The following is a 222,807-nucleotide window of genomic DNA, read 5'->3' as shown; positions in this document are numbered from 1 at the left end:
CCGAGAACCGGCCGAGGCGGTGGAGGAGTTCAGCCATCAGAAGGCCTTTCGCAGGGTCGAGACGAGGTGGTCGAGCAGGCGGTCCCATTCCGCCCGGGCGGCGGCGTCGTCGGTGGCGCCGGTGCGCTCCCACCAGTGCCCGTGCAGGACGAGCACCCCGGAGAGCAGGGCTCCGACGGCGAGCTCGACGTCGAGCCGGTCGACGGTGGGGTAGCGCTCGGTCGCGGCGGCGCTCAGGTGCCGGGTGCAGCGGCCGAAGGCGGTCTCGACGAAACCGCGGACGCGGGGGTCGTCGTGGTGGCCGCCGAGCGCGCGGGTGAGGTAGGCCATCGGGCCGACGAGGTCGGTGACCCGCATGGCGCCGACGACGTCGTCGACCACGGCCTTGATCGTCGGCGCGCCCGGGGGAGCGGCGGCGGCCGCGGCGAGGAAGCCGTCGACCAGCACGTCGAGCACCTCGGTGCAGGCGGCGAGCAGGATCTCGTCGAGCGTGGCGAAGTGGTTGAACACCGTCCGCCGGGAGACACCGGCCCGTTCGGCCACGGTGTCGACCGTCAGCCCTTCGGGGCCGTGCCTGCTCGTGAGGGCCAATGCGGCGTCGATCAGGGCACGGTGCGTGCGCGCCTTCTGCGCATCACGCGCCACGGAGGTCACCCGATCGAGCGTAGAAGCCTCGTTGCACTGAGTGCAACGAGACGCGCGACACCCCGCGGAAGGCTTTGAAGCGCTTTAGAGTTGCACTGGTCGTCTCCGTTCCCGGATCAGTGAGGACAGTGCCGTGCGGCTCCCGCTGCTCGTGCTGGCCCTGGGCGCCTTCGCGCTCGGGACCGGCGAGTTCACCGTGATGGGGCTGCTGCCGCAGGTCGCCTCCGACCTGGCGATCAGCATCCCCCAGGCGGGCAACCTCGTGTCCGCGTACGCGATCGGCGTCGTCGTGGGCGCCCCGCTGCTGATCGCCGCGGCCACCCGGCTGCCGCGCCGACAGGCGCTGATCCTCACGATCGGGCTCTACGGCGTGGCCCACCTGCTGTCGGCGGTGGCGCCGAACTACCCGCTGCTACTCGTCGCCCGGTTCCTCTCCGGCCTTCCCCACGGCGCGTACTTCGGGATCGCGGCGATCGTGGCCGGGATGCTGGCCCGCCCGGAGCGACGGGCGCGCGCCATGGCGCAGGTGTTCATGGGGCTGACGGTCGCCAACATCGTCGGGGTGCCGCTGTCCACGCTGCTCGGGCAGCTCGTCGGCTGGCGCTGGACCTTCGCCCTGGTGGGGGTGATCGCGCTGGCCACCGCGGTCGCCGTCCGGTTCGTGGTGCCGGACGTCCGGCCCGACGGCGAGCCCGCTCGGCTCGCCGACGAGCTCCGCGCGCTGACCCGGCGCCCGGTCTGGATGAGCCTGGCCGTCGCGGTCGTCGGCGGCGCGGCGCTGTTCACCAGCTACAGCTACATCGCGCCGATGCTCACCGAGGTGGCCGGCTACCCCGAGGCGGCGATCACGCTGGTCCTGGCGATGTTCGGCGTCGGGATGACCGTCGGGAACGTCATCGGCGCGCGGCTCGCCGACTGGGACCCCCTGCGGGCGATCCTCCTCGTGCTGCCGACGATCGCGGTGGTCGCGCTGGCCCTCGTGCCCGCCATGCACCACCCGGTCAGCGCGGCGATCGTCTTGTTCCTGTTCGCCATCGCCACCTTCGCGGTGCTGCCGAGCGTCCAGCTGCGCATCATCGACGGCGCCGCGGGCGCCCCGCACATGGCGGCGGGCTCGATGCACGCCGCGTTCAACCTGGCCAACGCCGCCGGGGCGTGGCTGGGCGGGGCGGCGATCGCGGCCGGCTTCGGCCTGACCTCGCCGAACGTCGTCGCCGCGGCCCTGGCGCTGCTCGGCCTGGGCATCGCGCTGATCACGGCGCGGGTGGAGCGCCGGGTGCCCGCAACGTCAGCAGCGTGATCTCCGGCGGAGACCCGACGCGCACCGGCGGGCCCCAGAACCCCAGGCCGCGGGTCACGTAGAGCCACGTCGGGCCGACCCTCGTCAGGCCGGCGAGCACCGGCTGGTCGACCAACGCGACGTGGGTCAGCGGGGTGAGCTGCCCGCCGTGCGTGTGCCCGGAGATCTGCAGGTCGACGCCCGCCCGCGCGGCCTGGTCGACCATCACCGGTTGGTGCGCGAGCAGCACCACCGGCTCGGCCGGGTCCCGTCCGGCCAGCGCCTCGTCGAGGTCGAAGCCGTGCCCGGGCACCCCGGAGGCCGCCGCGACACGGTCGTCGCACCCCGCCAGGTGCAGCACCGCGTCCCCGCGCCGCAGGGTCACCCGCTCGTTGCGCAGCACCCGGACGCCGAGGGTGGGCAGCAGGTCCACCCAGCCCGTCACCCCGGAGTAGTACTCGTGGTTGCCGGTGACGAAGTAGGTGTCCGCGACGAGGTCGCGCAGCGGTTCGGCGTAGCCGCCGATCTCGGAGGCCTGCCCGTCGACGAGGTCGCCGACCACCGCCACGACGTCCGGGCCCGCGGCGTTGAGGGTGGCGACGAACCCGCGCAGGTCCTCGGCGTCGACCAACGGCCCGAGGTGGATGTCGGAGACGGCGGCGACGGTGAAGCCGTCGAACGCGGGGTCGAGACGGTCGAGCAGCACGTCGCGGCGCTCGACCCGCGGCCGCCTCGCCTCGATCGCCCCGTACGTCACCGTGCCCACCGCCGCGACACCGGCGACGGCGGCGATCGAGCCGGAGAGGAAGCGCCTGCGCTCGGGGCTGACCCGGACGGCGGGTCGGACCAGCTCACCCACCAGCAGCGCCAGGCCGAGGTAGAGCAGCACCGCGAACCACAGGTACGCCGTGTAGTTCAGCGCGGTCGCGTACTCGATCGGCAGGACCCGGCGGGTCAGGAAGACCGCGGCGACCAGCGCGAACAACGCGCCCAGCAGGACGCCGCCCACGATCCGGGCCCGGCGGGAGCCGACGACGTCGTGCACCACCCGCTTGTAGAGGTAGAGGTGGACCAGCAGCAGGAGCGCGAGGATGCCGAGCGAGAAGCCCACCGCCGAACCCTCTCAGACGGATCTCAGACCGGCGTACCAGACTGGGCCCATGCGAATCCTCGTCGTGGACGACGACCGCTCGGTGCGCGAGTCGCTGCGTCGGTCGCTCGCCTTCAACGGCTACCAGGTCGACCTGGCGAGCGACGGCTACGGCGCCCTCGAGGCCGTCGACGCCCAGCGGCCGGACGCGATGGTCCTCGACGTGATGATGCCCCGGCTCGACGGGCTGGAGGTCTGCCGCCGGATGCGCGCGGCGGGTGACGAGCTGCCGATCCTCGTGCTCACCGCGCGGGACGCGGTGAGCGACCGGGTCGCGGGCCTCGACGCGGGCGCGGACGACTACCTGCCGAAACCCTTCGCCCTCGAGGAGCTGCTGGCCCGCCTGCGGGCGCTGCTGCGGCGCCGCTCGCTCGACGACATCGCCGCCGCGGCCCACACGCCCGCGCTGGAGTTCTCGGACCTCTCGCTGGACCCGGACACCCGCGACGTGCGGCGGGGCGAGCGGGCGATCAGCCTGACCCGCACCGAGTTCTCGCTGCTGGAGCTGCTGCTGCAGAACCCGCGCCGGGTGCTGACCAGGGCGAGCATCCTCGAGCAGGTCTGGGGCTACGACTTCCCGACGACCGGGAACGCCCTCGAGGTCTACATCGGCTACCTGCGGCGCAAGACCGAGGCGGAGGGCGAGCCGCGGCTGATCCACACCGTTCGCGGCGTCGGGTACGTGCTGCGCGAGACGCCCCCGTGACGACGGTCTCCCTGGAGCGGTTCAGCCTCCGGGCCCGGATCGGGGTCCTGGCGGCGGCGGTGGCGGCGGCCGCGGTGGTGCTGGTGTCCGCGGCGGCCTTCTTCATCGTGCGCAGCAGCATCCTCGCCACGCTCGACGACAACCTCCTCGACCGCGCGACGTCCGCGGCGCAGAGCTCCCTGGCCCGCCCCGAGCTGCTCGCGACCGTGCCGTCGGAGATCCTCGGCGCCGGGGACATCAAGGTGGCGCTGCTCTACTCCTCGGGCCTGGCCCAGTCCGCCGAGGGGCAGGCGTCCGCGCCGCCGCTGTCCGACGCGGAGCTCCAGGTCGCCCGCGGCGCGGAGACCCAGTCCGTGCGGTCGGCGGCGGGCTACCGGGTCGTCGCCGTGCAGGCGGGCGAGGGCCGCGCGCTGGTCATCGCGCAGAAGGAGGAGGCCACCCGGGCCGTGCTGGCCGAGCTGGGCACCGCGCTGCCGGTCATCGGCGGGATCGGCGTGGTGCTGGCGGGACTCGCGGGCGCCGCGGTGGCGCGGGCGGGCCTGCGGCCGGTGCAACGGCTGACCGAGGCCACCGAGCGGGTCACGGCGACCGGGCAGCTCACCCCGATCACGGTCAGCGGCTCCGACGAGCTGGCCCGGCTGAGCCAGAGCTTCAACGAGATGCTCGGCGCCCTCGCCGCCTCCCAGGAGCAGCAGCGGCGCCTCGTCGCGGACGCGGGACACGAGCTGCGCACCCCGCTGACCTCGCTGCGGACCAACCTGGAGCTGTTGTCGGCGGCCGAGCAGCCGGGGGCCCCCGCGCTGCCGCGCGAGGACCGCGAGGAGATGCTGACCGACGTCCGGGCGCAGGTCGAGGAGCTGACCCAGCTGATCGGCGACCTCACCGAGCTGGCCCGAGACGACGCACCGCAGGCGGCCCGGGAGCCGGTCGAGCTGGTCGACGTCGTCGAGCGCGCCCTGGAGCGGGTCCGCCGCCGAGCGGGCCCCGACACGGGGTTCGACGTGACGCTCGTGCCCTGGACCCTGGTCGGCGAGGCCGCGGCCCTGGAACGCGCGGTGCTGAACCTGCTGGACAACGCGGTGAAGTGGAGTCCGCCGGGTGGGCACGTGCGGCTGCGGATGGTGGCGTTGGACGACTGGACGGTCGTGATCGAGGTCGCCGACTCCGGGCCCGGCATCGCCGAGGCGGACCGGCCGCACGTCTTCGAGCGGTTCTACCGCGCCGACACCTCCCGCACGATGCCCGGTTCCGGGCTGGGGCTGGCGATCGTGCGGCAGGTCGCGGTGCGGCACGGGGGAGCGGTGTGGGCGGACAAGGCCCCCGAGGGTGGCGCGCTGCTCTGCCTGCGCCTGCCCGGCCGCCGCGCCGACCTACCAGCCCTCGGGTAGCCCGGCGCTGAGCTGCCAGGACACCCCGTACCGGTCGGTGACGAAGGCGAAGGGACCGAAGCCGTAGTCGCCGAGTGGCATCAGGGCCGCCCCGCCCTCCAGCAGGGCGCCGGTGAGCTTCTCCAGCTCCTCCGGGCCGTCACACGTCACGAACAGCGAGACGCCCGGCGTGAAGTCCCAGGCGTGCCGCACGGGCGAGTCGAACGCGCGGACCCGCTGCCCGGCGACCCGGAAGACGGCCTGCTGGACCGCGCCCTCCGGGGTGTGCAGGAGCGTGAGGACCTCGCCGTCGGCGAAGAGCCCGGTGTAGAACCGCAGGGCCTCCTCGGCCTCGCCGTTCTGGAACATGAGGAACGGTTCCAGGGTGGTCATGCCATGGCCTCCAGCCAGGTGGTCCACGTGTCCTTGATGCCCGTGGCGTCGCCCGTCTCGTGGTGACCGACCGCCAGGCACATGCCGAGCAGCGAGCGCTCGTGGAAGCGGACCAGCGCCGTGTCGGTGCGGATCCCGAGGTAGCCCTCGACGCGTCGGTCGACGACGCCGGGACCGACCGGAGTCTCGACCCGGTCGCCCTCCTGCGGGTCGTCCAGCGCGGCGAGCACGTTCCGCCAGACCTGGGAGGTCGGCGGGTGCGCGGCCACGTCCGGGCTCGGTGGCGCTTCGGCCTCGACGTAGACGGCGGGGCGGCCGGGGAAGTGCCGCAGGTACTCGGCGAGGGTGAAGAGGTAGAGATCCCACCCGAAGGCGGTCATGGTGTCCCACTCGTCCCCCCAGTCCGCCTCGCGGATGCCGCTGTGGACGAACCGCAGCACGGACGTACCGCCGCTCGCCGCCTCGACGACGTACTCGATGGCCTGGGTGCCGAACCGCTGCTCGAGCCGGTGGGGCGGGTCCTCGGTGACGCCGCCGGCGGCATCGTCCGGAGCCTCGTCGAAGGTCATGAACCACCCGGCCTGGCCCTCACGGGTCGCGATCGCCCGCCACACCTCCTCCGGCGGGGCGGGCAGGGCGATCTCGCGGCGGATCTCGAAGTTCACGACGTCTCCACGCTGGGGTGTGGGGCAGTGGGGTGTGCGGCGGTGGGGTGTGGAGCGCTGGGGTGGAGGGCCACGACGAGCCGGTGGGCCCGGCCCCCGGCCCCGGGGGCCGCCTGGTGCTTGGCGACGAGACCCCGCACGGCCACGCCCAGCTCCTCGGCGAACGCCGCCCGGTCCGCCGCCGTGGCGAAGGTGATCTCCCCGTCGATCGCGAAGGTCGCGATCCGCCGCCCTCGGGCGCCGGTGATCAGCGCACCGACCTCCCGGACCAGCCGCGCGGCCAGCGCCAGCAGCCACTGGGCGGAGAGCTTGTCCGGTTCGCGATCGGGGTCCGGGGCGACGAGCGCCCAGGCCTGCGGCGAGATGACCACGGCGGCCGCGGTGGCCTGCATGACGCGCTCGGTCATGTTGCCCTTGCGCCGCTCCTCGACCAGTTCGACGAGCCCGTGCGCCTCCAGCGCGTGCAGGTGGTAGTTGACCTTCTGCCGGGTCATGGACAGGTCCATGGCCAGGCTGGTGGCCGAGCCGGGTTCGCGCAGCGCCCCCAACAGACGGGCGCGGACGGGGTCGAGCGCCACCGCCGCGGCGGCGGGGTCCTCGATCACCGTGGTGCTCTGCATGACGACGACCGTCCCACCGACAATTAGTTCTGTCAAGGAGGGAAGTATTGTCGGTGCGTCCCGTGCGCGGATCGTCGGTGGGCGCGGCTAGGGTGCGCCGCACAGGCGGACGGACCGGGGGCACGCACGCGGATGACCGAGGGACACAGGAGGCCCGAGCAGGGCCGACATGCCGGAGAGCCCGAGGATCCGCAGGTCGGGGCGTCGTACGAGGGCGAGCCCGACGCGTCCGCCGAGCCCCCGCCCGTCGCGGCGGCCGAGGTGAGGACGCCGCCGACGGGAGTCCCGCAGCCGGACCCGCTGACCGACACCGGTCGGCACGCGCTGATCGAACCGGAGACGGGGCCACAGGCCGTCGTCGCCCCGGGTTCCGGGGGCGCCTCCGACGTGCGTCCGCCTGCCGCCCCCACCGCACCCGCCGCGCGCGGCCGTTCCCGCCTGCTCGTGCTCGCTGCAGGCGCGGTCGTGCTCGCCCTGCTGGCCGGGGCGGCGGGCGGGTGGATCGGGTGGTCGCTCGCCGACCGCCGGACCGCCGAGCTGGGTGTCCTCGCGCCGGGCCTGCCGCAGGCGGATCCGGCGTCCGCGCAGCTCACCCCCGTCGAGGCCGTCGCGGAGAAGGTGCTGCCCAGCGTCGTGCTGCTCCGCGTCGAGGGCGGCGGGCCCGGTGGGGACGAGGGCTCCGGCATCGTGCTCAGCCCGGAGGGGCTGGTGCTCACTAACGACCACGTCGTCGCCCCGGCCGCGGACGGCGGCGCGATCACCGCGGTGCTGAGCGACGGCCGGTCCTTCCCGGGGCGGATCGCGGGCCGCGACATCGGCTCCGACCTCGCGCTCGTCCGGCTCGACGGGGCGGCCGGGCTCGCCCCCGCCGAGCTGGGGAACTCGGACTCGCTGCGCGTAGGGCAGCAGGTGGTGGCGTTCGGGGCCCCGCTCGGGCTGGACGGGACGGTCACGACCGGGATCGTGAGTGCGCTCGACCGTGCGGTGAGCGTCGGCGGCGAGCGTGGGGGCGGCCAGGCCACCGTGCTCAACGCCGTGCAGCACGACGCGCCGATCAACCCCGGCAACTCCGGCGGCCCGCTGGTGGACCTGCAGGGGCGCGTCGTCGGCGTGAACTCCGCGATCGCCAGCACCGGGGGACAGCAGGGCGGGTCGATCGGCGTCGGGTTCTCCATCCCGGTCAACCAGGCCGCGCGGGTGGCCGACGAGCTCGCCCGCACCGGCACCGCGACCCGGGCCGTCCTCGGCGTGAGCGTGACGCAGGCGGGGACGCCCGCGTCGGGAGGCGCCGTGGTCGGGCAGCTCACCCCCGGTGGTCCGGCCGAACAGGCGGGGCTGCGCCCGGGAGACGTCGTGCTGCGACTCGACGACCGGCCGATCGCGGACGGGGACGAGCTGGTGGCCGCCGTCCGCGACCATCGGCCCGGTGACCAGGTGCGACTCGTCCTCAGCAACCGTGAGGTCGTGGTCACCCTCGCGGGTGAGCCCAGCTGAGCTTTCGGCCGAACGGCCACCGGCATCCGGCGCAGATAGTCGCGAGGCTGGGCACAAACCGTTCGATCACGTCATGATGGGCGGCGCGTCGCGGTGCCCCGCGGCGTCGCCAGGGCCCGCGTCGGTGCAGGAACCCCCTCCCCGCACCGGCGCGGTCCCGCCGACGTCCGCCGGTCGCGGCCCCACTACGGTGAGCACATGGAGATGGCGACCCCGCAGATCGGTCGTGCCCTCGTGGTGATCGTGGACGACCGGGTGAACCACGGAGAGGCCCGCGACCGCACCGGGCCCCTGGTGGCGGAGCTGCTCGAGGAGGCCGGGTTCGTCGTCGACGGCGCCGTCTCCGTGCCCGGCGAGGCCGTGGCGATCCGCAACGCGCTGAACACGGCGGTGATCGGCGGTGTCGACCTCGTGATCACCGTCGGCGGCACCGGGGTCTCGCCCCGGGACGTCACGTCAGACGCCACGGCGGGTGTGCTCGACCGCCCCATCCCCGGGATCGCCGAGGCCATCCGCGCCTCCGGTCTCGCGGCGGGCGCGGTGGACGCGGGCCTCTCGCGGGGGCTGGTGGGGGTCTCGGGAAGCACCCTGGTGGTCAACCTGGCGTCCTCGCGCGCCGCGGTGCGAGACGGCATGGCGACCCTGTCCCCGCTGGTCGCGCACGTGATCGGCGAGCTCTCCGGCCTCGACGCCGGCTGACCCGCCCGCGGGGCGCTGCGCCACCCCGCGGGCGAGCGGCGGGGATCAGCTCGCCGGAGTGGTCCCGCCCTCGGGCGTCGGGCCCGGGGTGGGCGTGGTGGCACCCGTGCCGGGCTTCGGCTCGGTCTCGGTGCTCGACTCCGGGGCCGCGGTCGGCGTGGGCGACGGCGGCGCGGGCGTGGTGGGCTGCGCCGTCGCGGTCGGCGAGGCGGGCGACTCGTCCTTCTTGAGCGCGTCCCCGACCTTCTCCTTCACCGACCCGATCTGCTCGCTGTACTTGCCCTTGGTGGCCTCGTCGACCTTCGCCGCGGCCTTCTCGACCAGCGGGCCCGCCTTCTCGCGCGCCTGCTCGACGTAGGGCGCGGCCTTCTCGCTCGCCTGCTCCAGGTACGGCTTGGCCTTCTGCTGAGCCTGGTCGACGTAGGGCTTCGCCTTGTCGACGAGCTCCTTGAGCGTGTCCTGCCAGCCCATCGTTCCTCCACCACCTGTTCGCGACCCGGTCATCCGGCGTCTGTCCATGGTGGCACCGAAACGGCGTTCGCGTCGGCCGGCACCATGGAGTCATGTCAGAACTGCCGGATCGGGTGCGCCGCAGGCTCGCGGAGGTCTTCGGCGAGACCCTGCCCGAGATCACCCGGGACGAGCAGGAGGACGAGGTGCGCCCGGCGGACCGGGAGCGCGACGAGGCCTGGTACCGGGAGAACCGCCCGCCCCACCACGGGGGCTGACGGCTTCCCGGGCGGCATCAGGCCTGGTGCTTCCCCTCGCCCTCCGTGCCCGACTGGGCCTTGAGCAGGTCGCGGATCTCGGCGAGCAGCTCGACGTCCGTCGGCTCCGCCGGGCCCGGCTCCTCGCCGCGCTTGCGCCGGTTCTTGATCGTGGTGATCGGCAGCACGAAGACGAAGTAGACGATGGCCGCGACGATCACGAAGTTGATCGCGGCGGCGATCACGGCCGAGAAGTCGATGAAGGTGTTCGGCTTGTCGGCCTGCAGCAGGATGCCCAGCCCGGGAACCGTGGGTGGGGTGATGGCGTTGAGCAGCGGCTCGATGATGCTCGAGGTGAACGCCGTGACGATCGCGGTGAACGCGGCGCCGATGACGACCGCGACCGCGAGGTCGACGACGTTGCCCCGCAGGATGAAGTCTTTGAAGCCCTTGAGCACCGGAATAATCCCCCTCCGACGGACTGCCCGCGGCCCACACGCCCGCCGCGCTTGATCAGCTGTGCGAGCGGAGCGTAACGGCGACCTCCTCGGAGAGCGAGGCGGCGGCGACCCGCGTGGCGCGTTCGCGCGGCAGCGCGACCAGCGCGGATCGCCCGCGGGCCGCGGACCCGGGTGGTCCCGTCGCCGGGTCCAGCACGGTCAGCACCACGGCGGACTCGGCGAGGACGGTGCCGCCGCCGGTGATCACGTCCACGCGCGTTCCCGGGGTGAGGAGGGCCGCGACGTCCGGATCCGCCAGCCGCACCGGGACGGCGGCGGCGTCCGCGATCCCGGTGGCGGCAGCGGCGAGGGCGGGACCCGCGAGCCGCAGGTCGGTGACCGGTTCGCCGCTGCGCAGCGCCCCCGCGGCGACACGGCCCGCCGCCGCGTCGACGGCGCCGACCGCGCCCGACGGCACGATCTCCGACGGCCAGCCGCGCACGGCGAGGTCCGCGACGGTGAGCACGGATCCGGGGGCGACGTCCCGCGCGACCACGACGACGTCCGTGGTGCCCGTGCCCACGGGGCGCACGGCCAGGACCACGGCGAGAACGGCCAACGCGGCCGCGATCGCCCGGCGCAGCAGCACCGCGCGCCGCCAGGCGGCCTGCGCGCGGAACCACCCGACCAGGTCACGGCTGCGTCGTTCGCTCATGCTCGCGACGGTAGGGCCGCACCCGGGCCTCAGCGCCGCGGATCGTCGGCCTGTGGATGGAGCGGGCCGGGTGTGGACAACTCGGCCCGTCGAGGGGTCAGGAGGCGGCTGCGGCCGGGGTGCTCGACGACGATGAGCCGGAGTCGGTCTTGCTGCCCGAGGAGCTCGACTCGGTCTTGCTCGACGAGGACGAGGACGAGGACTCGGAGGAGCTCTCGGACTTGCTCGAGGAGTCCGACCCGCTGCTCACGCTCGAGGAGCCGGAGCGGCTGTCGGTCCGGTAGAAGCCACTGCCCTTGAACACGATCCCCACGGAGGAGAACACCTTGCGCAGCTTGCCCCCGCACACCGGGCACACGGTCAGTGCGTCGTCGGAGAAGGACTGCACGGCCTCGAACCGATGGTCGCAGTCGGTACAGGCGTACTGGTAGGTCGGCACGTGATCCTCCGAGAACTGGCACTCTTCACAAGCGAGTGCCAGCATAACCCGTCAGGCCCGACCGATGTTCCCCGTCACAACGATTCCGGCAGTCGGCATGGCCACACCCGTGACCGGGTGGTCGTGCGCGTCGGCCGGCACCGCGTCGAGCAGCTCTCCGTCGTAGAGCAGGGCCAGCAGCGCGGTCCCGGGTGCACTCCCGCCCAGCGTGCGGTCGTAGTAGCCGCCGCCGCGGCCCAGTCGGTGGCCCGCGCGGTCGGCCGCCAGCGCGGGGACCAGCACGGCCACGGCGGTGCGCAGCGCTGCCGGGCCGAGCCGGGGTGTCGTGGGCTCACGCAGCCCGAGCGGACCGGGCCCGAGCGAGTCCGCGCCCCGGTAGGGGGCCCAGTCGAGGGCGCCCGGCCGGGGCGGCACCACGGGCAGCAGCACCGACCGCCCGGTGGCGCGCAGCCCGTCCAACAGGTCGAGCGAACCCGGCTCCGCACCCACCGGCAGATAGGCGCAGACCGGGCCGTCCGGTCGGTCCTGCGCCCACTCCAGGACATGGCTGCGCAGGTCCTCGGCCGCCTGGGCGCGTTGGGGCGCGGTCAGGGCGCGGCGTGCGGCCAGCAGCCGGGTGCGCAGGGTCTGCTTGTCGGGGACCGCGATGGCCGGTCGCGGAACCGGGGGGTTCCGCGGGTCGCCCGTGCCGCCGTTCGCCCCGTTCGAGCTGCTCCGAGCGCCCGATCCGTGCTCCGCCACCCGGTCACGCTAACCGCCGGCCTAGGCTCGCGGAATGAGCCAGCCCTCCGCCCTGCGCTCGGCCGTCGTCCCCGCCGCCGGTCTGGGCACTCGTTTCCTGCCGACCACCAAGGCCGTGCCGAAGGAGCTGCTGCCGGTCGTCGACACCCCGGGTGTCGAGCTGATCGCCGCCGAGGCCGCCGAGGCGGGTGCCCAGCAGCTGCTGATCGTCACGTCGCCGGGCAAGGAGTCGGTCGCCGGCTACTTCGAGCCGTCGCCGGACCTCGAGAAGACCCTCGAGTCCCGGGGCAAGGAGGCGCTGCTCAGCAAGGTTCGGCGTGGACCCGGCCTGATCGACGTCAAGACCGTCTACCAGTACGAACCGAAGGGTCTCGGACACGCGGTGGCGCAGGCCGAGCAGGCCCTGGAGGCGGACGAGCAGGCGATCGCCGTCCTGCTGCCGGACGACATCGTGCTCCCCACGGGCGTGCTCAAGACCATGATCGCGGTGCGGGAGGCGAAGGGCGGCAGCGTGCTCTGCGCCTTCGACATCCCCAAGGCCGAGATCTCGCCCTACGGCGTGTTCGACGTGAGCGACACCGAGGACCCGGACGTCAAGCAGGTCCACGGCATGGTCGAGAAGCCCTCCCCGGAGGAGGCCCCGTCGACCTTCGCCGCCGCGGGTCGGTACGTGCTGGACCGGGCGATCTTCGACGCGCTCCGCCGGATCACCCCCGGCGCGGGCGGCGAGCTGCAGCTGACGGACGCGGTGCAGCTGCTGATCGACGAGGGCCACCCGGTGCACATCGTCGTCCACCGCGGCGGGCGCCACGACCTCGGGAACCCGGGCGGCTACGTCCGCGCCTTCGTGGACTTCGCGCTCGATCACCCCGATTACGGCGCGTCCCTGCGCACCTGGCTGGCCGAGCGCCTGGAAAACTGACGCGCGTGCGGAGCGTCGACGAGCAGCTCAAGAGGGTCCTGGAGATCGCGGCCCGGCCGGCCCCGGTCCGGGTGGCGCTCGCCGACGCCCAAGGGCTGCGCAGCGCCGAGGAGGTCGTCGCCGCGCGGGCGCTGCCCGGGTTCGACCAGGCGGCGATCGACGGCTACGCGGTGCGCAGCGTGGACGTGGTGGGCGGTTCCGCCGCCGGGCCCGTCGAGCTGCCCGTGGTGGGGGAGATCCCGGCGGGATCGCGGCAGCCGCTGCGGCTGCAGCCCGGCCAGGCTGTGCAGGTGGCGGCGGGCGCACCGCTCCCGACGCTGGCCGACGCGGTGCTGCCGCGCGACCACACGGACGGTGGGTCGGCGCGGATCAAGGTCACCCGCGGGGTGCCGTCGGCGGCGTTCGTGCGGCGCCTGGGCGAGGACATGCAGCCCGGGGACGTCGCGGTGCGCCGGGACGCGGTGATCGGCGCCGCGCAGGTCGCACTGCTGGCCGCCGCGGGTCGGGACAAGGTCCTCGTGCACCCGCGGCCGCGGGTCTCGGTGGTCGCCATGGGAGACGAGCTGGTCGACGTCGCGCGTCCGGCCGCGGCCGGACACGTGCCGGACGTGGCCTCGTTCGCCCTCGCCGCGGCGGCGCGGGAGGCGGGTGCGGAGATGGCGCGGCCCCCGCGGCTGGTGCGGTGCGACGCGCGGGAGCTGCGCTCGGCCGTCGAGGACGCCTTGCCGTTCTCCGAGATCGTCGTGATCTGCGGGGCGGCCGGGGGCAACGCGGGCGCCGAGGCGAAGGCCGCGTTCGCGGGGCTGGGCGAGATCGACACCACTCGGGTCGCGATGGCCCCCGGGTCGTCGCAGGCCTTCGGCAGGCTCGGCAAGGACCACGTGCCGACCTTCCTGTTCCCGGCGAGCCCCGCCACCGCCCTGGTGCTGTTCGAGGTCCTGGTGCGGCCCCTGATCCGGCTCGGGCTGGGGATCACCGACCCGCACCGGCGCGTCGTCTCGGCCCGGCTGACCTCGCCGCTCACCTCACCGGAGGGGCGGCGCTCGTACCTGCGCGGGCGGTTGCTGCGCGAGGTCGCGACGAACGAGTACGTGGTGCAGCCCCTGGCGACGGGCGGGGTGCACCTGCTCTCCACCCTCGCCGAGGCGAACGCGCTGATCACGGTCCCGGAGGACGCGACGGACGTCGGGTTGGACGACCGGGTCGAGGTCGCGCTGCTGTCCTCGCGCCGGTAGCGGCGGCAGCGAATGGCCCACGCGCAGTCCGAGTACGTCGGGCGCCATCCCGGCTGGCCCGCTCGGCTCGGTCCCCTGGACGTCCGGGCCGGTCGGGTCGAGCTGCGTCCGGTGAAGCTGTTCGACGGTGCGACCTGGTCGGAGATCCGAATCCGGGACGAGCAGCACCTGGTGCGTTGGGAGCCGTCGACGCCGGGCGGCTGGGCCCGGCGCAACGCCCCGGCCGAGTGGCCCGGCCGCTGGTGGCTGCTGCGCGGGGCCGCCCGGCGCGGGGCGGCGCTGCCCTTCGCGATCGTGCTGGACGGCACCCTGGTCGGCCAGGTCATGATCGGCAACGTGGTGCGGGAGCCGCTGCTGTCCGCCTACGTCGGCTACTGGTGCGATGCGCGCGTGAACGGCAAGGGCGTGACCACGGCCGCGGTGGCGCTCGCCGTGGACCACTGCTTCGGCGCCGTCGGGCTGCACCGGCTGGAGGCGACCGTCCGGCCGGAGAACGGGCCGAGCCTGCGCGTGCTGGCCAAGCTCGGCTTCCGGGAGGAGGGCCTGTTCCAGCGCTATCTGGACGTGGACGGTGCCTGGCGTGACCATCTCTGCTTCGCCCTCACCGCGGAGGAGATGCCGCTGGGTGGTCTCGCCGCACGGCTGGTCGCCGAAGGGCGTGCCGGCCGGCCGTAGCCGGAGGTGTCGCCACTCCACCATCAGGGTGCCCTGTCCGGGCGGCGATATCGCACAGAGTGGTCACGTCAGTACCAGTTGTCACACCCGTCCCGGCAGAACCGTGGATCCGGTGGAGGACCACGGCGCGTCGCAACCCGGATCCCGGCCGCGCGCTCACTACCGTGGGACGTCCGGGCGTGATCTTGGCTCCGGCCCGGAGCGGATCACGTGCCGTCTGCGCCGTTCGGGGAGGGAGGCAGCTGGTGCCCAGCTCGTTGATCTTCGCGGGTCTCGTGGTGCTGTGGCTGCTGATCCTCGTCCCCGCGGTCGCGCGGCGCCGGCAGGAGGTCGAGCGGCCGAGCATGGCGGCTCTCTCCGGTCGGGTGTTGGAGCGGCCGGTGCGGCACTGGAGCCTGGAGGTGGATCCGATGGACACGGACGACGAGCGGAGCGGTGCCCTCACGACGCAGGGTGGCGCCACGGTGCCCGCCGCACGCCGCGGCGACGAGTCGGACACGTCGTCCGACCCCGCCGCGGACGCGTACGAGGACATCGACGAGCAGGACGAGCACGGCGAGCAGGACGAGCGCGCCGCCGCGGACCCGGACGAGGGCTACGCGGCGTCGGGCTACTACGCCTACGACTCCGACGACACCACCGCGATGCCGCGCCACGAGCCGCGCGCGCGGGGCGAGGCCTGGGAGCGTCCGCCCGCCGCGTTCCGCAGGGGGCGCGGCGGGTTCGACGCGGAGGCCGCGGCCCTGGCGGCCGGCGCGCGCTACGCCTTCCGCCAGCGCGTGGTCATCGGGCTGTTGGTGCTGGCCGTCGGCACGGCGATCGTCGCGGCCCTGGCCCTGCCCGCGCTCTGGTGGGTGCACGGGCTGGTCGACCTGGCGCTCGTCGGGTACCTCGTCTACCTGCGCCGACAGGTGCGGATGGAGGAGGCGATCCGGGCCCGCCGGGCCGCGCGCATGGCGGGCACCCGGCGTCCGTCCGCGGCGGACGACCCGGAGCTCGACGGGTGGGCGCGGCGTGGTCGGGAGGCCGGCGAGACGGACCACGGGAGCCTCGACGACGTCGACGACCTCGACGATGTCGACGCCTCCGCCGGCGAGTCCGACGGCTCCGAGGATGCGGAGGACGACTGGGCGGCCGACGACGACGGCGACCCCCGCCGGGTGCGCGGGACCGGCGAGCCCGTCGGGGTCCTGCCCGCCCACCGCCGCAGCGTCGACGGGGCCGCCGCCCCGGCGCACGTCGAGTCGGCCCTGCCCCGGCTGCAGCCCGCCCCGCCGCCGCCGCTGCCTGCGGGAACGCAGCTCGTCGACGTCGACGACGAGGACGACGAGCTCCCGATCGAGGGTGGGGCCTACCCTCGTGCAGCGGGCGAATAGCGGCTGATAAGGTTTCTCCTGCACGGCCGGAAGGCCTGCAGGCCTGGGGCTGTAGCGCAGTTGGTAGCGCGTCTCGTTCGCATCGAGAAGGTCAGGGGTTCGATTCCCCTCAGCTCCACTCCCGATCATCACGGCCCGGTCTCCGCGTGGAGCCCGGGCCGTCGTCGTCTGATCCGCGGGGGCCCACGGCGTGATAGGCATGCGGGCGTGAAGGCGCTCGGGATCCTCGTCCTCCTCACGGCCGGGGTGGCGGCGCTCGCGGTGTGGGATCCGTTCCACCTGCTCGTGGCGCCCTGGTTCGCCGGGATCGCGGTGGGGGTGGCCGCGGTGTTCCTGACGTGGTGGCTGACCCGGGTCGTCCGCGGGAAGCTCCTGCGGGGGCTGATCACCACGTTCGCCGGGCTGGCGCTGCTGGTCTGGGGGGCGTTGGTGTGGGCGACGATCACCATCTCGCCGGGCCTGGCGGTGCTGGAGGAGGTGCCGGGTCCGCCGGACTCCCGGCTGCGGCTCGCGATCGTCGAGGTGCAGACGTGGGCGGTGGACGGGCCCACCTACTCGGTCCGGCTGCGTGCGGGCGAGGGTCTGCTGACCCAGGACTCGCCGGTCTGGGTCGGGTTGGGCGAGGGCGCCCGGCCCGCGGAGGTCCGGTTCGCCGACGGGGGCACGGTCGAGGTGGTGAGCAGCGGGGGCTGCGGCTACCGCTCGACGGTGAACGCGGTGACGCTGGCCGTCGACCCGGTCCATCGGCCCCTGCGCCTCGACGGCTGCTGACCCTGTCCGTGGACGCGGTGGACGGGCGTGCGGCCCGCACTCGGGGACACCCGGGGGAATCGCGTCCGACCTGGCGCTATCGCGTCCATGGACACCCGCCGTTGGGCCGAACGGTGCTTTTCGCCTCGGGGACGAGTTCTCGATACTGCTCCTCGTGCCGGAGACACCGATCCATCAGGGCCGCGACAGCCCGCAGCGGTTCTGCGCGGACTTCGCCCGCGAGCTGAGCACCCGCGGCACCTCGGTGCGGGAGGCCGCGGAGAAGTCCGGGTGGAGCAAGAGCGCCATCGGCAACGCGCGCACCGGCCCCCGGTTGCCGCGCCGCGAGCTCGTGGTCGACGTGCTCTCCGCCATCGGGTTGTCGGAGGCCGAGGTGGGGGACTGGACGCTGCGGCACGCCGCGCTCACCCTGGGCGCCACCGATCCCGCCCCGCCGCAGCCGCAGGCACCGCCCGCGTCGCGGCGGCCGCTCGTGCTGGTCGCGATCGGGGCCGCCCTGGTCGGCGCGGTGCTGGCCGCGCTCGTCACCGCACTGGTGCTGCGCCCCGCCCCGGCGCCGGCGCCGGTGCCGCCCGCGGTCGCCGCCGTCGTCACGATCCAGAACAAGGTCGCCCTCGGCGCCACGGACCTGGTGGAGGACAGTGGGCCCGCCTACCTGTCGTCCCGACCCGAGCCCTTCTGCGGGCGCAACGGCTGCAAGCTCGACGGTACGGACGTGACCAGCGGGATCCTGCTGCCCGCGGTGTGCACGGTCACCGGCGCCGAGATGTGGAACTACAACCTCGACTCGCCGGCCGCGGACAACCCGAACCGGGCGCGCTCGGCCCTCTGGTACCGGCTGACCTGGCCGGACGGGCGCGCGGGCTACCTGTCCGAGGTCTACCTGGACCCCGCCTCGCGCGGCGGGCTCGGCCTGCCCGCCTGCGCGGCACCCTGACGGCGCCGTCCGTGCCGGTTCGCTGCGCAGGAGGGGGTCGCAGCGCCCGACGCGGGCGGCGTCAGTCCCCCTCGGCCGCGGGGGCGATCGCCGAGGGCGGGACCAGGCCCGAGTCGCCGGGCTGCAGCACGACCATCGTGAACCGCACCGGATCGGGGCCCACGCCGGAGTAGCGGTGCGGGGCGTGGGCCTCGAACAGCAGCGTGTCGCCCTCGCCGAGCTCGTGCTCGGCCTGTCCGACCCGCAGCCCGAGGCGGCCGCTGAGCACGGACAGCACCTCGCTGGTGCCGACCGCGTGCGCCTCGCCCTCGAACGCGTCGCCGGGCTGCAGGGTCCAGTCCCACAGCTCGACGATGTCCGGCGGGTCCGTGCCGATCCGGAACACCGCCGTGCTGCCCGTCGCGTTGCTCCACAGCGGGACCGCCTGCTCCGCGCGCCGCACGACCACGCGCGGCGCGACGTCGCCGTCGACGAGGGAGGCCACCCCCACGCGCAGCGCCTCGGCGAGGTGCACGAGCGTGCTGATCGACGGGTTGCCGCGGGCGGTCTCGATCTGGATCACGGTGCCGCGGCTGACGCCCGACGCCGCGGCCAGGGCGTCGATCGTCATCCGGCGCTGCCGGCGCAGGGCGCGGACGTTGCGGCCGATGGAAGCGGCGACGTCGTCGGGAGACTGCACGCGGTCCATTCTGTCGTATCTCGCTGGACAGTCTGATGAACCCGACCTACAGTCCAGCATCGTGTTCTGGTTCGTCCACTCTGTTGTACTGTCATGATCCCCCTCGCACTGGGCTCGGCGGTCTCCTACGGGATCGCGGACTTCGCGGGCGGTCTCGCCGCCCGCCGCGCCTCGGTCCTGCGCGTGACGGCGGTCGCGCAGGCCGCAGGCCTGGTGACGTTGCTCCCCGGACTCTGGCTGCTCGGTGGGGCCTTCAGCGGCTCGGCCGTGGGTCTCGGCGCGGTCGCCGGACTCTGCGGGGTGTCGGGGCTGCTGCTCTACTTCCGCGGGCTCGCGGTCGGCCCGATGGGGACCGTCGCGCCGCTGTCCGCGGTGGTGGCGGCGGGCCTGCCCCTGGTCGTCGGGCTCGTGCGGGGCGAACGACCCGGGCTCGTCACGCTCGGCGGGATGGGGCTCGCGCTCGTCGCGATCGTGCTGTCCACCATGGGGTCGCGGCGCGAGGCCGCCGCGCTGCGCGGCGTGCTGCTCGGCCTGGCGTCGGGCGCGGGGTTCGGGCTGTTCTTCGTCGTGCTCGACGCGACCCCGCCGGACTCCGGGCTCTGGCCGCTGGTGGCGGGCCGCACGACCACGGTGGCGCTGCTGCTGGTCGCCCTGGTCGTGGTGCGTCCCGGCGGGCGGGGGAACCCGGGGCTGATGGTCCTCAGCGGCGTCCTCGACTCGGCGGCGAACGTGCTCTTCCTGCTCGCGACCCGGCTCGGCGACCTGGGGCTGACCAGCGTGATCGTGGCGCTCTACCCGGTCGTCGTGGTGCTGCTGGCCCGGGTGGTCCTGCGCGAACGCCTCACGCCCGCGCAGCTCACGGGCGTCGTGCTGGCGATCGGGGCGAGCGTCGCGATGAGCGCCTGACGGCGCTCGTGCGTGGTAAGTGGTGCTCTGGCACCAGTTACCACGCACGGGCAGCGAAGCTGCGTCACCTCCAGCTCGGGAGCCAGAGCTCGGCCTGCCAGTGGGCCGGGGTGATCGGGAGCCCGACGAGGATGGGCCACAGCCAGGCGAAGTTGGCGACGACCGCCCCCACCCAGAGCCCGACGACGAGCAGGCCGGTCTGGCGTCGTTCGGGGCCCGCGCGCCGGGCCCGGCCGAGGACGTCCCCCATCGCGAGCATCGTGGCGAGCACGAGGAACGGCGCCACCGGCGTCATGTAGAAGAAGTACATCTGCCGGTCGATGTTCACGAACCACGGCAGGAACCCGGCGCCGTAGCCGACGAGGACCGCGACGAACCGCCAGTCCAGCCGCGTGATCACCCGCCAGATCGCCCAGAGCAGCACCGGGATCGCGGGCCACCAGAGCGCCGGCGTGCCGACGAGCATGACCGCGCTGGTGCAGGTGCCCGCCGCGTCCCCGGTGCAGGGGACGTCCGACTCGAAGAAGTACAGCATCGGCCGCAGGCCCATCGGCCACGTCCACGGCTTGGACTCCCACGGGTGCGGATGCCCGACGGGGGTGTCGAGGCCCTCGTGGAAGGCCAGGACGTGACCGGAGTAGTACCACAGCGACCGCAGCGCGTCCGGCACGAACGACCAGGGCCCGCCGGTGCCGACCTCCCGCCCGACGACGTGCCGGTCGATCCCGGTCTCGCTGCCGAACCACGCCCACCAACAGGACAGGTAGGTGACGATCGGCAGCAGCGCGAGCGCCCCGAGCGCGGGGACGAGGTCGCGGCGGACCGTGCCCGCCCACGGCCGCGGGACCCCCGCGGCCCGGCGCGCCGCGACGTCCCACAGCACGCTCAGCACCCCGAAGAAGACGATCCAGTAGGAGCCGGACCACTTCACCCCGCAGGCCAGCCCGAGCAGCACGCCCGTCGCGATCCGCCACCAGCGCACGCCCAGGTGCGGGCCGAAGGGCGAGTCCCCGACCCGGTCCACGAGGCGGCCGAGCCGGTCGCGGACGTCGTCCCGGTCGCGGACCAGGGTGCAGAAGGCGGCGAGGACGAAGAAGGCCTGGAAGATGTCCAGCATCCCGACGCGGGCCTGCACGTGGGACACGCCGTCGCAGATCAGGAGCACGCCCGCGATCCCGCCGAGCAGCGTGGAGCGGGTCAGCCGCCGCCCGACCCGGACGATCATGAGGATCATCAGCGTGCCGCAGAGGGCCGCGGCGGCCCGCCAGCCCACCGGGTCGTAGCCGAAGACCCACTCGCCGATCGCGATCAGCTGCTTGCCCAGCGGGGGGTGTGCGACGAGCTCGTACCCCGGGTTGTCCTCGACGCCGCCGTTGCGCAGCATCTGCCAGGCCTGCGGCACGTAGTGCTTCTCGTCGAAGACCGGGGTGCCGCCGTCCGTCGGGTAGCCCAGCCCCGCGAACCGCAGCACGCCGCCCAGCAGGGTCAACGCCACCGCGACGATCCAGCCGCGGGCCCGGTCGGTGGGCATCGGGGGGCCGAGGCGGACGGTCGGGTCCGGTTCCGGGGCCCGCAGCGGCGGGGGCGTGCCGACGACGGTGGCGCCGACGACCGCGCGTTCGTCCGGCTCCACGACCCGATCCCGGCGCGACTCCATCGGGAACCATCGTAGGGTCGCAGCCATGCTCGTTCTCGCCGCCACCCCGCTCGGGGACCCCCGGGACGCGTCGGTCCGGCTGCGGGAGGCGATCGAGACCGCGGACGTCATCGCCGCCGAGGACACCCGCCGGTTCCGGCACCTCGCCGCGGCGCTCGGGGTCGCACCCGCGGGGCGGGTGATCAGCCACTACGACGACAACGAGGCGGCCAGGCTGCCCCGCCTGCTCGACGACGTCCGGGAGGGGCGGACGGTGCTCGTCCTGTCCGACGCCGGGATGCCCGCCGTGTCGGACCCCGGCTACCGCCTGGTCGCGGCGGCCGCGGCCGAGGACCTGCCGATCACCTGCCTGCCCGGCCCGTCCGCCGTGACCACCGCCCTGGTGCTGTCCGGGCTGCCCAGCGACCGCTTCACCTTCGACGGCTTCGCCCCGCGCAAGGACGGCGACCGCAGGCGCTGGCTCGCCGAGCTGGCCCGGGAGCGGCGCACGACGGTGTTCTTCGAGTCCCCGCGCCGCCTCGGCGAGACCCTGGCGCTCGCCGCCGAGGTGCTGGGCGGCGAGCGTCGCGCCGCGGTGTGCCGCGAGCTGACCAAGACCTACGAGGAGATCCGCCGGGGGTCGTTGGCCGAGCTCGCGGACTGGGCGGCTGCGGAGGTCCGCGGCGAGATCACCGTCGTGCTGGCCGGGGCGAGCGCCGCGACCCCGACGATCGGGTCGCTGCTGCCCGCCGTGCAGGAGCGGGTGGCGGACGGCGAGCGTCTCAAGGACGCGGTCGCGGACGTGGCCGCCGCCGCGGGGGTGTCGAAGCGGGACCTCTACAACGCCGCGGTGGAGAGCGCCTGACCGGGCCGGTCAGGGCCGCGGGATGGACCGCAGGTTGGCGCGGGCGAGCTCGAGCATCCGGCCCACGCCGCCGTCGAGGACGGTCTTCGTGGCGGCCAGGGCGAACCCGCGGACCTGCGCGGCCGTGATGTGCGGCGGGATCGACAGGGCGCTGGGATCGGTGCGGACGTCGACCAGTGCGGGGCCCGGGTGGTCCAACGCCTGCCGCAGGGCCGCGCGCAGCGCGCTCGGGTCCTCCACCACCACCGACTCGATGCCGCAGGCCCGCGCGATCCCGGCGAGGTCCGCCACCCCGTGGTCGGTCTGGAAGGACGGGTAGCCCGCGACCATCATCTCGAGCCGGATCATCCCGAGGCTGCCGTTGTTGAACGCGACCACGGTCAGCGGCAGGTCGTGCTCGTGGGCGGTCAGCAGCTCGCCGAGCAGCATCGTCAGCCCGCCGTCTCCCGACATCGACACGACCTGGCGCCCGGGCGCGGCGTAGGACGCCCCGATGGCGTGCGGCAGCGCGTTGGCCATGGTCCCGTGCCGGAACGAGCCCAGGATGCGGCGGCCGCCGGTGGGGGTGAGGTAGCGGGCCGCCCAGACGTTGCACATGCCGGTGTCGACCGTGACGATCGCGTCCTCGGCGAGCTCCTCGTCCAGCACCGACGCCACGTACTCGGGATGGATCGGCCGGTGGTGCTCGACCCGGGAGGTGTAGGCCTCGACCACCTTCTCCAGCTTCCCGGCGTGCGCGCGCAGCATCCGGTCGAGGAAGGACCGGTCGGTCTTCTCGGCGATGAGTGGGAGCACCGCGCGCAGCGTCGCTCCGACGTCGCCGTGGATCCCGAGGTCCAGCGCCGTGCGCCTGCCCAGCCGCCGCGGGTCGCGATCCACCTGCACGGTGTTGCGGCCGGGCAGGAACGCGTCGTAGGGGAAGTCCGTGCCCAGCAGGATCAGCAGTTCGGCCTCGTGCGTGGCCTCGTAGCAGGCGCCGTAGCCCAGCAGCCCGCTCATCCCGACGTCGAACGGGTTGTCGTACTGGATCCACTCCTTGCCCGCCAGCGAGTGCCCGATCGGCGAGTGGATCTTCGCGGCGAGCTCGAGCACCTCGGCCCGGGCGTGCCGCACCCCGGCGCCGACGAAGAGGGTGACGCTGCGCGCCGCGTCGATCGCCGCCGCCAGCGCGGCGACCCGGTCCGGGGCGGGCGTCACGACGCCGTCCGGTTCGATGATCGCCCCGTGTCCGGTCGGGTTCGCCGCGGGCAGCGCCGTGACGTCCCCGGGCAGGACGAGCACCGACACCCCCTGCTCGGCGACGGCGGTCTGCATCGCGATGCGCTGCAGGCGCGGCAGCTGCTCGGGCCGCGACACCAGCTCGCACCAGGCCGAGCACTCCACGAAGAGCCGCTCGGGGTGCGTCTCCTGGAAGTAGCCGGTCCCGATCTGGGTCGACGGGATGTGCGAGGCGAGGGCGAGGACGGGCGCGCCGCTGCGGTGGGCGTCGTAGAGGCCCTGGATCAGGTGGGTGTTGCCGGGTCCGCAGGAGCCGGCGCAGACGGCGAGTCGGCCGGTCACCTGGGCCTCGGCGGCGGCGGCCAACGCGGCGGCCTCCTCGTTGTGGACGTGCACCCACTCGATGCGCCCCGAGCGGCGCAACGCGTCGACGAGGGGGTTCAGGCTGTCGCCCACGAGGCCGTAGATCCGCTCGACACCGGCCTGCTCGAGGACTTCGACGATCTGCTCCGCGATGGTCACGGGATCATCCTGGCCGAGTCGCTACTGGTGTGCAGGCGTCCGCTGCAGGGCCCGCGCCACCGGCTCCACGAACTTCGCCGCGATGGGCCCGAGCACGGCCATGATCAGCACGTACGCGGTGGCGAGGGCGGCCAGCTCGTTCGGGACGGCGGCGTAGGACACGGCCAGGCCCGCGATCACGATCGAGAACTCGCCCCGGGCGATCAGTGCCGCGCCCGCCCGGGCCCGGCCGAGTTTCCCGATGCCCGCCCGGCGCGCCGCCCACCAGCCCGTCGCGATCTTGGTCAGCGACGTGCTCACCGCCAGCACGATCGCCCAGCCCAGCACCGGCGGGATGGCCCGGGGATCGGTGTTCAGCCCGAACACCACGAAGAACACCGCCGCGAAGAGGTCCCGCAGCGGTTCCAGCAGGCGGGTGGCGTTGTGCGCGGTGGAGCCCGAGATCGCGATGCCGAGCAGGAACGCGCCGACCGCGGCGGACACCTGCAGCGCCGACGCCAGGCCCGCGACCAGCAGCGCCGCGCCCAGGACCTTGAGCAGGAAGACCTCGCGGTCCGGGCTGTCGACGACCATCGACACGTACCGACCCCACCGCAGCGCCACCACGAGCACGACGGCGATCACGGCGACCGAGATCGCCACGGCCTCCAGGCCGCCGAGCAGTGTCACACCGACGAGAAGGGCCGTGAGGATCGGCAGGTACACGGCCATGACCAGGTCCTCGAACACGAGGATGGACAGGATCGTCGGCGTCTCGCGGTTGCCGAGCCTGCCCAGGTCCGACAGCACCTTCGCGACGATCCCGGACGAGCTGATGTAGGTGACGCCGCCCATCACCATCGCCCCGACCGGGCCCCAGCCGAGGATGAGCGCGACCGCGATCCCGGGCGCGGCGTTCAGCACGATGTCCAGCACGCCGCCCATCCACGAGCGGCGCAGCCCGGTCATCAGCTCGGTCGCCGAGTACTCCAGACCCAGCAGCAACAGCAGCAGGACGACGCCGACCTCGCTGGCCAGCGACGTGAACTCGCCGATGTCGCCGAGCGGGATCAGCCCGCCGGTGCCGAAGCAGAGCCCGCCGATCAGGTAGAGCGGGATGGGCGAGAGGCCGATCCGCCCCGCGAGCCGCCCGAGCAGCCCGAGACCGAAGAACACGGCGCCGAGCTCGATCAGCTCGAGCGCGGTGTGGTCCACGGCTACCCGTTCGCGAGGATCTTGACGGCGTTGTCGAGCCCCTCGGACGTGCCGACGGTGACCAGCAGGTCCCCGGCGGTCAGGGTGAAGTCCGGCGTGGGAGAGGGGTGCGCCTGGCCCGCCCGCATCACCGCGACGACCGACACCCCCGTCCGGGTGCGCAGGGCCGTGTCGCCGAGCGTCCGACCGTCGAACGGGCTGTTCTCCCGCACCGGGATCTGCTTGGTGTGGATGCCCGGCAGGTCCTTGTGCTCCTCGTTGAGCTGCGCGACCAGCTGCGGCGCGCCGAGCAGGTTGGCCAGCGCGGCGGCCTCGTCCGCGGTCAGCGGCAGCTCGGCCAGGCAGGCGTCCGGGTCGTCGGACTTGGACAGGATGAGCTCGATCTGCCCGTCCCGGTGCGTCACGACACCGATCCGGCGACCGTTGCGCAGGGCGAAGTCCTTCCGGACCCCGATCCCCGGTAGCGGGGTGACCTCCACGTTCACGCCTCCCACAGTACGGGTACGTGGGCGGTATGACCGACCTCCCGCCCCAGGTGCTCGTGCTCTTCGGGGCCACCGGTGATCTCGCGAAGCGGAAGCTGTTCCCCGGCCTGTTCCGGCTGTGGCGCCACGACCTGCTGCCCGAGGTGCGGATCATCGGGTCCGGTCGGCACGAGCCCGAGCAGGAGCTGAGCGACCTGGTGCGGCAGGACGCGGAGGGTTGGGACGAGTTCGCGGAGCGGATCTCCTTCGTCGCGTCGAGCGCGGACGACGGGGCGGACCTGGCGCGGGCGGTCTCGGCGGCGGAGCGGGAGCTCGGCGAGGACGCACGACGGCTGATGTATCTGTCCGTGCCCCCGTCCGCCGCGATCGGGATGGTCCGGATGCTGGAGCGGGAGGGCCTGAACGAGCGGGCCCACCTGGTCCTGGAGAAGCCGTTCGGGACCGACCTGGCCTCGGCGAAGGAGCTCGACGAGGCGCTGCTGGACGTGTTCGCACCCGACCAGCTCTTCCGCATCGACCACTTCCTCGGCAAGGAGGCGGTGCAGAACATCCTGGTGCTGCGCTTCGCGAACGGGCTGTTCGAGCCGGTCTGGAACGCCGCGCACATCGCCTCCGTGCAGATCGACGTCCCGGAGGAGATCGGGATCGAGGGCCGGGCCGCCTTCATGGAGTCCACCGGGACCTTCCGCGACATGATCTCCACCCACCTGTTCCAGCTGCTCGGGTTCGTGGCGCTCGAACCGCCCACGGTCATCGACGAGCGCGGACTGCACGAGGAGAAGGCCAAGGTGTTCCGGGCGCTGCGCCCCCTGGACCCCGAGCGCGTGGTGTTCGGCCAGTACGAGGGCTACCGGGACGAGGAGGGGGTCGCGGACGACTCGGACGTCGAGACCTTCGTGGCTCTGGAGGCGCAGATCGACAACTGGCGCTGGCAGGGGGTGCCCTTCTTCCTGCGCACGGGCAAGGCGCTGGCCCAGACCCGGCGGACGATCACGATCGGTTTCCGGGAGCCGCCGCTCGGGGTGTTCGGGAGGACCGCCGACGGCGAGCCCAACGAGCTGGTCCTCGAGCTCACCGACGACGCCGAGATCTACGTCGACCTGCGCGCCAAGCGCCCCGGCCCCGAGCTGGAGATCGCGCACGCGCGCCTGACCCTCGACTTCGACCAGGCCTTCCCGGACGCCGAGCCCGTCGAGGCCTACGAGCGCCTGCTGCTGGACGCGATCAGGGGCGACCACACGCTGTTCACCTCCACCGAGGAGGTGGAGCGGCTCTGGGAGGTGTGCGAGCCGGTCCTGGCGTCGCCACCGCCCGTCCGGCCCTATCCGCAGGGCTCGTGGGGCCCCGCCGAGGACCTCCCCGGTCCGCGCGGCTGGCGGCTGGGATGACCCGACCGCCCCTGCGCATCGCCGAACACGGGATCATCGGCGACCTGCGCACGGCGGCCCTCGTGGGCACCGACGGCACCATCGACTGGTTCTGCGCGCCCCGCTTCGACTCGCCGTCGGTGTTCGGGTCGCTGCTCGGCGCGGACGCGGGCCACTGGACGCTGGCCCCCACCTGCGAGGTCGCCTCCCGCCAGCAGTTCTACTTCCCCGACTCCAACGTCCTGATCACCCGGTTCCTCACCGAGCACGGGATCGTCGAGGTCCAGGACCTGATGCCCGTGCTGCGCCCGCACGATCCCGACCATCGCCAGCGGATCGTGCGGCGGGTGCTGAACGTGCGCGGCAGCGTCGGGATGCGGGTGGAGGTGGCGCCGCGCCCCGACTACGGACGCACCGTGCCCGAGGCGTGCGCGGCCGACGGCGGTGTCCGGTTCGACGGGGTGGGTGCGCTCGGCTCCACCGTCGGGCTGACCTGCGGGGACGGCGTCGCCGCGGCGGACTTCACGGTGTCCGACGGCGAGTCGGTGGTCTTCGTGCTCGAACCGGGCGCGGACGCGCCGAGCGAAGACGATGGGCAGGAGCTCGTCGACGGCACCGTCGCGTTCTGGCGGGACTGGCTCGCCCACTCCACCTACACCGGGCGGTGGCGCGAGATGGTGCACCGCTCCGCGCTCACCCTGAAGCTGCTCACCCACGAACCGACGGGGGCGGTCGTGGCCGCCCCGACCACGTCGTTGCCCGAGCAGCTGGGCGGGGAACGCAACTGGGACTACCGCCACGTCTGGCTCCGGGACGCCGCCTTCTCGCTCTACGCCCTGCTGCGCCTGGGCTTCATGGACGAGGCGGGTGCGTTCATCCGCTGGCTGACCGACCGCTTCGAGGACCCGAAGGACGGCACCCGCGGCCCGCTGCGCGTCCTCTACTCGATCGACGGCGACTCCGACCTGGACGAGACCGAGCTCGACCACCTCGACGGCTACGGCGGCTCGCGCCCGGTGCGTGCGGGCAACGGCGCGGCCGACCAGCTGCAGCTCGACGTCTACGGCGAGATCATCGACTCGATCTACCTCTACGACAAGTACGGCAGCGGGATCTCCCACGAGGACTGGGCGAACCTGTGCGTGGTCGTCGACTGGCTCTCCGAGCACTGGGACCAGCCCGACGAGGGCGTCTGGGAGACCCGCGCCGGGCGCGCCGACCACGTCTACTCGCGGCTCATGTGCTGGGTCGCGATCGAACGCATGATCCGGATGGCGCGTCGCCGCGGGCTGCCCGGCGACATCGGGGCCTGGACGGCGACCCGGGACGCGATCTACCGGCAGATCATGGACCGCGGCTGGAACGGGAAGACCTTCGTGCAGCGGTACGGGGCCGCCACCCTCGACGCGTCCGTCCTGCTCATGCCCATGGTCAAGTTCACGGCGCCCACCGAGCCCCGGTTCCTCGCCACGCTCGCCGCGGTGGAGGAGAAGCTGGTGGTGGACACCCTGGTCTTCCGCTACGACGTCGAGGAGTCCCCCGACGGGCTCGACGGCTCCGAGGGCACCTTCTCCATCTGTTCGTTCTGGTATGTCGAGGCGCTGACCAGGGCCGGTCGTCTCGAGGACGCCCGGATCGCCCTGCAGAAGATGTTCACCTACGGCAACCATCTCGGGCTCTACGCCGAACAGATCGCCCTGACCGGCGACCACCGCGGCAACTTCCCGCAGGCCTTCACCCACCTGGCCCTGATCAGCAGCGCGATCAACCTGGACCGCGCGCTCGGCTGACTACGGCATCGTGGCTCCACAATGCACGGGTCAGGGCGTGCGGAGGCCGTCGACGATGATCGTGACGAGGGTGTGGGCGCGCGGCTCCCACTCCGCGTCGGGGAGGCGGGAGAGTGCCCCCAGCAGCAGGATGACGTCGGTGGCGTCGACCCCTGCACGCACCTCGCCCGCGGCCCGTCCCCGGTCGAGCAGCAGGTCGAGCGCCTCGTCCAGCCGGTGGTGCTGCTCCGAGTAGAGGTCCCGCCAGGCCGCGGCCTCGATCGCCGCCATCACGCCGCGTTTGACGCGGGCGTAGTCGATCAGGTGCTCGAGCCACCGGGTCAGCGCTTCGAGCGGGGAGTGCTCGGCGAGCAGGGGGGCGACGGCGTCGACGAGCCTGCTCATCTCCTGCTCGTACACCTCGGCCACGAGGTGTTCGCGGGTGGGGAAGTGCCGGTAGAGGGTGCCCTGTCCCACGCCCGCCGCCTTCGCCACCCGGTGCAGGCGCAACTCGGCCGCGCCGTCGTCGGTCCTGCTCAGCTCCTCGCGGGCGGCCTCGACGATCCGGCGTCGGTTCGCGACGGCGTCCGACCGACGCTCACGGCCTGTCATGGCGATCGCCTTCCGTCGCAGATAAGTGGACAACCGTCCGGTACTGTCGAGCTATCCGGACAGTTGTCAGCTTAGGTGGGGGAGGCCGGGATGAGTGGAGTCGACGGCAAGGTCGTCGTGATCACCGGGGCGAGCAGTGGGATCGGGGCGGCGACGGCGGCGGAGCTGGCGCGCCGCGGTGCCGCCGTGGTGCTGGGCGCCCGGCGGGTGGATCGGCTCGCGGCGACGGTGGCGCGGATCCGGGAGGCGGGCGGCCGCGCGGAGCTGCACGCGGTGGACGTCACCGCACGGGGGGACCTCGAGGCGCTGGTCGCGCTCGCCGTCGAGCGGTTCGGGCGGCTCGACGTCCTGGTGGGCAACGCCGGAGTGGCCAGGATCGCGCCGGTGGCGGACCTCGACGTCGCGGACTGGGACGCCATGATCGACGTCAACCTGCGCGGGGTCCTGCACGGCATCGCCGCCGCGCTGCCGGTGTTCCGCAGGCAGGGGTTCGGGCACCTGGTGACCGTGGTGTCGACGTCCGGGTTGAAGATCGTGCCGACCCAGGCCGTCTACGCGGGGACCAAGAACGCGGTGCGCACGGTGATGGAGGCGCTGCGCCAGGAGTCGACCGACGGCGTGCTGCGGACGACCTCGGTGTCCCCGGGGTACGTCCGCACCGAGCTCCTCGACCACATCGACGACCCCGCGCAGAGCTCGCAGGCCCAGGAGGCCATGGCGGCGCTCGGGATCGAACCCGAGGCCGTCGCCCGGGCGATCGCGTTCGCGATCGAGCAGCCCGAGGACGTCGAGATCGGGGACATCACCCTGCGGCCGACCCGGCAGGGCTGAGCGCGCCCGACCCCCGCATTGTGGCTCCACAATGCATGAATCACAGCGTCATAGAAGGCAGTGTGGTTCCACAATGCCGGGGGGTCAGCGGGCGGTGAGGCAGGCCTCGAACAGCAGCGTGCCGTGCCGCACCAGGGCCTCGCGGTCCACGTCGGTGCCCTCGTCCTGCCAGGCCAGGACCAGCTCGGCGAGCCCGCCCAGGCAGAAGTGGGCGGCGACGCGCAGCTCGTGCGGCTCGACCGGTACGCCCGCCCGGCTCAGCTCGCCCGCGATCAGGGTGGCGAAGCCGCGGTTCGCGGTGCGGCGCCGGGCCCGCAGCGTCGGGTGCCCGACGGCCTCGACCAGGACCACGCCCTGCCGCGGGTCCTCGGCGAGGCAGCCGGCCACGGCCTCGAGGCAGGCGCGGATCCGGGCGTGCAGCCGGGGGCCCGCGGCCTCCATCGCGGCCAGTACCACGGCGGCGCGCTCCTCGGTCCCCTCGTCGAAGATCTCGGCGAGCAGGTCGTCGGCCGTCGGGTACTCGGCCACGACGTCGTCGGGGCTCAGACCCGCGGCCGCACCGACCGCGGCCGGGGTCACGGCGGCCCAGCCCGCGTCCGCCCAGAGGGCCAGGCCCGCCTCCCGCAGGGCGGCCCGCCGGTGCTCGGACCCGTCCGACCCGGCCGTCCGCAGCTCAGCGGCGTCCATCGGCCCACCGTAGCGCCCGGCACACGGGCCGAGGGCCGAGATCCGCCCGGACGGGTCACGGGCATAACCTGGGCGGCATGAGTTCACCCGTGCTGACCGCCGTGGCGTGGCCGTACGCCAACGGTCCGCGGCACATCGGCCACGTCTCCGGCTTCGGTGTGCCCTCCGACGTCTTCTCGCGCTTCCGCCGGATGTCGGGCGACCGGGTCCTCATGGTCAGCGGCACGGACGAGCACGGCACCCCGATCCAGGTCCAGGCGGACGCCGAGGGGCTGACCCCGCGCCAGCTCGCGGACAAGTACAACGGCGTGATCACCCGCGATCTGCAGGGCCTCGGGCTGAGCTACGACCTGTTCACCCGGACCACGACGTCCAACCACTACGACGTCACGCAGCAGATGTTCCTGTCGCTGTACAAGAACGGCTACATCGTCCCGAAGACCCAGATGGGCGCGATCAGCCCGTCCACGGGGCGCACGCTGCCGGACCGCTACGTCGAGGGCACCTGCCCGATCTGCGGGTACGACGGCGCGCGCGGCGACCAGTGCGACAACTGCGGCAACCAGCTCGACCCCGCCGACCTGATCAACCCGCGTTCGCGGATCAACGGGGAGACCCCGAAGTTCGTCGAGACCGAGCACTTCTTCCTCGACCTCCCCGCGTTCTCGGAGTCGCTCGGCCGCTGGCTGTCCACGCGCACGGACTGGCGGCCCAACGTGCTCAAGTTCAGCGCCAACCTCATCGAGAACCTCAAGCCGCGGGCCATCACCCGGGACCTGGACTGGGGCGTCCCCGTCCCGCTCGACGGCTGGTCGGACAATCCGCTCAAGAAGATCTACGTCTGGTTCGACGCCGTCATCGGCTACCTGAGCGCCTCCATCGAGTGGGCGCGGCGCGGGCCGGACCCGGACGCCTGGCAGCAGTGGTGGACCGATCCCGCCGCCGAGGCCTTCTACTTCATGGGCAAGGACAACATCACGTTCCACTCGGTGATGTGGCCCGCGATCCTGCTGGGGCACAACGGCGCGGGCGACCACGGCGGCGAGCCCGGCGCCTACGGGACGCTGAACCTGCCCAGCGAGATCGTGTCGTCGGAGTACCTCACGATGAGCGGGTCGAAGTTCTCGACCTCGCGTGGCACGGTGATCTACGTCGGGGACTTCCTGCGCGAGTTCGGGCCGGACGCGCTGCGGTACTTCATCGCCGTCGCCGGGCCGGAGAACCAGGACACGGACTTCACCTGGGAGGAGTTCGTCCGCAGGCAGAACTTCGAGCTGGCGAACGAGTGGGGCAACCTCGTCAACCGATCGGTCTCCCTGGCGCACAAGAACGTCGGTGCCGTCCCGAAGCCGGTCGCCCCGCACGCGGACGACGCCACGCTGCTGGCCACGTCGAAGGCGGGTTTCGACGTCGTCGGGGACCTGCTGCGGCGCAACCGGTTCAAGCAGGCGATCGGCGAGGCCATGCGCGTGGTGAGCGCGGCCAACAAGTACCTGTCGGACCAGGAGCCGTGGAAGCGCAAGGACGACCCGGACCGCCGGGACACGATCCTGCACACCGCGCTGCAGGTGGTCTCGGACGCCAACACCCTGCTCACCCCCTTCCTCCCGCACGCCGCGCAGAAGGTGCACGAGGCGCTGGGCGGCGAGGGCGTGTGGGCGGCGCAGCCGGCGATCGAGGCGGTCGACGACCTGGGCGACGGCCCCGGCTACAACGTCCTGACCGGGGACTACGAGACCCAGCAGGCCGTCTGGGAGTCGCGGCCGATCGAGGTCGGCAAGCCCCTGCAGAAGCCGACCCCCCTGTTCCCCAAGCTCGACCCCGGCCTGGGCGAGGACGGTCCCTCCTGGGCCCCCATCCAGAAGTGACCCGCGCTACCGCGCCCGTGCGCGGTAAGTGGTGCTCTGGCACCACTTACCACTCACGAGCGCCGGAGGTGCGGGGCGGATGAGTCGACGGGAGACACCGGAGGCGCCCGAGCCGCTCGGGGCGCCCACCGTGGACGCGCACACCCATCTGGAGTCCTGCGGGGCCGACACCCCGGAGACCGTGGCCGCGGCGATGGACCGGGCCGAGGCCGTCGGCGTGATCGGGGCCGTCACCGTGGCCGACGACCTGCCCGCGGCACGCGCCGCCGTGGCGGCCGCCCACTGGGACCCGCGGGTGACGGCGGCCGTCGCGCTGCACCCGACCCGCACCGCCGCCGTCTCCGCGGACGAGTTCGCCGAGATCGAGCGGCTGGCCGCGGACCCGCGCGTGGTCGCTGTGGGCGAGACCGGGCTCGACTACTACTGGGACTACTCGCCGCCCGAGGCGCAGCAGGCCGCGTTCCGGTGGCACATCGACCTCGCGAAGCGGCTCGGCAAGCCGCTGATGATCCACGACCGGGACGCCCACGCGGACGTCCTGCGGATCCTGCGCGAGGAGGGGGCACCGGAGACGGTGATCTTCCACTGCTTCTCCGGGGACGCCGCGATGGCGCGCGAGTGCGCGGACGCAGGCTACGTCCTGTCGTTCGCCGGTACGGTCACGTTCCGTAACGCGAAGGACCTCCGCGAGGCCGCCGTCGTCCCGCCGGAGGACCTCCTCCTGGTCGAGACCGACGCCCCGTTCCTCACCCCGCATCCCCACCGCGGCAAGGGGAACGAGCCCTTCTGCCTGCCCTGGACGGTCCGCGGTCTCGCCGCGCTCCGCGACACCGACCCCGACACCCTGGCGGCGGTCACCCTGCGTAATGCTCGACGGGTGTACGGGGACCTGGTCCCCGGTGTGACGTCGCCGGACGGCACGGGATCGCGTTCGGCGTAGGAAGGGCACCGTTCGGCGCCGGCCGCCGTGTCGAGGTCGAAGAGGACGACGACACCCCGTTACGGTTCCGTGATCGCCCAGCCGGGATGGGTCGCTCCCCAAGCACCGGCGCGTCCGACCTCTGTCCAGGGCCGGCACGCGTCACCCCTGCCCGGTCCGACGAGCGTCTGGAAACCAGTGGTCGACGTCTCCGCTCGCGCGCACCGGCGCGCGGTCCGGGTCCGCCTGGGACTCGAGCAGCCCCCGTCGGGTCCTGCCGTGCCCGAGAGCGGGCCCTGGCTGGAGCGCGAGGACGAGGTGGAGGTCGCCGGCCCCGCTCCCGCGGGCTACGTGCCCGGCTCCTGGGCGGACGACCTGCCGTCGGACCCGTTCCCCCGGGTGGACGACCCGTTCACCGCGCCGGTCCCCGTCGTGCGGGACTGGTTCGTCGAGGACGCGCAGACGGGCGCGCTGCCGCTCGTCGAGCCCGGCACCGGCACGTGGGCCGCCCTCCCCGCGCCGCCCGAGCCACCGCCCGCCCGGCGGTTCGGCGCCTGGCCGGGTTCGGCGGAGGCGCCCCCCGCGGCGGTGCGCGAGACCGAACCCGAGACGGGTGCGTTCCCCGCGGTCGACGACGAGCCCGCCACCGGTGCGTTCCCCGCCGTCTCCGACGTCGTGACCGTGGACGAGCCGGCGACCGAGGAGTTCACCGCCGTCGCGCCGGAGGCGGCCGCAGCGCCCGTGGAGGACGACCGGGTCGAGGAGCCGGAGTCGGGCGCGGTCCGGACGCTCGACCGCCCCGCCCGTCCGAAGCCCGCGGCCGCGCCGCGCCCGTCCCGCGCCACCACGCGTACCGCCACCCGCCGCGCCACCGGCCGCACGGGCGCGAAGATCGCCGCGGTGGCGGCGCTGCTGATGCTCACCGTCGGCAGCGGCACCGCGCTGGCGATGGACAAGACGATCACCGTGACCGTCGACGGGCGGGACCGCACGGTCCACACGTTCGCCGGGGACGTCCAGGGCGTGCTCGCCGCCGCGGGCGTGGAGAGCGGCCCGCAGGACCGGGTGGAACCCGCGCTCACCACGGATCTCGAGAGTGGTGACCAGGTCATCGTCAACCGCGCCCGGATGCTCACCCTCACCGAGGGCGGCCAGACCCGCAGCGTCTGGACCACGGCGGCGTCGATCGACGAGGCGCTGAAGGGGCTGGGCGTGGACGTCAAGCCCATCCAGATGTCGCTCGCCCCGGACACGGCCATCCCGGTGGCCGGGCTGAACGTCCAGATCGAGGTGACCCGCTCCGTCACGCTGGTCGACGGGACCGGCGCCCCGCAGGAGATCTCGACGAACGCCGGGACCGTCGGCGGCCTGCTGGCGGAGAAGGGGATCACCCTCGGCCCGGACGACGTCGCCGTCCCCTCCGACGACACCGCGCTCACCGACGGCCTCCAGATCCACCTGGTGCGCAACGGCGAGGGTGAGGTCGTCGAGGTCCGCCGGATCGACCCGCCCGTCCAGGAGATCGAGGACCCCGACCTGCCGCGCGGCCAGAAGCAGGTCGTGGACCCCGGCAAGCCGGGCGAGCAGACGGCCGTGATGCGGGTCTACGTGCAGAACGGGCAGGAGGTGCGGCGCGAGCAGATCCGCGGCGGCGCCAGCACCCCGCCCGAGCCCCGCGTGGTCAAGGTCGGCACCAACGACGAGCAGCCGCCCGCCCCGGACATCGGCGACACCACGGTCTGGGACCGGCTCGCCAAGTGCGAGGCGGGCGGGAACTGGGCGATCAACAGCGGCAACGGCTACTACGGCGGCGTCCAGTTCGACGCCTCGACCTGGCGCGCCTACGGCGGCACCCAGTACGCCCCGCTGCCGCACCAGGCGACCCGGGAGCAGCAGATCGCCACCGCCGAGAAGGTGCGAGACGACCGCGGCGGCTACGGCGCCTGGCCTGCCTGCGCCCGCAAGCTCGGCCTGCCCCGCTAGCAACCCCGCAGTTCAGGGGAAGGTGAGGCCCAGTGCCGCGCCGAGGTCGCGCAGGGCCTGGTCCTCGCCCGTCACCTTGATCGCCCGCATGCCCAGCGCGGCCGCGGGCTTGCAGTTGATGCCCAGGTCGTCGAGGTAGACGCAGTCCTCGGGGCGCACCCCGAGCGTCGCGCAGGCCAGCTCGTAGATCGCCGGGTCCGGCTTGCGCAGCCCGACCTTGCTGCTCTCGATCACGCAGGCGAACCGGGCCATGATCGCGGCGATCTCGGCGGCGTGCTCGGCCGAGCGGGACATCTGCGCGCCGTGGCCCGCCGGGACGTTGTTGGTGATGCAGCCCAGCCGGTACCCGCGCTCCGCGAGCAGGTCCAGCGCCGCGACCATCCGCGGCCGGACGGCCCCCGAGAGCACCGCCAGCACCACGCTGCCCGGCAGGTCGTGGCCGAGCGCGCGGGCCTCGGCGGCGAACTCGACGTCGAACTCCTCCGCGGTGATCTCGGCGCGCTCGAACCGCGCCCAGGCGTTCGTGTCCGGGTCGGTGGAGTTGATGCGCCGCACCAGGTCCTTCGGCAGGCCGCGCTCGGCCTCGATCCGCGCGAAGGCCTCGAAGGGGGACGCGGTGATCACACCGCCGAAGTCGAACACCACGGCCGGGAGGTCGGTCATGATGCGACTGTATTAAGCCTGCGCCGGGAACTCCACCCCGCCGCGGCCGCCCCGCGGGGCGATCCCGGAGAATGACCGGCGTGACCGACCCCGCCACCTCCCGGCTGCTGGGCCCGGCCGAGGTGCGCGCGCTCGCCGAGCGGTTCGGGATCCGCCCGACCAAACGGCTGGGCCAGAACTTCGTCCACGACCCGAACACGGTGCGGCGCATCGTGAAGGCCGCGACCCTCACCCCGGAGGACGTGGTGGTGGAGGTCGGTCCCGGGCTCGGCTCGCTGACCCTGGCGCTGCTCCCCGCCGCGCGCCACGTGCACGCGGTAGAGATCGACCCGGCGCTGGCCGCCGCCCTGCCGGGCACGGTGGCCGAGTTCGCCGCGCCGCTGGCCGACCGGCTGACCGTGACCAACCTCGACGCCATGAAGGTCGAGCGCCTGGACCCCGCACCCACGGCCGTCGTCGCGAACCTGCCCTACAACGTCGGCGTCCCCGTCCTGCTCCACCTGCTCACGGCCCTGCCGAGCCTGGAGAAGGGCCTGGTCATGGTGCAGCAGGAGGTCGTCGACCGGCTGGCCGCCGGGCCGGGATCGAAGATCTACGGCGTCCCGAGCGTGAAGCTGGCCTGGTTCGCGGCGGCGCGCAAGGCCGGTCCGGTGCCGCGCGCGGTGTTCTGGCCGGTGCCGAACGTCGACTCCGGGCTGCTCGCCTTCACCCGTCGCGAGCCCCCGCCCGGGGACCGCGCGGCGGTGTTCGCGCTGGTCGACGCCGCGTTCGCGCAGCGCCGCAAGGCCCTGCGCCCGGCGCTGGCCGGCTGGGCGGGCAGTGCCGCCGCGGCCGAGCAGCGCCTGCGGGCGGCGGGCGTCGACCCCATGGCCCGGGCCGAGACCCTCGACGTCGAGGCGTTCGCGAGGATCGCCGCCCAGCCGTAGCCGTGTCCATCGGCGCGCGACTGTCGGGGGTGGCGCCTACGCTTGCGCCGCACCACGAACGCAGGGGGAGCCATGGCCGTCACCGAGAGCAGTCCGCAGGTCGCGGAGGAGCGCAGCCCGTGGCCCGCGCTGTGGGCGCTGGTGGTGGGCTTCTTCATGATCCTCGTGGACTCCACGATCGTCACGGTGGCCACGCCCGCGATCCAGGCCGAGCTCGGCGCGAGCGTCGACGGCGTGGTCTGGGTGACCAGCTCCTTCCTGCTGGCCTACGCCGTGCCGCTGCTCATCACCGGGCGGCTGGGGGACCGGTTCGGGCCCCGGCGCGTCTACCTGGTGGGCCTGGTCCTGTTCACCCTGGCCTCGCTGTGGTGCGGGCTCACCGGTTCGATCGCGTGGCTCGTCGTCGCGCGGGTGTTCCAGGGGCTCGGCGCCTCGATGATGACCCCGCAGACCATGGCGGTGATCACCCGCACCTTCCCGCCGGACCAGCGCGGCCGGGCGATGAGCCTCTGGGGCGCGGTGGCGGGCGTCGCCACGCTGGTCGGCCCGATCCTCGGCGGCGTCCTGGTCGACGGGCTCGGTTGGGAGTGGATCTTCTTCATCAACGTGCCGGTGGGTGCGGTCGCGGTCGTCCTCGCGCTGCGGCTGGTCCCGGAGCTGCCCACCAGCGTGCACCGCTTCGACCTGCTCGGCGTGGCACTGAGTGCGCTCGGGATGTTCCTGCTGGTGTTCGGGATCCAGGAGGGCCAGAGCAACGACTGGGCGCCCGGGATCTGGGGCATGATCCTGTCCGGGCTCGCCGTGCTGGCGGTGTTCGTGTGGTGGCAGTCCCGGAACCGGGGCGAGCCGCTGATGTCGTTGTCGCTGTTCCGGGACCGGAACTTCACGTTGGCCAACATCGCCATCACCACGGTCGGCTTCGCGGTGATCGCGATGACCTTCCCGCTCTTCTTCTACGCCCAGGGCGTGCTGGGGCTCTCGCCGACGCGCTCGGCCCTGCTGCTGATCCCCATGGCCGTGCTGTCCGGGGCGCTCGCGCCGTTCGTCGGGCGGCTCACCGACCGCGCGCACCCGCGCTGGATCGCCGGGTTCGGGATGCTCGCCTGGGCCGCGTCGCTGGGGTGGTTGGCGCTGGTCATGGAGCCGGGTGTCGCGATCTGGCACCTGCTGCTGCCGATCGGGCTGCTCGGCGTGGGCAACGCGTTCGTCTGGGGGCCGGTGGCCACCACGGCCAACCGCAACCTGCCGCTGCGGCAGGCGGGCGCGGGGGCCGGGGTGTACAACACCACCCGGCAGGTCGGCGCGGTGCTGGGCAGCGCGGGGATCGCGGTGTTCATGGAGTCCCGGATCGCGGCCCACCTCGGCGTCGGTGGCGCACCGCGGGGCGAGAGCGTCGCCGCGCTCCCGCCTGCCCTGCACGGCCCGTTCACCACGGCGATGGCGGAGGCGCTGCTGCTGCCCGCGGGGGTCCTGCTCGTCGGGCTCGTCGCTGTGCTCTCGTTCACCGTGAGCCTGCGCCCCGATCGCGGTCAGTAGGGTTGGGTGGTGTTCTCCGCCGTCCGCTCGCCGGTCACCGTCCGGGTGCCCGCGAAGGTCAACCTGCATCTCGCGGTCGGCGGCGTGCGCGCGGACGGCTTCCACGACCTGGTCACCGTGTTCCACGCGGTGAGCCTGTTCGACGAGGTGGCGGTCGCGCACAGCGACGAACCCGGCCTCGAGGTCCACGGCGAGGGCGTGTCCGAGGTCCCGGTGGACGACACCAACCTGGCCTGGCGCGCCGTCGACCTGCTCGCCAAGCACTCCGGCCGGGACCCCGCGGTGCGGGTGGTGCTGCGCAAGGGCATCCCGGTCGCGGGCGGCATGGCGGGCGGCAGCGCGGACGCGGCGGGCACCCTCGTCGCGCTGTCCGCGCTGTGGCGGCTCGACCTCTCCCGGGACGAGCTCAGCGAGATGGCCGCCCAGCTGGGCAGTGACGTCACGTTCGCGCTGCACGGCGGCACCGCGCTCGGCACCGGCCGGGGCGAGCGGATCGTCCCGGTGCTGTCCCGGCACCCGCTGCACTGGGTGATCGCGCTGGCCCGCCGCGGGCTCTCCACCCCGACCGTGTTCGGCGAGCTGGACCGGCTGCGCGGCGCGGCCGAACCGCCGGACCGCCCCGTCGAGCCGGTGCTGACCGCGCTCGCCCAGGGCGACCCGCGCGCCCTGGCGCTGTCGCTGGGCAACGACCTGCAGGCCGCCGCGGTGAGCCTGGCCCCGGACCTGCGCCGCACCCTGCGCGCCGGGGTGAACGCGGGCGCGCTGGCCGGGATCGTCTCCGGCAGCGGCCCCACCTGCGCCTTCCTGTGCCCGGACGCGGAGTCCGCCGTCGAGGTGGCCGCCGAGCTGGCGGGCGTCGGCGTGTGCCGCACCGTCCGCGTCGCCCACGGACCCGTCCCGGGGGCGCGGGTCGTGGACGACTCCCCCCAACAATGGCCCCCGGCGAGAGCGTGAGATGGCAGGACAGAACCTCGTCAACCTGGAGAACGTCACCGCCCACGTCCCGGGGGACGCCTCCCGCGTCCTGCTGGACGCGGTGTCCCTCGGCGTGGAGCGCGGCGAGCGCGTCGGTGTCGTCGGCCTCAACGGCGGCGGCAAGACCACCCTGCTGGAGGTGCTCTCCGGGCGCCGCGCGCCGGACGCGGGCCGGGTCTCCCGGCTCGGCGGCCTGAAGCTGGCCTACCTCACGCAGGGGGACGACTTCGCGCCCGGCTCCACGGTGCGGGACATCGTGCTCGCCCACTACGGGGCCGACCACGAGTGGGCCTCGGACGCGAAGGCGCGGGACGTGCTCGGCGGGCTCGGCATCCGCGACCTGGAACGGCCGACGGACGGGCTGTCCGGTGGCGAGAAGCGCCGGGTCGCGCTGGCCAGGGCCCTGCTCGGCGAGCCGGACCTCGTGGTGCTCGACGAGCCGACCAACCACCTCGACATCGAGGGCGTCACCTGGCTGGCCGAGCACCTGCTCTCCCGGCGCTGCGGGGTCGTGGTCGTGACGCACGACCGCTGGTTCCTCGACGCCGTCTGCACCCGGACCTGGGAGGTCGCGAACGGGCGGGTGGAGAGCTACCTCGGCGGCTACCAGGACTGGGTCTACGCCCGGGCCGAGCGCACCAAGCAGGCGGACGCGGCGGAGGCCCGCAGGCGCAACCTCGCCCGCAAGGAGCTGGCGTGGCTGCGGCGCGGCCCGCCCGCCCGGACGTCGAAGCCCCGGTACCGGATCGAGGCCGCCGAGGCGCTGATCGCGGACGTGCCGCCGCCGCGGAACACCGTCGAGCTGCTGGGCTTCGCCACGAACCGGCTGGGTCGCACCGTGCTGGAGCTCGAGGACGCGACCGTCCGGATCGCCGACCGCACGCTGCTGGACCACCAGACCTGGCGGCTCGGGCCGGGGGACCGGATCGGCATCGTCGGGGTGAACGGCTCCGGCAAGACCACCCTGCTCAAGGCCCTGACCGGCGAGCGCCCGCTCGACGGGGGGAAGCGCATCCAGGGCAGCACGGTGCAGCTCGCCCAGCTGACCCAGGACCTGGTCGACCTGCCCAAGGACATGCGGGTGCTGGAGGCGGTCGAGGCCGTCGCCAAGTACGTGCGCTTCGGCAAGGAGGAGATGACCGCGTCCCAGGTCGCCGAGCGGTTGGGCTTCCCGCCCGCCCGGCAGTGGACGCCGGTGGGGCGGCTCTCCGGCGGCGAGCGGCGGCGGCTGCAGCTGACCCGGCTGCTCATGGCCGAGCCGAACGTCCTGCTGCTCGACGAGCCGACCAACGACCTCGACGTCGACACCCTGACCAACCTCGAGGACCTGCTCGACGGCTGGCCGGGCACGCTGGTCGTGGTCAGCCACGACCGGTACCTGACCGAGCGGGTGTGCGACACGGTCGTCGCGCTGTTCGGCGACGGGCGGATCACGCACCTGCCGGGCGGGATCGAGGAGTACCTGCGCCGCCGGGCCGCGCAGGGCACCGACACCAGCGCCCCGCAGGTCGGGGCCGCCCCCAAGGCGCCCACCAGCGCCGCGGACCAGCGCGCCGCCCGCAAGGAGGCCCAGCGCCTCGAACGCCGGATGACGCAGCTCAGCAAGCGCCAGGAGCAGCTGCACGCGCTGCTCGCCGCGGCGGCGACGGACCCGCAGCAGCTGGTGGAGCTGTCCACCGAGCTCAAGCAGGTCGACGCCGAGGTCGAACAGGTCGAGCAGGACTGGCTGGACGCGGCGGAGCGCGCCGAGGCCTGACGCATTCTGGAGCCACCACTGTCGCGTCGGGCGCTCCCTCTGACAGTTGTGGCTCCACACTGCGGGCGCGTGTCAGGGCGCCGGCAGGGGCGTGTCAGCGGTGGCGCGCAGAGTGGCCGCCATGAACGACTCCGTCATTAGCGTGGAAGGGCTGCGCAAGTCCTTCGGCGCCACCACCGCGCTGGCGGGCATCGACCTGGCCGTCCGGCCCGGGTCGGTGCTCGGCCTGCTGGGCCCCAACGGGTCCGGCAAGACCACCACCGTCCGCATCCTGTCCACCCTGCTCCGGCCCGACGGCGGCCGGGCGACCGTCCTCGGGCACGACGTCGTCGCCGAGGCCGCCGCGGTCCGCCCGCTCGTCGGGCTGACCGGCCAGTACGCCGCGGTCGACGACTCCCTCACCGGGCTCGAGAACCTCACGATGATCGCCCGCCTGCTCGACTTCTCCCGCCGGGACGCCCGCGCGCGCTCCGCCGAGCTGGTGGAGCGCTTCGGCCTGGCCGACGCCGCGAAGCGCCGGGTCAAGACCTACTCCGGAGGCATGCGTCGCCGCCTCGACCTGGCCGCGAGCCTCGTCGGCCGCCCCGCCGTGCTGTTCCTCGACGAGCCCACGACCGGGCTGGACCCCCGCCACCGCAACGAGGTGTGGGACCAGGTCCGCGCGCTGGCCGCCGAGGGCACCACCGTGCTGCTCACCACCCAGTACCTGGAGGAGGCCGACCAGCTGGCCGAGGACCTCGTGGTGCTCGACCGGGGCCGGGTCATCGCGACCGGCACGCCCGCGTCCCTGAAGGCCGAGGTCGGCGGACAGCTGCTGCACGTGCGGCCACTGCACCGCACGGACCTCCCCGCCGTCGCGACGGTGCTCGCCGAGCTGACGAGCGAGGCCCCGGCGATCGACCCGACCGGCGAGGTGACCGTCGCCGGTTCCCCGGAGCTGCTGCGTGCCGTGGGCGACCGGCTGGACGTGCCGATCGCCGAGCTGGGGCTGCGCCTGCCCAGCCTCGACGACGTGTTCCTCACCCTCACCGGCCACGGCGCCGACGACACCGAAGAAGAGGAGGCCGCGGCATGACCGCCACCGCGATCGCCCCCACCCCCGTCCGAGAACCCGCACCACGCACCGGAGCCCGGCACGGGCCGCTGCGCCACGCCATGACCCTGGCCTGGCGGGGGATCGTCAAGACGATCCACTCGCCGGAGGCCCTGCTGGACGTCACCCTCCAGCCGGTCATCTTCCTGCTGCTGTTCGTCTACGTCTTCGGCGGCGCGATCGCCGGCGACACCAGCACCTACCTGCAGTTCGCGCTGCCCGGCGTGCTCGTCCAGACGGTGATCTTCGCGTCCGCGGGCACCGGCACCGCGCTCGCCGACGACCTGAAGACCGGCATCTTCGACCGCTTCCGCAGCCTGCCGATCCCGCGCTCCGCCCCGCTGCTGGGGGCGATCACCGCGGACATCACCCGCTACGCCACCTCCGGCGTGATCATGCTGGTCTTCGGTGCGATCCTCGGCTTCCGCACCGAGGCCGGGCCGCTGGCGATCGTGGCCGCGCTGGCGCTGGTCATGGCCTTCGCGTTCGCGCTCTGCTGGGTGTTCACCGCGCTGGCCATGGTGGTGAAGGAGCCGCGCTCGGTGCAGGGCATCGGCGCGATGATCTCGCTGCCGCTGACCTTCGGCTCCAACGTCTTCGTGCCCGCCTCGACCATGCCCGGCTGGCTGCAGGCGTGGGTGGAGGTCAACCCGGTGTCCAAGACCGCCGACGCCGCCCGCGGGCTGCTGCTCGGCGGCCCGGTCGCCGGACCGGCCGGGACGGCCCTGATCTGGGCCGCCGCGATCACGCTGGTGTTCGCCCCGCTCGCGGTGTTCCTGTACCGCAGGCGGACCTGAGCAGCGCGATCCCGTCCTGCGCCGGGAGGCAAGCGGCCTCTCGGCGCAGGGTCGCGTCCAACCCCGGCAGCAACGCGACGACCGCCGGGTCGCCGAGGTCCACCGCCCCGCGTCGGGCCTCGGCGACGCCCAGGGCCCGGGCCGCACCCTCGACGTCCCCGCGGGCCGCCGCGAGCTGGGCCACCGCCTCGGCGACCGCGCCGACCACGGGCCCGTCCCGGCTCTCGTCCGCGGCGTCGACCGCGGCGCGCAGCAGCTCCGCGGCCCGGTCCGGGTCGCCCGCCGCGAGCTCGACGAGCCCGCGCTGCAGGAACAGGTGCGCGGTGCGTTGGGCGATGGCGAGCCCACCGGGCACGAGGTCGATGTCGGCCAGCCGGGCCCGCGCCGAGACCAGGTCGCCCTCGAAGCGGTCCAGCTCGGCGAGCGCCACCTGCAACAACTCGGGCGCTCCGAACTCCGAGACCTCGATCCGCTCCACCGCCTCGGTGTAGAGCTTGCGGGCCAGTGCGTGGTCCCCGGAGCGGGCCGCGAGGCCGCCGCGGCGGACGAGGAACTGGGGCAGGTCGTCGTCGTTCGCCAGCTCGGTGGCGAGTGCGATGGCCTCCTCGAAGGCGCTCGCGGCGGCCGCGGCGTTCCCCGCGAGGGCCTCCAGCTCGCCCAGCGTGGTCAGCGTCATGCCGAGCCCGAACCGGTCGCCGACCTGGGTGAACAGGGCGTGTGCCGCGCGCACCAGCTCGCGTTCGAGCTCGATGAGGCCCTCGTTCTCGGCGAGCGTCGCCCGGATCTGCAGGCAGAAGGCGCGCAGCCACGGATCGGGGTGCGTGGTGCTGATCTCGCGCAGCAGACCCTCCTCGTGGGCCTCGAAGGCGGCGGTGACGGGCCCGGTCAGGTCGAGGACGGGGTGTCGCGGCGGCGAGACGTCCGCCGCGAGGGTGGTCGCCCGCTCGGCGAGCGCGAACGCGTCGGCCATCCGGCCGCGGCCCAGTGCCTGGACCCCGCGGAACGCGATGACCCGGGCCAGGACGTCCGGCGGCACGTCGGCGTCGGGCAGTTCCCCCACGGCCTGCACCCAGGCCATCGACTCCTCGGTCGCGCCGCGCACCAGCCACGCCCAGTACATGCCCGCCACCAGCCGGTACGCGGTCGGGGCGTCCCCGGTGTCCACGGCGCGGCGCAGCGCGGCGGTGATGTCGCCCGCCTCCGCGCGCAGCACGCCGAGCCAGCGCAGCTGGTCGCGGCCGCGCAGCTCGGGTTCGGCCCGCTCCACCAGCGCGACGGCCCAGGCCGCGTGCCGCGCCCGGGTCGCCGCCTCCTCCCCGGACGCCCGGAGCCGCTCCCGCGCGTACTCGCGGATCGTCTCCAACATCCGGTAGCGGGTCGGCTCGCCCGGCACGGCCACGACCAGCGACTTGTCGACGAGGGCCGCCAACGTGTCGAACACGTCGGGACTCGGACCCGTCGCCTCGCACACCTGGTCGATCGCCTCCGCGGTCGCGCCGCCCGCGAAGACCGCGAGCCTGCGGGCGAGGGTGCGTTCGGGCTCCTCCAGCAGGTCCCAGCTCCAGTCGACGACCGCCCGCAGGGTCTGGTGGCGGGGCAGGACCGTGCGGGCACCCGAGGTGAGCAGGCGGAACCGGTCGTCGAGCCGGGCGAGGATCTCGCTCGGGGTGAGCATCCGCAGGCGGGCCGCGGCCAGCTCGATGGGCAGCGGCTGGCCGTCGAGCCTGCGGCAGATCTCCGGGATGGCCGGGTCGTCGGCCGCCGGCGCCCGGCCGACCGCGGCGCCGCGGTCCAGGAACAGCTGCGCGGCGGCGGCGGGGTTCAGCGCCCCGACGGCGTGCAGCCGCTCGCCCGGGACCCCGAGCGGTTCGCGGCTCGTCGCCAGGATGCACACGGCCGGGCAGCGCTGCAGGAGCGTGCTCGCGAGCCGGGCCGCCGCCTCGACGAGGTGCTCGCAGTTGTCCAGGACCAGGGTGAGCGCGCGCCTGCCGATCGCGGCGACCAGCCGCTCGACGGCGTCCTCCTGCTTCGGCTCCTGCTGCAGCACGAGCTCCGGGCTGCCGACGGCCGCGAGCACGGTCGGCGCGATCTGCTCCCCGCCGCCGAGCGGGGCCAGCTCCGCGAAGGCCGCCCCGGGTGCCCCCTCGCGGGCGAGCCGGGTCTTGCCCGCCCCGCCGGGCCCGACGAGGGTGACCAGCCGGGCCGTCGTCAACAGCTCACGGACCCGGGCCACGTCCGCCGCACGCCCGACGAAGCTGGTCAGCGGGGCGGGCGCGGCGGCGCGGACCGTGCTCGGCGGCCGCGGCGCGGGGCGGGACCCGCCCCTGAGCACGTCCATCCGGGCGGCACCGAGCTCGGGGCCGGGGTCCACGCCGAGCTCGTCCGCGAGCAGCGACCGGGTGCGGTCCAGCACGGCGAGCGCGTCCGCCTGGCGCCCGGTGGCGTGCAACGCCCTGGCGAGCGCGGCGGCCGCGCTCTCCCGCAGCGGGTGCTCCTCGAGCAGGGCGCTGAGCGGGTCGATGCCGGCGGCGGGGGCGCCGAGGCGCAGGTCCAACCCGGCCGCGCGTTCGACGGCGGCGGCCCGCTTCTCGTCCAGCCGGTCGGCGGCGGCCTGCGCGAACGGCAGCCTGCGCACGTCCGCGAGCGCGGGCCCCCGCCACAACGCCAGGGCCTGCCCCACCAGCTCGCGGGCGGTCTCCGCGTCGGGTTCGGCCTCGGCCTCGGCCAGCCGCCGGTCGGCGCGGACGGCGTCGATCTCGGCGGCGGGCAGCTCCAGGCGGTAGCCGCCGGGGACGGTCGCGACGAGCTCGGGTCCGAGTGCGCGGCGCAGCCGGGAGACCAGGGCCTGCAGGGCGTTCGCGCTCGCAGGCTCGTCACCCCAGAGGTCGTCGACCAGGGTCTGCGCGGTCACCGTGCGGCCGGGGGCGAGCGCGAGCCGGGCCAGCAGCCCGCGCAGGCGCAGCCCCGCGGGCGCGACGTCCGCCCCCGACGGATCCCACGCCGCGACCGGGCCCAGCACGCCGATCCGCACCGCCCCAGTCTGCCCGGTCCCGGCGCCGATCGCGAACGATATATCGCCAGACGGTCGTCAGCGGGTGAGCTCGTCGAGGAGGAAGGCCTCCGCGCGCACGCCCTTGCCGAACATCGCCAGCGACAGCGACTCGTCGATCCCGTGCCAGCGGCTCGCCGGGTCGCCGACGCCGGTGACCAGCACCGCGGCCCCCGGGAAGGTGCGGGCGAACTCCGCGATGAACGGGATCGACCCGCCGATCCCCATCTCGACCGTCGCGGTGTCGTAGGCCGCGGAGAAGGCGCGCTTGGCCGCGTCGTAGGACCCGCCGTTCGCGTCGAGCGCGAAGGGTTCGGCGACGCCGGAGCCGGGGGTGACCGTCACCTGCGCGCCCCACGGCGTGTGCGCCTTCAGGTGCGCGGCCAGCTTCTCCCGGGCCGCGAGGGTGTCCTCGCCCGGCGCCAGCCGCATGCTGACCATGGCGCGGGCCCGGGGCAGGAGCACGTTCGCGGACTGGGCGACGCTGGGCGCGTCGATCCCCAGGACGGCGATCGCGGGCTTGTGCCAGGTCCGCTCGGCGAGCGTGCCGGTGCCGAGGAACTCCGCGCCCTCGACGAGCCCGGCCTCCCGGCGGAACTCCTCCTCCGGCACCGAGATCGCCGCGGCGTCCGTCCCGGAGTTGGCGTGCAGGCCCTCGACGGCGACCTCGCCCTTCTCGTCGTGCAGGCTGGCCAGGGTGTGGGTCAGGGCGGTGAGCGCGTCCCCGACCGGGCCGCCGAACACCCCGGAGTGCAGCGGCCGCTCCAACAGGCTCACCTCGACGACGACGTCCACCAGGCCGCGCAGGCTGGTGGTCAGGGCCGGGGTGTCCACGGAGGGGTTGGCGGCGTCCGCGATCACGATGACGTCCGCGGCGAGGAGCTCGTGGTGCTCGCGGAGCAGGGCGGGCAGGGTCGGCGAACCGGACTCCTCCTCGCCCTCGATGAACAGCGTGACGCCGATCGGGGGCCTGCCCTCGAAGGCGCGCAGCACGGCGAGGTGGGTCATCACGCCCGCCTTGTCGTCTGCCGCGCCGCGGCCGTAGAGCCGACCCTCCCGCTCGGTGGGCTCGAAGGGCGCGCTGGTCCACAGCTCGTCCCCGCCCGTGGGCTGCACGTCGTGGTGGGCGTAGAGCAGGATCGTCGGCTGCCCCTCGGGCGCGGGCCACTGCGCGACGACGGCGGGCGCCCCGCCCTCGGCGCGCAGGATCTGCACCGACGCCGGGTTCAGCCTGCCCGCCAGCTCGGCGACCGCGGCGGCACTGGCCTCGGTGTCCGCGGCGTGCGCGGGATCGGCCCAGATGCTCGGGATCCGGACGAGACGCTCGAGGTCGGCGCGCGCGGCGGGCAGGACGGCCTCGACGGCCGCGGCGATCTGGTCACGGGTGGCAGCCACGGCGCCGACCGTACTCCCGCGGTGCGCCCGTCCGGAGGCCCGGCGCACGTAGGGTGAGGCTTATGTCCCGGTTCCTCGCAACGTTGCTGGACTCCGCCACCGTCACGACCCGGGGGATGACGACCGGTGAGCCCGCCGCGCCGCGCCGTCGGACCTGGGCCGAGGTGCACGTCGAGGCCCGGAACCGGGCCGCGGCGCTGCGGGCCGCCGGGCTCGGGCGCGGGCAGGCGGTCGGGGTGCTCGCCGGGGAGCCCGCCGCGATCGCGCCGCTCGCCCAGGCCGTCTGGCTCGTCGGCGGCAGCGTCACGATGCTGCACCAGCCGACCGCGCGCACCGACCTGGCGCACTGGGCCGAGGACACCGTCACGGTGCTCCGCATGATCGACGCGACGACGGTGCTGCTCGGCGCCCCGTTCGACGCCCTCGCCCCCGTCCTCGACGAGCGCGGCATCCCCTACCTGCTCATCGACTCCCTCGACGGGGGCGACCCGTTCGTCCCGGACGCCGACGTCGCGGACGAGGACGACACCGCCCTGCTGCAGCTCACGAGCGGGTCCACGGCCGAACCGAAGGCCGTGCGGATCACCCACCGCAACCTGCACGCGAACATCACGGCCATGCGCGAGGCCGCCCGGCTGGACGTCGAGCGGGACGTGATGATCTCGTGGCTGCCGCTGTTCCACGACATGGGCATGGTCGGGTTCCTGACGGTCCCGATGGTGACCGGGCTCGAGTGCGTGATCGTCACGCCGGTGGACTTCCTGACCCGCCCGCTGCTCTGGGCCGAGCTGATCTCGCGCCACGGCGGCACGGTCACCGCGGCGCCGAACTTCGCCTACGCCGTGCTCGGCAGGCAGCTCGCCCGGGCCGCCGACCTGGACCTGTCGACGCTGCGGATCGCGCTCAACGGCGCGGAGCCGGTGGACCCGGTGGCGGTGCGCGCCTTCGTCGAGAACGGTGCGCGGTTCGGGCTGCGGCCCGAGTCGGTGCTCTGCGCCTACGGCATGGCCGAGACGGCGCTGGGGGTGGCGTTCGCGCCGGTCGAGACGGGGCTGGCGGTGGACGAGATCGACGCCGACGCCCTCGAGTCGCGGCGCCGCGCCGAACCGGGCACCGGTCGGGCGTTCCCGCTGCTCGGGCCGCCCCTGCCGGGCATCGAGGCGCGCGTCGTCGCGGACGGGCGGACCGTGGGGGTCCGCGAGGTCGGCTCGATCCAGCTGCGCGGCGAGTCGGTGACGCCGGGGTACCTGACCGTCGACGGGCCGCTCGCCACCCGGGACCCCGACGGCTGGTTCGACACCGGTGACGAGGGCTACCTGGTCGAGGACGGGCAGGTGGTGGTCTGCGGGCGCACCAAGGACGTGATCATCATGGGTGGTCGCAACATCTACCCGACCGACATCGAGCGGGCCGCCGCGGAGGCGGACGGGGTGCGGGCCGGGAACGCCGTGGCCGTCCGGCTGCCCGCGGGGGACCGGCGGGAGTCCTTCGCCGTCGTCGTCGAGTCGCGGCGGGCGGGGGATGCGGACGAGTCCGCCGTGATCCGCAAGGACGTGATCTCGCGGGTGGTGAGCGCGGTGGGTGCCCGGCCCGCCCGCGTGGAGGTCCTCCCGCCCGGCAGCCTGCCCAAGACGCCGAGCGGCAAGCTCCGCCGCGCCGCGACCGCCGACCTGCTGTGAGTGGCGATGGTCGCCAGGGCGACCATCGCCACTCACGAGCTCATGACAGGGCGTGGAAGCGGTTCTGGGTGGGTTCGAGGCCGTCGGCCAGGAGCGCCTCGACGGCGTCCGCGGCGAGGTCGACCGCGAGGTCGAGCTCCTTCTGCTCGGTCCCGGAGAACTTCTTGAGCACGAAGTCCGCCGGGTCCTGCCTGCCGGGCGGGCGGCCGATGCCGAAGCGCAGCCGCAGGTAGTCCTTGGTGCCGAGCGAGCGGCTGATCGAGCGGAGCCCGTTGTGCCCGCCCTCGCCGCCGCCCCGCTTCACCCGGACCACGCCGAAGCCGAGGTCCAGGTCGTCGTGGGCGACGACGAGGTCCTCGGCGCCGACCGAGAAGTACCGGGCGAGCCCGGCGACCGGGCCGCCGGACTCGTTCATGTACGTGCGCGGCTTGGCCAGCACGACCTTCCCGCCCGCGAGCCGACCCTCGGCGATCTCCGAGTTCGACCGCTTGTGCAGGGTGAACCGCGCCCCGATCCGCGCGGCCAGCAGGTCGACGACGGCGAACCCCACGTTGTGTCGGGTGTCCGCGTAGCGGGGCCCGGGGTTGCCGAGCCCCACCACCAGCGCCGTGCCTGCGGCCATCAGCTCTCGGAGGCGGAGCCCTCGGCCGAGGTCTCGGCCTCGTCCGTGGCGCTCTCCGGGGCGTCCTCGACCACGCCGGCACCCTCGGTGTCGATCTCGGCCTCGAGGTCCGCGGCGGTCGGGGCGGCGACGACGTTCACCACGAGGTACTCGGGGTCGGTCCGCAGCTCGGTGCCCTCGGGCAGCGGCAGCTGGCCCGCGAGGAACTGGGTGCCGACCTCGGCGCCCTCGACGGAGACGACGACGTTCTCGGGGATGTTGAGCGCGTCCGCCTCGACCTCGACCGTGTTGAGCTCCTGGGTGACCAGGGTGCCCGGCGCGGCCTCGCCCTCGACGATGACCGTGATCTCGACGACGACCTTCTCGCCCTTCTTGATCACGAGGAGGTCGACGTGCTCGATGTACGGGCGGATCGGGTGGAACACGACCGTCTTGGTCAGCGCCAGCGACTGGGTGCCCGCGATGTCCAGCTCGAGGATCGCGTTGCGGCCCTGCTCACGGACGACGGCGGCGAACTCCAGCGACGGCAGCGACAGGTGCTGCGGGTCGGTCCCGTGCCCGTAGAGGACGGCGGGGATCTTGCCCGCGTTGCGGGTGCGGCGCGCGGCGCCCTTGCCGAACTCGGTCCGGGTCTCGGCGGCGATCTTGGACTGGGCCACGGTGGATCTCTCTCCTCGTACTGCGGATGTCAGCGCGCGACGAGGGGCGGCCCCGAAGGGGTCGACCACGTCGATGACGGCGGGCTCGACGAACAACCCGCCCTCGCCGCGGAATGCCGACAACGGTACGCCGGCCCGTCGCGGCCCTCGGAACGGGGTGCTCTCCTCAGATTCGATGAAACGGGCGTGTCGTGGCTAAGACGTCCGGCACTCGACGCGATGAGCCGGATGTCAGCACACAGTCGAGGCATTCGGGGGAAGGCCATGACCACCCAGCACTACCGCTCCGCAGACGTCGACCCGGCGACCGAGGCGATCCCGGTGGTCCCGGCGCAGCGCTCGCCCCGGGGCCGCACCACGACCGTGGGCGAGGCGGCGGGGATGACGACGTGGCAGCGGGCGGGCACGTCCCGCACCGAGTCGGCGCCCCTGTTCACCGCGGGCCCCGCGCCGGCGTCGTTCGCGGAGTCCGCCGCCCAGGCCGAGCCGTGGGCGTCCACGCTGTCCCGCCGCGAGGAGAAGCAGGCCCGCAGGCAGAAGCAGGTCCGCAAGGGGGAGCAGGGGCGTCGTCGCTGGCCGTGGCTGACGGCGGGCCTCGCCGTCGGGCTCCTGTTCGGCGTGATGATCGGCCAGGGCATGGGCGGCACCCCCGCGCCCGCCGCCGCGCCCGCCGCCGCGCCCGCCGCCGCGCCCGCCGCCGCCGCGCCCGCCGCCGCCGCACCCGCCCCGCAGACCGAGACGGTCGCCGCCCAGCCCGCGGGCCCCGCGACGACCGTGTCCGACGGCACCTACGAGGTGGGCGTCGACATGGCCGCGGGCCGCTACAAGACCGAAGGTCCGTCCGCCTCGAACGCGCTGGACATGTGCTACTGGGAGCGGGCCTCCACCGACTCCGGCGAGCTCGGGTCGATCATCGCCAACGAGATCGTCCAGGGGCCCGGCTCGGTGACCGTCCAGAACGGCGAGTTCGCGACGCTGCGCGGCGGCTGCACCTGGACCCGGGTCTGAGCACGATCCACCGAACGGGAGCGGGGCGGTCGGAACCCGACCGCCCCGCTCCCGACGTGTGGATCAGGCGTTGCCGTCGAACAGGCTGGTCACCGAGCCGTCGTCGAAGACCTGGTGGATGGCCTCGGCGAGCAGCGGGGCGATCGAGAGCACGGTCATGCCGGGGAAGCGCTTGTCCTCCGGGATCGGCAGGGTGTCCATGAAGATCACCTCACGGGCGCCGCAGTTCGCCAGGCGGTCGACGGCGGGGCCCGAGAGCACGCCGTGGGTGGCCGCGATGATCACGTCCTTGGCGCCCTCCTTCAGCAGCACCTCGACGGTCTTCGCCACCGTGCCACCGGTGTCGATCATGTCGTCGATGACCACGCAGGTGCGGCCCTCGATCTCACCGACCACCCGGTTCGCCACGGCCTCGTTCGGCTTGAGCGGGTCCCGGGTCTTGTGGATGAAGGCCAGCGGGGTGCCGCCGAGGGTCTCCGCCCAGCGCTCGGCCAGCCGCACGCGCCCCGAGTCCGGCGAGACGACGGCCAGGTCGTCCTCCGCGTAGCGCTCCTTGATGTGCTGCGCGAGCACCGGCAGGGCGAACAGGTGGTCCACCGGGCCGTCGAAGAAGCCCTGGATCTGCGAGGTGTGCAGGTCCACCGTCATGATCCGGTCCGCGCCCGCGGTCTTGAACAGGTCCGCGACGAGGCGGGCGGTGATGGGCTCGCGGCCGCGGTGCTTCTTGTCCTGGCGGGCGTAGCCCCAGAACGGCATGACCACGGTGATCCGCTTGGCCGAGGCGCGCTTGAGCGCGTCGACCATGATCAGCTGCTCCATGATCGCGTCGTTGATCGGCGCCGAGTGGGCCTGCAGCACGAACGCGTCGCACCCCCGGACCGACTCCTCGAACCGGACGAAGATCTCGCCGTTCGCGAAGGAGTAGGCCGACTGCGGGGTGACCGTGACGTCGAGGTGCTTGGCGACCTGCTCGGCCAGCTCGGGGTGTGTCCTCCCGGCGAAGAACATCAGGTTCTTCTTCGGCTGACCCGACATGGCACTCACTGCGCTTGGCCTCCTTGGCCGCTGGCTGCGTTGGTGGCCCGTTCGGCGGCGGCGGCCGCCGGCGTGCCGGGTCGCTTCCGTACGACCCACCCCTCGATGGTGCGCTGTGGCCCGGACGACACCGCCAGCGCCCCCGGCGGAACGTCGTCCCGGACCACCGTCCCCGCCCCCGTGTACGCGCCGTCGCCGACGGCCACGGGGGCGATGAACATGGTGTCGGATCCGGTGCGGACGTGGGAACCGATCGTCGTGCGGTGTTTGGCGACGCCGTCGTAGTTGACGAACACCGACGACGCCCCGATGTTGCTCTGCTCGCCGATCGTGGCGTCCCCCACGTACGTGAGGTGCGGCACCTTGGAGCCCGCGCCGATCTCGGCGTTCTTCGTCTCCACGAAGGTGCCGATCTTGCCGCTCGCGCCGAGCCGGGTCCCCGGCCGCAGGTAGGCGAACGGGCCCACGGTCGCTCCCGCGCCGATGACCGCCGCCGACCCGTGCGTCCGGACGACCGAGGCGCCCTCGCCGATCTCGCTGTCGGCGAGGGTGGTGTCCGGGCCGACCACGGCGCCGTCGGCGACGGTGGTGCGGCCGCGCAGCTGCGTCCCCGGCTCGACGACGACGTCTCGGCCCAGCGTGACCTGCACGTCCACCCAGGTGCTGGCCGGGTCGACGATCGTCGCGCCGCCGAGCATGTGGCCGCGCAGGACCCGCCGGTTGAGCTCGGCGCGGACCTCGGCGAGCTGGACCCGGTCGTTGACCCCGGCGACCAGCCAGGGGTCCTCGGTCCGCACGGCCTCGACGCGGCGCCCGTCCGCGACGGCGAGCGCGACGAGATCGGTCAGGTACAGCTCGCCCTGGGCGTTGTCGGTGCCGATGCGGGTGAGCCCGTCGGCGAGGAAGGCGGCGTCGAAGGCGTAGACACCGGAGTTGACCTCGGTGATCGCCCGCTGCGCGGCGGAGGCGTCCTTCTGCTCGACGATCGCCGTCACCGCCCCGTCCGTGCGCACGATCCGCCCGTACCCGGTCGGGTCGGCCAGGTCGGTCGTGAGCAGGGTCACGGCGGCCTCGGTCGAGAGGACCTCGCGCAGGGTGGCGGCGTCGAGGAGCGGGACGTCCCCGTAGGTCACCAGCACGGTGCCGGTCAGGTCCGCGGGCAGCGCGGCGAGGCCGCACCGCACGGCGTCCCCGGTGCCGTTCTGCTTTTCCTGGACGGCCGTGTGGATGTCGCGGGCCACCTCGTCCGCGATCCGCAGCAGTGCGGCGGTGACCTCGTCGCGGCCGTGCCCGACGACCACCGCGAGGTGCTCGGGCTCCAGCTCGGCGACGGCGTGGACGGCGTGCCCGAGCAGGCTCCGACCGCCGATCTCGTGCAGCACCTTCGGCGTGGCCGAGCGCATGCGGGTGCCCTCGCCCGCGGCCAGGACCACCGATGCGGCGGGTCGGGGGGAGTCGGGCATGGGCACTCCTTCGCCTCGCGGCCGTGCTTCCGGGCCCGACGAATCCTACGCGGGCGCGCCGTGACCGCGGGGGGCTGCGCTCGTTGGCCCACTCGAACCGGACGAAAGGTGCACATGCGCACGGTGTGGGGTCTCGTCGCAGCCGCGGTCGTGCTGGTCGTGGTGTTCTCCGGGACGGCGCTCGCGGGCCCCGCCGCACCCGTGCCGGGCACGCCGTGCACCACGGTGGCGCGGGCCTGTGTGGACGTGGCGGCCAAGCAGGCCTGGCTGCTGCGCGACGGCGCGGTGGTGTTCGGGCCGGTCGCCGTCAGTCCCGGCGGGCAGGGGCACGAGACCCCGCGGGGCGACTTCGTCGTCGAGTGGAAGAACGTCAACCACCGCAGCGCGGAGTTCGACGACGCTCCGATGCCGTTCGCGGTGTTCTTCGCCCAGGGCGGGATCGGCTTCCACCAGGGCACCCTGGAGACGCCGTCGGCGGGCTGCGTGCGCCTGACCCGCCCGGACGCCATCGAGTTCTACGACCACCTCCAGGTCGGGGACGCCGTCCAGGTCCGCTGAGCAACCGTTCACCGACAGGGGTGGGCCGGTCGCCGTCGGGTGGCTCCGATCGGGTGTGTCGGCCAGGCTGGGCGGGTTCTTCACGTATAGCCGACGGATCGGAGTCCCGATGCCCACTCGCACCGCACGGACGGCCTGGAACGGTTCCCTCGAGGAGGGGTCCGGGCAGGTCGAGCTGACCAGCAGCAAGGTCGGCACGTACGACGTCAGCTTCCCCAAGCGCGCCGCCGAGGACGCGGGCGGCACCACCAGCCCGGAGGAGCTGATCGCGGCGGCGCACTCCTCCTGCTACGCCATGCAGCTCTCGGCGCTGCTCGGCCAGGCGGGCGGGACCGTCGAGTCCCTCGACGTGACCGCGGACGTGTCGCTCGGGCCGGACCCGGCGGGCGGGTTCCGCATCACCGGCATCGCGCTGAAGGTCCGGGGCGAGGTCCCCGGGCTCGACGCCGCGGAGTTCGAGAAGGCCGCGCAGGCCGCCAAGGAGGGCTGCCCGGTCAGCAAGGCGCTCACCGGAACCACCATCACGCTGGACGCCGCGCTGGAGTGATCCCGCGCGGGAGAGGAGACGACATGCGATCCATGAACGTCCTCGGGTGCACGGGCAACGGCGCACCGCCGCCCCCGCCACCCCGACCCGGTCGCTGAACCGGGTCGCTGCACCGCGAAGGCCGCCCCGCACCGGGGCGGCCTTCGGTCATGTCAGGGGCGGTGCGTCGGGGGAGCGGGGGCCGAGCACGGGCTGTACGCCGCCCGCCGCCGGGTCCCACGGCCAGCGGCCCGCCTCGTCCGCCCAGACGACCTGGACCGCGCGCCTGCCCTCGCCGTAGAGCGCGACGGCGTGCACCAGGTGCGCGTCCGGCTCCGCGACCGCGACGTACTCGAGGGCGGCGGCCGCCCGCTCGCCGGGGCGCGGCGCGACGCCCGCATCGAGCACGTGCTCGGCGACGTCGTTCAGCAGGTCGACGGCCCGCTCCGCGGGCAGCCCCGTCACGACCAGCTCGGGCAGCCCGGAGGACCCGAGCCCGACCGTGTAGGCCCACGGCGGCCGCCTGCCGGTCCCGTAGACCACCCGCACCGCCCAGCCGTGCTCGCGCACGGTCTCGGCCAGGTCTGCCACGACCTGCTCGTAGCTCTCACTCGCACACATGGCGCACATGCGTCCTCCCCTCGTGTCGCGCTCCGACCGGACGCCACCCGAGGTCGACTCGCTCCGCCGCCAGGATTCGAACCTGGACCATCGGAACCAAAATCCGAGGTGCTGCCGTTACACCACGGCGGATTGTCCGTCCATCCTGTCACGCGGGAGGTGATCTCCTCAGCCAGGATGACGATGAGCCTTTCGCTCGCAGGCGTGGGGCGGGATGCTGAGGCGTGCTCAGCCTGCTGCCGGAACGCCTGGACCGGATGGTGCTGATCGGCGCGCACAGCGCGGACATCGCCGTCGGGGCCGGCGGCGCGCTCCTGGAGCTGTGTCGCGCGCACCCCGGTGTCGCGGTGACCGCGCTGGTGTTGACCGGCGGCGGGTCGTTGCGCGAGGAGGAGGAGCGGGCGGCGCTCGCGGCCTTCTGTCCGGGCGCGAAGCTCGAGGTCGTGGTGCACGACCTGCCCGACGGGCGGCTCCCGGTCCGCGCGGAGCGGGTGGGCCAGGCGATCGAGGAGGTCCGCGGGCGCGGCGAACCCGATCTGGTGCTGGGCCCGCCCCGCCACGACGGCAGGCCCGATCACGGCGTCGTCGCCCAGTGGGTGCCCACGGCCTTCCCCGACCATCTCGTGCTGGGCTACGAGCTGCTCGAGGGCGAGGGAGACCTGGCGCAGCCCGCCGCGTTCCTGCCGCTCGCGGAGCCGGTGTTGACCGAGAAGATCGCCAAGCTGCACGAGCACTACGGCAGCCAGACCGACCGACCGTGGTTCGACGCCGAGTCCTTCGCCGGGCTCGCCCGGGTGCGTGGGGTGCAGTGTCGGGCCCGCTACGCCGAGGGCTTCCACCCCGGCCGGATGCTGCTCGGCGTCGCGCCGCTGACCGGCCTCGATCCCGTATGAGGAGGAGTCATGTGCCGCAACATCCGGACCCTGCACAACTTCGATCCGCCCGCCACGAACGACGAGGTGCACGCGGCGGCGCTGCAGTTCGTCCGCAAGGTCAGCGGGTCGGCCAAGCCCTCGCAGGTGAACCAGGAGGCGTTCGACCGGGCGGTCGCGGAGATCGCGCACGTGACCCGACACCTGCTCGAGGACCTGGTCACCACCGCGCCGCCCAAGGACCGCGAGGTGGAGGCGGCCAAGGCCCGGGCGCGCGCCCAGGAGCGCTACTCCCGGCAGTAGCGTTGCGGGGTGCCACGTAGCTATCTGCGGTTCCCCCACCTGCACGGCGACAGCCTGGTGTTCGTGGCCGAGGACGACGTCTGGACCGCCCCGCTCGCGGGCGGGCGCGCGACCCGGCTCACGGCGGACGACGTCCCGGCCCGGTCCCCGCGGTTCTCCCCCGACGGCACCCTGGTCGCCTGGAGCAGCACGAAGGACGGCGCCCCGGAGATCCGGGTGGCCGAGGCGGACGGCGGCGCCGCCCGCCGCGTGACGTTCTGGGGCGACCTGCGCACCCGGTCGGCGGGCTGGACGCCCGACGGCCGCGTGGTCGCGACCAGCGCGACCGGCCAGCACACCTTCGCGAACACCTGGGCCTACGCCGTCCCCGCGCTCGGCGGCCGCCCGCACCGGCTGGACTACGGCCCCGTCTCCGCCGTGGCCTACGGCGCCGGGGGCGTCCTGATCGGACGCACCATGGCACGCGACATGGCCTGGTGGAAGCGCTACCGGGGCGGCACCGCCGGGAAGATCTGGTGGGACCCCACGGGCACCGGGGAGTTCACCCGCCTACTCCCCGAGCTCGACGGGCAGCTCGACGCCCCCATGGTCGTGGCGGGCCGGATCGCCTTCCTCTCCGACCACGAGGACCACGGCAACCTCTACAGCGTCGACCTGCAGGGCGGTGACCTGCGCCGACACACCGACCACGGGGTGGACGGGGCCGAGTTCTACGCCCGCCACGCGAGCACGGACGGGGAACGGGTCGTCTACGAGTCCGCGGGCGAGCTCTACCTGCTCGAGTCCCTCGACGCGCCGCCGCGGCGCCTGGACGTGCGGCTCGGCGGGCCGCGCACCCGCCGGGAGCCGCACCGGGTCCGCGCCGCGCACTGGGTCTCCGGGGCCCGCCCCGACCACACCGGACGGTCGAGTGTGGTCTCGGTGCGCGGCACCGTGCACCGGCTGACCCACCGGGACGGCCCGGCCCGCACCCTGCTCGCGGAGCAGGGCGTGCGGGCGCGGCTGGCCCGCCCGCTGGGGGAGGACCGCGCGATCTGGATCGACGACGCGAGCGGGGAGGACGCCGTCGTCGTCGCGCCGCTGGACCCCCACGCCGAGGGGGCCCCCGACCCGGTCCGGTACGCCGACGGACAGCTCGGGCGGGTGCTGGAGCTGGAGGCCGCGCCGGACGGGAAGCTCGCCGCGCTGACCACGCACGACGGCCGTCTGGTCCTGCTCGACACGGCCACCGGGCACGTCCGCACCCCGGCCCGCGGCGCCGCCGGGGAGATCGCCGGACCGAGCTTCTCCCCGGACTCCCGCTGGCTCGCCTACGAGGACCCGATCGAGCCCGGCCTGTCCCGGATCATGCTGGTGGACCTGGCCGGTCCCGACGGGAGCGACGCGCTGGTCGCCGTGACCGAGCCGCGGTTCGTCGACACCGACCCGGTGTTCACCACGGACGGGCGCTACCTCGCGTTCCTCTCCCGGCGCAGCTTCGACCCGATCTACGACGAGCACTCCTTCGACCTGACGTTCCCGGCGTCCTGGCGGCCGTTCCTGGTGCCGCTGGCGGCGCGCACGCCGTCGCCGTTCGGGGCGGGGCCGGACGGTCGGCCCACCACCGGGGCCGACGAGGAGCCCGAGGACCCGCCCGCCGTGTCGGAGGACGAGCCCGAGAAGAAGGAGTCGGAGAAGGAGAAGGAGAAGGACACCCCGCCGGAGACGGTCCTGGACGTCGAGGGGCTGGCGGACCGGGTCATCCCGATCCCGGTCCCGGAGGGCCGCTACCGGGGGCTGGGCGCGGCGAAGGACTGCCTGCTCTGGCTGTCGGTACCGGTCACCGGCGAGCTGGGCGACGGGCGGGCCGAGGGCGACGACCCCAAGCCCGTCCTGGAGCGGTTCGACCTGAAGAAGCGCAAGGTCGACACCATCGCCGACCCCGCGACCGGCTACGCGGTCAGCGGCGACGGCACCCGCCTGGTCGTCCGCGAGTCCCGCACGCTGCGGGTGCTGCGCAGCGACCGCTCCGGGTCGGGCGCGCCGTCCGAGGGGGACGCGGACGAGTTCGAGATCGACACCTCCCGCGTCGCGGTGACCGTCGACCCGGCCGCCGAGTGGCGCCAGATGTTCGACGAGGCGGGCCGCCTCATGCGGGACCACTACTGGGTCGAGGACATGGCGGGCGTCGACTGGGCCGCCGAGCTGGAGCGGTACCGGCCGCTGGTCGACGCCGTCGGCAGCACCGACGACCTCGTCGACCTGATGTACGAGACGGCGGGCGAGCTGGGCTCCTCGCACGCCTACGTGGTGGGCCGCGGCTCCGGCGGCGACTTCGGCGGGCGCCCCGGGTTCCTCGGCGCCGACCTGGAGGCGACCGACCAGGGCTGGCGGATCGCGCGCGTCCTGCCGCCGGAGACCTCCGCGCCGGACGCCCGCAGCCCGCTGTCCGAGCCGGGCGTCGACGTCCGGGCGGGGGACGTGCTGGTGGAGGTCGGGGGGCGCCCGGTCGACCACGAGCTGGGCCCGAACCCGCTGCTGCTGGGCCGCGCGGACACCCTCACCGAGCTGACCGTCCGGACGGCCGCGGGCGTGCTGCGGCGGGTCGTCGTCCGGCCGCTGGGCGGCGAGCAGAACCTGCGCTACCACGACTGGGTCGCGGGGCGGCGGGCCTTCGTCGCCGACCGCTCCGAGGGGCGGCTGGGGTACCTGCACGTGCCGGACATGGTCGCCTCGGGGTGGGCGCAGCTGCACCGGGACTTCGCCCGCGAGGCGCGGCGCGAGGGCCTGGTGCTCGACGTCCGGGACAACTCCGGCGGGCACACCTCCCAGCTGGTGATCGAGAAGCTGGCGCGCAAGGTGATCGGCTGGGACGTGGTGCGCCACGCCGCGCCCGCCACCTACCCGGAGGGCGCGCCGCGCGGCCCGATCGTGCTGGTCGTCGACGAGCACGCGGGCTCCGACGGCGACATCGTGACCGCCGCGTTCACGCGGATGGGGCTCGGCCCCGTCGTCGGGACGCGGACGTGGGGCGGGGTGATCGGCATCGACAGCCGGTACGCCCTGGTCGACGGCACCCGCGTGACCCAGCCGCGCTACTCCTTCTGGTTCGACGACCTGCACTGGTCCGTCGAGAACCACGGCGTGGACCCGGACGTCGAGGTGGTGACCACCCCGCAGGACTGGGTGGCGGGCCGCGACCCGCAGCTGGAGACCGCGGTCCGCCTCACCCTGGAGGCGCTGGAGCGCAGCCCCGCGGTCACCCCTCCGGATCCCGCGACCCGCCCCAGCCGAGCCAAGCGCCCCCTGCCCCCACGCTGACCGTGAGTGGCGATAGTCGCTATGGCGACTATCGCCACTCACGGGGTCAGCCGGGTTCCGCGGCCACCGTGCGGGGCGACGGGTCGGGCGTCGGCGGGGTGGTGCGGGGCCGGACCAGCGCCACCGCCACGAACGTCAGCAGGGACAGCGCCGGGGCGATGAAGGTGGGCCAGCCGTCGAAACCCGGGCCGAACACGGAGTTCGGGATGTACAGCAGGGTGTTGTCGACGCCGTAGATCGTGGGCGTCACGACGAAGAAGCCCAGCCGCACCACCAGCCCGACCGTGATCGCCGCCGCCGCGGCGGCCGTGGTGATCCGGGCGGGCCACCAGTGCGCCAGCACGAACGGCACGACGAGCGCGGCGAGCATCAGGTCGAACGCCAGGGTGAGCAGGATGCCGGTCTGCGGCACCCGCAGCGCGAACAGGATCGCGACGCCCACCACGAACGGCATCGTGAAGCGCACCTGGCGCAGCAGTGGGTCCTTGCCGGTCTCCGCGTCGTGCTGCTGGTCGCGCCCGGCGATGTTCCGGACGGCGACGGCGGCGGTGCCGAGGATGACCCCGTTCGCCGTGGAGCACGAGGCCGCGACGATCGCGGACAGCACCATGATCGTGAGCCCGGCGGGTGCGTACTGCTCCAGCAGCACGAACAGCACCGGCCCGTCGACCGGCGCGTCGCCGAAGATCGCCCCGGAGGACAGCGCGACGAGCGCGTACGGGATCCCGACGAGCGCGGTGCCCGCCGCGCCCACGAAGCACGCCCGCCGCGCGATCTCCGGACTCTTCGCCGAGAAGATCCGCTGCATGAAGTCGATCGCCACGATGTCGCCGACGCCGAGCGCGATGAGCGTCGCCCAGTTCACGACGGCGCCCTGCGCGGGGTCGCCGAGCTGGCCGAGGTCGAAGGGCCCCATGCCCTCCGGCACGGTGATCCCGTAGGTGAGGGCGACCCAGATGAGCAGGGCCGCCGACCCGATCACGGTGATGATGACCTGGATGAACGCGGTGTAGGCGTCGGAGAACATCCCGCCGGTGATCGTGTACGCGAGCACCACGCCGACGATGATCAGCACGCCCGCGGTGTAGCTGGTGCCGAGGAACCGCTCGAACAGGAAGCCGCCCGCCACGAGGTTGCCCGCGAGCAGGATGCAGAAGCTGAAGATCATCAGGACCGAGGACGCCAGCTCGACGCCCCGGCCGTACTTGATCCGGTAGAAGTCCGGCAGGCTGAGCAGCCCCATCGCGTTCATGCGCTTGGCGAAGAAGACGCCGGTCAGCAGCAGACACAGGCCCAGCCCGAGCGGCAGTGAGGCGCCCGCCCAGAAGCCGAAGCCCGCGGACAGGTCGGTGTTGCCGAGCGTGGCGTTCGAGTCGACCGCCTGGCCCATCAGCCCCGCCGCGACGAGCGGCAGGCCCAGCGCGCGGCCCGCGACGAGGAAGTTGGTCGAGTCGCCGTCGACCTTGCGGGCGACGGCGAGCCCCACGGCGAGGACGAGGACGACGCCGATCGCGACCCCGAGAATGATCATGACTGTCTCCGTTCCGGGTGAAGGAAGACGTGCTCAGGAGTGCTCAGGAGTTCTTCGGCAGGTGGCCGGACCGCACGAGGCAGCCGAGGGTGTCGCAGACGACGCGGGTGGCGATCAGCGCGGTGATCTCCGCGTTGTCGTAGGGCGGGGCGCACTCGACGACCTCGATCCCGGCGAGCGGGCGGGCGTCGGCGATGATCTGGATGAACTTCAGGACCTCGCGCGGGAGGAACCCGCCGGGCTCCGGCCAGCCGGTCCCGGGGACGAAGGCGGCGTCGAGGCAGTCCACGTCGAAGGAGAGCCAGACGGCGTCGGCGCCGTCCCAGGCGACGTCGAGCGCCCGCTGGGCCGCCTCCTCGATGCCCATCTCCACGCAGTCGGTGACGGTCATGATCGTGGTGCCGCGCTCGCGTCCGACCTTGACGCCCGGACGCGGTGCCTGCCACCCGCCGATCCCGATCTGGACCAGGTTCTTCGCCGGGACGTTCGGGATGTCGGTGGCGTGGAACCACGGGGTGGTGTGCATCCGCTCGTCGAGGTCGGTCTCCTGGGTGTCGACGTGCCGGTCGAAGTGGATGATCCCCAGGTTTCCGCCTTTCAGGTGGGGTGCGACGCCCCGCACGGTCGGGTAGCCGATCGAGTGGTCACCGCCGAGGACGACGGGGAACGCGCCGGACTCGTACACGTGGCTGACCGCTTTGCTGATCTGGTCGAAGCACTTCTCGATGTTGCCGGGGATGGTGAAGACGTCCCCGAGATCGGCGATCGTGATGGACTCGCGCAGGTCCACGCCGAGCTCGAACGAGTACGGGCCGTAGAGCGCGGAGATCTTCCGGATGCCCTGCGGGCCGAACCGGGTGCCCGAGCGGTAGGTGGTGCCGCCGTCGAACGGCACACCGAGCACGGCGACGTCGTACTCCCCGCACCGCCGGACGTCCTCGACGTAGGGGGCCTTGAGGAAGGTGTTGATGCCCGCGAAGTGCGGCAGCTCGCCCCGGGAGAACGTGGGGATCGTGCGGTCCACGATGGAGTCCGCGCCCGGCAGGCCCAGCTCCAGGCCGCGGGCGATCTCCGCCTCGTACTTGGTGGTGGGCAGCCGCGCCTCCGCGGCCACGGCGTAGGCGGCCTCGGGGCCGTAGTGCGCGTGGAGCGTGCGGGCCTGCTGCTCGGCCTCGACGGGGTCGATCGGCGTGCCGTCCGGCGTGTGGTCCGGGCGGTTCGGGTTGTAGTGCATGGCGTCCTCACGGTCGGGCGCCGGCGCAGGAGCAGCCGGCACACCAGCTGTCTCCCGGGCTTTTGTCCCGCCGTGGGGCGGCTCGCCGTGCCTGCCGCCTGCATCTCTCGGACCAGACCTCGCGAGCGAGCGGAACCCTAGACGCGCCTCACCGTCGGATGAGTCGCGCACCAGTGAAGGGGCCCGATGTTGCGACGGCGTCACCCTCACGTGAATCCCGCCGAGCGGAGCCGTCAGCTCGGGAGGGCGCGGCGACGGTCGAACAGCTCCTCCGCCGCGCTCTGGCCGCGCCGCCGCACCTCCTCGGTGTCGACGGACAGGACCCGGCCGCCGTCGACCAGGAGCCGCCCGTCCACCCAGACGTGGCGCACGTCCGCCCCGCCCGCGGAGAACACCAGGTGGGCGGGCACGTTCAGGTCGGGACCGTGCAGCACCGGGGTGGTGTGCAGGCCGCGCAGGTCGACGGTGATGACGTCCGCCTTCTTGCCGGGCTCCAGGGACCCGGTCTCGGCGTCGAGGCCGAGTGCCCGCGCGCCGTCGAGGGTGGCCATGGCCAGCATGTCCCACGGGTCGCCCGTGGTCGGGTCCAGCGTGGTGACCTTCTGCAGCAGGCTCGCGAACTTCATCTCCTCGAGCAGGTCGAGGGTGTTGTTCTCCTTCTCGCCGTCGCTGCCCAGCCCGACGGCGATGCCGTGCTCCCGCATCCGGATCACCGGGGCGGGCCCCGAGGACAGCTTCATGTTGGAGCAGGGGCAGTGCACGACCGACGTCCCGGTCTCGGCCAGCACGGCGATCTCCCGGTCGTCGAGCCACACGCAGTGCGCGACGACGGCCTGCGGGCCGAGGATCCCCCGTGCGAGGAACTCCTCGATGGGGCGGCGGCCGAACCGGGTCAGGGACTCCTGGACCTCCCAGATCGTCTCCGACGAGTGCGTGTGCAGCCCCGTGTCGAACTCGTCGGCGAGCTGCGCGGCGCCCCGGAAGGCCTCCGGCGAGCAGTAGAAGAGATGCTCGAGGCCGACCCAGGAGCGGCCGCGGCCCTCGGCGAAGGTGCGGTGGGTCTCCAGCAGCCTGCGGTTGGTCTCCAGCGTCTCGAAGTAGTCGTACTCGTCGGCGACGTAGGGGACGAGCGTCGCGCGGATCCCGACCTGCTCGGCCGCGCGCGCCGAGCCCTCCATGAACCGCCACATGTCCATCACCGACGTCGTGCCCGCCCGTAGCGACTCGGTATAGCAGAGCAGCGACGCGGCCTCGGCGATCTCCGGGGTGAGCGCGCGGTGGGCGGGGTCGATGTCCTCGCGCAGCCAGTCCCACAGCGACTTCGACTCGGCGGTGCCCCGCAGCAGGCCGGAGTGCAGGTGGCCGTTGTGCAGGCCGGGGAGCACGGCGTGCCCGGTGGCGTCGACGACCTGCGCGTCCACCCCGTCGAGCTCCTCGACGGTGCCGACGGCGACGATCCGGTCGTTCTCGACCAGCACCGAGCCGGGGTCGTGCACGGTCTTGCGGCCCTCGCAGGGGAGCACGATGCCGCCGCGGATCAGGGTGCGCGTCATGGGGAGCGATCCTGGCGTGCCCGGCCCGCGGCGGGGATGAGCGGATCGTCACAGCCGGGCTGCGGGGAAGGTTTCGGGCGCGCGTATCGTCTGATGTCAGTGGCCCCTGCGGGCGTACTGAGCCTCGGCAGGGGTGTGTCCGCATGCCCGTCGCAAGGAGTTCCGTGCCCCCCGCACTGTCCGGTCTGTTGACCGCCGCCCTGTCCGACGCCGGGTTGCGGGCCGTGGTCGAGGCCTCGGCGGGCGTCGACACCCGCACCGCCGACACCCCTGCCGTCCAGGCCGAGGGCCCGGCCGCGCTGCGCCCGTTCCTGGCCGCCGCACTCGCCGAGGCGGGCACCGTGCTCGCCGTGACCGCGACCGACCGCGAGGCCGAGGAGCTGGCCGTCGCGGCGCGCGAGCTGGTCGAGGGCCCGGTGGAGGTGCTCCCCAGCTGGGAGACGCTGCCGCACGAGCGGCTCTCGCCGCGCCCGGACACCGTCGGCCGCAGGCTCACCCTGTTCCGCTCGCTGAGCGGCGAGAACCCGCCGCGGATCGTCGCGGCCGCGGCCCGCTCGCTGATCCAGCCGATCGCGCCGGGCCTGGGCACGCTGGACCCGATCGTGCTCCGCGAGGGCACCGAGTACCCGTTCGAGGCACTGCTGGAACGGCTCGTGGAGCTGGCCTACACCCGCGTCGAGATGGTGACCGCCCGCGGCGAGTTCGCGGTGCGCGGCGGCATCCTCGACCTCTTCGTCCCCACGGCCGACCATCCCGTCCGCATCGAGTTCTGGGGCGACGAGGTCTCCGAGCTGCGCGCCTTCTCCGTGGCCGACCAGCGGTCGATGGACGACCCGGTGGTCACCGAGGTCATCGCACCCGCGTGCCGGGAGCTGCTGTTGACCGGCGCCGTGCGCGAGCGGGCCGCGCTGCTGGCGAAGGAGCACGAGAACAACCCGCAGCTGCGTGAGCTGCTCGAACACCTGGCGAACGGCATCCCCACCGAGGGGATGGAGTCGCTGATCCCCGCCCTGGTGGGGGGCGAGCTGCAGCTGCTGACCGACCTGCTCCCCGCGCGCGCCCGGATCCTCCTCGCCGACCCGGAGCGCATCCGCACCCGCAGCCACGACCTCGTCCGGACGGGGCAGGAGTTCCTGGAGGCCTCCTGGCTGGCGGCGGGCACCGGGGGACAGGCCCCGATCGACGTCGGCGCCTCGGCGTACCGGGACCTCGGCGGCGTGCTGGAGCACGCCACCACCACCGGCCGCCCGGTGATCACGCTGTCCCCCCTGCTCTCCGGTGCGGACGACGTGATCGTCCCGGACGTGCACGAGATCGAGTCCTACCGCGGCGACACCGAGCGCGCGTTCGTCGACCTGCGCGCCCACACCGCCGCCGGCGGCGCGGCGGTGCTCGTGGTCGCCGGGCAGGGCACCGCGGACCGCAGCATCGAGCAGCTCGGCGAGGCCGAGGTGCCCGCCACCCTGGTCGAGGAGCTCACCGAGGTCCCGGAGAAGGGCCTGGTCACGGTCACGTGCGGGCGGATCGCGGACGGCTTCGCGGCCCCGGGTGTCGGCCTGGTGCTGCTCGCCGAGTCCGACCTGACCGGCACCCGCGCGGGGCTGGACACCACCACCCGGAAGCTGCCCGCCCGGCGTCGCAACGCGGTCGACCTGGCCGCCCTGCAGCCCGGGGACTTCGTGGTGCACGCCCAGCACGGCATCGGGAAGTTCGTGGAGATGAAGGAGCGCACCGTCCAGGGCGCGACCCGCGAGTACCTGGTCCTGGAGTACGCGTCGAGCAAGCGGGGGCAGCCCGCGGACCGGCTCTTCGTGCCGACCGACGCCCTCGACGAGATCTCCCGCTACGTCGGCGGCGAGCAGCCGACACTGAACAAGCTGGGCGGATCGGACTGGGCGAAGACCAAGGGCCGCGCACGCAAGGCGGTCCGGGACATCGCCGCCGGTCTGGTGCAGCTCTACGCCGCCCGGCAGTCGTCGCCCGGGCACGCCTTCGCCCCGGACACCCCGTGGCAGCGCGAGCTCGAGGACGCCTTCCCCTACACCGAGACCCCGGACCAGCTCTCCGCCATCGACGAGGTGAAGCGGGACATGGAGCGTCCGGTGCCGATGGACCGAGTGATCACCGGGGACGTCGGGTTCGGCAAGACCGAGATCGCCGTGCGGGCCGCGTTCAAGGCGGTGCAGGACGGCAAGCAGGTCGCGGTCCTCGTCCCGACCACGCTGCTCGCGACCCAGCACCTGTCGACCTTCGCCGACCGGATGCGCGCCTTCCCGGTCACGGTGAAGGGGCTGTCGCGGTTCACCGACGCCGCCGAGGCGAAGACGACGATCGAGGGGCTGGCGGACGGGACCGTCGACGTCGTCGTCGGGACGCACCGGCTGCTGCAGACCGGGGTCCGGTGGAAGGACCTCGGGCTGGTCATCGTCGACGAGGAGCAGCGCTTCGGCGTGGAGCACAAGGAGCACATCACGGCGCTGCGCGCGCACGTCGACGTGCTCACGCTGTCCGCCACGCCGATCCCGCGGACGCTCGAGATGAGCCTCGCGGGCATCCGCGAGATGTCCACGATCACCACCCCGCCCGAGGACCGGCACCCGACCCTGACCTACGTCGGCGCCTACGACGACAAGCAGGTCGCCGCCGCCATCCGCCGCGAGCTGCTGCGGGACGGCCAGGTCTTCTACGTGCACAACCGGGTCACCTCGATCGACCGGGCGGCCAAGAAGATCCAGGAGCTGGTGCCGGAGGCGCGCATCGGCGTCGCGCACGGGCAGATGCACGAGGACCTGCTCGAGCAGACCGTGAACGCGTTCTGGCACAAGGAGTACGACGTCCTCGTCTGCACGACGATCGTCGAGAACGGCCTGGACATCTCCAACGCCAACACCCTGATCGTCGAGCGGTCGGACACCCTGGGCCTCTCCCAGCTGCACCAGCTGCGCGGCCGGGTCGGGCGTGGCCGCGAGCGCGGCTACGCGTACTTCCTGTTCCCGCCGGAGCACCCGCTCACCGAGACCGCGCACGACCGGCTCGCCACGATCGCGCAGCACTCGGAGCTGGGCTCGGGTGCCGCGGTGGCGATGAAGGACCTGGAGATCCGCGGCGCGGGCAACATCCTGGGCGCGGAGCAGAGCGGGCACATCGCGGGCGTCGGGTTCGACCTGTACATCCGGCTGGTCGGCGAGGCCGTGGCGGCGTTCCGGTCCGCCGGGGGCGCCCCGGGCGGCGAGGAGCCGGAGCCCCTCGCGGAGGTGCGCGTCGACCTGCCGATCGATGCCCACGTGCCCCACGACTACGTCGACGGCGAGCGGCTGCGCCTGGAGGCCTACCGCAAGATCGCGGAGGCGGGGGACGACGCGGCGCTCGAGGCCGTCGTCGAGGAACTGAAGGACCGCTACGGCGAGCCGCCGCAGCCGGTGCGCAACCTGCTCGCGGTGGCGCGGTTCCGGCAGCTCTGCCGGTCGCTCGGGCTGGCCGAGGTGGCCGTGGCGGGCACGATGATCCGCATCGGCCCGGTGGACCTGCCGGACTCCAAGCAGCTGCGGTTCAAGCGGATGCACCCCAAGGGCCAGTACAAGCCCGCCGCCCGGCTCGTCGCCGTCCCGAAGCCCAGCCAGGGCAACCGCATCGGCGGCGCCCCGCTGCGCGACCTGGAGCTCCTGGACTGGCTCACCGCCCTGGTCAAGGACCTGGCGACTCCGGTGGCGGTCTGACCAGCGCACTATGGAGCCATAACGGCCGTTGTCGGCCCCGACAGGCACGTTGTGGCTCCATAATGCGATAACGGGGGTGTCGCTCTCCGCGAACCCTCCCCTGAGATGTCGACAGGGGCTTTCCTGGACCGGTTCGGTCTGCGGTTCGCGGCGGGTGCGCGGGCGACCGTCGGCGTGCTCATGGCCGTCGCGGCGCCGTTCGCCGCCCCGCCCGCGGGTGCGCCGGTGTGCGTGCCGGTCGCCGTCGCGCTGGCGGCGTGGAGCCTCGCCTACCTCCGGCTGATGCGGACCCGCCCCGCCGCGTGGGTCTGGGTCGTCGACGTCGCGGTCATGTGCGGGCTGTGTCTGGCCCAGCCCCTGCTCGTGGACCCGACCCTGCTGCTGCGCTCGCTGGGGTGGGTGTCGCCGGTGGCGTCCCTCGCGGTCGTGGCGTTGCAGTGGCACGTGCGGCCGTGGCCCGCGGCGCTCGCCACCGTCGCGGTGTGCGCGGCGTTCACGGCGGGTGCGGCGCTCTCGCCCGAGATCTCGGTGGTGCAGGCGCTGGCCGTGGGCGGGGTGTGGACCGGGGTCGAGGCCGCGTTGTCCCGGATGCTCTGGCTGCTGGTGCGCCGCGGCGGCGCGGCCGCCGACGAGCGGATGGCCCGCCGGTTCGCCGCCGAGCGCACGGCCCTGCTCGCCCGCGCGCGGCGCCGCGAGCAGCGGGCGCACTGGGCGACCGTGCACGACACCGCCGCGAGCACGCTGCTGATGGTCGGGCTCGGGTCCGTCCGCGGCGACGAGTCCTGGCTGGAGGGGCAGCTCCAGCGGGACGTCGCCGCCCTGCACGGCGTCCCCGCGCCCGACGCCGGGGTGGCCGCCACCGTCCGCCGCGCCGTCGCGCACGCCCGGATCCCGGTGGACCTGCGGGCGGACGGTGACCTGGACCTGCCCGGGCCCGCCGCCGCGGCGTTCGGGGGCGCGCTCACCGAGACCCTGGAGAACGTGGCCCGGCACGCGGGGACCGATCGCGCCGAGGTGCGCGTCGAGGTGGGGGAGGCGGCGGTGCGGGTGACCGTCCGGGACGACGGGAGCGGCTTCGACCCGGCCGCGGTGCCCACCGGCCGGCTCGGCCTGGTGCGCTCGGTCCGCGAGCGGATGGACCTCGTCGACGGTCGCGCGGAGATCCGGTCCGCGCCGGGGCACGGCACCGTCGTGCGGTTGGAGTGGCCGCGCACCGAGAGCAGCACCGAGAGCAGCCCCGAGAGCGGCCCCGAGAGCCGCACCGAGTCCGAGGCCGAGGCCGGGACCGGAGACGGGTCCGCCGCCGACCCCGCCGTCCGGTCGGAGCGGGCACGGTGACCGGCGGGGCGGGCGCGACGTCCGTGGAGCTGACCGTGCGGTTGCAGCGCGGTCTCCGGGTGGCGTGCAGCGTGATCGTGCTGGCGATCCTGTTCGGCCTGAACCTGCCGAACCTGGTGGCGGGCCGGGCCGCGTACGAGCCCGAATGGGTCGGGTTCGCGGGCTGGGGCGTGCTCGTCGTCGTCGCCGCGGCCGACGCGGTGCTGGTGGCCCGCCACCGGTCCTGGGAGTGGATCCGCCTGCCGGTGGCGGCCGGGGTGCTCGCGGTCGCGGTCGAGATGTCCGTGGCGCTCGCACCGGGCGCACTGGGCGGCCCGCCGCACGTCACGCTCGGGTCGATCGGCTGGTTCGGGGTGCTGTTGCTGCCCCGCGGCCGCGAGCTCGTCGCGTTCCTCCTGCTGCACCTGCTGTTGATGCTGGGGCTGCTGGTCGCGGCGGGCCGGACCGACCAGCTCACGCTCGTGGCGTTCGGCATCAGCGCCGTGGGAGTGACGTCCTTCCAGCTCGCCTTCGCGATCGCCGGGGCCGCGCTGCGCACCGTCGCCCGGCAGGCCGGGCAGGCCGCCGAGGAGGAGGCCGCCGCACGGACCGCGGAGGACCTCGCCGCCGTCGTCCACGCCGACCGGGAGGCCCGCTACGCCGAGCTCCGGGCCGTCGCGCTGCCGCTGCTGGAGGGCATGGCGGCGGGTACGGCGCCCCCGGCCGACCCGGCGGTGCAGCGGGCGGCGGCGAGCGCGGCGGCCCGCCTGCGGCGGATCTTCGCCGAGGAGCGGGACGGCCGGGACCCGCTCGCCGCCGAGCTGGCGGAGCTGATCGACATCGCCGAGCGGCGCGGCGTCGGCGTGCAGTACTCGGAGCGGGGGGAGCGTGCCGTGCCGCCGCGCGCGGCGATGCGGGACCTGCTGGGGGCGGCGGGGGACGCGCTGCACGCGGCCCGGGGCTCGGCGCGCGTCACGCTCGCCGGGGTGCCCGGCGCCGTGGTGCTGGGCGTGGTGACCGACGGCGTCCCGGCGGGGTTCGCGGCGTCGGCACCGGACGTGGGGGTGTCCGCCGTCGAGGCGGGCGGAACGACATGGGTGGAGGCGAGATGGGCACCTCGATCGTGATCGTCGACGATCATCCGGCGATCGTCGACGGCGTCGGGGCGTGGTGCGCCCGGGCGGGCATCACCGTCGTGGCGGCGGGCGCGGACCCGGCGCCCGCGTTCGACGTCCCGGCGGACGCGGTGGTGTTCGACCTGCAGCTCGGGCCGGGGGCGCCCGCGTTCGACGTGCTGGAGGAGCTGGTCGACGCAGGCCGTCGGGTCGTCGTCTACTCCCAGCACGCCGACAGCGAGACGGCCCTGCGCTGCCTGGAACTCGGTGCCGCGACCTACCTGACGAAGGCCGAGGGCCACGAGCACCTGATCCCCGCGATCCGGGCCTGCGTCGAGGACCGGCCCTACACGCCTCCGGTGCTGGGCGGGGCGATGGCCGCCGATCCGCGCCCGGACCGCCCCGCCCTGTCCGAGCGGGAGCGCGAGGTCCTGCTCGCCTGGTTCTCCAGCGACTCCAAGCAGCTCGTGGCGCAGCGCTTCCACCTGTCGGTGAAGACCGTGGACACCTACATCGCCCGCGTCCGCATCAAGTACGCCGACGCGGGCCGCCCGGCGACCACGAAGGCGGCCCTGGTCGCCCGCGCCCTGCAGGACGGCCTCGTCGACCTCGCGCGGCTCTAGCCACCCGCTGGGCGCCCGGCACCTGCGGGGCGGTGGTCCGCAGGCACCGGGCACCGTCGACGGTAGGACAGCGACGGCCGTCCCGGGGGTCCGGCGATCGCCCGACACGGGTTAACGCGGCGGGTCCGTGGCACGTGTGTCGGTCGACCGCTGCCGGGCGTCCCCGGCGACCCGGACCGCCTGGAGGCCGCCGTGACCACCCCGCCGCCCCACCCGTACCCCTCGTACCCGGAGCCCTTCCCGGCCTACCCGCAGGGCGGGCCGCCCCTGCACCCGTACGGCGGGCCCTACGGCCACCTGCCGCCGGTCCCGCCGCCGCCCGTCGCCACCTGGGGGACGCGGGTGGCGTCCGCGCTGGTCGACGGCCTGGTCCCGCTCGTGATCGTGGGTGTCGGGCTGCTCGGCTTCGCCCTGTTCGACGACCTCGGCCTGATCTTCACCGTCGCGTTCGTCTGCTACCTCGCGGCGTTCGCGTTCGCGCTGTGGAACCAGTGCTGGCGGCAGGGCCGCACCGGGCAGAGCCTGGGCAAGAGCCTCGTGGGCACCCGGCTCGTCCGGGCGCGCGACGGCGCGCCGGTCGGCTTCGGCACGGCGCTGGGCCGCCAGTTCGCCCACGTGCTCGACGGCATCCTCTGCATCGGCTACCTCCGCCCGCTGTGGGACGAGCGGCGCCAGACCTTCGCGGACTCGATGTGCGACACGCTCGTGGTGCGGGTCGAGTGATCCGGCCCACGGCCGCGTGAGAGGCTGTCGTCGTGGGAAAGCTGACCAGGGTCGGTCTCGGTACGGCGGTCGTCGCGCTGGTGCTCGCCGGCTGCGGCGGCCCGGGCCAGGTGGGCTCGGCGCTGATCGTCGGGGACCAGCGGGTGGAGGTCGGCGCCGTCCAGAGCACGATCGACTCCGCGCTGGCGCACAAGGCGGACCTGGCCGCCCAGTCCTCGCAGCAGATCGCGGACGCGGACATCGCCCGCTACGTCGTCGGCGGCGAGGTGACCCACGCGCTGCTCGCGCAGGCCGCGGCGCGGACCGGGGTCACGGCCTCGGCGGACGCGATCGACGCCACCCTCGCGAACACCGACGACCAGAGCCTGCTGCTCGACCGCACGCTGTTCGACGGTGAGGAGCTGCGGTCCCGCGCCGCCGACCACGCCACGGCCGTCGCGTTGGCCGAGCGGTACGTCGACGGGCTGTCGGTGACCGTCGACGTGGCCGCGGCGACCACCGCCGACGAGGCGGCCGACAAGGCGCGGGCCCTCGCCGAGGGCGGGGCCGCGGCGGACGCGGTGCTGGCCGATCCCCGTACCGCCCAGAAGGGCCAGGTCTACCGCGCGGCCGCCGACCCGGACACCGCGACGACCGTGGTGTTCGGCGTGCCCGAGGGCACCGTCGTGCGCTTCCAGCCGTCGCCGGGCCAGGGGATCTGGCTGGTCGTGAAGGTCACCGACCGGCAGACGGACGCCCCGTCCGGGGTCCCGCCCGCGGCGGGCACGATCGACCGCGGCACGCTGGCCTCGATCGGGGAGCGGATCGCCCAGGCGGACGGCGGGCCGGTGCAGCTCAATCCCCGCTTCGGCGCCTGGGACCCCACCCGGCTGACCGTCGTCCCGCCCGGTCGCGAGGCGGGCTCCGTGCTCGCCCCCGGCGCCTGACTGGGAGACTGGCCGCCGTGGCCCCCACGGTGATCACCTTGTCCCGCAGGCTCGGCGCGCTGCCCGCCGCGGCGCTGCCCACGCTGCGGGCGGCGTCGGCGGTGTACGCGGACCCCTCGGTCCCGGCCGAGCTCGCGGCGCAGGCGGGCGCGACGCCGGTGCCCGCCTCCCCGGTGCCCGGCGCCGTGGTCCTGAGCTGCTCCGACGACGCGGATCCCCCCGGCGCCGCCCTGCTCGACGCGGTGGCCGTGATGGACCGCCTCCGCGCGCCCGGCGGGTGCCCGTGGGACGCCGAGCAGACCCACGAGTCGCTGCTGAAGTACCTGGTCGAGGAGTGCTACGAGCTCTACCAGGCGATCGAGGACGGCGACCGGGCGGACATGCGCGAGGAACTCGGCGACGTGCTGCTGCAGGTCCTGTTCCACGCCCGCGTGGCCCAGGAGGCCGACTCCCCGTTCACGATCGACGACGTCGCGACCGGGCTGGTCACCAAGCTGGTGGGCCGCCACCCGCACGTGTTCGGCGGCGGCGAGACGGTCGCGACGGCCACGGCACAGGAGGGCCGCTGGGAGGAGCTGAAGCGGGCGGAGAAGCAGCGCGCGTCGTCGGTGGACGGGGTGCCGCTGGGCCAGCCCGCGGTCGCGCTGGCCGCCAAGCTCGTCTCCCGCACCCGCCGCGCGGGCATGCCCGCCGACCTGCTCCCCGAGGGCGACGGCATCGGCCCGGACCTGTTCCGCCGCATCGCCGCCGCGGTCCGCGCGGGGGAGGACCCGGAGTCCGCCCTGCGCGACACGGCCCGCGCCTTCGCCGATCGGGTGCGGGCCGCGGAGCAGGCCGCGGTGGCGCAGGGCGAGGACGCCCACGCCCTCGACGAGGACACCTGGCGCCGCACCTGGCCCGCCTGACCGGACCCCGACCCCGCGAGTCCCTCACCTCAGACACGCGAGTCGGACACGTCAGACCGCGAGTCGGCCACCTCGGACCGCGAGTCCTCCCCACCTGCCCGACGAGCGCCCGGCCTCAGACCGCTCTCAGCTCGCGTCCGTAGCGTCGAGGGCATGCGCTCCCGCACCGTCCTCCTCGGCCTCCTGGCCCTGGTCGGGCTCCTGGTCCTCGGGGGCGCGGTGCTGGAGCGGCCCGAGCGGAGCACGGTGTCGGCGCCGGTGGCCCGCGACACCCCGGCCACGCCCGCACCCGTGGTGCCCGACGGCGCGGACGTCGTGAGCTGGGCGGACGAACGGGCGCGGACCGTCGGCATCCCCGCCCGCGCGCTGCAGGCCTACGCGGCCGCCGAGGTGAGCCAGCGCGCCGCCACCCCGGGCTGCAACCTCTCCTGGGCCACGCTCGCGGGCATCGGCCAGGTCGAGTCCCGCCACGGCCGGATCAACGGATCGTCGCTGGTGGACGGCGTGGCGCGGCCGCCGATCATCGGCATCGCGCTCGACGGGGACGACAACACCCGGGAGACCCCGGACACCGACGGCGGTGCGCTCGACGGCGACGCCACCTACGACCGGGCGGTCGGGCCGATGCAGTTCCTCCCGCAGACCTGGGAGCGGTTCGGGCAGGGCGACCCGCAGGACATCGACGCCGCCGCCCGGGCCGCCGCGGCGTACCTCTGCTCCGCGGACCGCGAGCTCGCCGACGGCGCGGGCTGGTGGGACGGGGTGCTGGCCTACAACCGCTCCGTCTCCTACGCCCGGGACGTCTGGGCGGCGGCCGACCGGTACGCGACCGCCGCGGCCTGAGGACCGGGCCCGCCGTCCGACCCCGGAGGGGCCTGCACCGTCCGACTCGCGTGGCTCCAGTGGGGGACTCGCGGTCAGGTGAACAGGCCCTGGCCCCAGTACTCGCCCGGCGCCAGGCCCGGGGGCACCGCGAAGACGGCGGAGCCGTTGTGCTCCAGGTACTCCATCATCTTGTCGTTGCGGGCCAGGGCGCTCTGCATCGGGACGAAGTGGGTCTGCGGGTTGTTCATGAACGCGAGGAAGAACAGTCCCGCGTCGAGGTGCCCGGCGCCGTCGGAGCCGTCGACGAAGTTGTAGCCGCGCCGCAGGATCCTGATCCCGCCGAGGGAGTCGGCCGAGGCCAGCCGGATGTGCGCGTCCACCGGGATGGTGTCGCCGGAGAGGTCCGCCTGGTCGAACTCGCCCTGCTGCCCGAAGGCGTTCCCCACGCCCTTGGTCCGCCCGACGATGTTCTGCTGCTCGTCGAGCGACGTACGGTCCCAGATCTCGATGTGCATCCGGATCCGCCGCGCGACCAGGTAGGTGCCGCCGTGGAGCCAGTCCGGCCCGTCGGACACCCACACGTGCTGGTCCAGCAGCGCGGGCTCCTCGGCCTTGAGGTTGTTGGTCCCGTCCTTGAAGCCGAACAGGTTCCGCGGCGTCTCCTGCGTGGTGGAGGTCGAGGACGTCCGGCCGAAGCCGAGCTGGGACCACCGGACCGCGGCCGCCCCGAAGCCGGTGCGCACGAGGTTGCGGATGGCGTGCACGGCGACCTGCGGATCGTCGGCGCAGGCCTGCAGGCAGATGTCGCCGCCGGAGCGGGCGGGGTCGAGGCGGTCGCCGGTGAAGGCGGGCAGCGGCGCGAGTCCGGCGGGCGCGGGGAGCCCGAGCTTCTCGAAGAACGAGGCGCCGAAGCCCACCGTCAGCGTCAGCGAGGCGGCGGGCAGGCCGAGCGCCTCCCCGGTGTCCGCGGGGGGCGCGTACTTGTTGAGCCCCACCGCGCCGTTCTCGGTGGTCTCCTCGCCCTGGGTCATGCGCTCGGCCGCGGCGGTCCACTTCTGCAGCATCCGCTGCACCTCGGCGCGGTCGGTGGTGGTCAGGTCCAGGGCGACGAAGTGCAGCCGGTCCTGGGCCGGGGTGATGATCCCGGCCTGGTGCACGTCCCGGAAAGGGACGACGCCGGGCGTCGGCGCGGGCCCCGAGGAGCCCACGCCGTACCCGATCGCCGCCCCCGCTCCGGCGAGCGCCACCCCGGCCCCCGCGTAGCCCAGCATCCGCCGCCGCGACATCCCCCCACCCGGGGAGACGTCGGTGGGCGGGTCGACGGGCGGGCTGTCGATCGACGAGGGCCGGGTCGTGCTCACGACGTGACGACCCCCGCGACCTGCGAGATCGGCTCGGCGAGCGCGTCCACGGCGTCGGTCATCTTCTTCGTGTCGGCCTCGGTGAGCTGGGTGTAGAGGACGAACCCGCCGTCCGGCGTGCGGTAGCCCTCCAGCAGCGACTCGACGGCGGCGAACCGCTGGTCCAGCGTCGGGCCCAGGTTCGGGTCCTTCTCGTCGATCACCGGGCGCAGCGCGGCGACGGCGGCCTGGCTGCCCTCGACGTTCGCCTTGAAGTCCCAGAGGTCCGTGTGCGAGTAGCGGTCCTCCTCGCCGGTGATCTTGCCGGTGGCGACCTCGTCGAGCAGCTCCTTGGCCCCGTTGGCCAGCTGCGGAGGGGTGAGGTCCAGGTTCGGGATCCGGCTCTGCAGGTCCTTGAGGTCGGTCATGAGCTGGTCGGCGACCTGCGCCGAGTCGGGCTGCAGCCCGGAGACCCACAGGTCCTTCTCGAGCCGGTGGAAGCCGGTCCAGCTCACGCCGGGGTCCCGCTCGTCGTCCTCGCGCCCGTCGACCTTCGGGTCGATGTCCCCGAAGGACTCCGCGACCGGCTCGATCCGCTCGTAGTAGGTGCGGGCGAGCGGGAACTGCGCCTTCGCGGCGTCGACGTTCCCGCTCTTCACCGCGTCGACGAAGCCCTGGGAGGTCTGCACCAGCGCGTCGGTCTGGGAGCTGATGTAGCGGGTGTAGCCGCTCACGGCCTCGGCGAGCTTGGCGTTGTCGTCGGTGGAGCGCTGGGCGCTGCCGGTGACGGTGAACGGGGCGCGGATGCCCTCGCCGACCATGCCGGGCTTGCAGGCGGTGGTGTAGGAGCCGCCGTCGGGCACCTCCACGATGAGGTCGCGGGACAGGCCCGGACCGATGTTCTCGACCTCGCCCATGATGCGGTCGCCGGTGCCGTACAGGTAGAACTCGGTCACCTTGGTGCCGGTGTTCTTCACCGAGAACGAGATGTTGCCCGCGGGCGCCTCGACGGCCGAGACCTCGCAGCTCGTGTCGCCCGCGGCCACGGTGATGGGGCCGCCGCTCTCGGCCGCGGGGGGCTGCGCGGTGCTCGTACAGCCCGCCAGCAGCAGGGCGGTGCCCGCCGCGAGCACGGCGGCGGAAGCCTTGCGGGACATGATTTCTCTCCTCGATCAGGTCACGCGGCGGGGGTGGTGGACCGCGTGCGCTGGGGCAACAGGAACAGCGTCAGGACGACGGCGACGTACACGCACCACACGACGGCCTCCAGGACCGTGGTCTGCGGCGAGAAGTTGAAGATCCCCTTCAGCAGGGTCCCGTACCAGGAGTCCGGCGGGACGGCGGCGCTCACGTCGAAGGCGAGGGTGTTCAGCCCGGGCAGGATCCCGGCCTCCTGCAGGTCGTGCACGCCGTAGGCCAGGATCCCGGCCGCGACGAAGACCAGGAAGAAACCGGTCACGGTGAAGAAGGTCGCCAGGTTGATCCGCATGGCGCCCTTGTAGATCGCGAAGGCGATCACCACGGCCAGCGCGATGCCGACCAGGAAGCCGATCAGCGGCTGCACGGTCTCGCCCGCGGCCTGGGCGGCGGCGAAGAAGAAGACGGCCGTCTCGAGTCCCTCGCGGCCGACGGCGAGCGTGGCCATCACCACGACGGCGAGCGGCCCCATCGAGATGGCGTGTTCGAGCCTGCCCTCCAGCTCGGCCTTCATGGCCCGCGCGTTGGAGCGCATCCAGAAGATCATCCAGGTCACGAACGCGACCGCCACGATCGACAGCGACCCGCCGAGCGCCTCGGACGCCTCGAAGGTCAGGGCCTGCTCGGCCAGGGTCAGCCCGAGCGTGACGCCGACGCTGACCAGGATCGCGAACGCCACCCCGGCCCAGACCTTCGGCAGCTCGCGGCGGCGGTCGGTGCGGACGAGGAAGGCGACCAGGATGCTGACCACGAGTGAGGCTTCGAGACCCTCGCGCAACCCGATCAGCGCATTGCCCAGCACCGCTCGCACCCCTGCCGTCGACCCGAATCGCTGAGGTGAGCCTCAGCGGACCGAGGTGAGGCTAGCTTCCCCAACGGGTGACGGGTAGAGGCATCCCCGCAGGTCAGACGGCGTTTCGTCCGATTTGGGAAGAAACTCCCGCAACTGTGATCAGTCGGTGATGGACGCGATCCGCGCGCGCACCTCGCCCAGCGCCTCCTGGTACTCCGGGCGCGGGTCCATCACCGTGGCGAGCTGGAGCTGGCCCTTCGCCTCGCCGAGGCGACCCTGCCGGTGCAGCGCCTTGCCGAGGGCGAACCGCGCGTAGTGGTCCGCCGGGTCGAGCTCCAGCACCCGGCAGAACGCCGCCTCGGCCTTCGTCAGCTGGGCCGAGTCGAGGTAGGCGCGCCCGGCGAGGAGCTGGACCGAGGCGTCGTTCGGTTGGCTCTCCAGGACGGGGGCCAGGGCCTGCAACGCGTCGAGCGGGCGGTGGTCGGCCAGCAGCCGCTCCGCGCGACGGAAACCGACGACCTTCTCCGAGGGGCTGGGTCCTACGGGCTCACTGGTCATGGTCGCTCTCACGGTAGGGCGGCCCGAACCCGTCGACAACCGTTTCGGCGGCGGACTCGCGGGCTCCGTCTTGGCGTGACTTCGGCGGTTCCCGAGCCGGATCGCCCCGTCGGGTGGTTACCCTGGCCCCCGCGAGTCCAGCGGAACCCGAGAAACAGGAGTTGTATCGGTGGCGGTCATCGAGCAGGTCGGCGCGCGCGAGATCCTCGACTCGCGGGGCAACCCCACGGTCGAGGTCGAGGTGGCGCTGGACGACGGGACGCTGGAGCGCGCGGCGGTGCCCTCCGGCGCGTCGACGGGCGAGCACGAGGCCGTCGAGCTGCGGGACGGCGATCCCAAGCGGTACCTGGGCAAGGGCGTCGAGAAGGCCGTCACCGCGGTGCTGGACGAGATCGGCCCCGAGCTGATCGGGATGGACGCGGTGGACCAGCGCCTGGTGGACCAGCGCCTGGTGGACCTCGACGGCACCCCGGACAAGTCCCGGCTGGGCGCGAACGCGCTGCTGGGCGTGTCCCTGGCGGTGGCGAAGGCGGCCGCCGAGTCCTCGGGCCTGGACCTCTACCGCTACATCGGCGGGCCGAACGCGCACGTCCTGCCGGTGCCGATGATGAACATCCTCAACGGCGGGGCCCACGCGGACACCTCGGTCGACGTGCAGGAGTTCATGGTCGCCCCGATCGGCGCGGACACCTTCCGCGAGTCGCTGCGCTGGGGCGCGGAGATCTACCACTCGCTCAAGTCCGTGCTCAAGGCCCAGGGTCTGTCCACCGGCCTCGGCGACGAGGGCGGCTTCGCCCCGGACGTCAAGGGCGGCACCCGCGGGGCCCTCGAGCTGATCGCGGGCGCCGTCGACAAGGCGGGCTTCACGCTCGGCAGGGACGTCGTGCTGGCGCTCGACGTGGCCTCGACCGAGTTCTTCTCGAAGGGGGTCTACCGGTACGAGGGCAAGGAGCTCTCCTCCGCGGACCTCGCGAAGGTCTACGCGGAGCTGGTGGACGCGTTCCCGCTGGTGTCCATCGAGGACCCGCTGGCGGAGGACGACTGGGACGGCTGGGTCGCGCTGACCGAGCAGCTCGGCGACAAGGTCCAGCTCGTGGGGGACGACCTGTTCGTCACCAACCCCGAGCGGCTCGAGGACGGCATCGACCGCGGCGCCGCCAACGCGCTGCTGGTCAAGGTCAACCAGATCGGCACCCTGTCCGAGACGCTGGACGCGGTGACACTGGCCCACAACAACGGCTACCGCTGCATGATGAGCCACCGCTCCGGTGAGACGGAGGACGTGACCATCGCGGACCTCGCCGTCGCCACCGGCTGCGGCCAGATCAAGACCGGCGCCCCGGCCCGGTCCGAGCGGGTCGCCAAGTACAACCAGCTGCTGCGCATCGAGGAGGGCCTGGGGGACGCCGCGCGCTACGCAGGCGAGCTGGCCTTCCCGCGGTACACCCCCGGGGCCTGAGCGTGGCGGGCTCCCGGGAACGCACGCCGCGGGGGACGGGGCGCTCGCGCCCCGCGTCCTCGGCGCGGCGTGCCCGGGAGCCGCAGCTCACCCGCAGCCGCGCCCGCGCCACCGGCGTGGTCGCGGCGACGACCGGCCTGCTGGGCCTGTCGTCGACCCGCCGGGCCGCGATCCTGGCGATCGTGGTCTGCGCCCTCGCCCTGACCGTCGCGGTCCCGCTGCGCAACTACGTGTCGCAGCGCCAGGACCTGGCCGCGGTCACAGCCCAGCAGCAGGCGCTGCGGGCCGAGGTGGAGGAGCTGAACGCGCAGAAGGCCCGGCTCTCCAACCCGGACGAGGTGGCGGCCGAGGCCCGCTCCCGGCTCGGCTACGTCCGCCCCGGCGAGGTGCCGTACGTGGTGGAGCTGCCGAACACGCCGTCGGCCGAGGAGGTCGAGGCGGCGCGCCGCGCCACCCCCTGGTACCGGACCCTCTGGACCGACGTCACGGCGGGCGCGCCCCGCTGAGACACTGGTGTCCGTGAGTGTCACCGTGTCCGATCGTGAGGCGGTCGCCCGGCAGCTCGGCCGCGAACCCCGCGGGATGCTGGCGGTGGCGGCCCGGTGCCCGTCGGGGCACCCGAACGTCGTGCAGACCGCGCCCCGGCTGCCCGACGGCACCCCCTTCCCGACCATGTACTACCTGACCTGCCCCCGGCTGGCGTCGAAGATCGGCACGCTCGAGGCCTCCGGGCTGATGAAGGAGATGACCGACCGGCTGGCGGAGGATGCCGAGCTGGCCGCGCGGTACCGGCGGGCGCACGAGTCCTACCTCGCCGAACGGGACGCGATCGAGCCGCTCGGCACGCAGGTCACCGCGGGCGGCATGCCGGACCGGGTGAAGTGCCTGCACGTCCACGTCGGGCACGCGCTGGCGAAGGGGCCCGGGGTCAATCCGTTCGGCGACGAGGCCCTGGAGCTGCTCGGCGACTGGTGGACCGGCAGCGACTGCGCCTGAGCTCAGACGACGAGGGGTTCCCCCGGCACCGGCCAGCGCACCGTCTCGGTCAGCCCCGCCGCCGCGAAGGCCCGCTCCGCCTCGGCGCGTCCCTCCCGGAAGTGCGACCAGCCTTCGTAGTGCACCGGCACCACGACGTCCGGCCGCACGAGCCGGCAGGTCGCCACCGCCTCGTCGGCGGTCAGGCTGTAGTGCAGCGGGCCCGTCAGGGGGAAGCGGACGCACCCCAGGTGCACCACCGCCACGTCGACGCGGATCCGCCTCGCCACCTCGTGGATCCCGCGGTAGAGCACGGTGTCCCCGGAGATCCACAGCGTGCGTCCGCCCAGGTCCAGGGCGAACCCGATCACCGCTCCGGCCACCGGCCGGCTCAACGGCGGCCCGTGCCGGCAGGGTGTCGCCGTCACCGTGACCGCGCCCAGCCGGGTGGTGGCCCAGGGCTCCAGCCCGCGGGCCGCTCCGCCCAGCCGCCGCGCGCCCGGCTCGGTGGTCAGGACCGTGGGCACCCCGTCGAGCAGCGCGCGGCCCGCGTCGTCGAGGTTGTCCGCGTGATGGTCGTGGGTGAGCAGGACCGCGTCGATCCGGCCCAGGTCCGTGGCCGCCAGTGCAGGGCCGACCAGCTTGCGGGACGACGTCCCCCAGCCGAACGAGTACCGCCGCCCCGGCGGGTCGAACGTCGGGTCGGTGAGGATCCGCAGGCCTGCGGCCTCGACCAGCAGGGTCGGGCCGCCGACGTGGGTCAGCCGGATCTCAGCCACGCGCGTGGCGCAGTGCCCAGGCGAGCACGTAGTCCGCGACGTCCTCCCAGCCCGGCGCGGCGGGCAGCAGGTGCGGGAACCCGCTGAACTCGACGACCCGTGTGAGGGTCTTCGAGGACGTGTAGTGCTTCGCGTTCGACCACTGGACTGCGGGCGGCATGATGTGGTCCTCGCTGCCGGCGACGAACAGCAGCGGCGCCCGGGCGTCGTTGGTGTAGTCGACCCACGTGCCCTGGTGGCCGGGGATGAGGTTCGCCAACGCGCTCTCGAACAGGATGTGTCCGGACACCGGCACCGCGTAGCGCTCGTAGAGGGCGCGCGCCTGCGGCTCCGGGAAGGTGTTGGTGAAGGCGTAGTTCCACTGCTCGAAGTCGTAGGCGACGGCCTTGTGGCGGTTCGCCGGGTTCTTCAGCACCGGGAACGTGGACCTCACCTGGGACACCGGCACGACCGGTACCCCCTCGGTCGGCGCGGAGTTCAGTGCCACGCCCGCCGCGCCGTACCCCTTGTCCAGCAGCAGCTGCGTGAACACCCCGCCCGCCGAGTGCCCGATCAGGACGGGCGGGCTGTCCAGCGCGGACACCACCGACTCCAGGTGCGCGACGATGCCGTCGATCGTGGCGGCCTCGACGGGTGCGGGGTCGGCGTTGAGCGCCTCCACCTCGACCTCGAAGCCCGGGTAGCCGGGGGCGAGCACGCGGAAGCCACGCTGCTCGTAGTGCGCCACCCAGTGCTCCCAGCTGCGCGGGGTGACCCAGAAACCGTGGATCAGGACGATCGTGTCGGGGCTCGCCATGTCTGCAGAGCGTGCCCAGGGCCGGTGGCCCGGACAAGGACACGACGGACGCAGATCAGGACACCCGGACTCCGGTCGTCCCGAAGCGCAGGCGGTAGTCGTGGGGGCCGATCCCGAGCTCGCGCAGGAAGGCGCGCCGCAGCGCGTCGGGCGAGCCCAGCCCGCTGCGGCGGGCGATCGCCGCGAGCGGCAGCTCGGTGCTCTCCAGCAGCTGGCGGGCGGCCTCGACCCGGACCTGCTCGACGTACCGGGCGGGCGTCGTCCCCGTCTCCCGGGCGAACACCCGGACCAGGTGTCGCTCGCTGAACCCGGCCCGGGCGCTGAGCGCGGCCAGCCGGTGGTCCCCGGCCGGATCGGCGGCAACGGCGTCGAGCACCGCCCGGATCGTCGGGCTGCGGGTCGCGCGGGCCTCCAGCCGGACGCTGAACTGCGCCTGCCCGCCCGGGCGTTGCATGAAGACGACCAGGTAGCGGGCCACCTCCCGGGCCACCTCCGGGCCGAGGTCGGCCTCCACGAGCGCCAGCGCGAGATCGATGCCCGCGGTCACCCCGGCCGAGGTGTGGATGGGTCCGTCGGCCACGAAGATCGGCCCGCGCTCGACGGTCGCCGCGGGGAAGTCGGCGGCCAGCTCGTCGAGGAACATCCAGTGGGTGGTGGCGCGGCGGCCGTCGAGCACGCCGAGGGACCCGAGGAGGAACGCCCCGGCGCAGACGGAGGCGACCCGGCGGCTGCGGCCCACGCCCTCGTCCAGCGCCGCCAGCACGACGGGGTCCGCGGCCACCCGCCGGAAGGCGTGGCTGCCGGGCACGACGACCGTGTCCAGCGGGCCCGCCACCTGCGACAGCGCCGCGGCCACCCCGATCCGCAGGCCCGATCCGCCCCGCACGTCCGTCCCGTCCGGCGAGGTGACCTGCACGGTGTACTGGCCGCCGCCCGCGAGGGCGTCGGCGGCGTAGAAGACCTCGGCGGGGCCGACGACGTCCAGGACCTGCGCGTCGTCGAAGGCCAGGACGGCGACCGTGCGGGGTGGCATGCCCGGATCATCCCGCTCGGGGTGGCTCCCCGACCAGGCCCGTGACCTCGTGAGCGGCGATGGTCGCCAGAGCGACCATCGCCGCTCACAGGGTGGGGGTGACGCGTTCGAGGAGGGGTTTCGCGGGGATGCCGTCGGGGAGGGTGCCCGCGGTGCGCCAGGGGCCGTCGGGCTGCAGGCGGCCCGCGAGGAAGGCGTCGGAGACCTCGACCGGTGCCGTGCGCAGCAGCAGCGAGCCCTGCAGGCAGAGGGCCAGGAGCTCGGCCAGCCTGCGGGCGCGGCGGGGCTCGGCGTGCTGGAGCTCGGTGCGCAGGACGGTGAGGGCCCGGTCGAAGCGGGCGTCGGCGCCCTGGGCGAGGGCCAGCTCGTCGAGCACCGCCTCCACGGACTCCGGCGACCGGGACAGGGCGCGCAGCAGGTCGAGCGCGGTGACGTTCCCCGAGCCCTCCCAGATCGAGTTGAGCGGGCTCTCCCGGAACAGGCGCGGCAACGGGGACTCCTCGACGTAGCCGTTGCCGCCCAGGCATTCCAGGGCCTCCCCGACCACGGCGGACGTCCGCTTGCAGACGAGGTACTTCGCCGCGGGCAGCGCGAGCCGCAGGAACGCCGTCTCGCCGCGCTCGACCGCGCCCGCCAACCGGATCGCCAGGGTCGTCGCGGCCTCGGACTCCACCGCCAGCTCTCCGACCACGGCCTGCATGAGCGGCTGGTCCGCCAGCCGGGCGCCGAACGCGGACCGGTGCGCCACGTGGTGGGCGGCCTCGGACAGGGCGGCCCGGGCGGTGCCCGCCGCACCGAGCACGCAGTCGAGGCGGGTCATCGAGACCATCTCGATGATCGTCGCGACGCCGCGGCCCTCGTCCCCGACCCGCCACCCGACGGCGTCCGCGTACTCGAGCTCGGCCGAGGCGTTGGACCGGTTGCCGAGCTTGTCCTTGAGCCGCTGGAGACGCAGGCCGTTGCGGGTGCCGTCCGGCAGCACCCGGGGCAGGACGAAGCAGGTCAGCCCGCCCGGCGCCTGGGCGAGGGTGAGGAACAGGTCGTTCATCGGCGCCGAGGTGAACCACTTGTGCCCGACGAGGGTGTACGTGCCGTCGGGCTGCGGGGTGGCGCGGGTGGTGCCGGTGCGGACGTCCGATCCGCCCTGCTTCTCGGTCATCGACATGCCGGCGAGCTGGTGCGCCTTCCCGCGCCCGAGCCCCGGCTCGTAGACGCGGGTCTGCAGCGCGGTCTCGAACCCCGTCCCGCGCAGCGGCGGCACCGCCGCGTAGGTCATCGAGATCGGACAGCAGTGACCCTGCTCCAGGGTGCTGACCAGGTAGAACCCGGCCGCGCGGGCGACGTGGGACCCGTCGGCCCAGGGCGCGCCGTGCAGCCCGTGCTCCACCGACAGCCGCATGAGGGCGTGCCAGGACGGGTGGAACTCCACCTCGTCGATCCGGTGCCCGTAGCGGTCGTGGGTGTGCAGCACGGGCTCGTGGACGTTGGCCAGGCGCGCGTGCTCCCGGTACTCACCGGACCCGACGGCGGCGGCCAGGCCCCCGAGCTCGACCGTCCCGCCCTCCCGACGCAGGGCGTCGGACAGCGCGGGATCGCACGCCAGGGGATCGAACCCGTCGAGCGGCGGGACCTGGTTGGTGACGTCGTGGGTGCTCACGGCGGCGGGAGGAACGGTCACCTACCCGACGGTACTGTGGCGGGGCCGGATCCCAATGCAAGGAGCACGTATGTCTCGGGTGGCCGCCATCGACTGCGGGACCAACTCGATCCGTCTGCTCGTCGCGGACGTCACCGAGAGCTTCGACGGCACCAAGGACCTGCGGGACCTGCACCGGGAGATGCGGATCGTGCGGCTGGGCAAGGGGGTCGACGCCACGCGGCGCCTCGACCCCGAGGCACTCGAACGCACCCGGGTCGCGCTCGTCGACTACGCCGCGGCGATCCGACGCAAGGGCGTCGAGCGCGTCCGGATGGTCGCCACCTCCGCGACCCGGGACGCGGAGAACCGCGAGGACTTCTTCGGCATGGTCCGCGAGACCCTCGGGATCGACGCCGAGGTGATCAGCGGGGACGAGGAGGCGCGGCTGTCCTTCCAGGGCGCGGTGGGCGACCTGGACCCGGACGACGGCCCGTTCGTCGTCACCGACATCGGCGGCGGCTCCACCGAGGTCGTCGTCGGCACGGTCGCGGACGGGGTCACGGCGGCGCGCTCGGTGGACGTCGGGTCGGTGCGGCTGACCGAGCGCTGCCTGCCGGGGGACCCGCCGTCGAAGGAGGACGTCGAGCGGGCGCGGGAGGTCGCGCACGGCATCCTGGCGGAGGCCTTCGCGTCGGTCCCGGTCGAGGGTGTCCGCACGTGGGTCGGCGTGGCCGGGACGATCACCACGCTGTCCGGGATCGCACAGGACCTGCCGGAGTACGACCCCGAGCGGGTGCACCTGTCGACCCTGACCAGGGCGGACGTGCACCGGGTCGCCGAGCTGTTGATCACCTCGCCGCGGGCGGAACGCGAGCAGCTGGGGGCGCTGCACCCCGGCCGGGTCGACGTGATCGGCGCGGGCGCGCTCGTCGTCGAGGCCCTGGCGGACGAGTTCCACGCCAAGGCCGGGATCGACAGCATGATCGTCAGCGAGCACGACATCCTCGACGGGATCGCGCGATCCATCGCGTGAGCAGCCTCGCCGTGCTCGACGCGCAGGTCGCCGAGTGCCGGGCCTGCCCGCGGCTCGTCGAGTGGCGCGAGCAGGTCGCCCGCGAGAAGCGGGCGGCCTTCCGGGACTGGACGTACTGGGGCCGACCGGTTCCCGGGTTCGGCCCGCCGGACGCGCGGCTGCTGATCGTCGGGCTCGCGCCGGCCGCGCACGGCGCGAACCGGACCGGCCGGATGTTCACCGGCGACCGCTCCGGAGACGTCCTCTACGCCGCCCTGCACGCCGTTGGGCTCGCGAACCAGCCCACCGCCGTCCACAAGGACGACGGACTCGCCCTGCGGGGGACCCGGATCACCGCCCCGGTCCACTGCGCCCCGCCCGCCAACAAGCCCACCCCGCAGGAGCGCAACGCCTGCCGCCACTGGCTCGACGCCGAGCTCGCGCTGCTCCGCCCGACGCTGCGCGCCGTCGTCGTGCTGGGCGGGTTCGGCTGGCAGGCGCTCCTGCCGGTGCTGGAGGAGAACGGGTGGCCGGTGCCGCGGCCGCGGCCGAAGTTCGGGCACGGCGCCCACTTCCAGACCGCTGACCTGCACGTCTTCGGCAGCTACCACGTCTCGCAGCAGAACACGTTCACCGGCAGGCTGACCCCCGCGATGCTGGAGGAGGTCCTCGGCGAGGCGGGGCGTGCCGCAGGTCTCATGTGATCCGTTGCGGCCGGCGCCGATCCCGGGCGTGTTGCTTTCGTCTTCGGAGTACCAATGAAGGCATGGCGCAGGCACAACGGATCGTGATCGTCGGCGGCGGCACGGTCGGCATGAACACCGCTCTGCGGCTGCAGAAGAAGCTGCGGCGCGGGCGGGCCGACATCACGGTCATCGACCCCCAGTCCCACATGACCTACCAGCCGTTCCTCCCCGAGGCCTCCGCCGGCTCCATCGAGCCGCGGCACGTGGTGGTCCCGCTGCACAAGGTCCTGCGCGGCTGCACCGTGCTCACCGGCCGGGTCACCTCGATCTCGGACGCGCAGAAGGTCGTCTCGGTCGAGACGGCCGCGGGCGAGTCCGTCTCCGTGCCCTACGACGTCCTCGTCGTTTCGCCCGGCTCGGTCGCCCGGACGCTCCCCGTCCCCGGCCTGCCGGAGCAGGGCATCGCGTTCAAGACCGTCGGCGAGGCCATCTACCTGCGCAACCACGTGCTCTCCCGGCTGGACGCCGCCTCCACCACGACCGACGAGGACGAGCGCCGCAGGCTGCTCACCTTCGTCGTGGTCGGCGGCGGCTACGCGGGCGTCGAGGCGCTCGCCGAGCTGGCCGACATGGCCCGGTACGCCACCCGGTACTACCAGCGGATCGAGGCCGAGGACCTCCGCTGGGTGCTGGTCGAGGCGATGGACCGGATCATGCCCGAGGTCGGCCCCAAGATGGGCGTCTACACCGTCGGTCGGCTGCTCGACGCCGGCATCGAGGTCCTCCTCGAGACCCGCGTCGAGTCGATGGTCGGCGGCCACGTCGTGCTGTCGGACGGGCAGGAGTTCGACGCCGACACGATCGTCTGGACCGCGGGGGTCAAGCCGAACCCGATGCTGAACGCCACGGACCTGCCGCTCGGCCCGCGCGGGCACGTCGAGTGCGAGGCCACGCTGGCCGTGGAGGGCCTCACCGGGGTCTTCGCCGCCGGTGACTGCGCCTCCATCCCCGACCTGTCCAAGGAGGACGCGAACGCCCGCACCAGCCCGTCGGCGCAGCACGCCGTGCGGCAGGCGAAGGTGCTGGCGGACAACGTGATCGCGCACCTGAACGGCACTTCGCTGAAGCAGTACAAGCACAGCTACGCCGGGTCGGTGGCCTCGCTGGGGCTGTACAAGGGCGTCGCGCAGGTCTACGGGATCAAGCTCAAGGGCTTCCCGGCGTGGTTCATGCACCGCACGTACCACGTCTCGCGGATGCCCACCTGGAACCGCCGCGTCCGGATCCTCATGGACTGGACGACCGCGTTCCTGATGGGCCGTGAGGTCGTGGCCCTGGGTGAGATCCACGAGCCCAAGGCCGAGTTCGCCCGGATCTCCGGGGGCACGGTGACCCCGCTGCCCCAGAAGACCGCCTCCTGACCCCGTGAGTGACCCGTGAGTGGCGATAGTCGCTAGAGCGACTATCGCCACTCACGGGTGTGTTTGGCCCTGCGCTCCAGGTAGCGGCGTTCGGGGAGGCTGCGGGTGAGGCCGGCGGCCAGGCGGTAGTCCGCCTCGGCCTGCTCGCGCCGCCCCGCCCGTTCGTGCAGGTGGGCGCGCACCGCCGGGAGCCGGTGACCGGGCAGGTCGAGATCGCGCAGCAGGTCCAGGCCCGCGTCGGGACCGCGCAGCTCGGCGAGCGCCACGGCCCGGTTGAGCGTGACGACCGGGCTCGGCGCGATCCGGTCCAGCAGCTCGTAGAGCCCCACGATCTGGCGCCAGTCGGTCTCGCCCGGCTCGGCGTGCAGGGCCGCGATGGCGGCCTGCAGCTGGTAGGGCCCGAGCGGGCCCGCCGCGATCGCCCGCTCGACGAGCGCGGTGCCCTCGGCGATCTTCGCCGCGTCCCACAGCGCGCGGTCCTGCTCGGCGAGGGGGACGAGATCGCCCGCCGCGTCGGTGCGGGCGGGCCTGCGGGCGTCGGTCAGGAGCATGAGCGCGAGCAGACCGGTGGTCTCCGGGGTGGGCGGCAGCATCCGGGTGAGCCGGATCGCCTCGGTGCTCAGATCCACCCGGGCGAGCTCGTCGCCGCCGGACGCCGTGTACCCCTCGTTGAACATCAGGTACAGCACGTGGCTGACGTCTCCGGGGGTGTCGAACTCCCGGCCGCGCAGCGTCTTCTTCGCCCGGCTGATCCGCTGCGCCATCGTCGCCTCGGGGACCAGGAACGCCCCGGCGATCTCGGCGGTGGTGAGCCCGCCGACCGCCCGCAGGGTCAACGCGATCCGGCTCGGCGGGGACAGGGCGGGGTGGCAGCACAGCCCGAGCAGGGTGAGGGTGTCGTCGGTGTCGGGCGCCTGCGCGGGCGGCGGTTCCAGCAGGGCCAGCCGCTCCTCGCGGGCCCGGCTCGCGCGCTCGCTCCGCACGGCGTCGATCACCCGCCGGTGCCCGACGGCGACGAGCCACCCGTGCGGGTTGTCCGGGACCCCCTCGCTCGGCCACTGCCGGGCCGCGGCGAGCAGCGCCTCCTGGACGGCGTCCTCGCAGAGGTCGAACTGCCCGTGCCTGCGGACGAGCGCGCCGAGGACCTGCGGCGCGCACTCGCGCAGCAGGTCCTCGACGCGCCCGGTCACATCTCCCCGCCCTCCCCGAGGAGGGGGCGGACCTCCATCGGGGTGTGCACCTTGGGCCAGCGGGCGGCGATCTCGAGCGCCCGCTCCTCGGACTCGACGTCCACGATCAGGTAGCCGCCGAAGTGCTCCTTCGCCTCCGCGAGCGGCCCGTCGGTGACCACACCGTCGCTCCGGACGACCTTCGTGCTCGCCGGGTCCGCCAGCGCCGCGGTGTCCACCAGCTCGCCGGACTCCTTGAGCTCGGCCATGATCGCGTCCATCTCCGCCATGAGCGGGGCGCCCTCCTCGCCGAAGAACACCGCGCGCGTCTCGGGGTTGTCGTAGATCATCAGCAGGTACTTCACGGGAGGCTCCTCGTCCTCGGCGGGCCGCTGGTGCGACCCTCTCGCATCCGGGTCGGAGCCGCGAGCACGATCTCGACATCGCTAGTGTTCCGACATCGCCCCCGTAGCCCAACCGGCAGAGGCAGGCCCCTTAAAAGGGTCACAGTGTGGGTTCGAATCCCACCGGGGGCACTCGCTCCGACCGGTCAAATCATGGCTCTGAGCTGGTAATTCTCGTGGTGATCGCCTCCGGAGCTGTCCGGCCGTGTCCGGCCGAAACCGGCGTTCTCCGGCTGGCTGTGCCGAATACGTGCCGAAGTTCTGGCGTGCGGAGATCCGGCTACTCGACCCGAACACCCTGCGCGAGCTGAGTCCATCGGCCACCATGCGGCCATGACCCGGCGCCTGCTTTTCGATCCGACCGACCGCGAGACGTTCGTGAGGCAGTGGCAGCGCTTCGACTACCAGCTCTTGCAGAGCGGCTTCGTGCACCGCGTTCCCGATGTCGAGGCGCTGCGGCGCGCCGGGCGGCTGCTGGGAGGCGCCGGCTATCTGGTCCACGAGTTGGACGCGGTGTCCTGGTCGACCGACGACGACCTGCACGCCGCCTTCGCGACCGCTCTGGGCTTCCCCGGCTACTACGGTCGGAACTTCGACGCGCTGAACGATGTCCTCGGTGACATTGCCCGGTTCGAGTACGGCAGCGACCCGGCCTCGACGGGAACGGTCGTGCTGATCGACAACTACGACCAGGTGCATGCGTACTCCTCGCGCACCGCCTCGGTGGTGGCCGACATCTTCGCTCGCGGGGCCGCATACGGGGCCGTCCTCGGGCACCCGATGTTGCTGCTGCTGCACTGCACCGCGGACCTGGGCGAACTCGGTGGGCGCCGGGCTCGTTCGAACCCTGTAGCTCTGCAAGCATGAATGCAACGACCGGCCTGCCACCGACCGACTCACTCGCCGCGGTGCCCGAGCGCGGCAGCTATGCGCTTGCGTGCGGACTCCTCCTGGCCACTGATGCACTTGGCGTAGATCTGGTGCAGGACACCGACGCTGTGCCCGGCCCATTCGGCGACCTGGGTCAAGTGCGCCGCCTCCGGCGGCGCGGGCCGGCTACGCCGGCACCACTCGGCTCGCTCGCTCCTGCCTCCGGCCCGCTCGCGGCCGGTGGCACCGGCTATCCGGCCCAAGCCCACGGATTGGCGCTTGACTCGCGCAGGCGATCCGGGAGCCGACCAGGGATCCGCTGAGCCGCCCGACGTCTTCTGCGGGCGACTCGTCTTGACGTCGGTCACCCATCCGTGAACGGACCCATGGGATCGTGTCCCGGTGGAGGACGTCCTACAGCAAGCGCTTGAGCCTGCCTTGCGAGACCTGCGGACGGTCGGGGTCCGGCCGCGGATCGAGGACAGCGACTGGGCGAAGGAGTGGGATGAGGAGCTGGACCGAGCCTCAGCGATGCTGCGGGGCAGGTACGGCTACAGGATGGGCATCGCCGTGGCCAGGTGGTGGCCCGACGCAGACCAGATTGTTTCTGTAGCCGAGCAGCTGCAGGAGTGGGCGATCGAGGAGCTTTGGACTGTCGGCGCCTCTACCTCCTGGCCGGAATGCCCGCACCATCCCGCTGCACATCCAATGGAGGCATCCTTGATCAGGAGCGAAGCTTGGTGGGTCTGCCCTCACTACCAAAGCCCCGTCGTACGAATCGGCCAGCTAACGGATCTGCGGTAGCTCGGCCTGCTCTGAACCCTTGCTTGAGGTAGAGAGGCCGGGCTCCGCCGGGACCGGCACCGCGCGGAGATCGGGGGAGGTGCGGCGGGCGGTGATCTCCTCACGTCGCCGAGACGGCAACCAGGTCGAGGGCCGGGGCACAAGGCGGGAAGACGTGCCTCGCACCCCGGCCCTCGACCTGGCAGGGATGAACCCGTGCCGCGACGAGATCACCTGGGGTCGGGGTCTGCGGCAGACTGCACTCACCGATCACCCGGCGGGCGACTTCCTCCTGTGTCGGAACGCGACTCCGCTGCGCGAACCGACCCGCACGGCACGGCCATCAGCTGGATCGCTGCGTAGCAGAGACGGCCTAGACCAGGACCTCGACGCGGTGCTCCGTCCGCACCCGACACCGCTCGGAGACCGTTGTCGGGGGACGATATCGCCGTGGAGCGTCGAGAATTGGCCGTGGCCATGTTCCGGGTCGCGCACCTTGTCGGAGAGTTCCAGCTCCGATCGGGGAGGACCGCAACCGAGTACTTCGACAAGTACCGCTTCGAGTCGCAGCCCGAGCTGTTGAGCGCGATCGCCGAGCACGCGTCGGTGCTCGTCCCGGAGGGCACCGAGGTCGTGGCCGGTCTCGAGCTCGGAGGGGTGCCGGTGGCGACCGCGTTGAGCCTGGCGACCGGGCTGCCGGCCGCGTTCGTCCGGAAGAAGACGAAGCCGTATGGCACCCAGCGCCTGGCCGAGGGCGCCGAGGTGGCGGGTCGGAGAGTCCTCGTCGTCGAGGACGTCGTCACCTCAGGCGGACAGATCGTCTCGTCCACTGCGGACCTGCGCAGGGCCGGTGCGATCGTCGACCAGGCGCTCTGCGTGGTCGATCGCGAGGAGGGCGGGGCGGAGAACCTCGCGGCCGATGGTGTGCGGCTCACCTCGTTGTTCAAGGCGGACGAGTTGCGAGAGGCGGACGGCTGACCAGACAGCTTCGTACCTCGATGCTGTCTGTCGGGGCACGGCTGTCCGGAGCACCTGCCCACCAGCTCGCTGACGGCGTCTGTTCAACGGTCGATGCGGTGAGGCTATCAGCGCCTGCCGGTCACGGGAGGTACACAGCGACGGCCTGGGCCCGGGTGCGCATCATGCCGTGAGCTCGACGAAGTCGGCCTCGGCGGCGTCCGGGATCGGGTGGAGCAGCGCGGAGCTGAGCGCGGCTCCCACGCTCCCCCGGCCGGCGTCAGACCGATGCGCCGTTCCAGTCCATTGCGCCCTCCGGCCACTCGGCGTCGGCGGTCGCTGTGGCTCGGACGACCATGGTCGTCCTCGCGATCTCGTCCACGAACGGCTGGGGCTCGGTCGTGTCGTCCGGCGAGTAGCGGACGCGGCGCGGCGAGAGCAGCGACCACCCGGCGCGCTCGTAGAAGGCCACGTGCCGGGGCGCGCACATCAGGAGGCCGAAGGGGACGTCGAGGCCGAGTAAAGCCGCGCGGACCTCCCGCATCAGGGCGAGGCCGACGCCCGACCGTTGACACGAGGGATGGACGGAGACGAGACCGACCACCCCGGCCAGTTGGTCCGTCCCCTCGACGTCGATGAAACGTCGGAGGACCCCCGCCGTCGCGACCGGACGGCCGTCGTCCCAGCCGATGACCCGCAGCTCAGGGCGCACGTACGACCAGCTTCGGCGGCCCTGGAAGAACTCGGGGAAGTGGGGGTAGGCCGCGCGCAGCAGCCCCGCGAGTTCCTCGTGCAGGTCGAGGGGCACACTGCCCTCGCGGAGAACGTTCCAGTGCATCGGCCCCACTATGCCGGGCGCACGTCACGCGGCTGGGCGTAGCGGGAGCGAAAGCATCCGTCCTCGGCCCCGAGGTCCTCCCAGGTCACGCCGTGGGGCACAGTCGTGGCGTGGTGTCCTTCGCCGAGTTCGCCGTCGACGGTCGTCCGGTCCAGCTGCGGCTGGCTGTCGCCGACGACGTGCCCGAGCTGGTCCGGCTCCTGGCCGCGGACCAGCTCGGCGCGACCCGGGAGAGCGCCGAGGACCCGGCGCCCTACCGGCGCGCGTTCGAGGCGATCGACCGGGACCCGGCCCACCTCCTCCTGGTCGCCGACGACGGGGGCCGCGCGGTCGGCACGCTCCAGCTCTCGTTCCTCCCCGGCCTGGCCCGCCAGGGCGCGCTCCGGGCGCAGATCGAGGCGGTGCGCGTCGCGGCCGGGCTCCGCGGATCGGGTGTCGGCGCGTGGATGGTGGGGTGGGCCGTCGACGAGGCGCGGCGGCGCGGGTGCGCGTTGGTGCAGCTCACGACGGACAAGCGCCGGGTCGCCGCGCACCGCTTCTACGAGCGACTCGGGTTCGTCGCGTCCCACGAGGGTATGAAGCTCAGCCTGTGAGCATGCCGCTCACGCCTCGCGCGGGTTCGCGCGGAACCAGTCGGCGATGCCGGGCATGGCCTCCTCGAACGCGCCGGGGACGGAGATGTTCAGGGCGCCGGCCCGGACATCGCCGCGGTTCTCGAAATCGTGGGTGGCGCCGCCCGGGACCAGCACGAACGAGCCCTTCGGAGCCTCGGTCCAGTGATCGTCGACGAAGAACGTGAGCACGCCTTCGAGGACGTAGAACACGTCGTCCTCCGGGTGGTGGTGCGGGCCTGGCCCCGCGGTGTGCGGGTCCATCCACCACTCGGAGATGGAGTACCGGTCGGCGGTCTCCGCCCCGTCCGCCTTGAACACCGCGTCCAGCCTGCCCATCGCGTATCGACGTCCGGCGCCCGGTGCGAGGAGGACCGGGGCCCGTTCGACTGGTGCTGCGCTCATCCCTCGACGGTATTCCTCCTGGTGGAGCGGCGCTTGAAGGAATGGGCACACCGTAGGCTCGCGACGTGATCATCGCGGTGGACGTGCAGCACCGCGACGACGGGGCCACCGGAGCAGTGGTCGGATTCGGGGAGTGGACGGACGGGGCCGCCGTGTTCGAGGCGGTGCACGAGACGGCGATGGCCCCGCACGCCTACGAGCCGGGCGCGTTCTTCAAGCGGGAGCTGCCGATCCTGCTCGACCTCGCGGCCGCGGCACGGGCACGCGGCCGGGTCGACACGGTCGTCGTGGACGGCCACGCGTGGCTCGACGGCGGACGCCCCGGCCTCGGCGCGCACCTGCACCGCGCGCTCGGTGGCCCTGTGGTGGTCGGTGTGGCCAAGACCGCGTTCCGCAACAGCGGCGCGGCGGAGGTGGTGCGGGGCGGAAGCGTACGACCGCTGTACGTCACCAGCGCAGGGGTCGACAAGGAGGTGGCGTGCGCGGCGGTCGCGGCCATGCACGGCGTCCACCGGATCCCGACCCTGCTCGCGCACGTCGACCGCCTCGCCCGCGGCATCGCGCTGCCCCGGCGCACCGAGTAGCCCCTCAGCGAGCGGTCACGATCACGACGCGGCCGTCCGGGTCCTCGAGCCGGTGCGTACCCGCGGGGAGATCTGCGGCGGCCGCGACGGTGAAGGCGAGGCGGAGCCGGTCCGTGGTCCTACCCGCCGTGCCGGGGTAGATCTCGACGACCGTGCCGTTCGCGAGCACGGCGGCGTGGTGGAGCGGTCCGTCGCCGTGCCTCTCCTCGACGAGCGGGAGACCCAGGTGCGCGTAGAACGCTCGGCAGGCCTCGACCTGCTCGGTGTAGAGCACGACCAGGTCGAGGCTTGCGTCCACGGGCCGAGTATGGCGGCCCGCCGGTCAGAACGGCGGGGGTTCGTCGAGCTCGACCGGGGGCGGTGGGCAGGGGACCGGGGGAGGCGGGTCGGGGCGCCAGACGAGCAGGGGCGCCTCCGACGACCGTGGCTCCCCGTCCAGTTCCGGGTCGGGGCCGTGTCGGACCGGCGTGGGTAGTGGCGGGAGCAGGGGCTCGGAGCGGGTGCGGTAGCTGCGGCCCAGGGGGCTGTGCCACTGGAACCGTCCCGGTTCGGGCTGGTCGAGGTGCCAGCCCCGTTGCTTGAGGCCGTGGTCGTGGCGGCAGGCCGGCCCGAGTCCGCCCGCGGTGGTGGTGCCGCCGCGGGCGTGGTCCACCGTGTGGTCGAGGTCGGCGGTGTGCGCGGGGGCGAGGCAGCCGGGGAAGGTGCAGTAGCGGTCCCGCAACTCGATGTGGCGGCGCAGGCCCGTGTGCGGGAACCGCGCCCGTGGCGCGTCGTCCAGTGGGCGTTCGCGGGGTGTGTCGATCTCGGCGAGGACCTCACTCCATGCGTGGGCGTGAGGGCGCGCCGTGCGGGATGGGTCGTCGATGAGCTCGGCGAGAAGGGTGGCGTAGACCAGGATGTCGACCAGGCCCGGTGCTGCGGGGGCGGTGCACGGCACCGCCGGCAGGTCGGGGCGGCGGCGCAGGGCTCCGGTGCGGACCACGCGCCCGTCCGGTCCGGTGATCGCGAAGCGCCACGGTGCGCCGCGCTGGGCGGCGACCAGCTCGCGGACGCGCGAGGCCGGGACGGGGCCCAGGTCCGGCAGCTCCGCGGGTCGGTCGTCGAGGCCCAGCAGGGTGGACAACGCGACCTGCAGGTGCACACCCTGTCGCGGCCTCGCGCCGCGGTCGGCCGGGTGCAGTGATCGAGTCGCCCTGGAGCTGCTCGGACCCGGGTCCGCGCGCCCCTGCCCACCCGGCTCCGATCCGGTCTCCGTCGACAGCGGTGGTGCGGGCCGGGACGGCGCGGACGGGGTGGGTTCGAAGGGGGCTGGTTCGGACTGTGTCGGTTCGGACGGGGCAGGTTCGGACGGGGCAGGTTCGGACGGGGCAGGTTCGGACGGGGCAGGTTCGGACGGGGCAGGTTCGGACGGGGCAGGTTCGGACAGGGCAGGTTCGGACAGGGCAGGTTCGGACAGGGGAGGATCGGACGGAGGAGGATCGGACGGGCGAGGATCGGACGGGGCAGGGTGGGACCGCGCTGGTTCGGAGTGCGCTGGTTCGGAGTGCGCCTGCGCGGACGCGGCGGACGCGGCGGACGCGGCGGGTGCGGAGGGGCTCGGCTCTGACCGCTCCGATCCGGCCGGCTCCGAGCGTGCCGATTCCGAGCGTGCCGATTCCGAGCGTGCCGATTCCGAGCGTGCCGGATCCGACTGCGCCGGTTCCGCGGCCGCGGTGAGCAGGACCTGCGCGATCGCGTCCTCGTCGAGGCCGTGGAGGGTGCCGTCGAGGAGACCGACGAAGACGTCCGCGCGGATCCGACCCACCGTGCCCGGGTGACCGGCGGCGCGCACCCGGCGGGCGAGGCGATCGATGCGGGCCACGGCGGCGTCCGCCGATTCCGGAGCGAGGCCGCCCGCCGAGATCGTCGCCGTGCCGTCCTGACCCACCCACGCCCACACCGACCGCTCAGCGTGGGCCTTGCGGAAGCGGCGCTCGAAATGCTCTGGGTCGATCTCCATCACGAGCCGGCGCAACCGGCGGGCGATCTCCGAGGTGGTGCGTTGCTCGGCCCACGGCACCACCATCCCGCAGATCCGCTCCACCTGGGCCGCGGGCAGACCGGCGAGGTGGTCGACGAACACGACCGCCCGAGGCGCGTCGACCAGTCCGGCCTCCAGCGCCGCCCACACCGCAGGCAACTCCGTGACCAGTGCACACGCCTCGTCGGTGCGGCGGTCCGCCGCCCGCCGCGTCCAGCACAGCGCAGCACGGATCTCCTCCGCCCACTCCGGCGCGGCACCCGGTGCCGAGCCGACCGCGGCCATCCACCGGTACAGCCCCGCCCGCGCGTGCGCCTCCTGCCGCTGCCACGCCTCCACGACGGTCAACCGGTCCGCCCCCTCCAGCCCGGCCGGATCGAGCTCGGCCAACAGCGCACCCAGCCGCGGACCCGGCGCCAGGTGCGCCAGATTCGCAGGCAGGGTGCCCGTCGACTTCATGGATCGAACATACATTCGAGCACCGACAATTTCGGCGACCCGCGACGATGACACCTGGCACGCTCCACACATGGAGATCCGCCCCGCCCGTCCCGAGGACCGCGACGCGGTCGTGCGGATCTGGCGCCGCGCCGTCGAGGCGACCCACCATTTCCTCACCCCGGCCGACGTGGACGCGCTGGAACCGGAGGTCAGGGCGATCCCGCTGGGGATCCTGGTGGCCTGCGACCCGGGGCCGGTCGGCTGGATCGCCACCCACGAGGACCGGATCGAGGCCCTGTTCGTGGATCCGGACGTGCACGGACGCGGTGTCGGGACCGCGCTGCTGGCCACGACGTCCGCGACGCACGTCGACGTGAACGAGCAGAACCCGTCCGGCCGGGTGTTCTACGCGGCGCGCGGGTTCGTCCCCGTGGGACGCTCGGAGCTCGACGGCGAAGGCAGGCCCTTCCCGCTGCTCCACCTCCGCAGGCCGGGGTAGCCGGGCCCTCTTCGAGCACGTCGCGACGACCCCTCGGCGTGCTCCCTGCGCAGTCGCCGCTCGCGGCCGGGCACCGCGTGCGGGACGTCGAGGCCTGGTCAGGGCTGATAGGGCGGCGCGACGCCCCAGCCCCATCGCGGCACGGGCGCGTGCTCGACGAGCTCAGCGCCGGGTTGCGAGTTCGCCAGCGCGAGCCGGGTGCCCCACTCGACGTAGCCGACGAAGGCCGCCCGGAACTCCGGGTCGCTCGGCAGACCCGCGTCGTCCGCGGCGAGGCTCATCAGGGAGGCGAAGCGGAACCGCTGGTCCGAGGTCAGGCCGAGGTCGCGATGGTGGGCCAGCATGGTCTCGTACCCGCCGCGCTGCTCCGTGTAGCCCGCAGCGCCGCCGAACACCTCGATCCACCACGTGGTCACGTGGGCGCGGTGGGGCTCGGAGACGCCACCGGGGAACAGGGGGCCGAGCAGGTCGTCGGCCTCCACCCGGTCGTAGAACGCGTCGATCAGGCGGCGGAACGCGGCGTCGCCGCCCGCCCACTCGTGGAGCGTCGGATCTGCCATCTGTAAGACTGTAATCAGGAAGGCGAGCCTCAGGCGGTCGCCCGGGCGGCGGCCCGGCCCGCCTGCCGACCGCTGAACAGGCAGCCGCCGAGGAAGGTGCCCTCCAACGAGCGGTAGCCGTGCACCCCGCCGCCGCCGAAGCCCGCGACCTCGCCCGCGGCGAACAGCCCCGGGACCGGCTCGCCGGACGCCCCGCGCACCTGCCCCGACAGGTCGGTCTGCAGCCCGCCGAGGGTCTTGCGGGTGAGGACGTGCAGCTTCACCCCGATCAGCGGCCCGGCCGCGGGATCGAGGATCCGGTGCGGGGCGGCGGTGCGGGCGAGCCGGTCGCCGCGGTAGCGGCGGGCGTTGTGGATCGCCATGACCTGGGCGTCCTTGGTGAACGGGTTGGCCAGCTCCCGGTCCCGGGCGACGATCTGGCGCTCGACGTCCGCCGCGTCGAGCAGCGGCGAGGAGGTCAGCTTGTTCATCCCGGCGACGAGCTCGGACAGGGTGGGGGCGACCACGAAGTCCGCGCCGCGGTCCATGAACGCCTGCACGGGACCGGGGGCGCCGGGCCGGATCCGGCCGAGGGTGAGCCGGAGGTCCTTGCCGGTGAGGTCGGGGTTCTGCTCCGAGCCGGAGAGCGCGAACTCCTTCTCGATGATCTTCTGGGTCAGGATGAACCAGGAGTGGTCGTGACCGGTGGTGCGCAGGTGGGCCAGTGTGCCGAGCGTGTCGAAACCCGGCAGGTAGGGCGCGGGCAGGCGCCGCCCGGTCGCGTCGAGCCAGATCGACGACGGCCCCGGCAGGATCCGGATCCCGTGCCCCGCCCAGACGGGCGAGTGGTTCTGGATGCCCTCGACGTAGTGCCACATGCGGTCCCGGTTGACCAGCCGCGCGCCCGCCGACTCCGCGATGCCGAGCATGCGCCCGTCGACGTGCGCCGGGACCCCGGTGACCATCTCCACGGGTGGGGTGCCCAGCCGCGCGGGCCAGTTCGCGCGGACCAGGTCGTGGTCGGCGCCGATCCCGCCGGAGGTGACGACGACCGCCTGTGCGGACAGCTCGAACGTGCCGACCCCGGTCCGCGAGCTCGCCTCACCGCGGGCTGCGGACGACGGCTCGAGGACCGTGCCGGAGACCCCGGTGACGACCCCGTCCGTGCTGGTCAGCGCGTCCACTCGGTGGCGGAAGCGCAGCTCCACGAGCCCGGCCCGCGCGGCGTCTCGCACCCTCGCCGCGAACGGGGCGACGAGCCCCGGGCCGGTGCCCCACGTGACGTGGAAACGGGGGACCGAGTTCCCGTGCCCGTCCGCCAGGTACCCGCCGCGTTCGGCCCAGCCGACGATCGGGAACCACCGGACGCCCATGCCGTGCAGCCACGCCCGCTTCTCACCCGCGGCGAAGTCCACGTAGGCGGTGGCCCATTGGCGGGCCCAGAAGTCCTCGCCCGCCGGATCGTCGACGCCGCGGTCGAACTGTGCGCTGCCCAGCCAGTCCTGCAGCGCCAGGTCGGCGGAGTCCTTGACGCCCATCCGGCGCTGCTCGGGGGAGTCCACGAGGAACAGTCCGCCGAACGACCACCATGCCTGGCCCCCGAGGGTGGCCTCGGGCTCCTGGTCGACCAGGATCACCCGGCGCCCGGCGGCGGCCAGCTCGGCGGTGGCGACCAGGCCCGCGAGCCCGGCCCCGACCACGATGACGTCGGCGTTCATGTCCCCACCCTGGCCCGCCGGACCCGCGGCGGCAATCCCGACATTCCGCCCGTGACGCGTGGGCCGCCCAAGCGCCATGGAGTGACGCTTGGGACGCCCAAGCACCACGGACTGACGCTTGGGACGCCCAAGCATCACGCTTGGGACGCCCAAGCATCAACAGCATCAGCGGCCCGTGACGCGTGGGGCGCCCAAGCGCCACTGAGCGACGCTTGGGACGCCCAAGCGTCAGGAGTGCCCTAGCCCGGGCGGGGGAACGGCGAGGGCCGGAAAGCCGATCTTCATCACTTATGACGACCTCGCGTGATCATCCGTGCGGCCCGCGTAACGAGTTTTGCTTAGCCGTCGAACTACCGGATACACCGCGTGTCGCTGGGGAGCGGGCACGCGCTGCGGGGGTGCGGCGGCCGGTTCGGCCGCCGCACCCGATCACGTCACCCGGTCACCGCGCCGGGCGGTCCTTCTCGGTGAGCCGCGAGGCCAGCGGGCCGCGGGAGCGGCGCTGCAGCCAGCCGCGGGCCTGGCGCATCGAGCGGGTCAGCTGGTTCGGGCCCCGCCTGCGTTCGATGAGGTCCGCCGTCTTGCCCAGGGCCCAGCCGCCGAGCGGCACACCGATTGCCAGGATCAGCCACAGACGCAGCCGCTTGCTGAAGAACGCCCACATGGGGCGCAACCTAGGGCATCTCCCGGCCTAGCGCGCGCGGGCCGCGTGCGCTCCCGGATCCGCGGCGTCCGCGGCTGCGAGGCCGATGTCGACCAGCGACACCCGGGGCAGGGTGGAGACCTCGGCGCGGTCGAACCACTCCGCGCGGTCCGTGCTCCCGCCGATCTCGTGCCGCAGGGTGCCGCCCGTGACGTGCCCGGCGTAGACGATCCGGATGCCCTGCAGGTCGATGCGCTCGTCGCGGCCCCAGCTCGCGTCCGGGAAGTGCACGCTGTCGACGGTCAGGAGCCGGTCGAGCGCGACGGTGTAGCCGGTCTCCTCCTCGACCTCGCGGACGGCGGCGTCCCGCGGGTCCTCGCCGTGGTCCAGGCCGCCGCCGGGCAGCGTCCACTCCGGACCGCGCGGGCCCGTCCAGCGGGCGAGCAGGACCCGACCGGCACGGACGCAGACGACATAGGCGGCGGGACGGACGACGCGGCGCAGGCTCACCGGACGACCCTAACCGCCGCAAGATCCCCCCTGACCTGCGGATCTCGGTACCGTCGACGGGGTGTCGGGCGTGCTGGAGTACGTCGCCATCGCCGTCGCACCCACCCTCTTCCTGTGGGCCGTGGTGCGGTGCGGACCGCTGCTCCTGGACCTGCCCGAACGGCTCGCGGCCCGCCGCCGCCCGCCGGTGCCGCAGCACCGGCCGTACGAACGCCTCGTCGCCGACCTGCATCGGCTCCGCCGGGAGGTGCGCTGCAGTGCACCGACCAGCCGGGTCCGGCGGGTGGCGGTCCAGGCCGCCTACGACGACGTGCTCGCCGACCTGTGCCGCGCCACCGGTCTCGAGCACGTCCGGCTGGGAGACCTGCCCGAACGGGAGCGTGCCTTCGCGCGGCTGCAGGCGGAGGCCGCCCTCGAAGCGGCCGGGGTGCCGGTCGAGGAACCACCGCGTGCGGCCTGATCGCCACCGTGCCCGGGCGTCGGTAAAGTCTGTTTTACCCGGAGTGGGAACCAGCCTGCTCCCACCCACGTTGACTGGGTAACGCGACAAGGAGGAACCGGTGCGCACCAGCAGCAACCCGGCGTTCCGCAGGCTGCCCCAGCAGGGGCGGGGCGGATACGCAGGCTTCGGCTCTCAGGCCGGGATGATGGGCGGGGCCGCCGCCTACGCCGACCAGCAGGCCACGGGGGCCGAGTTCGGCACCCGGGCGCAGGGCGAGCGCGCGTTGACCCACGACGACGTCGTGATCAAGACCGCCATCACGGCGGGCACCGCGCTGGTCGCCGGGATCCTGACGGCCTGGTCGGGCCTGTTCGTCCTGGCCCTCCCCGCGATCATCGTCGGCTTCATCGTGTCGCTGATCGTGATCTTCAAGCAGTCCAGCAACCCCGCGCTCGTCCTGCTCTACTCGGCGTCGATGGGGGTCGCGCTCGGTGCGCTCACGGGCGCGCTCGAGTTCTCCGGGACGAACTTCCAGGGGATCGGCTTCCAGGCGATCGTCGGCACGGCCGGGGTGTTCGTCGGCATGCTCATCGTCTACAAGACGGGCGCCGTCAAGGTCACCCCGAAGTTCACCAAGTGGCTGATGGGCGCCTCGATCGGCGTCGTCATCCTGATGGTGGTCAACCTGCTGGCCTCGTTCTTCACCACCGGCGGGCTCGGCCTGCGGGACGGGTCGCCGCTCGCGTACCTGTTCAGCATCGTCTGCATCGGCGTCGCCGCGTTCAGCCTGATGCTGGACTTCGACATGGCCGACCGGGCCGTCAAGGAGGGCGCGCCGGCGAAGTTCGCCTGGTACATCGCCTTCGGCCTGATGACCACCCTGGTCTGGCTCTACATCGAGATCCTCCGCCTGCTCAGCTACCTGCGCTCGGAGTAGCCCACGGACACGGCCGGGTCACCCCCTCCACCCGGTCGGGACGGCGCCGCGGACCCCGGTCCGCGGCGCCGTTCTGTCGTGGAGACCTTGCCCGGTCCTGTCAGGGTTCGGGTGCAGGATGGGCCCATGCCGTCCTGGAGCGAGGTCGAGGAGCAGGCCCCCGAGCTGGCCGCGCGGGCCCGCGCGCTGTTCGAGGCGCACCGACACAAGACGATCGCGACCCTGCGCGCCGACGGGGCACCGCGGATCTCGGGCATCGAGTGCGCCTTCGCGGACGGCGAGCTGACCTTCGGCTCGATGCCGGCCGCGCGCAAGGGCGCCGACCTGCGCCGCGACCCGCGGTTCGCCCTGCACAGCGCGACCTACGACCCGCCGGAGAACGAGGCGGAGTGGGAGGGGGACGCGAAGGTCGCGGGCCGGGCCGTCCTCACCTCCACCCCGTCGGACGAGGCGGACGCCTACCGCGCGGACGTCACCGAGCTGGTGGTGACCCGGCTGAACGACACGGCCACGCTCCTCGTCGTCGAGTCGTGGACGCCGACCGGCGGGGTCGTGCGCGTCGAACGGGAGTGAGGCGATCGGCCCGTCCCTCCGCGGGCCGATCGCGCCACCCCACCTCGCCCGGTCACTCGCTCCCAGAGTTCAGCCAGCCGCGCAGCTTGCCCAGCGCGCGGTGTTGCGCCACCCGGATCGCGCCGGGCGTCGAGCCGAGCGCGACCGCCGTCTCCTCGGCGGACAGCTGGCCCAGCACGCGCAGCACCACGATGTCCCGCTGCTGCGGCGGCAACCGGTCCACCAGCGCCAGCAGCTCGCGCAGCTCCGCGGACCCGACGGCCGACGCCTCCGGGCCGGTCGCCGTGTCGGTGCCCTCGGGCAGCTCGTCGGACGGGTCCGACCGGTCCCGGGACGCGGCCCGGTAGGCGTCCGCGACCTTGTTGCGCGCGATCCCGTAGGCGAACGCCATGAACGGCGTCTCCAGGTCGCGGTAGCGGGGCAGGGCGGTGCACACCGCCAGCAGGACGTCCTGGGCCACGTCCTCGGGCGTCGACAGCCCCGGCGCGCGGTGTCCCAGCCTGCCCCGGCAGTAGCGGACCAGCAGCGGCGTCGCGGCTCGCAGCAGGCGGTCGAGGGCGGGCCGGTCGCCGTCCGCCGCGCGTCGGGCGAGGGCGGTGAGCTCCGCGTCGAGCTCGGCGCGGGCGGTCTCGGCCGGAGACAGCTCGGGGGTCGCCTCCCCGGGGTCGCGGGGACTGCCGCCTCGCACGCGTGCTCGCTCCTCCTCGACGGTCGCGGGCACGTGGGGAGTGGGGCCCGCGGCGCCCGGCGGTGGTGGGCGCCGCGGGTGCTCGGAACGGCCCGTTCCGGACCGGCGCGGAAGCGGTCGGGGTGAGCCGGGGAGCGGCGGGTGGCCTGGCGTGCCCTCCACGCCCCCCGCAGTGTGGGGGCCAAACCTAGCCCGAACGGTGGTGACTCGTGCTCGGAGAACGGAGTCTGCGGCGCACTCGTACAACGTCGTACACCCGTCGAGGCCCACGTCCGGCACCAGTGCCACACGACGCACGCCCGCGGTCGATCGTCCTATCCTCCGCTCGCGAGGATCGGGACGGGGAGGTCGGCATGCAGGACGGCGAGGCCCCCGCCGATCCCGACCGGGCCCTCGACCGGGCGGGTTTCGCCGCCGAGCTCGGCCGGCTGAAATCGGCCACCGGACTCAGCTTCCGGGCCCTCGCCCGGCGCACGGTCGCGTCGACCGACGCCGGCGTCGAGACCGGGGTGCCGCAGCTGCCGTTCACGACCATCCGGGACTACGTCCAGGGCCGGACCCTGCCGTCGGCCGCGCGGCTCGAGATAGTGCTGACCGCGTTGGGCCTGGCCCTCGCCGATCCCGACCGCGCCCGCTGGCAGGCGGCGCTGACCCGGGCGGGCACCGCCGCCACCCGACCCTCGCCGGACCTGCGCCCGTACCCGGGGTCGGCCCCGGTCGAGCGGGACCTGCGGGGCCGCGACGCCGAGACCGCCGAGGTGCTCCGCCTGCTGCAGGCGACACCGCCGGGTGGGACGGTCGTGGTGACGGGGCCGTCCGGGGTCGGGGTCACCTCGCTGCTGCGCGCGGGCGTGCTCCCGGAGCTCGACGCGGTCGCCGAGCTGGGCCCGGGGCCCGATCCCGCGGGCAGGCTGGCCCGCGCGCTGGCGGGCCCGGCCGCCCACCTGCTGGTCGACGACGTGCACACCCTCCTCGACGCCGAGCTGCGCGCCACCCTGCGCGGCCTGCTCGACGGCGGGCCCCGGGGCGGGCCGCGGGTGCTGCTGGGCATCCGCGAGGACGCCCTCGCCGACCTGGGTGCCGACGTCTCCGCACCCGGGGTCGTGCGGCTGCGCGGGCCGTCCGCGGAGAACCTGCGGGCGATCATGACCGAGCCCGCCGCGGCGGCGGGCTTCCCGCCCGCCGACGGGCTCGCGGACCTGCTGCTCGCCGAGCTGGAGATCGCGCCCGAGGCGGTGAGCTCGCCCGCCGGCGCCCTGCCGCTGCTGGCGGAGGCGCTGGCCGCGACCTGGGACCGGACCGTCGCCGACGGCAGCCCGACGGTCACCGTCGCGCACCTGCGTGCCTCCGGCGGCCTGCGCGGCGCCGCCGAGCGGATGGCGGAGCGGGCCTACGCCGCGGTCGGCGAGGACGTCGCCCTCGTGCGTCCGCTGCTGCTGCGGACGGTGCGGGCGCCGGGCAGCCAGGGCGCCGCGGACCCCGCCCGGCGCCGGATGCTGCGACTCGGGCTGACCGACGGGCAGCCGGGGGACGCCCTCGCGTCCGTGGCTGCGGTGCTGGTCGCGGGGCGGGTCCTCACGACGGACGCCGAGGCCCTCGAGATCGCCCACGACGTCGTCCTCCGGAGCTGGGGCAGGCTGGCGGGCTGGATCGCCGACGACCGCGCCCGCCACCCCGCGCGGTCGATGATCAGTGAGGCGACGTGGGTCTGGTTCCACACCGGGCGGGACCCGGGAGCGCTGCTGCGCGGGCGCAGGCTGGCGGAGGCGACGGCGTTCGTCGCCGACCCCGGGCGCGCCGCCGAGCTCTACCCGATGGAGCGCGAACTGGTCGACGCCAGCCGGGCGCAGGGCGACCGCCGGGAGACGGGGCAGCTCCGGGCGCTGCGGATCGCGGTCGGGGTGCTGGCGGCGGCCCTGGTCGTGACGCTCGTCCTGCTGGTCGGCGTGCTGGTGGGGCCGGGATAGGGGTGGCCCGGCGCGGGCGGCGACGTGGAACGATGCGGTCATGCGCTATGCCGAGCACATCTCGGACCTCGTCGGTGGCACCCCGCTGGTCAAGCTGGGATCGTCGACGCCCGGCCCGCTGGTCCTGGCCAAGGTGGAGTACCTGAACCCGGGCGGCAGCGTGAAGGACCGCATCGCCCTGCGGATGATCGACGCGGCGGAGGCCTCGGGCGAGCTGCGACCGGGCGGCACGATCGTGGAGCCCACCTCGGGCAACACCGGGATCGGGCTGGCCATGATCGCGCAGCGGCGCGGCTACCGCTGCGTGTTCGTGTGCCCGGACAAGGTGGGCGAGGACAAGCGGAACGTGCTCAAGGCGTTCGGCGCCGAGGTCGTCGTCTGCCCGACGGCAGTGGACCCCGACCACCCGGACTCCTACTACCAGACCTCCGACCGGCTGGTGCGCGAGATCGAGGGTGCCTGGAAGCCCAACCAGTACGCCAACCCGGAGGGTCCCGCGTCGCACTACGCGACCACGGGCCCGGAGATCTGGGAGGCCACCGAGGGCAGGGTCACGCACTTCGTGGCCGGGATCGGCACCGGCGGCACCATCTCGGGCACGGGCAACTACCTCAAGGACGTCTCCGGGGGCCGCGTGAAGATCATCGGCGCGGACCCGGAGGGCTCGGTGTACTCCGGCGGCACCGGGCGCCCGTACCTGGTCGAGGGCGTGGGCGAGGACTTCTGGCCGGACGCCTACGACAAGACCGTGTGCGACGACATCATCGCGGTGTCGGACGCCGACTCCTTCCACGAGACCCGCAGGCTCGCCCGCGAGGAGGCGCTGCTGGTCGGCGGCTCGTGCGGGATGGCCGTGGTCGCGGCCAAGCGGGTGGCGGAGACCGCGCCCGCGGACTCGGTGATCGTCGTGCTGCTGCCGGACGGCGGGCGCGGCTACCTCGGCAAGGTCTTCAACGACAGCTGGATGGCGAGCTACGGCTTCCTGCCGCCCACCGAGGGGGCCACGGTCGGAGACGTGCTGCGCCGCAAGGACGGCACGCTGCCGGACCTGGTGCACGCCCATCCGAACGAGACGGTCGCGGACGCGGTGCACTACCTGCGGGAGTTCCACGTCTCGCAGATGCCGGTCGTGAAGGCGGAGCCGCCGGTCATGGCCGCCGAGGTCGTGGGCTCGGTCGTGGAGCGCGACATCCTCGACCTGCTGTTCACCAACCGGGCGAAGCTGAGCGACCGCCTCGACGGCCACATGTCCCCGCCGCTCCCGACGATCGGCGCGAACGAGCCCCTGGACACGGCGATGCAGGCCTTCGCGAAGGCGGACGCGGCGATGGTCCTGGTCGACGGCAAGCCCGCGGGCGTCGTCACCCGCTCCGACGTCCTCGCGTTCCTGGGCTGATCCCGCCGTTCGCCGGGGGAGGCGGCACCGTGTGCACCGCCTCGGCGACGCGGAGCTGCACCGCGGTGCCGGGGGCGGGGGCGTCGGGGAGGCGGGCGGTGAGCCGGGTGCCGTCCGCCAGCTCGACCCGGGCGAGCGCCGAGTGCCCGAGGTAGTCCACGGAGCGGACCGTCGCCGGGACGCCCTCGCCCAGCCGCAGGTCCTCCGGGCGCAGCACCGCGAGCACCTCGCCCACCGCCCCGGACCGCACCGGCAGGTCACCGAGGACCGTGCGGACGCACCGGCCGTCGGACACCCCGGGGAGCAGCGCGGCCTCGCCGACGAAGCCCGCCACCCACGCCGTGGCGGGGGAGCGGTAGAGCGCGCGCGGCGTCGCGGTCTGGACCAGCACACCGGCGTGCAGCACCGCGACCCGGTCGCTGACCGACAGCGCCTCGTCCTGGTCGTGGGTGATCAGCACCGCGGTGGCGTCGCACTCCCGCAGGACCCGGGCGACGTCCGCCCGCACCTCGGACCGCAGCGCGGCGTCCAGGCCCGCGAAGGGCTCGTCGAGCAGCACGACGGCCGGTCCGGGGGCGAGCGCGCGGGCCAGCGCGACCCGCTGCCGCTGCCCGCCGGAGAGCTCGTGGGGCATCCGCTTCTCGAACCCGCCGAGCCCGACCAGCTCCAGCAGCTCCGCGGCCCGGCCGCGCGCCCCATACTCCACGTTGCGGGCGACGTCCAGGTGCCCGAACAGTGCGCCCTCCTGCGGGACCAGCCCGATCCGCCGCTTCTCGGGCCGCAGCCGGGTCACGTCCCGTCCGTCCAGCGACACCGTGCCGGACGTCGCCGGGTGCAGCCCCGCGACCACCCGCAGCAGGGTCGTCTTGCCGCTGCCGCTCGCACCGAGCACGGAGACGAGCTCCCCGGGGCCGACGTCCAGGTCGATCCCGTGCAGCACCTCCGCGCGCCCGTACCCGGCGTGCAGTCCCGTGACGGCGAGGCTCACCGCGGCCTGGCCAGGAGGAAGGCCGGGACGCAGGCGAGCACCACGAGCAGGAGGGCGGCGGGCGCGGCGGCGCCGTAGGACCCGGCGGCGGTGCGCTGCCACAGCTCCGTGGACAGGGTGTCGACGCCGATCGGACGCAGCATCACGGTGGCCGGGAGCTCCTTCATCGCGGTGACCATCACGAGCAGCCCGCCCGCCGCGATGCCCGGCCAGGCCTGCCGGGCGGTCACGGTCAGCCAGGTGCGGGGCGCGGACCGGCCGAGGGTCCGGGAGACCTCCTCGACCCCCACCGGGACCCGCTCGACCGCGGCCCGGGTGGCCCCGACCGCCTTGGGCAGGAACAGCACCGCGTAGGCGAAGACCAGGACCGGGGCGGTCTGGTACAGCCCGGGGACGGCGGCGAGGGAGAAGGAGACGAGCGACAGCCCGACGACGATCCCCGGCAGCCCGTGCCCGAGGTACGCGACCGACTCGATCGCCCCGACCAGCCGGCCGCGGTACCGGGCGGCCAGCGTCCCGACGGGCAGGGCGAGCACGACGGCCAGCACCGCGGCGCCCGCGCTCAACCCCAGGGTCGCCGCGGCGGCCCGGCCGAGCCGGGCCCAGTCGACGTCCACCCCGCCGACCTGCATGATCCGCCCGAGGAGCACCGTGACCGGGAAGGCGAGCGAGGCGGTCGCGACGACGGCCAACCCCACGACGGCGACCGGCGTGGCCCAGCCCAGGGACACCGGGGGGACGGTGCGGGTCGCGAGCGTGGCGCGGCCCCGGACCCAGCGGCGTCGGGCGGCCCGTTCGGCGGCGACGAGGGACAGGGTCAAGACGGCGAGGACCAGGGCGAGCACGGCCGCGCCGATCCGGTCGTAGGTGCCTTCGAAGGCGGCGCGGACCGCCCAGGTGAAGGCCTGGTAGCGCAGCAGCGCGACCGCCCCGAAGTCCGACAGCGTGTACAGCGCGGCGAGGAGGGTCCCCGCGAGCGCGGCGGGCAGGGCCTGCGGCAGGGTCACGGTGAGGAACGTGCGGACCGGGCCCCGGCCGAGGGTGCGGGCCACGTCCTCGAGCCCGGTGTCGGCCAGGCGCAGCGCGGCGGCGGTCGGCAGCGTGACGTACGGCGCGCAGGCGAGGACGAGCACCACGGTCAGCGGGAGCAGCCCGGAGGTCCCCGGCCAGGTCGTGACCACGGCGAACGCCACCAGGTAGGACGGCACGGCCAGCGGCAGGGACGCGAGTACCCACCACAGCCCCGGCAGCGGCAGCCGGGTGCGCGCGAGCAGCCACGCGGTGGCGACCCCCAGCACGAGGCACCCGACGGACACGCAGGCGACGAGGACCGCCGAGTTCACGGCCAGCTCGGCGGTGCGCGCGCGGAACAGCAGCGCGGCGAACCGCTCGGGTCCCGCCTCGGCGACGCGGACGAGGAGGTACCCGAGCGGGAGGGCGGCGGCGGCCGCGCTGAGCGCGGCCGCCGCGGTGAGGGGGCGGTTCAGATCAGCCCCACACTCTGGATCAGCGCGACGGTCTGCTCCAGCGACGCCAGGTCGGACAGGTTCAGCTCCGGCCCGCCGAGCTGGTCGAGCGCGGGCGCGCCCGTGGGCTGCGGCGCGCCCGCGACCAGCGGGTACTCGGTGGTCTCCTCGGCGAAGTAGGTCTGCGCGGCGGGCGAGACCAGGTACCGGACGAGCTCGAGGGCCTCCGCGGAGCCCGCGGCGCCGCCGAGGATCCCGGCGCCGGTGACGTTGACCAACGCGCTGACCGAACCCGGGTCGCCGAACTTGAGCTGGGCCCGCTGTGCGGTGGGGTCGCCCTCGGCCCGCGTCCAGTAGTAGTGGTTGATCAGGCCGATGCCCGCGGCGCCGGAGTTCACGGCCTCCAGGATCGCGCCGTTGCTCTGGTGGATCTGCACGTCGTTGGCGCGCAGGCCCTCCAGCCAGGCGCGGGCGGCGTCCTCGCCCTCGGTGACCCGCAGCGCGGTGACGTGCGCCTGGAAGGACGCGTTGGTGGGCGCGATCGCCACCCGCCCGCGCCACTGCGGCTCGACGAGCGTCCGGATGTCGCCGGGCGCCTGCTCGGCGGTCACCGTCCGGCTGTCGTACGCGACGACCCGGGCCCGGCCGGTCAGCCCGACCCACGAGCCGTCCCGCGAGGTGTAGTCGGCGGGCACCGCGCCGGTGACGTCCGGGGGCAGCGGGGCGAACCGGCCGGCGTTCGCCAGCACACCCAGCGCGCCCGCGTCCTGGGAGAGGAAGACCTGGGCGGGGGTCTGCTCGCCCTCCTCCTGGAGTTGCGCGGCCATCTCGTTGGTCGAGCCGTAGCGGGCCTCGACCCGGATCCCGGACTCCTGCTCGAAGCGCTCGAGCAGGGGGCCGACCAGCTCCTCGTCGCGCCCGGAGTAGACGATGAGGGTCCGCTCGCCCGCGGGTGCGGCCGCCGAGGGTTGCTGCGCGGGGCTGCTGCAGGCGGTGAGCGCGGCGAGGCCGAAGGCGGCGATCGCGAGGCCGATCCGTGGGCGCATGAGGGTCCTGTTCGTCGGTATTGCCGGAAGTCGGCGCAGGGCAGGCTAACCTTGTTGCGACACGCAGTACCTTCCCGAGAATTGAGGGGGTCGCCGGGGTGGACGTGTTCCTCGTGGACGATCACCGCGTCTTCACCGACCTCCTGCGCCTCGGCCTCGACGCCTGCTCCGACCTGCGGTGTTCCGGCGTCGCGCACTCGCTCGCCGAGGCCCGGGCGGCCACCGTGGCGTACGACGTCGCCGTGGTCGACCTCCAGCTGCCGGACGGGAGCGGGCTCGCCCTGGTCGGTCCCCTGCAGCCGGTGCTCCTGCTGACCGCGCACCCGCACGCGGCCCGGCGGGCGGGCGTGGCGGGCGTGCTCGGCAAGGACGCGCCGCTCACCGAGATCCTCGCCGCGATCCGGACGGTGGCGGCGGGCGGCGTCCTCCCGCCCGCGTCGGACCGGCCTGCGGGCGCGCCGCGGCTCACCCCCCGCGAGCTGGACGTCCTCGCCGAGCTCGGGCGCGGCCGGGACGCGGCGCGCATCGCGACGGCCCTGGGCCTGTCGCTGCACACCGTCCGCGACCACATCCGGGCCCTGATGGGGAAGCTGGGTGCGCACTCCCAGCTCGAGGCCGTCGTCACCGCCGGGCGGCTGGGGCTGATCGCGGTCGGGTCGTGATGCTCCGCCACGCCGCGCTCGTCGCCGCCGCCGGCCTGGTGGTGTCCGCGCTCGTCACGCTCGGGGTGTGGCTCGTGGCGCGGGACGAGGCCGGACGCACCGCCGAGCGGGTCTCGCGGCAGGTGGCGCAGGCGGTCGCCGTGCCGCTCGAGGACCGCGACCTGCGGGAACCGGGGCTGCGCGCGGGCGTGCTCGCCGACCTCGAGCCGTTCCTGCGCTCGGGGATGGTGTTCCGGATCAAGATCTGGCTCGTCGAGGGCGCGAACGTGCGGATCGTGTTCTCCGACGAGGCCCGCGTCGAGACCGAGAGCAGGCCCTTCGACCCGGAGCTGGCACGGCGCCTCGACGCGGGCGAGGCCGTGGTCCTGGAGGTGCCGGACGACGCGGAGCACCGCTTCGAGATCGACCGGGCGGGCGCGCTGCGCGAGGTGTTCCTCGGCTTCACCGACGCGGCGGGCAACCCGGCGCGGTTCGAGGTCTACGTGCCCGTGGACGTCTCCGGCACCATCCGCTACGCCATGCAGGTCCTGCTGCCGCTCGCGCTGGTCGGGGTGTTCGGCCTGGGCGTGGTGCTGCTGGTGCTGGCCCGGGGCGTCGACCGGGTCCGCCGCGAGCGGCAGGACGCGCTGCACTACGGGCTGGCCGCCGCCGAGCTCGCCCGCCGCGACCTGGCGCGGCGGCTGCACGACGACGTCGTCCCCGACCTCGCGTCGGCGGGCCTGATGCTGGACCTGGCCGAGACGGACCCCGCGCTGGTCGCCCGCGCCCGCGGCGTCGTCGCGGACAACGTCCGGCGGCTGCGCAGCGTGCTGACCGACCTGGTCCCGCCCGCGGTGACCGGCGCGGACGCCCCCGCCGCGTTCGCCCGGCTCGGCGCCGGGCTCGGGGCGGAGGTGCAGGTCGCGCCGGACCTGCGGATGGGCACCGACGCCGCCGTCCTGCTGCACCGGATCGCCGGAGAGCTGCTGCGCAACGCCGTCGCCCACAGCGGGGCGGAGCGGATCACGCTGCGGGTCGGGCGGGGGGAGCCCGGCTGGGCGGTCGTCGAGGTCGAGGACGACGGCCGGGGCTTCGACCCCGCCGCCGGACCGGCGGAGGGACACCTCGGGCTGCTCCTGGTCCGCCGCGCCGTCGAGGACGCCGGTGGTCGGATGACCATCACCAGCGCACCGGGGGAGGGGGCGCGGGTGGCGGTCACGGTCCCGGAGGCGCACGCCCCCGCGCCCGTCTGAGGCGGTCCGGAACGCCACACCGTCCTCTCAGGCGGCGTCGCTACGGTCGGGCCCATGCGCAGAACCCTGCTCGCGGCGGCCCTCGGTGCGGGGGCGGCGGTCGCCGTCCTGCCGGACCGGATCGGTCTGGACCGGTGGCACCCCTTCACCGCGCTCGCGGCCCTGCGCCCGCAGACCGTCGGGGCGACGGCCCTGGTCGCCTGCCTGCTCGGCACCCGGCGGACCACCCGCCCCGCAGGCGTCGCGGTCGGGGCGGTGGCGGCGGCGGGCGCGGCCGGGCTCGTGTCCCGGGCGACCCGCCGCACCTCCGCGCGGACGGACCCGAACGCCCAGCCCGACCTGCTGGTGCTGGCCGCCAACGTGTGGAACGGCCGCGCGGACGCGGGCGCCCTGGCCACGCTGATCGCCCGGGAACGGCCGGACCTGGTCAGCCTGCCCGAGTCCGGCGAGGGCTTCCGCGAGAAGCTCATGCCCCTGCTCGACGGCCTCGGCTACCGCTCCTGGGTGTCCACCGAGCCCGGCAGGCCCGACAGCTGGTCGGTCACCCTCCTCGCCGCCGAACGGGTGGGCGAGGTGGAGGTCGGCTCCGGGCCCGAGCTGCGCCGCCAGCACCTGTGGGCGCGGGGCGGGCTGCTGGGCGACCGCACGTTCTACGCCGTGCACCCGCAGGCCCCGATGGCCCGCTGGCAGGCCCGGGTGTGGCGGCGCGACCTCGCCTCGATCGGGCGGTGGACGGCGACCCTGCCCGCCCCGATCGTGGCCGGGGACTTCAACGCCACCCTCGACCACGGGCCGTTCCGGGCCTGCCTGTCCGGCGTGCGGGACTCCGCCGAGGGCACGGGCGCGGGCTTGACCGGCACCTACCACGCGGGGTTGCCGCGGTGGGCCGGGATCCGGATCGACCACGTGCTGATCCCGCGCGAGTCGGTGACGACCCGCTACGAGGTCGTCGACCTCCCGGGGTCCGACCACCGCGCGGTGCTCGTGGGTCTAACCTCGCCCAGATGAAGGGCTTCTCCACACGCGCCATCCACGCTGGTCAGGAACCCGACCCGACCACGGGCGCGGTGATCGTCCCCATCCACGCCAGCTCGACGTTCGCCCAGGACGGCGTCGGCGGGCTGCGCAGCGGCTACGAGTACTCCCGCTCGGCCAACCCGACCCGCACGGCGCTGCAGGAGTGTCTGGCCGCCCTCGAGGGCGGCGCGCACGGTTTCGCGTTCGGCTCCGGCATGGGCGCCTCGGACGTGCTGCTGCGGGTGCTGGTCAAGCCCGGGGACCACATCGTCATCCCGCACGACGCCTACGGGGGCACCTTCCGGCTCGTCGACAAGGTGCTGACGCAGTGGGGGGTCACCTACTCCACGGTCGACCTCGCGGACATCGACGCGCTGCGGGCCGCGCTGCGCCCGCAGACCCGGGTGATCTGGTGCGAGACCCCCACCAACCCGCTGCTCGGCATCGCGGACATCGCGGCGCTGGCCGAGGTCAAGGGCGCGGCGCGGCTGGTCGTCGACAACACCTTCGCCTCGCCGTACCTGCAGCAGCCGCTCGCGCTGGGCGCGGACGTGGTGCTGCACTCCACGACCAAGTACGTGGGCGGGCACTCGGACGTCGTCGGCGGGGCCCTGGTCCTGGACGACGACGGGCTGGCCGAGCAGATCCGGTTCACCCAGAACTCCGTGGGCTCGGTCCCCGGCCCCTTCGACGCCTGGCTGACCCTGCGCGGCGCCAAGACCCTCGCGGTCCGCATGGAGCGGCACAGCGACAACGCCGAGCAGGTGGCCCAGGCCCTCGCCGCGCACCCCGCGGTGTCGACCGTGCTCTACCCCGGCCTGCCCGACCACCCCGGCCACGCGATCGCCGCCCGGCAGATGCGCCGCTTCGGCGGGATGGTGTCCTTCACGGTGAAGGCGGGCAAGGAGGCCGCGCTCAAGGTCTGCGCGGGCACCGAGCTGTTCACCCTCGCCGAGTCCCTCGGTGGGGTGGAGTCGCTGATCGAGCACCCGGGCGAGATGACCCACGCGTCCGTGGCGGGATCGGTGCTCGAGGTCCCGGACTCCCTCGTGCGCCTCTCGGTCGGCATCGAGGACGCGGCGGACCTGGTCGAGGACCTCACCCACGCCCTGGACGCCGCGCGCTGACGTTCGTGCGCTGACGCGCCCGTGCGTGGTAAGTGGTGCCAGAGCACCACTTACCACTCACGACCTCAGCCGCGGGCCGGGACCGAGGTCGCGGCGGACTCGACCGGCGGGGCCTGCGGAACCACCAGGTCGGCGGGGTCGAAGCAGCCGCCCACCAGCTGGTAGCCGCCCTGGACCCGCTCGTAGTGGCCCGGGTCGGCGCACCCCGCCTGGTCCACGGTCACGATCGCGAGCGTGCCCAACAGGGCCGCGGCCGCCAGCGGGACGACCGCGCGCAGCCCCACCGCGCTCCGCACCCGCATGCCGCCCCCACTGCTCTCGCGCCGCCCGCGTCGATCACCGTTCGGGGCGGTCCCGCTCACTGCGAGGCTACCCGCTGCGATGGCACGATGCCGGGGTGAGTCCGTCCCCGGAGGCCGAGTCCGCCGTGCCCGCCGTCCCCGCGGCGCCCGTCGGCGTCGCCGAGATCCTCGCCGCCCGGGACCTGCTCGCCGGCGTCACCCGCACCACGCCCGTCACCCGCTCCCGCGCGCTCAGCGAGGCGGTGGGCGGGCCGGTGTGGTTCAAGTGCGAGAACCTGCAGCGCACGGGCTCGTTCAAGATCCGAGGGGCGTACACCCGGCTGTCCCGGCTCACCGCGGACGAGCGGGCCCACGGGGTGGTGGCGGCGAGCGCGGGCAACCACGCGCAGGGGGTGGCGCTCGCGGCCCGGCTGCTGGGCATCGAGGCCACCGTGTTCATGCCGAACGGCGCTGCGCTGCCCAAGGTCGACGCGACGCGCGGCTACGGCGCCGCCGTCCGGCTCGCGGGGGACACCGTGGACGACGCACTCGTCGCCGCCCTGGCGCACGCCGAGCGCACCGGAGCGGTGCTGATCCACCCGTTCGACCATCCGGACGTGCTGGCCGGTCAGGGCACCGTGGGGCTCGAGATCTCGGACCAGGTGCCGGACGTGGCCACCGTGCTCGTCGCGACGGGCGGCGGTGGCCTGCTGGGCGGGGTCGCGGCGGCGGTCAAGGCGCGTCGACCGCAGACCCGGGTCGTGGGGGTGCAGGCGGCGGGCGCCGCGGCCTGGCCCGCCTCCCTCGCGGCGGGCGAGCCGCTCCCGTTGGGCGCCATGCGCACGATCGCGGACGGCATCGCCGTCGGCAGGCCGGGGGACGTCACGTTCCGGCAGGTCCAGGCGCTGGTGGACGAGTTCGTGACCGTCGGCGAGGACTCGCTGTCGCGGGCGCTGCTCTTCAGTCTGGAACGGGCGAAGATGCTGGTCGAGCCCGCGGGCGCGGCCCCGGTCGCCGCGCTGCTCGACGATCCCGGCCGCTACGAGCCGCCGGTCGTCGCCGTGCTCTCCGGCGGGAACGTCGACCCGATCGTCCTGCTGCACGTCATCCAGAACGGCATGGCCTCCGCCGCGCGCTACCTGTCCCTGCAGGTCCGGGTGGGGGACCGGCCGGGGGCGCTCGCCACGCTGCTCACCGAGGTGGCCGGGCTCGGCGCCAACGTGGTCGACGTGGCGCACACCCGGGTGAACGCGACCGTGCCGATGGGCGAGGTCGACGTGGCGCTGAGCATGGAGACGCGCGGCCCCGAGCACTGCCGTGAGCTGGTCGGGGCCCTACGGGACGCCGGTCACCGCGTGACGGTGACCGGCGCGCCGGAGAACATGGGGTTCTAAGCGGTGAAGGGCTCGATGTCGACGAGCGTGACCTTCATGGAGCCGCCGTTGGGCAGCTCGTAGGAGCGCTCCTCGCCCTTCTTGGCGCCGAGCAGCGCGGCACCGAGCGGGGAGTTCGGCGAGATGACCTGCAGGCCGCCCGCGCTGCCCTCCTCGCGCGAGCCGAGCAGCATCTTCTCGGTGTCCGGGTCGTCCTCGTACTTCACCGTGAGGACGGTGCCGGGGGCGGCCTGGTCCGCGCTGGTGGGCGAGGTGCCGACCTGGGCGGTGCGCAGCAGCTCCTGGAGCTGGCGGATCCGGGCCTCCTGCTGGCCCTGCTCCTCGCGTGCGGCGTGGTACCCGCCGTTCTCCTTCAGGTCGCCCTCCTCGCGGCGGGCGTTGATCTCGGCGGCGATGACCGGACGGTTCGCGATCAGGGCGTCCAGCTCCGTCTTGAGCCGGTCGAAGGCATCCTGGGTGAGCCAGGTCACCTGAGTCTCCGTCACGGTCATCACTCCTCCAGCGGAACCGGATCCGCACGGCGCGGTCCGGGGCGCCCGGCGGCACGCACGGGCACGGAACTTTCTGGGCCGCCGATACGAACCGGCCCCGAGTATGGAAAAACACGACCCGCTTGCGAGCCGTGTGCCGAAGACCTTAGCACGGGACCGACCGCTCGGCGCGGACTTCAGACGAACGGACGAGTGGGCCGCAGAGTTCCCCGGCCGGTGATAATCGCTGGTCGGGGCGGTACGGGAAGCCTCGCGGGGACTGTGGCGTTGGCCGTACCGAAGAGAAACCGTCGGACCGTTCTGCAAGGATTTCACCCATGACCCCTCGCGAGCCGAACCACGAGCCGATGCGGCTCATGAGCGTGCACGCCCACCCGGACGACGAGTCGAGCAAGGGTGCGGCCACCTCGGCGCGGTACGTCGACGAGGGCCACGAGGTCATGGTCGTCACCTGCACCGGGGGCGAGGCGGGCAGCATCCTGAACCCGGCGATGGACCGGCCCGAGGTGCTCGAGAACATGGCCGCCATCCGGCGTACGGAGATGGCCCGGGCGGCCGAGATCCTCGGCGTCCAGCACCGCTGGCTCGGCTACGTCGACTCCGGCCTGCCGGAGGGCGACCCGCTGCCGCCGCTGCCCGAAGGCTGTTTCGCGCTCACCCCGCTCGAGGGCCCCACCGCGGCGCTGGTGGCGCTGATCCGCGAGTTCCGGCCGCACGTCGTCGTGACCTACGACGAGAACGGCGGGTACCCGCACCCCGACCACATCCGCACCCACGAGGTGTCGATGGCCGCGCTCGACGCGGCGGCGGACCCCGAGCAGTTCCCCGAGGCGGGCCCGGCCTGGCAGGTGCTGAAGGTCTACTACTCGCACGGGTTCTCCCGGGCGCGGATCCTGGCCTTCGACGCGGCGCTGAAGAAGGCGGGCCTGGAGTCGCCGTGGGGCGAGTGGATCGCCCGGTTCGACGACCGGCCGGACCCCGGCGAGCGGGTCACCACCCGCGTCGAGTGTGCGGACTGGTTCGAGCGCAGGGACGACGCGCTGCGCGCCCACGCCACCCAGATCGACCCGACGAGCCGCTGGTTCTTCACCCCCATGGAGATCCAGCGCGAGATCTGGCCGTGGGAGGAGTACGAGCTCGTCCGCTCGCTCGTCCCCACCACCGTCCCGGAGGACGACCTGTTCGCCGGCCTGCGCGAACCGGCTCTGCGTGCCGGGTAGCCTGGGGTTCATGCTGGTCGAGCTGGTCCCCACGGGTGAGACGGTGGCGACCGTGCTCGCCCAGAACCCCGAGCCCCCGGCCAACCAGGGCGAGGAGTTCGGCAAGGCGTCCCCGGTCGCGCTCGTCGTGATCCTGGTGCTGGCGGTGGCGACCATCGCGTTGATCGTGTCGATGACCCGCCGGATCCGCAGGCTCCCGCAGTCGTTCGACGAGGCCCCGGAGGACTCCGAGGCGACCGAGCAGCAGTCGGAGAAGCAGCCCTAGCGGCACGCTCCTAGCCTGGGGTCATGCCGAACCGGCTCGCCCAGGCGACCAGCCCGTACCTGCTCCAGCACGCCGACAACCCGATCGACTGGCAGCCCTGGTCGGCGGAGGCGTTCGCGGAGGCCCGCCGCCGGGACGTGCCCGTCCTGCTCTCGGTGGGCTACGCCGCCTGCCACTGGTGTCACGTCATGGCGCACGAGTCGTTCGAGGACGCCGCCACCGCCGAGCAGGTCAACCGGGACTTCGTGGCGATCAAGGTCGACCGCGAGGAACGCCCGGACGTCGACGCCGTCTACATGGCGGCCGTCCAGGCCATGACCGGCCAGGGTGGCTGGCCGATGACGTGCTTCCTCACCCCCGACGGCGAGCCCTTCCACTGCGGCACCTACTACCCGCCGACCCCGCGGCACGGCATGCCGGGCTTCCGCCAGCTGCTCGACGCCGTCACCACGGCCTGGACCCGGGACGGCGAGCGGGTCCGCACCGGGGCCGCGGAGATCGCCCGCTCGCTCGCCTCGGTCGAGCTCCCGGCGCCCGCGGCGGTCTCGCCGGAGGTGCTGGCCGAAGCCGTCGCGACCCTCGCCCGGGAGTTCGACGACGTCCGCGGCGGGTTCGGCGGCGCGCCCAAGTTCCCGCCGTCGATGGTCCTGGAGGCGCTGCTGCGCCACCACGAACGCACCGGCTCGGCGCAGGCCCTCGCGCTGGTCGTCCGCACGGGCGAGGCGATGGCCCGCGGCGGGATCCACGACCAGCTCGTCGGCGGTTTCGCCCGCTACAGCGTCGACGCGGGCTGGGTGGTCCCCCACTTCGAGAAGATGCTCTACGACAACGCGCTGCTCCTGCGCGTCTACGCCCATCTCGCCCGCCGCACCGGGTCGGCGCTGTTCACCCGCGTCGCGCGGGACACGGCCGAGTTCCTGCTCCGCGACCTGCGCACCCCGGAGGGCGGGTTCGCCTCGGCGCTGGACGCGGACACGGACGGGACCGAGGGCCTGACCTACGCCTGGACCCCGGCCCAGCTCGCGGAGGTGCTCACGCCCGAGGACGCGACGTGGGCCGCGCAGCTGCTCGAGGTCACCGAGGCGGGCACGTTCGAGCACGGCTCGTCGACCCTGCAGCTGCGGCGCGACCCCGACGACCCGCAGCGCTGGCAGCGGATCCGCACGGTCCTCGCCGCGTCGCGCTCGCTGCGCCCCCAGCCCGCGCGGGACGACAAGGTCGTCACGGCGTGGAACGGGCTCGCGGTCCAGTCCCTCGCCGAGGCGGGTGCCGCCCTCGACCAGCCGGAGTGGGTCGCGGCCGCAGGCGAGTGCGCGGACCTGCTGCTCGGCCTGCACCGGGTGGACGGCAGGCTCCGCCGCTCGTCGCGAGACGGCGTGGTCGGGGCGGCGGCCGGAGTGCTCGACGACCACGCCTGCCTCGCCGAAGGCCTGCTCGCCCTGCACCAGGCCACCGGCGACCCCGCCCGGCTCACCGCCGCCGTCGAGCTGCTCGATCTCGCCGTCGCGCACTTCGCGGGCCCGGACGGCACCTGGTTCGACACCGCGGACGACGCCGAGGCCCTCCTGCACCGCCCCCGCGACATCACCGACAACGCCACCCCCAGCGGCGCGGCCGCGATGGCGAACGCGTTGCTGACCGCGTCCGTCCTCACCGACGGCCGACACCGCGACCGCGCCGAGGAGACGCTGCGCGTCGCGGGCGGTCTGCTTCCGCGCCACGCCCGGTTCGCGGGCCACTGGCTCACCGCCGCCGAGGCGATGGCCGCAGGCCCCCTCCAGGTCGCGATCGCGCTCGGGACGCCGGATCCCGGGGTGCCCGAGCTGCTGGCGCGGGCTCGCGCGCTGGCCCCCGGCGGCGCGGTCGTCGTCGCGGGGGTGCCGGACGCGCCCGGTGTCCCGCTGCTGGCGGACCGGCCGCTCGTCGACGGTGTCCCGGCCGCGTACGTCTGTCGCGGGTTCGTCTGCGACCGCCCCGTCACCAGCCCGGACGAGCTGGCGGGCCTGCTTCGCTGAGAGCGGACGCGACGTGTTGCAGTGTAATCTCGTAAGCATCTGGGAGGTGCGACATGACCGGACGGATGCACAAGGGATGGCACGGCGGCCGCGGCGGAGCCCGCGGCGGGCCGCGGGGCGGGTGGCAGCAGGCGGACCTGCCGGACACCGGCGACCTGGCGGCCTGGCTCTCCGGCAGGCTGCCGGACGACCTGTACACCGGGGCGCCGGACGTCACGGTGGACCGCGAGGAGATCGTGATCATCGGTGACCTGGCGCCCGTGGAGGGCGACTACCCGGACACCGACCAGGGCCGCGCCGAGCGGGCGGCCGCGGCCAGCGGCCGGATCGCCCGGTTCCGCGAGGACACCCGGGAGGCGCGGATCGAGGTCGCGCGCCAGGCCGAGCACCGCTACCAGCGCAAGGTGGCGTGGGGTGCCCGGATCGGCGACGTCGAGGAGCTCTTCACCACGGCCTCGGTGCCGGTGATGACCCGGCTCCGCCAGCCCGAGCGGATGGTGCTGGACACCCTCGTCGACTCGGGCGTGGCCCGCAGCCGCTCCGACGCGCTGGCCTGGGCCGTGCGCCTCGTCGGCCGCAACGCCGACACCTGGCTCGCCGACCTGCGCGAGGCCATGGCGAAGGTGGACGAGCTGCGCACCCAGGGCCCGGAGGGCTGAGCGGATTTCGCACGTTTCGTGCGCTCAGTGCTGCATGATCACCGGTTCTGTGCGCTCAGTGCGGCCCGCCCCGCACTGAGCGCACGAAACGTGCACACCCCCGCGGCCCGGCGCCGCCGCTCAGCCGGTGAACAGCGCGAACCAGATCGCGATCTGGTGGCAGACCGCGGCCAGGACCGTGGCCGCGTGGAAGAACTCGTGGTAGCCGAAGGTCCGAGGCCACGGGTTGGGCCAGTGCACGGCGTAGAAGATCGCGCCGACGGTGTAGAGCGCGCCGCCGACCAGCAGCAGCACCAGCGCCGCGACGCCGGCGTTCCGCAGCAGGTCCGGCAGCACGAACACCGCGACCCAGCCGAGCGCCAGGTAGATCGGCACGCCGACCCACTTCGGGGCGTGCGGCCAGGCCACCTTGAGGGCGACGCCGAGCAGCGCGCCGCCCCACACCGTGGCCAGCACCCAGCGCCCGGTCTCCCACGGCATGGCCAGCAGGGCGACCGGCGTGTACGTGCCCGCGATGAACACGAAGATCATCGAATGGTCGAGCCTGCGCATGATCAGCCTGCTGCGCGGGGTGGACCAGGTGCGCCGGTGGTAGAGCGCGCTGGTGCCGAACAGGCCGAGGATCGTGACGCTGTAGACCGACGTGGCCAACGCGGCGATCCCGCCGACCAGGCTGGCGGACACCGCGATCAGCGTGGCGCAGGCCGCGACCGAGACCACGAACGACCACAGATGTAGCCAACCCCGCATGCGCGGCTTGACGAACGGCACGTCCGCTGGCGGTGTCGCGGTCCCGGCGCTCACGCGACGAGGATACGGGATCTCCGGACACGCTCACGTGACCGCGCGGTGGCCGGTGGGTGAAGCACGCCGGAGGGACGAGCGCGCCGGACCGCCGGGCGTAGGCTTTCGCCCCGTGGGTGTTCGTGACCTGCTCTACTCGACCTACGAGGCGAGGCTCGCCCGGCGACTGGCAGGCCTCGCCCGGCCGCGCCATGTGGCCCTGATGCTCGACGGCAACCGGCGCTGGGCCCGTGACGCGGGGCTGGAGGACGTCAACGACGGCCACCGGGCCGGTGCCGCCAAGATCTCCGACCTGCTCGGATGGTGTACCGAGGCGCAGGTCGAGGTCGTCACGCTGTTCCTGCTCTCGACGGACAACCTGAACCGGCCGGACGACGAGCTGGTCCCGCTGCTCGACATCATCGCGGACGTCGTGGACGAGCTCAGCGGCCCGACGACGCCGTGGCGGCTGCGGGTCGTCGGTGCGTTGGAGCTGCTGCCCCCGCCGATGGCCGAGCGGCTCGCCGCGGCCGCGGCCCGCACCGCGGACCGCCCGGGCCTGCAGCTCAACGTCGCCGTCGGCTACGGCGGCAGGCAGGAGATCGCGGACGCCGTCCGCAAGCTGCTGTTGCAGCACGCGGAGTCCGGGACGTCGATCGAGGAGCTGGCCGAGGTCCTCGACGTCGACCACATCGCCGCGCACCTCTACACCTCCGGCCAACCCGACCCGGACCTGGTGATCCGGACGTCGGGGGAGCAGCGCCTCTCCGGCTTCCTGCTGTGGCAGAGCGCCCACTCGGAGTTCCACTTCTGCGAGGCCTACTGGCCCGAGTTCCGCCGCGTGGACTTCCTCCGCGCACTGCGGGACTACGCCGCCCGCCACCGCCGGTACGGCGCCTGACCGGAGCCCGACCGGGCCCCGGACACGCCGAAGGGCGCCGGACCGTGTGGTCCGACGCCCTTCGGAGGATCGAGCTCAGTCAGCTCGGATTCAGAGCGAGTCGCCCGCGCCCGAGATCTGGCCGCAGGAGCGGTCGGTGTCGGTGGCGATCGCGGTGTCGGCCTTCGCCTTGCCCAGGATGCCCAGGGCGCCGGTGGCGGCACCGACGATGTCCTTGACGTTGGCCTGGCCCGCGAGCAGACCGGCGTTGACCGGGACGTCGTTGTTGCAGGCCTGGATCGGCACGTTGACGTCGTTGCCGGAGACGTTGATCAGGCCCTTGCCCGAGCGGTCGATGCCGGTCGAGCTCTCGTGCGCGAACGCGACGGGGGCGAGGGCGACGGCCGAGGCGGCCGAGGCGGCGGCGACGACGGCGATCTTCTTCAGCACGTGAACTTCTCCTGTGAGTCGAGGGCTCGAGTTCTCGGGCCCAGACGAGTCGGTGTGCGACCGGGGAGCCCGCACCGACTGGAACGGAGTTTATGGCGTCTGGGCGGTTGATGAGAAATCGTATGACCCGTTCGTGTCATGACTTTTTCGCGAGCGAGGTTACGGTCTCGAACGGGTGATCCGGAATTCGTCGCCGAATTCGTTCAGAAATGCGGAGAGCCGGGCCCGCCGAAGCGGACCCGGCTCGTCACCGGTCGTGCGTGGGACTCAGCTCAGAGCGAGTCGCCCGCGCCCGACTTCTGGCCGCAGGAGCGGTCGGTGTCGGTCGCGATGTGGGTCGAGGCGGACGACTTGCCGAACAGCGCGGCCGCACCGGTCAGCGCGCCGGCCAGGTCCTTCACGTTGCCCTGCACCGCGCCGACGCCGGCGTTGACCGGGACGTCGTTGTTGCAGACCTGGAACGGCACGTTCGCGTCGTTGCCCGAGAGGTTGACCAGGCCCGAGCCCGAGCGGTCGATGCCGACGTGCTTGCCGCCCTCGTGGTGGGCCTCGCCGGCGAAGGCGAGCGGGGAGAGGGCGACGAGGGACGCGGCAACGCCGGCCACGACGATTCCAGCCTTCTTCAGCACAGTTTTTCTCCTGTTAAGTGCGGGGGCCGGCGGACCGGCTCCATTCGCGTCAGCGTCCGACCGGGGAGCCCGCGCTGACTGAGGAGAAAACTATCCCGGTGCGGGGGCGTGGACAAATCCCTTACCACCATCGTGTGGGTCCGCAACCCTGTGTTCGGTTATTCCCTGATTCGAGTGTATTTCGTGGTTCGCACATCTCCGGTTTCGGGCTTTTCGGAGGACGGAACGTGGTCGGCTCACTCCTCCGCGCAGGCGTCGCGCACGATCGTGGAGACACCCGGTGGCGGGTAGCGTGACCGGGATGCGGGCGGGTCGGGCCACGGTCACGGTGGTGGCACGTGACATCGCGCTGCTCGCGCTGCGATTGGACCGCGTGCGCCCCGGGTTGATCGAGTCGTGGACGGGCGACCCGGCACTGCGCAGGCACGTGTGGGACGAGCCGCGGCCCGCCCTGCGCGAGCTCGCCGCGGTGGCCGAGCGGCTCCGGCGGACGCTGGAGTACGTCGACCTCCCGCCCGTGCGGCGCGCCTTCCTGGCCGGAGAGCTGCAGGCGCTGGCCTACGCCGCGCGGGAGACCGGGGGAACCGCGGCCGAGGAGATCCGGGAGACCTACGGCGTGGTGGTGCGGCCGGGGGACCCGGACCGCTACCGGGAGGCGCACCGGAGGGTGGCCGAGCTGCTGCCCGGATCCGGCCCCCTCGCCGCCCGGCTCGCGGCCCTGCGCAGCGCGGACGAGGTGCCGCCGCCGCAGCGGACACGCGCGATCGGCGCGCTGGCGGCCGCGCTGCGCGACCGTTGCCGAGGCGTGGTCGAGCTCCCGGGAGACGAGGGCGTGCGGATCGAGCTCGTCGAGGGCAGGCCGTGGAGCGGGTTCACCCGGTACCTCGGGGCGGGCCGGTCCGTCGCGCGTTTCAGCGCGGACGCGCCGCTGCGCGCCGGGCAGCTCGCCCGCCTCGTCGCCCACGAGACCTACCCCGGCCACCACGTCGAGCACCTGCACCGGGCCGCCGCACGGGACCCCGAGCGGGCGCTGAGCCTCACCCACGGGCCGCGCGCCCTCGTCGTCGAGGGGGCGGCGGACCTGGCGCTGGACGCCGTCGTCGGGCCGGGGTGGGGGCCGTGGGCGGCGGACGTGCTGGCCGACGCCGGGGTGCGCACGGACGGTGCCCTCGCCGAGGCGCTCGACGAGGCCATGCTGCCGCTGCAACACGCCCGATTGGACGCCGCGCTGATGAACGACCCGGATGCCGCACGCGACCATCTCCGGCGCTGGCTCCTGCTCGACGACGCCCGCACCGAGCGCGTCATGCGCTTCGTCACCGATCCGCGCTGGCGCGCCTACACGGCGACCTACGTGATCGGGTTGCCGCTGGTCCGGGCGTTCTGGGCCGGTCACGCTCCGCGTTTTCGCAGGCTGTTGGCCGAACCACTGACCCCAGCGGCACTGGTTCCTCCGGCCCCGCCGGGATCGGCCGCCCGGCCGTCACCCGAAAGGGGTCTGACCGCGACGGACGGTGTCGATCACGCGATGAGCGGTCGGCCGTTCTGTTAATTCTCGGGACGGGTACGCCAGGTCACCCTTGACCGCATGAGGGTGACCGCTAGTAGCGTCTGCGGTGGCGGTGCGTCCCGATCGCATCGTCCGGGGAGGCCCTGAACGTGGTGTTGCGAAGCACCCGAGAGGGCCGGCACCCGGCCCTCGCGGGCGTGCGAGCACAGCTCGTGCACCCGCATCAGGGTCGGCCGGCCCACCGGAACAGTGGGCGCGGTGCCGCGCTCACGAGGGAGCACCCGTGACCGAACGTCGTACGGCCCCGGCTCACGCGAACAGCGACTCCACCGCTGCTCGTTGCTTCGTGCTCGACACCTCGGTACTCCTGTCCGACCCGTGGTCGCTGACCCGGTTCGACGAGCACCAGGTCGTCCTGCCGCTCGTGGTGATCTCCGAGCTCGAGGGCAAGCGACACCACCCCGAGCTCGGCTGGTTCGCCCGTGCGGCGCTCCGCCAGCTCGACGACCTCCGGATCCGCCACGGACGCCTCGACGCACCCGTGCCGATCGGCGAGGCGGGGGGAACCCTGCACGTGGAGCTGAACCACAGCGACCAGTCGGTGCTGCCGAGCGGATTCCGCACGGACAGCAACGACAGCCGGATCCTCGCCTGTGCGCTCAACCTCCAGGCGGACTACGGCACCTCGCGCCAGGTCGTGCTCGTCACCAAGGACATGCCGCTGCGGGTCAAGGCCGCCGCGGTGGGTCTGCCCGCCGACGAGTACCACGGCCAGGACGTCGTCCCCTCGGGTTGGACGGGGATGGCGGACGTCGAGGTGGCGGCGGAGGACGTGGACCGGCTGTTCCGCGACGGTGTGCTGGAGAACGCCGAGGCGGCCGAGCTGCCCTGCAACACGGGCATCCGGCTGATCGGCGGCACCCAGTCGGCGCTGGGGCGGGTCACGCCCGACAAGCAGATCAAGCTGGTCCGTGGGGACCGCGAAGCCTTCGGCCTGCACGGGCGCTCCGCCGAACAGCGGGTCGCGCTCGACCTCCTGCTCGACCCCGAGGTCGGGATCGTGTCCCTGGGCGGACGGGCCGGGACGGGGAAGTCCGCGCTCGCGCTGCTGGCAGGTCTCGAAGCCGTCATGGAGCGCCAGCAGCACCGCAAGATCGTGGTCTTCCGGCCGCTGTACGCCGTCGGGGGCCAGGAGCTCGGGTACCTGCCCGGCAGCGAGTCGGAGAAGATGGGCCCCTGGGCCCAGGCGGTGTTCGACACCCTCGGCGCCCTGGTCAGCCAGAACGTCCTCGACGAGATCATCGCGCGAGGCATGCTGGAGGTCCTGCCGCTGACCCACATCCGCGGCCGCTCCCTGCACGACACCTTCGTGATCGTCGACGAGGCCCAGTCCCTGGAGCGCAACGTGCTCCTGACGGTGCTGTCCCGGCTCGGCACGGCGAGCCGCGTGGTCCTCACCCACGACGTGGCCCAGCGGGACAACCTGCGCGTGGGCCGCCACGACGGGATCGCGGCGGTGATCGAGAAGCTGAAGGGCCACCCGTTGTTCGCCCACGTCACGCTCACCCGGTCCGAGCGCAGCCCCATCGCCGCGCTGGTCACGGAGATGCTGGAGGGCCCGAACGCCTAGCGCGAGCAGCGAACGGCGCGTTCGTTCACACCTGGTGAGCGAGCGCGCCGTTCGTGCCGGGTGGGGTGCGGCGGGGGCTCAGAGGCCGTGCGGGGTGCCCTCGGTGAAGCCTGCGACCGTCTGGATGCCGACCACCGCGCGCTCGTGGAGCTCGTTCAGCGATCGGGCGCCCGCGTAGGTGCAGGCGCTGCGGACGCCGGCGGCGATCCCGTCGAGCACGTCCTCGACGCCCGGGCGGGCCGGGTCGAGGTGCTGGCGCGAGCTGGAGATGCCCTCCTCGAACAGGCCCTTGCGCGCCCGGTCGAAGTCGTTGTCGCCCCGGGTGCGCGCGCTGACCGCCCGCTTCGAGGCCATGCCGAACGACTCCTTGTAGGGGCGGCCCTGCTCGTCTCGCTGCAGGTCGCCGGGGGACTCGTAGGTGCCCGCCAGCCAGGAGCCGATCATCACCGAGGCCGCCCCCGCGGAGAGGGCGAGCGCGACGTCCCGCGGGAACCGCACCCCGCCGTCCGCCCAGATGGTCACGCCCTCCTCGCGCGCGGCCGCCGCGCACTCCAGCACCGCGGAGAACTGCGGACGCCCCACGCCGGTCATCATCCGCGTGGTGCACATCGCGCCCGGCCCGACGCCGACCTTGATCACGTCGGCGCCCGCCTCGGCGAGGTCGCGGACCCCGGCAGCCGTCACGACGTTGCCCGCCGCGATCGGCACCGACAGCCCGGAGTCCCGCACGACCGCGCGCACGGCCCGCAGCGCCTCGATCATCTTGTCCTGGTGCCCGTGTGCGGTGTCGACGACGAGGACGTCGACCCCCGCGTCGAGCAGTGCCTTCGCCTTGGTCGGCACGTCGCCGTTGATCCCGATCGCGGCGGCGGTGCGCAGCCGACCCTGGGCGTCCAACGCCGGTGTGTAGATCCCGGCCCGGATCGCGCCGAGGGAGGTGAGCAGCCCGGCGAGCCGTCCCTCGTCGTCCAGGCCGAGGGCGACGCCGCTGCCGCCGAGGGCGTCGAAGACCTCCCGCGGCGCGGTGCCGAGCGGCAGTTGGACGGTGGAGGGGTCGAGCACGTCCGCGAGCCGGGTGAACCGGTCGACGCCCTGGCAGGCCGCCTCGTTGACGGTGCCGACGGGGCGGCCGCCGTCGTCGACGACCACGACGGTGTCGTGCGCCCGCTTGGGCAGCAGGTTCAGCGCGTCCGCCACCGCGTCCCCGGTGCGCAGGACGAGCGGGGTGTCCCACACCGGATGCCGGGACTTCAGCCAGGACACGATCCCCGCGACGGCCGACGGCGCGACGTCCTGCGGGAGCACGGTCAGGGCCCCGCGACGGGCCAGCGTCTCCGCCATCCGACGCCCCGCGACCGCCGTCATGTTGGCCGCGACCACGGGCACGGTGGCCCCGGTCCCGTCCGCGGTGGTGAGGTCGACGTCGAAGCGGGAGGTCACGGTGGACCGACTCGGGACGAGGAAGACGTCGTCGTAGGTGAGGTCGGTACGGGGCTCGTGCCCGTCGAGGAAGCGCACGGTGAGAGAAGCGTACTCGCTTCGGCGGATATATGTCGGCGCCCGCTGAACTCCGCATGATCCACGCTCGGGGAGCCTGCCGGTCGGTGAGCGACCGCTTCACACCCGGCGGAGGGATCATGCCCCGCTACAGCAGGGCCTGAACCGAGTCGAGGGTGTCCGCCTCGGCCGGGGTCTTGTCGGGGCGGTAGCGCAGGACCCGGGCGAAGCGCAGCGCGACGCCGCCGGGGTAGCGGACCGACCGCTGCGCCCCGTCCAGGGCGATCTCGACGACCAGCTGCGGGCGCAGCTCGACCACGTGCCCGTCGTCGTGGACGGCGAGCCCGGGGAACTCCTTCGTCTGCCAGGCCAACAGCTCGTCGGTCATGCCCTTGAACGTCTTGCCCACCATGACCGGCGGGCCGCCGTCGGGGTCCCGGGCCGCGAGGTGGATGTTGGACAGCAGGCCGGTGCGCCGCCCGTAGCCCCACTCCGCGCCGATCACCACCAGGTCCAGGGTGTGCACCGGCTTGACCTTCTGCCACGACTTCCCGCGCCTGCCCGCGGCGTAGGGCGCGTCCAGCGCCTTGACGACGACGCCCTCGTGCCCCGCCGTCAACGCCCCGTCGAGCACGTCCGCGGCCTCCTCGGCGGAGGGGCGCCGCACCCCGGGCATGGCGAGCTCCGGGGGGAGCAGGCCCGCCAGCGCGTCGAGCCGCTGCGCGAGGGGCGCGTCGAGCAGGTCCTGCCCGTCCAGGTGCAGCAGGTCGAAGAAGAACGGGGAGAGCAGGACCTCCTCCGACCCGTCGGACCCGAAGCGGGACATGGTGTCCTGGAACTTGCGGGGGCGACCGTCGTCGGTCAGGGCGAGGGTCTCACCGTCGAGCACCGCGGACGTGCAGGGCAGCGCCCGCACGTGCTCGACCAGCTCGGGCACGGCGGCGGTGATCTCGCGCAGGGTCCGGGTCCACACGCGGACCGACTCGCCGTCCCGGTGCACCTGGATCCGGGCGCCGTCCAGCTTGTACTCGACCGTGACGTCCGCCCCGAGCGACTCCAGCGCCGCGTCCAGGGAGGCGCCGGGGGAGGCGAGCATCGGCCGCACCGGCCGCCCGACCTCCAGCCGCACCGTCGCCAGCCCCGCCACCCCGTCGGTCAGGGCGAGCGCCGCGGTCGACGGCAGCGACCCGGACAGCATGAACGCCCGGCGGACCACCGGCGCGGGCACGTCCGCGGCGAGGGCGATCGCCTCCACCATCACGCCCTCGAGCGCGCCCTGGCGCAGCTCGCCGCCGATCAGCTGCACGAGGAACCGCTGCTCCGCGTCGACGGCCGCACCCCACAGCTCCGCGAGCAGCGCGGACCGCCGCGCGGTGGACCCCGCTCCCGACGTCCCGGCCAGCGCGGACAGCAGCGCGTCGACCGCGAGGACGGTCAGCGACGGCTCCGCGGCCGGGGCGGTCCGGGATCCCGACAGCGTGCGGAACCCGACGCCGAGCCGCCCCTGCAGCGGCTCCCCGGACAGCCATGCCGTGACCGGCGCGATCTCCTCGACCGCGCACGCCCGCAGCACCGCGGCCAGCGCCTCCGTCTTCGCCTTGCGCGAGCGGGTGGCGCCGACCGCGGTCGAGGTCTCGACCACCGTGTTCAGCAGCACGACCGCATCACAGCACAGCCCACCGACGATCGCCGCCCGTCGGACGCTCGTGAACGAACGTTCAGGACGGCTATGGTGCGGTCATTCCGCGAGAAGGAGCACTGCATGCGCGCAGCACGGGTGACCCGCACGGACGGGCCGCAGGCCGTCGAGATCGGCGAGGTCCCGGACGCGACCGCCGGGCCGGGTGAGGTACTCGTCGAGGTGAAGGCGGCCGGGGTCAACTTCCCCGATCTCCTGCTGACCCAGGACAAGTACCAGTACAAGCCGGAGCTGCCGTTCACCCTCGGCGGTGAGCTGGCGGGCGTGGTCCGCGAGGCCCCCGCCGACTCGGAGTTCCGGCCCGGGGACCGGGTCGTGGCCTCGTCGCCCACCGGGGCGTTCGCCGAGCTGGCGGCCGTGCCGGTGAACAGCGTCTTCCCGCTGCCGGGCGCCGTCGGGTTCGCCGCGGGCGCCTGTCTGCCGATGAACTACCTGACGATGACGTTCGCGCTGATCACCCGCGGCGGGCTGCAGAAGGGCGAGTCGGTGCTCGTCCAGGGGGCCGCGGGCGGCATCGGCACGGCGACCATCCAGCTGGCGAAGGCGCTGGGGGCCAGGGTGATCTCGGTCGTCTCCAGCCCCGAGAAGGCGGACTTCGTGCGGTCGGTCGGCTCCGACGAGGCCGTGCTGGTCGACGGGTTCAAGGACGCGGTCAAGGCGCTCGGGGGCGTCGACGTGGTCGTCGACCCGGTGGGCGGGGACCGGTTCACCGACTCGCTGCGCTGCCTGAACCCGCTGGGCCGGATGCTGGTCATCGGGTTCACCGCGGGCGACATCCCGACGGTCAAGGTGAACCGGCTGCTGCTCAACAACATCGACGTCCGCGGCGTCGGCTGGGGCGCGTACGCGATGCCCCGCGAGGGCTACGTCCGCCGCGAGTGGGACAAGCTGATCCCGTACCTGGAGTCCGGTCAGGTCGACCCGCCCATCGGCGGCACGTTCCCGCTGGAGCGGGCGGGCGAGGCCGTCGCCGGGCTGGGTGAGCGCAGCGTCCTGGGCAAGTACGTCATTGAGGTCGGTTCCTGACCGGAGCTCCGCGATACTGGGGCCATGGCCTCGACCGGTGAGCGCACCCTGCGGTTGTTGTCGTTGCTGCAGACCCACCGGTACTGGCCGGGCCCGGAGCTCGCGGACCGACTCGAGGTCTCCCCGCGCACGCTGCGGCGAGACGTCGACCGGCTCCGCGAGCTCGGCTACCCGGTCAACGCCCACCGCGGCGTCGACGGCGGGTACCAGCTCGCCGCGGGGGCCGCGCTGCCCCCGCTCGTGGTCGACGACGAGGAGGCGGTCGCCCTCGCCGTCGGGATGCAGGCGGCCACCCAGGGCGCCGTGGCGGGCATCGAGGAGCCCGCGCTGCGGGCGCTGACCAAGGTCGTCCAGGTCATGCCGCCCCGGCTGCGCAAGCGGGTGGACGCGCTGCGCGGGGTGACCGTGTCGACGACCTGGGGTGGGCGACGGGAGGAGCCGCTCGATCCGGAGGCCCTGATCGTCGTCGCGCAGGCGTGTCGGGACACCGAGCGGCTGGAGTTCGACTACACCGCGCGGGCCGCGCAGACCGCCCGGCGCCACGTCGAGCCGCACCGGCTGGTGCCGCTGGGCAGGCGCTGGTACCTGGTCGCCTACGACCTCGACCGCCACGACTGGCGCACGTTCCGCCTGGACCGGCTGACCGGGCCGAACCGGACGGGGGCGCGGTTCCGGCCGCGGGAGCTGCCGACGGCCGATGCCGCGGACTTCGTCAAGCAGGGGATCCGCGGCAGGCAGGCGACGTACGAGGTGGAGGTGCTGGTCCACGCCCCGGCCGCGGCGCTGGCGCACCTCGACCGATGGGCGACGATCGAACCGGACGGCCCGGACCGCTGCGTTCTGCGGATGAGCGGCGACGACCTCGACTGGCCGGTCTTCGCTCTCGGCGCCTGCGGCGCCGAGTTCGAGGTGCGCTCGCCCGACGCGCTGACCGAGCGGATCCGGGAGTGGGCCGCCCGCTTCGGCCGGTCCGGTATCAGCGCGTAGCGCCGCGCGCTCGGTTCCGCGTGGGGACCACACGGGCCGAACGCGAGTGGATGGAGCTGGTCGCGGCCCTGCTCGCCGAGCCGCTGGTCGAGCTGCCGGTCGACCGGGTCGGCCCGCAGCTCCTGGCCACCTTCGAGGCGGCGGGGGTGAGCTTCAGCGAGGTCGAGCCGCGGGAACCGCTGCGCCACCGGCTGTGGGACGGCGGGCTGGGCGCCTCGGCGCCGGAGCTGCTGCGGTGGAGCACCCACCGGGCCCGCGCCGAGCACCCGCTGCTGAGCTTCTACCGCGCCACCGCCGTGTGCACCCCGCGCCAGATCGCGGACACCCCGGCAGGCCACCAGGTCCGCTGGCTGGCCGAGGGCGGGCGGGACCTCGCCGCGGCCTGCTCGGTGGCGCAGCAGCTCGCGATCCCGCTGCGGGCCACGCCCGCGATGAGCCGCTCCTTCGTGATCGGCCGGGACCGGGTGTGGGGGCCCGGGGAGCTCGCGCTCGCCGAACGGCTGTGGCGGCTGCTGTCCGGCCTGGAACGGCAGGTCTCCGCGCTGGCCGCCGTGACCGCGGGGCGGGGTGTCGCGGGTGCCCAGACCCTGCTGACCCCGCGCGAACGGGCGGTCCTGGGGCTGCTCGCGCAGGGCCTGACGGCGGGCACCATCGCCCGCAGGCTCGGGATCAGCCCGCGGACGGTGCAGAAGCACCTCGAACGCTGCTACCTGAAGCTCGGCGTGAAGGACCGGCTCGCGGCGGTGCTCCGGGCCCAGACCCTCGGCCTCGTCGACCCGTGAGCGGCGATGGTCGCCCTGGCGACCATCGCCGCTCACGGGTTCAGCGGCCGCCGTGGGCCATGTTCAGGACGTCGAGGGCCTCGTCCAGCTGCTGCTCGGTCAGCGCGCCGTTCACCACGTGGCCGCGCTCCAGGACGACGTCCCGGATGGTGCGGCGCTCCTTCAGCGACTGCTTGGCGATGCTCGCCGCCTCCTCGTACCCGATGTACTTGTTCAGCGGGGTGACGATGCTCGGGCTGGACTCGGCGTACTCGCGGGTGCGGTCGAGGTCGGCCTCGGTCCCGGCGATCACCTTGTCCGCCAGCAGCCGTGCGGCGTTCGAGAGCAGACGGGCGGACTCCAAGACGTTGCGCGCCATGACCGGCATCATCACGTTCAGCTCGAGGTTGCCCTGGGTCCCGGAGAACGCGACGGTCGCGTCGTTGCCGATCACCTGCGCCGCCACCATCATCGTGGCCTCGCAGATCACCGGGTTGACCTTGCCGGGCATGATCGACGAGCCGGGCTGCAGGTCGGGCAGGTGGATCTCGGCCAGGCCGGTGCGCGGCCCGGAGGAGAGCCAGCGCAGGTCGTTGGCGATCTTGTAGAGGGACACGGCCACGGTCCGCAGCGCGCCGGACGCCTCCACCAGCCCGTCGCGCGAGCCCTGCGCCTCGATGTGGTCCGGCGCCTCGGTGAGCGAGTCCAGCCCGGTCGCCGTCCGCAGCTCCTCGACGACGCCTGCGCCGAACCCGTCGGGTGCGTTGAGGCCGGTGCCGACGGCGGTGCCGCCGATGGGGAGCATGCCGAGCCGGGGGAGCACGTCCTGCACCCGGGCGACCCCGTACTCGACCTGGGTGGCCCAGCCGCCCGCCTCCTGGCCGAGCGTGATCGGCACGGCGTCCATCAGGTGCGTGCGGCCCGCCTTGACGACGTCCGCCCAGTCCGCCGCCCGGGTGCGCAGGGTCCCCGCGAGATGCTCCAACGCGGGCACGACGTCCGTCGCGAGCGCCTCGGAGGCCGCCACGTGGATCGTCGTGGGGAACACGTCGTTGCTGGACTGCGACGCGTTCACGTGGTCGTTCGGGTGCACGTCGGTGCCGGACGCCCGGGTGGCCAGGGTGGCGATCACCTCGTTGGCGTTCATGTTCGAGCTGGTGCCCGACCCGGTCTGGAAGACGTCCACGGGGAAGTGCCCGTCGTGGGCGCCCGCCGCGACCTCGTCGGCCGCCGCGGCGATCGCGGCGGCGAGCTTCTCGTCCAGCACCCCGATCCGGCCGTTCACCCGCGCCGCGGCGCCCTTGACCAGGCCGAGCGCGCGGATCTGGGCGCGCTCCAGGCCCCGCCCCGAGATGGGGAAGTTCTCGACCGCCCGCTGCGTCTGCGCGCGGTACAACGCGTCGACCGGGACGCGGACCTCGCCCATGGTGTCGTGCTCGATGCGGAACCCGTCACTGGAGTCGCTCATGGCTCCATCCTCCACTCAGGGTGCCCTCACCACTGCTCCGCATGGCCGGGATTACACCCGTGGGTGGACCCGATCTTCGGCCAGGCGGACGGTTTCGACGCGCCACGTACGCGAGCCGCTAACGAGCGGCTCCTGCCCACGAACCATCACGCGCGGTGTCGGGTCGGAGGGGGTCGAGGGCACCATGACGGGGCGAGACGACGGGGACTGGCTGGAGTTCGTCGCGGACCTGCTCCGCGAGCCGCTGACGGAGCTGCCCGTGGAGCGGGTGTGCGACATGCTGCGGCGCACCTTCGAGAGCGCGGTCGTCGCGGTCAACGACTTCCAGCCGGACGGGACCGTGCACGGCAGGGTGCTGCCGCTGGACGCGAGCCTCGGGGGCTATCGGGACGACCTGCTGGCCTGGGGGCCCGCCCACACCCACACCCATCCGATCGTGCAGTTCTGGGGCGCCACCGGGCGGCTCGCGGTCATGCAGACCGCGGACGTGCCGGCGGCCCTGGTCGACCTGCGGATCTTCGGGGAGGGCGCGGCACTGCTGCGCGACTGCGGCGCGGGGCAGCAGCTGGCCTTCCCGATCGGGCCGGGCGCCGCCCCGCGCACGCTCGTCGTGGGCAGGCCGCACGTCTACGGGCCCGCACAGATGGCGCTGGCCGAACGGGTCTGGCGGGTGCTCAACGGGCTGGACCGCCAGTACCGGGCGTACGCGAAGGCGATCCGGACGGCGAGCGCCGACCGCGTCGCGTCCGCCATCGAGCTCACCCCCCGCGAGCGGGGCGTGCTCGCGCTGCTCGCCGAGGGCCACACCGCCGCCGCGATCGCGCGCCGGCTGGGGATCGCCGAGCGGACCGTGCACAAGCACCTGGAACGCTGCTACGGCAAGCTCGGGGTGGCGGACCGGCTCAGCGCGGTGCTGCGGGCCCAGCGGCTCGGCCTGGTGGCGGACGGAGAGCTGCCGGGGTGAGAAATTGCGCTGTCCGAGACGCTGCGTCCCCCGATCGGCGGAACCGATGGATACATAAAGTTGTGGATGATCCCAGTCGGGGGATCGGGCCAGGATGAAGACGAGCCACCACCCGTGGTGGTGGCACAGGGGCGGGCACCCACGCGGTGCCTGATCCGGCGCGGGGCAGGGCACGGCCCCGCGCCGGGCTCCACCCCCTACGGCAGCGGGCGGTCCTCGGCCTCGTCCTCGTCGGGGCCGAAGTCCACCGAGGCGTACTCGCGCAGCTTCGTGAGCCGGTGGTAGCCGTCGATCAGCCGCACCGTGCCGGACTTCGAGCGCATCACGATGGACTGCGTGGTGCAGCCGCCCGCCCGGTAGTGCACGCCGCGCAGCAGGTCGCCGTCGGTCACCCCGGTCGCGCAGAAGAACACGTTCTCGCCGGTCACGAGCTCGTTCGTGGTGAGCACCCGGTCCAGGTCGTGGCCCGCGGCGACCGCCTTGCTGCGCTCCTCGTCGTCCTTCGGCCAGAGCCTGCCCTGGATCTCCCCGCCCATGCACTTGAGCGCCGCGGCGGCGATGATCCCCTCCGGGGTGCCGCCGATGCCCACCAGCATGTCCACGCCGGTGGTCGGCCGCGCCGCGGCGATCGCCCCCGCCACGTCGCCGTCGGAGATGAACCGGATGCGGGCGCCGGTGGCCCGGACGTCCGCGATCAGCTGCTCGTGCCGGGGCCGGTCGAGGATGGTGACCGTGACGTCCCGGACGTCGATCTCCTTGGCCCTGGCCACCGCGCGGATGTTGTCGCCCACCGGCTTGGTGATGTCGATCGAGCCCGCCGCGTCCGGCCCGACCGCGATCTTCTCCATGTAGAACACGGCGGACGGGTCGAACATCGCGTCCCGCTCGGCGACCGCGAGGACGGCCAGCGCGTTCGGCATGCCCTTGGCCATCAGGGTGGTGCCGTCGATCGGGTCGACCGCCACGTCGCACCAGGCGCCCTCGCCGTTGCCGACCTGCTCGCCGTTGAACAGCATGGGCGCCTCGTCCTTCTCGCCCTCGCCGATCACGACGATCCCGCGCATCGAGACGGTGCCGATGAGCTGGCGCATCGCGTCGACGGCCGCCCCGTCGCCGCCGTTCTTGTCCCCGCGGCCGACCCAGCGCCCCGCAGCCATCGCGGCGGCCTCGGTGACTCGCACCAGCTCCATGGCGAGGTTGCGGTCCGGAGCTTCTCGACGACGCTCGGGCATGTGGCCTCCTTGGCTCGGTTCACTGCTCGCGCCCGCACGTGCCGTGAGGCGGCGGGGGATGAACCGATCCTCGCAGATCACCTACCCCTTCGGGGTGAAGAGCGACGGAGGCCATGCGGTCCTTCTCGGGTTCGGACGGTCGAGTCCGCAGGCTCCTTCTCCGTTCGGATGGTCGAATCCGCAGGCTCCTTCTCCGTTCGGACGGTCGAATCCGCAGGCTCCTTCTCCGTGAGGGACCATGGACCCGTGAGCACCGAGCCGACCCCGCCGAGCAAACCCTCCCGCGCGCAGCTGCGCGTGCGGGACATGGTGGGGGCGATGGTGTTCCTGGTGGTGATCGCGCTGATCGGGGGCGGGGTGCGGTCCTGCAGCTTCGCGCCCGCGGGCCCCACGATCGACCCGGCGGCGGGCCCGACCGTCGACGCGCCCGCCCAGCTCGCCGAGTTCGCGAGGGCCTCCACCTTCCCGCTGCGCGTCCCCACGCTGCCCGACGGCTGGCGGGCCAACTCCACCGACCGCGGCCCGGTCGCGGACGGTGGCACGGCGGTCCGGGTGGGCTACCTCGCCCCGAGCGGTCGCTACCTGCGCCTCGTGCAGAGCGACGCCGCCGAGGAGGGCCTGGTCCGCACCGAGGCGGGCGGCCCACTGCCGGGCACCGGCGTGGTGCAGGCGGGCGGCCTGCAGTGGGTCGTCTACCAGGCGGACGGCGGCGAGCCCTTCCGCGTCACCACCTCCCCGGACGGCGTCCGCTGGCTGGTCACCGGCAGCGCGGACGACGCCGACTTCCAGACCCTCGCGGACGCGGTCGCCCGCGGCCGGGTGCTCCCCGCCGCCGCGGGCTGACCGGCGGCTACACGCTCGTCCCGAGCAGCTCGGCGAGGTGGGCGTCGATCTGCGGCATGTAGGTGGGGGCCACGGCGAACAGGCCGAGGTGGCCCAGCACGTCCTCGACGACCCGCAGCTCCGAGGTCTTGATCTTCTCCTGCTCGGCGCGGCAGTCCCGCACCGGGAAGAACATGTCCTCGTCGATCGGCATCACGAAGGTGCGTGCGGTGATGCGGCCGAGCGCGGCGTCGAGGTCGCCGCCGGTGTGCCGGGCCACGTCCCCGCGCTGCCACTTCCACGCCATGCACAGCAGGTCGTTGGGGTCCATCGCGGTGAAGTACGGCTCCAGGAACCCGGCCAGGAACGCCTCCTTCGAGTCGAAGTCCAGCGCCCGCCACACCTCCTGCTTCCAGAACTCGGTCGAGAAGCCCATGACCGCCCAGATCCCCGCGTGCCGGGTCAGGCCGTCGACCACCTCGGTGTTCGACGCGTACTCCCCGCCGTTCCAGCCCGGATCGCACGTGATCGTGTCGACCAGCGCCTTCGTGTAGAGGAAGTCGTGCGGGGTGTTCTGCGCGGTGCCCGCGATCGGCGCGGCGCGCAGCACCTTCTCCGGGAACCGGACGGCCCACTCGTAGGTCTGCTGCGCGCCCATCGACCCGCCGACGACGAGCTGCAGCGTCTCGATCCCGAAGTGCTCGCGGAGCAGGCGCTCCTGCGCGACGACGTCGTCACCGATCCGGACGTGCGGGAACTTCGACATGGAGATCTCGTCCGGCGCGTTGTGCGGGGACGTGGAGAGCCCGGAGCCGATCTGGTCGATCACCACGATGAAGTACTCGTCGGGGTTCAGCGCGTGGTCCGGGCCGATGTAGGCGTCCCGCCAGATCTGGTGGGTGCCCGAGTACCAGGTCGTCACCAGGATGGCGTTGTCCTTCGCCTCGTTCAGCGTGCCGAACGTGGCCACGGCCAGCCGGCAGTCCGGGATCACGCCGCCTTCCTCCAGCTCCAGCCTGCCGATCGACACCAGGTCGTAGTCGCCGTGGAACTCGTGGGAGTAGAAGGGGTTGTCGATCATCGTCGATCTCCTCACCTCGGTGTGGGGCCCGAGCCTCCCGTACGGCTCGGCCCGTGGGAACCGACGGGGCGACGGGGTTCTCCGCCCGTCACCCGCCAGGTGTCGGGAGATCCAGCACCGTGCTGTGCCGCAGCCGCCAGACGAGGTAGGCGATGCCGAGACGGGACCGGCCGATGCCGTCGAGCGGGTCGAAGCCGAGCGCGGCCGCGACCGCCTCGACGCGCGTGGTCATGGTGCTGTGGTGCACCCCGCCCAGCCGCGCCGCCTGCCGGACCGAACCCGCTCTGACCAGCGCGTCGAGCGTGGCGGGCCCCCACGGCTGGGCGGTGATGGCGTCGAGCAGGTCCACGTCCGGCAGCACCGCGTCGGCGGGCAGGTCGGTGAGCAGGCCGATCAGGGCGCCGTAGGAGTCCGCGTCCACGGACGGGGTGTCGGGCGGCGCGCACAGCCGGAGCGCGACGACGGCGGTGCGGAACGAGCGGTGCAGCTCGTCGACCCCCGCCGCGGGTCCGATCCCCGCCGGGCAGGCGTCCAGCCGGGTGCCGCCGGGCACGACGAGTGCGTGCAGCGGCCCGAAGGGCGTCCCGACGACGTCCTCGGGACCGGTCGGGTGCCGTCCCCACGTGGCGAAGAGCGGCGCGGCGACCACCCGGTACGTGCCGGAGGCGGCCAGCCGCAACCGGCCCGCCGCGGCCCGGCGGTCGTCGACCGGGGCGGCACCGTCGAGCAGGGTCGGCAGGTCGCGGCGGTTGTCGAGGCCCTGGCGGGCGCGGCTGTGCCGGATCCGGACGGCGAGCGCGAGCCGCTCCAGGACGATCGCGTCGTTGGCGTGCGGCTCGCCCGTGCGCTCCAGCCACACCGTGAGCCCGTCCGCGCTCAGCGACACACCCCGGCCGCCGCCGGGCACGGGCTCCCCGCCGGGATCGATCCGCAGCGTGCGGGGCGGGTGGTCCTGGCGGAAACCCGCCACGCACCCGGTCAGCGAGGCCGCGGCGCTGAGCAGGCCGCGGGTGTTCACGTTGCCCACGACCAGCTCGTCGAAGCACGCGATCACACGCAGGCCGAGGCTCGCGCTCGGATCGAGCGCGGCGAGACGGCCCAACAGCTCCTGCACCGGCGCCTCCCCGTGACCCGGGTCATAGCCTAGGCCGTGGCTCCCCTCCGCCACCACCGCTCCCGCCGTCCACGCCGCCGGACCGGGGGACGCTAGGGGGTGTCTGATGGATCTCCGCCGAGTCCGCGGGGTTCCAGGTGGATGCCCCGCAAGGCCGAGGAGGGGCCGATCCCGGGGTTGGATCGGTCCCGACGAGAACGCCGCGGGGCGCCGGCTGGGGCCCCGCGGGCCGGCGGAGATCCATCAGACACCCCCTAGTCCGCGAGCACCTTCTCGATCCACGCGTTGCGGGCCCGGATCATCGCCCGGGCCAGGGCGGTGTGCGGGGCGAAGATGTCGAAGGCGTGGAACCCGCCTGCCCAGACGTGCAGCTCGGCGTCGCCGCCCGCGCGCCAGAGCGCGTCGGCGTAGGCGATCGTCTCGTCGCGGAAGATCTCGGCCGCGCCCACGTCGAGGAACGCGGGCGGCAGTCCGCGCAGGTCGGTGGCGCGGGCCGGGGCGGCGTAGGGCGAGACGTCCGGTCCGCCGCGCGCCGCGCCGAGCAGCGCCGACCATCCCGTCTCGTTGCTGACCCGGTCCCACACGCCGACGCCGTCGAACTGGCCGGTGGAGGCGGTGATGCCGCGGTCGTCGAGCATCGGGTAGTCGAGCAGCTGGCCGCAGAGGCGGGGGCCGTCCCGATCCCGGGCGGCCAGTGCGGCACCCGCCGCCAGGCCGCCGCCGGAGCTGGCGCCCGCGATCAGCAGCCGGTCCCGGCGGATCTCCGGCAGCCGCGCGGCCCACTCCAGCGCGGCGTAGACGTCCTCGCGCGGCACGGGGTCCGGATGTTCGGGGGCGAGCCGGTACTCGACCGTCACGAGCACCACCCCGAACAGCTCCACCCAGGTCAGCGCCTGGTCGAGTCCGGAGAACCGGTCGCCGAACATCAGCCCGCCGGAGTGGGCGTAGCAGATCCCGGGGCGCGGCCCGGTCGCGTCGGGGGAGAGGACCGAGACCGTGATCGCGTCGCCGCCGTGCCCGGCCACCGTCTCGTCCCGCAGCGTGATCCGCCTGCCGCGCAGGGTCTCCGCGATCGGCGCCGAGGCGTAGGAGCGCCGCATGAACCCGATCAGGTCGGGCGTGATCGTCGGCGGGAACACGCCGCCGACGACGGCCAGGCCGGCCCGCAGCTCGGGATCGAAGGCGGGCCGCACCGGCGGAGACTAACCGACCCGCAGGTCGCGGCTCACCGCTGCGGCGACAGGCGCCTGCTGGTCCGGCGGAAGGCCCAGATCGTCACGAGCACGGTCACGATCGTCAGCGGGGTGCCCATCGCGACCCGGGCCACGCCCAGCCAGGTGGTGGAGTCGGCGAGGTAGAGCCACTGCGACACGGCGAACCGGGCGCCGAACACCGCGGCGGCGAACAGCGTGGCGAGATCGTGCGCCCGCAACGACGGCCGGTCGGCGCGCCAGTCGTGCCGGCGGCCGTGCACGAGGTTCCACACGACGCCGGTGGCGGGGCGCCGAGCCAGGACCGACCCGAACAGGAGCACGAACGCGGCGAGCGAGAACCAGATCCCGACGGCGAAGAAGTCCCTGGCCGAGCCGGTCCACGCGACGATGCCCGCGGCGACGCCGAGGCCGAGCAGCCCGCCGACCGCGGTGCTGAAGCGCTCCCGGCGGAGCAGTCGGTAGCCGGTGATCGCGAGCCCCGCGGCGAGGGACACGATCAGCGTCGAGGTGAGCGACAGGAACGCCTGGGCCGTGACGAACACGACGACCGGCAGCGTCGAGAGCAGGAAGCCCCGCACACCGCCGAGCTGCTCTAGGACGTTCTGCGGCGTCGGCACCTCGCGCTCGCCGTTCCCCGGGCTCGTCTCGTCGCGCTCCGGCCCGGATGTCATCGACACGGTCATCCTCGTCCCTCCGTTGCTGCGGTCGGGAACGAGGAGACGGCGTGCCGCTGCGGCACACTCCAGTCGATGTGGCGCGTGTCATACCCGGCGGGCCGGACGGGGCCTAGCCGAATCGCGCCATCAGCCACCCGCCCAGCGGGACGGCGACGCGTGCGGGCAGCTGGTCGACGAGGTGGCCCAGCACGGCGTTGAGCCGGCCCTCGGTCACCTCCGGACCCGAACCGGCGAGGGCGCCCAGTGCCCGCCGGGCGACCTGCTCGGCGGTGCGGGTGCCACGCGGGTTCATGGCCGTGAGCGTGGCTCCGGGGTTGACCGCGACCACCCGCACGCCGTGCCCGCGCGTCTCCGCCCACAGGATCCGGCTGAGCGTGAGCACGTACGCCTTCGACGCCGTGTACGCGGCCATCCCGGGCGCCGGGACGTAGGCGGCCACGCTGGCCAGGTTGATCACGCTGCCGCGGCCGCGGGCGACCATGCCGGGGAGCAGCAGCCCCGTGAGCTCGGTGAGCGCCGAGATGTTGAGGGCGACCATGGCCTGCAGCTCGGCCGGGTCGCTCTCGACGAAGGGCCCGCCCGGCGCCACGCCCGCGTTGTTCACCAGGAGCTCCACCTCGCCGACCTGCTCGGCGAGCTTCGCCGGCGCGGCGGCGTCGGTCAGGTCGAGGGCGATCGTGCGGGCCGTCCCGCCGCGGGCCTGCACCTCGGCGGCCGCCTCGGTCAGGGCGTTCTCGTCCCGGCCGACCAGGACGACGTCCGCCCCGTACCCGCCGAGCTCCACGGCGATCGCCCGTCCGATCCCGCCCGAGGCCCCCGTGACCAGGGCCGTCCGTCCGCGCATCTGTGGTGCTGTCGTCATGTCGGCGACGCTAGACCTTGACGCTGACGTGAATGTCAAGGTTTGCTGGTGTGATGCGGATCGGCGAGCTGAGCAGGGCGACCGGCGTGAGCACCCGCGCGCTGCGGTACTACGAGGAACAGGGGCTGCTCGTGGGGGAGCGCCTGGCCAACGGCTACCGCGACTACCCCGCCGAGGCGGTCGAGACGGTGCGGTTCATCCAGGACCTGTACAGCGCGGGGCTGCCGTCGGACGTCGTGCGGGACGTGTTGCCCTGCGCCCAGGGCGAGCGGCCGACGGGCGACTGCGCGGCGCTGCTGGCCCGCGCCGAACAGGTGCGGCAGGCGCTGCGGGAGCAGGAGGAGCGGATCGCCCAGCGCCGCCGCACCCTCGAGCAGTTCCTCGAGGCGGGCTCGGTCATTCCTCCGCGTCGCTGAGCGCCTTCTCCACCCGGGCGCGGGCGCCCGCCAGCGCCTCCTCGCAGCGCCTCGCCAGGGCCTCGCCGCGCTCCCACAGCGCCACCGACTCGTCCAGGCCGAGGCCGCCGGTCTCGAGGGCGCGCACGACCTCGACCAGCTCGTCGCGGGCCTGCTCGTAGCCGAGCTCGGCGATCGGCTGCTCAGTCATCGGGTCCATCCTGCACCGTCGCGCGCAGGACCCCCTCGGCCACCCGGATCCGCAGGGCGTCCCCCGCAGCGGCCTCGGCCGCGGCCCGGAGCACGTGCCCGCCGCGCTGGACGATCGCGTAGCCGCGGTCCAGGGTGGCCTGGGGACCCAGGGTCGTGAGGCGGGCGCGCAGGTGCGCGACCTCCCGGCCCTCCCGCTCGATCCGCCGATCCACGCTCGCCCGGGTCGAGGCCCGCAACCGCTCCAGCTCCTCGTGGCGGCGGGCCATGTCCCGCAACGGGTCCGCGAGCACCGGGCGGGCCCGCAGCGAGTCCAGCAGGCGCTGTTCGCGGTCCACCCAGCCGTGCAGCGCACGCCGGCCGCGGTCCCGCAGCCCCGCGATCCGGGCCGTCTCCTCGGCCAGGTCCGGGACCAGCCGTCGTCCGGCCTCGGTGGGGGTGGAGCAGCGCAGGTCGGCGACGTGGTCGACCAGGGGGGTGTCCGGCTCGTGCCCGATGGCCGACACGACGGGGGTGCGGCAGGCGGCCACGGCCCGGCACAGCGTCTCGTCGGAGAAGGGCAGCAGGTCCTCGACGCTGCCGCCGCCCCGGGCGAGCACGATGACGTCCACGCCGGGGTCGCGGTCCAGGACCTCCAGGGCCTCCACGATCTGCGCGACCGCGAGCCCGCCCTGGGTGGCGGTGTTCTCGATCCGGAACTCCACCGCGGGCCAGCGGGCCTGCGCGTTCGAGACGACGTCGTGCTCGGCGGCCGACGCCCGCCCGGTGATCAGCCCGATCCGCCGGGGCAGGAACGGCAGCCGCCGCTTGCGGGCCTGGTCGAACAGCCCCTCGGCGGCCAGCAGCCTGCGCAGCCGCTCGATCCGGGCCAGCAGCTCGCCGAGGCCGACGGCCCGGATCCGGTCCACCCGCAGCGACAGCGTGCCGCGCCCGGGGAAGAAGCTGGGCCTGCCGTGCACGATCACCCGGTTGCCCTCGGCGACCACCTCGCGCTGCTCGGCGACCAGCCCCATCGGGGCCGTGAGCTGCAACGACACGTTCGCGACGGGATCGCGCAGGGTGAGGAACGCCGTGCCGGTGCCCGCCCGCGCGGTCACCTGGGCGAGCTGGCCCTCGACCCAGACCGCGCCCAGCCGGTCGATCCACTCGCTGATCTTGCGGCTGACCGTGCGGACCGGCCAGGGCTCCTCCTCGGTGGAGGGTGCCGTCACGAGTTCTCTTGGACCGTGGTGATGCGGTTGGACAGCATGGTCACGAACGGCGGGCGGTTCTCGTGCGAGGTCTCCCAGATCAGGAGCGCCTGCAGCGCGGGCAGGTCGAGCGTGCGCAGGTGCCCGCGCAGCTGGTGCAGGTTCATGCCCGGGTACTCGGGGAGCACGGCGGGCGGGGTGTCCGCCTCGGCGCCGAGGGTCTGCTCGGCGACCTTCTCGATCCCCTCCACCGGCGTGGTCGGGGTGATCGGGGTGACGACGGCGTGGCCGTTCACGACGGGCTCGTCCGGTGCTGCACCGTCCGCAGCCGCGCTGTCCGTTGCTGCACGGTCCGCCGCGCCGTCCCCGGCGTCGTCCGGCTCGTCGTCGAAGGTCGCCCACGCGGGTGACTCGGGTGCCTGGCTGAACGAGCCCAGCGCCCGGTCGCCCTTGATGGCGAGCTCGGTGACCTTCTGCTGCACGCGCATGGACGCCTGCAGCGCCTGGCTCACAGCGGTCACGGGGAACTCGACGACCAGGCGCGGCAGCTCGCGGGCCTGCTCGACGGCGGTCGCGGCCAGGCCGGCGGCGATCCGCACCGGCAGCGGAAGCGGGCTCATGGGCGCATCATCCCCCGTCGGCCCCGCCGCCCGCAGCTCGGGGACCGGGTCGGCCCGCTCACGTCGGGCGGCCCGCACGGCGACGGGTCCGTACGCTGGGGCCCATGAGTGGTACCGGCAAGCGGGTCCTGGTCGCGAAGCCCCGAGGTTACTGCGCCGGGGTGGATCGGGCGGTCGAGGCGGTCGAGCAGGCGCTCGAGCAGCACGGCGCGCCCGTGTACGTCCGCAAGCAGATCGTGCACAACAAGCACGTCGTGGAGACGCTGAGCGAGCGCGGCGCGGTGTTCGTCGACGAGACCGACGAGGTGCCCGAGGGCGCGATCGTCGTGTTCTCCGCGCACGGGGTGTCCCCGGCGGTCCGGGACGAGGCCAAGGCCCGGTCCCTCACCACGATCGACGCGACCTGCCCCCTGGTCACCAAGGTCCACCAGGAGGCCAAGCGGTTCGCCCGCGAGGACTACGACATCCTGCTCGTCGGCCACGAGGGCCACGAGGAGGTCGAGGGGACCTCCGGCGAGGCCCCCACCCACATCCAGCTCGTCGAGTCCGCGGCGGACGTCGACAAGGTGACCGTGCGGGACCCGGAGAAGGTGGTCTGGCTCTCGCAGACCACGCTGTCGGTGGACGAGACCATGGAGACGGTCGGCGCGCTGCGCGAGAAGTTCCCGACGCTGCAGAACCCGCCGAGCGACGACATCTGCTACGCCACCCAGAACCGCCAGGTCGCGGTGAAGGCCATGGCCCCGCACTGCGATCTCGTGCTGGTGGTGGGTTCGCCGAACTCGTCGAACTCGGTGCGGCTGGTCGAGGTCGCGCTGAACGCGGGCGCCGGCGCGTCGTACCTGATCGACTACGCCCGCGAGATCGACGAGGCGTGGCTCGACGGCGTCGAGACCGTGGGGCTGACCAGCGGCGCCTCGGTGCCCGAGGTGCTGGTCCGCGGCGTGCTGGACTACCTGGCCGAGCGCGGCTGGGAGTCCGTCGAGGAGGTCACGACCGCCGAGGAGACCCTGACGTTCGCCCTCCCCCGCGAGCTGCGCCCGAGTCGCGTCGCTCGCTGACGGGTTCACTCCGCACACCCAGCCCGCCCAGGCGGGACAGGGCGTCCTCCGGGCCGGTGCGCTGCACGATGAGGCGCACCAGCCCGATCAGCAGGCTCAGCCCGGTCGCGACCGCCATCGTGGGGAACGCGTTGACCAGCGGCGCGCCGATCATCAGCACGGTCTCGGTGAGGCCGCCGCCCGAGCGCCCCACGAGCAGCACGACCACCGGGATCAGCACGGCCGCGAGCAGCGGCGGCTGGACCATCGGACCGAACAGGTTGCGGCGGCGCACCCAGGTGACGGCCAGGACGCAGCCGAGCACGTAGGCGATCGAGAACACCGCGCCCACCGTGCCGATCCGCAGCACGTCGATGAACACCCCGAGCCCGGTGAGGACCAGCGCGAGGGCGACCGCCGCCAGGGGCGGGATGCCCAGCACGGTGGCCAGCGCCGAGCGCTCCGCCACCGGCCAGCCGGTGGGCGCGGGGTCCGCCCCCCGGGCCGCGCCGCCCCGTGTCCCGGCGTCTCGTCTCCCGGTGCCGCGTGTCGTCACCCGGTCACGGTAGCCCGTCCCGCGTCCGGCCCGGACTCGTCGCGCCCCGTGTCGGGGCTCGTGTCACCCGGGACCAGCTCGTGCAGGGCGATCAGCGACTCGCCCGCCGAGGCGACGAGCTCGGGCGCCGACACCGCCCGGGGGACCCGCTCGACGGGCGCGGGCGCCTCCAGCTCCTCGTCGCTCACCCGCAGCTCGGTGAGCCGCCGCGCGGTGACCAGGACCCGGGCCTCCAGGGACGACACCGTGCGGTTGTAGCTCTCCACCGCCCCGTCGAGGCTGCGGCCGAGCTTCGCGACGTGCGTGCCCATCGTCGCCAGCCGCCCGTGCAGCTCGCGGCCCAGCTGGTGGACCTGCTGGGCGTTGCGCGCCAGGGCCTCCTGCCGCCAGCCGTAGGCGACGGTGCGCAGCAACGCGATCAGCGTGGTCGGGGTGGCGATCACGACGTTCTTCGCGAACGCGTGCTCGAGCAGCGCCGGGTCCGCCCGCAGCGCCGCCTCGAGGAACGGGTCGCCGGGGACGAACAGCACCACGAACTCGGGCGTCGGCTCGAACGACTGCCAGTAGGCCTTGCCGCTGAGCTGGTCCACGTGCGCGCGCAGCTGGCGGGCGTGCGCGGACAGCCGCTCGGTGTGCCGCGCCGGGTCCGCGGTCTCCACGGCCTCCAGGTACGCCGCGAACGGCACCTTCGCGTCGACGACGACCTGCTTGCCGCCCGCCAGGTGGACGATCATGTCCGGCCGCACGCCCTCCCCGACGGGGCCCGCGGAGACCTGGGTCTCGAAGTCGCAGTGCTCGACCATGCCGGCCAGCTGCACGATCCGTTCCAGCTGCAGCTCGCCCCAGCGGCCGCGGACCTGCGGCGCCCGCAGCGCGGTGACGAGCTGCTTCGTCTCGGTGCGCAGCCGCTCCGAGTCCTGCGCCATGGCCTTCACCTGCTCGACGAGCCCGGCGTAGGCCGACTCGCGCTCCTTCTCCACCGTGCGCAGCTGGCCCTCGACCCGCTGCAGGGCCGCGGCCATCGGGTCCAGGAGCTTGCCGATCGCGGTGCTGCGGGCCGCCTCGTCCTGCTCGGCCTTGGCGTGCAACGCCGCCGCGGCCTCCCGGATCCGCCCCTCCGCGAGGCTGACGAACTGCTCGTTGTTGCGGGACAACGCCTCCGCGGACAGCGCCCGGAAGCTCTCGCGCAGCTCCGCGTCCCGCGCCGCGAGCATGCGCTCCCGGTCCAGGGCGCCCTCGCGCTCGGTCTGCAGCGCGGCCCGGGTGGCCGCCACCTCCGACTCCGCGCGGCGCAGCCGCTCCGTGGCCGTCTGCAGCTCCTCGTGCAGGTCCTCGATGCGTTCCAGGAGCCCGGTCCGCTCCGCCTTGGCCGCCGCGGCCTCCGCCCGCGCCCCCGCGGACGCGGTGGTGGCCGCGCGGGCGGCCTCGGCCGCCGCCACCCGGTGCCGGGCGCCGAGCAGTAGCCAGGCCAGCCCCGCCCCGATCGCCAGCCCGAGGAGGAGCCCGGCGAGCAGGAGCGGCACGGCGTTCGCGAGTTCCACGCGTGCAACTCTGCACCCGACCCCCGACAATTCCCGGGCGCACTCCACAATCCCCTGGTCGGGGTCAGGACTCCCGGTCGAGCAGGGAGCGTTTGACGGGCAGGCCCCAGCGGAAGCCGCCCAGGGTGCCGTCGGTGCGCAGCACGCGGTGGCAGGGGACGAACAGGGCCGCGGCGTTGCGGGCGCAGGCGCTCGCCGCCGCACGCACCGCCGCCGGGCGACCCGCCTTCGCGGCGTACTCCGTGTAGGTCACCGGCGCACCCGCCGGGATGCCGCGCAGCACCTCCCAGGCGTGCTCCAGGAACGCGCCGGACCGTTGCCGCACGGGCACCGCGGCGACGGCGCCGAGCTCGCCCGCGTAGTACGCGGTGACCGCCTCGGCGGCGGCCCCCACGGCACCGGGTTCCACCGTGGACGGACGGATAGTGCTGTGCACCAACGGGACCAGGTCGTCGAGCGACGCGGTCCAGCCACTGGCCAGCACGGTGCCGTCGGTGGCGACGATCGTGAACGGGCCGTCGGGGGTGTCGAGGGTCTGGTACTCACTCATGCGTGCCTCCAGAGATGCTGGGCGGCGTAGGACCGCCAGGGGCGCCAGGCCAGGGTGTGGTCGGCGAGGGCGGCGGGATCGGCGGGGAGTCCGAGGGTCGCGGCGCCGCGCCGGACCGCGAGATCGGACACGAGGGGTTCGTCGGGGTCGCCGAGCAGCCGCATCGCGACGTACCCGGCCGTCCACGGCCCGACGCCGGGCAGCGCCTCCAGATCGGTGCGCAGCCCGGCCGGGTCGCGCCCGGCGTCGAGGACGAGCGAGCCGTCCGCGACGGCCGCGGCCAGCCCCCGGATGGCCGCCGCCCGTCGGGCGGGCCCGGGGATCTCCGCCTCGGCGAGGCTCGCGGCGGAGGGGAACAGCAGCGCGGAGGACGCGTCCGCCGCGCCGCCCACCTCGGTGTCGGTGAGGTCGAGCGGGACCGCCTCCCCGAGGCGGGCGACCAGGCGGGCCCCGGTCGTCCGCGCTGCACCGACCGAGACCTGTTGTCCCAGCAGGGCTTTCACGGCGATCTCCAGCCCGTCCGCCGCACCGGGCAGGCGGATCCCGGGCACGGCGGCGACCGCGGCGGCCAGCGCCGGGTCCTCGGCCAGCACCGTGTCGACGGCGACCGGGTCGGCGTCGAGGTCGAGCAGCCGCCGCAGCCGGGCGACGGCGGGGCCGAGGTCCCGCGGCTCGGCGAGCCGCAGATCGGCCCGGACGTGACCGGGGGCGTGGTCGCCCAGGTGCAGGGCCACGGTGCCCGGACCGTGGGGCAGGCGCAGGGTTCGCCGGTAGACACCGTCCACGACGGACTCGAGGCCGTCGAGGGCCCGACCCGCGAAGTGCGCCAGCAGCCCGGCGGCGTCGAACGGCTCACGGTGGGGCAGCCGCAGTGACAGCGTGCCCGCCACCGGGGTCGTGCCCCGTCGGGCGCTCTCCCGGCGCAGCACGCTCGGGGTCACGGCGTAGACCTCGCGCACGGTGTCGTTGAACTGCCGGACGCTGGCGAACCCCGCGGCGAAGGCGATGTCCGCCATGGCCATCGGCGTCGTCTCGATCAGCAGCCGCGCGGTGTGCGCGCGGTGCGCCCTGGCCAGTGCCAGGGGCCCCGCGCCGAGCTCGGCCGTGACGATCCGGGTCAGGTGCCGCTCGGAGTAGCCGAGCCGGGCGGCGAGCCCGGCCACGCCGGTCCGCTCGACGACGCCGTCCGCGATCAGCCGCATCGCGCGCGCCGCGAGGTCGGAGCGGCTGTTCCAGTCCGGTGAGCCGGGGACGGCGTCGGGCAGGCAGCGCCTGCAGGCGCGGTACCCGTTCTGTTGGGCGGCCGCCGCGGTGGTGAAGAACTCCACGTTGCGCAGCCGGGGGGTGGTGGCGGGGCACGAGGGCCGGCAGTAGATGCCGGTGGTCCGCACCGCCGTGATGAACACGCCGTCGAACCGGGCGTCGCGCGAGGCGACGGCGCGGTAACAGCGCTCGGTATCCAGTGGTCCGACCTCCAGCACGGCACCGACTCTGCCACGCCCCCGAGGGGGATTCTCGCGGGAATCGGACACGGCCGTGGCGGGCTACCGGGCCGGTCCGCCCCAGCCGCACAGCGCGTCGTCGAGCAGGTCCAGTCCGCAGGCGAGCCGGACCTGGTCGCGGACCGCACGGGGGAGCCGGACCTCCCGCACGCGAGGCACCTCCGCGACGGGTGCCGCCACGACGGGGGCCACCACCGGGGCGGCCTGGTGCACCGCGCGGGGGAGGGCCACGGTGCGCACCGGGGTCGGCGCCGGGGCGGAGGCCGGAGCGGAGACCGGAACAGCGGCCGCGCGGGTGGCCTCCAGCGCCGGCGCGACGGCGGCCGCGACGATCGCGGCACCGCCGACGGGCTCCGGGTTCACCGGGAGGTGCGGGCCGTCCATCGGCGGCCCGTCCTCGGGGTCCGGCGCGGGCGACCCGGCGTCGAACGTCGGGGTCGGGATCGGCGCTGCCGGGACCGAGGTCAATGACACCGCGGCGTACGACGTCGTGGAGAGGGCTCCCAGCACCGTCCCGGCCACCGCGATGCGCACCACCTGCTCGAACCCCATGTCGTCCCCCCCCCGTCCCGTGCTGCCGTACACGGGACCCATCGCTGACGGAGTAGGAGGCGTTAGCCCGTTCGTCGCAACAGCACCCGACGGAGTGGCGAACGGGGGTAGGGATAACCCCACTTCGGGGCATGGGGTGGCACGCGACGATCTCGGTGGTTCCCCGGATGTATCGCGGGCCCCCTGCGGAGCACTCTTCTCGGTGTCACGATCACACCGGAAGGATCGCCATGCTCTCCACGACCCGCACCGAGTCCGCGGCCGACCTGGGCCGGATCGACCGGCTGGGCCGCGCCGCCGCCACCGGTGACCGGGCCGCCTGCCAGGAGCTCATGGCGGCCCTGCACCCGCCGGTGCTGCGCTACTGCAGGTCCCGCCTCGCGACCGGCGCGGGGGACGCCACCTCCGCCGAGGACATGGCCCAGGACACGCTGATCGCGCTGCTCCGGGCGCTGCCGACCTTCGACCACGACGCCGGGCCGCTGCTCGCCTTCGCGTTCACCATCGCCCGGAACAAGATCATCGACACGGTGCGGCGCAGCCGCATCTCGCGGATCGACCTGACCGACACCGTCCCGGACGGGGTCGGTACGGACGACGCGCCGGACGAGCTGACGGTGCGCGCCGAGCAGGCCGCGATGGTCCAGCGGCTGCTGGGCAGGCTGCCCGAGCGGCACCGGGACGTCCTGCGGCTGCGGCTGATCGAGGGTCGCTCGGCCATCGAGACCGCCGCCCTGCTCGGCTCCACGCCGGGCTCGGTGCGGGTGACCCAGCACCGCGCGCTGGCCTCGCTGCGCCGCTACCTGGCCGATCGGCCGGTGCGGCAGCCGGCGATGGCCTGAGACCACGCCCGTCGCGCGGGCCGACTGGGGAGCCGGTCCGCGCGACGGGCGATGCCCCGACCGCCGTGGGGACGGCGCGGGGCGGCACGACCCGGCCCGTCTCTGGGGAGCGGCGGACCGGGCAGGGGGAGGACGCCGCGCCGGCTCCGGGACGAGGGGTCCGGAGCCGGCGGGGCCGTCCTCCCGCCGCGTCGGTCGCCGGGCCGAGGGGGACCCCGGTACCAGGCGCTGCACCCCGTCTACCCTGGTTGTCCGTGTCCCTCACCCTCGGCATCGTCGGGCTGCCCAACGTCGGCAAGTCGACCCTGTTCAACGCCCTGACGCGCAACGACGTGCTCGCGGCGAACTACCCGTTCGCCACCATCGAGCCGAACGTCGGGGTGGTGCCGCTGCCGGACTCCCGCCTCGACACGCTGGCCGAGATGTTCGCCTCCGCCAAGGTCGTGCCCGCCACGGTGTCCTTCGTCGACATCGCCGGGATCGTGAAGGGGGCCAGCGAGGGCGCCGGGCTGGGCAACAAGTTCCTCGCCAACATCCGCGAGTCGGACGCGATCTGCCAGGTCGTCCGGGTCTTCACCGACGACGACGTGGTGCACGTCGACGGCCGAGTGGACCCGGCGTCGGACATCGAGACCATCGCGACCGAGCTGATCCTCGCCGACCTGCAGACCCTGGAGAAGGCGGTGCCGCGCCTGACCAAGGAGGCGCGGATGCAGAAGGACCGCAAGGTCGTCCTCGAGGCCGCGGAGGCCGCCGTCGAGGTGCTGAACAGTGGGAAGACCCTGTTCGCCGCGAAGGTGGACGCCGAGCCGCTGCGCGAGCTGACCCTGCTCACCACCAAGCCCTTCCTCTACGTGTTCAACGCGGACGAGGGCGTGCTCACCGACGACGCCAGGCGCAAGGAGCTGACCGACCTGGTCGCCCCGGCCGAGGCGGTCTTCCTGGACGCGAAGGTCGAGTCCGAGCTGCTGGAGCTGGACGAGGAGTCCGCGCGCGAGCTGCTGGAGTCCATCGGCCAGCCCGAGCCCGGCCTCTACTCGCTGGCCCGCGCGGGCTTTCGCACCCTCGGCCTGCAGACCTACCTGACCGCGGGCCCCAAGGAGGCCCGGGCCTGGACGATCCACCAGGGCGACACCGCCCCCCAGGCCGCCGGTGTGATCCACTCGGACTTCGAGAAGGGCTTCATCAAGGCCGAGATCGTCTCCTTCGACGACCTCGTCGAAGCCGGCTCCATGGCTGCCGCCAAGGCCGCGGGCAAGGTGCGCATGGAGGGCAAGGACTACGTGATGCAGGACGGGGACGTGGTCGAGTTCCGCTTCAACGTCTAGGGAGCACCCTCACCGCGACCCCGCCGCCACCAGCGTCGCGGTGAGGGGTTCGAGGGTGCTGGTCAGCTCGGCGAGCTCGGTGGGGGACAGGGCGGCGTAGGGGGCGGCGGCGAGGGCGTCGGTGCGGTCCTCGATGCGCTGCTTGGTCGCCCGGCCCTCGTCGGTGAACCGGCCGTCGGCGTCGACGAGCCCACGCTCCCGCAGCCCGCTCATGATCTCGCGCAGTCGCCGCCGGGGCAGGTGGTGGATGCGCCCGAAGGACTCGGGCGGGTGGATGCCGAACTCGAGGGCGGACAGCACGTGCGCCTCCCCGCCGTCGACGCCCTCGGCGAGCAGGACGGCGTTGTGTCCGTCGCCCCGGTGTTCGCGCAGCATGGTGGCGGAGTGCCAGAGGCGGGCGACCGGGTCGCTCGGCACGGGCACGGTGCGCATGCCCGCGTACATCACGCGGCCGTGCGTCGGCGCGCTCGTGGCGGCCTTCGTGGTCAGGTCGGCGGCGCGCACCAGGCCGGGTGAGCAGGCGAGCTCCGCGCCGAGGATCCGCCGCACCGAGGCGGCGCTGCCCCGCTCGCGCGCGGCGAGCGACGCCTCGGGGGTCGCCGTCTCCCAGGCGCTGGGGATGTGTCGCGCGGCCTCGCCGTCACCGAAGTTGTAGAACGCGGCGTGCACGACCTCCGCCGGCACCCGGCCGAGCGGTGCGGCCCGACTGGCGAAGTACCCGTCCCAGTAGGTGCGGTGGCCGAGCGCGGCCAGCTCCGCGTTGCACTCGTCGGCGAAGAAGGTGACCAGGCAGATCGGCTCGAGGAGCTCGAACATGCGGCGCGCGGTGGAAGCCATGCCCCTCCGACCGCCCGCGCCGCCCGAACTCATCGCGGAACGGGGGAGGGCGAGGCGTGTGCCTCGCCCTCCCTCCGATCAGCGCCAGCCCAGCTCCGGGGCGACGTGCTTCAGGACGCTCTCGAGCACGTGGGCGTTGTAGTCGACGCCCAGCTGGTTCGGGACCGTCAGGAGCAGCGTGTCGGCCGCGGCGATGGCCTCGTCCTCGGCGAGCTCGGCGACGAGCTTGTCCGGCTCGCCCGCGTAGGTCTTGCCGAAGCGGGCGTTGCCGCCCTCGAGGTGGCCGACCTGGTCGGTGCTGTGCCGCTCCCGCCAGAACAGCTGCTTGTCCAGGTCGCTGACGATCGGGAAGATGCTGCGGCTCACCGACACCCGCGGCTCACGGGTGTGGCCCGCGGCCTTCCACGCGTCCCGGTAGCGCTGGATCTGCTCGGCCTGCAGCTGGTGGAAGGGCACCCCGGTGTCCTCGGTGAGCAGGGTGGAGCTCATCAGGTTCATGCCCTGCTGGGCCGTCCACTCCGCCGTCGCGCGGCTCCCGGCGCCCCACCAGATGCGGTCGCGCAGCCCGGGGGCGTACGGCTCGACGCGCAGCAGGCCGGGCGGGTTGGGGAACATCGGCCGCGGGTTGGGCCGGGCGAAACCCTCCCCGGAGAGCGCCTCCAGGAACTTCGCCGTGTGCTCGCGCGCCAGCTCCGCACCCGCCGGGTCCGAGGCGTAGGGCTCGTACCCGAAGTACCGGAACCCGTCGATGACCTGCTCGGGGCTGCCCCGGCTGATGCCGAGCTGCAGCCTGCCGCTCGAGATCAGGTCGGCCGCACCCGCGTCCTCAGCCATGTAGAGCGGGTTCTCGTAGCGCATGTCGATCACACCGGTGCCCAGCTCGATCCGGTTCGTGCGCGCGGCCGCGGCGCTGAGCAGCGGGAACGGCGACGCGAGCTGCTGCGCGAAGTGGTGCACGCGGTAGTAGGCGCCGTCCGCGCCCACCTCCTCGGCGGCCACGGCGAGCTCGATCGACTGGAGCAGGGAATCCTGGGCCGACCGCACCATGGAGTGCGGGGAGTCCGCCCAGTGCCCGAAGGACAGGAACCCGATGTTCTTCACAGTTGAACGAACAACCATCTGCGGTCTCCCATTCCCCGTCATCGCCGCACGTGGACGAGCCCCAGGCGCCGGGTGGCGCGGGTGAGCGAGACGTACAGGTCGGCGGGGTTGCGGCGGCGGATCTCCTCGGGGTCGACGATCACCACGGCGTCGAACTCCAGGCCCTTCGCCGAGACCGGGGTGTGGAGCTCGACGGGTGCCCCCTCCAGTCCGGTGGGGTCCGCGGCGATGACCGCGAGGGTCCCCTCGGTGAGCGCCGCGGCCTCCGCCTCGACCAGCGCCCGCACCTCGGCGGCGGGGACCGTGCGCTCCCACGGCTGCTCGCCCGTCGAGCGGACGGAGCGGGCGGGCTCCCGGTCCGGGGCGAACTCGGCCAGCACCTCGGCGGCGAGGTCCATGATCTCCGACGGCGTCCGGTAGTTCACGGTGAGCGTGCGGTAGGTCCACCGGTCGGCCAGGTGGGGGCCGAGCACGTCCGCCCAGGCGGCGGCCCCGGCGGGCGCGCTGCGCTGCGCGAGGTCCCCCACGGCGGTGAGGGAGCGCGACGGACAGCGCCGCAGGAGCACGTGCCAGTCCATGGCGGACAGCTCCTGGGCCTCGTCGACGACGAGGTGCCCGTACCGCCAGTCCCGGTCGCCCGCCGCGCGCTCGGCCACGCTCGCGAGGTGGTCCGGGACGTGCCGGGCGGCCAGGACGTCCGCGGTGACGAAGTCCGTGGGGCGCAGCTCGTCCGGGTCCTCGCCCGCGAGGTTCCGGTCGGCCGACTCGATGATCGCCAGCACCTCGGCGGCGTACGCGCTCTCCGGGTCCTCCGCGCGCCGGACGGGCACCGGGGGCTCGCCGAGCAGCTCCGCGAGCTCGTCGAGCAGCGGGGCGTCGGACACCGTCCACGGTGCGTGCGCGGGCCGACCCAGCACCGGCGACGCCCCGGCCGCGGCGAGGCGCGCGGCGGAGGCGAACAGGTCCCGCAGGACCTGCTCGGCGCCCAGCACCGGCCACAGCTGTTCGACGGCGGCGTGGAAGTCCGCGTTCGCTCGCAGCTCGTGGCGCAGGTCGGCCCGCAGCTCGGCGTCCAGCTCCGCCGCGCCCTCGGGCTCGACGTCCGGGATGCCCAGGTCACGGAGCATCTCGACGAGCTCGGGCGGGTCCTCGAGGGTCCGGTCGAGCCGCTGCAGCCCCTGGTCGACGAGCAGCCCGCCGAGCACGTCCCGGAAGGTGGCGCGGGCGGCGTTGTGCACCAGCCCGGTGCCGCGGGCCCGGCGGCGGGCCTCGGCGGCCAGCGCCCGGTCCACTGTGACGGTCACGTCCTCCAGCTCGATCTCCAGCGGGGACCCGGGCAGCTCCTGGCGGTCCTCGACGGCCCGTCGCAGCACGTCGATCATCGCGAGGTCGCCCTTGATCCGGGCGGTCTCGGGCTCGTCCAGCGCGGTCGCGACCACGCCGTGCGCGAGTCTGCCCGGCGTCGTGAACACGACGGCCGACTCGCCCAGCGCGGGCAGCACCCCGCCGACGTACCGCACGAACCCCGCGCTCGGGCCGACGACGAGCACGCCGCTGCGCGCCAGGCGTTCCCGGTGGCTGTAGAGCAGGTAGGCCGCCCGGTGCAGGGCGACGGCGGTCTTGCCCGTCCCCGGCCCGCCCTCGATCACGACGGTGCCGGACAGCGGGAGCCGGATGATGGCGTCCTGCTCCGCCTGGATGGTGGAGACGATGTCCCGCATGGTGGAGCTGCGCGGCGCCTTCAGCGCGGCGAGCAGTGCGGGATCCGACGCGTGGCCGGAATCCGCGCTCGCCGCGAACACGTCGTCGTGGAAGTCCAGAATCCGCTCCGCGGGGGCGGTCCCGGCGATCTGGAAATGGCGCCTGCGCACCACGCCGAGCGGTTCCGCCATGGTCGCGCAGTAGAAGGGCCGCGCGGCGGGCGCACGCCAGTCGAGCAGGGCGCTCTCCCCGTCCGCGGGGTCGGTGAGCCCGATCCGGCCGACGTAGGTGGTGGCCCCGTCGGTGCCGTCGAGCCGGCCGAAGCAGAGCCCGGAACGGGCGGCGGTCAACGCCCGGACCCGGTCCGACCAGCGGTGGACCGAGACGTCCCGCTCGTAGCGGGCACTGAGCTCGCCACCGGTCTCGGCGCCCAGGGAGCCGCGGGCCCGGGCCGAGGCCGCGGCGAGCTCGTCGTGCAGCAGGTGGTGCAGGTGGTGGAGTCGGGTCGTCTCGAGCTCGATCTCGGCCTCGACATCGGCCTTGACTTCGGGTCTGGTCACGTGCCCCCCGGGCGTGCTATCCTAATAACGGACGCTGACTTTGTGCTGCGCTGATCGCACCCATCAGGATAGCTTTTCCGCCCGTTCTCGGGCAATGTTTCCTCACTTTTTCGTGCCGAGAGCACGCATCGCCTTGTCCAGGGTCGTGAACACCTCGGACCCCCACTCGGGGTCCGGCCTGCCCGGCGCCGGGGCGTAGAGCCACCAGACCGTGCCCCACGGATCGAGCATCCGCCCCAGCGTCGTCTCGCCGTAGAAGTGCGTCGGCGGCGTCACCACCTCGGCGCCGCGGGCCTCGGCCCGGGCGAGCACCTCCGCCACGTCGCGCACCCAGACCTGCAGCAACGCCGGCCGCGCGGGCCACCCCTCGCGGCGGTCGGCCACCATCAGGTCCACGTCGCCCACGCGGGCCTCGGCGTGGATCAGCGATCCGTCCGGCATCGGGGTCCGGGCCTCCACGGTCTCGGACACCTCGAAGACGGAGGTCACGAACTCCAGGAAGCCCGCGGCGTCGTCCACGATCACGAAGGGGTTGAGCACCGCGCCTGCGCGCGGCACCTCGTCGGTCGGTAGCAGCATGGACCCAGGATGGCGGCCATTGCGGCCAGGTTCCGTCCGCTAGCGGGCGACCTCGGCCAGCCAGGTGCGGAGCTGGTCGGCCAGCGCGACCGGGGCGTCGAGCTGGACGAGGTGACCGGCCGCGGGGATCTCGATCAGCTCCGTGCCCAGCAGGTCGGCGAGTCGCCGCCCCGTCGCAAGCGGGATCCAGGTGTCCTCGGCGCCCCACAGCACCCGGACGGGCACGGTCACGGGCAGGCGCCGCTCGACGTCACTCAGGAACGACTCGTCGAACTCCGCGATCTGGCGGTAGAAGGCGGCCTGCCCCTCCTCGCCGAGCCACGGCTCCACCAGGGGATCCGGATCGGACAACCCGCGGTGGCTCGCGTTCGCCACGTACGCGCGCACGAGTGCCTCGTGGATGTACGGCGGAACCCGGGCGAGCACGTCGGGGTGCTCCTGGACCAGCCGGAAGAAGGGCGACCCCGCGGGCGGGACGGCGACGACGTCGACCAGCAGCAGCGAGGCGAAGTCCCGGCCCTCGACGAGATGGGTCCGCAGCGAGACGACCCCGCCGACGTCGTGCGCCACGACGTGCGGCCGGTCCAGCCCCCAGTGGTCGAGGAGCGCGGCGAAGGCCGCGGACTGGACCCCGAAGTCCACGGCGTGGCCCGGCTCTTTCGAGGACCGCCCGAAGCCCGGCATGTCCCAGCGGTGGACAGTGAAGTCCCTGCTCAGGGCCTCGGCGTACGGCTCCCAGAGGTGCGACGACCACGGGGTGCCGTGGCACAGGACGACCGGCGGCCCGCTGCCCGAGCGGCGCCACGCGATGCGCCTGCCCTCCCAGGCGAAGATCTCCACCCGTCCACCGTAGGCGGGCCGGGGCCCACCGCGCGCTGCGGCAGACCCCGACCGCTCAGCGGCGCCGGGTGCGGACGGCGGCGGCCAGGTCGTCGAGCAGGGTCTCGGTGGTCGCCCAGTCCATGCACTTGTCGGTGATGGACTTGCCGTAGGTCAGCTCGCCCGAGAGCGGCTGGTTGCCCGCCTCGAGGAAGCTCTCCATCATCAGGCCGGTCACGCCGGTGTCGCCGCCCTCGATCCGCACCGCGATCTCGCGGACGACCTCGGCCTGGCGGACGTGGTCCTTGCCGGAGTTGCCGTGGCTGGCGTCGACGACCACCCGCTGGGGCAGGCCCGCCCGGGCGAGCAGGTCGCGGGTCGCGGCGACGTCGGCCGCGGTGTGGTTCGGGCCGGCCGAGCCGCCGCGCAGGATCACGTGGGCGTCCGGGTTGCCGGTGGTGCGCACGAGCGCGGCCAGGCCGTCCGCGTTGATCCCCATGAACACGTGCGGCGCGGCGGCGGCGCCGATGCCGTCGACGGCGACCTGGACGTCCCCGTCCGTGCCGTTCTTGATCCCGACCGGCATGGACAGCGCGCTGACCAGCTGGCGGTGGACCTGCGAGGCGGCCGTCCGGGCACCGATGGACCCCCAGGTCACGATGTCGGAGAGGAACTGCGGGGTGATCGGGTCGAGGAACTCGCACCCCACGGGCAGGCCCAGGGCAGTGATGTCGAGCAGCAGCCTGCGCGCGGTGCGCAGGCCGCGGTTGACGTCGAAGGTCTCGTCGAGCCCGGGGTCGTTGATCAGGCCCTTCCAGCCGACGGTCGACCGCGGCTTCTCGAAGTACGTCCGCATGACCACGCACAGGTCCCCGGAGAGCCGCTCCGCCCGTGCCGCCAGCCGCTGCGCGTAGTCGAGCGCCGCCTCGGGATCGTGGATCGAGCAGGGGCCGACGACCACGAGCAGGCGGTCGTCTCGGCCGTCGAGGATGTCGACGACGTCCGCCCGGCCGCGGGTGACGACGCTCGCGGCCCGGTCGTCCACGGGCAGCTCGTCCCGCAGCAGGGCGGGGGACAGCAGCGGGCTCATCCGGACGGTGCGGTGGGCGTCCAGGGTGGCGCGCGTATCGAGGGGTGACATCTCAGGGGGTCCTTTCACGGACCGACCCTGGCGAGCCGGCCCGAACGGGTTTCCGGCTCTCGCGGGGATGGTGTGGTCAGCGCAGCATGGTGCGTGCCGACCCATCCCGGGCCGGCTCGCTAAACCAGTATCGGCGCGCCACGAGGATCACCCTACACGTCAGTTGAGCGTCCAGATGGCCAGATTCAGGGCGGACGCGAACGTCACCCAGGCCAGGTAGGGCGCGAGCAGCCAGGCGGCGGGCCTGCTGTGCCGCGCGAACAGCACCATCGTCGCCACGATCGACAGCCAGAGCAGGACGATCTCGGCGAACGCGAGCCCGAACCGGCCCGCGCCGAAGAACAGCGGCGTCCAGGCCATGTTCAGCAGCAGTTGCACGCCGTACACGACGTGGGCGGGCGCGGTCAGCCCGCTGCGCCGCCACACCAGCCAGCCGGAGACGGCGATCAGCAGGTAGAGCACCGTCCACACCGGACCGAACAGCCACGACGGAGGCGCCCACGAGGGCTGGACGAACCCGGCGTACTGCTCGGCGGCAGAGGCGGACGCGAGCCCGCCGACGACGGCGACGATCGCGACGGCGACGAGGAAGCCCAGCAGCGCGAGCGCCGCGGGCGGGCGGGTGCGGGAGGAGTGCACGGTCATGCCGAATAGTCTCGACGATCGAGATAATTTCCGCGCGCCGAACCTCCCGCTGCTCGCTAGCGGGCCTCCGCCAGGCGCGAGTCGATCTTCTTCGCCAGGGCGGTGTCCTTGCCGGTGAGGCCGCCCTCGCTGTGGGTACTGAGGCGGAAGGTGAGGGTGCGCCACCGGATGTCGATGTCCGGGTGGTGGTCCCGGTCCTCGGCGTCCTCCGCCACCCGGTCCACGACGGCGATCGCGGCGCGGAAGCTCGGGAGCTCGGCGGTGCGGACGATCGCGTCCCCGTCCCGCTCCCATCCGTCCAGATCGGCGAGGGCGGCGGTGATCTCGGCGTCGCTCAGCAGTGCGGCCATGGCGCCGGACCCTAGGCGTCCCGGCGCTGCATCCGCCAGACGGTGATGCCCAGGCCGATCGCGGCGTAGCACAGGGCGCGCACGGTGGACGAGCCCATCGCGTCCAGCGCGACCGGATCGCGCAGGGCGTCCGTGGCCGCCGTCCACCCACTGGTCAACAGCCACGGCTGCAGCCAGTCCAGCGCCGGGATCGCGGACAGCACCCCGAACGCGATCAGCCCGCCCAACACGCTCGCCAGCACGACGAGCGGGTGCTCCGTCAGCGACGACACCGCGAGCGCCACCGCCCCGACCGCGGCGAGCTGCCCGACCACCCACACCGCCACGAGCCCGACCCGCGCGACGCCCGCGCCGAACCCGAGCGTGGTGCCGGACAACGTGACCATCTGCCCGTCGGCGCTGCCGACCACGACCATCCCCGCCAGCACCCCGACGACGGCGATCACCAGCACCGCCGCGGCCGCCACCACGAGCACCCCGAACGCCTTCACCCCGACCAGCCGCACCCTGCTCACCGGCGCGAGCAGCAACCCGCGCAGCGTGCCGTGCGCGGCCTCGCCCGCCAGCGCGTCCGCCGCGGCCATCGCGGTGGCCAGCGGCAGCAGCAGGGCCAGTGCGAGGGTCAACGCGGCGATCGGCAGCACCAGCCCGTTGCCCGCGACGGCGCCGATGAGCCCCGGCCCGTTGCGGTCCGCGACCACCACCCCCACCGCGACCAGCACCGGGATCAGCGCGAACAGCCCCAGCGTGATCAGGGTGCGGGGGCGCCGGAACACCCACCGCACCTCGGCGGCCAGCAGCCGACCCAGCGGAGCGGCCGTGCGCTCCGGCCCGACGGCGGTCTCGGCCAGGGCGGTCACCGCCGCACCCCCTTCTCAGAACCGATGGTCGCCGAACCGATGTTCTCGCCGTCGCCCTCGGTGCCGATGCTCGGGACTCCGCTGTCGCCCTCGGTGCCGATGCTCGGGACTCCGCTGTCGCCCTCGGTCAGCTGCGCGAACAGCTCCTCCAGGCGCGGCCTGCGCCGATGCACCTCGTGCACCGCGACCCCCGCCCGCACCAGCAGCGCGACGATCTCGGGTGCCTCCGGTCCGTCCGTCACGACGATCCCCGGCCCGCCCGGCGCGGCGACCGCACCCACACCGTCGAGCGTGGACAGCGCCAGCCCGACGTCCGGGGTGGTCACCTCGAGCCCGCCGATGCCGGAGTCCAGCAGCCCGGACAACGCACCCGCGGCGAGCAGCGACCCGGACCGCAGCACCGCGACGTGCGTGCAGGTGGCCTCGACCTCGGCCAGCAGGTGGGACGAGACGATCACCGTGGAGCCCGACTCGTGGAGCTCACCGATGATCGTCCGGACGTCCCGGGTGCCCGCCGGGTCCAGGCCGTTGGTCGGCTCGTCGAGCACGACGAGCTTGCGCGGCACCAGCAGCGCCCCGGCCAGCCCGAGCCGCTGCTTCATGCCGAGGGAGTAGCCGCGGAACCGGCGGTCGGCGGCGTGGCCGAGCCCGACCCGCTCCAACGCGGTGTCGACGGCGCCGGGGATCGCCCCGGACGTCAGCAGTGGTTCGGCGGCGGCGGCGCGGCGCAGGTTCTCCCGGCCGGAGAGGAACGGGTGGAAGCCCGGCCCCTCGACCAGGGCGCCGACGTGCGGGAGGGCGCGCGTCTGCTCGGTCTCGCCGAGCAGCTCGGCCGATCCCGCGGTGGGGCGGGTGAGCCCGAGTAGCATCCTGATCAGGGTCGTCTTGCCGGAACCGTTGGGGCCCAACATCCCCAGGACCGCGCCCGTCGGGACCTCGAGGTCGATCCCGTCCACGGCGACGGTCCGGCCGTAGACCTTGCGCAGGCCCACCGCCCGGGCGGCGGGGGCTGGACCGGATCCCGAGGTCACCCGCGCAGCCTCCCGCACGTCCACGGCGGTCATCTCGCCAGGGCCTCCGTCAGGACCTGCTCCGGCACGGCGCCCGCGGCGATCCGCCCGTCGTCGGTGACGATCGCGCTCGCCACCGCGGTGCTGATCAGCCGACCGCTGCCCCAGGGACCCGAGACCGGGGTCCCGAGCTGGGACAGGTCGGGGGCGCCCTCGGGGCGTTGCTGCGAGCGGTCACCCTGCGGCGCCCGGGCCACGACCACCGTGTCCCAGCCGTCCCCGACGACCGTGGGCTGGACCCCCTCCGGACGCTGCGGCTTCTCGCCGGTGCCCTCGGGCGCGTCGGTCACCGTGGTGCCGGGCGGCGGGGTGAAGGTGAACAGGGCCGGGTCCTGCGGGCCGAAGGTCAGGTCGGTGAAGCCGACCTCGAACGCCGGGTCCGGGGAGCCGTTGGCCAGCACGGTGAGCCGCAACGGCACCCGCTTCTCCGCGTCGACGGCGATCCGGACCTCGCGCAGCAGGGTGCGCTCGGTGGGGTTCGGGGTGAGGACCAGCTCGTAGGCGGGTCGGCCCGCGACCTCCGCGGTGCCGTCGACGCTGACCGTGCTGGTCCGGCGCAGCTGCGCGATCGCGTCCGTGGCCGAGCGCGTCGGGTCGGCGGGCTGGACCTCGTGCGCCGTCACGGGCTTGCGGACGGCGGTGCGGTCCTCGGAGTCGTAGGCCCAGGCCGTCGTGCCGTCGGAGACGAGGGTCCGCTCGCCCTGCGCCGAGGGCAGCGAGACCCGGCCCCGGCCCGTGCCGTCCGACCAGATCCGGACGTCCGAGGTGCCGTTCGCGAGCTGCGCCGGGGCGCCGGGGATCGCCGGGAGACCGAGCGCGTTGTCCACCTCGACCGTCCCGCCGAACGGCCCCGGCGAGGTCTGCCCGACGGAGGCGACCAGCTCCTCCGCGGACACCGGCGGGAGCTCGGGCTGCGCGCCCGCGCCCGCCGGGATCGCCACCAGACCCAGGCCGACGACGCCGGCGACGGCCACCCCCGACCCGATCCGGGCCCACAGCTTGGTTCGCATGGGACACAGCCTGACGTATCGGACCTGAGAGCGGCTCAGCCGAACGCCGCGGTCCGCGCGGTAGCTTCTGCGGTGATGGCCAGGGTGCTGGTGGTGGACGACGAGCCCGGGGTGCGCACGGCGCTGACCCGCGGGCTCACCGCCGAGGGCATGGAGATCGTCGCGGTCGGGGACGGGGACTCCGCCCTGCGCGCCGCCCTGACCGGCGGGTTCGACGCCGTGGTGCTGGACATCATCATCCCCGGGCTGTCCGGGTACCGGGTCCTGGAACACATGCGCGCCGCGGGCGTCGACACCCCCGTGCTGCTGGTGTCGGCCAAGGACGGCGAGGTCGACCAGGCGGACGGGCTGGACCTCGGCGCCGACGGGTACCTGATCAAGCCGTTCTCGTTCGTTGTCCTCGTCGCGCAGCTGAAGGCGATGCTGCGCAGGCGGGACGCCACGCTCGGCCGGACCGCGCAGCGGGTGCGGCTGGGCGGGCTCGTCGTGGACCCGGCCTCGCGGTCGGTGACCTGGGAGGACGCGCCGGTCGAGCTGTCCCCGCGGGAGTTCGAGCTGCTGCACGCGCTCGCCTCGCGGCCGGACACGGCGGTGGCCAAGGACGAGCTGCTGCGGCTGGTGTGGGGGGACGAGCAGGCCGCGAGCCGGAACGTCGTCGAGGTGTACGTGGGGTACCTGCGCCGCAAGCTCGACGCGGTCGGTGCCGGGCACGTGCTGCGGACCGTCCGCGGGGCCGGGTACCTCGTCGGGTCGGGATGACGAGACGAGCCCGGGCCTGGTGGCGGCGGCGCACGCTGCGGACCCGGATCACGGTGGTGGTCGGCGGGGTGGCGGTGGTCGCGCTCGTCCTGTTCGCGCGGCTCGGGGTCACCCTGCTGTACTCCACGCTGCTCGGCGCGGCGGACAACGAGCTGAACCACCAGGCCGGGGCCGTCGTCTCCCGGCTGGAGGGCGGGGCGGCGGTCACCGACCCGACCGTGCTGCCGACGATCCGGATCACCGACACGGCGGGCACCCCGGTCGACGGGCGCGGGCCGCTGCCCATGTCGCCGAAGGAGGTCCGCACGCTGGCGGCGGGCGAGGCCGCGAACGTCGTGGCCGGCGGCGCCGCCGCGCGCTGGATCGCCGAACCCGCCGTGCTGCCGGACGGCACCACCCGGCTCGTGCTGGCCTCCGGGGACCTGGTCGGTGGGGCGACCCTGCTGGCGCGCGCCGCCGTCGGGTTCCTGGTGGCGGCGCTGGTCGTCGCGGTGGTGGTGGCGCTCGCAGCCTGGTCGGCGACGCGTGCGGCGTTGCGCCCGGTCGACCGGATGCGGGCCGCGGCCGCCGCCCTCCCGCCCGGGCGCAGGTTGCCGCTGCCGGTCGCCCACGACGAGCTGCGGGCGCTGGCCGAGGAGCTGAACTCGCTGCTCGCCCGCCGGGACGACGCCGTCGCCCGGCTGGAGCGCTTCACCGGGGACGCCGCCCACGAGCTGCGGTCCCCGGTCGCGGCGATCCGCGCGCAGGCCGAGGTGGCGGTCGCGCACCCGGATCCCGCCCTGGCGGACGAGACGCTGCGCGAGGTGGCCCTCGAGGCCCAGCGCCTGTCCGGGTTGCTGTCCGATCTCATGGCCTTGGCGCGTGCGGACGCGGGCCGACGCGCGGACCCCGGGCCGGTCGACGTCGTCGCGCAGGCCCGCGCGGCGCTCGACCGGGTGACGACCGGCCCGGCGCCCGAGCTGCTCGGGCCGGAGTCCGCGCTGGTCGTGGCCACGTCGGCCGAGGTCGGGCTGGTCCTGGACAACCTGCTCGGCAACGCCTCGCGCTACGCGCGGACCCGGGTCCGGATCGAGGTCCTCCCCGCGGGCCGCTGGACCCGACTCGTCGTGTCCGACGACGGACCCGGCATCCCCGCGGCGGACCGCCTCCGGGTCTTCGACCGCTTCACCCGGCTCTCCCAGGAGGCGAGCGGCGGCCACGCGGGCCTGGGCCTGGCCCTGGTGCAGGCGCTGGTGCGCGGCCGGGGCGGGGAGGTGACGGCGGGCGAGTCCGCCTGGGGCGGCGCCCGCCTCGAAGCCCGCTGGCCCGCACCCTGACCCCGCACCCCGACCCCGCACCCCGACCGTGAGTGAGTCGACGTGGCGCCGGGTTTGGCACGATCACCCGGTGCCGGTGCTCACCCGCTCGACGCTCGTCGCCGCTCCCCGCAGGCTCGTCGCCGGGGTGGTGCGTGACTGCGCCGCCGCCGCCGAGTCGCTGACCCTCGCCGGGCACCGGTTCTCCTCGTCGGTCCGGCTGCTGATCGCGGGGGACGAGGTGGTGCTCGACGCCGCGCTCCTGCCCGGGGTCCGGCTCCGGTACGTCTCGCGCATCCGCTCGGTGGGCCCGGAGGGGATGACGTCCGAGGCGGTGCGCGGCCTGGCGACCTCCCTGGTCCACACGACGACCCTGCACGACACGGGGACCGGCACCACCCTGCACGACGAGATCGCGTGGCGCTCGCCGTTCGGCCCGGCGGGCCGGCTCGCCGACGCGCTGCTGGTCCGCAGGCTGATCGACCGGATGCTCGACGCGCGCGCGGTCGTCTACCGCCGCCGCGCCGAGGAGCTCGCGGCCGGGCCGGTCGTCGTCGGGGCGGCGATCGTGCGGGACGGCACGGTCCTCGCCGCGCAGCGGGCCCACCCGCCGGAGCTGGCGGGCCGGTGGGAGCTGCCGGGCGGGTCCGTCGAGCCGGGGGAGACCGAGCCCGCCGCGCTGGCCCGGGAGTGTCGCGAGGAGCTCGGGGCGGACGTGCGGGTGGGGGAGCGGGTCGGAACGGACCTGCCGATCACCGTGCGGGGCCGGGACCGGACGCTGCGCATCCACGCGGCGACGCTCGCCGCCGGTGAGCCGCAGGCGCTCGAGCACCGGGCGGTCCGCTGGCTGGCCCCGGCGGAGCTGCCCACGGTCGCCTGGGTCGAGGCCGACCGGGCCCTGGTCCCCGACCTCCGCGCGCTCGTCGCCGGTGACCGCCCGGGGTGACCGGAACCGCCGGCCCCGGGGACATGATCATGGCCCGGGCGGAACCGCGGCGGCCCGGGCTCCGTCTCAGTACGTATGACGACGGCGATGCGCGGGACGGACCGGGCGGCTGAAGCGGCTGCGGCGGCTGAGGAGCTGCTGCGGCGGCAGGCGGGGGTGATCACGCGAGGGCAGGCGCTCGCGTGCGGGATCACGCGGGGGACGGTGGACCGGCGGCTGGCCACGCGGCGGTGGGTGCCGGTGCATCCCCAGGTGTACCGGGACGCGCAGCACCCGCCGAGCGAGGCGGCCCGGATGTGGGCCGCGGTGTCCTGGGCGGGTGAGGAGGCGGTGCTGAGTGGGCTCGCGGCCGCCTGGTGGCACGGGTTGGCGCCACCGCCCGCCACGGTGGCGGTCACGGTGCCCCGCAGGCGGCCGGTGCGCGGCCGGGAGGACCTCACCGTCCGCCGCCGGGACGTGCACCCGGCCGACCGCGTCCGCCTGCGCGGGCTGGCGGTGACGGCGCCGGCGCTGTCGGTGCTGGAGGCGGCGGTCGAGCTCGGGCCCGCGGGCGGGCCGTTCCTCGATCGGACGCTGCGCGCCGGTGCGGACTTCGGGGCGCTCGCGGCCGCGGCCGCGCGGAGTCTGGGAGGCCGCGACGCGGTCGGTGGCCAGGCGCTGCTGCTCGGGGCGGCGGACCGCGCCGTCGCCGCCGCCCGGGGGCGGCTGGTCGCCCACCTGCGCGCTGCGCGGATCGAGGGGTGGCGGCGGGACCATCCGGCGGCCGGGCTCGTGGTCGGGGTGGCGTTCCCGCAGCTCAGGACGGCGCTGGTGGTGGCGGACCCGGCCGTGGCGCTGGACGAGGAGCGGCGGGTGCGCGAGGCCTGGCGAGACGGCGTGCTCGCCCGCGAGGGGTGGCGCGTGGTGCGCTACGGCGTGGCCGATCCGGCCGAGGAGGTGGTCGCGGTGGTCGCCGGGAGCCGGACCGCGAGCTGATCAGCGGCGTGGATCACCCTGTGACCTTCGTCATCGATCCAGAAGGGCCCGGCGGGCGGGCTCCGGTCCTCAGTAGACGCGGGCGATCTTCAGTGCCTTCTGGAAGTCCTTGCCGCTCAGGTCATCCGCGCCCGCCTTCTTGAGGCGCAGGTGCACCACCGGGCAGCTCTTGCACCGCTTCGGCTTCGAGCGACAGCACTTCTTCTTCACCTTGGGCATGGTGAGGCGAGCCTATGCTGGCCGCGGGCGAAGGTCCAGGGATCACTGCCAGTACCGTAGAAACGTGACCTCTGCTGTTTCCGCTCCCGCCGGCTCGACCTCCACAGGATCGAGTGCAGGCGGCTCCACCCGCGCCCTGCGCAACGTCGCGATCGTCGCGCACGTCGACCACGGCAAGACGACCCTGGTCGACGCGATGCTGCGCGCGTCCGGCGCCTTCGGCGAGCGCGCGGAGCCGGTGGACCGGGTCATGGACTCCGGTGACCTCGAGCGCGAGAAGGGCATCACCATCCTCGCCAAGAACACCACGGTGAACTGGCAGGGCGTGACGATCAACGTGATCGACACCCCCGGCCACGCCGACTTCGGTGGCGAGGTGGAGCGCGGGCTGTCGATGGTCGACGGCGTGGTGCTGCTGGTCGACGCGTCCGAGGGGCCGCTCCCGCAGACCCGCTTCGTGCTGCGCAAGACGCTCTCCGCGGGCCTGCCCGTGATGCTGGTCGTCAACAAGACCGACCGTGCGGACGCCCGCATCGAGGAGGTCGTCGACGAGTCGCTGGAGCTGCTGCTCGAGCTGGCGGACGAGCTGGGCCTCGACGAGGACCAGACCGCGCACCTGCTGGACCTGCCGGTCGTCTACGCCTCCGGCCGCGCGGGCCGCGCCAGCCGCAACCGCCCCGGGGACGGCGAGCTGCCGGACTCCGAGGACCTCCAGCCGCTGTTCGACGTGCTCTTCGACGTCGTGCCGGCGCCGAAGGACGACCCGACGGCGCCGCTGCAGGCCCACGTCACCAACCTCGACGCGACCTCCTTCCTCGGCCGCATCGCGCTCTGCCGCGTCCGCGCGGGCGTGCTCAAGCGCGGGCAGCAGGTCGGCTGGTGCCAGGCGGACGGGACCGTCACCCGGGTCAAGATCACCGAGCTGCTGCGCACCGAGGGCCTCACCCGGGTGCAGGCCGACGAGGCCGTCGCGGGCGACATCGCGGCCGTGGCGGGCATTCCGGAGGTCATGATCGGGGACACGCTCGCGGACCCGGAGAACCCGGTCCCGCTCGAGCGCATCCACGTCGACGAGCCCGCCATCTCGATGACCATCGGCATCAACACGTCCCCGCTGGTGGGCCGCGACCCGAAGCCGGGCCAGAAGCTGACGGCCCGCCAGGTCAAGAGCAGGCTCGAGTCCGAGCTGGTCGGCAACGTGTCCCTGCGCGTGCTGCCCACCGAGCGCCCGGACACCTGGGAGGTCCAGGGCCGCGGCGAGCTCGCCCTGGCGATCCTGGTCGAGACCATGCGCCGGGAGGGCTTCGAGCTGACCGTCGGCAAGCCCGAGGTCGTCACGAAGACGATCGACGGCAAGCTGCACGAGCCGTTCGAGAACCTGTCGATCGACGTCCCCACGGACTCGCTCGGCGCCGTCACCCAGCTGCTCGCCGGTCGCAAGGGCGAGATGATCCAGATGGTGCACGGCGAGAACCGGGTCCGGCTGGACTTCCGGGTCCCCTCGCGCGGCCTGATCGGCTTCCGCACCGAGTTCCTGACTGTCACCCGCGGCGCGGGCATCGCCAGCCACGTGTTCGACGGCTACGGCCCCTGGGTCGGGGAGATCTCCTCGCGCCTGCGCGGCTCGCTCATCGCGGACCGCTCCGGCCCCGTCACCGGGTACGCGGTGGACGCGCTGAGCGACCGCGGCGTGCTGTTCGTCGGCCCGGGCACCCAGGTCTACGAGGGCATGGTCATCGGCGAGTACACCCGCAACGAGGACCTCGAGGTCAACATCGTGCGGGAGAAGAAGCTCACCAACATGCGCAAGTCGACCGGTGACGAGCTGATCAAGCTCACCCCGCCGACGATCCTCACGCTCGAGCAGAGCCTGGAGTTCTGCGCGAACGACGAGTGCGTCGAGGTCACCCCGGAGAACGTCCGGATCCGCAAGACGGAGCTGGACAGCCACCTGCGCAACCGGGCCCGGGCCCGGGCGAAGGCGGCCGCGGCGGGCGTCACCCGCTGACCCGGCGCCGGCCCTGGGCCGGCGCCCGGGATCGGTGGGGTCCTCCGGCGGCCTCATCGTCGCGGTGCGACGATGAGGTCATGAGGCGCGTCGGGCTGGCGATCGTGGTCGGCCTGCTGGTGTTCCTCGCGGCGTGCACGAACGCCCCCGTCGTGGCGCCCGCGCCCGAGCCGCCGCCGGTCGAGCCGGAACCGACCCCGACGCAGGTCGTGGTCGGGGTGGACGACCTCGGGGCGGGGTTCAACCCGCACCTGCTCGCGGACCGCTCCCCGGTCACCCAGGCCCTGTCCACGCTGGTCCTGCCGAGCGTGTTCCGGCCGGACGCCGAGGGCGCCCTCCAGCTGGACACCACGGTCGCGACCAGCGCGGAGGTCGTCTCGACCAGCCCGTTCACCGTGTCCTACGAGCTGAACGTGCAGGCGAGCTGGTCGTCGAACTCGCCGATCGCCGCCGAGGACTTCGTCTACCTCTGGCAGCAGATGCGGTCCGCGCCCGGCACCGTCGACGGCGAGGGCTACCGCCACATCACCGACGTGCGGTCCCGGGCGGGCGGCAAGGCCGTCGACGTGGTGTTCGACCAGGCCTACCCGCAGTGGCAGTACCTGTTCTCCGGGCTGTTGCCCGCCCACATCCTCAAGGACGCCCCCGGGTCCTGGACCGGGGCGACGGCGGGCGGGCTGCCGGCGTCGGGCGGGCCCTTCCGGGTGATCGGGGTCGACCGCGGCCGCGGCGAGGTCACCCTCGCGCGCAACGACCTCTACTGGGCCACCCCGGCCACGCTCGACCAGATCGTCCTGCGCAGGCTCGACGCGGGCCCGATGGCCGAGGCGCTGCGGACCGGCGGGGTCGACGTGGCCATGCCCGCCACCGAGCCGGAGTTCACGTCCGCGCTGGCCGCCTACGAGGGCACGCCCGCCCCCCGTCCCACGGTCACCGACCTGGCGCTGCGCGCGGACAACGGCCCGCTGGCGGACGTGCGGGTGCGCCAGGCCATCGGGTCGCTGCTGGACCGCGAGCAGATCCGCACCGAGGTCGCACCCGGGGCCCTGGCCGCGAACGCCTTCGGGCTCGCCCCGTCCCAGCCCGGCTACGCCCCGACGGGACCGGGGGGCCCGGACCCCGCGGCCGCCGAGCGGCTGCTCACCGAGGCCGGGTACACGCGGTCGGCGACGGGAGCGTGGGTGCTGGGGTCCACGCCGCTGGACATCGTGGTGGCCGCGGGGGCGGAGCGGAGCACCGACCTGGCGGTGGCCCAGGCCGTCGCCCGGCAGCTGGAGGCGGCGGGGATCGGGGTGGAGGTCGTCGCGCCGCCCGCCGCGGACCTGTACAGCCAGCGGACGGTGGCCGCGACCCCGCCACCGACCTCCACGACGCCGACGCCCGTCCCGACCGCCACCCCCGCGCCGACCACGGCTCCGGCCGCCGCTCCCACCGCGGCGGCCACCACCGCCACCACCACCGCCGCGGCCACGAGCGCCACGAGCTCGCCGAACGCGACGGTCCGGGCGGACGTCCTCGTGCTCCCGCGCGCGGTCGGCGGGCCGATCGGGCCGCAGCTGGCGTCGGACTACGGGTGCCCGGAGCCGACGGCCGCGTTGCCGAACCCGCCCGCGCTGCCCGGCGGCTTCTGCTCGGCCGTGCTGCAGCCGGACCTCGAGGCCGTGGCGACGGCCGCCGTGCCGGACCCCGGCAGGCTCGCCACGATCGAGCGGGTGCTGTGGGCGCAGCTCCCGGCGCTGCCGCTGTTCCAGCAGACGTCGCTCATCGTGAGCACCCGGTCCGCGGCCACCGCGACGGGGTTCGGTCCCGGCCCGTTGGTGACCGGCCCGCTGACCGGAGCACAACGCTGGGTGCCACCCGCCGACTGACGTCCCCCGAACGGGGCACAAGTTACTCCAGGGTAATCACGATGTGTCGTACTGTCCACTTCACGTCACCCTTTGGTCACGATCGGCGACTCGGCCGGCGGGATCACGTGCCGGCTTCCTAAGTTGCCGAGGGATCGGACGCCCTCGCCGCCACATGGGGAGGGGACACCCGGCCGATCCCGGTGCCCGACCCGGGCGCCGACCGGGCTGATGCTGATCAGTGAGATCGAGGAACTCCATCCATGAAGAGAACGCGCGCGGCAGCGGCCGCTGCGGTCGCCACGGCGGCGGCCCTTGTCCTTGCGGCCTGTGGCGGTGGCGGCGGCGCCGGAGGCAGCTCGGGCGGGGTCTACGGCGACTGCGCGACCGACCCCAACACCTGTAACTCGGCGGCGCCGGACCAGCTCCAGCAGGGTGGCACGGTCACCCTCGCCTCCGAGAAGAACATCGACAACTGGAACGTCATCTCGTCCGAGGGCAACACGGACTGGACCGGGATGGCGACCAAGCCCCTCCTGACGTACGCGTTCTACACCTCGCCGGACCTCAAGCCGACGCTGAACACGGACCTGCTGGACTCGGCCGACCTCACGAACCCGACCACGGTCACGTACAAGATCAAGCAGGACGCGGTCTGGAGTGACGGCACCCCGGTCACCGCGGACGACTTCGCGATGTCCTGGAAGTGGCAGAACACCCGGGACTGCCCCGAGTGCGAGACCGCGGGCAACGGCGGCTACGACCTGATCCAGAGCGTCACCGGCTCGGACAACGGCAAGACCGTCACGGTCGCCCTGTCCCAGCCCTACACCGACTGGCAGAGCCTGTTCAACTCGGCGGCCCCGCTGTTCCCGGCGCACATCGGCGCCCAGCAGGGCGACCTGAACTCCCCGGCCGGGCTCAAGGCGGCCTTCGACTACTTCGGGTCCACGGTGCCGAACTACTCGGCGGGCCCCTTCCTGGTCGAGAACTGGCAGGACAACGTCGCGCTGACGCTGGTCCCGAACCCGAAGTGGTACGGCGCGACCAAGCCGAAGCTGGACCGGATCGTCATCCGCGTCATCACCGACGCCACGCAGGAGCCGCTGGCCCTGCAGAACAACGAGGTCCAGGCGCTGTTCCCGCAGCCGCAGGTCGACATCGTCAATCAGCTGCAGAACATCCCGAACGTCTCGCAGTACCAGGCCGCGGGGCTGAGCTGGGAGCACTTCGACTTCAACCTGGTGAACCCGTTCCTCGCCGACAAGGCGCTGCGCCAGGCGCTCTACACCTCGGTGAACGTGCAGGACATCATCGGCAAGACGGTCGGGCAGTTCAACTCCGACATCAAGCCGCTGACCAACAAGATGTTCGTGCCCGGCCAGGACGGCTACCAGGACAACCTGACCGCCACCGGCCAGGGCGCCGGCAACGTCGACGCGGCGAAGAAGATCCTCACCGACGCCGGCTACACCGGTGTGGGCACCGCACTCGTGGCGCCGAACGGCCAGGCCGTGCCGACCCTGCGGATGCGTTACACGGTGGGCAACGCGGTGCGGCAGACCGAGTCGGAGCTGTTCGCGGCCTCGGCCAAGCAGCTCGGTGTGAACGTCGAGATCCAGACCACCGACAGCCTCGGCACCACGCTGTCCACCGGTGACTACGACGTCATCGTGTTCGGCTGGATCATGTCGCCCGCCCCGTTCGGCGGCGCACAGCAGCTGTGGCTGTCGACGTCCGCGTCGAACTACGGCAAGTACGTCAACCCGACCGTCGACCAGCTGATCAACGAGGCCGCGTCGTCCACCGACATCAACGCGGCCCGGGCCCAGCTCAACGACGCCGACAAGATCATGGCCGAGGACGCCTACGTGCTCCCGCTGTACCAGAAGCCGACCCTGGCCGCGGTGCAGAACACCCTGGGTAACGTGCGCAACAACGCGTCGCTCGACGGGATCACCTACAACACGTCCGAGTGGGGCATCCGCTCCGGCTCGTGACCTGACGACCGGGTGCGGGTCCGCCTCTGGGGGCGGGCCCGCACCTCGGTCTACCCTGCAACGGCGGCCTGACTCCCGCCACCAGCGGGCCGAGGGCCGTACTCCCACCACGAGTCGGAAGATGGCCGCATGCTCGCCTTCGCCGTGCGCAGGATCCTGTACTCGATACCGGTCCTGATCGTCGCGTCGTTCATCATCTTCGCGTTGGGTTCGGCGTCCGCCGACCCGCTCGCGCCGCTGCGGGAGAAGAACCCGCCCGCGCCGCAGAACGTGATCGACGCGGAAACAATCCGCCTCCACCTCGACCAGCCGCTGCTGCAGCGGTACTTCTCCTGGCTCGGGGGCATCTTCACCGGGGACTTCGGTCCCTCCGTCGTGTCCACCGCGAACATCGGCGCGGACCTGGGCGACCGCTTCCTGGTCACGATCCGGCTCATCGCGCTCGCCATGGTGATCGCGCTGATCCTGGCCGTCGTGATCGGCGTGCTGACGGCCGTCAAGCAGTACTCGAAGTTCGACTACACCGCCACGTTCCTGGGCTTCCTGTTCCTGGCGATGCCCGCGTTCTGGTTCGCGATCCTGCTCAAGCAGGCGGGCATCGAGTTCAACGGCCTCGTCGGCACGCAGGCGATCTACACGATCGGCCAGGCGTCCGTGCCCCCTCCGCAGGGCACCGGCGCCTACATCGCCGACATCATCGGGCACATGATCCTGCCGACGATCTCGTTGGCGCTCATCTCCTACGCCGCGTGGAGCCGCTTCACCCGCGCCTCGATGCTCGAGGTGATGAACTCCGACTACGTGCGGCTGGCCCGTGCCAAGGGCCTGACCCGGCGCACGGTGATGGTCAAGCACGGGCTGCGCACCGCGCTCATCCCGCTGACCACGGTCACCGCCCTGGACATCGCCTCGATCATCGGCGGCGCCGTCGTCACCGAGAACGTCTTCCAGTGGAAGGGCATGGGCGACTACCTGGTGAACTCGATCCGCATGAACGACGTCTACGCGACGGCGTCCTGGCTGCTGATCGCGGCCACCGTGGTGATCGCCTTCAACCTGATCGCCGACCTGCTCTACGGCGTCCTCGACCCCAGGATCCGCTATGCCTGAGACCCTCGTGAAATCGCCCGACCGGGAGTTCACGGTCGAGGAGCGCAGCCAGGCACAGCTGGTGTTCCGGCGGTTCCTGCAGCACCGCGCGGCCGTGGTCAGCCTCTGCGTCTTCGTGGTGCTGATCCTGCTGGCCTACGTCGGCGGCTGGCTCTGGAAGTACGACGCCGGGCAGTACACCCCGGACAACTCCGTCCCGCCCTCGTGGGACCACCCGTTCGGCACGGACTCGGCCGGGCGCGACCAGTTCGCGCAGGTGCTGCGCGGGACCCGGATCTCGCTGCAGGTGTCGGTGTCCGTGGCCATCCTGGCGACGCTCGTCGGCACGCTGTGGGGCTCCGTCGCCGGGTACTTCGGCGGCTGGGTCGACACGCTGATGATGCGCATCTCCGACCTGGTGCTCACGCTGCCGCTGATCGCCGTGGCCGCCATGCTGGCGCACAACTTCGGCGGCAGCTGGTACCTGATCGCGCTGGTCATCGCCGCGCTGTACTGGGCGTACGTGTCCCGGGTGGCGCGCGGTGTGGTGCTGTCGCTGCGGGAGAAGGAGTTCGTCGAGGCCGCGAAGGCGCTCGGGGCGAGCGACACCCGGATCATCCTGCGCCACCTCGTGCCGAACGCGTTGGGCTCGATCCTGGTCAACCTGACCATCCTGGTGGCGCTGGCGATCCTGCTCGAGACCTCGCTGTCCTACCTGGGCTTCGGCGTCACCCCCCCGGACACCTCGCTCGGCCTGCTGGTCAGCGAGGCGCAGACGGCGCTGACCACCCGCCCGTGGCTGTTCTACTTCCCGGGCCTGTTCATCATCATCATCGCGCTCACGATCAACTTCATCGGCGACGGCCTGCGTGACGCGTTCGACCCGCAGCAGACGAAGGTGCGCCAGTGACATCGGAGCAGATCGATCTGGCGCCGTCGCGCCGCAAGGGCGCCGCGGGGGAGGTCGTGCTCGAGGTCTCGAACCTCGACGTCACCTTCCCGTCCGGCGACGGTCCCGTCCGCGCGGTCCGCGGCGTGGACTACACGCTGCACCGCGGCGAGGTGCTGGGGATCGTCGGGGAGTCCGGCTCCGGCAAGTCCGTGACCAGCATGGCCGTGATGCGGCTGCTGCCGACCACCGCGAAGGTCACGGGCGAGGTCCGGTTCGACGGCCGCAACCTGCTCGAGCTGTCCGAGTCGGAGATGACCCGGGTGCGCGGCTCGAAGATCGCGATGATCTTCCAGGACCCGATGACCTCGCTGAACCCCGTCTACACGGTCGGGGCGCAGATCGCCGAGGCCGTCCGCGCGCACCACGACGTGTCCAAGGCCGTGGCGCTGGACCGGGCCGTGGAGCTGCTGGACAAGGTGCGCATCCCCAACGCGCGGGACCGGGCGTCGTCCTTCCCGCACGAGCTCTCCGGCGGCATGCGCCAGCGCGTCGTGATCGCGATCGCCATGGCCAACGACCCGGACGTGATCATCGCGGACGAGCCGACCACCGCGCTGGACGTCACCGTGCAGGCCCAGATCCTCGACGCGCTCAAGGCGGCGCAGCAGGAGACGGGCGCGGCGATGGTGCTCATCACCCACGACCTGGGCGTGATCGCGGGCCAGGCCGACCGCGTGATGGTCATGTACGCGGGCAAGCCCGTGGAGATCGGCACCGCGGAGGACGTCTTCTACACCCCCCGCATGCCCTACAGCCTCGGCCTGCTCGGCAGCCTGCCGCGGATGGACCGGCCCAGCGAGCGGCTCACGCCGATCCCGGGCTCGCCGCCGTCGGTGGTCAACATGCCGCCCGGCTGCCCGTTCGGGCCGCGCTGCCCCAAGCACACCGAGGTGTGCGACGAGACCGAGCCCGAGCTGCGCGCCACCACGAGCGCCACGCACCTGGCCGCCTGCCACCACGCCGAGGCACTGGTCGGGGCCGAGGCCGAGGACGTGTTCGACACCGAGGTCGCGGATCACGACGCCCTCGCCCAGCTGGCGGAGGAGACCCCGTGAGCGAGCCGCTGCTCAGCGTCCGCAACGTCGTCAAGCACTTCCCGATCCGCTCCAAGGGGCTGATCCGCCGGCAGATCGGGGCCGTCCAGGCGGTCTCGGACGTGTCGTTCGAGCTGGCCGAGGGGGAGACCCTGGGGCTGGTCGGCGAGTCCGGCTGCGGGAAGTCCACGACCGCGCGGGTGGTGCTCAACCTGATCCCGGCGACGTCGGGGCAGGTGCTCTACAAGGGGCGCGAGCTCACCGGCATCAGCCGCGGCGGGATGCGGGAGCTGCGCCGCGAGCTGCAGATCGTGTTCCAGGACCCGTACGCGTCCCTGGACCCGCGGATGCCGGTGAACGAGATCATCGCCGAGCCGCTGCGGATCCACGGGCTCTACGCCGACGGCGGGCGCGAGCAGGTCCGCACGCTGATGCAGACCGTCGGGCTCAAGCCCGAGCACGGCAACCGCTACGCGCACGAGTTCTCCGGCGGGCAGCGCCAGCGCATCGGGATCGCCCGGGCGCTGGCCCTGCGGCCCAAGCTGCTGGTGCTCGACGAGCCGGTGTCCGCCCTGGACGTCTCCATCCAGGCGGGCGTGCTCAACCTGCTCGACGAGCTGCAGTCCGAGCTCGGGCTGTCCTACCTGTTCGTCTCGCACGACCTGTCGGTGGTGCGGCACATCGCGGACCGGATCGCGGTGATGTACCTCGGGCAGATCGTGGAGACCGGCACGTCGGAGCAGCTGTTCACGGCCCCGGCGCACCCCTACACGCAGGCGCTGATCTCGGCGATCCCGCTGCCCGACCCGCGCAAGGAGCGCGCCCGGGAGCGGATCACGGTCGTCGGGGACCTGCCGAGCCCGGCGAACCCGCCGAGCGGGTGCCGGTTCCGCACGCGGTGCCCGAAGTTCGCGAACGAGCTGACGAGCGAGCAGCAGACGCGGTGCGTCGAGCAGCCCCCCGAGCTCGTCGACCGTGGCGACGGCCACCCGTCGAGCTGCCACTACGCGGAGTCCCGGGCCCTGCTCTAGCCGCGTCGTGGAGCCACAACTGTCGTTCGGAGGGCTCGTGGACGGCGTTGTGGCTCCATGATGCGATGCTCTTCGCCGTGCCAGATCGTTGCGTGCTGTTCGTGCATGCCCATCCGGACGACGAGACGCTCTCGACCGGGGGTGCGATCGCCCGTTACGCGGCCGATCCCGCGGTGCGCTGTGTCGTGGTCACCTGCACGCTCGGCGAGGAGGGCGAGGTCATCCCGCCCGCTCTGCGTGAGCTCGCGCCGGACCGCGCCGACCAGCTCGGCGGGTACCGGATCGGGGAGCTGGCCGGTGCGCTGAGCGCGCTGGGCTCACCCGAGCACCACTACCTGGGCGGGACCGGGCGGTGGCGGGACAGCGGGATGGGGCACGGGGAGGGCACACGGGCCGTCGCGCTGCCGACCCTGCACCCGCGGGCGCTCTCCCGGCCGGACTCGTTCGCCGAGCAGGTCGCGCAGCTGCGCGCCGTCGTGGACGACGTCCGCCCGGACGTCCTGGTGTCCTACGCGGACGACGGCGGCTACGGCCACCCGGACCACGTGCGCGCGCACGAGCTGACGCACGCCGTCGCCGACGGGCGCAGGGTGTTCCACGCCGTCCGGTCCCGCTCGGCGCTCGACGCCGGAGTGGCCGCGCTCGGCGCGCACCCGTTCCGCACCCCGGGGCCGGACGAGCTGCCCACCGTGCCCGACGACGTGGTCACGACCCGGCTGGACGTCACGCCGTACCGGGCGCAGCTCGTCGCCGCCATGCGCGCCCACGCCACCCAGGTCGCGGTGGCCGACGGGGCCTACGCGATGAGCAACGACGTCGCCCAGCCCTACCTCGACGTCGAGGAGTACGTGCTGGCCACGCCCGGGCCCGCCCCGGCCGACGACCTCCTCGCATGAGGGCGGCGACGATCGTCCTGCTCACCGTCGCCGGCGCGGGACTGGCGGCCTGGGCCCTGCTGCTGCAGCCGCTCTACATCGGTGCCGTGCCGGTGCCCGTCGGGACGGTGATCACGCTGCTGTCGCTGCCGTGGCTGATCCGGTTCGCGGCCGACGTGTCCTCGGCGTCGCCGGTGATCGCGTCACCCCTGATCGTGTGGATCGTGGTCGTCGGGGTGCTGGGGTTCGCGGGCCCCGGCGGGGACGTGTTGCTGCCCGCGACCTGGCAGTCTCTGGTGTTGCTGGTCGCAGGTCTGCTCAGCGGGGTGATCGCCACTCGACGCGCGCTCGAGGCCACTTATTCGGGATGATTCGCGCGTGAGTGACGCGATCTCCGATTCCGCCGTCGTGGCCGTGCTGCGCCCGTTCGTGCGGGCGACCCGGCCGATCCTGCGCGCGCTGCGCGAGTCCGATCCGTTCGGGCTGCGCACGCGTCGTCACGAGGGCTCGGACTCCGTGCGCGACAAGCTGCTCGACGGGCTGGCCTCGGTCAAGGTGCCCGGCACCGCGGCGTGGGCGGACATGGACGTCGCGGCCCGGACGCACTGGTGGATCCGGCGGGTCGGGCGGTTCACCACCGCGATCGCCGCGATCCCCGGGCTGGGCGGTGCGCTGGCGCAGCGGCTGCCCGTCACGTCGGCGGTGGGGGCGGCGGCGCAGGGGATGCTGCTCGTGGCCGTCGCGGGGGAGCACGGGGTCACCGACGAGGACGAGCTGGTGGCGCTGCTCGCCTGGGTGCTGTTCCGGCGCAAGGTGGCCCAGCGCGACCTGTCCGCCACCGAGGACGCCGCGGCCGACCGGAAGGCGACCGAGATCAAGGGCGACCTGGCCGAGGGCGACACGCCGATGGCGGCCCGGATCGCCTCGGCCGTGTGGCGGCTGGGCCGCGCGTTGTTCGCGGTGGAGGACGAGCTCGACCAGCGCCATCACGGCCGCTTCTACCACCGGTTCCTCGCGATGCTGCCGGTCGTCGGGGTGCTCGGGAAGTACCTCGGCGAGTGGTCGGGGCTGAAGAAGGCGGCGCGGGAGGCGGAGAAGTGGATCGCCGAGCGATGAGGTCCCGGAACGTCCGCGGTCTCCCCTTTCGACACTGACGCTCGAACCTCGGGGAGTTCGCCATGACCGCCACGCTCACTCGTCCGGTCTCCGCCGCCGCCACCTCCGCGCGGCGGGACACGCTGAAGGACGGGGTGCTGCTCGCCTTCCGCCTCGTCGTCGGGTTCCTGTTCCTGCTGCACGCGGTGGTCCCGTTCGGGCTCGCGGGCGGGATGGACGGGGCCGGTGCCGCCGCCCCGGCCTGGGACTTCTCCTGGTTCGTCGGGATCGCGCAGGGGATCGGCGCGGTGCTCCTCGCGGTGGGGCTGTTCACCCGGGTCACCGGCTTCCTGCTGTCCGGGATGATGGCGTTCGCCTACTTCACCGTGCACGCGCCTGCGGGCTGGAACCCGATCTGGAACCTGGGCGAGCAGGCGGCCCTGTACTCGTGGATCTTCCTGCTGTTCGTCGCGGTCGGCGCCGGTCGGTTCAGCGTGGACCGGCTCCGCCGGGGATGAGGTAGTGGTACCGGTGGTGCTCGCGCCAGCCCTCGCGTGCGTAGAACGCGAGTGCCGCCGTGTTGTCCAGCGCCACCTGCAGGACCCCCCACCGTGCACCGTGTGCGTGGCCCCAGGCGCAGGCCGCGGCGGTGAGCCGGGTCGCGACCCCCGTGCGTCGGGCGGCCGGGACGGTCTCCAGGCGGGACAGGTACAGGTGGTCCTCCACCACGGCCGCCCGGATCGCACCGACGACCCGACCGGCCCGGCGCTCGACCCCGAACCCCAGCGTGCGGCCTCCGGTGAGGATCCGGCGTTCGGTCTCGTGGGCGGGCCCGCCGCCGACGCTCCACCAGTCCGCGTCCGGTTCGGCGGGTAGCCGTACCGCCTCGCCCGCCGTGAGGTCCGTCACCAGGACCGCGACCTCGGCACCCGCCGCGTGTCCGGCCTCCAGGACCCATCCCACATGTTGGGCGGCCTTCGACCACGGTGACCCGATGGGCGTCTGCAGCCGCGGGGTCACGCCGTGGGCGGCGGCGAAGGCCCGGACGCGGTCGAGAGCGACGTCCGGTGGGAGGCCGGGGTCGCCGACCGCGAGGGCCGAGTTCGCCCGGTTCGTGTAGCCGCCCGCGGCGCGCAGCCGCCAGGCGCCCAGCGGCTCGTCGACCAGCGCGGGCCAGGCGTCCGCGCAGAGGTTCTCCAGCCTGGCCACGGCGCTCCAGGAGGCCCGCCGCGGGGGTGCGGGCGGCACCAGGCGCAGCGCCACGACCGCCTCCCGGTCGACCCGCACCGGGCCCCGCCGCGTGGCGACGACGACGGTCCCCGGTCCGTCGTCGGGACCGCCGTCGGAGAGCACCCCGACGGCGTCGCTGAACAGCGGCCGCCCCTCGCGTTCGCCGATGCGGAACCGCAGCGACACCCGCTCGCCCAGTGCGGCGCTCCAGTCGTGCTCAGGGGCCATCTGGTGAGGCTCCCCTTCCCATGCTCACGTCGGTACCGGCGGGTTAATCTGCCATGCAGACACCACTGCCCGCTTGTGGAGGACCTTCCGTGACGTACGTGATCGCCGAGCCCTGTGTGGACCTCAAGGACAAGGCGTGCATCGAGGAATGTCCGGTCGACTGCATCTACGAGGGCGGCCGGATGCTCTACATCCACCCGGACGAGTGCGTGGACTGTGGTGCGTGCGAGCCGGTGTGCCCCGTCGAGGCGATCTACTACGAGGACGACGTGCCCGAGCAGTGGGGCGCGTACACCAAGGCCAACGCGGACTTCTTCGAGGAGCTGGGCTCCCCGGGCGGCGCCTCGAAGGTCGGGCTGACCGAGGCCGACCCGGAGCCGATCAAGAGCATGGCCCCCGTCGAGCACGACGAGTGAACAGGCTCCCCGACTTCCCCTGGGACTCGCTCGCGGACGCCAAGGCGACCGCGGCGGCCCACCCGCAAGGCCTCGTGGACCTGTCCGTCGGCACGCCCGTGGACCCGGTGCCCGCGGTCATCCGGGAGGCCCTGGCCGGGCCGGCGGCGGACGTTCCCGGTTACCCGACGACGTACGGGCCGGAGTCGCTGCGTGCGGCCGTCGCGGGGTCGCTGGACCGTCGCTTCGGCGCACCCGTCGACCCGGCGGCCGTGCTGCCCACGATCGGCTCCAAGGAGCTGGTCGCCTGGCTGCCGACGCTGCTCGGGCTGGGTTCCGGCGACGTGGTCGGGGTGCCGGAGACGGCCTACCCGACCTACGAGGTCGGCGCGCTGATCGCCGGGGCCACGCCCGTCCGGATGGCCGACGGGGATCCCCCGCCCCCCGGCGCCAAGCTGGTCTGGCTGAACTCGCCGTCGAACCCGACCGGGCGGGTGCTGACCGCCCCGCAGCTGCGGGAGTCCGTGGCGGCCTGTCGGGCCGCGGGCGCGGTGGTGGCCTCCGACGAGTGCTACCTGGCGTTGTCCTTCGGCGCGCCCGCGGTGTCGGTGCTGCACTCCTCGGTGTCCGAGGGGGACCACGCGGGACTGCTCGCGGTGCACTCGTTCTCGAAGTCGTCGAACCTCGCCGGGTACCGGGCGGCGTTCGTGGCCGGGGACCCGGCGCTGGTGAAGGCGCTGCTGGAGATTCGCAAGCACGCCGGGATGATCGTCCCGTTCCCGGTGCAGGCGGCGATGGCCGCGGCCGCCGCGGACGACGCGCACGTGGCCGAGCAGGTCGCGCTCTACGAGAAGCGCCGGGTGCGGCTGCGCGCGGCGCTGGAGGGCGCCGGGTACCGCGTCGACCACTCCGAGGCAGGCCTGTATCTGTGGACGACCGAGGGCAAGCCGTGCCGGGAGACGATCGCGTCGCTGGCCGCGCTGGGCATCCTGGCCGCGCCCGGGGAGTTCTACGGGGCGGCCGGGGCGTCGCACGTGCGGATCGCCGTCACGGCCACCGACGAGCGGATCGACGAGGCCGTGCGGCGGCTGGGCTCCTAGGCCCCCGCTAGATCTCCGCTAGATCTCCGCGGCGCGGGCGGCGACGTGCTCCCACGCCGTCCACCACTGGGCGCGCTTCTCCGTGGCCCGGGCGCGCTCGCGTTCGACGAGCCGCCCGGCCACGAAGACCACGTGGGCGTCCGGGTACTCGCCCAGGCCGTCCAGGAGGCCGCGGATGCGCTCCTCGGCCACGCAGGCGTCCTGGTGGTCACCCAGCACCTCCTGCAGGCCCGCGGTGGCCTTGAGCAGCCGCTTCACCGGCGCACCGAGCATCGGCTCGACCAGCTCGCCGACGTAGCGCACGCGCTTGCCGCGGATCCGGAGGTCGTGCAGCACCTGGTCGGGCGGGTCGTCGCCCGCCCGCCGGACGGCCCGGGTCAGCCGCTTCACCTCGAGCCGGACCAGGTCGATGAGCTCCGGCTGGGCCCGGGTGGCCGACGGCGTGGGCAGCGGGAGCCGGATGGCGTCCGCCAGGCGCTCCAGCAGGGCCTGGTAGCGGCTGGAGCCGAGCACGGCGAGCATCTCCGCGCGGGCCGCGGTCCGCTCCTCGACCAGCGCCGCCACGAGCGTCTCGCCCGCCGCCCGCTCGAGCTCGGGCAGGGTCGCGAGCTCGCCGCGCAGGCGCAGGAGCAGCACGTCGAGGTCGCGGACGGGCCCGAGCGCGCGCCCCAGCCACCCCAGCTCGGCGCGCAGGTCGTCCGCCCAGCCGGCGTCGAGCAGCGGGCGGGCGGCCTTGAGCGCCGCCCGCATCCGCCGCACCGCGACCCGCATCTGGTGCAGGTGCTCGGGCTCGGTGCCCACGCGCGTGCCCGCGTCGTGGGACAGCAGGGCCCGGAGCCTGAGGTCCAGTGCGGCCCGGACGTGGTGGGCCGGGGAGTCCTGCGGCGCCGCCGTCAGCGGGGCGGGCAGGTCGCGCTCCGTGAGGAGGGCCGGGGCGGGTGCGGGGGAGGAGCCGTTCACGAGCCGCGTCTCAGTTCGCGTGCAGCATCGCGTTCAGGGCGATGCCGGATCCCGTGCGGGGCAGCGCCTCGACCGCGCCGGACACGCTGTTGCGGCGCAGCAGCAGCCCGTTCTGGCCGCTCAGGGAACGGGCGGCGACGGTGGCGCCGTCCGGGAGGGTGACCTTCGTGCCCGCGGTGACGTAGAGGCCCGCCTCGACCACGCAGTCGTCCCCCAGGGAGATCCCGACGCCGGCGTTCGCGCCCAGCAGGCAGCGCTCGCCGATCGCGATCACCTCGGTGCCGCCGCCGGACAGGGTGCCCATGATCGACGCGCCGCCGCCGACGTCCGATCCGTCGCCGACCACGACGCCCGCCGAGATCCGACCCTCCACCATGGACGAACCGAGGGTGCCCGCGTTGAAGTTCACGAAGCCCTCGTGCATGACGGTGGTGCCTTCGGCCAGGTGGGCGCCGAGCCGGACGCGGTCGGCGTCGGCGATCCGGACGCCCGCCGGGAGCACGTAGTCGACCATGCGCGGGAACTTGTCCACGCCGTAGACGGTGACCGGGCCGCGCTGCTGCAGCCGGGTCCGGGTCAGCTCGAACCCGGCCACCGCGCAGGGGCCGTGGTTGGTCCACGCCACGTTGGCCAGCAGCCCGAACTGGCCCTCGAGGGAGACCTCGTGCGGCCGCACGTGCCGCCCGGAGAGCAGGTGCAGGCGCAGGTAGACGTCCGCCGCGTCGACGGGCTTGTCGGCGAGCGAGCCGATCTCGGTCCGGACGATCGTGCGGGTGACCCCGCGCGCCTCGTCGGGGCCCGCCAGCGCCTGCAGGTCGGCGGTGGTGTCCGGGGCGTCGGTGCCCAGCGCGGGGGCGGGGTACCAGACGTCGAGAACGGTCCCGTCGGTCGTGACGGTGGCCAGGCCGGTGCCGGAGGCGGGGTCGGTGCGGAAGGCGGTGCTCACGGCCGTCGAATCTAACTCAGCCGTGTTCGGGGGCTCAGCCCTCCTCCGGGTGGCGGCGCAACCACTCCTGCTCCGTCATCGGGCGAGGGGCGGCGCGGAAGAGGTGCACCCGGGTGTCCCATTGGGAATGCCGGCGCACGGCGTCCCGGTGGCCGCGGCTGCGGTGGAAGGTCTCGGGCGGGCGTGCGAGTCCGTACTTGTCGCCCCACCAGGTGCCGCCGGGGTCGGTGAGCAGGACGAGGTCCTCGTGGGCGGGGAATCGGCGGTCCGCCCCGTCGAGCAGCCCGCCGCGGGGGACGTCCCGCATCGGCTCGACGACCCGGGCGCCCCGGTCCGCGGCCACGAGGACCAGCCCGTCGACGGCGAGGATCTGTTCGAGGACCGGCACCGTCGGATGGAGGCGGCGGGCCTCGATGCGCCCGATGGTGGTCCGCGACACCCCCGCCCGCTCGGCGAGCTCGCGCTGGTTCAGCCGGGTGCGCCTGCGCACCGCTCGGACCAACCCCGAGACGTCCAGGCCCCGGGGCGGCGGGTCGTCGGTCGCGGGGGGCCGGGTGTCAGGGCTGTCGGTGTTGGACTCGTCGGACATGGCGTGAGTGTGCGGCGCCGCGGGCGGCCTGGACCGACGTCTGCTCGAGCTGTGGACGGACGGGGCCGGGTGTGGATGGTTTCGGCCGAACCGTCGTCCGCCCGGTCCGCGGGTCGGCGTCGAGTGGTAGATGCGGGGCGGGCTGGTGCGGCCGCGCGGCGGGTGGGGTTGGGGGTCGGGCGCCTTTGCAGTGTCAGCGGATCCGCACCTGTGGCGGGGCTCATGATTTCGCGGGGCAGGGGGCAGGGGGCAGGGGGCAGGGGGCAGGGTCGGGCCGTGGTTGCCCGGCGGGCGGATTGCGGTCCGGTCGGCCGCGACAGGTGCTGTCGGCGGTCCCTCCCCGCGGGCGGGGTGAGGGTGCCGGTGCCCTTTGCAGTGACGGCGGATCCGCCGCCAGGTCGTCACAGCGTTGCGGAGCGTCACACGCTCGTCACCAGGCCGGCGCTGGGCCGTTGCTGGGCGGTTGCTGGACCATTGCTGGACCGCGGCGGCCGCCGCGGCGGCGGTCGCGTCCAGCCGTCGCGCGAGGGCCGCGGTCGCGAGGGGTCCGGGACTCGGCCGCCGAAGTCACTCTGCGTCGGATGGCAGCCCCGCTCCGCGAGTGTGCGGATGCGCTGTCACTGCAAAGGGGCGGCGGATGATGCGTGGTCCTCGCCCGACGCGGATGCGCTGTCACTGCAAAGGGGCCGCCGGTGACGCGCACGGTCTCGTCAGATGCGCATGCGCTGTCACTGCAAAGGGGCGGGCAGACGATGCTCGGTCCCGCCTGATGCAGATGTGCTGTCAGTGCAAAGGGGCCGGCGGATGATGCGCCGTCGCCGCACGTTGCGGATGCGCTGTCAGTGCAAAGGGGGCGGCGGGGTGGACCTTGTCCGGAGCCGGCGTGGGCGCGGCTCGGGTCGTGATCGGCGGACGGGGAGGGCGCGAGAGCGGGGCGTGGAGCGGCCGATCGGCGCGTCCGGTCGGGGCGCGTGGAACAGTGGGCCCGTGGACCTCACCGCCGACCCGATCGACCTGACCGCCGCGCTCGTGGACGTCCCGAGCGTGTCGGGGGACGAGGAGAAGCTGGCCGACGCCGTCGAGGCGGGGCTGCGCGCGCATCCGCACCTGGAGGTCGTCCGGGACGGGCAGGCGGTGCTCGCCCGCACCCGCCTCGGGCGGCCGAGCCGGGTGCTGCTGGCCGGGCACCTCGACACGGTGCCGATCGCGGACAACGTGCCGAGCAGGCGGGAGGGGGACCTGCTCTACGGCTGCGGGACCAGCGACATGAAGGCCGGGGACGCGGTGTTCCTGCACCTGGCCGCGACGCTGCCGGAGCCGCGGCACGACCTCACCCTGGTGTTCTACGACTGCGAGGAGGTCGAGGCCGTCCGCAACGGGCTGGGCCGGATCGAGCGGAACCTCCCCGACTGGCTGGCGGCGGACCTCGCGATCCTCGGCGAGCCCACGGACGGCGAGGTGGAGGCGGGCTGCCAGGGCACCCTGCGGGTCGAGGTGCGCACCACCGGCCGCCGCGCGCACTCCGCGCGGTCGTGGCTCGGCGACAACGCGATCCACCACGCGGGCGAGATCCTGCGCAGGCTGGAGACGTACACGCCGCGCAGCGTCGACATCGACGGATGCCGCTACCGCGAGGGCCTGCAGGCGGTGCGGATCGCGGGCGGCGTCGCGGGCAACGTCGTGCCGGACGAGGCCGTCGTGACGATCAACTTCCGGTTCGCCCCCGACCGCACCACCGACCAGGCCGAACAGCACGTCCGCGAGGTCCTCGACGGCTACGACGTGACGCTCACCGACCTGTCCGCGGGGGCGCTGCCCGGGCTGTCCCAGCCCGCCGCGCAGCAGTTCCTGCAGGCCACGGGGACCACGCCGCGGGCGAAGTACGGGTGGACCGACGTCAGCCGGTTCGCCGCACTGGGCATCCCGGCGCTGAACTACGGGCCCGGCGACCCGAACCTCGCCCACACCCGGGACGAGCACGTCGACACCCGGGCCATCACGCGTTGCACAGAGGTCCTCACCGCGTTCCTGGCGTGACACCGCTGCTCCGTACGCTGCGTCCATGAGCGACAACGGGGGCCGGCCGGACGAGAAGCTGCGCGGTCCGGTCGTGCTGCGGCGCGAGCGCATGATCGAGCCGACCACCACGGACCAGCGGCTGCTCGACGGCCGCGGGCCGCACGACTGGGTGCACACCGACCCGTGGCGGGTCATGCGGATCCAGGCCGAGTTCGTCGAGGGCTTCGGCATGCTGGCCGAGCTGCCGCGCGCCGTCACGGTGTTCGGGTCCGCGCGCACGGCGCGCGACCACCACGAGTACGCCGTGGGCCGGGCGCTGGGCACGGCGCTCGCCGAGGCCGGGTACGCCGTGATCACCGGCGGCGGCCCGGGCGCGATGGAGGCGGTCAACAAGGGCGCGCAGGAGGCGGGCGGGCTGTCCGTCGGCCTGGGCATCGAGCTGCCGTTCGAGCAGGGGCTCAACGACTGGGTCGACCTCGGCATCAACTTCCGCTACTTCTTCGTGCGCAAGACGATGTTCGTGAAGTACTCGCAGGCGTTCGTGTGCCTCCCGGGCGGGTTCGGCACCTTCGACGAGCTGTTCGAGGCCCTCTGCCTGGTCCAGACGAAGAAGGTCACGAAGTTCCCGGTCGTGCTGCTCGGGTCGGAGTACTGGCAGGGGCTCTACGACTGGATCGCCGGGCCGGTCCTCAAGAGCGGCAAGATCAGCGAGAAGGACCTCGACCTGCTGCACGTGACCGACGACGTCGACGACGCCGTCCGCGTGGTGCACAACGCCTACCGGGCCTGGGAGGAGGCGCACTAGTGAACGTCTGCGTGTACTGCGGGAGCTCCGACGGCGTCCCGCAGCGCTACCTCGACCTCGCCACCGAGGTCGGCACGGCGATCGCCGCGCGCGGCTGGGGCCTGGTCTCCGGCGGCGGGCGCAAGTCGATGATGGGCGCCGTCGCCGTGGCCGCGCGCAAGGGCGGGGCCCGCACCGTGGGCGTCATCCCGCGGTCGATGGTCGAGCGCGAGTGGGCCGACCACGACTCGGACGAGCTGCTGGTCACCGAGACGATGCGAGAGCGCAAGGCCCTCATGGAGGCGCACGCCGACGCGTTCCTCGCCCTGCCCGGCGGGATCGGCACGTGCGAGGAGCTGTTCGAGGTCTGGACGGCCGGTTCGCTCGGGCTGCACGACAAACCCGTCGTGGTGCTGGACCCCGACGGGCACTACGCGGGGCTGCTGGACTGGGTCGGCGGGCTCGTGGAGGGCGGGTTCGCCAGCCAGCACTCGCCGCTGGAGCGGCTCGTGGTCGCCCGAACGGTGGAGGAGGCCCTCGACGCCGTGCCACGATCGACGGTGTGAGACTGCGCTTCGGGACCCGGGAGCCCGCGGCCGACCGCGCGCTGGTCATGGCGATCGTCAACCGCACCCCGGACTCGTTCTACGACAAGGGCGCCACGTTCACCGACGCCGCCGCCCTGGCCCGGGTGGACGCGGCGGTCGCCGAGGGCGCGGACATCATCGACATCGGGGGCGTGAAGGCGGGCCCCGGAGCCGAGGTCGACGCGGCCGAGGAGACCCGCCGGGTCGTGCCCTTCGTCGCGGCGGTGCGGGCCCGACACCCGGACGTCGTGATCAGCGTGGACACCTGGCGCGGCGAGGTCGGCCGCGCGGCGGTCGCCGAGGGCGCCGACCTGCTCAACGACACCTGGCAGGGCGCCGACCCGACGCTCGCCGAGGTCGCGGCCGAGAGCGGCGTCGGGATCGTGTGCTCGCACACCGGCGGCGCCGTCCCCCGGCGGCGGCCGCACCGGGTGCGCTACGCCGACGTGGTCGCGGACGTGATCGCGGAGACCACCGCGCAGGCCGAGCGGCTCGTCGCGCTCGGCGTCCCGCGGGAGGGGGTGCTGATCGACCCGACCCACGACTTCGGCAAGAACACCTGGCACGGGCTCGAGCTGCTGCGCCGCTGCGACGAGCTCGTCGCGACCGGCTGGCCGGTCCTCATGGCGTTGTCCAACAAGGATTTCGTCGGGGAGACGCTCGACGCGGCCGTCGGGGAGCGGTTGGAGGGTACCCTCGCGGCCACGGCACTCGCCGCCGCCGCCGGGGCGCGCGTGTTCCGGGTGCACGAGGTCGCGCAGACCCGCCGCGTGCTCGAGATGGTGGCTGCGATCACAGGGACGAGCGTGCCCGCCCGGACCGTGCGAGCCTTGAGCTGAATCACCCGGAAGAATGGTTTAAGCGTCGACATTACGCTCGCCGGGCAACGAATTCGAGGCTCTTCACAGGCCCGTAACCGACTGATACCGCGGCGGTAATCGGAGCCAGAACTAATCGACTCGCGACACTCCGTCGAGTTGACCGACGTCCCCGCGTAGACCACGCCCGAGACCGACCCGAGGAGAACCATGCAGCCCATCACCGAGGACTGGTTCACCCGTCGTACCTGGCAGACGCCGGACTGGACCGTCGAGGACCTCGTCGCCGCGAAACGCGGCCGGAAGGTCTCGGTCGTGCTCCCGGCCCTGAACGAGGAGGCGACGATCGGCGCGATCGTCGCCGGTATCCGGCCTTTCACAGAAGGTGATCGGCCCCTCGTCGACGATCTGTTGGTCATGGACTCCGGATCCACCGACGACACCATTGCGCTCGCGAAGGCGAACGGCGCGCGGGTGGCGCTGCGCGAGGACGTGGTGTCCCACCTGGCGCCGGTGCCCGGCAAGGGCGAGGTGCTGTGGCGCTCGCTCGCGGCCACGGACGGCGACATCATCTGCTTCATCGACTCCGACCTCGTCGACTTCGACCCGACGTTCGTCCCGTCGCTGCTCGGCCCGCTGCTGCTCGAGAGCGGCGTGCACCTGGTCAAGGGCTTCTACCGGCGCCCGCTGCGGCTGGAGGTGAGCGAGGCGGAGTCCCTGGAGCACGGCGGCGGCAGGGTCACCGAGCTCGTCGCCCGGCCGCTGCTCTCGGCCCTGCGCCCCGAGCTCGCGGGCATCGTGCAGCCGCTCGGCGGCGAGTACGCGGGCACCCGCGAGCTCCTGGAGTCGGTGCCGTTCGCCACGAGCTACGGTGTCGAGATCGGCCTGCTGCTCGACACGGTGAAGGACTTCGGGCTGGACGCGATCGCCCAGGTCAACCTGGGTGTGCGCAAGCACCGCAACCGCAACCTGATGGACCTCGGGGTGATGTCGCGGCAGATCACCGCCACGGCGCTGCGCCGCGCGGGGCTGCCGGACACCGGCGCCGCGCTCACCCAGTTCGTGCAGGTCGGCGGCGAGTGGGTGCCGAACTCCCGGGAGCTGGACCCCACCGAGCGTCCGCCCATGCGGGAGATGCTGCCCGCGCGCAAAGAGGTGGCGTGAGTTAGCGCGGTCCCCGCGGCACGTGGTGTGATGCCGCCGTGGGGACCGCGCTGATCTACCTGCTCGTCGTCGCGGTGGTGGCGGCGCTCGTGTTCCTGCTCGCCAGCCTGGTGTTCGGGCGGGGGGAGGAGCTCGCGCCGCTCGCACCCGACGCGACCCCCACCCGGCTGCCCTCCGGCCGGGTGCGCGGCGAGGACGTCCGCGCCCTGCGGTTCCGCCAGGTCGTGCGCGGGTACCGGATGGGTGAGGTGGACTGGGTCCTGGACCGGCTCGCCGAGGAGCTGGACACCGTGACCACCGAGCGGGACGCGCTCGCGGCACGGCTGCAGGAGCGGGAGGCGGACCGGTGAGAGCGGTGCGCGAGCTCGTCGTGGCGGAGGACGTGGCCGCGCCCGCGTCCGCCGTCTGGGACCTCGTGACGGACTGGGAACGCCAGGGCGAGTGGATCCTGTTCACCCGGGTGCGGGTCGTCGCCGGGGACGGCCGCTCGGCGGGGTCCGTCGTCGTGGCGGTGACCGGGATCGGCGACCTCGGCGTGGTCGACACCTTCACCGTGACCGGCTACGACGAGGCGGCCCGCCGGGTCGACGTCCGGCACACCGGTCTCGTGGTCACCGGGGACAGCTCGTTCGTCGTCACCGAGACCGGCCCCACGAGCTGCCGGTTCACCTGGACCGAGGGCCTGGAGCTGCCGTTCGGCAGGCTGGGTGCGCTCGGCTGGCCCGTGCTCAGGCCCGTGATGGCGGCCGGGTTCGGCGCGTCCGTCCGGCGGCTGGGCAGGCTCGCGGAGGCCGAGTTCTCCGGGTCCCGCGCAGCGGGAACCGTCGGGGGTGCTCGGTAGCCTCCCGCTCGTGAACCGTTGCGCCTGGGCCGAGTCCACGCCGGACTACACGGCGTACCACGACGAGGAGTGGGGTCGTCCGCTGCGCGGCGAGCGGAACCTGTTCGAGCGGATGTCCCTCGAGGCCTTCCAGTCCGGGTTGTCCTGGCTGACCATCCTGCGCAAGCGGGAGAACTTCCGGGCCGCCTTCGCGGACTTCGAGCCGGAGAAGGTGGCCGCCTTCGGCGCGGCCGACCGCGCGAGGCTGATGGCGGACGCGGGGATCGTGCGCAACAACCTGAAGGTGGACGCCACGATCGCGAACGCCCGCGCCGTCCTGGAGCTCGACGTTCCGCTGGACGACCTGCTGTGGTCCTTCGCCCCCGAGACGCACGTGCGCCCGGCCACGCTCGCGGACGTGCCCGCCACCACCGCGGAGTCCAAGGCCATGGCCAAGGAGCTCAAGCGGCGGGGGTTCCGGTTCGTCGGACCGACGACGTGCTACGCCCTGATGCAGGCCGTCGGCATCGTGGACGACCACGTCGCGACGTGTTTCCGGTCCATCCCGGACTGACCGGGAAGAGCGGGTGACAGGGCGGTTGCGCTGCGTGAACGTCACCCCGTTGATCGCTCCGGTTTCGTGTCGAGATCGGCGATGGGGAAGAATGGTGCCCACCATCCCGCCTGTGCGCGCTCCCCAGCGCATCGGCGCCCTGCACGACATGACAGACGGAGGGAGCAGGACATGGCGGCGATGAAGCCCCGGACCGGCGACGGGCCCCTGGAAGTGACCAAGGAGGGTCGGGGCATCGTGATGCGGGTGCCGCTCGAGGGCGGCGGCAGGCTCGTCGTCGAGATGACCCCGGACGAGGCCGAGGCGCTCGGCGAGGCGCTCAAGGGCGTCACGGGCTGACGGCCCCGCGCGCGGCCCGCCCGGCTCAGGCGCGGGCCGCGTGCACCCCGGTCGGCCGGGTGTCGAGCGTCAGCAGCTCGATGGACACGCCGCCGCACGCGCACCTCTTGTAGCGCACCCATCCCTCCGAGGTGTGGTGGGTCGAGAGGGTCCGTGCCTCGGACATCGACTGGTCGCACTGTGCGCAGCGCATCGCTTCTCCTTCTCCGCTCGTCGTCATCGAGCCCTGTAATATGTGTTCTGTTGTGAGACCTTACGTATGACAGGGTAGCAGGAGTAATAGGTCAGTGGACTTCATCGGTTACCGAAGTGATGCACTCGGTGCTGCCGTCGCTCTCGTGAACACCGTGACCGCGGCCAAGGCGGGGGACGTGCCCGCGCCGGACCAGCTGCGACAGGTGCTGGTCGAGCACGGCTACCTGGCGGGCCGCGCCCCGGCCTCGGCCGAACCCGCGCTGCGCGGGTGGGCGGGCAGGCTCCGCACGGTCTTCGACGCCGAGGACCTCGACACCGCCGCCGCGGCCGTCAACGCGCTGCTCTCGGACGTCGAGATCGGCCCGCACCTGACCCGCCACGACGGGCAGGGCTGGCACCTGCACTACTCGCCCCCGGACGCCGCCGTGCTGGACCGGGTCCGGTCGACGACGGCGTTCGCGCTGGCCATGCTCGTGTCCGAGTACGGCCTGGACCGGCACGGCCGCTGCGCCGCGGACGGCTGCGAACGGGTCTTCGCGGACACCTCGCGCAACGCCGCCCGCCGGTACTGCTCACCCGCCTGCGCCAACCGCTCCGCGGTCGCCGCCCACCGGGCGCGTCAGAGGGCCCGGTAGATCTCCACGGTCTTCTCGGCCGCGGCCTGCCAGGCGAACTCCCGCACCGCGCGCTCGCGACCCGCGGCGCCCATGGCCGCGGCCCGGGCCGGGTCGGCGAGCACGGCGTCGACCGCCTGCGCGAGGCCCGCCTGGAAGGCGGCGGTGTCCGCGGCGTCGTAGTGCACGAGGATGCCGGTCACACCGTCCTCGACCACCTCGGGGATCCCGCCGACGTCCGAGGCCACGACGGCCGTGCCGCACGCCATCGCCTCGAGGTTCACGATCCCCAACGGTTCGTACACGCTCGGGCACACGAACACGGTCGCGGCCGACAGCAGCTGCCGGACCTCCGCGGTCCCGAGCATCTTCCGCACCCAGATCACGCCGGGCCGGGCCGCGGCGAGCTCGGTGACCGCCTTCTCGGTCTCCTCCGCGATCTCGGGGGTGTCCGGGGCGCCCGCGCAGAGCACGATCTGGGCCTCCGGCGAGATGGCGTGCGCGGCGGCGATCAGGTGCCCGACACCCTTCTGCCGGGTGATCCGCCCGACGAACACCACGCTCGGCCGGTCCGGGTCCACCCCGTTGGCGAGCAGCGCCTCGCGCCCGGGGTCGGGGCGGTAGAAGTCCGTGTCGATCCCGTTGTGCACCACGTGGACGCGCGCCGGGTCGAGCGCCGGGTAGCAGTCCAGGACGTCGGTGCGCATGCCCTGACTGACGGCGATCACCGCGTCCGCGGCCTCGTAGGCCGTCTTCTCCACCCACGAGGAGAGCCGGTACCCGCCGCCGAGCTGCTCGGCCTTCCACGGGCGGCGCGGCTCCAGCGAGTGCGCGGTGACCACGTGCGGGATGTCGTAGAGGGTCTTCGCCAGGTGGCCCGCCATGTTGGCGTACCAGGTGTGGGAGTGCGCGAGGGTGGCCTCCCCGAGCCCGGCGACCATGGTCAGGTCGGTGCCCAGGGTCTGCAGCGCCGGGTTCGCGGCGGCCAGCCCACCGGGCGTCGGATAGGTGTGGGCGCCCTCTCGGGGCGCGCCGAAGCAGTGCACGTCCACCTCGACCAGCGCCCGCAGCGCGGGGACGAGGTGGGCGACGTGGACGCCTGCCCCGCCGTAGACCTCCGGCGGGTACTCCCGAGTCAGCAGACCGATGCGCACGCGGGCACACGCTATCGGCGATCGGCTCGCTACACACCACGTGCCTCATATGGCCGCGACCACGCGAACCCCACTAGGGTTGGCGCCGTGACCTCCTCGCGGATGCTGGGCCCGGGCGGCATGCCCGCGAACGTCCTGGGCATCGTCCTGGCGGGCGGCGAGGGCAAGCGACTCTGGCCCCTCACCGCGGACCGGGCGAAGCCCGCGGTGCCGTTCGGCGGCAACTACCGACTCATCGACTTCGTGCTGTCCAACCTGGTGAACGCGGGCGTGCACCAGATCTGTGTGCTGACGCAGTACAAGTCGCACTCGCTGGACCGGCACATCTCCACCACCTGGCGGCTGTCCAGCGTGCTGGGGCAGTACATCACCACCGTCCCGGCGCAGCAGCGGCTCGGCCGCCGCTGGTACACCGGCTCGGCGGACGCGATCTTCCAGAGCCTCAACCTGGTCTACGACGAGAAGCCGGACTACATCGCGGTCTTCGGCGCCGACCACGTCTACCGCATGGATCCGAGCCAGATGATCGCGCAGCACGTCGCGACCGGCGCGGGCGTGACCGTCGCCGGCATCCGGGTGCCGCGGGTCGAGGCGAAGGCCTTCGGGTGCATCGACTCGGACGAGTCCGGCAAGATCGTCGGCTTCCTGGAGAAGCCCTCGGACCCGCCCGCGGTGCCGGACGACCCCGAGGTCACGTTCGCCTCGATGGGCAACTACGTGTTCACCACGGACGCCCTGGTCGACGCCCTGCGCGCGGACGCGGAGGACGGCGACTCCGACCACGACATGGGCGGCGACATCATCCCGCGCATGGTCAAGGACGGGGACGCGCACGTCTACGACTTCGCCGACAACATCGTGCCCGGGGCCACGGACCGGGACTCCGGCTACTGGCGAGACGTCGGCACGATCGACGCCTACTACGACTCGCACACCGACCTGGTGAGCATCCACCCGATCTTCAACCTCTACAACATGCGCTGGCCCATCCGCACGGCCACGCCGCCGCTGCCGCCCGCGAAGTTCGTCGACGGGGGCATCGCACAGGACTCGATCGTCGGCGCCGGCACGATCATCTCCGGCGCCATCGTGCGCCGGTCCACGATCAGCCCCGGGGTGACGGTGCAGAACGGCGCCGAGGTGTCGGACTCCGTGGTCCTGCCGGGGGCGCGGATCGGGCGCGGGGCCGTGGTGCGCCGCGCGATCCTGGACAAGAACGTCGTGGTGCCGGACGGTGCGCTGATCGGCGTGGACCTGGCGCTGGACCGGGCCCGCTACACGGTCAGCCCGGGCGGCGTGGTCGTCCTGGGCAAGGGCGTCACCGCGCTCTGATCAGGGGGTTCGCGTCGCGAGCAGCATCCCGTCGGGGAGGACGGTGGCGACCCACCGTTCGTCGTCCTCCTCGACGGTGCCGCCCGCCAGCGCGACCATCCCGCCCGGTCGCAGGAGCCGGGCCGCCTCGGCGAGGTGGTCGACCTCCGCGGCGTGGGCGACGACCAGGTCGTACCCGCCGTCGGTCAGCCGCGGGAGCACCTCGGACGCCAGCCCGTTGATCAGCCGGAACCGGCCGGGGGCGTGCCCGGCGTCGAGGAAGACGCGGCGCGCGGCCCGCTGGACCTCGGGGTCGACGTCGATCGTGGTGAGCGTGCCGTCCGCCGCCATGCCGCTCAACAGAGCCAGTCCGGTGGCGCCGGAGCCGGTGCCGATCTCCACGACGGCGCGGGCGCAGGTCGTCGCGGCCAGGAACCGGAGCAGCATAGATCGAGAACATACTGGTTCACAGGTTCTTCTCAGACGACTATCACGCTCCTGTCACGGGGGTCCGTCATCGTGATGGTCGTGGGAGCGGGGTCGTCGCACCCACGCCGGGGCCGGGAACCAACCCCGCCGGCCCGACGTTGAACCGGACGGCACGACCCGCCGCAGGAGGTGCGCTCCCCCCATGACGAGCCGACCGGCCACAGTGGGCTTCGACGAGTCGAAGCCCGCGGAGGTGTCCGACTGGACGCCGCCGAGCTGGGACGAGGTCGTCCGGGAGCACGCGGACCGGGTCTACCGGCTCGCCTACCGGCTCACGGGCAACCCGCACGACGCCGAGGACCTCACCCAGGAGACCTTCATCCGGGTCTTCCGGTCCCTGGCCAACTACCGCCCCGGCACCTTCGAGGGGTGGCTGCACCGCATCACCACGAACCTCTTCCTGGACATGGTCCGCCGCCGCGCCCGGCTGCGCATGGAGGGCCTGCCCGAGGACACCGACCGGCTGCCCGGCGGCGGCCCGGAGCCGGAGGAGGTCTTCTCCGCGACCCACCTCGACCCGACCCTGCAGGCCGCGCTCGACGAGCTGGCCCCGGAGTTCCGGGCCGCGGTCGTGCTGTGTGACGTGGAGGGGCTCTCGTACGAGGAGATCGGCGCCACCCTCGGGGTGAAGCTGGGTACGGTGAGAAGCAGGATCCACCGGGGCCGCGCCGCGCTGCGTCAGGCGATCGAGCGGCAACGCGCCCTGGAGGGTGACGGTTCGCACGAGGAGGTAGCGGTCGCATGACCGACGGGCTGCGTGGCTCTCGGAGGTTCGGGCGGGACTGGGGCATCGACCATCTGTCGCTGGACGCGGTGGTCGCCTACGTCGACGACGAACTGTCCGCCGCCGCGCACACCCGTGCCGAGCAGCACCTCGCGGACTGCGGGGAGTGCTCGGCCGAGGTCGTGGCGCAGCGGCAGGTGCGGTCCGCGTTGCGGGCCGCGGACGAGCCGCGGGTGCCGGACTGGCTGCGGACCAAGCTCGGCTCCATCCCCCAGGACACGGACCTGCCCGGTCCGCCGCCCGGCCTGGCCGTCACGGCCGAGGGCGAGCTGGTGTCGGTGCTGCGCCCGGAGGCCCTGAGCCCGCAGGCCCTGGTGGCCCCCGCCGGACTGGACGCCGCGCACACCGTTCCCGTCCAGTCCCGGCGCCGCACGCGGGTCGGGGTCACGGCGGTGTCCGGGCTCGCGCTCGGCGCGCTGGCGTTCGTCGGGTTGCCGTCGGCGACCTCGAGCACCCCGCCCGCCCAGCCGGACCGCGGAGTCCTCGGCGGCCCCGTCCTGGGTACGCCGAACGCGGGCACCGCCCGGCTCAACACCGGCCCCACGGTGCAGCCCGCCGCGGTCCGCAGCACCCCGACCCCCACGCCGTCGCCCACCCGGGTGCCGGAGAGGTAGACGGGGACTTCACCCCTCGTCCGGCAGGATCGTCCCGTGTCCGACGCCCAGGACCCGGCCGACCGGGACGCCCCGCCCCGGCTGGGGCCCCGCGGCCTCGACCGCCCGCCGGTGGATCCCGAGGCGGCCTCGGTGTTCGGGCGTCCGGAGGGTGTCGACGGGGCGTTCGGTGACCGCGCGACCTCACCGAACGGCTCCCGCACCCGCCTCGCCCCGGCACCCACCGCGGCGCTGGCCGGCGCGTTCGGCCGGGCCGAGGGATCGACCGGGCCCGCGCTGCAGCGCCCACCCGAGACCGGCGGCCCGCGCCACCCGGACGAGGATGCCTTCTGGGACGGCGACACCCCCGCCCGGGAGGACCCCTGGCGCCGCCCGGAGACCGGTGTCGAGCTGGGCCCGCCGCCCGTCGCCGACCGGCCACCGGTGTCCGCACCGGTGCCCGGCCCCCGGCTGTCCGTGCGCGAGGTGCTGTTCGGCGGGCGGGTGCAGCCGCGGGCGCTGGTCGTGCTCGGGCTGATCGCCCTGCTCGTCGGCGCGGTGGGCGGGATGGTCGGGCGCTACACCGTGGAGGGGGCGAACTCGCTGACCGATCCGGGGGCCACGCTCGCGGAGGTGAGCGAGGCCAAGGAGCGCCCGCCGGGGTCCGTCGCGGACGTCGCGGCCCGGGTGCTGCCCGCCGTCGTGTCGATCGACGTCAAGGTGGGGGACCAGGGCGGCACCGGCTCCGGCGTCGTGATCGACCCCGCCGGGTACGTGCTGACCAACAACCACGTCATCGCGCCCGCCGCGAACACGCCGAACGGCACCGTCCAGGCCGTGTTCAACGACGGCACCCGGGTGCCCGCGGCGGTCGTCGGGCGGGACCCCAAGACCGATCTCGCGGTGCTGAAGGTGCAGGTCACCAACCCGACCGTGGCCCAGTTCGGCAGCCGCGGCGGGCTCGCCGTCGGCGACTCGGTGATCGCGATCGGCTCGCCGCTGGGGCTCGCGGGCACGGTGACCACCGGGATCGTCAGCGCGCTGGACCGCCCCGTCCGGCTCGACGGTCAGGGCGACGACATCGCCGTCATCGACGCGGTGCAGACGGACGCGGCGATCAACCCCGGCAACTCCGGCGGGGCGCTGGTGGACGCGACCGGCGCCGTCGTCGGGATCAACACGGCCATCCGCAGCCTCTCCGGCGGGCAGGACGAGGGCGGGTCGATCGGCCTCGGCTTCGCCATCCCCATCGACGACGCCCGTGGCATCGCCGAGGAGCTGATCCGCACCGGGACGGTCACCCACGCCGACCTGGGCGTGAACGCCCGCTCGGTCACCGACGGCAGCGCGGACGGAGCCCAGGTCCAGAACGTCGTCGCGGGGGGTCCCGCCGCGCAGGCCGGGATCCTGGAGGGGGACGTGCTGGTGAAGGTGCGGGACCGGACGATCGCCGGGGCGGACGAGCTGATCGTGGCGGTGCGCGAGGGCGAGCCGGGCGAGGCGGTGCCCGTGGAGCTCATCCGGGACGGACGTCCGCTCACCGTGACCGTCACACTGGGCTCGGACTGAGACCCGGCTAGGCTGGCGCCGTGTTCGACAGTGTGGGCTGGGGGGAGATCCTGGTCATCGTGGTGGCCGGGCTGTTCATCCTCGGCCCCGAGCGGCTGCCCTCGGCCGCCGCGTGGCTGGGCAAGACCATCCGCCAGGTCCGCGAGTACGCGACCGGCGCGCAGACCAAGCTCCGGGACGAGATGGGGCCGGAGTTCGAGGAGCTGCGCAAGCCGCTGCAGGACCTGCAGAGCCTGCGGAACTTCAACCCCCGCACCGCCGTCCGCCGCACCCTGTTCGACGGGGACGCCGACCCCTTGGGCCTCAACGCCCTGAAGAACAACGGCAACGGCACGAACGGCACCCACGGCTCGTCGACTCCGCCGGCCGCCCCGCCCGCGTCGAGACCGGTCGAACGCCTGGCCCCCGACGAGCGCCCCCCGATCGACCCCGACGCCACCTGACCCCGCCGCACGCGTGCGGCGGGGTCAGGGGTTCAGCGGAGCAGGGTCGGGACGGCCTTGTGATGCTCCGTGGCCTGCTCGAAGGCGTGCGCCGCGGCCAGGACCCGGCCGTCCGCGTGGCGCGGGCCCACGATCTGCAGGCTCACCGGCAGCCCGTCGCCGGTGAGGCCGCACGGGACGCTCGCCGCCGGCTGCTGGGTCATGTTGAAGGGGTAGGTGAAGGGCGTCCAGCTCGTCCACCGGCCCTGGCCGGACGGGGTCTCGAGGCCGCCGTCGAAGGCGGGGATCGGCAGCGTCGGGGTCAGCAGCAGGTCGAACTCGCGGTGGAAGGCGCCCATCTGCGAGCCCATGTCGTTGCGCACCGCCATGGCGCCGAGGAAGTCCGTGGCCGAGTAGGTCGCGCCGAGCTCGGCCACCTCGACCAGACCCGGGTCCATCCGCTCGCGCTGGGCGGCCGAGTACGGCTCGAGGCACTTCGCGGCGCCCGCGAACCACAGCACGTGGAAGGGCTCGACGCAGTCGGCGAAACCGGGATCGGCCCGCTCGACGACCGCCCCGAGCCGGGCGAACACCTCCGCGGCGGCCTCGAAGGCCGCCTTCACGTCCGGGTGCACGTCGACGTAGCCGAGGGTGGGGCTGACCGCGATGCGCAGCCCGGCGACGCCCTCGACCGCCTGCTCGGCGAACGAGCGGGGCGGGGTGTCGAGGAGCCAGGGGTCCCGGGCGTCGAACCCGGCGATCACGTCGAGGAGCAGCGCCGAGTCCAGGGCGGTGCGGGTCATCGGGCCCACGTGCGCGAGGGTGCCGAACGGGCTGCCGGGGTGGTGCGCGACGCGACCGTAGGTCGACTTGTGCGCGACCGTCCCGGTGAACGCCGCGGGGATCCGGACCGAGCCGCCCGCGTCCGTGCCCAGCGACAGCGCGCCCATGCCCAGGCCCACCGCCGCGGCGGACCCGCCGGACGAGCCGCCCGCGGTCTTCGTGGGGTCCCACGGGTTGGTGGTGACCCCCCAGCGCGGCGAGTCGGTGACGCCCTTCCACGCGTACTCCGGCGTGGTCACCTTGCCGAGCAGCACCGCGCCCGCCTCCCGGACCCGCGCGACCGGCGGGCCGTCGACGTCGAACGGCTCGGGCTGCTCGGCCACCCACGAGCCGCGGGTGGTCGGCCAGCCCCGGGTGAGCAGGATGTCCTTGATCGAGGTGGGCACGCCGTCGAGCGGGCCGACGGGGGTGCCCGCCTTCCAGCGCTCCGCGGACCCACGCGCGCTCGCCAGCGCGGAGTCCGCGTCGACCAGGGTGAACGCGTGGACGGCCGAGTCGTACTCCTCGATGCGGTCGAGCGCGTCCTGCGTGGCCTGGACCGGCGAGATCTCCCCTTTCTCGTACCCGGCGAGCAGCTCGGTGGCGGAGAGGTCAGCGGTGCTCATCTCGCCTCCACGGGAGAGAGTGTGTCGGCGGTGGTCACGAGGAGGCACCCTTCACATAGCCGAGGGACTTGTCGACGACGTTGGCCAGCGGTTCGCCCGCCCGGAAGCGGGCCAGGTTGGCCAGGAACTGATCCTGCAGCGTGGCGCGCCAGCCCGCGACGTCACCGGACATGTGCGGCGTGACGAGCACGTTCTCCATCGTCCACAGCGGCGAGTCGGCGGGCAGCGGCTCGACCTCGAAGACGTCGAGCGCGGCGCCCGCGATCCGGCCCTCGGTCAGCGCGGCGACCAGGTCCGGCTCCACGACCAGCCCGCCGCGGCCCACGTTGACGACGCGGGCGTGGTCCGGCAGCAGGTCCAGCGCGGCCTTGTCGAGCAGGCCGCGGGTGGTGTCGGTGAGCGGGGCGGCGAGGACCAGCCAGTCCGCGGTCGGGAGCAGCGAGGACAGCTCGTCGAAGGCGTGCACCCCCGCGGCGGCCCGGCGCCCGACGAGCTCGACGGTCAGCCCGATCGCCCGCAGCATGTCCGCCACGGCCCGCCCGATCGGCCCACTGCCGACGACGACGGCGGTGCGGCCCGCGACCGTCGTCGTCTCCCGGTGGCGCCACTCGCCGCGCGCCTGCAGCCGCAGCGAGCCGGGCAGGTCCTTGGCGAAGGCGAGCACCACGCCGGTGACGAACTCGGCGATCGGCCGGTCGAACACCCCGCGCGCGTTCGTGAGCTGCGCGGGGTGGGCCTGCAGTTCGGGGAAGGTGACCTTGTCCACGCCCGCGCTGGCGGTGTGCACCCAGCGCACCCGGCTGGTGTCGGCCGCGCGCCAGGCCGCGGGCACGGCGTGGGAGAGGAAGTCCCAGACCAGCAGGACGTCCGCGCCGGACAGGGCGTCCGCGAGGTCGGCGTCATCTGCAAGGCGCACCTCGACGTCGCCCAGATCGCCGGGTGGGTCTTCCCCCGCCAACACGGCGACAACGGGCTGACCAGGCGAAACCGGCACGCGGAAGATCCTCTCGGCAGGGCTGGCGATGTTTGACACGCTAGGAACCGGCCGTAGGATTGTCAACAATCCTCCGATCGCTAGGGAGTGGCAGTGCCGAAGCTCATCCGGATCACCCTCGAACGCCGCGGCGTCTCGTGCGTCGCCGAGCTGCTCGAGAAGGAGGCGCCGCGCACCGCCGCCGCGGTCTGGGAGGCCCTCGGCGAGGGCCCGCTCGGCGGGCCCGCGCAGCACGCCAAGTACGCCCGCAACGAGGTGTACTCGATCGTCCGGCGGTTCGGCCCGACGATCGGCCAGGAGAACCCGACGGTCACCCCCATCCCGGGGGACGTCTGCTACTTCGACTTCCACGGCGGCATGCTGGACGCCTCCTTCAAGGAGGACCAGGACATCGACCAGGCCGAGGGCGGCATCGACCTGGCCGTCTTCTACGGCCGCAACAACCTGCTGCTCAACGGGGACGTCGGCTGGGTGCCGGGGAACGTCTACGCGACCATCGTGGAGAATCTCCCCGCCATGGCGGAGGCCTGCCACGACGTGTGGCGCTCCGGCAGCGTGGGGGAGCGGCTCGTCTACGAGCGCGTGGAGTAGGAGGGCCCGTCGTGCCCGCTGAACTGTCCGTGGGACGCGCCGAGGAGTCCGATGCGCCGGGGGTCGGCGTCGTCGCCCCGTTCGACTTCGCGCTGGACCGCGAACTCTGGCGCTGGGCGCCCGAGGACGTGTCGCTCTACCTCACCCGGCTGCCCTTCTTCACCACCCCGGTCACCGTCGAGATGGCGGTCGCCGTCGCCGACCGCCGGGCCGTGCGCCGCGCCACCCGGGACGTGCTGACGCCGCGGCCCGGGGTCGTGACGTTCGCGTGCACCTCGGGCAGCTTCGTGTCCGGGGTGACCGGCGAGGCCGTGCTGACCCGGACGATGTGCGAGGCGGGCGCGCCCGTCGCCACCACGACGAGTGGGGCGCTGGTCGAGGCCCTGCACCTGCTCGGTGTCCGGCGGCTCGCGATCGCCACGCCCTACATCCAGCCCGTGACGGACCGGCTGGTGACCTTCCTCGCCGACAGCGGCGTGGAGACGGTGGCGAGCGAGGGGCTCGGGCTGCTCGGCAACATCTGGCGGGTCGGGTACGAGCAGGTCGTGGACATCGTCCGCGCGGTGGACCGCCCGGAGGCGGACGCGTTGTTCATCAGCTGCACGAACCTGCCGACCTACGACATCGTCGAGCCGCTCGAGCAGGCGCTCGGCAAGCCGGTGATCACCGCGAACCAGGTCACGATGTGGGCGTCGCTGCGGGCGCTCGGCCGCTACGCGGTGGGCGGGGGTGCGCTGCTCGGCGTGCCCCTCCCGCTGCCCGTCGCCTAGTGCCCCGCCGCGGGAGTCGGGTGTCGAACCTTCTGTGACGGGGCACTCGGTTGTACGGTTGTCGACAATCGCATTGGGAGGGGCTCGCACGTGACGACCGTCGGAATCCTGTACCCCGGCTTCTCCGCCGAGGACGACTACCCGCGCGCCGAGCGCCTGCTCGGCGACGGCACCCGGCTCCCGCTCGTCCACACCCTCATGCGCGAGGACGCCCACCGCGTCGACGCGCTGCTGGACGTGGGCTCCGAGGACGTCCTCGCCGACGGCGCGCAGTCCCTCGCCGCGTCGGACGGGCCGCTGGACGCGATCGTGTGGGCCTGCACCTCGGGCTCGTTCGTCTTCGGGTGGGACGGGGCGCAGGCCCAGGTCGCGGCGCTGCGCGAGGTCGCCGGGGTGCCCGCCACGAGCACGTCCTTCGCGTTCGTGGAGGCGTGCCGGGCGTTGGGTGTCCGGTCGGTCGTCGTCGGTGCGACCTACCCCGCGGACGTGGCCGAGCGGTTCGTGGAGTTCCTCGGCAAGGCGGGGATCACGGTGCTCGCCATGACCCCGCGCGGGATCGTCACCGCCGCCGAGGTGGGGACGCTGACCGAGGACGTCGTGCTGGACTTCGCGGCCGCCGTCGACCGGCCGGACGCCGACGCGATCCTGCTGCCCGACACCGCGCTGCACACCGTCGAGCTGCTCGACCGGCTCGACGAGCGGGTGGGCAAGCCGGTGCTGACCGCGAACCAGGTCAGCGTGTGGCAGGGCCTGCGGCTGGCCGGTGACACGACACCCCGGCCCGGGTTGGGGGCGCTGTTCCGGTGACCGATCCCCTCGAGCCCATCAGCAGGCGGTCGACGGCCGCGATCGTCGCGGACCGGATCCGCGCCGCGATCATGCGCGGCACCTTCCCGCCCGGCACCCAGCTGGGCGAGGTCGACCTGGCCCAGCGGCTCGGGGTGAGCCGGGGACCGCTGCGCGAGGCGATGCAGCGGCTGGTGGCGGAGGGGCTGCTGCGCAGCGAGCGGCACCGCGGGCTGTTCGTGCGGGACCTCGACGCGGCGGACGTCCGGGACGTCTACACCGCACGCACCGCCGTCGAGCGGGCCGCGGCGCTGCTGCTGCTCGCCGCGCCCGACCGGGCGCCCGCGGTAGCCCGGCTGACGACCGCGATCGCGGCGATGGAGGCCGCCGTCGCGGCGGGCGACGCCGTGGCGCTGGCGGACGCCGACCACGAGTTCCACGCCGAGCTGGTCGCGGCCTCGGGCAGTCCGCGGCTGCACCGGATGTCCCGCACCCTGCTCGTCGAGACCCGGATGTGCCTGGCCGCGCTGCAGCAGAACCCGCCGCCGCCCGAGAGCCTGCTGGCCGAGCACCGGCTGCTGCGGGACGCCCTGGAGCAGGGCGACGTCACCCGGATGACCGCGGTGCTGGAGGCTCACATGGCGGACGCGGTGTCCCGGATCCTGGACGTCACGCTCGTCGACCCCGCCGCCGGGGAGAGTGGGGAGGCGCCCGCACTGCCCGCGTAGTGGGGATCGTCGCTTTGCCGACGACAACCGGTTGCCATCCGGTTTATCCTCCCCCCGTGACCGCTTCGTGACCGGCATCGGAGAAGGCTTCTTCGTCATCGCCGTCGTGATCGCGGTCGGCTACGGCATCGGCCGGGCCGGGGTGCTCGGGCCGTCGGCCACGCAGGTGCTCTCCCGCACCGCGTTCTTCGTGGCCTCGCCCGCGCTGCTGTTCACGGTGATCGCGCAGCAGGACATCGGGGCGGTGTTCTCCGCGGGGCTGGTGGTCACCGCGGTGACCAGCACGCTGGCCTGTGCGTTGTTCGTGCCGTTCGGGCTGCTGCGCCGCAGGCCTGCGGGGGAGATCGCGATCGGCTCGATGGCCAGCGGCTACGTCAACGCGGGCAACCTCGGCATCCCGATCGCCACCTACGCGCTGGGCAGCGCGGGCGAGATCGCGCCGGTCCTGCTGTTCCAGCTCGCGGTCCTGACCCCGCTGTTCTCCACCGTGCTGGACATCGTGTCCCACCAGGGCGAGCGCACCTCGCGCAGGCGCACGCTGACCGCGCCGCTGCGCAACCCATTGGCCATCGCGACGGCCGCGGGCCTGGTCGCCTCGGCCACCGGATGGCTGCCGCCCGAGCCGGTGATGGCGCCGCTGCAGCTGATCGCCGACCTCGCCGTGCCGTGCATGCTGCTGGCCTTCGGCATCTCGCTGCGCGGGGCGGCGCGGCCGGGGACCGGGGACGTCGGGCCGTCGCTGTGGGTGGTCGTGGCGATCAAGAACGTGCTCCAGCCGCTGATCGGGCTCGGCCTCGGGCTGCTGCTCGGGCTGTCCGGGATCGCGCTCATGGCCGTGGTGGTGTGCGCGGCGCTGCCCACCGCGCAGAACGTCTTCGGCTATGCGGTGCGCTTCGACCAGGGCGTGCGGCTCGGCCGGGACGCCGCGCTGACGACGACGATCGTGTCCGTCCCCGTGTTGTTCCTGATCGTGGGTCTGCTGGCGGTTTAGTCGAGCTGTCCTGCGCGGGTACCGCGCAGCAGGGCCTCGGACGAGTCGTCGGCGGGGTAGAACAGCTCCACGGCGAGCTCGTCGAGCGTGACGTCCCGCGGGGTGCCGAACGTGGTCAGGGTGGTGAAGAGCGCGAGTTCCGTGCCGTCGAGGTCCAGGCGCAGCGGCACCAGCAGTGGGACCGGCTCCAGGGGCGACGACCGGGCCGTCACCGCCGTCTCGACGCCGGGATAGCCCCGGACCTCCCGCTCCAGCGCGGCGAGCGTCGGATCCCCGGTCAGTGCCACGGACCGACCGAGCTGGTGGAGCAGGTGCCCCGCCCACTCCGGGAGGTTGCGCGTGCGGGCGGCCAGCCCGTCGGGATGCAGGCACATCCGGTAGACGTTCGGCCGCAACGCCTCCGGGACACCGTCGAGCAGCTCGGCCGCGGCGCGGTTGGCGAGCACGACGTCCCACGCGCGGTCGACGACCACGCCGGGGTAGGGGTCGTGGGCGTCGAGCACCCGGCGCAGGGCCGCGCGGGCCTGGTGCAGCGCCGGGTCGGCCAGCGGGCGGGCGGGGTAGCGCGGGGCGTACCCGGCGGCCAGCAGCAGGGTGTTGCACTCGCGCAGCGGCACGTCCAGGCCGTCCGCCAGGGCCAGGACGAGCTCGGCACTGGGCTGGGCCCGCCCCGTCTCGACGTAGCTCAGGTGCCGGGTCGACACGCCGACGTCGAGCGCCAGATCGAGCTGGCTGCGCCGCCTGCGGCGCCGCCAGTCCCGCAGCAGCGGGCCCACCGTCGGCTTGGTCACGGGCCGGACGCTAGCGCCGCGAGGTCAGGCCCGCCATGACCTGAGAGGTCATCGACCCGCGGCGGCGGCGCGATCAGGGTGGGAGCCACCCCACCGACGAGGAGGACGAGATGACCGACCTGACCACCACCGTCGACACCTGGCTGCGGGCCTACGTCGAGCCGGACGCCGCCACCCGCGCGACCTTGATCGCGCAGGTCTGGGCGCCGGACGGCGAGCTGGTCGATCCCCCCGTGACCGGCGCGGGCGCCGACGGGATCGACGCGGTGGCCCGAGCGCTGCAGGCGCAGTTCCCGGGCCACGCGTTCCGCCGGACCAGCGCGGTCGACGCGCACCACGACGTCGCCCGCTACACCTGGGCGATGCTCGCCCCGGACGGGGCGACCGCGCTGACCGGTACGGACGTCGTCACGCTCGCCGACGACGGCCGGCTCGCCCGGGTCGCGGGCTTCTTCGGCGATCCGGTCCCGGCCTGACGGGCGGGGGCGCCGGATGTACGGCGCCCCTTGCCCGGGCGGCCGGGGCCGTGCGACGCTGATTGTCGACAACAGGACAACTCGCGATCAGGAGCATCGTCCATGGCACAGCTGTCCCCGGTCCTGACCCAGGCCACCCCGGTCCAGGTCGCACGCGGCGAAGGCGTGTACCTGTACGACACCGAGGGCCGCAGGCACCTGGACTTCACCGCCGGCATCGGCGTCGTGTCCACCGGGCACTGCCACCCGAAGGTCGTCGCGGCGGCACAGGAGCAGGTGGCCACCCTGATCCACGGCCAGTACACGACGGTGATGCACCAGCCGCTGCTCCGCCTGGCCGAGCGGCTCGGCGAGGTGCTGCCGCCGTCGCTGGACTCGGTGTTCTTCCTGAACTCCGGCTCCGAGGCCGTCGAGGCGGCGGTGCGGCTCGCCCGGCACGCGACCCACCGCCCCCTCGTCCTGGCGTTCGACGGCGGCTTCCACGGCCGCACCATGGGCGCCGCCGCGCTGACCACGTCCGGCGCCAAGATCCGCTCGGGCAACAACCCCATGATGGGCGGCACCGTCTTCGCGCCGTTCCCGTACGCCTACCGGTACGGCTGGACCGAGGAACAGGCCGTCGAGTTCGCGCTCAAGGAGCTGGACCGGCAGCTGGTGTCGACCGCGCCCGCCGCGGACGTCGCCGCCTTCGTGATCGAGCCGGTCCTCGGCGAGGGCGGCTACGTGCCCACCCCGCCCGCCTTCCTGCGCGGCCTGCGCGAGCGCGCCGACCGGCACGGCATCCTGCTCGTCGCGGACGAGGTGCAGACCGGCTACGGCCGCACCGGCACCTTCTGGGGGCACCAGCACGCCGAGGGCCTCACGCCGGACATCCTGATCACCGCCAAGGGCCTGGCCAGCGGTTTCCCACTGTCCGGCATCGCGGCGTCGACCGAGCTGATGAGCAAGGCCCGCCCGGGGTCCCAGGGCGGCACCTACGGCGGGAACGCCGTGGCCTGCGCCGCCGCCCTGGCCACGCTCGACGTGGTGCAGGAGGAGGGCCTGGTCGACAACGCCCGGGTGAACGGGGCACGCCTGCTCGACGGGGTCGCGTCGGTGTCGAAGGGGATCGGCGCGGTCGGCGACGTCCGCGGGCTGGGCTTCATGGTCGCCGTCGAGTTCACGAACCCGGACGGCACCCCGGACCCGACCACCGCCGTCAAGGCGCACAAGGCCGCCGCCGACCACGGCCTGCTGCTGCTGACCTGCGGCCCCTACAACAACTGCGTGCGGTTCATCCCGCCGCTGATCACGACCGCCGAGCAGGTGGACGAGGGCGTGGCGCTCTGGGGCAAGGCCCTCGCCGACGCCACCGCCTGACCCGGTGACCGGCGCGTTCGCTCACACCTGGTGAGCGAACGCGCCGTTCGCCTACTTGCGGACCGGGCTGAGGCCCAGGCTCATGCCCGCGAGGCCTCGGCTGCGGACGGCGAGCTTGTCGGCGATGCCGCTGAGCACCCGCGCCGCCGGGGAGTCCGGGCTGCGCAGCACGATCGGGGTGCCGGAGTCGCCGCTCTCGCGCACGCCCGCCTCCAGCGGGACCTGCCCGAGCAGCGGGACCGAGGCGCCCAGGGTGCGGGTCAGGCGGTCGACGACGGTCTGGCCGCCGCCCGCGCCGAAGACCTCCATGCGGCTGCCGTCGGGCATCTCGAGCCACGACATGTTCTCGATGACGCCCGCGATCCGCTGCCGCGTCTGCACGGCGATCGAGCCGGCGCGCTCGGCCACCTCGGCGGCGGCCTGCTGCGGCGTGGTGACGACGAGCAGCTCGGCGTTGGGGATCAGCTGCGACGTGGAGATCGCGATGTCACCGGTGCCCGGGGGCAGGTCCAGGAGCAGGACGTCCAGGTCGCCCCAGAACACGTCCCCCAGGAACTGGGCGAGGGCCCGGTGCAGCATCGGCCCGCGCCAGACGACCGGGGTGTTGTCCTGCACGAACATCCCGATCGAGATGACCTTCACCCCGTGGCTCTGCGGGGGCATGATCATGTCGTCGACCTTGGTGGGCCGGTCCGCCGCGCCGAGCATCCGCGGGATCGAGTGCCCGTAGATGTCCGCGTCGACCACGCCGACGTGCAGCCCCTTGGCCGCCATCGCCGCGGCCAGGTTCACCGTGACGCTCGACTTGCCGACGCCGCCCTTGCCGGACGCCACGCAGTAGACGCGGGTCAGGTTGCCGGGCTGGGAGAAGGGGATCTCCGGCTCGGCGGAGTCGCCGCGCAGCTTCCTGCGCAGCTCGGTGCGCTGCTCGTCCGACATCACGTCGAGCTCCACGCGGACCTCACGCACGCCCGCCACCGCGCCCACCGCGTTCGTGACGCGCGAGGTGATCGTCTCCTTCATCGGGCAGCCTGCGACGGTGAGGTAGATCCCGACCGACGCCACGCCGTCCGGGGACACCGCGACGCCCTTGACCATGCCGACCTCGGTGATCGGTTTGCGGATCTCGGGGTCCTCGACCTGGGCGAGCGCGGCTCGGATCGCCTGCTCGACGGCCTCGGTGCTGGTGTTTCCCATGACGGACATCAGGGTCTCCGTTGAGCCTTTCCGGGTCGGTGCAGGACCGCCCCATGCTACGTGCGCCCACGGACCGTCACGCAGGTCCGTAGCATCTGTGACCGTGACGGACATCGCTGAAGGTTCCAGGCGGTCCGCGCACGGGGGGAACGACCGGGCGGGGGGATCTGCTCCACGGCAGGTGCCGCGCCCGGAGGAGCTGGCGTCGTGGCGGGCCTTCCTGCGCGCACACGCGACGGTCACCCGGGCGCTCGAGACCGAACTCGTGGCCGAACAGGGCCTCTCACTCGCCGCCTACGACGTGTTGGTCCAGCTCGCCGAGGCACCGAACCGGCGCCTGCGGATGACCGAGCTCGCCGACGCCGTCCTGCTGTCCCGCTCGGGCGTGACCCGCCTGGTGGACCGCCTCGAACGCGCCGGTTTCGTGCGCCGCACCCGGGTGGAGGGCGACGGCCGGGGGGTCGCCGCAGGCCTGACCTCCGCGGGTCTGGACCGGCTCCGCACCGCCAGCCGCACCCACCTGCGGGGCGTCACCGAGCACTTCGTCAAGCACCTGACCCCCGACCAGCTGGCCACCCTGGAACGGGTCACGCGCGAGCTGGCGCCGTAGGAGCCCGCTGAAGAACCCCGACCTACTGCGCGACGCCCGGGCGGCGCCCGCGCTGCGTTGTCGGCCTTGCGAAGACGCCCAGTCTGAGCTGCGACCTCCGCCTTGCGCGGACACCACCTGGCCGCCGCTCGCTACGGCCGCGGTTCTTCAGCGGACTCCTGGGGTCGTGCGTGGCGAGTGGTGCTCTGGCACCACTCGCCACGCACGGGCGCGTCAGCGCCGACGGGGTTTCTCGCGGCCCTCGACGATCGCGGCCAGTCGGTCGACCTCGCTGCGGAGGTAGTCGCGGGTCGCCACCTCGCCGAGCGCGATGCGCAGGGCCGCCAGCTCGCGGGCCAGGAACTCGGTGTCCGCCTTGGTGCGTTCGGCCCGCCTGCGGTCCTCGTCCAGGGCGATGCGGTCGCGGTCGTCCTGCCGGTTCTGGGCGAGCAGGATCAGCGGGGCGGCGTACGCGGCCTGGGTGGAGAAGGCCAGGTTGAGCAGGATGAACGGGTACGGGTCCCACTGCAGCCACCAGCTGGCGGCGTTCAGCGCGATCCAGGCGACCACGATCACGGTCTGGATCGCCAGGTAGCGCCCGGTGCCGAGGTAGCGGGCGACCCGCTCGGCGGCACTGGCGAACGCGCTCGGGTCGAACTCGAGCCCGCGCCTGCCCAGCAGCGGCTGGTCGAGGCGGCGGCCGGGCTGCAGCTCAGGCACGGGTCACCTCCGGGTCGGTGAGGGGCTGGTCCCGCCAGCCGTCGGGCAGCAGGTGGTCGAGCAGGTCGTCGACGGTGACGGCGCCGAGCAGGTGGTCCTCGGCGTCCACGACGGGGCCCGCCACCAGGTTGTACGTGGCGAAGTAGCGGGTGATCTCGTCCATCCCGGCGTCCGGGTCCAGGCGGGCCAGCTCGCTGTCGACCAGGCCCGCGACCAGCTCGAACGGGGCCTCGCGCAGCAGCCGCTGGGCGTGCACGCAGCCCAGATAGCGACCCGTCGGGGTGGCGCTGGGCGGGCGGCAGACGAACACCATGCTGGCGAGCGCGGGCGGCACGTCGGGGTTGCGGACGTGCGCGAGCGCCTCGGCGACCGTGGCGTCCGGCCGCAGCACGATCGGCTCCGGGGTCATCAGCCCGCCCGCGGTGCGCGCCGCGTAGGTCAGCAGCCTGCGGACCGGCTCGGACTCCTCGGGCTCCATCAGCGAGAGCAGCCTGCCCGCCTCCTCGTCGCCGAGCTCGCCGAGCAGGTCCGCGGCGTCGTCCGGGGACATGGCCTCCAGCACGTCCGCCGCGCGCTCGACGTCCAGGTGCCCGATCAGCTCGCGCTGGTCGCTCTCCGACAGCTCCTCGAACACGTCGGCCAGGCGTTCGTCGTCGAGCGCGTCGACCACCTCGTGCTGACGCTTGCGGGGCAGTTCGGACAACGCGGCGGCGACGTCCGCGGGCCGCATCGCGTCGAACACCGAGAGCAGCCCCTCGGTGCCCTGCCGGTCGGACAGGGTGAGCCCGCTGACCGCGCTCCACGGCAGCACGCTCACCCCGGACCGGCTGCGGAACCGGCGGGGCCCGCGGCGGACGGCCAACCGCCCCACCACCCAGTCCCGCTTGCGGGTGGGCTCGATCGCCGCGTCGACGACCGTCGCGGGCTCCCCGGAGTCCCGCAGGGTGACCGGCGCGTCGAGCAGCTGGCCGAGCACCAGCGTCTCGTTGGGGCGCTGGGTGAAGCCCGAGAGGCTCACCGAGCCGCTGGCCAGGGTGATGGCGGCGGCGTCGACGTCCGCCACCCGCAGCATGGGGACGAAGATCCGCCTGCGACTGGAGAGCTCGACGACCAGACCCAGCACCCGCGGCGGGGTCGCATCCACCCGCAGCGTGGTCACGACGTCCCGGACCTTCCCGATCCGCGCCCCGTCCGGGCCGAAGACGGCGAGGCCCGCCATCCGCGCCACGAAGATCCGGCTGGTGCCCATGAGCAGGAGCTTAGGCCGTGTGGCGGCGCGCGTGACGGCGCCTACGCTCGCGGCCATGGGGCTGCGCTTCGACGTCGTGGACGTGTTCACCGACCGGCCGTATGCCGGCAACCCGCTCGCCGTGGTGCGGTCGGAGGACCGGGAGCTGGACACCGCGGCGATGCAGCGGATCGCGGGGGAGTTCCACCTCTCGGAGACGGTGTTCACCCTGCCCAGCGAGGTCGCCGACTACCGGGTGCGGATCTTCACCCCGGCGGTCGAGCTGCCGTTCGCCGGGCACCCGAGCGTGGGGGCCGCCTGGGTGCTGGCGCGCGACGGCGTGATCGCGCACGGGGACGTCGTCCAGGAGTGCGGGGCGGGCCTGCTGCCCGTGCACGTCGACGCCGACGGCGCGCGGGTCGCGGGCGGTCGCCCGGAGGTGGGCGACGACGTGGAGGCCCCGCTGCTCGCCGCGGCGGTGGGCCTGACCGCGGACGACGTCGACGGCGCCGCCGCGCCGGGCATCGCCGCGGCGGGCGTGCCGTACGCCTTCCTGCTGGTCCGCCCGGACGCGGTGGCCCGGTGCGCGCCCGACCCGCACGCGATCACCGCGCTGGGGCTGACCGGGGTGCTGGTGGCGAGCTGGGAGGACGGGCGCGCGCACGCGCGGATGTTCGGCGCCGGGGTGGGGGTGGACGAGGACCCCGCGACCGGCTCCGCGGCCGTCGCGCTGGGGGTGTTCCTGGCCGACCGCGGCCTGCTCGACGACGGGGACACGGCCTTCACCGTCTCCCAGGGCGCGGAGATCGGGCGGCCGTCGACGTTGCACGTCACGGTGGCGTCCACCGACGGCCGCGCCACCGCGACGACCGTCCGCGGCGGCGTGGTCGCGGTGTCCCGGGGCGAGCTCACCGCCCTGCCCTGACCGCCGGGTAACCCCCCTCCACCTCCCGTGGGTGAGAAACCAATCACCTCGACGGCGCGTCGGGAGGGCGAACGTGCCACGATCCGACGAGCCCGAACCATCGACGAGGAGTTCGACAGTGACGTCCGACGCGACCCGCCCGCTCCGCCCCCGCAGGTCCTGCCTGGCGGTGCCGGGTTCGAGCCAGAAGTTCATCGACAAGGCCCGGACGCTGAACTCGGACCAGGTCTTCCTCGACCTCGAGGACGCGTGCGCGCCGCTGGCCAAGCCGGGTGCCCGCAAGACGATCGTCGCCGCGCTGAACGAGGGCGGCTGGGGCGAGAAGGCCCGCGTGGTCCGGGTCAACGACTGGACGACCGAGTGGACCTACCGGGACGTCGTCGAGGTCGTCGAGGGGGCGGGCGCCAACCTCGACGCCATCATGCTGCCGAAGGTGCAGACGCCGCAGCAGGTCGTCGCCCTGGACCTGCTGATGACGCAGATCGAGAAGACCCTCGGCTACGAGGTCGGCAAGATCGGCATCGAGGCGCAGATCGAGAACGCGCTGGGCCTGACGAACGTCAACGAGATCGCGCAGGCCAGCCCGCGCGTCGAGACGATCATCTTCGGCCCGGCGGACTTCATGGCGTCGATCAACATGAAGTCGCTGGTCGTGGGCGAGCAGCCGCCCGGCTACGACGTGGGGGACGCCTACCACCACATCCTCATGTCGATCCTGATGGCGGCCCGCGCGTACGACAAGCAGGCCATCGACGGCCCGTACCTGCAGATCAAGGACGTCGACGGGTTCCGGCGGGTGGCCGGTCGCGCCGCCGCGCTCGGCTTCGACGGCAAGTGGGTGCTGCACCCCGGCCAGATCGACGCGGCCAACGAGACCTTCAGCCCGTCGCAGAAGGACTACGACCACGCCGAGAACATCCTCGACGCCTACGACTGGTTCACCTCCGAGGCGGGCGGCAAGCGCGGCGCGGCGATGCTCGGCGACGAGATGATCGACGAGGCCTCGCGCAAGATGGCGCTGGTGATCTCGGGCAAGGGTCGGGCCGCGGGCATGTCGCGGACCGACAAGTGGACCCCGCCGCAGGACTGAGAGGTAGACCCATGGCCCGCCTGGCCCAGACCGCCGGTCTCACCGACGTGCAGGAGGAGATCATCTCCACCGTCCGCACGTTCGTGGACAAGGAGATCATCCCGCACGCCACCGCCCTGGAGCACGCGGACGCCTACCCGCAGGACATCGTCGACGGGATGAAGGAGATGGGGCTGTTCGGCCTCACCATCCCCGAGGAGTACGGCGGCCTGGGCGAGTCCCTGCTGACCTACGCCCTCGTCGTCGAGCAGATCGCGCGCGGGTGGATGAGCGTCTCCGGCGTGATCAACACGCACTTCATCGTGGCGTACATGCTGATGCACCACGGCACGCCGGAGCAGAAGCAGAAGTACCTGCCGAAGATGGCCGAGGGCGAGACCCGCGGCGCGTTCTCCATGTCCGAGCCGGACCTGGGCAGCGACGTCGCGGCGATCAAGACCCGCGCCAAGGCCGACGGCGACGACTACGTCATCGACGGCGCCAAGATGTGGCTGACCAACGGCGGCTCGTCCAACCTGATCGCGCTGCTGGTGAAGACCGACCTCGGGCAGCCCAAGCCCTACCAGAACCTCACCACCTTCCTGGTGGAGAAGCCGTCGGGCTTCGGGGAGGTCCTCCCGGGCCTCACCATCCCCGGCAAGATCGACAAGATGGGCTACAAGGGCGTCGACACCACCGAGGCGGTGTTCGACGGCTTCCGCATCCCCGGCGCCCAGATCCTGGGCGGGGAGGCGGGCAAGGGCTTCTCGCACATGATGGACGGCGTCGAGGTCGGCCGGGTCAACGTGGCCGCGCGGGCGTGCGGCATCTCGATCCGGGCGTTCGAGCTGGCGGCCGAGTACGCGCAGCAGCGCTCGACCTTCGGCAAGCCGATCGCCGAGCACCAGGCCATCGCGTTCAAGCTGGCCGAGATGGGCACCAAGGTCGAGGCCGCCCACCTGATGATGGTCAACGCCGCGAGGCTGAAGGACCGCGGCGAGCGCAACGACGTCGAGGCGGGCATGGCCAAGCTGCTCGCGTCGGAGTACTGCGCCGAGGTCACGCAGGAGGCCTTCCGGATCCACGGCGGCTACGGGTACTCCAAGGAGTACGAGATCGAGCGGCTGATGCGCGAGGCCCCGTTCCTGCTGATCGGCGAGGGCACCAGCGAGATCCAGAAGACGATCATCTCCCGCGGCCTGCTCAAGGAGTACAAGAGCCGCTGACCCGGCACGGCATGGTCACGAACGGACGGCACTCTCGGGCGAGGGAGTGCCGTTCGTGCGTTGTGGTTCTATCGTGACCGGGCACGGGGCACTTCGCGGGCGCTCCCGTCGTTGACCAGATGGACGCCGAGATGTTCCCGGTGTCCGATGTACTCGAGGAGTGAACCCGTGACCACCCCGTTCGGCGGCAGCGGGCGACCCGCGCCGGGGCTGCCCAACCTGCCCACCCCGCCCACCGGATGGCCGGTCGGCTCGTACGCCACCTACGAGGAGGCGCAGCGGGCCGTCGACCACCTCGCCGACAGCGACTTCCCGGTCCGGGACGTGACGATCGTCGGCGTCGACCTGATGCTGGTCGAGCGGATCGTGGGGCGGTTGACCTGGGGGCGCGTGCTGGCGTCCGGCGCCGCCTCCGGCGCGTGGTTCGGGTTGTTCGTCGGGCTGCTGCTGTCGCTGTTCAGCACCGCCGGGGACTCGCTCGTGCGGATCCTGGTCGCCCTCGCGGGCGGCGTCGTGTTCGGGCTCGCGTTCGCCGCGGCGCAGTACTGGGGCACCCGCGGGCGGCGGGACTTCACCTCCGCCAGCCAGATGGTCGCCGGCCGGTACGACGTGCTGTGCCAGCCCCGCAACGCCGAGAAGGCCCGCGAGCTGCTCGCCAAGCTGGCCATGGGGACCACGGCCGGGTTCTGACACCCGCGCGTCCCCTTGGGCGCGCGCGGCTGATGCGCGAGGATCGGGGGCGTGAACGCCACCGAGACGGACACCCGCGCCCAGCCGCACGCGGCGGACGGCTCGGGGCAGCCGGCGCGGGCGTTCGACCGGCTGCTGCGCAACAACCCCACCTTCCGTGAGCAGCTGCAGCTCAGCGTGCACCGGATGGGGCTGACCGGCACCGGGAAACGACTGCTGATCATCGGGGCGGGCAGCGGCGCCGCCGTGCAGGGCGTGCCCGAGGAGGCCCCCGGGTGGCGCGTCGTGGCCGTCGACGAGTCGCACGAGCTCACCCGGCACGCGCAGTCCGAGGACTGGCCGCCGGACTACTGGTTCGTCACCGCCACGCTCTACAACCTCGGGGACGCCCTCGCCCGCCGCAACCTGCCCGGCCCGTTCGACGCGATCCTCGTCGCCTACGAGATGCGCCACCAGCGCAACCTCGACGACACCCTCGCCTACCTGCGGGACCTCCTCGTCCCGGGGGCGCCGCTCGCCGTGCACGAGTACTCGGTGCGCGGGAACCGGGCGGCGCGCCGGACCTGGGCCGCGACCTGCCTGGCCTACCTCGCGCGAATCCGCACGCACGGCCGCGTCCCGGGGATGGGCGAGTACCTGTGGCGCTCGGTCACGCGCTTCGACAGCGTCACCGAGTTCCGCGAGCGGCTGGGGCGGGCCCGGTTCACCGACATCCGGGTGCAGACCTTCGGCGGCCGGATGGAACACGTCCTGCACACCTTCCTCGCCCGCGCCCCGGTGCACGACGACCGCGGCGGCCCGGACGATCTCGGCCTCCCGTTCACCGACGCGCCCGCCCCGCGCGGCCCGCGGCCCGGGCCGGGCGTGCGCGGACGCGTGGTGCTGCCCGCGCCGCGTGCGGTGCCGGAGCCCCCGTCGGACGGGGAGCCGCGCTCCGCCGGTCCTGTCGGCCCCCTCGGGGCTGACGCCGATCCCGAGGCCGAGACCCCGCCCCAGGGCCTGCGGGCCGTGCCCGATCCGCCCGCCGCGGGGTTCTCGTCTGCACCTGGCGAGGCTGCGGGGCCCGAGGCGGGTCGGGCGCCCGAACCGGCGCCTGTCGAGCCCGAGACCGATGCGGGGCGACCGGACGGGGAGGCGGTGCGGTCTCGGCCGGCGCAGCCCGAGGTGGTGCAGTCCGAGTCGGTGCAGTCCGAGTCGGTGCGGCCCGAGGTGGTGCGGCCCGAGGTGGTGCGGCCCGAGGTGGTGCAGTCTCAGCCCACGCGGCCCGAGTCGGCGCAGCCCGCATCGCAGCCCGCATCGGAGCCCGCATCGGAGGCCGCGCCGGAGCCGGCGCCGGAGCCGGCACGGGTCGAGCCGGAGCCTGCCCCCTTCCGCCCCACGCCTGCGCCGCGGTCGCCGCGGTCGGAGGTGCGGGCTGTGGCGCCGAGCGATCCCGCGGACCCGTTCGAGCTGGACGACGACGAGGACCTCGCCCCGGCGGGCGAGCGGCCCGGCGTGCGCGAGCGCGAGCCGGACGGTCGGGACGCGGACCCGCTGGACGAGGTGCCGCCGCTGACCGACGCACCGCAGCAGCGCCCCCGCCTGCGCGACCGATTCACGCGCGCGCCCAAGCCCACCAGGTCGGACGGCGCGTGGCTCACCCGCGCCGAGCGCGAGGACGACCCGCGTTCCTGATCGCCCGTTTCGTGCACTCAGTGCGGTGCGCACCGCGCTGAGTGCACGGAACCGGTGATCATGCAGCAGTGAGTGCACGAAACGTGCGCTCTCGTTCCGCCGGCCGCAGTGAACGCACGACACGTGCGAACCGGGCCTACCGCGAGCGGAGGGTGTAGCGCCGCTCGGCGTAGGCGATGTCGTCTCGCCACAGCCGCGCCGCGGCGGCGCGCATGAGCGGGCGCAGGGCGGCGCCCACCTTCGCGGCGTGCCCGAACCCGGGGCGGTCCGAGTAGGCGACGACCGCCTCGATCACCGCCGTGCGGGGGGCGCCGTCGGGGCCCGGGCCCAGCGGGGTCGCGTGCGTCTCGACCACCGAGCCGGTGCCCTCGCCGTCGACGATCTCCATGGTCACCGTGCGCGGGTCGGGGCAGCTGAACTCGGCCTTCACCGGCACCCCGAGCCGCCCCGCGACCCGGAAGCCGACCTCGACGAGGAACCGGTCCTCCGGCTCCGCCGCGCCGGGTCGCGGCGCGGCGAGGACCCGCAGCTGCGCGAACGAGTAGGGGTGGAACCACGAGCCGTGCCAGGGGTCGAGCCGGTTGGCCAGGACGTCTCGCGGCTCGCAGCGCCCGATCACCGTCGCGACCGCGGGCACCCCGCCCGCGGGCGGGCGCGGGCCGAGCACCGGGGCGTCGAGCGGGGGCTCGCCCAGGACGTCCAGGCGGACCCAGACCAGCACGCCGTCGTCGTGCACGGGGTAGGTGCCCCAGTCCCGGCCCAGCGGCAGGCCGTGCCAGCGGCAGACGAGGTTCTCCCCGACCACGGGGGCGTCGCACAGGGCGGCGCCGAGGTGCGGGCAGGCACCCGGCCCGGCCCTCAGCTCGCCGGACGCCGTCCGCCACACGACGATCTCGCGGCCCGCCACCGTGCGGCCGAAGGTCGGCGCGATCTCGCGGCTGCCGCACACCACGACCCAGCCGCCCGCGGGCCGGGCCAGCGCCCGTTCCGTGGCCGCCTCGATCAGTGCGGGGTCGGCCTGCGTCCAGGACGGCTCCTGGTCGGCCCAGCGGGGCAGGTCGAGCAGCCTGAGCGGGTTGACCGGACGCTTCGGCACCCGGCCAGGCTACGGCGACCGCGACGGGGCGGCGCGCCGAGTCCTGCCGACTCCTACAGCCAGCCGTTCTTGCGGAAGGACCGGTAGATCATCCCGCAGATCCCCAGGATCACGATGATCACCAGCGGGTAGCCGAACTGCCAGTGCAGCTCGGGCATGTAGTCGAAGTTCATCCCGTAGATGCCGGCGAACATCGTGGGCACGGTGATCAGCGCGGCGTACGCGGTGATCTTGCGCATGTCCGAGTTCTGTCGCATGGACACCTTGGCCAGCACGGCGTCCACCAGGGTCGTGAGGAGCTCGTTGAAGCCGCCCACGCGCTCCGCGACGCTCGACAGGTGGTCCTCGACGTCCCGGAAGTACGAGCGGACCTCGTGCGGGACCAGCGAGCTGTACCCCTCGGTGATCTTGTGCAGCGGCTTGAGCAGCGGCATCACTGCGCGGCGGAGCTCGAGGATCTCGCGCTTCATCACGTAGATCTGCTCGGGGTCCATCGTGGAGCGCGGGGCGAAGACCTCCGCCTCCATCTCGTCGATGTCGTCCTCGATGGCCTCGACGACCTCGAGGTAGGTGTCGACGACGTGGTCGGCGATGGCGTGCAGCACGGCCGCCGGGCCGAGCGCGAGCTGCTCGGGGTCCTCCTCCAGCCTGCGCCGGACCTGCTGGAGCCCGGAGTGCTGCCCGTGCCGGACGGTCACCACGAAGTCCCGCCCGACGAACGCCTGCACCTCACCGGTCTCGACGATCTCGTTCGCGCTGGTCGGCTCCGCGTGCCCGACGTAGCGGACGGTCTTGAGCACCATGAACAGCGAGTCGTCGTACCGCTCGAGCTTGGGCCGGTTGTGGGCGTGCACCGCGTCCTCGACGGCGAGCTCGTGCAGCCCGTAGGTCTCGGCGATGCCCTCGATCTGGTCGTCGTTCGGCTCGTGCAGGCCGATCCAGACGAAGCCCTCGCCGCGCTCGCGGACCTCGTCGATCGCGGCGTCGTGCGACCAGCGGCCGGGCAGCCGCCTGCCGTCGACGTACACCCCGCAGTCCACGACGTACGCGGAGACGGGGACCCGCAGCCGCGGCATCACGCTGGTGTGGGTGGAGCGCCCGTTGAGGGCGCGGCTGCCCGCGGCCTTGATGACGGGGCGGAGCCTGGACAGGGGCGGCACGGCGCACCTCCGGCGAGAGGACGGACGAGGACTGCGGAGAGCGCACGCCTCGCCGAACCGGGGGCGGCTAGGAGGCCGCTGACACCGTAGACACGACGGGGACGCGCTTCGTACTACTGCCTGGCGCGGGATCCATGACGCGCGTCACCTCCTCCTGCTGAACGGGTCGCCACCCGTGGGCCACCGGATAGATTACCCGGCCGTAAGACCTATCGGCGATGGAGGCGAAGACGTTGCAGTTCGGGCGCTACTACGAGGAGTTCGAGGTCGGTGCGGTCTACAAGCACTGGCCCGGCAAAACGGTCACCGAGTACGACGACCACCTCTTCTGCCTCATCACGATGAACCACCATCCGCTGCACATGGACACCCACTACGCGGAGGAGACGACGGACTTCGGCAAGAACGTCGTCGTCGGGAACTACATCTACTCGCTGCTGCTCGGCATGTCCGTCGCCGACGTCAGCGGCAAGGCGATCGCGAACCTCGAGGTCGAGTCGCTCAAGCACACCAGGCCGACCTTCCACGGTGACACGATCTACGGCGAGACCCGGGTGCTGGACAAGACCGAGTCGAAGTCCAAGGACGACCGGGGAGTGGTCTACGTCGAGACCATCGGCTACAAGCAGGACGGCACGGTCGTCTGCACGTTCCGGCGGAAGGTCATGGTGCCGAAGCGCTCCTACGGCGACTCGCGCGGCGGCGAGCAGCCGGGCCGCCCCACGCCCGCCGTCTAGGCGGGAGCTCGCGGAGCGACCCTCAGCGCCGGGGGAGGACACCCCAGTCGTCGAGGGTCTCCGCGAGGCCCTCGACGAGCGGGAGGGCGGCGAACTCCGCGGCGTCCACCCAGCGGGCGTCCGCGGCGTCGTCCCCGGCCCGCAGGGTGCCGCCGACGGCGGTGCAGCGGTAGTCCGCGATGTGGAAGTCCCCGCGGACGACGGTGCCGACCAGCGCGCCGACCTCGACCGTCAGGCCGGTCTCCTCGGCCATCTCGCGGACCAGGGCCTGCGCGTCGGACTCCCCGGGCTCGACGCGCCCGCCCGGCACGGACCACCGACCGCGGCCCGGCTCGTTCCGACGCTGGACCAGCAGGATCCGTCCGTCCCCCGTGTGGGCGATTCCTCCCACACACGCTACGTGTCGGCTACCCTCGGTCATCGGTGATGACGGTACCCTGCCCCGCGTGGCCGATGTCCCGGTGACCGGGGGGATCGGTACGTTCGATCTTGCAAGCCCCCCTGCCGGAACGGTGGTCTGAGTGAACGTCAAGAAGCTGGTCGGGATCCTCGTCCTGGTCCTGGTGATCTTCTTCATCGTCACGAACCCGGGAGGTGCGTCCAGCACGGTCTCCGGCATCGGCGGCTGGCTCGCCAGCGTGGGGAACAGCATCATCACCTTCTTCCAGGGCGTTGCCCCGCGCTGATGCTGGCCCCCCGGGAGATCGACGAGTACCTGCTGCCGACCGAGCGGCGGGTCATCCGGGTGCGTCAGCACTGGGCCGTCATGATCCCGCACATCTTCCAGACGGCCCTGTTCCTGATCGCCATGATCGCGATCGACCGGCTGCTGGACGGGCGCATCGGCGGCTGGGGCGAGGTGTTCGTCGACAACCTGACGTTCTATCTCGCGCTGGTCGCCGTGCTGCGGTTCGTCGTGAACTCCATCCTGTGGTGGATCGAGCGCATCGTGATCACCGACAAGCGCGTGATGCTCGCCCAGGGGATCATCACCCACAACGTGGGCATGATGCCGCTGGGCAAGGTCACCGACCTCACCTTCTCGCGCAGCGTCGGCGGCCGGATGCTCGGCTACGGCACGCTCATCGTGGAGTCGGCGGGCCAGATCCAGGCGCTGAACCGGATCGACTACATGCCGCGGCCCGAGGAGATCTACGAGGCCCTCTCCGAGCTGGTGTTCGGGGAGAAGGGGAAGACGCGGGCGACCGGGATGCTCGCCCGGAACCGCTGGCGTCGATAATCGCCCGGTGGCCCTGATCGACCTGCACACCCACTCGACGGTCTCCGACGGCACGGACACCCCCGAGGAGCTGGTGGCCGCGGCCGCCGCCGCGGGGATCGACGTGCTCGCGCTGACCGACCACGACACCACGGGTGGCTGGTCCCGCGCGGCCGCGGTGCTGCCCGCCGGGATGCGGCTGGTGCGCGGCGCGGAGTTCTCCTGCGTCAGCCCCACCGGGCGGCCGGAGACGCCGGGGGACCGGGCGACGGTGAGCGTGCACCTGCTGGGGTACCTGTTCGACCCGGAGCACCCGGCGATCGTCGCGGAGCAGGAGCGGCTGGTCGGCGAGCGGGTGGAGCGGTTGCGGAAGATGGCCCGCAACGTCGCCGCCGACTACCCGCAGCTCGACGCGGACCGCGTCTTCGACCTCGTCCCCGAGGGCACCACGCCCGGGCGGCCGCACCTCGGCCAGGCCCTCATGCGGGCGGGCGTCGTGGGGTCGGTGAACGAGGCCTTCGCCGAGATCCTCAAGACCGGCAGCAAGTACTACGAGCCCAAGACGGACACCCCCGTCGAGCGGGCGGTCCAGATGATCGTGGACGCGGGCGGGGTGCCGGTGTTCGCCCACCCGCTCGCGCGCAAGCGGGGCCGGGTCATCGAGACCTCCGTGCTGGCGGACCTCGCGAAGCTCGGCCTGGCGGGCGTCGAGGTGGACCACCCGGACCACGCGCCGCAGGACCGCGAGCTGCTGCGCGGCGTCGCGGCCGAGCTGGGCCTGGTGGCGACGGGCTCCTCGGACTACCACGGCACCAACAAGTCCACCCCGATCGCCGCGGAGTCCACGGCGCCCGACGCCCTGGAGGACCTGGTCGACCGCGCC

228 protein-coding genes, 3 tRNA genes and 1 riboswitch (2 of these 232 running past the window's edge) are annotated in these 222,807 nt (G+C 73.7%); of the genes, 129 read left to right on the top strand and 102 right to left on the bottom strand.

Annotated features, from left to right (window positions below):
* A protein-coding gene (locus tag L3X23_RS21420; protein ID WP_237193990.1) for an MMPL family transporter crosses the window boundary here: on the bottom strand, window positions 1-37 show its 5' portion. The gene continues 2,351 nt to the left of window position 1, outside the view; the window shows 37 of its 2,388 coding nt (coding positions 1-37); it begins with the start codon at window positions 35-37; the stop codon falls past the left edge of the window.
* Window positions 37-654 carry a TetR/AcrR family transcriptional regulator gene (locus L3X23_RS21415; RefSeq protein ID WP_237193988.1) on the bottom strand — a complete coding sequence of 206 codons (618 nt, stop codon included), beginning with the start codon at window positions 652-654 and terminating at the stop codon, window positions 37-39. Before L3X23_RS21415 ends, L3X23_RS21420 begins: the two co-directional genes overlap by 1 nt.
* 124 nt (window positions 655-778) lie before the next feature.
* Between L3X23_RS21415 and L3X23_RS21410 the strand changes: the two genes are divergently transcribed.
* Window positions 779-1,945, top strand: a complete 1,167-nt coding sequence (locus L3X23_RS21410; RefSeq protein WP_093084770.1) for an MFS transporter — start codon at window positions 779-781, stop codon at window positions 1,943-1,945.
* Here the strand turns inward: L3X23_RS21410 and L3X23_RS21405 are convergent.
* Entirely contained in the window at window positions 1,899-3,035 is a 1,137-nt protein-coding gene (locus tag L3X23_RS21405) for a metallophosphoesterase (protein WP_237193986.1), read from the bottom strand. The two genes, L3X23_RS21410 and L3X23_RS21405, sit on opposite strands and share 47 nt — an antisense overlap.
* Before the next feature lie 49 nt (window positions 3,036-3,084).
* Between L3X23_RS21405 and L3X23_RS21400 the strand changes: the two genes are divergently transcribed.
* Entirely contained in the window at window positions 3,085-3,780 is a 696-nt protein-coding gene (locus tag L3X23_RS21400; RefSeq protein ID WP_237193984.1) for a response regulator transcription factor, read from the top strand.
* Window positions 3,777-5,168 carry a HAMP domain-containing sensor histidine kinase gene (locus L3X23_RS21395; protein ID WP_237193982.1) on the top strand — a complete coding sequence of 464 codons (1,392 nt, stop codon included), beginning with the start codon at window positions 3,777-3,779 and terminating at the stop codon, window positions 5,166-5,168. Before L3X23_RS21400 ends, L3X23_RS21395 begins: the two co-directional genes overlap by 4 nt.
* On the opposite strand, the gene L3X23_RS21390 is transcribed toward L3X23_RS21395, so the two are convergent.
* Genes L3X23_RS21390 through L3X23_RS21380 form a run of 3 tightly spaced genes read right to left on the bottom strand, consistent with a single transcriptional unit; the run spans window position 5,151 to window position 6,825 of the window.
* Window positions 5,151-5,540 (bottom strand): VOC family protein, encoded by a 390-nt coding sequence (locus tag L3X23_RS21390; protein ID WP_093084778.1) that lies wholly within the window; start codon window positions 5,538-5,540, stop codon window positions 5,151-5,153. The two genes, L3X23_RS21395 and L3X23_RS21390, sit on opposite strands and share 18 nt — an antisense overlap.
* A complete protein-coding gene (locus L3X23_RS21385; RefSeq protein WP_237193980.1) occupies window positions 5,537-6,205 on the bottom strand; it encodes an SRPBCC domain-containing protein in 669 nt (222 codons plus the stop codon). Before L3X23_RS21385 ends, L3X23_RS21390 begins: the two co-directional genes overlap by 4 nt.
* A complete protein-coding gene (locus L3X23_RS21380; protein WP_237193978.1) occupies window positions 6,202-6,825 on the bottom strand; it encodes a helix-turn-helix domain-containing protein in 624 nt (207 codons plus the stop codon). The genes L3X23_RS21385 and L3X23_RS21380 overlap by 4 nt, the downstream gene beginning before the upstream one ends.
* A gap of 132 nt (window positions 6,826-6,957) precedes the next feature.
* Between L3X23_RS21380 and L3X23_RS21375 the strand changes: the two genes are divergently transcribed.
* Entirely contained in the window at window positions 6,958-8,319 is a 1,362-nt protein-coding gene (locus L3X23_RS21375; RefSeq protein ID WP_237193976.1) for a S1C family serine protease, read from the top strand.
* Between the two features lie 204 nt (window positions 8,320-8,523).
* Window positions 8,524-9,018 carry a molybdenum cofactor biosynthesis protein B gene (locus tag L3X23_RS21370; RefSeq protein WP_374205000.1) on the top strand — a complete coding sequence of 165 codons (495 nt, stop codon included), beginning with the start codon at window positions 8,524-8,526 and terminating at the stop codon, window positions 9,016-9,018.
* 45 nt (window positions 9,019-9,063) lie between these two features.
* On the opposite strand, the gene L3X23_RS21365 is transcribed toward L3X23_RS21370, so the two are convergent.
* Window positions 9,064-9,489, bottom strand: a complete 426-nt coding sequence (locus tag L3X23_RS21365) for an antitoxin (protein ID WP_237193974.1) — start codon at window positions 9,487-9,489, stop codon at window positions 9,064-9,066.
* Between the two features lie 92 nt (window positions 9,490-9,581).
* Here L3X23_RS21365 and L3X23_RS21360 point away from each other — a divergent pair, with 92 nt between their 5' ends.
* The gene (locus tag L3X23_RS21360; RefSeq protein WP_237193971.1) at window positions 9,582-9,746 is read left to right on the top strand and encodes a hypothetical protein; all 165 of its coding nucleotides are present in this window, start codon (window positions 9,582-9,584) and stop codon (window positions 9,744-9,746) included.
* 17 nt (window positions 9,747-9,763) lie between these two features.
* On the opposite strand, the gene mscL is transcribed toward L3X23_RS21360, so the two are convergent.
* The 4 genes from mscL to L3X23_RS21340 all read right to left on the bottom strand — a co-directional run bounded on the left by mscL (window position 9,764) and on the right by L3X23_RS21340 (window position 12,060).
* Window positions 9,764-10,183, bottom strand: a complete 420-nt coding sequence (gene mscL / locus L3X23_RS21355; RefSeq protein ID WP_237193969.1) for a large conductance mechanosensitive channel protein MscL — start codon at window positions 10,181-10,183, stop codon at window positions 9,764-9,766.
* A gap of 55 nt (window positions 10,184-10,238) precedes the next feature.
* The gene (locus L3X23_RS21350; RefSeq protein WP_237193967.1) at window positions 10,239-10,880 is read right to left on the bottom strand and encodes an SAF domain-containing protein; all 642 of its coding nucleotides are present in this window, start codon (window positions 10,878-10,880) and stop codon (window positions 10,239-10,241) included.
* Between the two features lie 97 nt (window positions 10,881-10,977).
* A complete protein-coding gene (locus tag L3X23_RS21345; protein WP_237193966.1) occupies window positions 10,978-11,319 on the bottom strand; it encodes an FmdB family zinc ribbon protein in 342 nt (113 codons plus the stop codon).
* A 51-nt stretch (window positions 11,320-11,370) separates the two neighbouring features.
* A complete protein-coding gene (locus tag L3X23_RS21340) occupies window positions 11,371-12,060 on the bottom strand; it encodes a 5-formyltetrahydrofolate cyclo-ligase (protein ID WP_237193964.1) in 690 nt (229 codons plus the stop codon).
* A gap of 34 nt (window positions 12,061-12,094) precedes the next feature.
* On the opposite strand from L3X23_RS21340, the gene L3X23_RS21335 reads away from it, so the two are divergent.
* The 7 genes from L3X23_RS21335 to L3X23_RS21305 all read left to right on the top strand — a co-directional run bounded on the left by L3X23_RS21335 (window position 12,095) and on the right by L3X23_RS21305 (window position 17,976).
* Window positions 12,095-12,982 (top strand): UTP--glucose-1-phosphate uridylyltransferase, encoded by an 888-nt coding sequence (locus L3X23_RS21335; RefSeq protein WP_237193962.1) that lies wholly within the window; start codon window positions 12,095-12,097, stop codon window positions 12,980-12,982.
* Window positions 12,983-12,987: 5 nt separating this feature from the next.
* A complete protein-coding gene (gene glp / locus L3X23_RS21330; RefSeq protein ID WP_237193960.1) occupies window positions 12,988-14,217 on the top strand; it encodes a gephyrin-like molybdotransferase Glp in 1,230 nt (409 codons plus the stop codon).
* 12 nt (window positions 14,218-14,229) lie between these two features.
* On the top strand, window positions 14,230-14,892 hold the full coding sequence (locus tag L3X23_RS21325) for a GNAT family N-acetyltransferase (protein ID WP_093084815.1): 663 nt from the start codon (window positions 14,230-14,232) through the stop codon (window positions 14,890-14,892).
* Window positions 14,893-15,137: 245 nt separating this feature from the next.
* Window positions 15,138-16,268: a gephyrin-like molybdotransferase receptor GlpR gene (gene glpR / locus L3X23_RS21320; protein WP_237193958.1), complete on the top strand. Its 1,131-nt coding sequence runs from the start codon at window positions 15,138-15,140 to the stop codon at window positions 16,266-16,268.
* A gap of 45 nt (window positions 16,269-16,313) precedes the next feature.
* Window positions 16,314-16,386: transfer RNA gene (locus tag L3X23_RS21315), tRNA-Ala, on the top strand.
* Between the two features lie 89 nt (window positions 16,387-16,475).
* On the top strand, window positions 16,476-17,039 hold the full coding sequence (locus tag L3X23_RS21310) for a hypothetical protein (RefSeq protein ID WP_093084821.1): 564 nt from the start codon (window positions 16,476-16,478) through the stop codon (window positions 17,037-17,039).
* A gap of 154 nt (window positions 17,040-17,193) precedes the next feature.
* Entirely contained in the window at window positions 17,194-17,976 is a 783-nt protein-coding gene (locus tag L3X23_RS21305; RefSeq protein WP_237193956.1) for a helix-turn-helix transcriptional regulator, read from the top strand.
* A gap of 61 nt (window positions 17,977-18,037) precedes the next feature.
* On the opposite strand, the gene L3X23_RS21300 is transcribed toward L3X23_RS21305, so the two are convergent.
* Window positions 18,038-18,655 (bottom strand): helix-turn-helix domain-containing protein, encoded by a 618-nt coding sequence (locus tag L3X23_RS21300; RefSeq protein WP_237193955.1) that lies wholly within the window; start codon window positions 18,653-18,655, stop codon window positions 18,038-18,040.
* 93 nt (window positions 18,656-18,748) lie between these two features.
* On the opposite strand from L3X23_RS21300, the gene L3X23_RS21295 reads away from it, so the two are divergent.
* Window positions 18,749-19,561, top strand: a complete 813-nt coding sequence (locus tag L3X23_RS21295) for a DMT family transporter (RefSeq protein WP_237193953.1) — start codon at window positions 18,749-18,751, stop codon at window positions 19,559-19,561.
* Window positions 19,562-19,625: 64 nt separating this feature from the next.
* Here the strand turns inward: L3X23_RS21295 and L3X23_RS21290 are convergent, their stop codons facing one another.
* Window positions 19,626-21,218: a dolichyl-phosphate-mannose--protein mannosyltransferase gene (locus L3X23_RS21290; protein WP_374204885.1), complete on the bottom strand. Its 1,593-nt coding sequence runs from the start codon at window positions 21,216-21,218 to the stop codon at window positions 19,626-19,628.
* A gap of 25 nt (window positions 21,219-21,243) precedes the next feature.
* Here L3X23_RS21290 and rsmI point away from each other — a divergent pair, with 25 nt between their 5' ends.
* Entirely contained in the window at window positions 21,244-22,062 is an 819-nt protein-coding gene (rsmI, locus tag L3X23_RS21285) for a 16S rRNA (cytidine(1402)-2'-O)-methyltransferase (RefSeq protein WP_237193951.1), read from the top strand.
* 9 nt (window positions 22,063-22,071) lie between these two features.
* Here rsmI and L3X23_RS21280 read toward each other — a convergent pair whose 3' ends face one another.
* From L3X23_RS21280 to L3X23_RS21270, 3 genes are read right to left on the bottom strand one after another with little or no spacing between them, the layout of a single operon-like run.
* The gene (locus L3X23_RS21280; protein ID WP_237193949.1) at window positions 22,072-23,802 is read right to left on the bottom strand and encodes a pyruvate dehydrogenase; all 1,731 of its coding nucleotides are present in this window, start codon (window positions 23,800-23,802) and stop codon (window positions 22,072-22,074) included.
* 21 nt (window positions 23,803-23,823) lie between these two features.
* Window positions 23,824-24,996 carry a cation:proton antiporter gene (locus L3X23_RS21275; protein WP_093084842.1) on the bottom strand — a complete coding sequence of 391 codons (1,173 nt, stop codon included), beginning with the start codon at window positions 24,994-24,996 and terminating at the stop codon, window positions 23,824-23,826.
* 2 nt (window positions 24,997-24,998) lie between these two features.
* Window positions 24,999-25,481: a cation:proton antiporter regulatory subunit gene (locus L3X23_RS21270; protein WP_093084845.1), complete on the bottom strand. Its 483-nt coding sequence runs from the start codon at window positions 25,479-25,481 to the stop codon at window positions 24,999-25,001.
* A 29-nt stretch (window positions 25,482-25,510) separates the two neighbouring features.
* On the opposite strand from L3X23_RS21270, the gene zwf reads away from it, so the two are divergent.
* On the top strand, window positions 25,511-26,869 hold the full coding sequence (gene zwf / locus L3X23_RS21265; RefSeq protein ID WP_237193946.1) for a glucose-6-phosphate dehydrogenase: 1,359 nt from the start codon (window positions 25,511-25,513) through the stop codon (window positions 26,867-26,869).
* Entirely contained in the window at window positions 26,866-28,638 is a 1,773-nt protein-coding gene (locus L3X23_RS21260; protein ID WP_237193944.1) for a glycoside hydrolase family 15 protein, read from the top strand. The genes zwf and L3X23_RS21260 overlap by 4 nt, the downstream gene beginning before the upstream one ends.
* Window positions 28,639-28,668: 30 nt before the next feature.
* Here the strand turns inward: L3X23_RS21260 and L3X23_RS21255 are convergent, their stop codons facing one another.
* On the bottom strand, window positions 28,669-29,229 hold the full coding sequence (locus L3X23_RS21255) for a TetR/AcrR family transcriptional regulator (protein WP_237193942.1): 561 nt from the start codon (window positions 29,227-29,229) through the stop codon (window positions 28,669-28,671).
* A 90-nt stretch (window positions 29,230-29,319) separates the two neighbouring features.
* Between L3X23_RS21255 and L3X23_RS21250 the strand changes: the two genes are divergently transcribed.
* Window positions 29,320-30,060, top strand: coding sequence for an SDR family oxidoreductase (locus L3X23_RS21250; RefSeq protein ID WP_237193940.1), 741 nt, complete (start codon window positions 29,320-29,322; stop codon window positions 30,058-30,060).
* Window positions 30,061-30,144: 84 nt separating this feature from the next.
* On the opposite strand, the gene L3X23_RS21245 is transcribed toward L3X23_RS21250, so the two are convergent.
* Window positions 30,145-30,747: a TetR/AcrR family transcriptional regulator gene (locus L3X23_RS21245; protein WP_237193938.1), complete on the bottom strand. Its 603-nt coding sequence runs from the start codon at window positions 30,745-30,747 to the stop codon at window positions 30,145-30,147.
* Window positions 30,748-30,824: 77 nt separating this feature from the next.
* Here L3X23_RS21245 and metG point away from each other — a divergent pair, with 77 nt between their 5' ends.
* From metG to L3X23_RS36255, 3 genes are all read left to right on the top strand, one after another.
* Entirely contained in the window at window positions 30,825-32,615 is a 1,791-nt protein-coding gene (gene metG, locus L3X23_RS21240; RefSeq protein WP_093084868.1) for a methionine--tRNA ligase, read from the top strand.
* Window positions 32,616-32,694: 79 nt separating this feature from the next.
* Entirely contained in the window at window positions 32,695-33,555 is an 861-nt protein-coding gene (locus L3X23_RS21235; protein WP_237193936.1) for a TatD family hydrolase, read from the top strand.
* A gap of 258 nt (window positions 33,556-33,813) precedes the next feature.
* Window positions 33,814-35,517, top strand: coding sequence for a transglycosylase family protein (locus tag L3X23_RS36255; protein ID WP_308116928.1), 1,704 nt, complete (start codon window positions 33,814-33,816; stop codon window positions 35,515-35,517).
* 12 nt (window positions 35,518-35,529) lie between these two features.
* Here the strand turns inward: L3X23_RS36255 and L3X23_RS21220 are convergent, their stop codons facing one another.
* A complete protein-coding gene (locus L3X23_RS21220; RefSeq protein WP_237193934.1) occupies window positions 35,530-36,180 on the bottom strand; it encodes an HAD-IA family hydrolase in 651 nt (216 codons plus the stop codon).
* A 71-nt stretch (window positions 36,181-36,251) separates the two neighbouring features.
* Here L3X23_RS21220 and rsmA point away from each other — a divergent pair, with 71 nt between their 5' ends.
* From rsmA to L3X23_RS21190, 6 genes are all read left to right on the top strand, one after another.
* The gene (gene rsmA / locus L3X23_RS21215; RefSeq protein ID WP_374204884.1) at window positions 36,252-37,106 is read left to right on the top strand and encodes a 16S rRNA (adenine(1518)-N(6)/adenine(1519)-N(6))-dimethyltransferase RsmA; all 855 of its coding nucleotides are present in this window, start codon (window positions 36,252-36,254) and stop codon (window positions 37,104-37,106) included.
* Window positions 37,107-37,178: 72 nt separating this feature from the next.
* Window positions 37,179-38,642, top strand: coding sequence for a DHA2 family efflux MFS transporter permease subunit (locus tag L3X23_RS21210; RefSeq protein WP_237193930.1), 1,464 nt, complete (start codon window positions 37,179-37,181; stop codon window positions 38,640-38,642).
* Between the two features lie 9 nt (window positions 38,643-38,651).
* The gene (locus L3X23_RS21205) at window positions 38,652-39,596 is read left to right on the top strand and encodes a 4-(cytidine 5'-diphospho)-2-C-methyl-D-erythritol kinase (RefSeq protein ID WP_093085057.1); all 945 of its coding nucleotides are present in this window, start codon (window positions 38,652-38,654) and stop codon (window positions 39,594-39,596) included.
* A 1-nt stretch (window position 39,597) separates the two neighbouring features.
* Window positions 39,598-41,373 carry an ABC-F family ATP-binding cassette domain-containing protein gene (locus L3X23_RS21200; RefSeq protein WP_237193928.1) on the top strand — a complete coding sequence of 592 codons (1,776 nt, stop codon included), beginning with the start codon at window positions 39,598-39,600 and terminating at the stop codon, window positions 41,371-41,373.
* A 121-nt stretch (window positions 41,374-41,494) separates the two neighbouring features.
* Entirely contained in the window at window positions 41,495-42,448 is a 954-nt protein-coding gene (locus tag L3X23_RS21195; RefSeq protein WP_237193926.1) for an ATP-binding cassette domain-containing protein, read from the top strand.
* Window positions 42,445-43,263, top strand: coding sequence for an ABC transporter permease (locus L3X23_RS21190; protein ID WP_093084890.1), 819 nt, complete (start codon window positions 42,445-42,447; stop codon window positions 43,261-43,263). The genes L3X23_RS21195 and L3X23_RS21190 overlap by 4 nt, the downstream gene beginning before the upstream one ends.
* Here the strand turns inward: L3X23_RS21190 and L3X23_RS21185 are convergent.
* Together L3X23_RS21185 and L3X23_RS21180 are read right to left on the bottom strand one after the other, a co-directional pair.
* Window positions 43,211-46,294, bottom strand: coding sequence for a BTAD domain-containing putative transcriptional regulator (locus L3X23_RS21185; RefSeq protein ID WP_237193924.1), 3,084 nt, complete (start codon window positions 46,292-46,294; stop codon window positions 43,211-43,213). The two genes, L3X23_RS21190 and L3X23_RS21185, sit on opposite strands and share 53 nt — an antisense overlap.
* Before the next feature lie 57 nt (window positions 46,295-46,351).
* Entirely contained in the window at window positions 46,352-47,707 is a 1,356-nt protein-coding gene (locus L3X23_RS21180; RefSeq protein WP_237193921.1) for a dipeptidase, read from the bottom strand.
* A gap of 62 nt (window positions 47,708-47,769) precedes the next feature.
* On the opposite strand from L3X23_RS21180, the gene L3X23_RS21175 reads away from it, so the two are divergent.
* The gene (locus L3X23_RS21175) at window positions 47,770-49,386 is read left to right on the top strand and encodes a fatty acyl-AMP ligase (protein WP_237193920.1); all 1,617 of its coding nucleotides are present in this window, start codon (window positions 47,770-47,772) and stop codon (window positions 49,384-49,386) included.
* A 40-nt stretch (window positions 49,387-49,426) separates the two neighbouring features.
* Here the strand turns inward: L3X23_RS21175 and pth are convergent, their stop codons facing one another.
* Together pth and L3X23_RS21165 are read right to left on the bottom strand one after the other, a co-directional pair.
* The gene (gene pth / locus L3X23_RS21170; protein WP_093084899.1) at window positions 49,427-50,008 is read right to left on the bottom strand and encodes an aminoacyl-tRNA hydrolase; all 582 of its coding nucleotides are present in this window, start codon (window positions 50,006-50,008) and stop codon (window positions 49,427-49,429) included.
* Window positions 50,008-50,667 (bottom strand): 50S ribosomal protein L25/general stress protein Ctc, encoded by a 660-nt coding sequence (locus tag L3X23_RS21165; protein WP_237193918.1) that lies wholly within the window; start codon window positions 50,665-50,667, stop codon window positions 50,008-50,010. Before L3X23_RS21165 ends, pth begins: the two co-directional genes overlap by 1 nt.
* A gap of 264 nt (window positions 50,668-50,931) precedes the next feature.
* On the opposite strand from L3X23_RS21165, the gene L3X23_RS21160 reads away from it, so the two are divergent.
* Entirely contained in the window at window positions 50,932-51,675 is a 744-nt protein-coding gene (locus L3X23_RS21160; RefSeq protein WP_237193915.1) for a hypothetical protein, read from the top strand.
* A 63-nt stretch (window positions 51,676-51,738) separates the two neighbouring features.
* Here the strand turns inward: L3X23_RS21160 and L3X23_RS21155 are convergent, their stop codons facing one another.
* Both L3X23_RS21155 and glmU read right to left on the bottom strand, forming a co-directional pair.
* Window positions 51,739-52,710 (bottom strand): ribose-phosphate diphosphokinase, encoded by a 972-nt coding sequence (locus L3X23_RS21155; RefSeq protein WP_218129851.1) that lies wholly within the window; start codon window positions 52,708-52,710, stop codon window positions 51,739-51,741.
* A 5-nt stretch (window positions 52,711-52,715) separates the two neighbouring features.
* Window positions 52,716-54,173, bottom strand: coding sequence for a bifunctional UDP-N-acetylglucosamine diphosphorylase/glucosamine-1-phosphate N-acetyltransferase GlmU (glmU, locus tag L3X23_RS21150; protein ID WP_237193913.1), 1,458 nt, complete (start codon window positions 54,171-54,173; stop codon window positions 52,716-52,718).
* Window positions 54,174-54,287: 114 nt separating this feature from the next.
* Between glmU and L3X23_RS21145 the strand changes: the two genes are divergently transcribed.
* A complete protein-coding gene (locus L3X23_RS21145) occupies window positions 54,288-54,731 on the top strand; it encodes a L,D-transpeptidase (RefSeq protein ID WP_237193911.1) in 444 nt (147 codons plus the stop codon).
* Between the two features lie 109 nt (window positions 54,732-54,840).
* Complete coding sequence (locus tag L3X23_RS21140) at window positions 54,841-55,278, top strand: OsmC family protein (protein ID WP_093084916.1); 438 nt, start codon at window positions 54,841-54,843, stop codon at window positions 55,276-55,278.
* 147 nt (window positions 55,279-55,425) lie between these two features.
* On the opposite strand, the gene L3X23_RS21135 is transcribed toward L3X23_RS21140, so the two are convergent.
* Window positions 55,426-55,878 carry a DUF4262 domain-containing protein gene (locus L3X23_RS21135; RefSeq protein ID WP_237193909.1) on the bottom strand — a complete coding sequence of 151 codons (453 nt, stop codon included), beginning with the start codon at window positions 55,876-55,878 and terminating at the stop codon, window positions 55,426-55,428.
* Window positions 55,879-55,939: 61 nt separating this feature from the next.
* A tRNA-Gln gene (locus tag L3X23_RS21130) sits at window positions 55,940-56,010 on the bottom strand.
* 92 nt (window positions 56,011-56,102) lie between these two features.
* On the opposite strand from L3X23_RS21130, the gene L3X23_RS21125 reads away from it, so the two are divergent.
* From L3X23_RS21125 to L3X23_RS21115, 3 genes are read left to right on the top strand one after another with little or no spacing between them, the layout of a single operon-like run.
* On the top strand, window positions 56,103-56,771 hold the full coding sequence (locus L3X23_RS21125) for a PIG-L deacetylase family protein (protein WP_218129840.1): 669 nt from the start codon (window positions 56,103-56,105) through the stop codon (window positions 56,769-56,771).
* A gap of 9 nt (window positions 56,772-56,780) precedes the next feature.
* On the top strand, window positions 56,781-57,053 hold the full coding sequence (locus tag L3X23_RS21120; protein ID WP_093084921.1) for a DUF2277 domain-containing protein: 273 nt from the start codon (window positions 56,781-56,783) through the stop codon (window positions 57,051-57,053).
* A gap of 9 nt (window positions 57,054-57,062) precedes the next feature.
* Complete coding sequence (locus L3X23_RS21115) at window positions 57,063-60,353, top strand: S41 family peptidase (RefSeq protein WP_237193907.1); 3,291 nt, start codon at window positions 57,063-57,065, stop codon at window positions 60,351-60,353.
* 46 nt (window positions 60,354-60,399) lie between these two features.
* Here L3X23_RS21115 and L3X23_RS21110 read toward each other — a convergent pair whose 3' ends face one another.
* From L3X23_RS21110 to L3X23_RS21100, 3 genes are all read right to left on the bottom strand, one after another.
* Complete coding sequence (locus L3X23_RS21110) at window positions 60,400-61,884, bottom strand: hypothetical protein (protein ID WP_237193905.1); 1,485 nt, start codon at window positions 61,882-61,884, stop codon at window positions 60,400-60,402.
* Between the two features lie 43 nt (window positions 61,885-61,927).
* Window positions 61,928-63,118 (bottom strand): agmatinase family protein, encoded by a 1,191-nt coding sequence (locus L3X23_RS21105; protein WP_237193903.1) that lies wholly within the window; start codon window positions 63,116-63,118, stop codon window positions 61,928-61,930.
* 49 nt (window positions 63,119-63,167) lie between these two features.
* Window positions 63,168-63,270, bottom strand: a riboswitch (guanidine-I (ykkC/yxkD leader).
* A gap of 81 nt (window positions 63,271-63,351) precedes the next feature.
* Complete coding sequence (locus L3X23_RS21100; RefSeq protein ID WP_237193901.1) at window positions 63,352-64,671, bottom strand: amidohydrolase family protein; 1,320 nt, start codon at window positions 64,669-64,671, stop codon at window positions 63,352-63,354.
* A gap of 143 nt (window positions 64,672-64,814) precedes the next feature.
* On the opposite strand from L3X23_RS21100, the gene mfd reads away from it, so the two are divergent.
* The 8 genes from mfd (at window position 64,815) to L3X23_RS21060 (ending at window position 74,839) form a co-directional block, all read left to right on the top strand.
* Window positions 64,815-68,387 carry a transcription-repair coupling factor gene (gene mfd, locus L3X23_RS21095; RefSeq protein ID WP_237193899.1) on the top strand — a complete coding sequence of 1,191 codons (3,573 nt, stop codon included), beginning with the start codon at window positions 64,815-64,817 and terminating at the stop codon, window positions 68,385-68,387.
* Window positions 68,388-68,492: 105 nt separating this feature from the next.
* The gene (locus L3X23_RS21090; RefSeq protein ID WP_237193897.1) at window positions 68,493-69,725 is read left to right on the top strand and encodes a sensor histidine kinase; all 1,233 of its coding nucleotides are present in this window, start codon (window positions 68,493-68,495) and stop codon (window positions 69,723-69,725) included.
* A complete protein-coding gene (locus L3X23_RS21085; RefSeq protein ID WP_237193895.1) occupies window positions 69,722-70,831 on the top strand; it encodes a hypothetical protein in 1,110 nt (369 codons plus the stop codon). The genes L3X23_RS21090 and L3X23_RS21085 overlap by 4 nt, the downstream gene beginning before the upstream one ends.
* A complete protein-coding gene (locus L3X23_RS21080) occupies window positions 70,813-71,442 on the top strand; it encodes a response regulator transcription factor (protein ID WP_237193894.1) in 630 nt (209 codons plus the stop codon). Before L3X23_RS21085 ends, L3X23_RS21080 begins: the two co-directional genes overlap by 19 nt.
* Window positions 71,443-71,634: 192 nt before the next feature.
* Entirely contained in the window at window positions 71,635-72,165 is a 531-nt protein-coding gene (locus L3X23_RS21075; RefSeq protein ID WP_237193892.1) for an RDD family protein, read from the top strand.
* Between the two features lie 32 nt (window positions 72,166-72,197).
* Window positions 72,198-73,091 (top strand): SurA N-terminal domain-containing protein, encoded by an 894-nt coding sequence (locus L3X23_RS21070; RefSeq protein ID WP_237193890.1) that lies wholly within the window; start codon window positions 72,198-72,200, stop codon window positions 73,089-73,091.
* Between the two features lie 8 nt (window positions 73,092-73,099).
* Window positions 73,100-73,996 carry a MazG family protein gene (locus L3X23_RS21065; protein WP_255735277.1) on the top strand — a complete coding sequence of 299 codons (897 nt, stop codon included), beginning with the start codon at window positions 73,100-73,102 and terminating at the stop codon, window positions 73,994-73,996.
* Between the two features lie 153 nt (window positions 73,997-74,149).
* Window positions 74,150-74,839: a lytic murein transglycosylase gene (locus L3X23_RS21060; protein WP_237193886.1), complete on the top strand. Its 690-nt coding sequence runs from the start codon at window positions 74,150-74,152 to the stop codon at window positions 74,837-74,839.
* Window positions 74,840-74,913: 74 nt separating this feature from the next.
* Here the strand turns inward: L3X23_RS21060 and efeB are convergent, their stop codons facing one another.
* The 4 genes from efeB to L3X23_RS21040 form a co-directional block, all read right to left on the bottom strand.
* On the bottom strand, window positions 74,914-76,107 hold the full coding sequence (gene efeB / locus L3X23_RS21055) for an iron uptake transporter deferrochelatase/peroxidase subunit (RefSeq protein WP_237198087.1): 1,194 nt from the start codon (window positions 76,105-76,107) through the stop codon (window positions 74,914-74,916).
* Window positions 76,108-76,178: 71 nt separating this feature from the next.
* Window positions 76,179-77,318 carry an iron uptake system protein EfeO gene (gene efeO / locus L3X23_RS21050; RefSeq protein WP_237193884.1) on the bottom strand — a complete coding sequence of 380 codons (1,140 nt, stop codon included), beginning with the start codon at window positions 77,316-77,318 and terminating at the stop codon, window positions 76,179-76,181.
* Between the two features lie 20 nt (window positions 77,319-77,338).
* Window positions 77,339-78,160: an iron uptake transporter permease EfeU gene (efeU, locus tag L3X23_RS21045; RefSeq protein WP_237193881.1), complete on the bottom strand. Its 822-nt coding sequence runs from the start codon at window positions 78,158-78,160 to the stop codon at window positions 77,339-77,341.
* Between the two features lie 150 nt (window positions 78,161-78,310).
* Entirely contained in the window at window positions 78,311-78,709 is a 399-nt protein-coding gene (locus tag L3X23_RS21040) for a tetratricopeptide repeat protein (RefSeq protein ID WP_093084958.1), read from the bottom strand.
* Window positions 78,710-78,878: 169 nt separating this feature from the next.
* Here L3X23_RS21040 and eno point away from each other — a divergent pair, with 169 nt between their 5' ends.
* The 3 genes from eno (at window position 78,879) to L3X23_RS21025 (ending at window position 81,164) form a co-directional block, all read left to right on the top strand.
* Window positions 78,879-80,168, top strand: a complete 1,290-nt coding sequence (eno, locus tag L3X23_RS21035; protein WP_093084960.1) for a phosphopyruvate hydratase — start codon at window positions 78,879-78,881, stop codon at window positions 80,166-80,168.
* Between the two features lie 2 nt (window positions 80,169-80,170).
* Complete coding sequence (locus tag L3X23_RS21030; RefSeq protein WP_237193878.1) at window positions 80,171-80,674, top strand: septum formation initiator family protein; 504 nt, start codon at window positions 80,171-80,173, stop codon at window positions 80,672-80,674.
* A 76-nt stretch (window positions 80,675-80,750) separates the two neighbouring features.
* Window positions 80,751-81,164, top strand: a complete 414-nt coding sequence (locus tag L3X23_RS21025) for a DUF501 domain-containing protein (protein ID WP_237198086.1) — start codon at window positions 80,751-80,753, stop codon at window positions 81,162-81,164.
* A gap of 2 nt (window positions 81,165-81,166) precedes the next feature.
* Here the strand turns inward: L3X23_RS21025 and L3X23_RS21020 are convergent, their stop codons facing one another.
* The 4 genes from L3X23_RS21020 to L3X23_RS21005 all read right to left on the bottom strand — a co-directional run bounded on the left by L3X23_RS21020 (window position 81,167) and on the right by L3X23_RS21005 (window position 85,429).
* The gene (locus L3X23_RS21020) at window positions 81,167-81,922 is read right to left on the bottom strand and encodes an MBL fold metallo-hydrolase (protein WP_237193876.1); all 756 of its coding nucleotides are present in this window, start codon (window positions 81,920-81,922) and stop codon (window positions 81,167-81,169) included.
* Window positions 81,915-82,718: an alpha/beta hydrolase gene (locus L3X23_RS21015; RefSeq protein ID WP_237193874.1), complete on the bottom strand. Its 804-nt coding sequence runs from the start codon at window positions 82,716-82,718 to the stop codon at window positions 81,915-81,917. Before L3X23_RS21015 ends, L3X23_RS21020 begins: the two co-directional genes overlap by 8 nt.
* 55 nt (window positions 82,719-82,773) lie before the next feature.
* Entirely contained in the window at window positions 82,774-83,751 is a 978-nt protein-coding gene (locus L3X23_RS21010; RefSeq protein ID WP_237193872.1) for a GlxA family transcriptional regulator, read from the bottom strand.
* An 85-nt stretch (window positions 83,752-83,836) separates the two neighbouring features.
* Window positions 83,837-85,429 (bottom strand): acyl-CoA dehydrogenase family protein, encoded by a 1,593-nt coding sequence (locus L3X23_RS21005; protein ID WP_237193870.1) that lies wholly within the window; start codon window positions 85,427-85,429, stop codon window positions 83,837-83,839.
* Between the two features lie 49 nt (window positions 85,430-85,478).
* On the opposite strand from L3X23_RS21005, the gene L3X23_RS21000 reads away from it, so the two are divergent.
* The 3 genes from L3X23_RS21000 to L3X23_RS20990 all read left to right on the top strand — a co-directional run bounded on the left by L3X23_RS21000 (window position 85,479) and on the right by L3X23_RS20990 (window position 88,509).
* A complete protein-coding gene (locus tag L3X23_RS21000; protein WP_237193868.1) occupies window positions 85,479-86,423 on the top strand; it encodes a Ppx/GppA phosphatase family protein in 945 nt (314 codons plus the stop codon).
* Complete coding sequence (locus L3X23_RS20995; RefSeq protein WP_374204883.1) at window positions 86,420-87,106, top strand: uracil-DNA glycosylase; 687 nt, start codon at window positions 86,420-86,422, stop codon at window positions 87,104-87,106. The genes L3X23_RS21000 and L3X23_RS20995 overlap by 4 nt, the downstream gene beginning before the upstream one ends.
* 62 nt (window positions 87,107-87,168) lie before the next feature.
* Window positions 87,169-88,509: an NAD(P)/FAD-dependent oxidoreductase gene (locus tag L3X23_RS20990; protein ID WP_237193866.1), complete on the top strand. Its 1,341-nt coding sequence runs from the start codon at window positions 87,169-87,171 to the stop codon at window positions 88,507-88,509.
* A 41-nt stretch (window positions 88,510-88,550) separates the two neighbouring features.
* On the opposite strand, the gene L3X23_RS20985 is transcribed toward L3X23_RS20990, so the two are convergent.
* Window positions 88,551-89,699, bottom strand: a complete 1,149-nt coding sequence (locus tag L3X23_RS20985) for an RNA polymerase sigma factor (RefSeq protein WP_237193864.1) — start codon at window positions 89,697-89,699, stop codon at window positions 88,551-88,553.
* Window positions 89,696-90,043 carry a YciI family protein gene (locus tag L3X23_RS20980; protein ID WP_237193862.1) on the bottom strand — a complete coding sequence of 116 codons (348 nt, stop codon included), beginning with the start codon at window positions 90,041-90,043 and terminating at the stop codon, window positions 89,696-89,698. Before L3X23_RS20980 ends, L3X23_RS20985 begins: the two co-directional genes overlap by 4 nt.
* Window positions 90,044-90,140: 97 nt before the next feature.
* On the opposite strand from L3X23_RS20980, the gene L3X23_RS20975 reads away from it, so the two are divergent.
* From L3X23_RS20975 to pyrE, 3 genes are all read left to right on the top strand, one after another.
* Window positions 90,141-90,214, top strand: a tRNA-Leu gene (locus L3X23_RS20975).
* Between the two features lie 201 nt (window positions 90,215-90,415).
* On the top strand, window positions 90,416-90,949 hold the full coding sequence (locus tag L3X23_RS20970; protein ID WP_237193860.1) for a barstar family protein: 534 nt from the start codon (window positions 90,416-90,418) through the stop codon (window positions 90,947-90,949).
* Between the two features lie 1,236 nt (window positions 90,950-92,185).
* Complete coding sequence (gene pyrE / locus L3X23_RS20960) at window positions 92,186-92,713, top strand: orotate phosphoribosyltransferase (RefSeq protein ID WP_237193859.1); 528 nt, start codon at window positions 92,186-92,188, stop codon at window positions 92,711-92,713.
* Window positions 92,714-92,972: 259 nt separating this feature from the next.
* On the opposite strand, the gene L3X23_RS20955 is transcribed toward pyrE, so the two are convergent.
* On the bottom strand, window positions 92,973-93,530 hold the full coding sequence (locus L3X23_RS20955; protein WP_237193857.1) for a GNAT family N-acetyltransferase: 558 nt from the start codon (window positions 93,528-93,530) through the stop codon (window positions 92,973-92,975).
* A 110-nt stretch (window positions 93,531-93,640) separates the two neighbouring features.
* Between L3X23_RS20955 and L3X23_RS20950 the strand changes: the two genes are divergently transcribed.
* The gene (locus tag L3X23_RS20950) at window positions 93,641-94,123 is read left to right on the top strand and encodes a GNAT family N-acetyltransferase (protein ID WP_237193855.1); all 483 of its coding nucleotides are present in this window, start codon (window positions 93,641-93,643) and stop codon (window positions 94,121-94,123) included.
* 9 nt (window positions 94,124-94,132) lie between these two features.
* On the opposite strand, the gene L3X23_RS20945 is transcribed toward L3X23_RS20950, so the two are convergent.
* Window positions 94,133-94,546: a cupin domain-containing protein gene (locus tag L3X23_RS20945; protein WP_218129842.1), complete on the bottom strand. Its 414-nt coding sequence runs from the start codon at window positions 94,544-94,546 to the stop codon at window positions 94,133-94,135.
* A gap of 65 nt (window positions 94,547-94,611) precedes the next feature.
* Between L3X23_RS20945 and L3X23_RS20940 the strand changes: the two genes are divergently transcribed.
* Window positions 94,612-95,130, top strand: a complete 519-nt coding sequence (locus tag L3X23_RS20940) for an endonuclease V (protein WP_237193853.1) — start codon at window positions 94,612-94,614, stop codon at window positions 95,128-95,130.
* A gap of 4 nt (window positions 95,131-95,134) precedes the next feature.
* Here L3X23_RS20940 and L3X23_RS20935 read toward each other — a convergent pair whose 3' ends face one another.
* Both L3X23_RS20935 and L3X23_RS20930 read right to left on the bottom strand, forming a co-directional pair.
* Window positions 95,135-95,428, bottom strand: a complete 294-nt coding sequence (locus L3X23_RS20935) for a VOC family protein (RefSeq protein WP_237193852.1) — start codon at window positions 95,426-95,428, stop codon at window positions 95,135-95,137.
* Window positions 95,429-95,452: 24 nt separating this feature from the next.
* Window positions 95,453-97,609, bottom strand: a complete 2,157-nt coding sequence (locus L3X23_RS20930; RefSeq protein WP_237193850.1) for an HNH endonuclease — start codon at window positions 97,607-97,609, stop codon at window positions 95,453-95,455.
* A 70-nt stretch (window positions 97,610-97,679) separates the two neighbouring features.
* Here L3X23_RS20930 and L3X23_RS20925 point away from each other — a divergent pair, with 70 nt between their 5' ends.
* Window positions 97,680-98,090 (top strand): GNAT family N-acetyltransferase, encoded by a 411-nt coding sequence (locus L3X23_RS20925; protein ID WP_237193848.1) that lies wholly within the window; start codon window positions 97,680-97,682, stop codon window positions 98,088-98,090.
* Between the two features lie 98 nt (window positions 98,091-98,188).
* On the opposite strand, the gene L3X23_RS20920 is transcribed toward L3X23_RS20925, so the two are convergent.
* From L3X23_RS20920 to L3X23_RS20905, 4 genes are all read right to left on the bottom strand, one after another.
* The gene (locus tag L3X23_RS20920; RefSeq protein WP_237193846.1) at window positions 98,189-98,650 is read right to left on the bottom strand and encodes a group II truncated hemoglobin; all 462 of its coding nucleotides are present in this window, start codon (window positions 98,648-98,650) and stop codon (window positions 98,189-98,191) included.
* Window positions 98,651-98,679: 29 nt separating this feature from the next.
* Window positions 98,680-100,347: an FAD-binding dehydrogenase gene (locus tag L3X23_RS20915; protein ID WP_237193845.1), complete on the bottom strand. Its 1,668-nt coding sequence runs from the start codon at window positions 100,345-100,347 to the stop codon at window positions 98,680-98,682.
* Window positions 100,348-100,789: 442 nt separating this feature from the next.
* Window positions 100,790-101,011 (bottom strand): hypothetical protein, encoded by a 222-nt coding sequence (locus L3X23_RS20910; protein WP_093083638.1) that lies wholly within the window; start codon window positions 101,009-101,011, stop codon window positions 100,790-100,792.
* A gap of 27 nt (window positions 101,012-101,038) precedes the next feature.
* Window positions 101,039-101,500 carry an NUDIX hydrolase gene (locus tag L3X23_RS20905; RefSeq protein WP_237193844.1) on the bottom strand — a complete coding sequence of 154 codons (462 nt, stop codon included), beginning with the start codon at window positions 101,498-101,500 and terminating at the stop codon, window positions 101,039-101,041.
* 61 nt (window positions 101,501-101,561) lie between these two features.
* On the opposite strand from L3X23_RS20905, the gene L3X23_RS20900 reads away from it, so the two are divergent.
* From L3X23_RS20900 to L3X23_RS20890, 3 genes are all read left to right on the top strand, one after another.
* Window positions 101,562-101,960: a hypothetical protein gene (locus L3X23_RS20900; RefSeq protein WP_237193843.1), complete on the top strand. Its 399-nt coding sequence runs from the start codon at window positions 101,562-101,564 to the stop codon at window positions 101,958-101,960.
* A 100-nt stretch (window positions 101,961-102,060) separates the two neighbouring features.
* Entirely contained in the window at window positions 102,061-102,879 is an 819-nt protein-coding gene (locus L3X23_RS20895; protein ID WP_093083646.1) for a Bax inhibitor-1/YccA family protein, read from the top strand.
* Window positions 102,880-103,005: 126 nt separating this feature from the next.
* Complete coding sequence (locus L3X23_RS20890; RefSeq protein ID WP_237193842.1) at window positions 103,006-103,452, top strand: pyridoxamine 5'-phosphate oxidase family protein; 447 nt, start codon at window positions 103,006-103,008, stop codon at window positions 103,450-103,452.
* 52 nt (window positions 103,453-103,504) lie between these two features.
* Here L3X23_RS20890 and shbA read toward each other — a convergent pair whose 3' ends face one another.
* Window positions 103,505-104,140 (bottom strand): RNA polymerase sigma factor ShbA, encoded by a 636-nt coding sequence (gene shbA / locus L3X23_RS20885; protein WP_237193828.1) that lies wholly within the window; start codon window positions 104,138-104,140, stop codon window positions 103,505-103,507.
* A 353-nt stretch (window positions 104,141-104,493) separates the two neighbouring features.
* Here shbA and L3X23_RS20880 point away from each other — a divergent pair, with 353 nt between their 5' ends.
* Together L3X23_RS20880 and L3X23_RS20875 are read left to right on the top strand one after the other, a co-directional pair.
* A complete protein-coding gene (locus L3X23_RS20880; RefSeq protein ID WP_237193827.1) occupies window positions 104,494-106,107 on the top strand; it encodes an ATP-binding protein in 1,614 nt (537 codons plus the stop codon).
* 40 nt (window positions 106,108-106,147) lie between these two features.
* Window positions 106,148-107,503, top strand: coding sequence for a cystathionine beta-synthase (locus L3X23_RS20875; protein WP_237193826.1), 1,356 nt, complete (start codon window positions 106,148-106,150; stop codon window positions 107,501-107,503).
* Here the strand turns inward: L3X23_RS20875 and L3X23_RS20870 are convergent.
* The 3 genes from L3X23_RS20870 to L3X23_RS20860 all read right to left on the bottom strand — a co-directional run bounded on the left by L3X23_RS20870 (window position 107,469) and on the right by L3X23_RS20860 (window position 111,003).
* Entirely contained in the window at window positions 107,469-108,491 is a 1,023-nt protein-coding gene (locus L3X23_RS20870; RefSeq protein WP_237193825.1) for an ABC transporter ATP-binding protein, read from the bottom strand. The two genes, L3X23_RS20875 and L3X23_RS20870, sit on opposite strands and share 35 nt — an antisense overlap.
* On the bottom strand, window positions 108,488-109,834 hold the full coding sequence (locus tag L3X23_RS20865; RefSeq protein WP_237193824.1) for an iron ABC transporter permease: 1,347 nt from the start codon (window positions 109,832-109,834) through the stop codon (window positions 108,488-108,490). The genes L3X23_RS20870 and L3X23_RS20865 overlap by 4 nt, the downstream gene beginning before the upstream one ends.
* A gap of 140 nt (window positions 109,835-109,974) precedes the next feature.
* Entirely contained in the window at window positions 109,975-111,003 is a 1,029-nt protein-coding gene (locus tag L3X23_RS20860) for an iron ABC transporter substrate-binding protein (protein WP_237193823.1), read from the bottom strand.
* A 98-nt stretch (window positions 111,004-111,101) separates the two neighbouring features.
* On the opposite strand from L3X23_RS20860, the gene L3X23_RS20855 reads away from it, so the two are divergent.
* The 4 genes from L3X23_RS20855 to L3X23_RS20840 are packed head-to-tail and all read left to right on the top strand — an operon-like array spanning window position 111,102 to window position 115,041.
* Complete coding sequence (locus tag L3X23_RS20855; protein WP_237193822.1) at window positions 111,102-111,665, top strand: response regulator transcription factor; 564 nt, start codon at window positions 111,102-111,104, stop codon at window positions 111,663-111,665.
* Entirely contained in the window at window positions 111,665-112,897 is a 1,233-nt protein-coding gene (locus L3X23_RS20850; RefSeq protein WP_237198084.1) for a sensor histidine kinase, read from the top strand. The genes L3X23_RS20855 and L3X23_RS20850 overlap by 1 nt, the downstream gene beginning before the upstream one ends.
* Before the next feature lie 54 nt (window positions 112,898-112,951).
* The gene (locus L3X23_RS20845) at window positions 112,952-113,905 is read left to right on the top strand and encodes an endonuclease/exonuclease/phosphatase family protein (protein WP_237193821.1); all 954 of its coding nucleotides are present in this window, start codon (window positions 112,952-112,954) and stop codon (window positions 113,903-113,905) included.
* The gene (locus L3X23_RS20840) at window positions 113,902-115,041 is read left to right on the top strand and encodes a cystathionine gamma-synthase (protein WP_237193820.1); all 1,140 of its coding nucleotides are present in this window, start codon (window positions 113,902-113,904) and stop codon (window positions 115,039-115,041) included. The genes L3X23_RS20845 and L3X23_RS20840 overlap by 4 nt, the downstream gene beginning before the upstream one ends.
* 65 nt (window positions 115,042-115,106) lie before the next feature.
* Here the strand turns inward: L3X23_RS20840 and L3X23_RS20835 are convergent, their stop codons facing one another.
* Complete coding sequence (locus L3X23_RS20835; RefSeq protein WP_093083674.1) at window positions 115,107-115,343, bottom strand: hypothetical protein; 237 nt, start codon at window positions 115,341-115,343, stop codon at window positions 115,107-115,109.
* 95 nt (window positions 115,344-115,438) lie between these two features.
* On the opposite strand from L3X23_RS20835, the gene ilvA reads away from it, so the two are divergent.
* Window positions 115,439-116,716, top strand: a complete 1,278-nt coding sequence (gene ilvA / locus L3X23_RS20830; protein ID WP_374204881.1) for a threonine ammonia-lyase — start codon at window positions 115,439-115,441, stop codon at window positions 116,714-116,716.
* On the opposite strand, the gene greA is transcribed toward ilvA, so the two are convergent.
* Complete coding sequence (gene greA / locus L3X23_RS20825) at window positions 116,713-117,201, bottom strand: transcription elongation factor GreA (protein WP_093084229.1); 489 nt, start codon at window positions 117,199-117,201, stop codon at window positions 116,713-116,715. The two genes, ilvA and greA, sit on opposite strands and share 4 nt — an antisense overlap.
* Window positions 117,202-117,524: 323 nt before the next feature.
* Here greA and mca point away from each other — a divergent pair, with 323 nt between their 5' ends.
* From mca to L3X23_RS20805, 4 genes are all read left to right on the top strand, one after another.
* Complete coding sequence (gene mca, locus L3X23_RS20820; protein ID WP_237193819.1) at window positions 117,525-118,427, top strand: mycothiol conjugate amidase Mca; 903 nt, start codon at window positions 117,525-117,527, stop codon at window positions 118,425-118,427.
* Between the two features lie 10 nt (window positions 118,428-118,437).
* A complete protein-coding gene (locus L3X23_RS20815) occupies window positions 118,438-118,692 on the top strand; it encodes a hypothetical protein (RefSeq protein WP_143030037.1) in 255 nt (84 codons plus the stop codon).
* A gap of 23 nt (window positions 118,693-118,715) precedes the next feature.
* A complete protein-coding gene (locus L3X23_RS20810; protein WP_237193817.1) occupies window positions 118,716-120,707 on the top strand; it encodes a thioredoxin domain-containing protein in 1,992 nt (663 codons plus the stop codon).
* 65 nt (window positions 120,708-120,772) lie between these two features.
* Window positions 120,773-121,366, top strand: coding sequence for a hypothetical protein (locus L3X23_RS20805; protein WP_093084232.1), 594 nt, complete (start codon window positions 120,773-120,775; stop codon window positions 121,364-121,366).
* 120 nt (window positions 121,367-121,486) lie between these two features.
* On the opposite strand, the gene L3X23_RS20800 is transcribed toward L3X23_RS20805, so the two are convergent.
* Entirely contained in the window at window positions 121,487-122,116 is a 630-nt protein-coding gene (locus L3X23_RS20800; protein WP_237198082.1) for a hemolysin III family protein, read from the bottom strand.
* A gap of 166 nt (window positions 122,117-122,282) precedes the next feature.
* Here L3X23_RS20800 and L3X23_RS20795 point away from each other — a divergent pair, with 166 nt between their 5' ends.
* On the top strand, window positions 122,283-123,050 hold the full coding sequence (locus L3X23_RS20795; protein ID WP_237193813.1) for an isoprenyl transferase: 768 nt from the start codon (window positions 122,283-122,285) through the stop codon (window positions 123,048-123,050).
* 90 nt (window positions 123,051-123,140) lie between these two features.
* Here the strand turns inward: L3X23_RS20795 and L3X23_RS20790 are convergent, their stop codons facing one another.
* Both L3X23_RS20790 and L3X23_RS20785 read right to left on the bottom strand, forming a co-directional pair.
* Complete coding sequence (locus L3X23_RS20790) at window positions 123,141-123,479, bottom strand: hypothetical protein (RefSeq protein WP_237193811.1); 339 nt, start codon at window positions 123,477-123,479, stop codon at window positions 123,141-123,143.
* Window positions 123,480-123,751: 272 nt separating this feature from the next.
* Complete coding sequence (locus L3X23_RS20785; RefSeq protein WP_237193809.1) at window positions 123,752-124,108, bottom strand: hypothetical protein; 357 nt, start codon at window positions 124,106-124,108, stop codon at window positions 123,752-123,754.
* A 280-nt stretch (window positions 124,109-124,388) separates the two neighbouring features.
* Between L3X23_RS20785 and L3X23_RS20780 the strand changes: the two genes are divergently transcribed.
* Window positions 124,389-125,660 carry a DUF885 domain-containing protein gene (locus L3X23_RS20780; protein ID WP_237193807.1) on the top strand — a complete coding sequence of 424 codons (1,272 nt, stop codon included), beginning with the start codon at window positions 124,389-124,391 and terminating at the stop codon, window positions 125,658-125,660.
* A gap of 241 nt (window positions 125,661-125,901) precedes the next feature.
* Complete coding sequence (locus tag L3X23_RS20775; protein WP_237193804.1) at window positions 125,902-127,248, top strand: PhoH family protein; 1,347 nt, start codon at window positions 125,902-125,904, stop codon at window positions 127,246-127,248.
* 78 nt (window positions 127,249-127,326) lie between these two features.
* Here L3X23_RS20775 and L3X23_RS20770 read toward each other — a convergent pair whose 3' ends face one another.
* A complete protein-coding gene (locus L3X23_RS20770) occupies window positions 127,327-128,766 on the bottom strand; it encodes a GuaB1 family IMP dehydrogenase-related protein (RefSeq protein WP_237193802.1) in 1,440 nt (479 codons plus the stop codon).
* 127 nt (window positions 128,767-128,893) lie between these two features.
* Window positions 128,894-130,402, bottom strand: coding sequence for an ATP-dependent DNA ligase (locus tag L3X23_RS20765; RefSeq protein ID WP_237193800.1), 1,509 nt, complete (start codon window positions 130,400-130,402; stop codon window positions 128,894-128,896).
* 105 nt (window positions 130,403-130,507) lie between these two features.
* Between L3X23_RS20765 and L3X23_RS20760 the strand changes: the two genes are divergently transcribed.
* Genes L3X23_RS20760 through L3X23_RS36250 form a run of 3 tightly spaced genes read left to right on the top strand, consistent with a single transcriptional unit; the run spans window position 130,508 to window position 133,239 of the window.
* Window positions 130,508-131,470 (top strand): NADPH:quinone oxidoreductase family protein, encoded by a 963-nt coding sequence (locus tag L3X23_RS20760; RefSeq protein ID WP_237193798.1) that lies wholly within the window; start codon window positions 130,508-130,510, stop codon window positions 131,468-131,470.
* Window positions 131,471-131,494: 24 nt separating this feature from the next.
* A complete protein-coding gene (locus L3X23_RS20755) occupies window positions 131,495-132,457 on the top strand; it encodes a YafY family protein (protein WP_237193795.1) in 963 nt (320 codons plus the stop codon).
* Window positions 132,458-132,477: 20 nt separating this feature from the next.
* Window positions 132,478-133,239: a LuxR C-terminal-related transcriptional regulator gene (locus L3X23_RS36250; RefSeq protein ID WP_237193793.1), complete on the top strand. Its 762-nt coding sequence runs from the start codon at window positions 132,478-132,480 to the stop codon at window positions 133,237-133,239.
* Between the two features lie 40 nt (window positions 133,240-133,279).
* On the opposite strand, the gene L3X23_RS20745 is transcribed toward L3X23_RS36250, so the two are convergent.
* Window positions 133,280-134,686: a class II fumarate hydratase gene (locus L3X23_RS20745; protein ID WP_237193792.1), complete on the bottom strand. Its 1,407-nt coding sequence runs from the start codon at window positions 134,684-134,686 to the stop codon at window positions 133,280-133,282.
* Window positions 134,687-134,870: 184 nt separating this feature from the next.
* Here L3X23_RS20745 and L3X23_RS20740 point away from each other — a divergent pair, with 184 nt between their 5' ends.
* The gene (locus tag L3X23_RS20740; RefSeq protein WP_093084238.1) at window positions 134,871-135,650 is read left to right on the top strand and encodes a helix-turn-helix transcriptional regulator; all 780 of its coding nucleotides are present in this window, start codon (window positions 134,871-134,873) and stop codon (window positions 135,648-135,650) included.
* 197 nt (window positions 135,651-135,847) lie between these two features.
* On the opposite strand, the gene glpX is transcribed toward L3X23_RS20740, so the two are convergent.
* Window positions 135,848-136,882: a class II fructose-bisphosphatase gene (gene glpX, locus L3X23_RS20735; protein ID WP_237193791.1), complete on the bottom strand. Its 1,035-nt coding sequence runs from the start codon at window positions 136,880-136,882 to the stop codon at window positions 135,848-135,850.
* A 246-nt stretch (window positions 136,883-137,128) separates the two neighbouring features.
* Here glpX and L3X23_RS20730 point away from each other — a divergent pair, with 246 nt between their 5' ends.
* Window positions 137,129-137,725, top strand: coding sequence for a DUF4245 domain-containing protein (locus L3X23_RS20730; RefSeq protein ID WP_237193790.1), 597 nt, complete (start codon window positions 137,129-137,131; stop codon window positions 137,723-137,725).
* 7 nt (window positions 137,726-137,732) lie between these two features.
* On the opposite strand, the gene L3X23_RS20725 is transcribed toward L3X23_RS20730, so the two are convergent.
* From L3X23_RS20725 to L3X23_RS20705, 5 genes are all read right to left on the bottom strand, one after another.
* Window positions 137,733-138,785: an alpha/beta fold hydrolase gene (locus tag L3X23_RS20725; RefSeq protein ID WP_237193789.1), complete on the bottom strand. Its 1,053-nt coding sequence runs from the start codon at window positions 138,783-138,785 to the stop codon at window positions 137,733-137,735.
* A gap of 88 nt (window positions 138,786-138,873) precedes the next feature.
* Window positions 138,874-139,899, bottom strand: a complete 1,026-nt coding sequence (locus L3X23_RS20720) for a helix-turn-helix domain-containing protein (RefSeq protein ID WP_237193788.1) — start codon at window positions 139,897-139,899, stop codon at window positions 138,874-138,876.
* 254 nt (window positions 139,900-140,153) lie between these two features.
* Window positions 140,154-141,092: an alpha/beta hydrolase gene (locus tag L3X23_RS20715; protein ID WP_237193787.1), complete on the bottom strand. Its 939-nt coding sequence runs from the start codon at window positions 141,090-141,092 to the stop codon at window positions 140,154-140,156.
* 32 nt (window positions 141,093-141,124) lie between these two features.
* Entirely contained in the window at window positions 141,125-141,796 is a 672-nt protein-coding gene (locus L3X23_RS20710) for a DUF3159 domain-containing protein (RefSeq protein WP_237193785.1), read from the bottom strand.
* 103 nt (window positions 141,797-141,899) lie between these two features.
* Window positions 141,900-142,652 carry an SDR family oxidoreductase gene (locus L3X23_RS20705; protein WP_237193784.1) on the bottom strand — a complete coding sequence of 251 codons (753 nt, stop codon included), beginning with the start codon at window positions 142,650-142,652 and terminating at the stop codon, window positions 141,900-141,902.
* A gap of 53 nt (window positions 142,653-142,705) precedes the next feature.
* Between L3X23_RS20705 and L3X23_RS20700 the strand changes: the two genes are divergently transcribed.
* A complete protein-coding gene (locus tag L3X23_RS20700) occupies window positions 142,706-143,068 on the top strand; it encodes a MerR family transcriptional regulator (RefSeq protein WP_237193783.1) in 363 nt (120 codons plus the stop codon).
* Here L3X23_RS20700 and L3X23_RS20695 read toward each other — a convergent pair.
* The 3 genes from L3X23_RS20695 to L3X23_RS20685 are packed head-to-tail and all read right to left on the bottom strand — an operon-like array spanning window position 143,049 to window position 145,067.
* Window positions 143,049-143,258: an exodeoxyribonuclease VII small subunit gene (locus L3X23_RS20695; protein ID WP_237193782.1), complete on the bottom strand. Its 210-nt coding sequence runs from the start codon at window positions 143,256-143,258 to the stop codon at window positions 143,049-143,051. The genes L3X23_RS20700 and L3X23_RS20695 overlap by 20 nt on opposite strands.
* Window positions 143,251-144,468, bottom strand: a complete 1,218-nt coding sequence (xseA, locus tag L3X23_RS20690) for an exodeoxyribonuclease VII large subunit (RefSeq protein WP_237193781.1) — start codon at window positions 144,466-144,468, stop codon at window positions 143,251-143,253. The genes L3X23_RS20695 and xseA overlap by 8 nt, the downstream gene beginning before the upstream one ends.
* A complete protein-coding gene (locus tag L3X23_RS20685) occupies window positions 144,465-145,067 on the bottom strand; it encodes a lipid droplet-associated protein (protein WP_237193780.1) in 603 nt (200 codons plus the stop codon). The genes xseA and L3X23_RS20685 overlap by 4 nt, the downstream gene beginning before the upstream one ends.
* 104 nt (window positions 145,068-145,171) lie before the next feature.
* On the opposite strand from L3X23_RS20685, the gene L3X23_RS20680 reads away from it, so the two are divergent.
* Complete coding sequence (locus L3X23_RS20680; RefSeq protein ID WP_237193779.1) at window positions 145,172-146,128, top strand: 4-hydroxy-3-methylbut-2-enyl diphosphate reductase; 957 nt, start codon at window positions 145,172-145,174, stop codon at window positions 146,126-146,128.
* On the opposite strand, the gene L3X23_RS20675 is transcribed toward L3X23_RS20680, so the two are convergent.
* From L3X23_RS20675 to L3X23_RS20655, 5 genes are all read right to left on the bottom strand, one after another.
* On the bottom strand, window positions 146,058-146,663 hold the full coding sequence (locus L3X23_RS20675) for a DUF6542 domain-containing protein (RefSeq protein WP_237193778.1): 606 nt from the start codon (window positions 146,661-146,663) through the stop codon (window positions 146,058-146,060). The genes L3X23_RS20680 and L3X23_RS20675 overlap by 71 nt on opposite strands.
* The gene (gene rmuC / locus L3X23_RS20670; RefSeq protein WP_237193777.1) at window positions 146,660-148,204 is read right to left on the bottom strand and encodes a DNA recombination protein RmuC; all 1,545 of its coding nucleotides are present in this window, start codon (window positions 148,202-148,204) and stop codon (window positions 146,660-146,662) included. The genes L3X23_RS20675 and rmuC overlap by 4 nt, the downstream gene beginning before the upstream one ends.
* 64 nt (window positions 148,205-148,268) lie before the next feature.
* Entirely contained in the window at window positions 148,269-148,754 is a 486-nt protein-coding gene (locus L3X23_RS20665) for a methylated-DNA--[protein]-cysteine S-methyltransferase (protein ID WP_237193776.1), read from the bottom strand.
* On the bottom strand, window positions 148,751-150,235 hold the full coding sequence (locus L3X23_RS20660; protein ID WP_237193774.1) for an AlkA N-terminal domain-containing protein: 1,485 nt from the start codon (window positions 150,233-150,235) through the stop codon (window positions 148,751-148,753). Before L3X23_RS20660 ends, L3X23_RS20665 begins: the two co-directional genes overlap by 4 nt.
* Window positions 150,236-150,298: 63 nt before the next feature.
* Window positions 150,299-150,808 carry a hypothetical protein gene (locus L3X23_RS20655; RefSeq protein WP_237193773.1) on the bottom strand — a complete coding sequence of 170 codons (510 nt, stop codon included), beginning with the start codon at window positions 150,806-150,808 and terminating at the stop codon, window positions 150,299-150,301.
* Window positions 150,809-151,038: 230 nt separating this feature from the next.
* On the opposite strand from L3X23_RS20655, the gene L3X23_RS20650 reads away from it, so the two are divergent.
* Both L3X23_RS20650 and ychF read left to right on the top strand, forming a co-directional pair.
* A complete protein-coding gene (locus L3X23_RS20650) occupies window positions 151,039-151,650 on the top strand; it encodes a sigma-70 family RNA polymerase sigma factor (protein ID WP_176921319.1) in 612 nt (203 codons plus the stop codon).
* 254 nt (window positions 151,651-151,904) lie between these two features.
* A complete protein-coding gene (ychF, locus tag L3X23_RS20645; RefSeq protein WP_237193771.1) occupies window positions 151,905-152,978 on the top strand; it encodes a redox-regulated ATPase YchF in 1,074 nt (357 codons plus the stop codon).
* A 9-nt stretch (window positions 152,979-152,987) separates the two neighbouring features.
* Here ychF and L3X23_RS20640 read toward each other — a convergent pair whose 3' ends face one another.
* The 11 genes from L3X23_RS20640 to L3X23_RS20590 all read right to left on the bottom strand — a co-directional run bounded on the left by L3X23_RS20640 (window position 152,988) and on the right by L3X23_RS20590 (window position 163,651).
* Window positions 152,988-153,815 (bottom strand): MarR family transcriptional regulator, encoded by an 828-nt coding sequence (locus L3X23_RS20640; RefSeq protein ID WP_237193768.1) that lies wholly within the window; start codon window positions 153,813-153,815, stop codon window positions 152,988-152,990.
* A gap of 78 nt (window positions 153,816-153,893) precedes the next feature.
* Window positions 153,894-154,916, bottom strand: a complete 1,023-nt coding sequence (locus tag L3X23_RS20635) for an LLM class flavin-dependent oxidoreductase (protein WP_237198081.1) — start codon at window positions 154,914-154,916, stop codon at window positions 153,894-153,896.
* Between the two features lie 38 nt (window positions 154,917-154,954).
* On the bottom strand, window positions 154,955-157,177 hold the full coding sequence (locus L3X23_RS20630; protein ID WP_237193766.1) for a UvrD-helicase domain-containing protein: 2,223 nt from the start codon (window positions 157,175-157,177) through the stop codon (window positions 154,955-154,957).
* A gap of 102 nt (window positions 157,178-157,279) precedes the next feature.
* Window positions 157,280-157,756: a glyoxalase/bleomycin resistance/extradiol dioxygenase family protein gene (locus L3X23_RS20625; protein WP_237193764.1), complete on the bottom strand. Its 477-nt coding sequence runs from the start codon at window positions 157,754-157,756 to the stop codon at window positions 157,280-157,282.
* A gap of 39 nt (window positions 157,757-157,795) precedes the next feature.
* A complete protein-coding gene (locus L3X23_RS20620; protein WP_237193763.1) occupies window positions 157,796-158,596 on the bottom strand; it encodes an alpha/beta fold hydrolase in 801 nt (266 codons plus the stop codon).
* A gap of 55 nt (window positions 158,597-158,651) precedes the next feature.
* Window positions 158,652-159,716 carry a 3-deoxy-7-phosphoheptulonate synthase gene (locus tag L3X23_RS20615; protein ID WP_305080936.1) on the bottom strand — a complete coding sequence of 355 codons (1,065 nt, stop codon included), beginning with the start codon at window positions 159,714-159,716 and terminating at the stop codon, window positions 158,652-158,654.
* 159 nt (window positions 159,717-159,875) lie between these two features.
* On the bottom strand, window positions 159,876-160,361 hold the full coding sequence (locus L3X23_RS20610; protein WP_237193762.1) for a TspO/MBR family protein: 486 nt from the start codon (window positions 160,359-160,361) through the stop codon (window positions 159,876-159,878).
* A 56-nt stretch (window positions 160,362-160,417) separates the two neighbouring features.
* Window positions 160,418-160,711, bottom strand: coding sequence for a 4a-hydroxytetrahydrobiopterin dehydratase (locus L3X23_RS20605; protein WP_237193761.1), 294 nt, complete (start codon window positions 160,709-160,711; stop codon window positions 160,418-160,420).
* 11 nt (window positions 160,712-160,722) lie between these two features.
* Window positions 160,723-161,571 carry an ABC transporter permease gene (locus L3X23_RS20600; protein ID WP_237193760.1) on the bottom strand — a complete coding sequence of 283 codons (849 nt, stop codon included), beginning with the start codon at window positions 161,569-161,571 and terminating at the stop codon, window positions 160,723-160,725.
* Window positions 161,568-162,635: an ABC transporter ATP-binding protein gene (locus L3X23_RS20595; RefSeq protein ID WP_237193759.1), complete on the bottom strand. Its 1,068-nt coding sequence runs from the start codon at window positions 162,633-162,635 to the stop codon at window positions 161,568-161,570. The genes L3X23_RS20600 and L3X23_RS20595 overlap by 4 nt, the downstream gene beginning before the upstream one ends.
* Window positions 162,632-163,651, bottom strand: coding sequence for an outer membrane lipoprotein carrier protein LolA (locus tag L3X23_RS20590; protein WP_237193758.1), 1,020 nt, complete (start codon window positions 163,649-163,651; stop codon window positions 162,632-162,634). The genes L3X23_RS20595 and L3X23_RS20590 overlap by 4 nt, the downstream gene beginning before the upstream one ends.
* A gap of 75 nt (window positions 163,652-163,726) precedes the next feature.
* Here L3X23_RS20590 and L3X23_RS20585 point away from each other — a divergent pair, with 75 nt between their 5' ends.
* The 4 genes from L3X23_RS20585 to L3X23_RS20570 all read left to right on the top strand — a co-directional run bounded on the left by L3X23_RS20585 (window position 163,727) and on the right by L3X23_RS20570 (window position 167,626).
* A complete protein-coding gene (locus tag L3X23_RS20585; RefSeq protein ID WP_237193757.1) occupies window positions 163,727-164,410 on the top strand; it encodes a response regulator transcription factor in 684 nt (227 codons plus the stop codon).
* A complete protein-coding gene (locus L3X23_RS20580; protein ID WP_237193756.1) occupies window positions 164,407-165,726 on the top strand; it encodes a HAMP domain-containing sensor histidine kinase in 1,320 nt (439 codons plus the stop codon). The genes L3X23_RS20585 and L3X23_RS20580 overlap by 4 nt, the downstream gene beginning before the upstream one ends.
* 70 nt (window positions 165,727-165,796) lie before the next feature.
* A complete protein-coding gene (locus L3X23_RS36245; RefSeq protein ID WP_308116927.1) occupies window positions 165,797-166,651 on the top strand; it encodes an NUDIX domain-containing protein in 855 nt (284 codons plus the stop codon).
* An 87-nt stretch (window positions 166,652-166,738) separates the two neighbouring features.
* Window positions 166,739-167,626: a hypothetical protein gene (locus L3X23_RS20570; RefSeq protein ID WP_237193754.1), complete on the top strand. Its 888-nt coding sequence runs from the start codon at window positions 166,739-166,741 to the stop codon at window positions 167,624-167,626.
* A 69-nt stretch (window positions 167,627-167,695) separates the two neighbouring features.
* Here the strand turns inward: L3X23_RS20570 and L3X23_RS20565 are convergent, their stop codons facing one another.
* On the bottom strand, window positions 167,696-167,845 hold the full coding sequence (locus L3X23_RS20565) for a hypothetical protein (protein ID WP_176921320.1): 150 nt from the start codon (window positions 167,843-167,845) through the stop codon (window positions 167,696-167,698).
* A gap of 136 nt (window positions 167,846-167,981) precedes the next feature.
* Between L3X23_RS20565 and typA the strand changes: the two genes are divergently transcribed.
* The 11 genes from typA (at window position 167,982) to L3X23_RS20510 (ending at window position 180,294) form a co-directional block, all read left to right on the top strand.
* Window positions 167,982-169,853 (top strand): translational GTPase TypA, encoded by a 1,872-nt coding sequence (gene typA / locus L3X23_RS20560; protein ID WP_237198078.1) that lies wholly within the window; start codon window positions 167,982-167,984, stop codon window positions 169,851-169,853.
* Between the two features lie 80 nt (window positions 169,854-169,933).
* Window positions 169,934-171,721, top strand: a complete 1,788-nt coding sequence (locus L3X23_RS20555) for an ABC transporter family substrate-binding protein (protein ID WP_237193752.1) — start codon at window positions 169,934-169,936, stop codon at window positions 171,719-171,721.
* A 242-nt stretch (window positions 171,722-171,963) separates the two neighbouring features.
* Window positions 171,964-173,700: an ABC transporter family substrate-binding protein gene (locus tag L3X23_RS20550; RefSeq protein WP_093083801.1), complete on the top strand. Its 1,737-nt coding sequence runs from the start codon at window positions 171,964-171,966 to the stop codon at window positions 173,698-173,700.
* Window positions 173,701-173,829: 129 nt separating this feature from the next.
* The gene (locus tag L3X23_RS20545) at window positions 173,830-174,810 is read left to right on the top strand and encodes an ABC transporter permease (protein WP_093083804.1); all 981 of its coding nucleotides are present in this window, start codon (window positions 173,830-173,832) and stop codon (window positions 174,808-174,810) included.
* Window positions 174,803-175,699, top strand: a complete 897-nt coding sequence (locus tag L3X23_RS20540) for an ABC transporter permease (RefSeq protein WP_093083806.1) — start codon at window positions 174,803-174,805, stop codon at window positions 175,697-175,699. The genes L3X23_RS20545 and L3X23_RS20540 overlap by 8 nt, the downstream gene beginning before the upstream one ends.
* 17 nt (window positions 175,700-175,716) lie before the next feature.
* Entirely contained in the window at window positions 175,717-176,796 is a 1,080-nt protein-coding gene (locus L3X23_RS20535; RefSeq protein WP_255735247.1) for an ABC transporter ATP-binding protein, read from the top strand.
* Complete coding sequence (locus L3X23_RS20530; RefSeq protein ID WP_237193748.1) at window positions 176,793-177,806, top strand: ABC transporter ATP-binding protein; 1,014 nt, start codon at window positions 176,793-176,795, stop codon at window positions 177,804-177,806. Before L3X23_RS20535 ends, L3X23_RS20530 begins: the two co-directional genes overlap by 4 nt.
* Window positions 177,807-177,871: 65 nt before the next feature.
* Window positions 177,872-178,702, top strand: a complete 831-nt coding sequence (mshB, locus tag L3X23_RS20525) for an N-acetyl-1-D-myo-inositol-2-amino-2-deoxy-alpha-D-glucopyranoside deacetylase (protein WP_374204879.1) — start codon at window positions 177,872-177,874, stop codon at window positions 178,700-178,702.
* The gene (locus tag L3X23_RS20520; RefSeq protein WP_237193744.1) at window positions 178,699-179,052 is read left to right on the top strand and encodes a hypothetical protein; all 354 of its coding nucleotides are present in this window, start codon (window positions 178,699-178,701) and stop codon (window positions 179,050-179,052) included. Before mshB ends, L3X23_RS20520 begins: the two co-directional genes overlap by 4 nt.
* 7 nt (window positions 179,053-179,059) lie before the next feature.
* Entirely contained in the window at window positions 179,060-179,797 is a 738-nt protein-coding gene (locus L3X23_RS20515; protein WP_093083815.1) for a hypothetical protein, read from the top strand.
* 62 nt (window positions 179,798-179,859) lie between these two features.
* Complete coding sequence (locus L3X23_RS20510) at window positions 179,860-180,294, top strand: DoxX family protein (RefSeq protein ID WP_237193742.1); 435 nt, start codon at window positions 179,860-179,862, stop codon at window positions 180,292-180,294.
* Here L3X23_RS20510 and L3X23_RS20505 read toward each other — a convergent pair.
* On the bottom strand, window positions 180,266-181,234 hold the full coding sequence (locus L3X23_RS20505) for an N-acetyltransferase (protein ID WP_237193740.1): 969 nt from the start codon (window positions 181,232-181,234) through the stop codon (window positions 180,266-180,268). The two genes, L3X23_RS20510 and L3X23_RS20505, sit on opposite strands and share 29 nt — an antisense overlap.
* Window positions 181,235-181,323: 89 nt before the next feature.
* Here L3X23_RS20505 and fdxA point away from each other — a divergent pair, with 89 nt between their 5' ends.
* Together fdxA and dapC are read left to right on the top strand one after the other, a co-directional pair.
* On the top strand, window positions 181,324-181,650 hold the full coding sequence (gene fdxA, locus L3X23_RS20500) for a ferredoxin (RefSeq protein WP_176921321.1): 327 nt from the start codon (window positions 181,324-181,326) through the stop codon (window positions 181,648-181,650).
* A complete protein-coding gene (gene dapC, locus L3X23_RS20495) occupies window positions 181,647-182,729 on the top strand; it encodes a succinyldiaminopimelate transaminase (protein ID WP_237193738.1) in 1,083 nt (360 codons plus the stop codon). The genes fdxA and dapC overlap by 4 nt, the downstream gene beginning before the upstream one ends.
* Before the next feature lie 18 nt (window positions 182,730-182,747).
* Here dapC and L3X23_RS20490 read toward each other — a convergent pair whose 3' ends face one another.
* The 3 genes from L3X23_RS20490 to L3X23_RS20480 are packed head-to-tail and all read right to left on the bottom strand — an operon-like array spanning window position 182,748 to window position 185,224.
* A complete protein-coding gene (locus tag L3X23_RS20490; RefSeq protein WP_237193736.1) occupies window positions 182,748-183,689 on the bottom strand; it encodes a CHAD domain-containing protein in 942 nt (313 codons plus the stop codon).
* Between the two features lie 10 nt (window positions 183,690-183,699).
* A complete protein-coding gene (gene dapD / locus L3X23_RS20485; protein ID WP_237193734.1) occupies window positions 183,700-184,635 on the bottom strand; it encodes a 2,3,4,5-tetrahydropyridine-2,6-dicarboxylate N-succinyltransferase in 936 nt (311 codons plus the stop codon).
* 34 nt (window positions 184,636-184,669) lie between these two features.
* Window positions 184,670-185,224 (bottom strand): helix-turn-helix transcriptional regulator, encoded by a 555-nt coding sequence (locus L3X23_RS20480; RefSeq protein WP_237193732.1) that lies wholly within the window; start codon window positions 185,222-185,224, stop codon window positions 184,670-184,672.
* Window positions 185,225-186,211: 987 nt separating this feature from the next.
* Between L3X23_RS20480 and dapE the strand changes: the two genes are divergently transcribed.
* From dapE to L3X23_RS20435, 9 genes are all read left to right on the top strand, one after another.
* Window positions 186,212-187,261 (top strand): succinyl-diaminopimelate desuccinylase, encoded by a 1,050-nt coding sequence (dapE, locus tag L3X23_RS20475; protein ID WP_237193730.1) that lies wholly within the window; start codon window positions 186,212-186,214, stop codon window positions 187,259-187,261.
* Window positions 187,262-187,286: 25 nt separating this feature from the next.
* Window positions 187,287-188,048 (top strand): TIGR00730 family Rossman fold protein, encoded by a 762-nt coding sequence (locus L3X23_RS20470; protein WP_093083832.1) that lies wholly within the window; start codon window positions 187,287-187,289, stop codon window positions 188,046-188,048.
* Entirely contained in the window at window positions 188,048-188,593 is a 546-nt protein-coding gene (locus L3X23_RS20465) for a TIGR00730 family Rossman fold protein (RefSeq protein ID WP_237193728.1), read from the top strand. Before L3X23_RS20470 ends, L3X23_RS20465 begins: the two co-directional genes overlap by 1 nt.
* Window positions 188,594-188,640: 47 nt before the next feature.
* On the top strand, window positions 188,641-189,453 hold the full coding sequence (gene folP / locus L3X23_RS20460) for a dihydropteroate synthase (RefSeq protein ID WP_237198077.1): 813 nt from the start codon (window positions 188,641-188,643) through the stop codon (window positions 189,451-189,453).
* Window positions 189,454-189,642: 189 nt separating this feature from the next.
* Window positions 189,643-190,596, top strand: coding sequence for a glucosyl-3-phosphoglycerate synthase (locus L3X23_RS20455; protein ID WP_093083838.1), 954 nt, complete (start codon window positions 189,643-189,645; stop codon window positions 190,594-190,596).
* 38 nt (window positions 190,597-190,634) lie between these two features.
* Window positions 190,635-190,946, top strand: coding sequence for a DivIVA domain-containing protein (locus L3X23_RS20450; protein WP_093083841.1), 312 nt, complete (start codon window positions 190,635-190,637; stop codon window positions 190,944-190,946).
* Entirely contained in the window at window positions 190,943-191,437 is a 495-nt protein-coding gene (locus L3X23_RS20445; RefSeq protein WP_237193726.1) for an SRPBCC family protein, read from the top strand. Before L3X23_RS20450 ends, L3X23_RS20445 begins: the two co-directional genes overlap by 4 nt.
* Window positions 191,438-191,447: 10 nt before the next feature.
* Window positions 191,448-191,990 (top strand): DNA-3-methyladenine glycosylase I, encoded by a 543-nt coding sequence (locus tag L3X23_RS20440; RefSeq protein ID WP_237193724.1) that lies wholly within the window; start codon window positions 191,448-191,450, stop codon window positions 191,988-191,990.
* 171 nt (window positions 191,991-192,161) lie between these two features.
* On the top strand, window positions 192,162-192,329 hold the full coding sequence (locus L3X23_RS20435) for a DUF3117 domain-containing protein (RefSeq protein ID WP_093083846.1): 168 nt from the start codon (window positions 192,162-192,164) through the stop codon (window positions 192,327-192,329).
* A gap of 25 nt (window positions 192,330-192,354) precedes the next feature.
* Here L3X23_RS20435 and L3X23_RS20430 read toward each other — a convergent pair whose 3' ends face one another.
* Window positions 192,355-192,522, bottom strand: coding sequence for a hypothetical protein (locus L3X23_RS20430; protein ID WP_237193722.1), 168 nt, complete (start codon window positions 192,520-192,522; stop codon window positions 192,355-192,357).
* A 94-nt stretch (window positions 192,523-192,616) separates the two neighbouring features.
* On the opposite strand from L3X23_RS20430, the gene L3X23_RS36240 reads away from it, so the two are divergent.
* The gene (locus L3X23_RS36240) at window positions 192,617-193,159 is read left to right on the top strand and encodes a CGNR zinc finger domain-containing protein (protein WP_093083849.1); all 543 of its coding nucleotides are present in this window, start codon (window positions 192,617-192,619) and stop codon (window positions 193,157-193,159) included.
* Here L3X23_RS36240 and glgA read toward each other — a convergent pair.
* A complete protein-coding gene (gene glgA, locus L3X23_RS20420; protein ID WP_237193720.1) occupies window positions 193,144-194,292 on the bottom strand; it encodes a glycogen synthase in 1,149 nt (382 codons plus the stop codon). The two genes, L3X23_RS36240 and glgA, sit on opposite strands and share 16 nt — an antisense overlap.
* 102 nt (window positions 194,293-194,394) lie before the next feature.
* On the opposite strand from glgA, the gene glgC reads away from it, so the two are divergent.
* On the top strand, window positions 194,395-195,624 hold the full coding sequence (gene glgC / locus L3X23_RS20415) for a glucose-1-phosphate adenylyltransferase (RefSeq protein WP_374204998.1): 1,230 nt from the start codon (window positions 194,395-194,397) through the stop codon (window positions 195,622-195,624).
* Here the strand turns inward: glgC and L3X23_RS20410 are convergent, their stop codons facing one another.
* Entirely contained in the window at window positions 195,625-196,050 is a 426-nt protein-coding gene (locus L3X23_RS20410) for an O-methyltransferase (protein ID WP_237193718.1), read from the bottom strand.
* A 184-nt stretch (window positions 196,051-196,234) separates the two neighbouring features.
* On the opposite strand from L3X23_RS20410, the gene sigE reads away from it, so the two are divergent.
* Genes sigE through tatB form a run of 4 tightly spaced genes read left to right on the top strand, consistent with a single transcriptional unit; the run spans window position 196,235 to window position 199,481 of the window.
* A complete protein-coding gene (gene sigE / locus L3X23_RS20405; RefSeq protein ID WP_237193717.1) occupies window positions 196,235-196,837 on the top strand; it encodes an RNA polymerase sigma factor SigE in 603 nt (200 codons plus the stop codon).
* Entirely contained in the window at window positions 196,834-197,490 is a 657-nt protein-coding gene (locus L3X23_RS20400; RefSeq protein ID WP_237193716.1) for an anti-sigma factor, read from the top strand. The genes sigE and L3X23_RS20400 overlap by 4 nt, the downstream gene beginning before the upstream one ends.
* Before the next feature lie 36 nt (window positions 197,491-197,526).
* Window positions 197,527-199,038, top strand: a complete 1,512-nt coding sequence (locus L3X23_RS20395) for a S1C family serine protease (protein ID WP_237193715.1) — start codon at window positions 197,527-197,529, stop codon at window positions 199,036-199,038.
* 20 nt (window positions 199,039-199,058) lie between these two features.
* Window positions 199,059-199,481, top strand: coding sequence for a Sec-independent protein translocase protein TatB (tatB, locus tag L3X23_RS20390; protein ID WP_237193714.1), 423 nt, complete (start codon window positions 199,059-199,061; stop codon window positions 199,479-199,481).
* Window positions 199,482-199,513: 32 nt separating this feature from the next.
* On the opposite strand, the gene L3X23_RS20385 is transcribed toward tatB, so the two are convergent.
* Window positions 199,514-200,908 carry an amidase gene (locus L3X23_RS20385; protein WP_237193713.1) on the bottom strand — a complete coding sequence of 465 codons (1,395 nt, stop codon included), beginning with the start codon at window positions 200,906-200,908 and terminating at the stop codon, window positions 199,514-199,516.
* Window positions 200,909-200,942: 34 nt separating this feature from the next.
* Window positions 200,943-201,902 (bottom strand): D-2-hydroxyacid dehydrogenase, encoded by a 960-nt coding sequence (locus tag L3X23_RS20380; RefSeq protein WP_237193712.1) that lies wholly within the window; start codon window positions 201,900-201,902, stop codon window positions 200,943-200,945.
* A gap of 93 nt (window positions 201,903-201,995) precedes the next feature.
* Between L3X23_RS20380 and L3X23_RS20375 the strand changes: the two genes are divergently transcribed.
* The 5 genes from L3X23_RS20375 to L3X23_RS20355 all read left to right on the top strand — a co-directional run bounded on the left by L3X23_RS20375 (window position 201,996) and on the right by L3X23_RS20355 (window position 205,768).
* Entirely contained in the window at window positions 201,996-202,493 is a 498-nt protein-coding gene (locus L3X23_RS20375) for a DUF3830 family protein (protein WP_218129818.1), read from the top strand.
* A gap of 11 nt (window positions 202,494-202,504) precedes the next feature.
* Entirely contained in the window at window positions 202,505-203,263 is a 759-nt protein-coding gene (locus tag L3X23_RS20370; RefSeq protein ID WP_237193711.1) for an Asp/Glu racemase, read from the top strand.
* Between the two features lie 90 nt (window positions 203,264-203,353).
* Complete coding sequence (locus L3X23_RS20365; protein WP_237193709.1) at window positions 203,354-204,070, top strand: maleate cis-trans isomerase; 717 nt, start codon at window positions 203,354-203,356, stop codon at window positions 204,068-204,070.
* Window positions 204,067-204,777 (top strand): GntR family transcriptional regulator, encoded by a 711-nt coding sequence (locus tag L3X23_RS20360; protein ID WP_237193708.1) that lies wholly within the window; start codon window positions 204,067-204,069, stop codon window positions 204,775-204,777. The genes L3X23_RS20365 and L3X23_RS20360 overlap by 4 nt, the downstream gene beginning before the upstream one ends.
* 67 nt (window positions 204,778-204,844) lie before the next feature.
* Window positions 204,845-205,768, top strand: coding sequence for an AEC family transporter (locus tag L3X23_RS20355; protein WP_237193707.1), 924 nt, complete (start codon window positions 204,845-204,847; stop codon window positions 205,766-205,768).
* Here L3X23_RS20355 and L3X23_RS20350 read toward each other — a convergent pair.
* On the bottom strand, window positions 205,765-206,559 hold the full coding sequence (locus L3X23_RS20350) for a helix-turn-helix transcriptional regulator (RefSeq protein ID WP_237193706.1): 795 nt from the start codon (window positions 206,557-206,559) through the stop codon (window positions 205,765-205,767). The genes L3X23_RS20355 and L3X23_RS20350 overlap by 4 nt on opposite strands.
* 110 nt (window positions 206,560-206,669) lie before the next feature.
* On the opposite strand from L3X23_RS20350, the gene L3X23_RS20345 reads away from it, so the two are divergent.
* Together L3X23_RS20345 and L3X23_RS20340 are read left to right on the top strand one after the other, a co-directional pair.
* The gene (locus tag L3X23_RS20345) at window positions 206,670-207,035 is read left to right on the top strand and encodes a nuclear transport factor 2 family protein (RefSeq protein ID WP_237193705.1); all 366 of its coding nucleotides are present in this window, start codon (window positions 206,670-206,672) and stop codon (window positions 207,033-207,035) included.
* Between the two features lie 102 nt (window positions 207,036-207,137).
* Entirely contained in the window at window positions 207,138-208,394 is a 1,257-nt protein-coding gene (locus L3X23_RS20340) for an aspartate aminotransferase family protein (RefSeq protein WP_237193704.1), read from the top strand.
* 51 nt (window positions 208,395-208,445) lie between these two features.
* Here the strand turns inward: L3X23_RS20340 and L3X23_RS20335 are convergent, their stop codons facing one another.
* A complete protein-coding gene (locus L3X23_RS20335) occupies window positions 208,446-209,600 on the bottom strand; it encodes an Mrp/NBP35 family ATP-binding protein (protein ID WP_237193703.1) in 1,155 nt (384 codons plus the stop codon).
* 172 nt (window positions 209,601-209,772) lie between these two features.
* Between L3X23_RS20335 and L3X23_RS20330 the strand changes: the two genes are divergently transcribed.
* Window positions 209,773-210,201 (top strand): MarR family winged helix-turn-helix transcriptional regulator, encoded by a 429-nt coding sequence (locus tag L3X23_RS20330; protein WP_237193702.1) that lies wholly within the window; start codon window positions 209,773-209,775, stop codon window positions 210,199-210,201.
* Window positions 210,202-210,414: 213 nt separating this feature from the next.
* Here the strand turns inward: L3X23_RS20330 and L3X23_RS20325 are convergent, their stop codons facing one another.
* Entirely contained in the window at window positions 210,415-210,900 is a 486-nt protein-coding gene (locus L3X23_RS20325) for a DUF1003 domain-containing protein (RefSeq protein ID WP_093083894.1), read from the bottom strand.
* A complete protein-coding gene (locus L3X23_RS20320) occupies window positions 210,893-212,149 on the bottom strand; it encodes a magnesium transporter MgtE N-terminal domain-containing protein (RefSeq protein ID WP_237193701.1) in 1,257 nt (418 codons plus the stop codon). Before L3X23_RS20320 ends, L3X23_RS20325 begins: the two co-directional genes overlap by 8 nt.
* A 55-nt stretch (window positions 212,150-212,204) precedes the next feature.
* Between L3X23_RS20320 and L3X23_RS20315 the strand changes: the two genes are divergently transcribed.
* From L3X23_RS20315 to L3X23_RS20295, 5 genes are all read left to right on the top strand, one after another.
* Window positions 212,205-213,053 carry a PhzF family phenazine biosynthesis protein gene (locus L3X23_RS20315; protein WP_237193698.1) on the top strand — a complete coding sequence of 283 codons (849 nt, stop codon included), beginning with the start codon at window positions 212,205-212,207 and terminating at the stop codon, window positions 213,051-213,053.
* A 118-nt stretch (window positions 213,054-213,171) separates the two neighbouring features.
* A complete protein-coding gene (locus L3X23_RS20310; protein WP_237193697.1) occupies window positions 213,172-214,143 on the top strand; it encodes a CoA ester lyase in 972 nt (323 codons plus the stop codon).
* 11 nt (window positions 214,144-214,154) lie between these two features.
* Window positions 214,155-215,348: an acyl-CoA dehydrogenase family protein gene (locus tag L3X23_RS20305; protein ID WP_237193695.1), complete on the top strand. Its 1,194-nt coding sequence runs from the start codon at window positions 214,155-214,157 to the stop codon at window positions 215,346-215,348.
* A 168-nt stretch (window positions 215,349-215,516) separates the two neighbouring features.
* On the top strand, window positions 215,517-216,038 hold the full coding sequence (locus L3X23_RS20300) for a general stress protein (RefSeq protein ID WP_093083905.1): 522 nt from the start codon (window positions 215,517-215,519) through the stop codon (window positions 216,036-216,038).
* A gap of 51 nt (window positions 216,039-216,089) precedes the next feature.
* Complete coding sequence (locus L3X23_RS20295; RefSeq protein WP_237193694.1) at window positions 216,090-217,712, top strand: trans-aconitate 2-methyltransferase; 1,623 nt, start codon at window positions 216,090-216,092, stop codon at window positions 217,710-217,712.
* Between the two features lie 136 nt (window positions 217,713-217,848).
* Here the strand turns inward: L3X23_RS20295 and L3X23_RS20290 are convergent, their stop codons facing one another.
* Window positions 217,849-218,808 (bottom strand): DUF5914 domain-containing protein, encoded by a 960-nt coding sequence (locus tag L3X23_RS20290; RefSeq protein WP_237193693.1) that lies wholly within the window; start codon window positions 218,806-218,808, stop codon window positions 217,849-217,851.
* A gap of 53 nt (window positions 218,809-218,861) precedes the next feature.
* Window positions 218,862-219,968 carry a magnesium/cobalt transporter CorA gene (gene corA / locus L3X23_RS20285; protein ID WP_374204877.1) on the bottom strand — a complete coding sequence of 369 codons (1,107 nt, stop codon included), beginning with the start codon at window positions 219,966-219,968 and terminating at the stop codon, window positions 218,862-218,864.
* A gap of 233 nt (window positions 219,969-220,201) precedes the next feature.
* Here corA and L3X23_RS20280 point away from each other — a divergent pair, with 233 nt between their 5' ends.
* Window positions 220,202-220,705, top strand: a complete 504-nt coding sequence (locus L3X23_RS20280) for a MaoC family dehydratase (RefSeq protein WP_237198074.1) — start codon at window positions 220,202-220,204, stop codon at window positions 220,703-220,705.
* Window positions 220,706-220,727: 22 nt separating this feature from the next.
* On the opposite strand, the gene L3X23_RS20275 is transcribed toward L3X23_RS20280, so the two are convergent.
* Window positions 220,728-221,126 carry an NUDIX hydrolase gene (locus L3X23_RS20275; RefSeq protein ID WP_237193692.1) on the bottom strand — a complete coding sequence of 133 codons (399 nt, stop codon included), beginning with the start codon at window positions 221,124-221,126 and terminating at the stop codon, window positions 220,728-220,730.
* Between the two features lie 100 nt (window positions 221,127-221,226).
* Between L3X23_RS20275 and L3X23_RS20270 the strand changes: the two genes are divergently transcribed.
* The 3 genes in view from L3X23_RS20270 to L3X23_RS20260 are tightly spaced (at most 7 nt apart) and all read left to right on the top strand, a layout consistent with a single transcriptional unit that may run on beyond the window.
* Window positions 221,227-221,391, top strand: a complete 165-nt coding sequence (locus tag L3X23_RS20270; RefSeq protein ID WP_237193691.1) for a hypothetical protein — start codon at window positions 221,227-221,229, stop codon at window positions 221,389-221,391.
* A complete protein-coding gene (locus L3X23_RS20265) occupies window positions 221,391-221,945 on the top strand; it encodes a PH domain-containing protein (RefSeq protein WP_093083919.1) in 555 nt (184 codons plus the stop codon). Before L3X23_RS20270 ends, L3X23_RS20265 begins: the two co-directional genes overlap by 1 nt.
* A gap of 7 nt (window positions 221,946-221,952) precedes the next feature.
* Window positions 221,953-222,807, top strand: partial view of a PHP domain-containing protein gene (locus tag L3X23_RS20260; RefSeq protein WP_237193690.1) — the 5' portion only. 21 nt of this gene lie beyond the right edge of the window; only the first 855 of its 876 coding nucleotides appear in the window; it begins with the start codon at window positions 221,953-221,955; its stop codon lies off the right edge, out of view.

Source organism: Pseudonocardia sp. WMMC193 (assembly GCF_021728735.1).
GTDB classification, from domain to species: Bacteria; Actinomycetota; Actinomycetes; order Mycobacteriales; family Pseudonocardiaceae; genus Pseudonocardia; species Pseudonocardia oroxyli.
The sequence above is the reverse complement of the archived record's forward strand: the minus strand, read 5'-3'. Positions and strand labels throughout refer to the sequence as shown.

Bases quoted from the DNA above. Each gene is read 5' to 3' on its own strand.
- L3X23_RS21195 (WP_237193926.1), top strand. From the start codon at position 41,495: ATGAACGACTCCGTCATTAGCGTGGAAGGGCTGCGCAAGTCCTTCGGC.
- L3X23_RS20920 (WP_237193846.1), bottom strand. From the start codon at position 98,650: ATGGCAGATCCGACGCTCCACGAGTGGGCGGGCGGCGACGCCGCGTTC.
- glpX (WP_237193791.1), bottom strand. From the start codon at position 136,882: ATGCCCGAGCGTCGTCGAGAAGCTCCGGACCGCAACCTCGCCATGGAG.
- rsmI (WP_237193951.1), top strand. From the start codon at position 21,244: ATGCTCGTTCTCGCCGCCACCCCGCTCGGGGACCCCCGGGACGCGTCG.
- L3X23_RS20680 (WP_237193779.1), top strand. From the start codon at position 145,172: ATGAGTGGTACCGGCAAGCGGGTCCTGGTCGCGAAGCCCCGAGGTTAC.
- L3X23_RS21400 (WP_237193984.1), top strand. From the start codon at position 3,085: ATGCGAATCCTCGTCGTGGACGACGACCGCTCGGTGCGCGAGTCGCTG.
- L3X23_RS21220 (WP_237193934.1), bottom strand. From the start codon at position 36,180: ATGACCGACCTCCCGGCCGTGGTGTTCGACTTCGGCGGTGTGATCACC.
- glgC (WP_374204998.1), top strand. From the start codon at position 194,395: ATGCTGGGCCCGGGCGGCATGCCCGCGAACGTCCTGGGCATCGTCCTG.
- L3X23_RS21360 (WP_237193971.1), top strand. From the start codon at position 9,582: ATGTCAGAACTGCCGGATCGGGTGCGCCGCAGGCTCGCGGAGGTCTTC.
- L3X23_RS21335 (WP_237193962.1), top strand. From the start codon at position 12,095: ATGAGCCAGCCCTCCGCCCTGCGCTCGGCCGTCGTCCCCGCCGCCGGT.
- L3X23_RS20400 (WP_237193716.1), top strand. From the start codon at position 196,834: ATGACCGACGGGCTGCGTGGCTCTCGGAGGTTCGGGCGGGACTGGGGC.
- L3X23_RS20915 (WP_237193845.1), bottom strand. From the start codon at position 100,347: ATGAACGCCGACGTCATCGTGGTCGGGGCCGGGCTCGCGGGCCTGGTC.
- L3X23_RS21235 (WP_237193936.1), top strand. From the start codon at position 32,695: ATGAGTCGACGGGAGACACCGGAGGCGCCCGAGCCGCTCGGGGCGCCC.
- L3X23_RS20650 (WP_176921319.1), top strand. From the start codon at position 151,039: ATGCTCTCCACGACCCGCACCGAGTCCGCGGCCGACCTGGGCCGGATC.
- L3X23_RS21260 (WP_237193944.1), top strand. From the start codon at position 26,866: ATGACCCGACCGCCCCTGCGCATCGCCGAACACGGGATCATCGGCGAC.
- L3X23_RS20590 (WP_237193758.1), bottom strand. From the start codon at position 163,651: ATGCGAACCAAGCTGTGGGCCCGGATCGGGTCGGGGGTGGCCGTCGCC.
- L3X23_RS20315 (WP_237193698.1), top strand. From the start codon at position 212,205: ATGGGGCTGCGCTTCGACGTCGTGGACGTGTTCACCGACCGGCCGTAT.
- L3X23_RS21295 (WP_237193953.1), top strand. From the start codon at position 18,749: ATGATCCCCCTCGCACTGGGCTCGGCGGTCTCCTACGGGATCGCGGAC.
- L3X23_RS21380 (WP_237193978.1), bottom strand. From the start codon at position 6,825: ATGCAGAGCACCACGGTGATCGAGGACCCCGCCGCCGCGGCGGTGGCG.
- L3X23_RS20700 (WP_237193783.1), top strand. From the start codon at position 142,706: ATGCGGATCGGCGAGCTGAGCAGGGCGACCGGCGTGAGCACCCGCGCG.
- L3X23_RS20925 (WP_237193848.1), top strand. From the start codon at position 97,680: ATGGAGATCCGCCCCGCCCGTCCCGAGGACCGCGACGCGGTCGTGCGG.
- L3X23_RS20710 (WP_237193785.1), bottom strand. From the start codon at position 141,796: ATGACCGTGTCGATGACATCCGGGCCGGAGCGCGACGAGACGAGCCCG.
- pth (WP_093084899.1), bottom strand. From the start codon at position 50,008: ATGGCCGCAGGCACGGCGCTGGTGGTGGGGCTCGGCAACCCCGGGCCC.
- L3X23_RS21025 (WP_237198086.1), top strand. From the start codon at position 80,751: ATGCTGGCGGTGGCGGCCCGGTGCCCGTCGGGGCACCCGAACGTCGTG.
- L3X23_RS20990 (WP_237193866.1), top strand. From the start codon at position 87,169: ATGGCGCAGGCACAACGGATCGTGATCGTCGGCGGCGGCACGGTCGGC.
- mfd (WP_237193899.1), top strand. From the start codon at position 64,815: ATGCCCGTCGCAAGGAGTTCCGTGCCCCCCGCACTGTCCGGTCTGTTG.
- L3X23_RS20945 (WP_218129842.1), bottom strand. From the start codon at position 94,546: ATGAGCGCAGCACCAGTCGAACGGGCCCCGGTCCTCCTCGCACCGGGC.
- L3X23_RS21135 (WP_237193909.1), bottom strand. From the start codon at position 55,878: ATGTGTGCGAGTGAGAGCTACGAGCAGGTCGTGGCAGACCTGGCCGAG.
- L3X23_RS21080 (WP_237193894.1), top strand. From the start codon at position 70,813: ATGGGCACCTCGATCGTGATCGTCGACGATCATCCGGCGATCGTCGAC.
- L3X23_RS21365 (WP_237193974.1), bottom strand. From the start codon at position 9,489: ATGGGCTGGCAGGACACGCTCAAGGAGCTCGTCGACAAGGCGAAGCCC.
- L3X23_RS20275 (WP_237193692.1), bottom strand. From the start codon at position 221,126: ATGACCGAGGGTAGCCGACACGTAGCGTGTGTGGGAGGAATCGCCCAC.
- zwf (WP_237193946.1), top strand. From the start codon at position 25,511: ATGACCGACCTCCCGCCCCAGGTGCTCGTGCTCTTCGGGGCCACCGGT.
- metG (WP_093084868.1), top strand. From the start codon at position 30,825: ATGAGTTCACCCGTGCTGACCGCCGTGGCGTGGCCGTACGCCAACGGT.
- L3X23_RS20805 (WP_093084232.1), top strand. From the start codon at position 120,773: ATGCACAAGGGATGGCACGGCGGCCGCGGCGGAGCCCGCGGCGGGCCG.
- L3X23_RS20685 (WP_237193780.1), bottom strand. From the start codon at position 145,067: ATGAGCCCGCTTCCGCTGCCGGTGCGGATCGCCGCCGGCCTGGCCGCG.
- L3X23_RS20410 (WP_237193718.1), bottom strand. From the start codon at position 196,050: ATGCTGCTCCGGTTCCTGGCCGCGACGACCTGCGCCCGCGCCGTCGTG.
- L3X23_RS20605 (WP_237193761.1), bottom strand. From the start codon at position 160,711: ATGGCCGCACTGCTGAGCGACGCCGAGATCACCGCCGCCCTCGCCGAT.
- L3X23_RS21100 (WP_237193901.1), bottom strand. From the start codon at position 64,671: ATGACGCGCACCCTGATCCGCGGCGGCATCGTGCTCCCCTGCGAGGGC.
- L3X23_RS21370 (WP_374205000.1), top strand. From the start codon at position 8,524: ATGGCGACCCCGCAGATCGGTCGTGCCCTCGTGGTGATCGTGGACGAC.
- L3X23_RS21105 (WP_237193903.1), bottom strand. From the start codon at position 63,118: ATGCACTACAACCCGAACCGCCCGGACCACACGCCGGACGGCACGCCG.
- L3X23_RS20955 (WP_237193857.1), bottom strand. From the start codon at position 93,530: ATGCACTGGAACGTTCTCCGCGAGGGCAGTGTGCCCCTCGACCTGCAC.
- L3X23_RS20540 (WP_093083806.1), top strand. From the start codon at position 174,803: ATGCCTGAGACCCTCGTGAAATCGCCCGACCGGGAGTTCACGGTCGAG.
- efeB (WP_237198087.1), bottom strand. From the start codon at position 76,107: ATGTCGCGGCGGCGGATGCTGGGCTACGCGGGGGCCGGGGTGGCGCTC.
- L3X23_RS20665 (WP_237193776.1), bottom strand. From the start codon at position 148,754: ATGAGTGAGTACCAGACCCTCGACACCCCCGACGGCCCGTTCACGATC.
- L3X23_RS20930 (WP_237193850.1), bottom strand. From the start codon at position 97,609: ATGAAGTCGACGGGCACCCTGCCTGCGAATCTGGCGCACCTGGCGCCG.
- L3X23_RS20640 (WP_237193768.1), bottom strand. From the start codon at position 153,815: ATGGCTTCCACCGCGCGCCGCATGTTCGAGCTCCTCGAGCCGATCTGC.
- L3X23_RS21190 (WP_093084890.1), top strand. From the start codon at position 42,445: ATGACCGCCACCGCGATCGCCCCCACCCCCGTCCGAGAACCCGCACCA.
- L3X23_RS21245 (WP_237193938.1), bottom strand. From the start codon at position 30,747: ATGGACGCCGCTGAGCTGCGGACGGCCGGGTCGGACGGGTCCGAGCAC.
- L3X23_RS20565 (WP_176921320.1), bottom strand. From the start codon at position 167,845: ATGCCCAAGGTGAAGAAGAAGTGCTGTCGCTCGAAGCCGAAGCGGTGC.
- folP (WP_237198077.1), top strand. From the start codon at position 188,641: ATGGCGATCGTCAACCGCACCCCGGACTCGTTCTACGACAAGGGCGCC.
- L3X23_RS20430 (WP_237193722.1), bottom strand. From the start codon at position 192,522: ATGCGCTGCGCACAGTGCGACCAGTCGATGTCCGAGGCACGGACCCTC.
- L3X23_RS21390 (WP_093084778.1), bottom strand. From the start codon at position 5,540: ATGACCACCCTGGAACCGTTCCTCATGTTCCAGAACGGCGAGGCCGAG.
- L3X23_RS21015 (WP_237193874.1), bottom strand. From the start codon at position 82,718: ATGGCGAGCCCCGACACGATCGTCCTGATCCACGGTTTCTGGGTCACC.
- L3X23_RS20470 (WP_093083832.1), top strand. From the start codon at position 187,287: ATGAGCGACAACGGGGGCCGGCCGGACGAGAAGCTGCGCGGTCCGGTC.
- L3X23_RS20550 (WP_093083801.1), top strand. From the start codon at position 171,964: ATGAAGAGAACGCGCGCGGCAGCGGCCGCTGCGGTCGCCACGGCGGCG.
- L3X23_RS20595 (WP_237193759.1), bottom strand. From the start codon at position 162,635: ATGACCGCCGTGGACGTGCGGGAGGCTGCGCGGGTGACCTCGGGATCC.
- L3X23_RS21255 (WP_237193942.1), bottom strand. From the start codon at position 29,229: ATGACAGGCCGTGAGCGTCGGTCGGACGCCGTCGCGAACCGACGCCGG.
- L3X23_RS21010 (WP_237193872.1), bottom strand. From the start codon at position 83,751: ATGCCACCCCGCACGGTCGCCGTCCTGGCCTTCGACGACGCGCAGGTC.
- L3X23_RS20840 (WP_237193820.1), top strand. From the start codon at position 113,902: ATGAAGGGCTTCTCCACACGCGCCATCCACGCTGGTCAGGAACCCGAC.
- L3X23_RS20505 (WP_237193740.1), bottom strand. From the start codon at position 181,234: ATGGCCCCTGAGCACGACTGGAGCGCCGCACTGGGCGAGCGGGTGTCG.
- L3X23_RS20480 (WP_237193732.1), bottom strand. From the start codon at position 185,224: ATGTCCGACGAGTCCAACACCGACAGCCCTGACACCCGGCCCCCCGCG.
- L3X23_RS20760 (WP_237193798.1), top strand. From the start codon at position 130,508: ATGCGCGCAGCACGGGTGACCCGCACGGACGGGCCGCAGGCCGTCGAG.
- L3X23_RS21060 (WP_237193886.1), top strand. From the start codon at position 74,150: ATGCGCTCCCGCACCGTCCTCCTCGGCCTCCTGGCCCTGGTCGGGCTC.
- L3X23_RS21110 (WP_237193905.1), bottom strand. From the start codon at position 61,884: ATGATCATTCTCGGGGTCGCGATCGGCGTCGTCCTCGTCCTCGCCGTG.
- L3X23_RS21350 (WP_237193967.1), bottom strand. From the start codon at position 10,880: ATGAGCGAACGACGCAGCCGTGACCTGGTCGGGTGGTTCCGCGCGCAG.
- L3X23_RS21000 (WP_237193868.1), top strand. From the start codon at position 85,479: ATGTCTCGGGTGGCCGCCATCGACTGCGGGACCAACTCGATCCGTCTG.
- L3X23_RS21120 (WP_093084921.1), top strand. From the start codon at position 56,781: ATGTGCCGCAACATCCGGACCCTGCACAACTTCGATCCGCCCGCCACG.
- L3X23_RS21140 (WP_093084916.1), top strand. From the start codon at position 54,841: ATGCCCACTCGCACCGCACGGACGGCCTGGAACGGTTCCCTCGAGGAG.
- L3X23_RS21145 (WP_237193911.1), top strand. From the start codon at position 54,288: ATGCGCACGGTGTGGGGTCTCGTCGCAGCCGCGGTCGTGCTGGTCGTG.
- L3X23_RS20320 (WP_237193701.1), bottom strand. From the start codon at position 212,149: ATGGGCACCAGCCGGATCTTCGTGGCGCGGATGGCGGGCCTCGCCGTC.
- L3X23_RS20435 (WP_093083846.1), top strand. From the start codon at position 192,162: ATGGCGGCGATGAAGCCCCGGACCGGCGACGGGCCCCTGGAAGTGACC.
- L3X23_RS20625 (WP_237193764.1), bottom strand. From the start codon at position 157,756: ATGCTGCTACCGACCGACGAGGTGCCGCGCGCAGGCGCGGTGCTCAAC.
- L3X23_RS20880 (WP_237193827.1), top strand. From the start codon at position 104,494: ATGCAGGACGGCGAGGCCCCCGCCGATCCCGACCGGGCCCTCGACCGG.
- L3X23_RS20800 (WP_237198082.1), bottom strand. From the start codon at position 122,116: ATGCGGGGTTGGCTACATCTGTGGTCGTTCGTGGTCTCGGTCGCGGCC.
- L3X23_RS20745 (WP_237193792.1), bottom strand. From the start codon at position 134,686: ATGAGCGACTCCAGTGACGGGTTCCGCATCGAGCACGACACCATGGGC.
- L3X23_RS21160 (WP_237193915.1), top strand. From the start codon at position 50,932: ATGACCACCCAGCACTACCGCTCCGCAGACGTCGACCCGGCGACCGAG.
- L3X23_RS20345 (WP_237193705.1), top strand. From the start codon at position 206,670: ATGACCGACCTGACCACCACCGTCGACACCTGGCTGCGGGCCTACGTC.
- L3X23_RS21175 (WP_237193920.1), top strand. From the start codon at position 47,770: ATGTCCCGGTTCCTCGCAACGTTGCTGGACTCCGCCACCGTCACGACC.
- rsmA (WP_374204884.1), top strand. From the start codon at position 36,252: ATGACCGGCGTGACCGACCCCGCCACCTCCCGGCTGCTGGGCCCGGCC.
- L3X23_RS20340 (WP_237193704.1), top strand. From the start codon at position 207,138: ATGGCACAGCTGTCCCCGGTCCTGACCCAGGCCACCCCGGTCCAGGTC.
- L3X23_RS20655 (WP_237193773.1), bottom strand. From the start codon at position 150,808: ATGGGGTTCGAGCAGGTGGTGCGCATCGCGGTGGCCGGGACGGTGCTG.
- L3X23_RS21250 (WP_237193940.1), top strand. From the start codon at position 29,320: ATGAGTGGAGTCGACGGCAAGGTCGTCGTGATCACCGGGGCGAGCAGT.
- L3X23_RS20305 (WP_237193695.1), top strand. From the start codon at position 214,155: ATGGCCCGCCTGGCCCAGACCGCCGGTCTCACCGACGTGCAGGAGGAG.
- L3X23_RS20910 (WP_093083638.1), bottom strand. From the start codon at position 101,011: ATGTGGGCGTTCTTCAGCAAGCGGCTGCGTCTGTGGCTGATCCTGGCA.
- L3X23_RS21155 (WP_218129851.1), bottom strand. From the start codon at position 52,710: ATGTCGGGTCAGCCGAAGAAGAACCTGATGTTCTTCGCCGGGAGGACA.
- L3X23_RS20570 (WP_237193754.1), top strand. From the start codon at position 166,739: ATGCGCGGGACGGACCGGGCGGCTGAAGCGGCTGCGGCGGCTGAGGAG.
- L3X23_RS20580 (WP_237193756.1), top strand. From the start codon at position 164,407: ATGACGAGACGAGCCCGGGCCTGGTGGCGGCGGCGCACGCTGCGGACC.
- L3X23_RS21040 (WP_093084958.1), bottom strand. From the start codon at position 78,709: ATGACCAGTGAGCCCGTAGGACCCAGCCCCTCGGAGAAGGTCGTCGGT.
- L3X23_RS20835 (WP_093083674.1), bottom strand. From the start codon at position 115,343: ATGCGGGTGCGGAGCGCGGTGGGGCTGCGCGCGGTCGTCCCGCTGGCG.
- L3X23_RS20520 (WP_237193744.1), top strand. From the start codon at position 178,699: ATGAGGGCGGCGACGATCGTCCTGCTCACCGTCGCCGGCGCGGGACTG.
- L3X23_RS20740 (WP_093084238.1), top strand. From the start codon at position 134,871: ATGACGGGGCGAGACGACGGGGACTGGCTGGAGTTCGTCGCGGACCTG.
- L3X23_RS20845 (WP_237193821.1), top strand. From the start codon at position 112,952: ATGCGCAGAACCCTGCTCGCGGCGGCCCTCGGTGCGGGGGCGGCGGTC.
- L3X23_RS20585 (WP_237193757.1), top strand. From the start codon at position 163,727: ATGGCCAGGGTGCTGGTGGTGGACGACGAGCCCGGGGTGCGCACGGCG.
- L3X23_RS20970 (WP_237193860.1), top strand. From the start codon at position 90,416: ATGACCCGGCGCCTGCTTTTCGATCCGACCGACCGCGAGACGTTCGTG.
- mca (WP_237193819.1), top strand. From the start codon at position 117,525: ATGACCCCTCGCGAGCCGAACCACGAGCCGATGCGGCTCATGAGCGTG.
- L3X23_RS20510 (WP_237193742.1), top strand. From the start codon at position 179,860: ATGACCGCCACGCTCACTCGTCCGGTCTCCGCCGCCGCCACCTCCGCG.
- glmU (WP_237193913.1), bottom strand. From the start codon at position 54,173: ATGCCCGACTCCCCCCGACCCGCCGCATCGGTGGTCCTGGCCGCGGGC.
- L3X23_RS20615 (WP_305080936.1), bottom strand. From the start codon at position 159,716: ATGTCACCCCTCGATACGCGCGCCACCCTGGACGCCCACCGCACCGTC.
- L3X23_RS20265 (WP_093083919.1), top strand. From the start codon at position 221,391: ATGCTGGCCCCCCGGGAGATCGACGAGTACCTGCTGCCGACCGAGCGG.
- L3X23_RS21325 (WP_093084815.1), top strand. From the start codon at position 14,230: ATGGCCCACGCGCAGTCCGAGTACGTCGGGCGCCATCCCGGCTGGCCC.
- L3X23_RS20555 (WP_237193752.1), top strand. From the start codon at position 169,934: ATGAGGCGCGTCGGGCTGGCGATCGTGGTCGGCCTGCTGGTGTTCCTC.
- L3X23_RS21290 (WP_374204885.1), bottom strand. From the start codon at position 21,218: ATGGAGTCGCGCCGGGATCGGGTCGTGGAGCCGGACGAACGCGCGGTC.
- L3X23_RS20610 (WP_237193762.1), bottom strand. From the start codon at position 160,361: ATGACCGTGCACTCCTCCCGCACCCGCCCGCCCGCGGCGCTCGCGCTG.
- L3X23_RS20755 (WP_237193795.1), top strand. From the start codon at position 131,495: ATGGCCTCGACCGGTGAGCGCACCCTGCGGTTGTTGTCGTTGCTGCAG.
- L3X23_RS20335 (WP_237193703.1), bottom strand. From the start codon at position 209,600: ATGTCCGTCATGGGAAACACCAGCACCGAGGCCGTCGAGCAGGCGATC.
- L3X23_RS21090 (WP_237193897.1), top strand. From the start codon at position 68,493: ATGTCGACAGGGGCTTTCCTGGACCGGTTCGGTCTGCGGTTCGCGGCG.
- L3X23_RS20875 (WP_237193826.1), top strand. From the start codon at position 106,148: ATGCGCTATGCCGAGCACATCTCGGACCTCGTCGGTGGCACCCCGCTG.
- L3X23_RS20545 (WP_093083804.1), top strand. From the start codon at position 173,830: ATGCTCGCCTTCGCCGTGCGCAGGATCCTGTACTCGATACCGGTCCTG.
- L3X23_RS21210 (WP_237193930.1), top strand. From the start codon at position 37,179: ATGGCCGTCACCGAGAGCAGTCCGCAGGTCGCGGAGGAGCGCAGCCCG.
- efeO (WP_237193884.1), bottom strand. From the start codon at position 77,318: ATGTCCCGCAAGGCTTCCGCCGCCGTGCTCGCGGCGGGCACCGCCCTG.
- L3X23_RS20725 (WP_237193789.1), bottom strand. From the start codon at position 138,785: ATGATCGACAACCCCTTCTACTCCCACGAGTTCCACGGCGACTACGAC.
- L3X23_RS20695 (WP_237193782.1), bottom strand. From the start codon at position 143,258: ATGACTGAGCAGCCGATCGCCGAGCTCGGCTACGAGCAGGCCCGCGAC.
- mshB (WP_374204879.1), top strand. From the start codon at position 177,872: ATGCTCTTCGCCGTGCCAGATCGTTGCGTGCTGTTCGTGCATGCCCAT.
- L3X23_RS20705 (WP_237193784.1), bottom strand. From the start codon at position 142,652: ATGACGACAGCACCACAGATGCGCGGACGGACGGCCCTGGTCACGGGG.
- L3X23_RS20455 (WP_093083838.1), top strand. From the start codon at position 189,643: ATGCAGCCCATCACCGAGGACTGGTTCACCCGTCGTACCTGGCAGACG.
- L3X23_RS20385 (WP_237193713.1), bottom strand. From the start codon at position 200,908: ATGAGCACCGCTGACCTCTCCGCCACCGAGCTGCTCGCCGGGTACGAG.
- L3X23_RS20810 (WP_237193817.1), top strand. From the start codon at position 118,716: ATGCCGAACCGGCTCGCCCAGGCGACCAGCCCGTACCTGCTCCAGCAC.
- L3X23_RS20815 (WP_143030037.1), top strand. From the start codon at position 118,438: ATGCTGGTCGAGCTGGTCCCCACGGGTGAGACGGTGGCGACCGTGCTC.
- L3X23_RS20860 (WP_237193823.1), bottom strand. From the start codon at position 111,003: ATGCGCCCACGGATCGGCCTCGCGATCGCCGCCTTCGGCCTCGCCGCG.
- L3X23_RS21375 (WP_237193976.1), top strand. From the start codon at position 6,958: ATGACCGAGGGACACAGGAGGCCCGAGCAGGGCCGACATGCCGGAGAG.
- L3X23_RS21200 (WP_237193928.1), top strand. From the start codon at position 39,598: ATGGCAGGACAGAACCTCGTCAACCTGGAGAACGTCACCGCCCACGTC.
- sigE (WP_237193717.1), top strand. From the start codon at position 196,235: ATGACGAGCCGACCGGCCACAGTGGGCTTCGACGAGTCGAAGCCCGCG.
- L3X23_RS20890 (WP_237193842.1), top strand. From the start codon at position 103,006: ATGCCGTCCTGGAGCGAGGTCGAGGAGCAGGCCCCCGAGCTGGCCGCG.
- L3X23_RS20850 (WP_237198084.1), top strand. From the start codon at position 111,665: ATGCTCCGCCACGCCGCGCTCGTCGCCGCCGCCGGCCTGGTGGTGTCC.